The following is a 199963-nucleotide window of genomic DNA, read 5'->3' on the forward strand; positions in this document are numbered from 1 at the left end:
ACGGCGATTTCGCCTCAGGGCGAATCTCTTCACGTACACTGTTGTTATCAAATGACTGATTATCAAATGGTCGGTTATCAAATGACGAATTATCAAATGACGCGCTGCCAAATGAGGGCTCACTCTGTTGCGGACGCGCACCCTTCACGCGAACTTCGCCAACGCCTTCATCCAGCTCGTCAAGCGGCGCTTCATCACGCGCTTTCTTTGCACGTTTAACCGGGCGGTCACGAAAAAGGGACGAGCGCTCTTTACGGCTAGTCCACAAGCCGTGCAGTAACAGCGCTATTATAGCGATCGCGCCAACAACGATTAATATCAGACGCAAGTCCTGCATCATTGCTATCCCAATTGTTCCAACAATACATTGCCACCACGGCAAATACTTATACTACTAACTCTATTTGCCTGAGTACACAAGTGCAAGCCTGCACGGTACTTTATGACAATAAAGATAGATACAACGCACTTTTTTGCTGTTTTTTCATCCAAATGCGGGCTAGTCAGCATAAGATCATCCCGATATGATGCCTCAACAAACAAATGACTGAGTATATTGTCACTATGTCTTTCGAAAAACCGTCTTACGGCAACACCGCAGGCCAGGTTCGCAGCGGAATACACTATTTTCTTGCCGGATGGCGTTTGATCTCACTACCGGGCATCCGGCGTTTCGTCATCCTTCCCTTACTCATGAACATCGTGCTGATGGGCGGCGCTTTCTGGTGGCTTTTCACCCGGTTGAATGATTGGATTCCCCAGCTAATGAGCCACATTCCAAGCTGGCTGCAATGGCTCAGCTACCTCATTTGGCCACTCGCCGTCCTCTCCATCCTGCTGGTATTCAGCTACCTATTCAGTACGATAGCCAACTTTATTGCCGCACCGTTTAACGGCTTGCTGGCGGAACAGTTGGAAGCAAAATTAACCGGCCAGACGCTGCCGGACAGCGGCATGCTCGGCATCGCCAAAGATGTCCCGCGGATTATGAAGCGTGAGGTCCAAAAGCTGGCGTATTACCTGCCACGCGCGATTGTGCTATTGCTTCTCTATTTCATCCCCGGCATCGGGCAAACTGTCGCGCCAGTGCTGTGGTTCCTGTTCAGCGCGTGGATGCTGGCGATTCAGTACTGCGATTATCCGTTTGATAACCACAAAGTGGGCTTTTCCACCATGCGGCAGGCATTACGCCGCCACAAGGTCGCCAATATGCAGTTTGGCGCCCTAGTCAGCCTGTTTACGCTGGTGCCTTTTTTGAATCTGGTCATCATGCCCGTCGCGGTATGTGGCGCAACGCAGCTGTGGGTGGATCGCTATCGGGATCTGTCTGCGACGCTGCCGAAAAAAGCGTCATAAAAAGAGCATGTGCACTGGCTGATCACAGCCAGTGCTTTCTATTGTAATGAAAAGATATTTCTTAAGAACATAACGATATAGCAATTCTTTACTTCACTGAAAGGTGTGAACGAGTATTCTCTCTACGTTCGCAAAAATTTCATACAGTTATAAGGACAGGCTATGAGCAAGATCTACGAAGACAATTCTTTCACAATCGGCCATACGCCGCTGGTTCGCTTGAACCGTATCGGCAACGGACGCATTCTGGCTAAAGTGGAATCCCGCAACCCCAGCTTCAGCGTAAAATGCCGTATCGGCTCCAACCTGATTTGGGATGCAGAAAAACGCGGCGTTCTGAAACCAGGCATTGAGCTGGTTGAACCTACCAGCGGAAACACAGGGATTGCTCTGGCCTACGTCGCAGCGGCTCGCGGTTACAAACTCACGCTCACCATGCCAGAAACCATGAGCATCGAGCGCCGTAAGCTGCTGAAAGCGCTGGGCGCCAATCTGGTGCTGACCGAAGGCGCGAAAGGTATGAAAGGTGCCATCGCCAAAGCGGAAGAGATTGTCGCCAGCGATCCGAGCCGTTATCTGCTGCTGCAGCAGTTCAGCAACCCTGCTAACCCAGAAATTCACGAGAAAACTACCGGTCCTGAAATCTGGGAAGACACAGACGGTCAGGTTGATGTCTTTATCTCCGGCGTCGGTACCGGCGGTACGCTGACCGGTGTCAGCCGCTACATCAAGAACACCAAAGGCAAAGCCATCATCAGCGTAGCAGTTGAACCTACTGATTCACCGGTGATCTCTCAGGCGCTGGCTGGCGAAGAGCTGAAACCAGGCCCGCACAAGATTCAGGGCATCGGCGCGGGTTTCATTCCGGGTAACCTGGATCTGAAACTGATTGACCGCGTAGAGAAAGTGACAAACGAAGAAGCGATCAGCACCGCACGCCGTTTGATGGAAGAAGAAGGCATTCTGGCTGGGATTTCTTCCGGTGCCGCCGTTGCCGCAGCGCTGAATTTGCTCAAAGAGAAAGAGTTTGAAGGCAAAACCATCGTTGTGATTCTGCCTTCTTCCGGCGAACGTTACCTCAGCACGGCACTCTTTGCCGACCTGTTCACTGAGCAAGAACTGCAACAATAACCTCCCGGCCACACTCGAGCAACAAGTGACCAATGTGTTAAAAAAGCACCTATTTAGGTGCTTTTTTGTGGCACACTTCAAACTTTCTACTACATACAGATTGCTTTTCTACATCAGGTTTAGTATTTAACCGAACAATTATTTTGATGCGTGAAATTAATGTCAGACAAATACCACGCCCCATCACATTGTTTTTTGTCCTGCGCAGAACGGTTTTTCCCTGCGCACGATAGCCACATCGCCGTTTTGCGACCGAGGTTAAGATAATGGGTAGCGGGAGCGACGGTATTTGATGGTATTTTATCCAGGAAATACGTTTGACGGTTTTCTTGTCGCATCGTGGCCCGCCCCTGTAACATAAATCAGGAGCTAACCAAACAGGCTAAAGTTCAGTGAATCAGCTAAACTTTAGTTCCACAACATTAATCTAATCCATAAGTTGGGGAAAAAAGCATGTTCCAGCAAGAAGTGACTATCACCGCACCGAATGGCCTGCACACTCGTCCCGCTGCTCAGTTCGTTAAAGAAGCCAAAGGCTTCACTTCTGAAATCACCGTGACGTCCAACGGCAAGAGCGCCAGCGCCAAGAGCCTGTTCAAATTACAAACACTCGGCTTAACCCAAGGAACTGTGGTTACTATCGCTGCGGAAGGCGAAGACGAACAAAAAGCGGTTGAACACCTGGTCAAACTGATGGCTGAGCTCGAGTAATCGACGAGTTTTTTAGTGAACACCAGAATCGAGTAAGGTAGGGTTATGATTTCAGGCATATTAGTATCACCGGGTATTGCTTTTGGTAAGGCACTGTTACTGAAAGAAGATGAAATTATCATCAACCGGAAAAAAATCTCTGCGGATCAGGTGGAGCAGGAAATTGAACGTTTTCTGACTGGCCGTTCCAAAGCATCCGCACAGTTGGAAGCTATCAAGAAGAAAGCGGGCGAGACACTGGGCGCAGAGAAAGAAGCCATCTTCGAAGGCCACATCATGTTGCTGGAAGATGAAGAGTTCGAGCAGGAAATCATAGCCCTGATTAAAGATGAACATGCTTCCGCCGACGCCGCTGCGTTTTCCGTTATCGAAAACCAGGCTAAAGCACTGGAAGAGCTTGATGATGAATATCTGAAAGAACGCGCCGCAGACATGCGTGATATCGGGAAACGTTTGCTACGCAACATTCTCAATATGACCATCGTCGATCTGGGCGATATTCAGGATGAAGTCATTCTGGTTGCAACGGATCTGACGCCGTCAGAAACCGCGCAGCTAAATCTGGATAAAGTGCTGGGCTTCATCACCGATCTCGGTGGCCGCACGTCCCACACGTCCATTATGGCTCGTTCGCTGGAGCTGCCTGCAATCGTCGGCACGACCAACGTGACGCAGCAGGTCAAAAACGGCGACTATCTGATTCTGGATGCGGTAAACAACCAGATCTATCAGAATCCGACTGCGGAAAAAATTGAAGAATTAAAAGCCATTCAGCAGCAGTACAGCGCTGAAAAATATGAGCTGGCCAAGCTGAAAGATCTGCCAGCCATCACGCTGGATGGTCATCAGGTTGAAGTCTGTGCCAACATCGGTACCGTGCGTGATGTCGCGGGTGCTGAGCGTAACGGCGCAGAAGGTGTCGGCCTGTATCGTACCGAATTCCTGTTCATGGATCGTGAATCCCTGCCTACTGAAGAAGAGCAGTTCCAGGCGTATAAGGCAGTTGCTGAAGCCGTTGGCGCTCAGGCCGTTATCGTCCGTACCATGGATATCGGCGGCGACAAAGACCTGCCTTACATGAACCTGCCGAAGGAAGAGAACCCGTTCCTTGGCTGGCGTGCTATCCGTATCTGTCTGGATCGTAAAGAAATCCTGCACGCCCAGCTGCGTGCCATTCTGCGCGCGTCCAGCTTTGGCAAACTGCGTATCATGTTCCCGATGATTATCTCCGTGGAAGAAGTGCGTGAGCTGAAAGCCGAACTGGAGATGTTGAAAGCGCAGCTGAGAGAAGAAGGTAAAGCCTTCGACGAAAGCATTGAAGTCGGCGTGATGGTTGAAACCCCTGCCGCTGCCGCAATCGCGCCACATTTAGCCAAAGAAGTCGACTTCTTTAGTATTGGGACAAATGACTTAACCCAGTATACTCTGGCAGTTGATCGCGGTAATGAGCTGATTTCTCATCTCTATAACCCGATGTCCCCTGCCGTCCTTACCCTGATTAAGCAGGTTATCGATGCGTCTCATGCCGAAGGCAAGTGGACAGGGATGTGTGGTGAGCTCGCCGGTGACGAACGTGCTACACTACTGTTATTGGGAATGGGTCTGGACGAATTCAGCATGAGTGCGATCTCTATCCCGAGCATCAAGAAAATCATCCGTAATGCGAATTACGAAGATGCGAAGGCGCTGGCGGAGCAGGCATTAGCTCAACCGACAGCACAAGAGTTAAGCAATCTGGTGAGCCGCTTTATTAAAGAAAAAACGCTCTGCTGATTCTGCTTTACCTAATAGGTTTCAAGGTGGCAATCAGCACCCCCGACAGGCGATAGCTTCGCGGTCGGGGTAGCGAAGAAAGCCAATGCCACAACGACTTGAAAGATTAGGGTATACGCTGGCCCAATATTAATGCTTAGGAGAGAATCATGGGTTTGTTCGATAAATTGAAATCTCTGGTTTCTGACGACAAAAAAGACACTGGCAGCATCGAAATCATTGCCCCGCTGTCCGGTGAAATCGTCAATATTGAAGATGTTCCTGATGTCGTATTCGCAGAGAAAATCGTCGGTGACGGTATTGCCATCAAGCCAACTGGCAACAAGATTGTCGCACCGGTAGACGGCACCATCGGTAAGATTTTTGAAACCAACCATGCGTTTTCCATCGAGTCTGACAGCGGCATTGAGCTGTTTGTGCACTTTGGTATTGATACCGTTGAATTGAAAGGCGAAGGCTTCAAGCGCATCGCCGAAGAAGGCCAGCGCGTGAAGAAAGGCGATCTCGTTATCGAGTTTGACCTGGCTCTGCTGGAAGAAAAAGCGAAGTCTACTCTGACACCAGTGGTTATTTCCAACATGGATGAAATCAAGGAATTGACCAAACTGAGTGGTACGGTCGTGGTCGGCGAAACGCCGGTTATCCGTATCAAAAAGTAAACCGCCCTTCTACGGATGGTCTACTACGTTTGCACGAAACGGCACCCGGATGGTGCCGTTTTCGTTTCAGGCTTTCCAGCGCGGCACGCACAGGCGAATCACTAATCCACGCTGTTCGCCGTTGTCCGCCTCAATATGCCCACCGTGCGCCAGTACCACTTTGCGGGTAATCGCCAGTCCCAGCCCATAGCCCTTGCCAGACAGCGGCGAATCCACACGAATAAAAGGATCGAAGATGCTGGAGAGCTTACTTTTCTCCACGCCGGGCCCCTGATCGGCGACCAGAATCGTCCACTCATGCTCGTTGCCAATAAGCGATACGGAAACCTGCTGTTCGGGCGCTGAAAAACGGAGCGCGTTGCGCATCACGTTATCGACCGCCCTACGCATCAGCTCCGCGTTGCCTTTAATCGTATAGTCCTCGTCTTCATCCGCCGCAAGTAGGATTTCGACGCCGGTGACCTGCGCTTCATAGCGCGCATCGTTGACGACGGCCGTCACCAGTCCCAGTAAATCGAAATAGGCTTCCTCAATGCCAGAATGCTCCGTGCGCGACAGCGTCAACAGCTCGCCAATCATCTTATCCATCAGCAGCGCTTCGCGCTCAATACGTTGTAAGGAGTTTTCGACATTGTCTGGGTTTTGCCTTATCAACCCGATAGCGAGCTGTAAACGCGCCAACGGGGAGCGCAGCTCGTGCGAGACATCATGCAGCAACTGTTCACGCGCGCTGGCCAGACTGTCCAACCGCTCGACCATGGAATCGAAATCACGCGCCACATCGCTGATTTCATCATGACGCCTCTGCATCACCGGCAGCAGGCGTACGTTCAGATCGCCCTGCGCAACCTGATCAAACCCCGCGCGGATCTGGTTTAGCGGGCGTGCCAGACTCCATGCCAGTACCGAACTGAACAACAAGCCGCCAAACCCCGCGATGATCACAAACGGCACGGGTACGTTAAGAAACTCGACCGGACGAGGAGGACGGAATTCACTGCGCAGCAGTTCGGCGTCATAACGTATCTGGTACCACTTTCCGGCAGGCCCGCTGACCTGCTTGATGATATGCGAAGCACGCGGTTCGTTACGCCGACCCGGTGCAAAATCATCGCCAGACATCGCATTCTGCGGGGCGGAATTCAATTCCTGCTCCGACAGCGGCAACGGCGATTCCGTGACGGAAATATATTTCTGCTCTTCTTGCGGCAGCAGCGACATCACATCGTTCAGCTCACCCAAACCGCCATGTTGCAGCGCCGCCGCCACCATCTCTGTTTGCATCGTCGCAATGCGGGACACCACGATCTCTTCCAGCGGCTTATGGCGCTCGCCGTAAAACGAAAAAGCCAGCCACAGCAACTGAGACATGACAAGGAACGTCAGCCAGAAACCGAGCAGTATCTTCCAGAAAAGCCTTCCACGAATCATCATCAGCGAATCCGGTATCCCACGCTGCGCACGGTTTCAATCGTCATCGTATTGCCCGGCAATGCGCCGAGCTTCTGACGAATATTGCTGATGTGCACGTCCACGCTGCGGTCATAGGCTTCACGACGACGCCCCAGACATTTTTCGGACAGTTCATCTTTTGACACCACCCGTTCGGGGGAACGTAACAGCAATTCAAGCAAATTAAATTCAGACGCCGTCAGATCAAACGGCTGCCCACGCCATTCGCTGATGCGCGTCGCGGGATTCAATACCAGATCGCCACTGGCCGCCACGCTTTCATCCCGCTTTGTACTGGGCTGATCGTCATAGCGACGTAGCACCGCCCGCAGCCTTGCCACCAGTTCACGTGGGTAGCACGGTTTAGGCATATAGTCATCGGCGCCCATTTCCAGACCGATGACTCTGTCGATGTTGTCGCCTCTCGCCGTCAGCATAATCACGGGAAGCTGTTGGGTTTTTCTGATCTGACGCAGCACGTCAATCCCGCTCATATCCGGCAGCATGACATCCAAAATCATCGCGGTGTAATCTCCCGACATCGCACCATCAACGCCTTCTTTGCCCGTCAGTACCCGCGAGGTCGAAAACCCTTCTGCATTCAAATACTCACAGAGCATATCGCCCAGCTCTACGTCGTCATCGACCAGTAAAATATTCATATCCTGTCCTCATTAATCGGGTATACCCTACGTATTCGAGTTGCGGGAAGGAAACGCACAAGCAGCTTGAAGTATGATGGGTATAGATGCTGTATTCTCAGGCCTGGCGTGAATATTCGCAGCCAGATTTACTTAATCCTTACCATTTCTTTCAGCAAAGATTACCGCTACCTTTACGGACTCGGGGTAAATTACTCACCTGCGTTATTTACTTCCGTTGATACCCTAAATAATTCGAGTTTCAGGCAGGCGGCAAGCGAGGGAATCCCGATGAGCTTACTCAGGTAAGTGATTCGGGTGACTAAGCGCAGCCAACGCACATGCAACTTGAAGTATGACGGGTACAGATGCATTCATTAAGGACGACTCCCCCTGATGCAATCACGATTTTTTACACGACGCCGTACGACGATAGCGCTTGGCATTATCGCCGCTGCCGTGCTTATTCACTTGTTTTTCAACAAGCCCGCGCCTACGCCAAACGCGCAGACCACCGCCGCAGAAATTGCGGATCTTGAACAGACGGTACTTGCTGACGGCAAAATTGAAGCGCAGAAGCAGGTCAGCGTCGGTGCTCAAGCCTCGGGACAAATCAAAGCGCTGCACGTCGAACTCGGCGATAAGGTCACAAAAGGGCAATTGATCGCCGAGATTGATGACCTCACCCAACAGGACACGTTAAGAAATGGCGAAGCGGCGCTAAAAAACATTCAGGCTCAGCGAACCGCCAAACTGGCGGAATTGCGTAACAACGAATTGAGCTGGCAGCGCCAGCAAATGTTGATGAAACGCGGCGTTGGCGCTCAGGCCGACTACGATAGCGCGAAAGCCACGCTCGATGCCACCCGAGCCAATATTGACGCGCTGGACGCCCAGATCGTTCAGGCACAGATTACCGTCAACACCGCCAAGGTTAACCTCGGATATACCCAGATTCGTTCACCGATGGACGGCACCGTGGTGGCGATTCCGGTTGAAGCGGGCCAAACGGTCAACGCCATCCAGACCACGCCGACCATTGCCAAAGTCGCCAATCTGGACACCATGACCATCAAGGTGAAGATTTCAGAAGCCGACGTCGTCAAGGTGAAAACCGGCATGCCCGTATGGTTCAGTATTCTGGGCGAACCGAATAAGCGTTACGAAGCCACGCTGAGCTCGATTGAACCCGCGCCGGATTCCATCAATACGGATTCAACTACGACGTCATCCAGTTCCAGCAGCAGCACCAGTTCATCATCCAGCACCGCGATCTATTACAACGGCCTGTTTGATGTGAAGAACCCTGACGGCGTATTGCGCATTTCCATGACGGCACAGGTGTATATCCTGCTGTCGTCGGTGAAAAATGCCATTGTCGTCCCAGCGACGGCATTAACCTCGCGTAATGGCATGTGGTACGTGCAGGTCATGAATGCGAACAAGAAGATCGAATTGCGGCTGGTCACGCTCGGCCTCAATGATAACGTGCGCACCCAGATCCGTTCAGGGCTCAGCGTGGGGGAGCAGGTGGTTGTCAGCCCATCGTCCGGTGATGTCGCGTCCACGCATCCCGGCCCACCGATGGGGATGTAACGCATGTCCACATCCTTACTTAAGCTGACCGGCATTACCCGCCGCTTTTCCAACGGCGAGCAGGACGTTACCGTCCTTAAGGACATCAACCTGACGATCAATCAGGGAGAAATGGTGGCCATTGTCGGCGCGTCCGGCTCGGGAAAATCCACGCTGATGAATATTCTCGGCTGTCTGGATAAACCGTCCTCCGGTGATTATCAGGTGGCGGGGCGTGCCGTTGGTGAGCTGGATAACGACCAGTTAGCGGAACTGCGTCGCGAGCATTTCGGTTTTATTTTCCAGCGCTATCATCTGCTGGGTGACCTCAGCGCGCTGGGGAATGTCGAAGTACCGGCCATTTATGCCGGTAAAAGCCGGCTGGCACGTCGTCAGCGGGCAGCGGAGCTGTTAACCCGTCTGGGACTGGAACATCGCCTCCACTATCGTCCCAGCCAGCTTTCCGGCGGTCAGCAGCAGCGCGTGAGTATCGCCCGTGCGCTGATGAACGGCGGTGGCATTATTCTGGCGGATGAACCAACCGGTGCGTTGGACACCCACAGCGGCAACGAAGTCCTGAGCATACTCCGCGACCTGCACAAACAGGGCAATACGGTCGTGATCGTCACCCACGATATGACGATTGCCGAACACGCTCAGCGCATCATCGAACTGCGCGATGGCGAAGTGATTGCCGATCGACAAACGCGTCCCGAAGAGGCCACAGCGCCGTTATCTGAAGCCGCAAGCTCTCCGGCAACTTCCGCACTTAATCAGTTCAAAGACCGCTTTATTGACGCGTTTAAAATGGCGCTGCTGGCGATGAATGCCCAGCGGATGCGCACCTTTTTGACCATGCTCGGCATTATCATCGGCATCGCCTCCGTCGTCTCGGTGGTCGCACTGGGAAAAGGCTCACAGGAACAAGTGCTGGCCGATATCAACTCGATGGGCACCAGCACGTTGGAAATTTTCCCCGGCAAAGATTTCGGCGACATGGATGCCAGCGCCATCCAGACGCTGCGGGCCAGCGATATTCAACCGCTCACACAGCAGCCCTACGTGCATAGCGTCACGCCTTCTATTTCCACCAGCGTAACGATGCGCTATGGCAACATTGCCGTTTCCGCCAGCGTTTCCGGGGTTGGCGAGCAGTTCTTTACCGTACGTGGCTACACCCTGCAACGCGGTGTGCTTTTCCCTCGCAGCAGCGTCGATGAACTGGCACAGGACGCGGTGATTGACAAAAATACGCTTAACAAGCTCTTTCCCCACGGCGAGGATCCGATTGGGCAAGTCATTCTATTGGGCTCGCTGCCCGTCCGGATTATCGGCGTCGTCAGCAAGAATCAGGGCGGCTTCGGCAGCGATGAAAATCTGAATGTCTGGGTGCCGTACACCACGGTGATGAAGCGCATGGTTGGGCAGTCCTACCTGAAAAGCATCACGGTGCGGGTAAAAGACAATATTGATATGAACGTCGCCGAGAAAAGCATCACTGCACTACTGACGCAGCGGCACGGTACGAAAGACTTCTTTATCATGAACACGGACAGCATCCGTCAGATGATCGAGAAAACCACCACTACACTCACGCTGCTGGTGTCGATGATCGCGCTGATCTCGCTGCTGGTCGGCGGTATCGGTGTGATGAACATCATGCTGGTGTCCGTCACCGAACGAACCCGAGAGATCGGCGTCCGTATGGCGGTCGGCGCGCGCACCAGAGATATCATGCAGCAGTTTCTAATCGAAGCCGTACTGGTCTGCCTGTTCGGCGGCATCATCGGCGTGGGGCTGTCGCTGGCTATCGGTGTACTGTTCGCACAATTCAGCAGCAATTTCGCGATGATCTATTCCAGTTCCTCGATTATTGCCGCATTCCTGTGCTCCAGCCTGATCGGCATTATCTTCGGCTTCTTCCCCGCCCGACGTGCGGCGCGGATGGAACCGATTCACGCGCTGGAGCGGGAATAGTCATCAGTCAAAGACCCCGGTGGACAGATACCGATCGCCGCGATCGCAGGCAATCGCCACAATCACGCTGCCGGGGTTTTCCACTGCAATCCGCAGCGCGCCCGCCACCGCTCCGCCGGAACTGACGCCACAGAAGATACCTTCCTGACGCGCCAACTGCCGCAGCGTATTCTCGGCGTCGATCTGTGTCATATCCAGAATACGATCGACCAGATCGGCGCGGAAAATGCCCGGCATATAGTCCGGCGTCCAGCGGCGAATGCCGGGAATGTGGCTGCCTTCCGCAGGCTGTAGCCCTACCGTGCAGATTGCCGGATTCTGCTGTTTCAGATAGCGACTGACGCCGGAAATCGTGCCGGTCGTTCCCATACTGGAGATAAAGTGGGTCAACTTACCCGCCGTCTGCTGCCAGATCTCCGGGCCAGTCGTGAGAAAGTGCGCCAGCGAATTGTCCGGGTTATTGAACTGATCGAGCGTTTTCCCCTCTCCCGCCAGCACCATCTGTTTTGCGCGATCCCGCGCCCCTTCCATCCCTAACTTACGATTAACCAACACCAGCTCTGCGCCATACGCGCGCATCGCAGTCTGACGTTCATAGCTCATATTGTCCGGCATCAGCAGGCGTAGCCGGTAGCCTTTTACCGCCGCAATCATCGCCAGTGCAATGCCGGTATTCCCGCTGGTCGCCTCGATCAGTCTGTCACCGGGGGCGATGTCGCCGCGATTCTCCGCCTGCTGGATCATGGAGAGTGCCGCCCGATCTTTTACCGATCCGGCGGGGTTATTCCCCTCCAGCTTCAGCCAGATTTCGCTCTTCAACCCCTGCGTCAGGCGCTGCAATTTCACCAGTGGCGTATTACCAATACAATGCTCAAGCGTTGTCACAAGTTGAGTCCTAAAAAACCTCACGCGTATGGCGTGAGTGAGAGAAAAGAGTAAAGTTAGTGTTTATTCATTTGCCGCTTCACGCGCCACTGCAAGGCGCTTTTGATAAACAGCGTCAGTATCGCCATCACGGTTAACAGCGCCGCCGCAGTAAACGCGCCGACACTGTTATAATCCTGATGCAATAATTCGACCTGCAATGGCAGCGTATAGGTTTCACCACGAATCGAGCCAGACACCACGGATACAGCGCCAAACTCGCCAATCGCCCGAGCATTGGTCAGAACCACGCCATACAGCAGCGCCCAGCGAATATTCGGTAACGTCACCCGATAGAACACCTGCCAGCCCGAGGCACCAAGCAGCACGGCAGCCTCTTCTTCCTGACTGCCCTGACTCATCATCACCGGAACCAGCTCCCTGACCATAAACGGGCAGGTCACGAATATTGTCACCAGCGCAATGCCCGGCCAGGCAAACATCAGCTGTAGCCCCTGTTCATCCAGCCAGCCGCCAACAGGCCCGTTGGTGCTGTAAAAAAGCAGATACAATAAACCCGCTACCACCGGCGAAACGGCAAAAGGAATGTCGATCAGCGTGAGCAGTAGTTGCCGCCCCGGAAACTGAAAGCGCGTGACCAGCCAGGCCAGCAGCGTACCAAAGACCAGATTTACCGGTACGACAATCGCGACCACCAGCAGCGTGAGACCAATCGCATGCAGCATGTCAGGATCGCTCAGGTTACGCCAGACGCCCCCCAGCCCGTGCGCCAGCGCCGCGGCAAAAATTGACACCAGAGGGATGACCAGCATGATGAGCGATAATATCACGCCCAGCGCAATTAGCGCTGCTCTCCCCCAATTGCGCCCCTGCTGAACGGGATGAGCCTGACGGCGAGTCGTCACGGTAGGAATCTCAGCCATTACACGCTCCGGGTCCGTTGACCAAAACGACTTTGCAGCACGTTGACAGCAAACAGGATCAATAAGGAAGCCGCTAACACAACGGAAGCAATCGCGCTCGCGGCAGGGAAATCAAACTCCTGCAAGCGAATAAAAATCATCAGCGACACGACCTCCGTCTGCCAGGCAATATTCCCTGCAATAAAGATGACCGCGCCAAACTCGCCCAGACTGCGGGCAAACGACATCGCGGTGCCCGTTAAGAGCGCCGGGGTTAATTCCGGTAAAATGACATAGCGAAAACACTGCCAGCGATTTGCTCCCAACGTCTGCGCCGCCTCTTCGTATTCCGGACCCAACTCTTCCAGCACCGGCTGAACGGTCCGCACCACAAAGGGAATGCTGGTGAACGCCATCGCGACCGTAATCCCCAGCCAGGTGTACGATACCTTGATACCGTATTCTGCCAGCCATGCGCCGTACCAGCCGGTCGTTGAAAAGAGCGCGGCCAGTGTCAGCCCTGCTACGGCCGTGGGGAGCGCAAAGGGCAAATCCATCAATCCATCCAACAAGGCCCGGCCGGGAAAGCGGTAGCGCGTCAAAATCCACGCCATTAACAGGCCAAATCCCGCATTAAATACCGTCGCCAGCCCCGCAGCCAAGAGCGTCACCTTGTAAGCGGCTACCACCTGCGGATTGGAAATCACCGTCCAATACTGCGCCAGACTCATTTCCGAGAGCTGCATCACCAGCGCACTTAAGGGCAGTAACAGAATCAGACAGACGAACAGCAGGCTGCTGCCCAGACTCAATGCGAATCCCGGCAGCACCCGTTTACCTGAACCAGAAAAGACGTTACCCGGCCCCAAAGCCATTACTGACGACCAGCCGCCAGCAATTTATCCAGTTCGCCACCCGTGTCAAAGTGGGTTTTCATCACCTGTGGCCACGTTCCAAACTGATCCTCCACCCGGAATAAGGTGGTCTCCGGGAAGCGGGATTTCAGCGTTTGTGTCAATTCAGGATTATTCACGCGATAGTAAAAATCCGTGATAATTTTCTGCGCTTCCGGGCTATACAGATAATTCAGATAGGCTTTTGCCGCCTGCTCGGTGCCGTTCTTCTCGACATTCTTGTCGATCCACGCCACGGGGAATTCCGCCAGTACGTTGACCTTCGGGACGATCACTTCGTAGTTCTCGGCACCATACTCATTACGGATGTTATTCACCTCGGATTCAAAGCTGATCAGCACATCACCCAACTGACGTTCCACAAACGTGGTGGTTGCCCCGCGACCGCCGGTATCAAAGACTGCAACGTTCGCCAGAAAACGGGTTATCCACGCACGAGTTTTGGCCTCATCGCCGCCGTTGGCTTTGCTGGTCGCGCCCCAGGCCGCAAGGTAGGTATAACGAGCATTGCCGGACGTTTTCGGATTCGGGAAAATCAGTTTAACGTCATCACGCACCAGATCGTTCCAGTCGTGGATCCCTTTAGGATTGCCTTTGCGAACCAGAAACGCCATGGTGGAGTAGAACGGAGAGCTGTTATTCGGTAAACGCGCTTGCCAATCGGCGGGGATCAGTTGCCCACGATCGTGCAGGATCTGGACGTCGGTCACCTGATTATAGGTCACGACATCAGCCTTCAGGCCTTGCAGAATAGCCAACGCCTGTTTAGACGAACCGGCATGCGATTGTTTGATCGTCAGCGGATCGTTAGGGTGCTGCGACAACCACTGTTTTTCAAAGCCGGGATTGAGCGCCACAAAGAGCTCACGCGACACATCATAAGAGCTGTTCAGCAGCTCGGTAGCAGAGACAACACTCTGCCCACCCAGCAGCAATGACAGCGCCAGAGAACCTTTCACCAGCCAGCCTTTCACCTGTACTTGATTCATCTTATGTCCTGCCAGAGTTAGCGCCTATTCGGTAGGCTTTGTTATGGGGGATCTATCGTTTGCATAGCCATTTTTTGAAAAAAATGCACTTGTCAGCGCAACTCAGTGTAGGGGGAAGTGATGGTCAACATATAACCTTTATATATAACATTTCGGAGTTTTTAAGCGCTAAAGGGCATAACCCCGAGGCAAGAGAAACGTAAAGAAAAGGGGCGATAAAGTAGCCTGATGGGAAGTGAAACGTTGAGAACGGAGAGAATTGGTAAGAATGGATGCCTGCGCAGGTGCAGGCATCAGGAAAACGCGTTGGATCTTACAGCGATAAAAGCTGATCCAGAGACGGCGCGAAGAAGTAGCTGCCGCTGACGGCACGCGTAAAGCGCAGCATCTCATCACGTTTACCGTCACGATCGCCGAACATGCTCAGCAACTGCTGCTCAATGTTATGCAGACGTGCACAGTAGGCGACAAAATAGAGCCCGTTTTTCCCGCTCGCGGTGCCATAAGGCAGGCTCTGGCGCAGAATCTTCAGCCCTTTGCCGTCTTCCTTTAAATCCACGCGGCTGAGATGTGATGTCACAGGGCGCTCATCGGAAGACAACTCTTCGTTATCCTGCTTCGTACGCCCGATCATCTGTTCCTGCTGTTCCACGCTAAAACGCTGCAACTGCTTCAGATTGTGTTCCCAACGTTGGGTAAACACGTAGCTACCGCCTGCATCCGGCTGGCCTTCAGGGATAATCGCCACAGCGTGACGGGCATCCCCCTGCGGGTTTTCCGTCCCATCGACAAAACCACTTAAATCGCGATCTTCCACCCAGCGGAAGCCGTGCGTCTCTTCTTCGATACGGATCGCACCACCAAACGCAGCCAGCGCCGCCTGAGCCAGCGTGAAGTTCACATCATGGCGCAGCGATTGAATATGGATCAACAGATCGCGCTGCGTAGCAGGCGCGAGCCCGTTGCCCAGCGGCGTAAAAGATTTCAGTTCCGCCGCGCCGTGGTTGCAGTCCAGATCGCGCCAGACATCGTTGCCAAATGCCAGCACCGCACCTAATCCCGCATCGGGATACTGCTGCTGTAACGCTTGTAATGTCTGACAGAATTTTTTGCATCCCTGCCGGATAGCATCAAACTCTCCCTGAATCATCGCTTCCATAAAGATGGCAAAACGGCGGTGTTCCAATAAAATACCGCTTTGAATTGGTGTCATTTCTGCTTCCTCAAGCGTCAGTTTTTTCTTTTGTTGTTATGGTTTACGACTGTTTACGGCGGCTCTGGCTGGTGCCAGACAGCACCGTTATCATACCGGAAGCCGCCTGACGTTTACCTTGCGTAAAGACAAATTACAGCCTTTACGAGACGCTCCTTTATAAAGCGGATGTGTTACGCCCCTGCGCATGCCACACAATTTTGCTCACTTTCCAGTTCTTCAGGATATCGTCCGGCGGCATCAGACCTTCCGGGCCGCTCCATTCGCCGGAATAGACATAGCTAATATGCGTACTCTGCGGGGCGGCACATTCCACGCTCTGCGCATCATCACCTTGCCCTAACTGGCAGGATTCAAACGCTTTGCTGTAGGTATTGTTAAACGCATCACCGATTTTCACACCGCCTGCGCTGCCAATCGCGGGATCCATGACTTCAACTTTGCGTACGCTGCCCTTCGGCTGGCCGCTGATGATCATCTTCACGTCTTTACCATCCAGCGCCTGATAAAACGCGACCAGTTGACCGTTGGAAGTACCCATTCCGCTACGCAGTTGATAACCACCATCCAGCGCGCTCTGTAGCGCCCCTTCAGACAGTGGCGTACCGGCATTGATACCACCGACACCCGCATCGCTCACTTCCAGCGAACTGCCGAACCAGTTAAACGGTGACAGGCTGGACCAGGAGAAATGGGAAAGCGTGCTGCATCCACTCAGCACCAGCGGTAAACCCAGCACCAGCGATAAACCCAGCGGGCGAAAATTCATGGTATGTACTCCTCAAGATTGAGCGGCTTCCGTCATCAGCCACCCTGGTAAGATGGGGGTTGGAGTCTGCAAGCGACGAAAAGTGCCGTAAAAGACGGGATAATCTTGTGAGGGATTATAGAGGGCATACGAAAAGAAACCTACCAGAACCGCAGGCCTCCCGACACTCGGAAGGCCTGCGGGCAACATCAACTGCGCTGTGAGGCAAAATCCGTTAAGTCATAACGATGCGAGAACAGATCGTCCAGCTCCGTCTGGTGCGTAATCGCCACCACGGTACACGCAGGCAACGCCATCTTGACCAGCGCCAAAAGCTGCCTGGCGGCGTCATGATCCAGATTGCTGGTCGCTTCATCCAGATAAAGCGTATCGGGTTTGGCAATCAGCGCGCGGGCAAAGGCGACACGCTGCCGCTCCCCGCCGGAGAAGACGCGATCCCAATTCAGTTGCTCATCCAGACGATCGCGCCACGCGCCAAGCCCGACGCTATCCAACGTCTGACGCAGCATCTCGCTGTCGGCCAACGGCGGGTGTGGATAGCAGAGAATCTCTGCCAGCGTCCCCTGCCCCAGATAGCTTTGCTGCGGTAACAGCAGACTACGCCCTTCCGGTGCCTGCCAGCGACCATCGTAATAGGGCCACAGGCCGTTTAACGTACGCAGCAGCGTGGATTTCCCTAGCCCGCTGCGGCCAGAAAATTTACTCCAGCTCCCTGCTTCGCAGCTCAGATCCACATGTTGCAACAGCGGAGAACCCTGCGGCGTGGTGAAAGAAAGCTGATCAATACGTAAATCCTGTCCTACCGGCGCATCGACCTGTTCAGACTGGTGACGTTTGATTTCGTCCTTGAACTGGCTGAGACGCGCCATACTGGCAGAAAGAATCACGAACTCTTTGTACTTATGGATAAACCAGCTCAGTGCACCGTGTACCTGCGCAAACGCTCCGCGGATCTGCATCAACCCGCCCAGCGTTACCGTTTTACTCAGGAAGGCAGGCAGAGCGGCAAAGACCGGCACAATCTGGCTTACACGCATATAGCCCGTGGTGAAGAAGCCCAGATTACGCTCGGCATTCATAAAACGCCCCCAGTTCGACACGATGGCAGAGAAATGCCGCTGAAGATGGCTTTTCTCTTGCGCTTCGCCGCCGTACAGCGCAATTTGCTCGGCGTTATCATGCTTACGCAGCAGCGCCGCACGGAAATCGGCCTCTGCCTTTTGCTTCTCATAATTAATATTATGCAGACGCTTCCCGACCACATGCGTAATCAGGCTGCCGAGCAGCGTATACAGAATAGCGATCCAGACCAGATAACCTTCGATTACCCACTCTTTGCCAAACAGCGTAAAGCGCTGAACGCCCGATAATCCCCACAGAATGACGACGAAAGAGAACAAACGCGCGGTCACGATCAAAAATTCGATGACCAGACTAACGGCTTTGTCGACAAACAGGTTGATATCTTCGGCAATACGCTGGTCTGGGTTATCAATCTTGCCCGCAACTGACATGCGATAAAATGCCCGCTTCGCCAGCCAGCTATCCACCAGCTCGGCGGTTAACGCGGTACGCCAGCGGATAATCAGCAGTTTGGTAAACCACTCCTGATACACGATCGACCCGATATAGAGCAGGATGTAAACGCCGTATTCTTTCATCAGGGACATCAGCAAACTGCTGTCGAACGACCCTAACGCGTCATAAAACGTTTTGCTCCACTCGTTTAACAACACGTTGAGATAGACGATCATCCCGCCCATCGCGATGGCGATGAACAAGAGCAGCCATGCCTGCCAGCTGCGTTTGCCGCCCCAGAAGGGACGGCAGAGATCGACAAATTGAGCGACGACCTTCTTCACTCTTTCACCTCTTGCGGCAAGGTGATGTAAAGCACACGGTTATCCGGGTTATACAACTTCGCTGACATCGCACGAACGCTGTCCAGCGTGATGCTGTCCGCCAATGTAGAAACACTGCTCAGATAACGCGGATCGTCATAGTGGCGATAGCTCAGCAGCAGGCGGCGCTGTATGGTCATCAGATCGCCCTGACGCCCTTTTTCAGCACGGATGAACTGTGCTTTCTGGTCGTCCACATCTTCCTGAGTAATCTTGGTCGGCAGTTCAGCAAAGACCTGCTCGGCCAGCTTCCAGAGCTCCTGTGCGCGTTCCGGTGCGCTGGAGAAACTCACTTCGGTCTCAATACGCTGTTTTTTATCTTCCAGTTCACTATCGACACGCATCCGGTAAATGCCCAGTGCATCATCACGCAGGCTCGTCTTGAGATATTTATTCGCGATATTACGAGCAACGCTCACCTGCACCGCCGCCTGCGGCGTCCATGCATGCGGTGTGAAGCTCCAGGTACGGATATCGGCACGCGGTTCAATACTGATAGCCGATGTCGCCTCACGTTTACCCGGCAGCGCCAGATATGATTTCACTTCGCTGACAGGCTGACGCGGGATCGTCGCGAGATAGCGTTCAACCGCTGGCAACAGCTGTGCAGCAGGCATATCTGCGATCAGATAGTACGTCACGGGTGCAGAAGCCGCTTTATGCCACTGTGACAGCAAAGCTGGCGCGGAAACGTGCTTCAGTTCTTCAATTTCAGGCTGCTGCCAGGCTGGCCCGCCAAAACGTAATTTGGCGATATCACTGGCCCGTTTTCCTGAAACCGATTGATCGTCATTGGCTTTTTGACGCGCCAGACCCATCATGCTTTCTTTCATCACATCAGGATCGATGCCCGGCGCGACATTCATTTCGCGGTATAGGCCAAAAAGATTCGCCAATTCCTTAATCGGAGCCTGTCCACTCAGCGTCAACTGATCGGCATCATGGGAAACCATAATCGACAGGGATTTCTCTTTTTTCCAGTTAGCGAGCGCTTCTCCGCTCCACGTTGCGGGACCACTTTGCTCAACCAACTGGCTTGCCAACTGCGCCTGCCACGGGTTCATTGACGTCGCCATAAACCCAGCCTGACTCACGGCGGTCAGCCAGACTTTTTTACCGGCTTCCGGCGCACGCAGCCATACCACGCGGTCACCGTTGCTCAACTGCCACTGCTCAACTTTTTGTGCCGCAAACGTCTTCACTGCCGTGCGTTTTCCGCTTTGCGTCACCACTGGAAGTTCAGGGATGATTTTCTCTTTTTCTACCTGCAACGGTGCCAGCGGTGCCGCGGCCCACTGCGCCTGTAACTTACGAATCGCGTCTGGTTTAGGCAGCGTGAACGGCGTCGCACCCGGCACGCTAAACTGCGCCAGCGTATCCGGTGAGGCTAACCAGCGTTGTAGGTGGCGGTTTACCTCTTCTGGCGTGATGGTGCCCAGTATTTCCAGCGCCTCTTTACCGCGCTGCTGGCTGCCGACATAAGGGCGATCCTGCTGCCAGACGATGGTCAACTGCTGAACCCAATCCTCAAATTCGCGTTTCTCCGAGAACGTGCTCATACGCTGTGCCACTTCACGGATATCCGCCGTGATCTCTTTGATGTCCTGCTCGTTTAACGGATAGCGTTTTAACCGCTCAATTTCTTTCAATACCGCAGACATCGCGGCGTCATGACCACCCGGCATCACGTTCGCAAAAAAGCCCAGCGCAGCGGTGGTTTTACCGATATCCGATTTACGCACCACCAGGCTACTGGCATCTTGCGGCAATTCGGTTTTCTGTCGACGAATCTGGCGCGTGAGCGCAGACATCGTGATTTGCGTCAGCAAGCGATGGCGCAGCTCGGGTTGACCAAAGGTGTCTTTATCATTGAAACGATAGACAAACGACACCTGGCTGCTGCCGCTTTGGCTATCCTGCAAGCGTGCAACGTTGAGTTGTGGTTTCAGTAACGGCTCGTAGTAATCACGAGCTGGCACAGTCACATTAGGCAGCGGTGAAAAATAGCGTTGAATTTCACGTTCCGCATCGGCAGGCGTGATATCACCAATAATCATCAAACGCATATTCGACGGGTGATACCAACGCTGATAGAAATCCTGTAATACGCTGGCCGGCGTTTCATTAATCGACTGTTCCGTGCCAATCGTCGGGCGGGAAGGATAACGGGAATCGTGGCGAATCGCCTGTACACGCTGCTGGTTCATGCGTTCCGCTACGCCCAGCTTGCCACGCCACTCTTCCAGAATAATTTTGCGCTCATCGTCGAGATCGGCTTGCGACAATTTGGCATGCCCCGTCATCTGGCTCAGCGCCTGTAACGTCGTCCCCAGATCGCGATTCCCTTTTGGCGGGCTCATCATGTACATGGTGCGCTCGTAGTTGGTCACCGCGTTATAGCTCTGTCCGCGTCCCCATCCCTGCTTGTGCAGTTCCGTACTCACACCTTGAGGAAACGCGTCGCTGGCGCGGAACACCATGTGCTCCACCATGTGCGCCACGCCGGATTCGTTGTCTTTCTCATCAATCGAACCGACATCGACAATCAGGCGAATATCCACCCGCGATTTCTGCCCTTCCAACGGCACGAGGGTATAACGCAATCCGTTCGCCAGCGTTCCTTCTTTAAAAACCGGTAACGGACTTTTTATTTCTTCAGCCTGGCTCACCACGCTTCCCGCTAACAGGCCGACAGCCGTTAGCGATAACCAGCAACACTTCTTCCAGTTCATAACAACCTTTTCGTTTTTATGTTTGCCTGCAAGGCAATTCTTTGAGTGCATCAATGCAAAATGCCCCGCCAAACGTCAGCAAGTGACGAATGGCAGGGCATAGGATTTACCAGGTGTAAGCGACACCAAGCCAGAACTGACGGCCGGGTTTGTAGGTGACGGTCGTGGTATTAATATTCGTCTTCTGCTGCGTTTCAACTACTTTATCCAGAACGTTCAGCACATCCAACGTGATATCCAGCGTCTGCGTTTTGTATACCGGCTGAGAGTAAGAAAAACGCCAGTCATAGGAGATAAAATCGTCATATCGGGTAGATATATATTCTTTCGCCTCTCCGGTAAAGTCAGGTTCAGCGTTACAGGCAGGGCTACCACCAGGACACACCGTATTCAATGCCAGAGGAGTATATCCTTTGTAACCGGAGGTATAACCTACGCGCTGTCCCCAATTGAGGCGAATCGCTGGGAAGTAAGTATCCACATTCAAGAAAGCGGTCCAGGGCGTATTGAAATCCATCGCATCCATGTCGCCCTTATACATCAACTTACCATCAACAATAACCCGACTCTCATCGGTATTCGTATCATCGTAGTAAGCGATCGAATTAACTTTATTTTTCGCAATACCAGCACCCAGCTTCCAATTCACTTCTGCGAAACTGAAACGGTACGGACTGATAGGCTGCACTTCCAGAGACAGTGTATTTCCTTCTGTACGCCCCTCATTATTCATCACACGGTAGCGTTGCCCAGCAACGGTCATTGATTCAGCGCCAAACTGATCTTTCCCCTGACGATTAACCCACTTCGCCGTCCATACCGTATTCATAACACGCTGTGATAACCCCAGTGTTATTTCGTCACTGTAAGGCGTGTTTAAATCAGAAACGGTGTAATTATTACCCGTAATTCTTGAAGGATTAGAAACCCACGGTGCAGTGGACGAGGTGCGCCTTTGCGCGATATTCGTACCAATACCCTCACGTAGCTTATATGACAGCATACCCGAGCCATAATAGCGGTTGGCTCCACCGAACACGCGCGTAGAACGATCGCCGAAGACATCGTAAGAGGCAGAAAAACGGGGGGCGAAGTTCAGATTTTCCAAGAAATCATCGTAGCTAACACGCACGCCTGGGGTCACTTCCAGCCGACCATAGCTCATACTATTTTGCAGATAAGCAGCATAGCTGTTATAACTGACTTGCACTGAACGGGCTGGGTAGAGAATACGAGAACCTGCAAACTGCTCACCGGGAATACACAGTTGATCTCCGGGCAAACACACAACGTTGGGATTGACGTAGGTAGCATTCGCCGAGGCATTGCTCACATAAGCATCTTGAGAACGGTGATACTGTGCACTCGCAAAGTCAGCCTGCCAGCCGAAATCGACCTGATGGGTCATCCCCAATAAGAAGGCGGGGTTAAGTTCGTAATCCTGCTTTAACGTGGTGGTATTTTTTTCCGTGGCAAATGTCCCATAACCACCAATCTGTGAGGTGCGAATTGACGATTGCCAATCCAATGACTGGGAGACAAAACCTAACGAAGGCGCATTGTTGATCCAAGTAATAAACTCATTAGATTCATGTTCAATCCTGTTCTGCTCAGACTGATAGCCAGCCAAGCTAATCATTTTCCCCCAGTTAGCATTATGCTCCCACTCCATATTGAAGCGATAGCCGCCACCAGTATTAGTAAATGAACCGTTTTTAACATCTCGCTTATAATATTTTGATTCGTGTGGGGAATACATGCCCATCATGCGAATAATATCGCCATTATCCGCTAGATAAACGCCTTTTAGCAGGTAGGTTTCACTAATGCGTTCTTGATCGTCCCATTGTTGTAAATACTGATGATAATAGGGAATATCTGACTGCTGCCGGTTATAGGCAAAAATAAATCCCGCTTTATCACTTAATGGCTGATTAAAGGTGGCCGAGTAGAATTGCTTCTTAAATTTCGGCTGGTAGTACAGGTTAGTCGCAGAATAGAAGTCTTCGCTAATGTTGGAATCAATGTGATAACGGGTCCAACTATCGCTCGAGGTACGATAAGAAATCTTGCCAAATACGTTATCCAGCTTAGGGTCCATCAGCTTGGCATCCACCACTCCACCAGTGAAATCACCGTACTTAGCGGAGATATTGCTGTCAAATACTTCCAGCGACTCAATCAGCTCCGAGTTAATCCAGAACGATTGTGTCCCACCCGCAGGTAGATCTGTCGCATTGTAACCATCAGGATCAGTATCTAGCTGTCCCTTATTGGCTCCAGGGTTGATATTGCTATTATTCGATAACCCATCGATCATAAAGTTATTATTGTAAAACTTCTCGCCGTGGAACGAGACGTTTTCTGGTGCGAGTTCCCCCGGCGTATTGCTGCTATTCGCCGTGTTCGAGAACTGCACCGCGGGGTTATTCTTTAATAACTCCGGTATCGAACCGTTTCCGGTCGGCATCTTTTTAATCTGCTCGGCATTAATGATCTGCGTCCCCATTGACTGGCTGGTCGGGGTTGAGCGAACTAAAATGGTATCTTCACTATTTCCCGAAGAGGAATCACCCTGCTGCTCTTCTTCGGTTTCTGCATTGTTCTTCTGCTGACTTTCATCAACAGAGTTGTCGTTTTGCTGTGCGAGTGCAGGCCCTGATAATAATGACAATAGCATCATTAAATAGACGTTCTTATTCATTTATTCAAAATCCCCAGTGAACCTTATTATTTGAAAAATAAAATTATTTTTGTAATTACCGCATGTAACATGCATTGCTAATCATCAACCTGAATATGACCATTGAGTTTGAACACGATGGAAACCACCTGATTCTCAACGGGTGCTTCTGTTCGATAGCGCCAACGCGCCATGTCTTTCATCACGTCATCGCCAAATACGCCGTCTGGCGTTTCAGACAGAATCTGTACGTTAGTGACCGTACCGCTACCGGTAATATCGAATTTGACGCGCACTTTTCCTTCCACGCCCAGCGCTTTTGCCCGAGCGGGATAATTCACGCGGCGATGCAGCGCTTTAAAATTTTGACTATTGCTTTTCCCAGCCCCACGAGCCGCCTGACCACTATCGCTCTCGCCCACTTTGGCGGTTGTTGCGCTCCCCGGCATACCAACCGAAGATGGCATGGGAGAAGGAGCATCACCGGTTTGCGCTGTCGCTACGGGAGACTCACTCTTCTTCTCGGTCTGTTGTGTCTGCTGCGTTCTGGCCTGCTGCGGTTCTTTCGGCTTCTCTTCCAGTTTCTTTTCAGGCTGTTTTTTCTCACGCACGAGCGGCTTTTTTTCCGCAACGGGTTTGCGCTCAATAACAGGCTGTTTAATTACGGGATTGGGGTGTTCTGGTAACGGCATTAAAATCGGCATCACGACGGGAGCCGGTTGAGCAACGGGAGGATCGGCTACGGGTGGTGATGTGTCGGCAGCCTGTGACATCGCAGCAGCCATCATGGTCACCTGCATGCTTCCGCCCGCGTTTCCTGCCATATCTTCAATGTTTTCTTTTGGGGAATAGTGCAATAGAAAGAAAACCGCCAGTAACGCATGCGCCACACAGGACAACACAAAAAAGGCCAGAGAACGCCAGTTAGGCACATCGGGGGTCAATGCTGTTGTTGGAGAGGAATGAGTAAGAGGAGCCAGCAATGCGCTGCGACTAGTGCGATTCGCACCCAGTAATGCCCCCTGAAGATTGTCACGACTCACTATCCAACTCCATCTCTTGAACTTCAACTTCCTGGTGTCAGTCGTGCAATCACAATCTTCCAGGCGATAAAATGTAAGCAAGATCAGAACATGAAAAAACATGTCAAGATCCAGCGTGCAACATTAATAAATAATAATACAAATGAGAATCGTTTTACAAATGAAAACTGTTACCCATAAAGTCTAACAAATTGCATGCAAAATCATTACAAATCTAAGTAATTCTTTGAGTTAAAAAGGAAAAAGTGCGCTCATGAGGCGCACATTTTACTGAAAGAGGAGTCTGAAGAGGGAAGCGGTGCAGAGGTTACGGCTTAGAGCTGGTGAAATAACAATCAATATTCCCGATCTTCAATCAGGCGTTTCCCCAGCGTAACGCTATCGACGATCTCATAGTCGAGTTTTTCATACATGCCGATCACGGCATCGTTGTCCTCACGCACCATCAGGTGGATCTTCGGGCAGCCGCGGGCAATGAGTTTTTTCTCCAGGCGGCTAATCAACGCATTCGCAATGCCGCGTCCGCGAAAATCAGGGTGTACGCCCAGATAGTATGCCGAACCACGGTGACCGTCGTAACCGCCCATCACCGATCCTACGATTTCGCCGTTCACCTCTGCGACCAGAAACAGATCGGGATCGTGATTAAGCTTACGTTCGATGTCCATTTCAGGATCGTTCCACGGGCGCAGCAAATCACAGCGCTCCCAGAGGGTGATCACGGCTTCAAAGTCATCCTGCCTGAATATGCGGATTTCCATCACAGTCGCCATTTTGCAATAAGGTAAATCGTGATTATCGCGTGATTTTTATCAGACGCAATCCAAAATTGCGCGACGCTATCAGGAATCACACAACGGGTGACCGGGGATCGATTTTATTGATGGTATACTGCCCGCCTGATTATTGTGCCACCCTCGCCAGAGAAACGAGATGCCTACTATGTCTGACGTCAACGCGGTAAAACATTTTTTGCTTAACTTACAGAAGGATATCTGTCAGCAGCTTGCAGCGGTCGATGGCGGAGCTGATTTCGCCGAGGATGAATGGCAGCGTGCCGAAGGCGGCGGCGGGTGCAGTCGCGTGCTGTCCGGCGGGCGCGTCTTTGAACGAGCCGGCGTAAACTTTTCCCACGTTACTGGTCAGTCATTGCCGCCTTCAGCCAGCACCCATCGTCCCGATCTGGCGGGCCGCAGCTTTCAGGCGATGGGCGTGTCGCTGGTCATTCACCCGCTGAGCCCTTACATCCCCACCAGCCATGCTAATGTGCGCCTGTTCATTGCCGAGAAACCAGGAGAAGAACCCGTCTGGTGGTTTGGCGGCGGGTTCGATCTCACGCCCTATTATGGTTTCAAAGAGGACGCGGTGCATTGGCACCAAACCGCTCACGACCTGTGTCAGCCGTTCGGTGACGAGGTATACCCGCGCTATAAAAAGTGGTGCGACGATTACTTCTTCCTGAAGCACCGTAACGAAGCACGCGGTATCGGCGGGCTCTTTTTCGACGATCTCAACGAGCCAGATTTTGCTACCAGCTTTGCCTTCATTCGTGCTGTCGGTAACGGCTTCCTCGATGGCTACCTGCCCATCGTCGAACGGCGTAAAGAGCTGCCGTGGGGAGAGCGCGAGCGCGAGTTCCAGCTCTATCGTCGTGGTCGCTATGTGGAATTTAACCTGATTTGGGATCGCGGTACGTTGTTTGGCCTGCAAAGCGGCGGACGCACCGAGTCAATTTTGATGTCCATGCCACCACTGGTACGCTGGGAATATCAGCATCAGCCAGAACCGGGTAGCCCGGAGGCTCTGCTGTATCAAGATTTTTTACCGGCCAGAGACTGGCTGGCAGAAAATCATACGCACAACAAGGAAGCATAAGTCATGCAGATTTGGGTCGATGCCGACGCCTGCCCGAACGTCATTAAAGAAGTGCTATTTCGCGCGGCGGATCGCACGCAAACACAGGTCACGCTGGTTGCCAACCAGACTATAAAAGTGCCGCCGTCGCGTTTTATCCGCACGCTGCGCGTCTCATCGGGTTTTGATGTCGCCGACAATGAAATTGTACGCCGCACCGAGGCGGGCGATTTGGTGATCACTGCCGATATTCCGCTGGCAGCAGAAGTGATAGAAAAAGGCGGTGCCGCGTTAAACCCGCGCGGCGAGCGCTATACGCCAGATACCATTCGGGAACGGCTGAACATGCGGGACTTTATGGACACCATGCGCGCCAGCGGAATACAAACCGGTGGCCCCAGCGCATTGAGTCAACGGGATCGTCAGCAGTTTGCTAATGAACTGGATAAGTGGTTACAGCAGGCGAAAAAACCGTAACGGTCTGAAGCATTCGCCATCCCACCGCTTCTGCTTTAGCAGGCAAGGCAGGATGGCAATGCATACTTAGCGATAGACTGGCAGTAAATCGAGGCTGGAAAGAATATGTATCAGCGCGGTGCCGATACCAAATAACAGCACCAGCGCAATCATCGCATTGCCGCCGCGCACGCGGAACAGCGGGCTACCGAAGCGGACGCGCGACGCGCGAGCCAACAGCGCTGGCGTAATCACCGCCCACACCGTCGCCGCCAGCCCGGCGAAACCAATCGCATAAATAAAGCCGTTCGGATACAGCAGGCCGCCGATAACAGGCGGAAGAAAAGTCACCAGTGCCGTTTTCGCTCTTCCCATCCGGCTATCGTCAAACTTCAGCAAATCCGCCAGATAATCGAACAGCCCCAGCGTTACGCCGAGAAACGAACAGGCAACGGCAAAGTTGGAAAAGACGGTGAGCAACACATCCAGATAAGGACTATTCAACACCCCACCCAACGCCTGCACCAGCACATCAATATTCCCGCCCCGCTCGGCAATCCCGATGAAGTCAGGACGAGCGATATTCCCCATCGTACCAATCAGCCAGATGGTATACATCGCCAGCGCCAGTACGCTGCCAATAAACAAACAGCGCTTGATGATCTGCGGTTCACGGCCGTAATGCTTCACCAGACTGGGAACGTTGCCATGAAAGCCGAAAGACGCCAGGCAGAATGGCAGCGTCATCAACACATACGGAAGATAGCTCGGTACTTCTTCCGCCACATTGAGTAAAACAACGGGCTTAACATTCCACAGCAGACTGCCGAACGTCATGAAAAAGGTCAGAACCTTCGCCGCCAGGAAAAAAGCCGTCATGCGGCTTACTGCCGCGGTACTCCACCACACGGTCAACGCGACAAACAGCGCAAACAGGAGGCCGCCAATGCGGGCGGAGAAATCGAGCGACATCTCAGCCAGCGTATGATGGATGATTGAACCACTCGCCGAAATGTAGGCGTAAGTCAGAATATAGAGGACAAAGGCGATCGATATACCGTTAACGACATTCCAGCGCTGACCCAGCAGATCTTTAGTCAGCGTATCAAAGCTGGAGCCAGTCGGATAATTGAGGTTGGCTTCCAGTATCATCAAGCCCGAGTGATACATGCAAAACCAGGTAAACACCAGCACGGCAAATGACCAAAAAAACCAGGCGCCCGACATCACCACCGGCAGGGAAAACATCCCGGCGCCGATAATCGTCCCTGCAATAATCATCGCCCCGCCAAACAGCGAAGGAAGACGTTTTTCTGTACCGCTTTTTGCTACTGTATTTTCGTTCACTGCGCGTGTTGCCATAGCCGATAGTCGCTCGTTGGTTTTTTTATCGAGTCTGGGGAAGGCCCCTACAGACGAGGCGGGATCATGGCATAAAACCAAAATTATTCCATTGATTTAACTTATGCCACGGTATGGAAAAAACCATGACCTGCTAAAACGACGTGTTATGTTGTAAGCGATTAAAGGGAAACGTAATTTAAGGATGATGTAATGCTGAAAGCGGCGAAATCTGTTTTATTCGATATTCTCTCCATGATACTGACATTTATTCTCTGGGTTATCTCTCTTCTCATGGTCACCTATTTACTCCCAGAGAATATCGTGTTCCCCGCCTTCGCGTTTTGCTTTATCGGTTCTATGTTGTTAAGCGACTATGTGGTCGACAAACTGCGATAAATAAAAAACCCAGCCGACTTATGGCTGGGTTTGTCTGTATTACTGGAAATAATTTACAGCGGTTGAGTTTGCGCTTCCACCACTGCCAGCGCCACCATGTTCACGATCCGACGTACCGAAGCAATTGGCGTCAGGATGTGTACTGGCTTCGAGATCCCCATCAGTACCGGCCCCACCGTCACGCCTTCTGAAGACGACACGCGCAGCAGGTTATAGCTGATACGTGCAGACTCCATATTCGGCATGATCAGGATGTTAGCCGAGCCTTTCAGCGGGCTGTCCGGCATCTGCTCACGGCGAATCGCTTCCACCAGCGCGGCGTCGCCGTGCATCTCGCCATCAATCTCCAGTTCCGGTGCCAGTTTGTTGACCAGCGCCAGCGTTGCCCGCATCTTCTGCGCCGTCGGAGAATCCGAGGTGCCGAAGCTGGAGTGGGACAGCAGCGCGACTTTCGGTTCGATACCGAAACGACGCACGCTTTCTGCCGCCATCAGGGTGATCTCCGCCAGCTGTTCCGGCGTTGGATCTGCGTTGACGTAGGTATCAGCGATAAAGGTATTGCCGCTCGGCAGCATCAGCGCGTTCATCGCGCCCGCCGCATGTACACCCTCGCGGTAGCCGAACACTTTTTCGACCACGTCGAAATGCTCTTCATAGGTGCCAATCGTGCCGCAAATCAGCGCATCCGCTTCGCCACGGTGAACCATGATGGCACCAATCAGCGTTGGGTTGCCGATCACCGCGCGTTGTGCTTTTTCCTGCGACACACCGCGACGTTTCATCAGTTGGAAATACTCGCTCCAGTATTCTTTGAAGCGCGGATCCGATTCGTTGTTGACCACTTCGAAATCTTTACCGATGGTCAGTTGCAGCCCCAGTTTTTGCAGACGCATTTCAATCACGCTCGGGCGGCCGATCAGAATCGGGAACGCCAGACCCAGCGTGACCAGTTCCTGCGTAGCGTGCAGCACGCGCGCATCTTCACCTTCCGCGAATACCACACGCTTCGGCTGCTGACGCGCCTGTGCGAAGATCGGTTTCATGAACAGGTTGGTTTTGTAGACAAACTGGGTCAGTTTTTCGATGTAGGCATCGAAATCCTCGATGGGGCGCGTCGCCACGCCGGAATCCATCGCCGCCTTCGCCACTGCCGGTGCGATCTTGATGATCAAACGCGGGTCGAACGGTTTCGGAATCAGATAATCCGGCCCGAATGACAGATCCTGATCGCCATAGGCAGAGGCCACCACTTCACTCTGCTCCGCCAGCGCCAGATCGGCAATCGCGTGCACGCAAGCCAGCTTCATCTCTTCGTTAATCGTGGTCGCGCCCACATCCAGCGCACCGCGGAAGATGAACGGGAAGCACAGGACGTTATTCACCTGATTCGGATAGTCCGAACGACCGGTACAGATAATCGCATCCGGGCGCACTTCTTTCGCCAGCGGCGGCAGAATTTCCGGTTCCGGGTTAGCCAGCGCCATGATCAGCGGACGCGGCGCCATGGTTTTCACCATATCCTGCGTCAGTACGCCAGGGCCGGAGCAGCCGAGGAAGATATCCGCATGAGGGATCACGTCTGCCAGTTTGCGCGCGCCGTTATCTTCTACTGCATACGCCGCTTTAGTTTCTTCCATGTTTTCATCACGGCCGTGATAAATCACGCCGCGCGAATCACATACGACAATGTTGTGCTTCTGAAGGCCCAGCGCCACCAGCAGGTTCAGACAGGCGATAGACGCCGCGCCCGCACCGGATACCACCAGACGCACGTCAGAAATATTTTTTTCTACTACGCGCAGGCCGTTCAGAACCGCGGCAGTACAGATGATCGCCGTGCCGTGCTGGTCGTCATGGAAGACGGGAATCTTCATGCGCTCACGCAGCTTCTTCTCGATGTAGAAGCACTCCGGTGCCTTGATGTCTTCCAGATTGATACCGCCGAACGTCGGCTCCAGCGCAGCGATCACGTCGATCAGTTTGTCTGGGTCCAGTTCATCGACTTCGATATCGAAAACATCAATGCCGGAGAATTTTTTGAACAGAACGCCTTTACCTTCCATTACCGGCTTACCGGCCAGTGCGCCGATATTGCCGAGGCCGAGAACGGCGGTTCCGTTAGAGATCACGGCGACCAGATTGCCGCGCGCAGTATATTTGTAGGCTGCCAGCGGATCTTCCGCAATTTCCAGGCAGGGTGCGGCGACACCGGGAGAATACGCCAACGCCAGATCGCGCTGCGTCGCCAGCGGCTTCGTCGGGGAAACCTGAATTTTTCCGGGGATCGGATACTGGTGGAAATCAAGGGCGCTTTGCTTTAGCTGTTCATCCATCTTATGTACCTTTTCGGTTTTGTTGTGTCTGTAGGGTAAAGAGTACCCAGTATAGTGTTTGCCAATGGCGAAACTACCGAGGATGGCAAAAACTGAGGGGGAATGCTGGTTAATATAGTTATTTTATTTGACGGCTTTTCGTTCAGTAACCGAATACGCTACAGGAGGAAACCGCGCGGTGCAGACGCACCACGCGATAGAACAGAGAGTCAATAAAACAGATGGCGATAAGAGAAGATAGGGTGAAACTAGTGTTTGGCGGAGATCAAACTCAACACCGTACGGGCATTGCTGGCGCTGGTGGCGATCACATCCACAATGCCAGAACGCAGCGCAGCCAGAATCGCCGTTGCTTTGGTGTTTTCAGAGGCAATAGCTATCACATAAGGGATCTTGCGTAACTGATCGAGACTCAGCCCGATGACTCTATCGTTCATCACCGTATCCACAGGCCGCCCCTGAATATCCAGAAAAGCATACCCAGCGATATCACCGACCACGCCCTCGTCCTGGCGTGCCGTAATAATCTCCTGCGAGGTAAACCAGCCGAGCTGAACCATGAAACTGTTTTCGTTCATGTCGCCTAATCCCACCAGCGCAATATCCGCCTTGCTTGCACGTTCAAGCGTGTCATTGATCAAACGGTTTTGCATAAAGGAAGATTTCAGCGCCGAATTTTCAACATAAGCGGGCGCGTACAGCGTTTCGCTCGTGGCATTAAATTTCCGCGCCAGATGACGGCTGATATGATCGGCATCGATCAGTTCTCCATCGCGCTGCGTGCCACCAATGCCACAGATAAACTTGCAGTGCCGTTCAGGAAACACGCCCACATGACTGGCGACAGCAGCCACGTTGCGCCCCTGCCCAACCGCCACGGACATGCCGTTTTTCAAAATACTGGATAAGTAAGTAGACACCAGCGATGCCACCTGCTGGCGCTGTTCATCCTCATCATGGTGATCGATCGCAATCAGCGCACGTTTGATGCCAAAGCTCTTAATAAACTGTTGTTCAAGCTGAGAGCTAAATACCGGATGATAGCGGACATTGATTTCAACGATCCCTTCCGCCCGCGCACGCTTCAACAAACGTCCGACTTTGATACGCGAGATACCAAAGCGGCTGGCAATCTCTTCCTGCGTTTGTTGATTTTCATAATACGCGACGGCTATTTCCGTTAGTAATTCACTGTCTGAATCAAATTCACTCATGGCTAAACCCATTTTGGTTTCGCTTAGGGTCAATCACTCACCCTGTTCATTCAACAATGCTGAAACACTGCGCACCAGCTGGCAGAAATTCTCCGCATCCCATGCAGACCTACCAATAAATAACCCGTCAATATCGGCGCATTGAATAAGTTCGACCGTATTATGCGGATTCACGCTGCCGCCGTACAGAAGCGTAATACGAGAGGCAATGTCTTCGCCATAAAGGGCAACCAGCGCCTGACGCAAGGCAGAGTGGATATCTTGCGCTTCCTGTGCGGAGGCTGGCGTTCCCCCTTCACCGATGGCCCAGATAGGTTCATACGCAATGATGACCTGTTCCGCCTGCTGCGCGTGTAAACCCGCAAGCGCAATTTTCATTTGTCGAATGACGGTTTCTTTAGACACGCCCCACGCTTTCTCTTGCGCACTGTCGCCCACGCAAACCAGCGGACGCAGTTGATAACGCAGCGCAGCCTGCACTTTTTTCTGAATATCCGCATCGTTTTCCGCAAAGTGCTGCCGCCGCTCGGAATGCCCCAGCTCGACAAGCGACGCGCCGCAATCACTGACCATCAACGGAGAAACCTCACCCGTCCACGCGCCGTTGTCAGCATAGTGCATGTTTTGCGCCCCTGTCAGGCAATTCACCTTGTGCGCAGACAGGTGCTCGGTCACCTCCCTGATCAGCGTAAAAGGGGGGATGACAAAAGGCTGAATGCCTGCACCCGCCGCATCGTTAAGCTGTCTGGATAACACCGCGCAGTAGTCCATCGCATCCTGCCGGGTCTTATTCATTTTCCAGCTCGTCCCTATCATCACTTTTTTCATGTCATCTCCATCGCTCACACAGGGGCTTTCGCTCCATCGTAACAAAAGCACACCTGACAAACTTATATTCAAACCATAAACAAATGCCCGATCACTAAAACGGATAAAAAAGCGATCAATTGCATTTAATGTGATCGGATTCAAAGCTATTTATCAATTAAACCGTAAAATCCCATAAAACAAAAGTTCAATAAATGAACATATGAACAAAAACCATATCGGTTTACGATAAAAAAGGGGAAATTATGTCGACCGCAAAAAAACCTGTTGTTGCTCTGACTATCGGCGATCCGGCGGGGATTGGCCCTGAAATTTCCGTCGCCACCATGATGGATAAAGAGGTGTATGAAGAGTGTCGTCCTTTCCTGATTGGTTCAGTACCGATTGTCCGTCGCGCGATGGCCATCAAAAACTGTGATTTTTCGATCAACGTCATTACCTCTCCCGCCGAAGCCAAATTCACCTGGGGTACGTTAGATATTCTGGAAACCGGCAACTACGATTGCGATAGCATCGAATGGGGTAAGGTTCAACAGTTGGCCGGGAAGATGTCCCTTGATTACGTCATGAAATCCATTGAGTTGGGCATGGCAGGCGACATTGATGTGGTGTCCACCGCGCCGATCCATAAAGAAGCAATCAAACTCGCTGGCTGCAAACTGCCAGGGCATACCGAAATCTATCAGGTTGAAACCGGTTCGGATTACGGCCTGACGATGTTCCATGTGCAAAAACTGCGGGTATTCTTCGTCAGTCGCCATATCGCACTGAAAGCAGCCTGCGACTATGCGAATAAAGAACGTGTTCTCGCCTGCGTGCAGCAAATTCACCATGAATTCTCCGCGCTGAATATTCAAAATCCACGCATCGCCGTCGCCGCACTCAATCCGCACGCCTCGGATAACGGCCTGTTCGGTCATGAAGAGAAAGATAACCTGATTCCTGCCGTCAAAGCCGCTCAGGAAATGGGCATCAACGCGATAGGCCCGATTCCGGCAGATTCTGTTTTCCATCTCGGCAAACAGGGCCATTACGACGCCATTTTGTCGCTCTATCACGATCAGGGGCATATCGCTTGCAAGACACTCGACTTCGAGCGCTCCATCACCATCACTTTTGGCCTGCCATTTATGCGCAGCTCTGTCGACCACGGCACCGCTTTCGATATTGCGGGAACGGGAAAAGCAGGCACGGTCAGCATGCTGGAATCAACGCTGGTCGCCGCACGTTACTGGAAGATGAAGCACTAATGCTGGTTTCAGATCACCGGGGGAGAACACACCATGACGCGATATTTGGAAATTATCAGGGGCGGTAAAGGCTGGGGCGGACCGCTGCTCGTCAATGTCACACCAGGGAAAAAAATTGCTTACATCACCGGAGGAATTCGTCCCACCGTGGTAGACCGGTTGGCGGAGCTTACGGGCTGGGAAGCTGTGGATGTCTTCAAACACGGAGAACCCACAGAACAAGAGATCGGTTTAGTGGTCATCGACTGCGGCGGCACGCTGCGCTGCGGTCTGTATCCGAAACGGGGGATCCCGACGATCAACCTTCACCCGACCGCGAAAACCGGCCCGCTGGCGGAATACATTCGGGAAGAGATCTACGTTTCCGATGTTACGCCTGCGGGTATTCGGCTGCGGACGGAAGGGAAGCAAGGAGACAAACTGGGCATTGTGGCTGACGACCTCACGGGCGCGACCACGATCGGCGTTCTGCTAGCACGCAGCGGTATGAAAACCGCCGCCTTTTTTAACACCGCCTCGTTCAGCGATTGTGAGTCAGACTGGCAGGCCATGGTGATCAGCAGCGATAGCCGCCCCCTGCCTAAAGCTGAAGCGAAAAACCGGGTAAGGAATGCGACTCAGGCTCTGCTGGAACGCGGCGCGGTGTATTTCACCAAGCGGGTTGATACCACGCTGCGCGGCGGTATTGGCTACGAAATTGATGCCATGCTGGAAGTCTTACCGCAGGAAACCGTCGCGGTAGTGGTGCCTGCCATGCCACAGTCGCGCCGTATTGTGGTCGGCGGCTACTCGGTGATTGACTCCGTCGCCCTCTCCTGCACCGATGTCGCGAAAGACGTTCGTACGCCAGTGACGGAAACCTTTGTTCCCGGGTTGCTTAGCGAGCAAACGCATCATCAGGTGAAACATATTCCCCTGTCTTGCGTGCTAAAAGGCTATCACGCCATCAGCGATGCGCTGGTTCAGCAGCAGCGGGAAGGCGCGCGCGTCATAGTCGTGGATGCCATTTCACTGGCCGATGTGGAAAATATCGCTCGCGCGGTCACCAAGCTGAACTGGAATGTACTGGCCGTCGACCCTGGTCCCTTTACCGAGCGTCTGGCCTTTACCCGTGAAATGATCCGCGATGAGGAACGTAAAGAGCAGGCACTCATCCCGCAGGAACAGCAGCAGGGTTCTATTATCGTCGTCGCAGGCAGCGCAACGCCGGTCACCAAGAAGCAGCTTACGGCACTCATTGAAACCGACCCACGCGTTTGTCACATTCCCATTGATGCCGAGTTACTGATTGATAAAGAGCATTCGGCGGATATTGAAGTGGCAAGAGTGGTCAGGCAGGCACTGGACTGTGTGAAAACCCACGCCAATGCCATCTTCGTTTTTGAATCCGCATTAACGGGTCGCCTTCTCGATCTCAGCGTGGAAGAACAGCGTTTTGGACTGGCGCACGGTCAGGCAGCGGAAAATATCAATCAGGGGTTGGGAAATATCGTCAAAACGGTGCTCGATGCCGCCGCTTCAGAAATTAAAGGGCTGTACATGACGGGTGGAGACACCATGGTCAACGTGCTCAAACAGCTCGGTGCTAACGGTATTGAAATGGTGGATTACGTTATTCCTCAAACCGATCTGGTCAAGATTATTGGCGGTGAGTATGAAGGGCTAATTTGTGTCGGAAAAGGCGGATTAACCGGACCAGAGGATATTATCCACACCATTATTCATCATATTCACCGGGAAACACTGCAATAAATAAAAAAGTAACAACGATATAAAAAGAAAGTCGATATAAAAAACAAATCCGACGTATTGCATAGGTCTGATTAACAGGCCCGGATGTTGCTCTACCCTACAAGAGAGAAACACCATGAGAAATATAAACATTCTTGAAAAGATGAATAAAGTCCCTGGTGGACTGATCATTATCCCCCTGCTGGCGGCGATACTGATGAATACCTTTACGCCGTCGCTGTTGCAAATAGGCGGCCCCACAACGGCATTATTTAAAGCAGGCTCCAGCGCCATGATGGGAATATTCCTTCTCATCTGCGGCTCTTCCATTAATATTCGTCAGGCCGGATTACCTTTATATAAAGGTACGGTGTTATTAATGCTGAAATTCTGTGCGGGTGCGCTGGCGGTATGGCTGATGGGGACTTTTTTTGGCCCCGCCGGTTTCTTCGGAATTTCAACGCTGGCGTTTATTGCCTGTATCACCAGCTCAAACAGTTCGTTGTATATTGCACTATGCAGCAACTACGGTGATGCCAGCGATGCGGGCGCAATTTCCGTGTTCTGTATTAAAGACGGCCCCTTCGTCACGATGGTGGTTCTCGGCGTCAGCGGTTTAGCCAATATCCCGTTTGCGGCCCTGCTTTCTATGCTCATCCCGTTACTCATCGGCATGCTGTGGGGCAATCTTGACGAGAAATTCAAACAGCTTTGTGCCGCGTCACAGCCGCTGGTCATTATTATCATGTCGTTCGCTATCGGCGCGAATTCCAGTATGCACACCGTCTTTACGGCGGGTTTATCCGGCATTGTTCTGGGTATCATTTCTGCCATAACCGGACTGGTTTTCTACTTCCTGTACAACTTATTCCTGAAACGAAAAACGGCGCTGGGTGCCGCGCTGGGTACCACCGCTGCCAGCTCGGCCCTCACGCCGGCCATGGTGGCGCAGGCTGACCCCAGCCTTCAGGTTTTTGTTGATTCCGCCACGGCGCAATTAGCAACGGCCAGCATTATTACCATGCTCACCGCCCCCGTGCTCGTTGCCTGGTTTGATAATCGATTGAAGAAAAAAGGCGTCATTCCGTCGGGCGACGAAAATAACGCCTCACCGGCCGAACAGACGCCATCACTGAATACACACGCGGATAAACCCAAATAAGGTCAGAAAAAATGAGACGGATTATCTGGCAGGCAATAATCAGTTCGGTGGGAGACAATGCGGCATTATTTCTGGCAGAGAAACGTCTTATTCTTTTCAGCGATAGCGCCCCTAAAGATATTAAGGATTATTGCCTCACCCATCGTGATGGTGCGTTAATTCAGCCACTTTCCGTTCAGCAAAAAATGGAGTTATTCGGCGTCACCTATGCAATCAGCGCAATAGGTGATATCGCCAGCCAAAACCTGAAAGAACTCGGACACATCACGCTGTTATTTGATGGCGCAGAAAAGGCGGAGTTACCCGGAACCCTTCACCTGATAGGGCCAGTACCCATGGCCTTATCAGCACAGGGAAATATAACGATTTTCGAAGAGTCATAACGCGCCAGACAGTAAGACGCGACTATTTTTATCAACCTTTATCTTTAACACGCATTTACCTTTAACAAACTTTTATTTTTAACGAAATAAGGACCATCGCCATGAAACCAATCGCTATTGGCGCAGATGATGCCGCCTGGAGTTTACGCGATATTCTCACCCGCTATCTGGACTCGCTCGCTATTCCCTGGGTCGACTTTAGCAGCGACAAAAATCAGGACAACACCATCTACCCCGACGTCGCACATGCGGTCGCGGTGTCGATTAAAGCGGGAACGTACGAACGTGGGATCCTGCTGTGCGGCACCGGCATCGGTATGAGCATTGTGGCAAATAAGGTGACTGGCGTACGTGCAGCACAGTGCCATGACACCTATTCCGCTCAGCGGGCCAGAAAAAGCAACAACGCGCAGATTATCGCGCTTGGCGCGCGGGTCATTGGCCCCGAGCTGGCAAAAGAGATTGTGGGTGCCTGGCTGGATGCCGAATTTGAAGGCGGCGGCTCTGCATCGAAGGTTGAAAAAATCGGCTATTACGAGCATCAGGAAAGCGCCCGTTAAGCACCGCTGGCGACGGCGTTTGCACAACCACGCCGCGCCAATCCCTCTTCGCAACTGCTTTTCCAATGACAGCAATCAGAAAAAGCGCATGTCATTCTGCCCACCAATGGTGCAGTGTGGCATGGCGCGGCGGACACGATTCCGCTCATTGTCTTTTTTGATATGCCAAGGAGCTCACTCATGAACCAACTCGACGCCCTTAAACAATTTACCGTGGTGGTCGCCGATAGCGGCGATATTGACTCCATTCGTCAATTTTCACCGCAAGATGCCACCACGAACCCTTCACTGATTCTGAAGGCCGCGACGCTGCCGCAGTATCAGCCGCTGTTTGATGACGCGATTGCCTACGCGCACCAGCAAGGCGGTAGCAAAGAGACTCAGCTTATCAACGCCAGCGACCGACTAGCGGTAAACATCGGGGCGGAAGTGCTGAAAAGCATTCCGGGGCGCATCTCTACCGAAGTGGATGCCCGCCTCTCGTTCGACCGCGGGATGTGCGTCGCCAAAGCCCGTAAACTGATTGGGATGTATCAGGAAAAAGACATTCCACGCTCGCGTATTCTGATTAAACTCGCCGCCACCTGGGAAGGGATTCGCGCCGCCGAAGAGCTGGAAAAAGAAGGGATCAACTGTAACCTGACGCTGTTGTTCTCATTTGCGCAGGCGCGCGCCTGTGCCGAAGCAGGCGTCTTTCTGATCTCCCCGTTTGTGGGCCGGATTTATGACTGGTATCAGGAAAGGCAGCCCATCAGCGACTATCAGGCAGACAACGATCCCGGCGTGATCTCCGTGCGTAATATCTATGACTACTACAAACGCCACCGCTACCAAACCGTCATCATGGGTGCAAGCTTCCGCAAAGTGGAGCAGATTCTGGCGCTGGCCGGATGCGATCGCCTGACGATCTCCCCTGCACTGCTGGAGCAGTTAAAAAACAGCGATGCGCCCGTTGAACGCCAGCTGACACCGTCAACCGAAGGGTTCCATCATCCCTCTCCGCTGTCTGAAGCTGAATTCCGCTGGGAGCACCATCAGGATCCGATGGCTGTCGATAAACTGGCGGAAGGCATTCGCCTGTTCGCTGCCGATCAACAAAAGCTGGAAACGCTGCTGGCGGCCAAGCTGTAACTTTTGGAGTCAAGCATGTCCTCTCGTAAAGAACTTGCCAATGCTATCCGCGCGCTGAGCATGGATGGGGTGCAGAAAGCCAAATCCGGTCACCCGGGCGCACCGATGGGCATGGCCGATATCGCCGAAGTGCTGTGGCGCGATTACCTCAACCACAATCCGGCCAACCCCAACTGGGCCAACCGTGACCGCTTCGTGCTGTCCAACGGCCACGCGTCCATGCTGATTTACAGCCTGCTGCATCTCTCCGGCTACGACCTGCCGATTGAAGAACTGAAAAACTTCCGCCAGCTGCACTCCAAAACCCCGGGCCACCCGGAATACGGCTACACCGCTGGCGTCGAAACCACCACCGGCCCGCTGGGTCAGGGGATTGCCAACGCGGTCGGGATGGCAATTGCCGAGCGCACGCTGGCGGCGCAGTTCAACCGTCCGGGTCACGAGATTGTCGACCATCACACCTACGCGTTCCTCGGTGACGGCTGCATGATGGAAGGGATTTCCCACGAAGTCTGCTCGCTGGCCGGCACCATGAAGCTCGGCAAGCTGACCGCGTTTTATGATGACAACGGCATCTCCATCGACGGCCACGTTGAAGGCTGGTTTACCGACGATACCGCCGCCCGCTTTGAAGCCTACGGCTGGCACGTGGTGCGGGGCGTGGACGGCCACGATGCGGACGCCATCAAACGCGCCATCGGCGAAGCCCAACAGGTGACCGACAAGCCGTCGCTGCTGATGTGCAAAACCGTGATTGGTTTCGGCTCACCGAACAAGGCGGGTACGCACGATTCCCACGGTGCACCGCTGGGCGATGCAGAAGTGGCGGCCTCCCGCAAACAGCTGGGCTGGACCCACGCGCCGTTTGACATCCCGGCGGATATCTATGCTGCCTGGGACGCCAAACCGGCCGGTCAGCGTAAGGAAGCGGCCTGGAACGAGGCGTTTGCCGCCTACGCCAGCGCGTACCCGGAACTGGCTGCCGAATTCACACGCCGCACCGGCGGTGAACTGCCGGCCAGTTGGCAGGCGGACGCCCAGAAATTTATCGAAGACCTGCAGGCCAATCCGGCGAAAATTGCCAGCCGCAAAGCCTCACAGAACGCGCTGGAAGCCTACGGCAAACTGCTGCCGGAATTCCTGGGCGGCTCAGCCGACCTGGCACCGAGCAACCTGACCATCTGGTCCGGCTCGGTCTCGCTGGATAAAGACCACGCGGGCAATTACATCCACTACGGCGTGCGCGAATTCGGCATGACGGCGATTGCCAACGGGATTGCGCTGCACGGTGGCTTTGTGCCGTACACCGCGACCTTCCTGATGTTCGTGGAATATGCGCGTAACGCGGTGCGTATGGCCGCGCTGATGAAAATCCGCAGCATCTACGTTTACACCCACGACTCCATCGGTCTGGGCGAAGACGGCCCGACGCACCAGCCGGTTGAACAGCTGGCCAGCCTGCGCGTGACGCCGAACATGAGCAACTGGCGTCCGGCGGACCAGGTGGAAACGGCGGTGGCGTGGAAATACGCCATTGAGCGTCAGGACGGCCCGACGTCACTCATCCTGTCCCGTCAGAATCTGGCGCAGCAGCCACGTACCGCTGAGCAACTGGCGAACGTGGCAAAAGGCGGCTACGTGCTGAAAGACAGCGACGGCCAGCCGGAGCTTATCCTGATTGCCACCGGCTCTGAAGTCGAGCTGGCTGTCGGGGCGTATGACAAGCTGACTGCCGCCGGCCGCAAGGTGCGCGTGGTGTCGATGCCGTCAACGGATGCGTTCGACAAGCAGGATGCAGCCTACCGTGAAGCGGTGCTGCCGAAAGCGGTATCGGCACGCGTGGCGATTGAAGCGGGTATCGCGGACTACTGGTTCAAGTATGTTGGCCTGAATGGCGCGATTGTCGGCATGACGAGCTTCGGCGAATCGGCGCCGGCTGAGCAGCTGTTTGACGTGTTCGGTTTCACCGTCGATAACGTGGTGGAAAAAGCGCAGGCGCTGCTGCAATAGCGCCCGCGGCAACGAAATAAGACTGCGATGTCGTACGCAAAAGGATCGCAAACGACGACATTGTTTGTGATCCAGATCAATTAATTCATTTGAGTACATTGCATAACGCCAGCGCCGCATGTTGATATTGCGGCGCAACACCACAAGTTGCATCAGCCTATTTTTATCGCGGCGTGCTACTGCTCCGGCAGGCAAGACCAAAGTAAAAATGCATTTCCTCTTTTTAAGAGGTGCATTTTTATTTTGGTCTTTTTTTTTGGCCTAATTGGCGTCAACACAGGGTAAAACGATGGATTATCAAAAAATGAATTATCAAAAACTTGGGGTCGACATCCTCGCGTTAAGCGGTGGCAAGCAGAACGTCAGCAAACTGACCCACTGCGCCACTCGCTTACGCTTTGAGTTTAACGACAGCGATGCTGTACAGGCAGACGCGATTGCCAAACTCCCCGGCGTCATCAGCGTCGTCGATCGCGGCGGTCAGTTTCAGGTGGTGATCGGCAACGATGTCCAAATCACCTATCGCGCGATTTTGAACGAGATTGGCGAGATGAACGGCCAGCGCCATGCTGACAGTAAAGAACCGCAGAAGAAAGGCGGCATTTTCTCGCAAATCATCAGCGTGATTTCCACCACCTTCACGCCCGTTATCCCGGCGATTACTGGCGCAGGGATGATTAAAGCCCTGTTAGCGATCCTCAAGCTGACGGGGTTAATTTCCGCCGACAGCACGACCTATCGCCTGCTGGACACTATCTCCGATGCGGCCTTCTTCTTCCTGCCTGTGCTGCTGGCCTACGGTGCTTCCATCAAGTTCGCCTGTAATCCGATTCTGGCGATGACAATCGCTGGCGCATTGCTGCACCCCAATCTGGCTCAGCTACTGGCATCAGGTGGCCCTATCAGCTTTATCGGTATTCCGGTGCGGCTGGCGGACTACGCCGGATCGGTGTTACCGATCATTCTTACCGTATGGATCATGTCTTACATCGAGCAATTTGCCGAAAAGATCTCGCCCTCGATGATCAAATTTTTCACCAAGCCGATGATCGTACTGCTGTTTACCGCGCCGCTCGCGCTGGTGGTGATTGGGCCTTTCGGTATATTCCTCAACGATCTGGTTGCCAGCGGTGCCGCTATCATCGACGGAAAAGCGAGCTGGCTTATTCCGATGCTGATGGGCGGTCTGCAACCGTTTTTGGTGATCACCGGCACCGCCTGGGCGATGACGCCAATCGCCACCTCGCAGCTGACCCGCAACGGCTTTGAGATGATCAACGGGCCCGGCATGCTGGCCTCCAACATTGCGCAAGGTGCCGCCACGCTGTGCGTCGCGTTTAAAACCAAAAACAAGAATCTGAAACAGCTGGCTTCTTCGGCGGGTTTCACCGCTCTGCTGGGTATCACCGAGCCTTCTCTGTACGGGGTGACGCTGAAACTGAAGAAACCGCTCATTGCCGCCATGATCGGCGGAGGTTGTGCGGGGATCTACGCCGGATTGGCCGGGCTGGTTCGCTATGCTTTCGTCTCACCGGGGTTGGCAGCACTGCCCGCCTTCATTGGTGAAAACCCGATGAACATCGTCCATGCGCTGATCACCTGCGCCATTGCGATTGTCGTCACGTTTGCCCTCACCTGGATCATGGGGTTCGACGATCCGGTGGATGAAACCGACACCACATCAACCACCAATAGCCAGTCGACACCGGAAAAAGAAGCCACCCAAAAACCGCAGGCGGCGGAAGTCCAAACTGAACAGCAAGCGATTATGAGTCCCCTGTCCGGTAAGCTGGTCGCACTGAGTGACATCAACGATGACGTCTTCTCACAGGGATTACTGGGACAAGGCGTGGCCATTATCCCCGACAGCGGTGAAGTGCTCGCGCCCGTCAGTGGCGAAATCATCACGTTCCTTGAGTCTAAACATGCCGTCGGTATCCGCGCTGACAGCGGTCTGGAATTACTGATTCATGTCGGCCTCGATACGGTGAATCTCAACGGCAAGCACTTTACCGGCCATATCAAACCGGGCGACCGGGTTACTGTGGGTGACAGGTTAATCAGCTTCGATCTGCATGAAATCACGCGTCTGGGCTATGACCCGATTACGCCAGTAGTCATTATCAACAGCGATGACTTCGCCAGCGTCGTCTGTACCGTGCCACAGCCGATCGCACCAATGGATACCATCATCAAAGTGAACGCCTGATCGCCCACAGCGGCATTGGGTGCCCTGCCCAATGCTTCTTCCGTCTTCCCGGATGTGAGAGAAACTATGCATTACCAACAGCAAAAACACTTCCCTGCGGGCTTTCTGTGGGGAGCCTCAACCTCGGCGTATCAGGTCGAAGGGGGGTGGCAGGCCGAGGGGAAAAGCCCATCGATCATTGATACATGCCAACACCCGGAAAACACCGCCGACTTCACCGTCGCCAGCAATCACTACCATCGTTTTAAAGAAGACGTGCAGCTGTTTGCGGAACTGGGATTAAAGGCCTATCGCTTCTCTATCGCCTGGACGCGTATTCTTCCCGACGGCACGGGCGCCATCAATCCGCTGGGCATCGCGTTCTACAACAGCCTGATTGATGAACTGAACGCGCACGGTATCGAACCGGTCGTCACGCTCTACCACTTCGATTTGCCTTATTGCCTTGAGGCACAAGGCGGCTGGCAGAATCGCGCGACAATTGACGCTTTTGTTCACTACGCCCGGACGCTCTTTACCCATTTCGGCGATAAAGTGAAATACTGGCTGACGATTAACGAGCAGAACACCATGATTCTGCACCCCGGAGCGATTGGCCTGCCGGAAGGCGGCGTTTTGCCGTCTAAAAAGGCGCTTTATCAGCAGAATCACCACATGATGCTGGCGCAGGCGCAGGTGATGGCGCTGTGCCACGAACTCGCCCCCAACGGCCTGATCGGTCCGGCAATCAACACCACCTCCATGTATCAGGCCACCAGCAAGCCGGAAGATGCCATCGCCGCGCACAACTGGGAAACGCTGCGCTGCTGGAGCTTTCTGGATGTCGCGGTACACGGCCGCTACAACGCGCTGGCCTGGCGTTATCTGGAAGATCGCGGTCTGGCGCCGGAGACATTGCCCGGCGATGACGAGATCCTGCAATCAGGCAAGCCCGACTACGTGGCGATTAACTACTACTCCACCGCCACCATTGCCGCCAGCAAAGGCGATGCATCGGATGTCAGCGCCCGCGCGGGCGATCAGCAAATCATGCTAGGCGAGCCCGGCGTCTATCGTGCGGCAGACAATCCGCACGTCGATAAAACGCCTTACGGTTGGGTTATCGATCCCGTGGGTCTACGCTTAACGCTGCGTAAAACCTACGAACGCTATCATCTGCCGATCCTGATTACGGAAAATGGCATGGGCGCACCGGATAAACTGGAAGCCGATGGCACGATCGACGATCAATACCGCATCGATTTTATTGCCCGCCATATTGAACAGATGCAGCTCGCCATCAGCGATGGCGTTGATCTGATTGGTTATTGCCCGTGGTCGGCGATCGATGTGGTCAGCACGCATCAGGGCTACGGTAAGCGCTACGGATTTATCTATGTGAACCGCGACGAATTCGATCTGAAAGATCTGCGCCGTATCAAAAAGAAAAGTTTTTACTGGTATCAAAGCGTCATCGCATCAAATGGCGCACGGCTATTTCCTGGGGCATCCTAATACTGACGCCCCAGTACATTCTGTTAAAACAGGGATAAGCTCACTCTGAATCACTCATGTTGCGGGAAAACGCCCCCGCAACCTGAAAGAGAAGAAATGGGTTATTATTTTACTGACGCTCCCACGGATATCACTCAAGAAACGCATGATGGCTGAACCGATAAAAGCAATAAAAATACTGAACAATAGCCTGGTGTTATCTTCCGATGCAGATAACAACGAAATCATTGTCATGGGGAAAGGGATCGGTTTTAACAGCAAAACCGGCGATATTCTCGATCCGGCCAAAATTGAGAAGACCTTTATTCTCAAGGATGGGACATCGCCACGCGAATTTGCCCGCCTGATTGAGCACGTCGGGGAAGAATATGTTCACATCGTGAATAAGATTATTGACGATGCGAATCGACAACTCCATGGTCGCTTGAGCGAACAGGTCTTTTTTACGCTGATCGACCACATCAGCTTTGCGATTGAGCGTTACCGCAAAGGCATCAGCATACAAAACCGTCTGCTGTATGAAGTAAAACGATTTTATCCGCAGGAGTTTGCGATTGCCTCACGGGCGCTCAGCGACATTAACCAGCAAATGAATCTGGAATTACCCGAAGAAGAAGCGGGCAATATCGCTTTCCATTTGGTCAACGCCCAAACCGATGTCCAGAATATGGAGAACACGCTCCAGTCGGTCAAAATGCTGAAAGATATCTTTAATATCATTCAGTACAACTTCCATATCGTGATTGATAAAGAGTCGATTAACTACTCTCGCTTCCTGACGCACATGCAATTCTTCATTCAGCGTCTGTTAGAAAATAGCCTGATTCACTCCAATGATGACTTTATTTTTGAACAGGTGACCAAAGAGTACCCTGATGCGTACAAATGTAGCCGACTGATCAAAGACTATATTCACAACCTGCTCAACATCGACATCTCTAACGATGAAATGCTGTACCTGATTATTCATATCGTCCGCATCACCCCGGAACAATAAAGCGCTTCCACCAGGCGATAGATTGATAAGTGGTTTTCCTACCGCTGCGGCACGTCGTCGTTCTGATGACCTCACAAGTACAACAGGCACAAGAACCCATCCCTGACAGCCCGTCGGGACAGGATACAGCCCACGCGGGTGACACGGCGATTACTGAAGGTTTTATCGCATTTTTGGTTACTGGGCATGTTCAATCCATAAGGCATTGGCTACTATCAGCCTCATAGGCAAATTATGGAAAATTTTTGTGGCAACGATTACAGATATCGCTCAAAAAGCCGGAGTGGCAGCCTCAACCGTTTCTCGCGTGCTGAATAACGATCCCAGCCTGTCCATCACCAAAGAAAAGCGTCAACTCATCAAGAAAATTGCCCATGAGCTGGCATATTTATCGCCCACACAGCGTAAGCAGCAGAAAAAAAGGTTAGAGAACTCGCTTGTGGTACGCTCTCATTTCAAAATGGATAATGACAACGTATTAAACCTCGCTGTCGTCCATTTTCTTACGCCCTCAGAAGAACTCAACGACCCTTATTTCACCGCCATGCGTATTGGTATAGAAAACCGCTGCCACCATTTTAATATTTCGCTACGCAATTTCTTCACCACCAATTTATCTTCCAACAGCCATACTTTAGCTCAGGCGCAGGCGATCATTTGCGTAGGGCACTTTAGCGATAGCGATATCGCCTTAATCTATTCATTAAATAAAAACCTGATCTTTATCGATTCTGCGCCCCTCGATAAAAAATGTGATGCCGTGCTTTTTGATCGGGAAGCGGCTGCACGCGAAGTATTACATTACATTGTTAAGAGCGGCGCTCAGCGCCCCGCATTTATCGGGAACAATGAGAGCCGACTGCATGTATTTCAAGAGATAACCCAACAATACGGTATCTACCACGAGTCGCGATGCAAGGTCAGCCAGCTATTCTGTATTGAGTCCGGCTATCAAGCGATGAATGAATTGCTGCAACACAAAGAGTGGCCTGATGTCGTGTTCGCCGCAACGGACATTATCGCGATTGGCGTGTACCGGGCGATTCAAGAGAAAGGCATTGCCATTCCCAGGCAAATAAAAGTGATCGGGATGAATGATATCCCCACGGCACAGCATCTCAACCCCAGCTTGACGACAATGCGGCTCTACCCTACTGAAATGGGCGAAGCCGCCGTCGATCTATTTTTAGAGCTGGTAGCGGGACGCTATTATAAAAAACACGTACAGGTTGGTTATGAGATGGTCTGGCGCGAAAGCTTCACACTCAGCACGATATAACAATGTCCGTTTATAATACGTCTCTGCTATTTCTGACCTTTTCCCTACCCTTATGAATCAGCGGCCAGAAAGCATCAATTAGCGGTTATTTTCCACAGCTGATTCCATCCTCCGTTATCATTCCATTGAATACCGGATGCGCCATTCTCCGTCGAACGGCTGCTAATATCCAAAAGCTTTCTGCTATTTCTATTCACGATTTTATAATAGCCATCACCCGCGTCTAAAATCAGCCATTGCTGGCTAAAATGGCCGGTGTTATACATTTGGATAATTTGCGCCCCTTCATCATTGGCACTGGAGGCAATATCGATGTACTTTCCACTATTAACATTCACCAGATTAAAATAACCATTACCAATCGCGTTAAAATAAAAACGCTGGCTGTCCCAGTTGCCATCGCTGTATTGTTCAAGCCATGCGCTATCTTCATGCGAACCACCCACGACATTGAGCGATTTACCGCTGTGCCGATTCGCGATCTTATAGCGTGTTCCGTTAATAAAATTGATTTGCGATTCAGCAAACGCGTCCAGTGCCCGGGTAAATTGCAATACATTGTTTGAAATGCGCGTCGTCGCCCCTAATGCATAGCCATCCGGCAACACGCTGGCATTACCCGCAGGTTCCCAATAAAAAACCCCAATCCCTTTATTTCCCGGCACCGCTTTAACCAGATTAATCGTATCCCTAATCGTCCAGTAACTGTCTGTCGGGTTAGTTTCCAGTCCGCCAACTTCAACAACCATGACTTCTTTACCATAGCGGCTCGCCATATCATTGAGATTGCTAGCCAGTGCGCCAGTGAGCTCCCAATAATTTTTCCCCTCCCAATAGGGGTAGAATGAAAAGCCAATCACATCGGTTTTCCCACCGTGCGTGGTGAGGAAGTTGTCAAAAAACCAGCGAGCGTTTGAATTATTATTCCCATGCGCCAAATGGCTGATCACCTTAGAGGAAGGGCTGACCGCTTTAACTGCATCATAGCCCGCATTCAGTAGCTGCGTTAAATTGGCAAACCGACTGGTACTGCCTTCCGGTAGTAAAATTCCCGGGTTCATTTCGTTGCCGACCTGCACCCATTCAGGCGTCACGCCTGCGGATATCAACGCACCCATCACCTCATGAGTGTGATTATAAACGGCCGTCGTTAATTGGCTAAGATTGTAATTCGCCCACGCAGCAGGCTTGATTTGATGACCAGGATCCGCGAAAACATCGCTGTAGTGGAAATCCACCATGACGCGCATTCCCATCGCTTTCGCACGCTGTGCGGCTGCTACCACACGAGTTTTATCCGTATAGCCGAGCAGCGTCCAGGTCGTATTATCTTTATGCCATAGCGCACTGGGATCGGGGTTAACAAAAATACGCAACCGTACAGCGTTTATGCCGTGATCGCGTAAGATCTGCAATACATCACGCTGGGCTCCGGTATCGTCACGCCAGGTGACTCCCCGATCTTCCAATTGCTTTACCCAACCAATATCTGCGCCATAAGCAAACGGCTGTGCCGCTTTAGCCAGACTGGTTGCCATGAACCCTATAAATAGCATTAACAATACAGAGATCATTCCTGAATAATTATTCTTTTTCATTCATTTCTCCTTGAGGTAACACTCTTAAATGGTATTGATGACATAAATACCCAGGTACAGATTCAAGAATAGCGTGCGAGATTTATAGAAATAAATCTCACATAAGAAGCCAAGCAGCCAATATTAATGGCTGCTTGGCTAATTTCCTGATTTTTCACTTATTCTGCATACCGTTTTATATGGCGTTATTCTCACCATGACAGACATTTATTTTTTAATTAATTCGTTTTCCGTTTTCATCAAAGAAATGCAAATTTTCACTACGGCATGTCAGCGGAATCGTTGAGTAAGGCGCAATACTGTTGTCACCCGACAAATGCACCTTGAAATGGCTCACACCAGAGTAAGCCCCAAAAATATACGTGGCATTACCCAGCCTTTCAGTGACCTCACTATTGATCGACAAGCTGACATCTCCGCCATTCGGATCAATACTCAGGTGCTCAGGACGAATACCCACGGTAATTTTCTGATCGGTGTGCAAGCCGTGGTGGGCAAGATTAACGGAAAGTGTATTGAGCTGATTGATCAAGATGCTCACGTTATTCCCTTCGACCTGTAACACTTCACCTGGTAGAAAATTCATATTCGGCGAACCGATAAAACCGGCAACAAACAGATTCTCTGGCTTATGGTAGAGCTCCATCGGTGTGCCAACCTGCTCAATATATCCTTTGTTCAACACCACGATTTTATCCGCCAGCGTCATCGCTTCCACCTGGTCGTGCGTCACATAGATCATGGTGTTACGCATTTCCTGGTGCAGCCGGGCAATCTGCAAACGCATTTCCACGCGTAATTCGGCGTCGAGGTTTGATAGCGGCTCATCGAATAAGAACACTTTAGGGTCGCGTACAATGGCACGCCCAATCGCAACGCGCTGGCGTTGACCACCCGACAGTTGTTTCGGAGTACGATCCAACAATCCTTCGAGCTGAAGCGTCATCGCCGCCTTACGCACCATTTTTTCGACTTCGGCTTTGGGGTGCCCATTCATTCTTAACCCAAATCCCATGTTTTCAGCCACGGTCATATGCGGGTACAGCGCATAGGATTGGAAAACCATCGCAATCCCTCGCTCTGCGGGATCAAAATGGTTAACTAAACGGTTATCAATATGAATTTCGCCATCCGTGATCTCTTCCAGTCCGGCGATCATTCTCAGCAACGTCGATTTACCGCATCCCGATGGGCCAACGAATACCACAAACTCGCCAGAATTAATTTCAAGATTGATACGATGGATCGTCTCCGTCTTATCGTAACGCTTCACTATATTTTTTAGTAAAATATCAGCCATGTGAACCTCAAACTTTAATTTTCCATTGAGAGCGTATTACTTTACCGCTCCCGTCATGCTGGCGATAAATTGCTTCTGCATGGCAAAGAAGATAAGTAAACTGGGAAGTGTAGAAATAACCGTTCCAACCATAATCAATCCGAAATCTGGAGAATAAGCGGAAGCAAAACTCGATAGCACCAGATTGATCGTTTTTAATTCATTAGATTGAAGGACAATAAGCGGCCAGAGAAAGGCATTCCACGACGTCATGAAAACAATAATAAAAGCAGCGGAATAACTCGCACGCATAATCGGCACGTAGACGTACAGGAAAATTTTCCACTCAGCGACGCTTTCCACTCGCGCAGCATCAATCAACTCTCTCGGGAACGTTTTAGTACACTGCCTAAAGTAGAAAATAATAAAGGCCCCAGCCACTGTCGGCATGATCACGGCAAAGTGTGTATCCAGTAAGCCAGCCTTACCAAACATGGTGAAGAGCGGGATCATTAACGCCGCGAACGGGATCATCATCGTCGTTAATAGCGCCACATAGACACGTTCACGATTCTTGCTGGCATAAATTTCAAACGCATAGCCTGCGATAGAGCACACGACAAGCGTTGACACCGTACTGATCAACGCAATTTTTGACGTGTTCCAGAACACCAGCGCCAAATCCACCTGGCTCGTCAGATTGGTAAAGTTGACCAGTAATTGATCGCCAAACGTGAATTTCCCCATGTTGATTTGGCTGGTGCTATTCGTGCTCGACACCACCATCCAATAGAAAGGGAAAAGCGAAAAAATGCTCATCAACACGAGAAAAATATGCATGAGTATGCTGTTAACGTTACTTTTTCTCATCTCATCCCTTCCGTGCTGCTTTAAACTGAATCAGTGCCAATATTGCTGAAAAAACAACAATGACGTACGAAACCGTTGCCGCATAGCCAAAATTAGGCACAAACTTGAATGACAGGTTATAAATATAAAGCGATAACGTCAGCGTCGCATTTGCCGGGCCGCCATTCGTGATATTCATCGCTTCATCAAACAGCTGTAATGTACCAATGGTTGAGGTCACGCTGGTAAAAAGAATAACCGGTTTCAATAAGGGGATCGTAATGAAGAAGAATTGCTTAATCGGGCTGACGCCATCAACTCGGGCAGCCTCGTAAATCGACTTATCAATATTCTGCATCGCGGAAAGATAGAATATCATATTATATCCCGTCCAACGCCATGTAATGGCGATAATGATGGTCACCTTCGCCCAGAAAGGATCGGATAGCCACGGAATCGGATCGTCAATAACATGAATAAACAGCAAGAATGAATTAATCACCCCATCCAGCTCAAACATACTTTTGAAAAGAATTGAGTAGGCAACCAGTGAGGTCACACAGGGTAAAAAGATCGCTATTCTAAACCACTGGCGACATTTAAGCTGAGACGAATTCAAACAGGAAGAAATAGCCAATGATAATAAAATCATAATGGGAACTTGGATTACCAGAAACGTCAGCGTATTCCACAGTGCCGTTTTGAACATAGGATCATTGAATAAACGAATGATATTTCCCAGGCCAACAAATTGAGTCACCACACCCCGGCCAGACTGAAAAGAGAGCCACAGTGATTTGAAAATAGGGTATATCGTCATTAAGGCAATTAACCCAACAGCGGTAGCGACAAAAGCCCAGCCGTTGATGTTATAAAGCCTATTCATTTTAGGTTTATACATCATTATCACACCATCGATTTCTGGAGAGAAATGCTTGAGGGCTTCCCGCCCTCAAGCTCACACTCGCTACTGCATAATCTGATTTTTTAATGTCGTTTCGGCGCGTTTTAAAACGTCATCGACAGAATCGCCTTTCAGTAATGCAGGTATTTCAGCAGCAATGGCGTTATCCACTTCCTGGGTATACATACCGTAGGAGACCTGTGGGATTTCAGTCACCCATTTAGAAAAATCAGCGAACACGGCTTGCCCGCCAAAGAACGGATCGTGCACTGCGTAAGCAGGGCCGGAAGTGGCTGGAAGGAAGGTGGCGAGCGCACCACGATCAACCAACAGGGTTTGATACATATTGCTATCCGCCGCGAAGGTTTTCTGCAAAAACTCAATCGCCTGTTTCGTATTTTTGCCACCCTTTAAGACATACCAGCTTGAGCCCCCCTGATTGGAGGCATGTACCGCCTTATCGAGGTTCAACCGCGGGATCGGCGCGACACGCCATTTTCCTTTCTGATCTTCCGCGCTTTTAATGGAACCAATCACCCATACACCAGAAACCACACTCGCCGATTTTCCGGCATTAAAACTCCCGACAAAACTCGACCAACCGGAGATAGGACGGGCAATTTTCGCGTCATTAATCGCTTTAATCGTTTTTAATGTTTCTTTCAGTGCATTGTTCTTGGTGAGATTGAGTTGCCCTTGATTATCGAAGAACCATTCTCCACCGGACTGCATCATAATATGAGGAAGAACCACATCGTTCATATCGTAGGTCAGCATATCAATGCCAGTTTTCGCTTTTACCTGCTTACCAATCTCAATATATTTATCCCAGGTAATATTCACCATATCACTCTCTTTATATCCGGCAGCCTCCAGATAATCGAGTCGATAGAACATTCCCGCCACACCGGAATCAAAAGGCACACCGTATACCTTATTCCCTACCGTCATCACTTTCGTTTTATAAGGAGCAAACTGGCTATAATCGATGGCATCCTGCAATGGGATAAACGAATCAGGATAAGCCTGAAGATATTTCTGAGCATTATAATCTTCAATAAGCACAATATCGGGAAGAGAGTTTTTAACCCCTGAAGCCAACATGGTATTTAGTTTCTGCTCAATATCCTCTTTACCTGAATCGATCACTTTCAGACTGAAACTGGGGTCAGCTTTTTTATATATCGACGATGCCTCATGCATTGCCGCAACATTGAAATTAGGATCCCAGGCCCACACGGTGACTTCAGCAGCCAGGCTATGACTCGATAAACCCAGCGTGAGGAATGAAACTGCAAATAGGGTAGATACTTTATTCTTGATCTTCATCAGAGCAGTCCTTCTTTACTTTTTGTAAAGAGAGAATATGAGTTACTGCATAATGAAGCAACGAGTTACACCGCTTACATTCTTTCATCCGGTGATACGGGTCACACAACAGGGAGAGAAATGACTAAATATTCGATCTGAATACAAAAAATTCAGGAAAATTTTCCTTCCATAAAGCCCATACCAGCCGATAAAAACGATCAAAATAAGAACAAAAAACACCATATGCAATTGAAAATAAAATAAAAAATGAAAGTAAAAAAAGGCTGTTCAGCTAATATTAACCATAATCACACCGTCACTATGTAATTACGCGAAAATGAAAGCGTTACCACACTAAATCAAGCGGCACATGGGGATACCCGTGTGCCGCAAAACATGCTACGCCTTGGCAAACCAACCGCGGATGATCGCGTGCTGTAGCAGCATGATGGTTTTGCCGTCTTTAATCCGACCATCGTTCATCATCGCGACGGCTTCGCTGAACGGCAATTCCAGCACTTCGATATCTTCATCTTCTACACCGCCGCCCGAATTATCCCGTAGCGATTCATCGTATTCGGCAGCAAAGAAGTGCAGCCGTTCTGTGACACCGCCGGGCGACATATAGGCATCAAACAGCTTCTCAACGGTGCCGACCGCATAACCGGTCTCTTCTATCGCTTCGTTGCGGATGCACTCTTCGGGCGAATGATCGTCCAGTAAACCCGCGCACGCTTCCAGCAGCATGCCGCTTTCGTTACCGTTGACGTAGGTAGGAATGCGGAACTGCCGCGTCAGGATCACCGTGCCTTTCGCCCGGTTGTACAACAGAATCGTCGCGCCATCACCACGGTCGTAAACCTCACGAATCTGGCGCACTACGCCGCCATTCTTTCTTTTTAAATCAAAAACATATTTATGAAGGATAAACCAGTGGTCGGACAGCAGCTTCTTTTCGACGATATCAATAGGAGACGACATGCAAACACCTCGACGATCGATGGTGGGAGGGACTCATTTCATGTATAACAGCCGGGCCATCATATCCCCTTTTAATTCAGGCATAAACGGGCAGGAAAACGCATGCCCAACGGGAATAACGGCTGAAGACGTCACCCACGCGATTGTTGCCGTCGATGCGTTCAGTAAAACCATCGCTTAGCCGTGACCGCAGTAAAAAACCCGACATCAGAAAATCGATCCAATGGCGTCGAGCGTGGTATATCAGCTGTGCCCTTCCCTCCACATCACGGCCACAAAACGTTCTCGTTGCGTCATCAACCTGCTCACGACTATTCACTTTTATTTGATGAGAAAACGGGCAGGATAACGATATGTTCTCTGTACTTTGGGTTGTCGCATGATGGATCGTCCCCGCCTGGTTCCCCTCTCGGATACGCTGACGCTTGCTCTTTTCGGGACGATCGTGCTGGCATTAGGTATGGGGCTTGGGCGTTTTTTGTATACGCCGATGCTGCCCGTGATGCTGGAAGAAGGCCGTTTCACCTTCAACCAGCTTTCCTATATTGCCAGCGCGAACTACGCTGGCTATTTGTTCGGCAGCCTGCTTTTCTCTTTCAGCCGCCGCACCTCAGCCTCTCAACCGATGTTCTTGCTGTTTAGCGCCGCCGCCGCAACCGGCGTTTTACTTCTCGCGATGGCGATGACCACCAGCACAACACTGGTTATGGTTATTCGTTTCCTCGCCGGGATCGCCAGTGCGGCGATGATGATCTTCGGCTCGTTGGCCATTTTGCACCACACCAGACAGGCTCGCATTATCGCCTCGCTTTACGCCGGAGTAGGCGTAGGGATCGTGTTAGGCAATGAATACATCATCATCGGACGGCATTATGCCCTCACCGCCGAGCTATTATGGTGGGGAGCCGCGCTGCTTTCAGCATTGCTTTTGCTCGCCTTACTTATCCTTTCGCCGCCTAAATCCAGCGTCGCACCACAAACTATGGCGAATAGTGATGAGCCGCCTCAGCTTGGCTGGAGGCGACTTGCGCTGCTGTATGGCCTTGCAGGATTCGGGTACATCATCATCGCCACCTACCTGCCGTTGATGGTGATGGCACTGGGTATGCCGCGTGTATCTCTTCATCTCTGGTCGCTAGTTGGGCTGGCCATCATTCCCGGCTGTTTTTTCTGGCTATGGGCCGCCAGTCGCTGGGGAACGTTGCCCTGCCTAACGGCAAACCTGCTCATTCAGGGCGTATGCGTCCTATTGACGCTATTCAGTCACTCGCCCACGGCGTTAATACTCAGCTGTGTCGGCTTTGGTGCTACCTTTATGGGAACAACGTCGCTGGTGATGCCCTTAGCCAAACGGTTACGCGTGCCACACAGCATCAACCTACTTGGTCTGGTGACGCTCACTTACGGCATTGGCCAAATTCTTGGCCCGCTGCTCACCAGTGCCTTAACGAATAACAACGCTGTCGCACCAGCCATTCTGTGCAGCGCAGCAGCACTTTTCATCGCGGCAGGGCTCTGCTTCCCTTACCGTCGACCACAACCCTAATCCCGGAGAACACATGCCATACGTCAACATCAAAATCACCAATGAAGGCGCTACTGCTGAACAAAAACGTCAGTTGATTGAGGGCGTAACCCAACTACTGGTCGATGTGCTAAACAAAAACCCCAAAACCACCGTGGTGGTGATTGATGAAGTCGAAACGGACAACTGGGGGATCGGCGGCGTGCCGGTGACGGAGCTGAGGAAGGCCGCAGGAAAACCTTCCGAGAAATCGGATGCGGATTAACCATGTTTAACCGTGATGCGTTAATCTCATTCCTGAAAAACCGATCTGGAACGACATTATTAGATATCGTTTACCCCAGATTTTCTGTACAGCGCTATATCGCAGCAGATTTTACTTCAGTCGAATCTGAACAGGGTATTTGTATAAGCAGAGCCCCGAAAGCAGCTATGGATAACGGACTGCGATTCTGGATTTATACAGAATGGACAGAGGGTTCGAATAATCTCGAAAACTACCTGATAAACGCTGATTTTAAACGCATAGACGAGTCCACATTTAACACACTGGTCGAGAATTATTGCAGCGAATTGAAACAACCTCCTGCATTCCCCTTAGCATATTCCCCCTTTCTCGGGGCTTTGCTGATGTATGAGGCAGACACTGATATGCTGGTATCCGTATTTGCCGAATATGAACAGGAATACCTGCACTTCTTCTGGGAATCCACAGCTTAAAGGATAAAAAATATGGATATTGAACAGCTAGTCGATGCGCTATACGACGATTTAAACGGCTATATTTCCAGCGTGCAGTACACCAACGCAAACACGCTAACGATTCATTTTTGCTGCGATAACTGGCGTTATGACGAGCAACACAATTACTCCGTATACTGCGAGCAACATGAATCTTATCTGCGCCATTTCACTATTTGCTGTAATGGCGTTGTCGAACATGACATTCAACCTTCTAGTTCAGGCGAGCTGACCTTTACCGATCAGCATCCACTATTGTGGGACTACAACGCGCCGAGAGGTGGCTTGTACTATTCCACCACAGCAACAGCATCAAGCTACGAACTACTTGGGCGAGTATGGAGTGTTCACACACGCATGCTCAACGACTGGCGCCCAATGAGCCGCTATATCAACGCTTATCGGCATCAGGACGAGCCGACATTCGGCAATAATGGCAATGGATTACTCGCGCAGGGGCCTAAACCCTTACTGGATGCTTATCAAGAAGCATTATCCAGCGTACTTACAACCCACTTCGTTCCATCCGTTGAAATGAAAAGGGACGTTAAAGCATTGGTGTTTGATTCTGGATTTGTCATCTGCAAGCGAGTGGAATTACAGGAAATCTTTCCCGATGCTAAAACACCAGCAAACCATGAATAAACCCCATATTGAATACTCATGAGACAATGATTAATGAACGAGTTACAGGAGATTCAACGGTGGTATCAGGCGCAGTGTAACGGGAAGTGGGAGAACACATTCGGCATTAGCATCGATACACTGGACAACCCAGGCTGGAGAGTAAAAATCGATCTGGCTGAAACCTCACTTGCTGATAAGCCTTTTACAGCTACAAGTCGTGGTACACATCCAGAAGGCAGCGACTGGATATTCTGTAAAACGGAGAAGCTGCAATTTATTGGCTTTTGTGGCGTCGGTAATCTGGCTGAGCTGTTAACGATTTTTCTGAACTGGTGTCGCGATGAACGAACATGAAACTGCTGTATTTCAGGTACGACTATGTTTAAGCGCTGAATCAGCGAGACGTACTCCCTGCAGCTCTGGCTATCGACCTAACCATAAAGATCCGGCTAGCGGAACATTCTTTATGGGGCAATTCCATTTTGACGGTGAGGTCGCCCCGGGAGAAACGATCTCAGCCAGAGTTACCGTTATCTCATCCTCAGAACAACTTGAAACACTCTCTCGCATTGGCGAATGGACGATATGGGAAGGGCCACACTACGTTGGTAAAGTCATGTTGGATCGATAATGTAGCGCAGTTCCGGTTGAGATGAATGCGTCTCGGATCTATATCCCCGACATCGTATCAATGAGCAGATACATATTCAGGGAAACTACGAGCACGACAATGAGTTGCCCAATGCGCTGTACCCATTTTCCGTTGACCATTGTCCCCATCAGTTCACGGTTACCCGTGAAGGACAGCAGTGGAACCAGCGCCAGCGCAATCCCGAAGCTCAGCACCACCTGACTCAACACCAGCACGCGCGTTGGATCCATACCGGACAGGATCACGATAAACGACGGCAACATCGTCACGGTGCGGCGCACCCACAGCGGGATGTGGAAGCGCACGAATCCCTGCATTACCACTTGGCCCGCCAGCGTGCCAACAACGGTAGAAGACAGGCCAGCAGCCACCAAACTCAAACCGAAAATCACCGCAGCGGCTTTACCCAACAGCGGCTCCAGCGTGAGATAGGCTTTATCCAGATCGGCGATATCCTGATTGCCGCTGAAATGGAAGGCTGCCGCCGCCGTCGCCATCATCGCCAGATTGACGAACCCGGCGATGGTCATCGCAATCGCGACATCGACTTTCGTCGCCGAATAACGCTCGGCACGGGTATGGCTGCCTTCGTGCTGCGTCAGGGAAGAATGCAGATAAATCACATGCGGCATAATGGTCGCCCCCAGCACGCCTGCGGCCAGCAGCACGGCATCGGAGGTCGGCAGACTAGGCATTGCCATGCCTTTGGCTAACGCGGACAACTCAGGCTGAGAGAAGACCAATTCGACAATATACGCCGCCGCAACAAACAGCAGCAGACCGCCGATGACCATCTCCAGCGGCTTCTGGCCGCGCTGTTGCTGCATTAAAATCAGGAAAGTGGCAATAGCGGTAAGGATCGCGCCTTCCAGCAACGACACGCCCAAGAGGAGTTTGAAACCAATCGCCGCACCGATAAACTCGGCGAGATCGGTCGCCATCGCAATAATTTCGGCCTGCACCCAATAGGCCCAAACGGCCGGGCGCGGAAAGCGATCGCGGATATGTTCTGCCAGATTCTTACCCGTTGCGATCCCCAACTTAGCGGACAGCAGTTGGATCAGCATCGCCATCAGGTTCGCCCACACCACCACCCACAGCAGCGTATAGCCATAGGCTGCGCCAGACTGGATGTTTGTGGCAAAATTACCCGGATCGATATAACCAATCGCCGCGATAAACGCCGGCCCCATCAGAGAAAGTTTAACCTTCCTTGATGTACGGCTTGTTGATTCAATAACACGGCTACCCGGCATAGTATGACCCTTCTAACACTGGTGTTTTACTACTCTCACAGAAACGATAATGATTATCAAGTGCATTTAGAGAGGTGATACCAATTCTTTTGATAGTTAAAGATGATGAGTCATTCAAAACCTAAAAAACATCTTTTTTATCAAACAAACCTTAACAAAATATAAACAAAAAACCCCATGCAGGGCACGGGGTTTGGAAATGAAGCCACGTTGTAAATACAGCGCGTAAAAGCAAAAAACGATCAGTCTTGTGCTTTTGATACCGCAACCATCGCCGGACGCAGCAAACGGCCATTCAGCGTATAGCCTTTTTGCATGACCATCATGACATGGTTCGGCTGGTGATCGGCCGAAGGTAACATCGTCATTGCCTGATGCACTTCTGGGTTAAACGGTACGTTTACATCACCGACAACCTCAATACCAAATTTGCGGACTGCATCCAGCAATGATTTCAGCGTCAGTTCAACCCCTTCAATCATCGCAGCCAGTGATTCATTGGCTTTATCCGCCGTGTCCAGTGCGCGTTCCAGGTTATCGATAACTGGCAGCATTTCGCTGGCGAATTTTTCTACCGCAAATTTATGCGCTTTCTCAACATCCATTTCCGCACGGCGGCGAACGTTATCGGCTTCAGCACGGACGCGAAGCATATTGTCACGCTCACGCTGTTGCAGTTCGCTCAACTGGGCTTCCAGTTCGGCGATGCGCGCATCACGCGGGTCAGCTACGTCTGCCGTCTCTGGCGCGGCATCCGCTTGCTGCCCTTTTGCTGCTTCCTTTTGATCCAGCACTTGCTCGTCAGGCGTTTTCTGTTCTTTACTACTCATGAAATTCTCCGCGGTTTAGCATTAATCTCGCTAGTTGCTTATTATGGGGATCAAAATCGGGGATTCAAGGGAACCCGTCATATATTGGTTCCAGTCGCTGCCGATACACCACGCTGAGGACAAAAACAGCAATGAACACACCGCTTACAATGAACAGGCCGTTTAATTGTATTGGCATTGTCGGCCATCCGCGCCACCCAACGGCGCTGGCAACGCATGAGATGCTTTACCACTGGCTCACCGACAAAGGTTACTCGGTTCTGATCGAGCAGCAGATCGCCCGCGAACTGAATCTGAAAGACGTGCCGACGGGGAGTCTTGCCGACATCGGCCAGCAGGCGGATCTGGCGGTTGTCGTCGGCGGTGACGGCAATATGCTCGGCGCAGCGCGCGTGCTGTCGCGCTATGACATCAAGGTGATCGGTGTGAACCGTGGCAACCTCGGTTTTCTAACCGATCTCGACCCTGACCATGCGCAGCAGCAGCTTTCTGACGTGCTCGACGGCCATTATCTGAGCGAGCAACGCTTCATGCTGGAAGCGCACGTTTGCCGCGCCAACCAGCCCGACAGCATCAGTACCGCCATTAATGAAGTGGTGCTTCACCCGGGAAAAGTCGCCCATATGATTGAATTTGAAGTCTATATTGACGACAAATTCGCCTTCTCCCAACGTTCAGATGGCCTGATTATCGCCACGCCCACGGGCTCAACCGCCTATTCTCTTTCCGCTGGCGGCCCAATCCTGACGCCGTCGCTGGATGCCATCGCACTGGTGCCTATGTTCCCGCATACGCTGTCAGCCCGTCCGCTGGTCATCAACAGCAGCAGTACGATCCGGCTGAAATTTTCCTGCATTACCAATGACCTGGAAATCAGCTGCGACAGCCAGATTGCGTTACCTGTACAGGAAGGCGAAGAAGTGCTCATTCGCCGTAGCGAGCACCACCTAAATCTGATTCATCCAAAAAATTACAGTTATTTCAATACACTAAGCTCAAAACTCGGCTGGTCAAAAAAATTATTCTAAAATTCTATCCAGCTACTTTACTGTATATAAAACCAGTTTATACTGTATGTAATCACATGTGATTACATACAGGGGCTTATCATGCTGGCGCAACTCACTATCAGTAACTTCGCCATCGTGCGCGAATTAGAAATCGATTTTCAGTCAGGAATGAGCGTTATCACCGGGGAAACCGGTGCGGGGAAATCTATTGCGATTGATGCCCTCGGTTTATGTCTGGGAAATCGTTCTGACGCCAGCATGGTCAGGCCGGGTGCTGCCCGCGCCGATATTTGCGCCCGCTTTGCGCTGGCGGATACGCCAACGGCACGTCAGTGGTTGGAAGAAAACCAGTTGGATGACAGCAACGAGTGCCTGCTACGTCGCGTCATTAGCGCCGATGGCCGCTCGCGTGGCTTTATTAACGGCACCGCCGTGCCGCTGTCTCAACTGCGTGAACTCGGCCAGCACCTGATTCAGGTACACGGCCAGCATGCTCATCAGCTACTGCTGCGCCCCGATCATCAAAAACACCTGCTGGATGCCTATGCCGATGAACCGAAGTTGCTGGTGGCTATGCAGCAAGTTTGGCATCAATGGCACCAAAGCTGCCGTGCACTGGCGCAACTGCAACAGGCAGCGATTGAGCGCGAAGCGCGCCGAGAACTGCTGCAATATCAATTAAAAGAGCTGAATGAATTCGCGCCACAGCCCGGCGAATATGAACAGATTGACGTTGAATACAAGCGTCTGGCGAATAGCGGCCAGCTACTGACGATGAGCCAGCAGGCCATGCAGTTGCTGAGCGAAGACGAAGAGCAGAACATCATCAGCATGCTGCACAGCGTAAAACACCAGCTTGGCGAACTCATCAGTATGGATGACAAGCTGTCTGGCGTGCTGTCCATGCTCGAAGAAGCGGGCATTCAGCTTAGCGAAGCCAGCGATGAACTGCGCCATTACAGCGAACAGATGGATCTCGACCCTATTCGACTGTATGAACTGGAGCAGCGCCTGTCACGTCAGCTCGCGCTGGCACGCAAGCACCATGTTGCTCCAGAGGCACTTCCCGCATTCCATCAACAACTTTTGGAAGAGCAGCAACAGTTGGAACAGCAGGAAAGCGACCACGACGCGCTCAGTGCTTCCGTCGGTGAATATCATCAGCAGGCATTGCACCTCGCAGAACAACTGCATGTGCGCCGTCAGCACCACGCCAGCGAGCTGGCCCAGCTCATCACCACCAATATGCGTGAGCTGGCGATGCCACACGGCCACTTCACCATTGATGTGAAGTTTACGCCGGACAGCCTGACGGCTACCGGTGCCGACAGTATCGAATTCCGCGTGACCACCAACCCCGGCCAGCCACACCAGACGCTGGCGAAAGTAGCATCGGGCGGCGAACTCTCGCGTATCGCACTGATTATTCAGGTAATCACCGCGCAGAAGATGGACACCCCTGCGATGATCTTCGATGAAGTCGATGTGGGGATTAGCGGGCCAACCGCCGCCATCGTCGGCAGAATGCTGCGCCAGCTCGGTGAATCCACGCAGGTGATGTGCGTGACGCACCTGCCGCAGGTCGCAGGCTGCGGTCATCAACACTTCTTCGTGAGTAAACAGACGGACGGCGCAGAAACAGAAACGCTGATGCAACCGTTAGATAAGCGCGCCCGGCTACAAGAACTGGCACGTCTTCTGGGCGGCAGTGCCGTGACCAAAAACACGCTGGCGAATGCCAAAGAACTGCTGGCGGCCTAAAACCCACCACCGATAAGGGCAAGAAAGGTACATCGCAGGTAAAAAAGCTCAACTTTTTTACCTTCCTGAGGTCATACAATCGCCTTGCAGGTTTCCAAGTCCTGCAAGGTCTATTATCATCGGCAACCTATGCCCTTAAGGAATGTAATCACTATGCGCTGTAAAACGCTGACTGTCGTCGCCGCGGTGGTTGTTATGCTGACTGCCGGTTGTTCCACACTGGAGAAGGTGGTCTATCGGCCGGACATCAATCAGGGAAACTATCTGGCACCGGCTGACGTTGCAAAAATTCACACCGGCATGACCAAACAACAGGTCGCTTATACACTGGGTACACCTATGATGCAGGATCCGTTTGGCAGCGATACCTGGTTTTACATCTTCCGCCAGCAGCCTGGTCATGAATCGGTAAAACAACAGACGCTGACGCTGACCTTCAGCGGCAGTGGCGTGTTAACCAACATCAACAACAAACCCGCGCTGGATTAATACTTTTCCACGCTGCTCAGTTGAATCAGGATGAACGATCCTGGCAATCAGGCGGTGCTTTAAGGCGAGGCCCACAATGGGCAGAGTACTTAAGGGAAATCGTCACGCACGCGGTTTGATGTATGGCAGGTATAACAGCAGGCAAATCTGAACACTTCAGGTTTGCCTGTGTTTTTTGTAAGGACATATCGGTCGGAACAATCGGTGGGAACACCCTATGTCGTTCAACGACATCACTCAGGGTTTGCTCTTAGAACGCTCGGCACGCTGGCGGCGTAGCTCTTTCGGATCGGCAATCAGTGGACGATAAATTTCCACGCGGTCACCCTCCTGTAACACATCAGCCAGCTTCGCCGAACGGCTGTAGATACCGACTTTATTCACCTGTAAATCGATGTCATGACGCAGCTCCAGCAGGCCCGATGCCACAATCGCCTGCTCAACCGTACTACCTTCTTCCAGCGTCACCGTGCGTAGATACTGGCGCTCCGGCAACGCATAGACCACATCAACCTGCATTGCGGACACTGTAGACCTCTTTTGCTCGCTGCGTGAAAGCCTGCACCATATTTCCCGCCAGCTCCTTGAATACTTTGCCAAAAGCGAGTTCAATCAAGGCATTGGTGAATTCAAATTCCAGATGCAGCTCGACTTTACAGGCATCGGCACTCAGCGGCGTAAAATGCCAGTCGCCACCCAGTTGACGGAAAGGGCCATCGACCAGCTGCATATTGATGTTCTGGTTGTGTGTCAGCGTATTACGTGTGGTAAATGTCTTGCTGATACCGGCTTTGGAAACGTCTACTGCGGCGGTCATCTCCCCTTCAGAGGAGGAGAGCACGCGGCTCCCCGTGCAGCCCGGTAAAAATGCGGGGTAGGAAGCGACATCATTCACCAGCTTGTACATCTGTTCAGCGCTGAACGGCACCAGTGCGGAACGACTTATCTTTGGCATACTATTTTCCGTGATTCATAAAACGCGCAAAATAATAGCACTGATAGCCCGACAGACAAAAATTCTGCGAAGCTTATCGCACGATATCATTAACCACGACACGGACGCACGGCGGGGATTTCATTCCCAATGACATCCAGTATAATGACGGCACTATGACAAAGAAAAAAGCATACAAACCCGGTTCCGCCACCATTGCGCAGAACAAGCGCGCCCGTCACGAATACTTCATTGAGGAAGAATTTGAGGCAGGCCTTGCGCTGCAAGGATGGGAAGTCAAATCACTGCGCGCAGGCAAAGCGAACCTCAGCGACAGCTATGTCACCTTCATGAACGGTGAAGCTTACCTGTTTGGCGCCACCATCACACCGCTGAATGTGGCGTCATCACACGTGGTGTGTGATCCCATACGCACGCGCAAACTCCTGCTCAACAAACGTGAGCTGGAGTCGCTGTTTGGTCGCGTCAGTCGTGAAGGTTACACGGTCGTCGCGCTGTCCATGTATTGGAAAAATGCCTGGAGTAAAGTCAAAATTGGCGTAGCGAAAGGCAAAAAAGATCACGACAAGCGTGATGACATTAAAGAACGTGAATGGAAGTTAGACAAAGCCCGTATCATGAAGAACGCCAATCGCTAAGCCACTGGCTTAACAACGGTAAGTTCTGATATACTGGCGACAGTTTCTTGGGGGCTGATTCTGGATTCGACGGGATTTGCAAAGCCCAAGGTGCATGCCGAGGGGCGGTTGGCCTCGTAAAAAGCCGCAAAAAAATAGTCGCAAACGACGAAAACTACGCTTTAGCAGCTTAATAACCTGCTCTGAGCCCTCTCTCCCTAGCCTCCGCTCTTAGGACGGGGATCAAGAGAGGTCAAACCCAAAAGAGATCGTGTGGATGCCTTGCCTGGGGTTGAAGCACTAAATCTAATCAGGCTAGTTTGTTAGTGGCGTGTCTATTCGCAGCTGGCAAGCGAATGTAAAGATAGACTAAGCATGTAGTACCGACGGTAGAGTGGTTCCGGACGGGGGTTCAAATCCCCCCAGCTCCACCAATTTAGATTCCGGTTATTACCAGATAAGGCCGGAAACGTGAAAAAGCCGCTAGCCGCAAGGTTCAGCGGCTTTTTTATGCCTGTAATAACCCAGCTATATTCTTCACTGTAGAACCTCTACCTCTGCGGGAATGGCAGTTACTGACCCTGAAGAACCTTGTAGAAGGCTCCTCCACAGCATGTGGCAGAGATCAAACGTGGGTATTCTGACTCGCTGAACGCGAACATATTGTACCGCTCGCCGATCTGATGCTGGCATAAGCAAACATGGTTGAAGTCATGTAAAATATCGACAAAACACGCGGTTGATACAAGGTCATGGATAGATGCGCCGTCTCTATAAAAAAGCGATAACCTATTTATTGTCGAAGGACTTTCTCGTTACTCTCCTCGTCTTATCCATCATGCTAGCTATTTTCTGGTACATGCTTTGGGCTTCGCAGCTGTCGCGTCGCACGATACTGATCGAGACATTTCCAGAACTGACTATCTACCTGACCTTTGGGCTCGTTCTGGGGCTTATCTTTGCTGGCCGGGCGCTCTACTCTCGATCGATAAAGAAGAAACTAAAGCACACATTCGAAATGTTTTTCGGGGGCTTCGTGCTGGGATTTCTTTCCATCGTGAATAGTTTTGACGTGTACGTTTATCTGTTCCCTGATGAGGTGATTAGTTACACATCCGACTATAAGATTGTTTTTCCTGGACCATCTACAGGAAAAAGTAGCCGCTGCGAAGCTGGCATATGGGTTAAAGATGTCCATACCGGGCAATTTAAACAGCTATGCACCAACAGAGAAATGCTGTTTAAAAAAAGGCGGCAAGGGATGGATGCGCTATGGATCACTGCGCGAGTCAATAAACTCGGTACGTATATTGTCGATTATCGATTTACCTACAAGTAATTCCGCAGCGTTACTGAACCGTTAAGTGAGGCGAATAAATTAAAATACCGGAAATCGGATCAGATCAATTTTCTGCATGCAATAAACATCGGCCCCCGCCCAAAATAACATTATCAATTGAAATGTATTTCCCGTTTACACGTCTGGACATCAGCGATAGCGCAATTTTACATCACGAAAGCAAATAATAACATTTTGTTATAATTTCAAGTGTAAATTAATGTCAGTTTTTCAAACGTAGGCTGGATGACGATGCGCAGTCCAATTTACGTCCTATCACTGGTGATAATACCAATACCGGAATGTTGATATTCACTTTTATACGACTAAAAGAGGTGTGACTGCTATGTTCAGAAAATTATCTCTCCTGAAGTTCGTTGCCATTTTTTCTATTTCACCCTTTGTATTTGCCAAATCGGACATACTGCGTATCGGCGTCGATTTAACGTATTCCCCTTTTCAGAGCATGGATAAAAATGGTAATCCATCGGGGTTTGAAATCGAGGTAACCGATGCCATCTGTGAATCGGTAAATGCAAAATGTGACTATATCGTCAACACATTTGATTCCCAGATTCCCGCCCTTCTCGCCAAAAAAATAGACGTCATTGCGCCGCTTGGCGTGACACGTAAGCGAAAGGAATCGATAGATTTCAGCGACTATGTTTTTCATGTCCCCACCAAGCTTGTTGCAAGAAAAGAGGCCAATCTTCTTCCTCAGGCTGAGTTGCTACGCGGAAAAAATATCGCAGTGCAGCAAGGCACGATTCAGGAAGCCTACGCCAATAAATATTGGCTCCCCGCCGGAGTGATTGTTAAAAGCTATCCCGATCAGGAAGCCATTTATGAGGATTTATATTCAGGGAGAGTGGAAGGTGCGCTGTGCCCCTCCGTTGCCGTCGCGTTTGGTTTTTTAAAAACCCCACAGGGTAAAAATTTTGAACTAAAAGGCTCGGAAGTGACCGATGCGGATTTATTTAGCCTCGGTTCCGCATACGGTATACGCAAAGACGATACGAAGACAAAGCAGCTCATTAATCAGGGGCTGAAAGATATCGTTCAAAAAGGCCTATATGCAAAAATACAGAAACGCTATTTTGGCGATATTGATTTAAGCGTGAAGGAATAATATCAGGTGCAGTTAATGGGTTCTTTTCATGCTCAGCCGCTTTCCCCGGCCACTACAAGGCCGGGGAGATTTTGCTGAAATGGAAGTTTACTACCTTTCCCCTCAGCAACAGGATCTTGCTAAAGAAGGAGAGCGCCATCAGCCCCTTTTCTGTTACTATCTCGCGTTGGAAAATAGCGATATATATGTGAGTATATCTCGCTTCACATCATCGCTCTCAATCACGCTTTCACCGTGAACTACACGCAGGAGAAATCATGAGCCTTCACCTCTGGCTGGCTTATACAGGCATCATCATCGCCCTGATTGCCATTCCGGGCCCATCCGCCTTAATCAGCATGTCGCACGGTTTACGCTACGGCGCTTCACGCGCAACAGCAACCGTACTCGGTGGCGTCAGCGCGGCAATGATTTTGATGTCCTGTTCAGCACTGGGGCTAGGTGCCATCCTCGCTGCGTCAACCACCGCATTCATCGCATTAAAAATTATTGGCGCGGTTTATCTCATCTGGCTGGGCATCGCATCATGGCGTTCCAAGGATATGAGCACTGCGGAACAGGACGTGCAGGAAACCTCGGCTCCTGGCTGGTTTCCGTTATTCCGCAAAGGGTTTCTGGTCGGGATCAGCAATCCGAAAGATCTGCTGTTTTTCGCCGCACTCTTCCCAAATTTTATCGATACCAACGCCCCGCACGCCTTGCAGCTCGTCATTCTGGCGGTAACCTGGGCGATCTTCGATTTCAGCATCATGTTTATCTATGCCTGCACCGGCCGCCGTTTATCAGGCCTTTTCTCCAACCCACGCCGCATCAAGCTGTTTAACCGCTCGACGGGCGGGATCTTTATTCTGGCAGGCACCACGCTGGCAGCGTCAACACGTTAATTGACAGGCTCCTGCTGCTTTCAGGCTGGCAGGAGCCACACCGTTACGATGCCGTAACAAAATCAGTAATGCCCTTCTCGTCCATCCGATAGCGAACCCATTCGTCCTGCGGCTTCGCGCCAATGCTTTTATAGAAATCGATCGCGGGTTGGTTCCAGTCCAGCACACTCCACTCCAGCCTCCCGCACTGTCTTTCCTGCGCAAGACGCGCAACCTGTTTCAGCAGCGCCTTACCTGCTCCCGCATTACGATATGCCTGCGCGATGTAGAGATCTTCCAGATAAATACCGTATTTTCCCAGCCAGGTTGAGTAGCTCATGAAGAAAATCGCATAGCCGACAGGCGTACCGTCAATCTCGCAAATCAGCGTTTCTGCCGTCGCCCCTTCACCAAATAATGAGTTCTCAATATCCTCAAGCGAAGCCAGAACTTCGTGACGCGCCTTCTCGTACACGGCAAGCTCGATGATTAAATCCAGAATCACGCTCGCATCTGATTTCTGCGCGGGGCGGATGACGATATTCATAAAGGTTCTCTTCTCCAGTGCTAACTTTTCAGTACTAACAATAACCAAGGCTTGCCATGCTACCGGATTAAAAATACTGTATGAACTGCATTTCCTACAGTGACTAATGAACAGTATGCATCTGGATTTACGGCGTATCGATTTAAATTTGCTGGTGGTATTTAACAGCGTATATCAGCATCGATCCGTCGCTGTGGCGGCAAAAGAACTGGCGATGAGCGCATCGGCGGTCAGCCATGCGCTAACGCGGCTGCGCAATACGTTTTCCGATGAACTGTTTTTTCGCGTAGGCAACACCATGCACCCGACCGTTCTGGCGGACGATATCGCGGAACCGATCGCAGAAAGTCTGGCATTGCTCACGCAGGGCCTGACGCCGCGCCCACGCTTCAATCCCGCACGCAGTTCGGAAAGCTTCACCTTCTCCATCACCGATTACACCGCATTTTCAGTCTTTCCCACGCTGATGGCGCAAATGGAAAAACTGGCGCCTCATATCAAATTCAATCTGGTCTATTCGCCGCAGAAAGTCGCGATCACGGATTTGCTGGCAGGAAAAATCGATTTTGCTTTAGGGTTCACCGACATGACGCAAGCGGAGAACAGGGAAATTGAGGAGATAGACTGGATTGAAGACAGCTATGTCATCATCACTGCCGCGGGTTACCCATCAGGCAAGACACTTACGCTGGATGATTACCTCGCCGCCCGGCATCTCGTGGTTACGCCCTGGAATGAATCCCGTGGGGTGATTGATTACGCGCTGGATAAGCTCAATAAGAAACGTCATATCGCGCTGAAAACGCCATCGATGATGAGCGCACCATTTATCATCGCCGATTCAACGCTGATCATGGCATTACCACGCAATATCGCGACAATCTTTGCACAACTCCTGCCGCTACAGATTCATCCTCTGCCTTTCACTGTGCCGTCCTATCGCGTGAAGATTTACAGCCATCGCCGTAATAGCCGTTCGGAAGCGAGCCAGTGGATTAAAAACCTGTTACACAGCCTGGTGACACATCCCATTAGCTAGCCTGATTCTCCGCCATCTCGCACGGTTACAAACATACTTTCGCTCCGAAATTACCCCCAATTACGGGTTCAGAGAAACGCGAGCAGAGCGTTGTTTTCCCGATAAATAGATCCGCAAGATAACTTGTCATACAGGTAAATCGACAAAAAAACCACATTAATCTATTGATATAAAATGGAAATAACTCCGCATATCTTCTGCCTCACACTATTTTCCCTGTCATTTTTTTGTGACCTGTCTAACACATACCAAGAAACGTAACCTTCTTAATAAAATCCGCAATAGTTAATCCTCACCAAGGAGATAACAATAGCCGCGAGCCTGGCAAGAAGTTCCTCAATCATCTTTGGAGTTTCCAATGACCAACAATAATAAGCTGAGCGTTGCGGAGAAAATCGGCTTTGGCATGGGCGATGCCGCCTGTGGCATCGTCTATTCTTCCGTAACCATGTTTCTTACCTACTTTTATACGGATATCTATGGCATCTCCGCCGCTGCGGTAGGGGTTATGTTTCTGGTGACGCGCGTGCTGGACGCCATCGTTGATCCTCTGATTGGCATTATTGCCGACCGCACCAAAACCCGCTGGGGGCATTTCCGCCCGTGGCTGGTCTGGTTTGCCGTCCCCTACGCCGTTATTGCCGTACTGGCCTACACCACGCCGGAACTGAACGGCACGGGTAAACTGGTTTACGCCTACATTACCTACACGCTGCTGATGCTGTTCTACACGTTTATCAACATTCCCTACTGTTCGCTCGGTGGTGTCATCACCAGCGATGAAAAGGACAGAATTTCCGCGCAGTCTTACCGCTTTACCATCTCCTCAATGGCTGGGCTACTCGTGTCGGTCGGCACGCTGTGGCTGGTCGACTGGATTGGCGGTACCAACAAGCAATTGGGCTATCAAGGCACAATGATGATCATGGGCTGCCTGGCCGTCGTGATGCTGTTTTTCTGCTTTTTCACCACTCAGGAACGCATCAACCCCGCGGTGGATAAAAATCAGAACGTCTGGGACGATGTCAGAAACCTGCTGAGCAACGATCAGTGGCGCATCGTGGCCATCATTACGTTCTTTTCCAGCATGGCAGGTGTCATGCGCGGTGCGGCAACGCTGTATTACGCAACCTACCTGATGGTCGGGCCAGAGCAGGGCAGCGCCGCCGGAACGGCAATGAAATCCGCCTTTATTACCACCAGCGTCGTCGGCACCATTATTGGTGCAATGATGGCGGGCTACTTTGGCAAGCGGTTCAGCAGCATAAGCCTGTTCAAGAACATCAACCTGCTGCTGGTGTTTGTCGGCATCATCCTGTTTATGGTGCCACCACAGTGGCTGGCGGTCGTCTTCCCGCTCTACTTTTTGATCGGCTTCTTCCACCAGATGTATCAACCGTTCAAATGGAACATGATGGCGAATGCCGCCGATTACGGCGAATGGAAAACAGGCCGTCGCATTACTGGTCTGTCATTCTCCGGCAACCTGTTCGCGCTGAAACTGGGTATGGCGGTTGCGGGTGCGCTGGTCGGCTTTTCACTCGGCTGGTTCGGCTATGTCGCCGGTTCCCCCACGCAAACACCGCTCGCCACCGCCGGTATTATCGGCCTGCTGAGCATCGGGCCATCGCTCTCCTATCTGGTTCTGTATTGGCTGGTACGCTTTTACAAGCTGGACGATAAGACGATGGAAAACATTCAGGCTGATTTGGCGAAGCGTCACAGCACGGCTGACCACACGCCGGAAAGCGAGCTTCCTGTCGATCAAGGCCTGACGCCAAAAGGCGCAGCCTGATCGCAAGACCTGCGGGTAGCACGCTACCCGCCTTTACTATCAGGACGATGACATGAGTACAGCACATTCTCCCTGGAACCCAGATTTGGGCAACGGACGTTATAAGAATCCGATTTTATACGCCGACTATTCCGATCCTGACATCGTGCGCGTGGGTGACGACTTTTACATGGTGTCGTCCAGCTTTAACCACCTGCCCGCGCTACCGATCCTGCATTCTCAGGATCTGGTGAACTGGACGCTGATCAACCACGTATTCAGCCGATTCGATCTACCAGAATACGAACACGTTCAGCCCGGCAAAGGCGTGTGGGCACCCAGTATTCGCTATCATGCCGGAAAATTCTGGGTGTTTTTCAGCACGCCCGATGACGGGATCTTTATGTCGCAGGCTGACGATCCCAAAGGCGAATGGAGCACGCCACATTGTCTGAAACAGGCGAAAGGCTGGATCGACCCCTGCCCGTTCTGGGATGACGACGGCACCGCCTGGTTAATCCACGCTTTCGCCTTCAGCCGCAGCGGTAGGAAACACCTGCTGCAACTGTGCAAGATGGCAGAAGATGGTCGTTCTCTGCTTGATGAAGGAAGGATCGTTGTCGATGGGCGGGCAACACAGCCAACCATCGAAGGGCCGAAGCTGTATAAGCGCAACGGCTGGTATTACATTTTCGCCCCAGCAGGTGGTGTCCCTACAGGCTGGCAAACCGTGCTGCGCGCACGCTCGCTGGAGGGGCCGTGGCAGAGCCGGATCGTACTGCATCAGGGAAGCACATCGGTTAATGGCCCGCATCAGGGCGGCTGGGTCGAATTAGACAACGGTGAAAGCTGGTTTGTACATTTTCAGGATCGCCATACCTATGGTCGGGTCGTTCATCTACAGCCAATGCGCTGGCAGGATGACTGGCCGCTGATCGGCGAACAGCATAATGCGCAGGGAGTAGGGCAACCCGTGCTGGAAGCAGATAAACCTCACGTGAGTTCCTCTGTTAATGTGCAGCAGCCCCCCACTTCCGACGATTTCTCTTCGGCTACGCTGGGGCGACAGTGGCAGTGGCAAGCAAACCCTGACAAACGCTGGCTGGCGCTTACCCATCCGGGGCTTCAGCTGTTCTGTCAGCCCATGCCTGCCCGTGAAGGTGAGCCTTCCTGGTATGACGAGCCTAATTTGCTGATGCAAAAATTTCCGGCCGAGGAATTTGAGTTCACCACTCAGTTAACACCCGTTCTGGAACAGGTTGGCGATCGCTGTGGCCTGATGATTTATGGCGAGCGTTTCGCTTACCTCGGCATTGAGAAAGGCGAGGAAGGTCTTGAATTGGTCACCGGATTCGGCTGGATGAGTGATGCACAGCAGTTGGAACAACATCAAAGACATCTGGCGGTGTTGCCCGAAAAGCAGAGCATCACCCTGCGAGTCACCGTGCAGCAGAACGCGATTTGCCAGTTTTCCTGGCGGGGCGATAACGGAGAATATGGTGTGCTTGATGATAGCTTCGCCGCAGGCCCGGGCAAATGGGTAGGTGCTAAAGTGGGGCTGTACGCGCTGACGACTGCATCAGGAAACAGCGGGAGTCACGCTTGGGTTAAAGAGGTGAACGTCACCGCTATCGGTCAATAGCCCGATAGCGGCTATAGGAAAATCACGGGTCTGGCTGTCTGATCTTCGGTACCATTCTGGTCTCACATTGCTCCGGCATTACACGCCGAGCGCGTCAGCAGCCTGCTCGCTTTCCACTTTAGAGAATTTTGCGTAGGTCAGTGCATCGAGCAGCGCTGCGCGATCAATCGTGGGATAAATATCTGGGCTACACAAAAGTTGACCAATATCCAGAATCGTAAGTTGGGGATATATATTGTGTGATGCAACCGCAATATCACGAGCGGCGTAACACAGTTTTCGTAACATCACTGCAATCTGCTGATACGTGATCGCCTCCTGATACACGGTATACAACACATCGGCAATCAGTGTTGACGTTAAAACTGAAATCCGAGACACCTCTCCCGCGCGGCCCCCCAGAGCTTGAAGGATATGATCGACTGCTTGTTCTGGTGTTTTTCCCTGCGCCTGTTGCGACGCCAGTACAGAAACCAGTTTATTTTTGATTTCATCATTTCCCATCATTTGGTTCCTTCATACATTCATTACAGATGTAATTTTAGTATAAGCACGCTACCTGTCATGGCAGTCATGAGCAAATAAAATCATACGATTTCGTGTGAATATCGAACACAACATCAACAAACAGTTCTAACATCCAGAATAGATTTCCATTTTAGGAAACACAAACCGACTAAAATTACTGAACGTAGACTTGGGGACAGGGATAAAACACATATTGATACAACTCCGCCTACATCGTTCCACCCTCTTTTTTCCTGAAATGCGATAATCCTCCGATAAAAATCGTATTTTCGTTTATGCCCGGTCATTTTCATCGCCCGAAAAGACCATGTAAAATGAAGGGCTTAGTGAGCAAGAAGGCTATAAGTCATGATCACCACCGACGGTAATAACGCAGTCGCCTCCGTGGCCTGGCGAACCAATGAAGTCATCGCCATCTACCCCATCACCCCGAGTTCCAGCATGGCTGAACAGGCGGCCGCCTGGTCGAGCGACGGCGGACTGAATATATGGGGAGATACGCCCCGCGTTGTTGAAATGCAATCGGAAGGCGGCGCGATCGCTACCGTCCACGGCGCATTGCAGACGGGTACACTCGCGACCACATTTACCTCATCGCAGGGTCTGCTGCTGATGATCCCCACGCTGTATAAGCTGGCCGGTGAGCTAACCCCGTTTGTCCTGCACGTTGCAGCCCGTACGGTTGCGACGCATGCGCTTTCCATCTTCTGCGATCATTCTGACGTCATGGCCGTACGCCAGACGGGCTGCGCCATGCTGTGCGCCAGCAATGTGCAGGAAGCGCAGGACTTTGCGCTGATTTCACAAATCGCCAGCCTGAACAGCCGTCTGCCGTTTATCCATTTCTTTGACGGTTTCCGCACCTCACACGAAATCAATAAGATTGAGCCGCTGAGCGATGAGGTGATCCGCCAGCTTCTGCCACAGCAGGCCATTGATGCACACCGTGAGCGAGCGCTCACACCGGAACGCCCGGTGATTCGTGGTACCGCTTCAAACCCGGATACCTTCTTCCAGGCGCGCGAAGCCACTAACCGCTGGTACGACGCGGCTTATGAGCACGTTGAGCAGGCGATGAACGATTTTGCCGCTGCGACAGGGCGCCAGTATCAGCCGTTTGAATACTACGGCCACCCGGAGGCGACTAAAATCGTCGTCCTGATGGGTTCCGGCGTCGGCACCTGCGAAGAGGTAGTTGATACGCTGTTGATGCGCGGTGAGAAAGTCGGCGTGGTGAAAATCCGCTTGTACCGTCCATTCTCTGCCAAACATCTGCTGGCCATCATTCCGCAAACGGCGAAGAGCATCGCGGTGCTGGACCGTACTAAAGAGCCGGGTGCGCTGGCGGAGCCGCTGTATCTCGATGTGATGACCGCGCTGGCAGAGGCGTTCTCCGCAGGTGAGCGTTCACTTATGCCGCGTGTGATTGGCGGGCGCTATGGGCTGTCTTCCAAAGAATTTACCCCACAGTGCGTAGAGGCAATCTTTAATGAGTTAGCGCTTGCTAACCCACGGCCGCGCTTTACTGTCGGGATTTATGACGATGTCACCAATCTGTCTCTGCCACTGCCGGAACAACATTTCCCAGGCAACGCATCGCTCGAAGCCCTGTTCTACGGCCTGGGCAGTGACGGCACCGTTTCTGCGACCAAGAATGCGATCAAAATCGTCGGCGAAACCACGCCGATGTTTGTACAGGGCTACTTTGTCTATGACTCGAAGAAAGCCGGTAGCCTGACCGTTTCCCATATGCGCGTGGGTCCGCACCCGATCAACTCAGCCTACCTGATCGATCAGGCGGATTTCGTCGCCTGCCATCAATGGCAGTTTATCGACAAGTACAGCATGGTCGAACGGCTGAAACCCGGCGGCGTTTTCCTGATCAACTCACCGTATAGCAGCGACGACCTGTGGCACCGCTTGCCACAGGAAGTGCAGGCAGGGCTGAATCAGCGTAATGCCAGCGTGTACTGCATCAACGCCGCCAAGATTGCCCGCGAATGCCATCTGGGCGCCCGCATCAACACCGTCATGCAGATGGCATTCTTCCATCTGTCACAGATTCTGCCAGCGGATGTAGCTGTAGAAAAACTGCGTACCGCCATCGCCAAGAGCTACGGCAGTAAAGGTCAGGAACTGGTTGAGCGCAACTGGCAGGCGCTGAGTGCCACATTGGAAGCACTGGCAGAAGTGCCGCTGGAAGCGGTCAACCCAGACAGCCCGCAGCGCCCGCCAGTGGTTTCCGACGCCGCGCCCGATTTCGTCAAAACCGTCACGGCCGCCATGCTGGCAGGACTGGGTGATACGCTACCCGTTTCCGCCCTGCCGCCCGATGGCACCTGGCCGACCGGCACCACCAAGTGGGAAAAACGCAATATCGCGGAAGAGATTCCGCTGTGGCAACCGCAACTTTGTACGCAGTGTAACCACTGCGTCGCCGCCTGCCCGCACTCGGCGATCCGTGCCAAAGTCGTCCAGCCCGACGCAATGGAAAATGCACCCGCGTCACTGCAATCGCTGGATGTGAAAGCACGCGACATGCGCGGCCAGAAATATGTGTTACAGGTTGCTCCAGAAGACTGCACCGGCTGTAACCTGTGCGTAGAAGTCTGCCCGGCCAAAGACCGCCAGAACCCAGAAATCAAAGCCATCAATATGGAATCCCGGCTGGATAATCTGGCGGCGGAGAAAGAGAACTTTGATTTCTTCCTGCAGTTGCCGGAAATCGACAAATCCACGCTGGAACGTATCGATATCCGTACTTCTCAGCTGATTTCACCGCTGTTCGAGTATTCTGGCGCCTGCTCCGGCTGTGGCGAAACACCGTACATCAAGCTGCTGACCCAGCTCTATGGCGATCGTCTGCTGGTCGCGAATGCGACAGGTTGTTCATCGATTTATGGCGGTAACCTGCCCACCACCCCGTGGACTACCGATGCCAATGGTCGCGGCCCGGCCTGGGCTAACTCTCTGTTCGAGGATAACGCCGAATTCGGTTTGGGCTTCCGTCTGAGCGTCGATCAGCACCGTCAGCGCGCCGTGCGCCTGCTCAACAAGCTGGCTCCGCAACTGCCGCCAGATCTGGTGAGCGCGTTGCAGGAAGAGTCCATCGCGCCCGACCTGCGCCGTCAGCAGATTGAACAGCTACGTGGGTTGCTGGCAGCCATCAATGATACCGACGCCAGCGTGCTGGCAAGCGACGCCGACCACTTTGTCGATAAATCCATCTGGCTCATCGGCGGTGACGGCTGGGCGTACGACATCGGCTATGGCGGGTTAGATCACGTCATGAGCTTGAGCGAAAACGTCAACGTGCTGGTGCTGGATACCCAGTGTTACTCCAATACTGGCGGACAGCAGTCCAAAGCGACGCCGCTGGGCGCAGTCACCAAATTTGGCGAGAAAGGTAAACGCAAAGCGCGTAAAGATCTCGGCATCAACGTCATGATGTACGGTCACGTGTATGTCGCGCAAATCTCACTGGGCGCGCAGTTGAACCAGACGGTGAAAGCGATTCAGGAAGCCGAAGCCTGGCCGGGCCCGTCGCTGATTATCGCGTACAGCCCGTGTGAAGAGCACGGTTACGATCTGGCATTCAGCCACGATCAGATGCGCCAATTGACGGCAACGGGCTTCTGGCCGCTCTACCGCTTCGACCCACGTCGTGCCGAAGAAGGGAAAGCCGCGCTGGTCACCGATTCTCGTCCGCCATCAAGCAGCCTGAGTGAAACGCTGCTGAAAGAGCAACGCTTCCGCCGCCTGAATAGCATGATGCCGGAAGAGACCGCGCAGCTCTATGAAGAAGCGGAGTTGGATCTGCGCCGCCGCTTTGACTTCCTGACCATGATGGCCGGCAAGGCAGAGAAAAACCCGCAGGAATAACCCTTCCTCTTCCAAACCGGCTTCGGCCGGTTTTTTATGGCGTGCCATTCCTGGCAGCTCCCTTACGGGCCGTTGCGTTTTCCCCTGTATAAACGAGGTTGAATGCCGAAGAACCCAGCGCCGATAGCCCGGTTTGTCAGGCACGGTAAAGAGGGGCTGACAAGACGCAAGTTACCTTATACTTTATGAGATTATTCGCTCGTTACCGTGTCAAACCGCTCTCAACGTCGCAGAGGACGAAACATGAAAGGAAAGTTCGCACCATCGCAGATTGCATTGCACTGGCTGGTTTTTCTGTTGCTCGTTGTGACCTATGCCACCATCGAACTACGCGGGTTTGCTGAACGCGGTTCGCTGCTGCGCACCGTGATGATGGTGACGCACTTTAGCTGTGGCGTAGCCATACTGGTTCTTATGCTGGCGCGCCTGTTCTTGCGCCACCGACATACCTCCCCTGCCATTACGCCGCAGCCTCCTCGCTGGCAAAGTGCATTGGCTTCGCTCACCCATGCCGTTATTTATCTGCTGTTTATTACGCTGCCGATATTGGGCGTTGCCTCACGCTATTACAGCGGCCGGGACTGGATGCTTTTTGGTATCGGCATGCCAACAGCCGCAACGCCGAATTTCGACCTTGCTGAAACGCTGATTGGCTGGCATGAAACGCTAGCGCTGTTAGGCTACTGGCTCATTGCCGCACATACCGCCGCCGCCCTGTTCCACCACTATGTCATGAAAGACAATACGCTGCTGCGCATGATGCCAGCCAAGCGCGATTAATCAGGCAACGAAGGAGCAAGAATGAAAGTCGCACTGGGGCAATTCGCCGTTGACCGCGAGTGGCAACAAAACGCCACGACCATCGCTGAATTCATGTCAGCAGCACAGCAAAAGGGTGCCGATCTGCTGGTGCTGCCAGAAGGCGTGCTGGCCCGTGATATCACCAACCCCAATATGGTGCTCACTGCTGCTCAGCCGCTTGATGGCCCGTTTATTTCGCATCTGCTGGAAGCCAGCAAAGGCAACAACCTGACGACCATGCTGTGCGTGCATATCCCGAATGGCGAAGGGAAAGTCTGGAATACGCTGCTGGCGCTACGCAACGGTGAGATCGTCGCGCAATACCGAAAACTGCATCTATACGATGCATTTTCCGTACAGGAATCGGAAAACGTACTGGCAGGTGAAGAGGTTCCACCGCTGTTGACCATCGCCGGGTTAAACGTTGGGCTGATGACCTGCTATGACATTCGCTTCCCTGAACTTGCCCGCCGTCTGGTGCTGGACGGCGCAGATGTCCTCGTTCTTCCTTCCGCCTGGATTAAGGGGCCGCTGAAAGAGGCGCACTGGGAACTGTTGGTGCGGGCCAGAGCACTGGAAAACACCACTTATCTCGTCGCCGTTGGCGAATGTGGCGTCAAGAATATCGGCAACAGCATGGTGGTCGATCCTTTAGGTGTTGTCGTGGTTCAGGCACCGGAAACACCGGCTCTTATCTATGCCGACATTGAACCGGAACGGCTGGCGTATGCCCGTCAGATTCTCCCGGTACTGGCTAATCGCCGCTTTCAAAAACCGACGCTAGACGGGGAAAATTGAGTCACGGTTCACTCTACGCTGCTTTCTTTCTCATTCGTACGCCAAAAAGTGTGATTAGTTACACATGTTGTTTCCCTCGGAGGCCATTCTGCACATATAATGCGCATCCGGTCGCCAACGCGACCTTAGCAGACCAGCCTCCTGATTCGGGGGGTGCATTTACCACTCAAATAAAGAAACGAAAATGAGTATTCGCGCGATCTTTACTTTAGTTCTTGCAGCCGCCGCATTCAGCCAGGCCGCTTTTGCCGTTGTTTATCCTCTGCCTGCGGCGAATAGCCGACTGATAGGCGAGAATATCGAAATCACCGTACCGGAAGATAGCACGCAGCCGTTGGAACATTTTGCAGCACAGTTCCAAATGGGCCTGAGCAACCTGATGGAAGCCAACCCGGATGCGGACGTTTATCTGCCTGTTCCCGGCAGCAAAATGGTGATTCCTCATCAGTTGATTCTGCCAGACGCACCGCGTGAAGGTATTGTCATCAACAGCGCAGAAATGCGTCTGTACTACTACCCGAAAGGTTCCAAAACCGTGGTCGTTCTGCCAATCGGGATTGGTGAGTTAGGTAAAGATACGCCGATTAACTGGACGACTTCCGTTCAACGTAAGAAAGCGGGCCCAACCTGGACGCCAACCGCGAAGATGCATGCAGAATACGCAGCACGCGGTGAGACGCTGCAAAAAGTTTTCCCTGCTGGCCCAGATAACCCGATGGGTCTGTACGCGCTGTACATCGGCAACCTGTACGCGATCCACGGCACCAACGCCAACTTCGGTATTGGCCTGCGCGTAAGCCACGGCTGCGTTCGTCTGCGTGCCGATGATATCAAGTATCTGTTCAACAACGTTCCAGTCGGTACTCGCGTTCAGTTCATCAATGAGCCAGTGAAAGCCACCGTTGAGCCAGATGGTTCACGCTATGTTGAAGTTCACAATCCGCTGTCCCGCACAGTAGAAGAATTCCATTCTGATTCTCCTGCACCGATCAGCATGACACCAAAAGTGAGCAAAGTTCTGGCTGATGCCAGCGTGAACACCAGCGAAGTCGATCAGGCAATCCAGAGACGTTCTGGTATGCCGACCAAAATCAATGGTCTGATCGAACAAGCGACCCCGGCCATTCCGGTTGAATCTGCTGCGGCACCTGTTGCACCAGAAGCACAGACGCAAGACAGCCTTAATGCGGAGCAAAATGCCGCACCGGTGGAATCACAGCCGACTGCTGCAGCGACCGACGCTAGCCGTTCGTAATCGCGATAACGCGTTGGAAACTCATTCAGGTTTCCAACGCGTTTCTTTCATTCCCTTACCGTTTACTGTTTCTGTGAAGCGTCCAGCGCCTGCGCCACATCAGCGATGATGTCGTCAATGTGCTCAATGCCGACCGAAATTCGAACCAAATCCTCACTCACGCCTGCTTTCGCCAGCTCTTCCGCATTCAACTGGCGGTGCGTGGTACTTGCAGGATGGCACGCAAGCGATTTGGCATCGCCAATATTAACCAGCCGTAAGATCATCTTCAGCGCATCAATAAAGTGGCCGCCAGCCGCTTTCCCACCTTTAATGCCAAAACTGATAATCCCAGACGCTTTGCCCGAGGTAATTTTGTCGCAGTTTGCTTTATAGGGACTATCCGGCAATGCGCCATAGTTCACCCAGGTAACCAGCGGATGCTGATTCAGATAGCTAGCCAACGCTTCAGCATTGCTGCAATGGCGTTCGATACGCAGGCTGAGGGTTTCCAGCCCCTGCAACAACAAGAACGCGCTGTGCGGAGAAAGCGCCGCGCCAGTATTACGCAGCGGCACTACCCGGCAGCGTCCAATATAGGCCGCCGGACCAAAAGCGTCTGTATACACCACACCGTGATAAGAGGGATCGGGCTCGTTCAGTAATGGGAAACGCGTTTTATTCGCGACCCAGTCAAACTTGCCGGAATCGATAATCACACCGCCAATCGTGGTGCCGTGACCGCCGATATATTTGGTCAGTGAATGGACGACAATATCTGCACCGTGCTCAAAAGGTCGGCATAGCACGGGCGTCGCCACGGTATTATCGACAATCACCGGGACGCCGTGGCGATGCGCAATCTCCGCGATTTTGGCAATATCGACAATATTTCCCGCCGGATTCCCGATAGATTCACAAAAAACGGCGCGGGTGCGCTCGTCAATCAGCGACTCCAGCGTCGTAAAATCATCGAAAGAAGCCATCCGCACTTCAACGCCCTGACGCGGCAACGTATGAGCAAACAGGTTATAGGTACCGCCGTACAGCTGGCTGGTGCTGACAATGTTATCCCCAACCTGCGTGAGCGCCTGAAGCGAGTAGGTAATTGCCGCCATACCGGATGACAGCACCAGCGCGCCAATACCGCCCTCAATGGCCGCCAGTCGCTGCTCCAGCACCGCATTCGTTGGGTTCATGATACGGCTATAGATATTGCCTGCCACTTTCAGATCAAACAGATCGGCACCGTGTTGCGTGTCGTCAAATGTGTAAGACGTCGTCTGGTAAATCGGCACGGCTGCGGACTTCGTTGTCGCTTCAGATTCATAACCATGATGTAGCGCGAGGGATTCAAGTTTCATCTTACGGGCCTTTTTGTTATTCGTTGGAGTGAGGAAAATATCGACACAAAATAGCAGACTGTGCTCGGGAAAAGCACTTGATGATGTAGAAGAAATGGAGATAAGTTAGTAAAAACAAGACTAAATTTCAGCGTTACATTATTACGCTGAAGCCCCTTCACAAAACTGCACGCTGCCGAAGAAGCGAATCTGAAAAAGCGATAGAATTTGCGCGGAGAAAAAAACGTGCGCACCGTAACCTATCTGTGCGTCTTGTATTGCACCGCCTGCAAATCACAGCTACTTTTAACGTCATGGATCCCCCCACCCGAAAGCGCAATAAATGACTGATAAAATAAAAAATATCGCTACCTGCGAATTGCCTGACAGCGTCCAATTTCCTCACTACGATCGTAAGGCGCTGAAGCCGCGCATCGTCCATATCGGATTTGGCGCTTTTCATCGTGCTCATCAGGCACTGCTCACCGATCGCGTACTGAATAGGGTGGGAGGAGACTGGGGTATTTGTGAAGTCGTGCTATTCAGCGACGATACGATGATCAATGCGCTACGCCAGCAGGATCATCTGTTCACCGTGCTGGAAAAAGCCGCGACGAGCAATCAGCCGATTGTCGTTGGTGCCGTGTGTGAATCGCTACATGCCAAAATAGAAGGCATTAACGCGATTATTGAGAAACTCGCCGCGCCAGAAACCGCCATTGTTTCCCTGACGATTACCGAAAAAGGTTATTGCATGGACGGGACGAGCGGCAAGCTGGATCGTACCAATAAGTTGATTCAACAGGATCTCATCGATCCTCGTCACCCCGCCTCGGTGCCGGGTTTGCTGGCAGAAGCGCTGCGCCTGCGTCACGAACGCGGGATTGCGCCGTTCACCGTACTCTCCTGCGATAACGTGCCTGAAAATGGCAAAACGGCCAAAGCCGCCGTGCTGGAATCGGCGGGGCTCAACGATCGAAGCCTGACTGATTGGATCGACTCTCAGGTTTCTTTCCCGAATACGATGGTGGATCGCATTGTCCCTGCGGCAACGCCAGAAACGTTGCAGGAAATTGCCGAGCACCTTGGCGTCGCCGATCCCTGTGCGATAGCCTGTGAGCCCTTTATTCAATGGGTGATCGAAGATCATTTCACTGCCGGACGCCCCGAATGGGAAAAGGCAGGCGTACAGTTGGTACATGACGTACTGCCGTTTGAAGAAATGAAACTGCGCATGCTGAACGGCAGTCATTCATTTTTGGCCTATCTGGGCTATATCGCTGGCTACGATCACGTCAGCGACTGTATGAATGACGAGAACTATCGCCGGGCCGTGTCTCATCTCATGCTGCTGGAACAGGCACCGACGCTTAGCGTCGTGGATATCGATCTGAAAGATTATGCCGTCCAGCTACTGACCCGTTTTTCCAATCCGGCGCTCAAGCATCGAACCTGGCAGATTGCCATGGACGGTTCCCAGAAGTTGCCTCAACGCATGCTGGAATCACTACGGTGGCATGTGAGCAATGGAGGAGACTATCGCTGTCTGGCATTAGGAATCGCTGGCTGGATGCGTTATGTCAGCGGCAAAGATGACGCGGGTAACCCGATTGAAATCCGCGATCCGCTGGCTGACAAGCTCAGACACGTCGTTGAAGAAACATCAGACAGCGCCGAGCGGGTCAGTGCGTTTCTCAATATTCGTTCTATTTTCGGCGAGGATCTGCCAACCAATCACGATGTCTTCAACGCTATCGCACAGGCTTATCTGAAGCTGCGCGATCACGGCGCAAAGAACACCGTGGCCGCACTGGCACAAGACTTTAAATAACGATAAACCCAAGCAGGCCAAGGTACAGCGCACTTTGGACACCCAGAGCCAAAGTGCGACTTTTCCCTTTTGTTTCATCCAGCCACGGCAGCGATGACCAACTCATTCCCCCACCTATAACGGCAATCACCAACAGCGCCGCGGCGATCAGCCAGACGAGCTTATCCAGCAGCGAATTGGGAAACAAAATTTGCATTGCGGAAACGACAAGAAACAGGGTGACGCAACGTAATACCCCAACCAGAATCCCCGCACGATCTCTCAGCCCACGCGGAGCGGAAGAAGGTAACCAGGCCTGAAAAGCAAACAACCCAACCACGGCAATAAAAACCACATAGATAACGGCGTAGATCATCAAATGACTCACGTTACGGCTCCTGATAAGGGGATACGATCAAGTAAACTGGGCGGGATGATGACGACATTTCCTCTCTGAGGTCAATGCGTTATTTCATATCACGCTATCGATTTGTGGGGCAGCGCGCCATGTCGGCTCGCCGCCAATCTGTGCGCGCACCGCTTTTCTGTAAGAAATATACATATCCTGTAACTTAAGCACATAAATGCATGATCAAGAAATTATAAAAAGCAAATTAAAATATCTTATTTCATGATCTGTCTGACAGATCGTCATTAAAAGCGCGTGAAAGCGTGATCGTCAGTTTACTTTCTTTTCAATAGAGCAAATTATAAAGAAATGATAGTTCAATCGAACTGAAATATTGTTTCATATTTGTAATTAGGCTGATCATGAATAAACCAATCTCTTTTAAACATACGTTCTGCTACGGCAGCGCGAACCTGCTCGGCAGTGGCGCGCTTGCTATCAGCGGCGCATGGCTAATGTACTTTTACACCACATTCTGTGGGTTAACATTGGTTCAGGCCGCTGCCATTTTCTCCGTTGCCAGCATCATCGATGCTATCAGTAACCCCATCATGGGGTACATCAGCGATAACTTCTACAACACCCGCATTGGTCGCCGATTTGGCCGCCGACGCTTCTTTATTTTGCTGGGTGTCCCGCTGGTTCTGGTTTACCCGATGCTGTGGGTTGATGGCTTTGGTTTCTGGTATTACCTGGCGACATACGTGCTGTTCGAGCTGATTTACACCTCGATCATGGTACCGTATGAAACGCTGGCTACCGAAATGACTTCCGATTTCAAACTGCGTTCTAAGCTGACGGGTTCTAAAGCCATTTTCGGCAAAATCGCCAACTTCCTGGCGGCATTCATTCCCGGGCAATTTATTGCCGTCTACGGTAAAGATTCCGCGACGCCATTCTTCTACACCGGTCTGGTCTACGGTGCCATTATGTGCGCGGCGATGATCGCGCTGTATATGACGTCCTGGGAGCGTCCAGTCAACGAGATCGTCCGTGAAAGCACCTCTAGCCTGTGGCAGGCGATGAAAAAGCTGAGCGTGGATATGGTTTCCACCTTCCGTCTGCGTATTTTCCGCAAACATCTGGGAATGTACCTGTTTGGCTTTGGCGCTGAGTGGCTGTTCGCTTCCGCGTTTACCTACTTCATCGTCTTTGGTCTGAAGCAGAACACGGCGTTAGTGTCACACCTCAATAGCTTCAGTTCGGTCATGCAGCTTATTTCTACCGCAGCCTTCATCGGTATTTGCGTCAAAATGGGCTTTGCGCGGCCATTCCGTCTGGCGTTAATGGTGGTGATTGTCAGCGTCATGGCCTATGCCGCGCTCTATTTCGCTAACTGGTCAGAAGACATGACCATCTTTGTTCTGTTTGCCATCACCGCCGTATTTGGTCTGAGTACAGGCGGCATCTACTATATTCCCTGGACGGTTTATACCTTCCTGGCTGACGTAGATGAAGTCCTGACTGGTCGCCGCCGCGAAGGTATCTACGCAGGTGCCATGACGTTTGCCGGCAAAATGGTGCGTTCTGTGATTGTCTTCGCCATGGGCTGGACGCTGAGCCAATTCGGTTTCGTCTCCGGACAGTCAGCACAGCCTGAATCTGCCGTCCAGGCGATTGTTGGCGTGTTCTCACTGGGCGTTATCGGCCTGGCGCTGGTTGCCATTTACTACACAACACAGATGAAGTTGGATCGTAAGAACCACGCCATCCTGCTGGAAGAAATTGCACGTATCAAAGCGGGTGGCGCGATTGCCGATGTACCGCCTCACGCACGCGCTGTCGCAGAAGAGCTGACAGGCTGGGAATATGAGAAATGCTGGGGCAACAACCCATTAGGCGTTCAGTCTGAAGAGACAAAGCCGCAGGTTGCGACTGCGCAGCATTAATCGAAGACGATCGTTTATACAGACGTTTGTTGAAGACAAGCATCAATTAAAAGCCGTCATCAACTAAAAACAATCAGCCCAATCTCGTATTGGGCTGATTCATTTAGAGCGCCGTGTTTTGATTAACCGCTCGGGTAGGATTAAATCAACGAGGCTTCTTTCAATTCACTTTTCAGGTAAGCGTAGTATATCGGGGCCGCAATCACACCGGCCAACCCAAAGGCCGCTTCAAACACCAGCATCGCCAGCAAGATTTCCCACGCGTGCGCTTTGATCCTCGTCCCAACGATTTGTGCATTCAGGAAGTATTCAAGCTTATGAATCAACATCAAATACACCAGCGCAACCAGTGCGATCGGTAGCGAAAGCGATAAGCCCGACAGAAAAACGATCGAGTTGGAAATCAGGTTACCGATCACTGGCAGCAGGCCGAAAATGAAGGTGAGCACCACCAGCGTTTTGGCAAACGGCAGGTGGATACCACACAGCGGCAGAGCGCCCAGAATAAAAATGGCAGACAGCACCGTGTTAACCGCAGAGATTTTCACCTGAGCGAAAACAATGTTACGAAACGATGCCGATAGCAAGGTAACCCGACGCAGCAACTCCGCTTTGAGTAATGGCTTCTCGGTGTCCTGATCGACGTTATAAAGCGACACAATCGCTCCCAGCACCATACCGATTAGCATCGTCACAAATCCATGCAGGAAACTTTTCCCCATGTTCTGCAACATCACAATATGCGCCTGAACCCATTGCAGCAGCTCGCGCTGAAGTTCTTCAATACTGACTGGCAGATACCCTGGTAAATAGTGGGCGACCTGCTGCTGGATATCATTGAGGATGTAGCCAATACGCACGTTGAATGCTGCCGTATCCTTCATTTCCTGCATCAACAGTCCGACCAGACTACCAAACAGTAAGCTCAACAGGCTGACCACCAGTGTGCTAATTACCGCGACCACAATCCAGCGGGCGCGCTTACCGCTGATGACCCGTTGAAAATAGGGCGTCAGTAAATTCACGATTTCATACACCAGAAAACCGGCAATAAAGCAGGCCAGCAGGCGTAAGGGCAGCAATATAAGCAGGCCACCCATAATAAAGAAAAAGCTCAACAGGCGAGCTTGTTTCAGGTTCAGTAACTGCATGATAACTTCCCGTATGAAGAGGCAACGCCGAGAATACTCGTTGTGGAGTATGCTACGCCTTTTTCGGTATCAACAGATTGATTTATATGCGCCAGATTTGCGTTTCGTCTGCGACGTGATAACCAACCAAATAACAAACGAAGAATATTTTTGGTGTTTTACCGGCGAAATACCAGCAGTGTTTTAACTCGGCCGGATATCCACCCACCAGGAAAAACGCCGGGTTACCTTCACCGGCAGCGTTCGCGCAACGGCATCGAGCAGGCGATCGGTTTCATGCAGCGGGAAAACGCCCGAAATCCGTAGCGTCGTAACCGCGGAATCAACATGAAAATAACCATTGTGATAGCGGGAAACTTCATGAATGAGCTGCCCTAACGGCATGTTATCCGCGACCAGTTGTCCTTTACGCCAGCTCTGACGGAAATTCTCAACGGGTGTCGGTTCACTGCTCTTGTCGCGGGTAAAGATAACCTGTTGCCCTGCCGTTACCCGCCGCGCGGCGGGGACCGCCGTTTGTAGCAAAACCTCACCGCTAAAAACGGAGAGCACGCTGTGAGCGGACGTATAGCGCAGCGCTAATTGGCAGGAATGCGCAGAAGCGGCAAGATCGCCATGGGGCGTGGTCAACCGGGCGGCATGCGCCGTTTGGTTGTCCAGCATCAATTCACCTTTGATCAATTGAAACGTCAGCGGCTGAGACAACGCGGGGTTGCCCTGCTGATTCAATGCTGAATCGGTATTGAGCCAGAGGGTCATCCCCGTTTCGATGCTGAGCTCACGCGTTTCTCCCGTGCCCGTACGGTAATCGGCAGCATAACTTTCCCACGGCAGACTAAAACCCGCTCCTCCGGTAAGGCTGACGATCGCCAGCAATTTCAGCATACGCCGACGTTCCTCACCCCGCTTACTCAGCACCGAAGAGGCTAACTGGCTGTCTACCGTATGGAAACGGGCATGAATTTGTTCAACCTGCTGCCAGGCAAGCTGGTGGGTTTCATTCTGATGTAACCAACGCTGCCATGCCTGACGATCGTGCTCAGCGCAGTCTTCGTCATACAGCGTGGCATACCACTCTGCGGCAGCATAAAGAACATCTTTGGGAATCGAAGACGTGATAGAGGAGATCATAAGTCCTGACACAATAGACAATTCAGCATCGCCTGTGCCATATATTTTTTTACCATCCGCTCGGAAACGGCTAATTGTTCAGCGACCTGTCGATAGGTTAAACCGTCAAGATGCACCAGCAAGAATGCCTGACGCACTTTGCCAGGCAGCGTAGCCAGCATCTGATCGATAGCCAACAGTGCATCAACCACCATCGCCTGCTGCTCCAGCGAGGGGGAAAAATGAAACTCCTGCTCTGCCAGCACCTGAAGATAGGCATTCTCGATATCTTTACGCCGCCAGTGATTCACCATCAGCCCATGAGCCACGGTCGTCAGCCAGGCGCGAGGTTCACGGATACGATCGGTCTGATGCTGGCAAATCAAACGTAGAAACGTATCCTGTGCCAGATCTGCTGCCTGCTGTGAACATCCCAAACGCCGACGCAACCACGCCTGTAACCAGGCATGATGATCATGATAAATCTGCTGAACGTTTAAGGTTTCAGGCTGATTGGGGCAGACAACGGCGGGACTTTTCACGGTATTCGCTCAATGTGACAGCAATGAAATGATTTTCATTATCATTAAAAGCAAAGTCAACGACTATTCACGTCTATGGAGCGGATTGCGGTAAAAATAAGGACATTGCAGGCATTAATACAAAAAAAGAAGCCCTAGGGCTTCTTTTAGTGATGTTTGAGACGGGAGATTACCAGCGATAGCTGACGTTCGCGCTAACGTTACGGCCTTCACCGTAGTAGCACCAGAAATCACACGCGCTAACATACTCACGGTTTGTCAGGTTGGTGGCATTAACCTGCACGCGCCAGTCCTTGCTGAAATCATAGGCAATCATCGCATCCCACAGCGTATAAGCAGGTACTTTCAAATTTCGGCTTTCAATTTTATCGCCGAATGAACTCCCAACGTAACGTACGCCGCTACCCACGGTCAGCCCCTCAAGTGGGCCAGAGAAAGCATAAGTTGCCCATGCGGACGCGCTATGCAACGGCAAGCCCGCCAGACGTTTTCCAACTTCTCCCACGGTTCCGGACTTCGTTGTCTCCACTTTGTTGTACGTGTAGTTGGCTGTCACTGAGAGGCCGGAATACACCTCGCCGCTCAATTCTAACTCAACGCCACGAGAACGTGCTTCACCCGCTTGCACCCGACGAATAGGGTTATCGATATCTGTAGTCAGGATATTGTCCTGATTCAGATTGAAAACAGCAGCTGAGGCATAGCCATTAAACCCACTCGGAGTGTACTTAACGCCCACCTCGGTTTGCTTGCCCATAGTCGGTTTATATTGCCGTCCTGATGCATCGTAATCAGCGATAGGCAGGAAAGACTCTGCATAGCTGATATAAGGCGAAACCCCGTTATCAAACAGATATATCACACCCGCGGACTTCGTAAACTTGGCATCATCCGTGCGGGAATCAATCCCCATGATTTCATTTTGTGTACGTGATTTTGACTGGTCGTAACGTCCACCCAGCAAGAAGATCAAACGATCGTCATATTTGATCTGGTTCTGGATATAGTAACCATTCTGATGGCGACCAGAACGATGGTAAGAGAGTTGATCGTCATTCAGCGTATAGTTGCCGTAGACTGGGTTGAAAATATCAATCGGGTTATTGATGAACTGGTATTTTGTTGAATTATAAGGGGATAAATCAGCATCATGGCTTCGTGTATTGGCACGACGATAATCGAACCCGAGCAGTAAGGTATTTTCAATGTCTTCCCACTGCCATTCGCCCACTAAACGGTTATCGGTAGCCCAATTTTGCGCAAAGCCGTCACGGTAGGTCAGCCCACGGTTGGCGTGGCGCTCATCCTCCATCCTTATCGCATAAGCATTGCGCAGATCCAAATTCAGATAGGTGTAATTCACATTCTGGTGGAACGTCCAGGTATCGTTCAGGTGATGCGTGAACTCATAGCCTAGGTTGAATTGCCGAGTATCGTGGCGGTTCAACCCCGGTTCGCCCAGCGACGTTTTATAGCCGACTTTGCCAAATGGTGTGCCATGTAATGTCCCGTACGGCAGCTTAAAGCCGTTGGTTGTGTCGGATTTCGTATCCATGTAGCTGGCTAATACGGTCAGTTCCGTGTCTTCTCCGAGGAACGTGACGCTCGGTGCCAGATAAAAGCGCTTGCTCTTCGAGAAATCCATCTCACCCGAGGTGTCACGCGCTAGCGCAACAACCCGATACAGCACCGAGCCGTCATCGTTTAACGGACCCGCACTGTCGACGGCCAGATGGCGATAATCGTTAGAGCCATATTCCAGCTCGACTTTCCCCTGCGGCAAACGCGTTGGTCGTTTGGTGATGACGTTAACCAGACCGCCCGGCGGGTTTTGCCCGTACAGAACGGAGGCGGGGCCTTTCAGGACTTCGATACGCTCGACGCCGAACGGCTCAATCTGCTGGCCGTAGAACCCGTCTTCATTCAGCGTCGCCAGACCATTCTGGAACCGTGACTGATCGCTAAATCCACGAATCGTCACCCATTCGGCTTTATTGTCCGGCCCGTATGGCGTCGCGAGAATGCCGCTGCTATAGCGCAGCGCCTGATCGATCTTTTGCGCCCCGCGCTCTTCGATCTGTTTTTCCGTGACAACCGCCACCGCACGTGGCGTTTCTGAAATCGGCACATCCAGCTTCATCGCGGTATTCGGTGGAGCAGTGACAACGATCCGATCGTTTTTAGCAGGTACCGGCGCAGTAACGGGTACAGGCTCACTCACTGTGCGTTGTACCAGCGTCACGCTGCCATCGGCACTGTACTGTGCACTGAGGCCACTGCTGCTGAGAATCTGCTGGAAACCCTGCTCTACGCTGTAGTTTCCCTGCAACCCCGCACCGCGTTTACCCGCGACCAATGCCGGATCGTAAGAAAGTAATACACCAGCCTGTTGGGCAAATTGATTGAGCACCTGATTGAGCGGGCCGGACGACACTGCATATTGTTGGACTGGCACCGCAGATGCAGCATAGACCGCCGCCATTGGCAGCACTGAGGCAAACGATGCCCCAAGTACCCCAGCACGTAAAGCACGCGCTAACAGGTGGGTACGGAATTTAACCATTATTTATCCCCTATCGCATAAGAAACGCTGTTTTCAGAAGCTATGCCAATTGGGGGAGTAAAAAGGGGAACTGAAAATCGAAAAATAATTGAAATAATGCGTCTGGAATCAGAATTATTGCGGAAAATACGTTGTCGATATGGGTAAACCACTGTCATTGCCAATAAAAAACTGACGTCATTTTTATCAAAAAGTGCTATATGCCGACAAAGGCTATATTGGCCTAACCTCATCAGTAATTAGACGAGAGTCTACTTATCCATTTGTCATCTTTTAAGATTCAACACGCTAAAAATAAAGAAAATTTTAAGAGCTTCTTATCAAGGTTTAATAAACCCTAATGTTTAAGGGAATAATATGTGAGAAGGCAAAAGGAAAAGGGAATAGGCATGGAGGAGAGCAAGATTGTATCGAAACGTTTCGCTGTTTATTTTAAAGAGGCATATTATATGCAATAAAATATATAACCCTCTATTTTTTATTAACTTTTAACATTATCGCAGTTAATAAAGAACGTCTTTCATTCTTCATTTACGAAAAATCGGCGCGACTTTATCGTCCTGCTGGCCGCAAGTGGTTATCAGAGAATAACCTACGCAATCGGTTGCTGTTGAAAAAGCGGTGCTAAATTAGCAATAAGTGCGTTATTAATAGCAACAATTTTTCTTTGGTCGTTATTTTCCACTGGAAAATACACGTCTCTAGTCTTCCGGCCGGATAATCTACGATTATGAAAGCTTATGACGCCAGATTTGCCGAAGGCTCAACCGTATCCTGGTTCAGGATCAGCAAAGAAAGCACCCGGTTTTCAACGTTCAGCTTAGAAAAAGACAGCGTACTTAACTGCTTTTTAGTAAAGCCATCAGACAACAAATCCGAGACCACTCGCGTACTTAACACGTTGGAATTCGTTATAAAGTCGTGATAGGCGAACTTCACGTTGATAGGCAGCACATCATCAATTGAGACGGGCGTATTCATTTCAGCACGCAATCCAAAATGGGCGTTGAAAGCAGAATTCGCGCAAACGACCTTACACTTTTCGTCAATCACCGCCACAGCACGCCGATCGTTCTGAACTGGTTGAGAAAGCATGCCTAAAATTTCATTCCGGCCAAATATCAGACTCATTGTTTCCTCTGCATCATGCTATGTAAAAAGATATCTCACAGCGCGCCATGACCTCACGGCGCACCATTGATAAGCAATCAACCTACCGGAATTTAAAAGGTTTCCGGACTAATAGTGTTCTTCCCCACCCCAGAAAGTCACTAATGAAAATAGTGAATTTCGCTAACCGGAACTGTTTACACGTTCTCAGGCTACCGGGGCTCAAACATCTGCCGCCTTAGTCAGCGTCAGTGATGTTTGGGGTGTATCTATGTTATTTATTTTTGGAAACCGAATATTTCTGAATAAGACACAAAAAATAACACTTCATTTTTCTTTTTGTCAGCGGCTAGCACACGGCATCTCTACCCTTTTTAAGAAGGCCCACATCTGTGCTGTGGAACCCGCCTAGAGTGTAGATTATTCACACTTATCTGCCCGTTGATAATCAGATAAATCTATTTCATTAATAGCCTACATATAATTAACAAGTGAAACAAAATTTCAACAGATGGAACACAGGTGAACGCGCTAAATAGCTGGCTCACGTAGAAATATACTCTGAACGGGGTTTTTACTATCGGCTGAATAAGCGGGATCTTTATGCCCTTTGATCGTAAAGGGCGATCAAAAACTTGATAACAATAGATATAATCTATTGAAAACAATGAATTGATCGTTAATGACATTATAACAGCATAGATAATTCTGCTGACTGCCATATTGTGACATACATCACTTCTCGCGTTTTGGCTACCACGAAAAAAATGCCCGTTTTCTGAACCAAAAGACTATCTTTTAAGTAACGCCTCACTGCTTTTCCTGCAATGCGTGATCAATCGCGCAAAAAAGAAACAAAGATAACCAGTTAACTACAATTAACCATTATTTGACATAGCATTAACATGTTTAAGGAGAAGCGCTATGACACAACATAATAAACACACCATTCCCGCCGCAATTGCGGAAAATGCACTGATAAATGCCCAGCAATACGAAGATATGTATCGGCTGTCCGTTGACGATCCCGCTGCCTTTTGGGGTGAGCAGGGAAAGATCGTTGATTGGATCAAACCCTATAAAACGATCAAGAACACCTCATTCGACCCTGGCCATATCAGTATTCGCTGGTTTGAAGACGGTACGCTAAACGTGGCAGCGAACTGCCTGGATCGCCATCTGGCCGAGCGTGGCGATCAAACCGCCATCATCTGGGAAGGTGATGACACGACAGAAAGCAAAAAAGTCACCTATCGAGAGCTGCATCAATCCGTATGCCGCTTCGCCAATGTGCTGAAGTCACAGGGCGTCAAAAAAGGCGATGTCGTTGCCATTTATATGCCGATGGTGCCGGAAGCGGCCGTGGCGATGCTGGCCTGTGCCAGAATCGGTGCCATTCACTCGGTGATCTTCGGGGGGTTCTCTCCTGAAGCCATTTCTGGGCGTATCATCGATTCCAGCGCCAAGCTGGTTATTACCGCCGATGAAGGCGTACGCGCCGGACGTGTGATTCCGCTGAAGAAGAATATTGATGAAGCGTTAAAAAACCCAAACGTCACCACCATTTCCAGCGTCATCGTTTTCCGTCGTACGGGTAAAATCGGTGAATGGAAGGAGGGTCGCGATCTGTGGTGGCACGATCTGGTTGAAAAAGCAGACGACCACTGCCCGCCAGAAGAGATGAATGCGGAAGATCCGCTCTTTATCCTTTATACGTCGGGCTCAACGGGTAAACCCAAGGGCGTATTGCACACCACGGGTGGCTATCTGGTTTATGCTGCACTGACCTTCAAGTATGTCTTCGACTACCATCCTGGTGACATTTACTGGTGTACGGCAGACGTTGGCTGGGTGACGGGGCACAGCTACCTGCTGTATGGTCCGCTGGCATGCGGGGCGATTACGCTAATGTTTGAAGGTGTACCAACCTGGCCGGACGCAAGACGTATGGCGCAAGTGGTCGATAAGCATCAGGTCAACATTCTCTACACCGCCCCCACCGCAATCCGCGCGCTGATGGCTGAAGGTGATAAAGCAATCGAAGGGACATCGCGTGAATCACTTCGGATCATGGGTTCCGTCGGTGAGCCGATCAACCCGGAAGCCTGGGAGTGGTATTTCAACAAAATCGGCAATGGTAAGTGTCCTATCGTCGATACCTGGTGGCAAACAGAGACGGGAGGCTTCATGATCACCCCTCTGCCCGGCGCGATTGAAGCGAAAGCCGGCTCCGCGACGCGCCCATTCTTCGGCGTACAGCCTGCGCTCGTCGATAACCTCGGCAACCCACAGGAAGGCACCGCGGAAGGCAATCTGGTCATCGTGGATTCCTGGCCAGGTCAGGCACGAACCCTGTTTGGCGATCACGATCGCTTTGAACAAACCTACTTTTCCACCTTCAAAGGCATGTATTTCAGCGGTGACGGCGCGCGCCGTGACGAAGATGGCTATTACTGGATCACGGGTCGCGTCGACGACGTGCTGAACGTTTCCGGGCATCGTCTGGGGACGGCGGAAATCGAATCGGCGCTCGTTGCCCATCCAAAAATTGCCGAAGCAGCCGTGGTCGGCATTCCGCACCATATGAAAGGGCAGGCTATTTACGCCTACATCACGCTGAACCACGGCGAAGAGCCGTCCAGCGAGCTGTATACAGAGGTTCGCAACTGGGTACGTAAGGAAATCGGCCCGATTGCAACCCCAGATATCCTGCACTGGACTGACTCTTTACCAAAAACGCGATCTGGCAAAATCATGCGTCGTATTTTGCGTAAGATCGCCGCCGGTGACACCAGCAATCTGGGGGATACCTCAACGCTGGCCGATCCTGGCGTCGTCGAAAAACTGCTCGAAGAAAAGCAGGCCATGAGTACCGCCTCTCAATAACCCTCTGACCCACCGCTCTCTTCATTCCCGTAAGCCATGACGTGGCTTGCGGGGATGTGGCTGGCGATAAATCAGGCGGCGTCGTCGCGGCAATACTCAACCCTATAGATTACTGGAGACTTACGATGAATGATGCCATTTATCAACGGATTGAAAGTCACCCCTTATTCAGAGAACTGGTCAACAAACGGCAGCGTTTCGCTGTTTTTCTCTCGCTGATCATGCTGGTGCTTTATGTGGGTTTTATCCTACTCATCGCCTTTGCGCCTGGCTGGCTGGGAACGCCTATCAGCCCAGGTTCCAGCATTACCCGCGGCATTCCGATTGGAGTGGGATTGATTGCGATCTCCTTCATTCTGACAGGCATTTACGTGTATCGCGCCAACGGTGAATTCGATCGTCTGACCAAACAGTTACTGGATGAGGTAAAGCAATGAAAATACGCTTTATGATGCTGTTCGGGCTTTTGACGCTGCCAGTGCTTGCATGGGCGGCAGATGCCCTCACGGGGGATGTCCAGCGCCAGCCGTTGAATATTCAGGCCATCGTGATGTTTCTGTTATTCGTCAGCGGTACGCTGTATATCACCTACTGGGCATCGAAGAAAACGCGTTCACGTAGCGATTATTATACGGCAGGCGGTAGCATTACCGGTTTCCAGAATGGGCTGGCAATTGCGGGTGACTATATGTCCGCCGCATCCTTCCTCGGGATTTCTGCGCTGGTCTATACCTCCGGCTACGACGGTCTGATCTACTCACTCGGCTTTTTGGTCGGCTGGCCCATTATTCTGTTTCTGATCGCCGAACGACTGCGCAACCTCGGGCGTTATACCTTTGCTGACGTCGCCTCCTACCGTCTGCAACAGCGCCCAATCCGTAGCCTGTCCGCCTGTGGGTCGCTGGTAGTTGTGGCCCTGTACCTCATCGCACAGATGGTGGGCGCAGGGAAGCTCATCGAACTGTTATTCGGCCTCAACTACCATGTGGCGGTGGTGCTGGTTGGTATCTTGATGGTGATGTACGTGATGTTTGGCGGCATGCTCGCCACCACATGGGTACAGATAATTAAAGCCGTCCTGCTGCTCTTCGGCGCCACCTTCATGGCCGTCATGGTGATGAAATCCGTGGGGTTCAGCTTTAACGAACTCTTCAAACAGGCAATGGTAGTCCACCCGAAAGGTGCGGCAATCATGAGCCCCGGCGGGCTGGTTTCTGATCCAATATCCGCCCTGTCCCTCGGGTTAGGTCTGATGTTCGGTACCGCTGGCCTGCCGCACATTCTGATGCGCTTCTTCACCGTCAGCGACGCGAAAGAAGCTCGCAAGAGTGTGTTCTACGCCACGGGGTTCATGGGTTATTTCTACTTCCTGACCTTCATCATCGGTTTTGGTGCCATCCTGCTGGTCAGCGCGAATCCTGCGTTTAAGGACGCCACAGGCGCACTCATCGGTGGGAATAACATGGCGGCAGTGCATCTGGCTGATGCGGTCGGCGGCGACTTCTTCCTTGGCTTTATCTCCGCCGTGGCCTTTGCCACCATTCTGGCGGTCGTTGCAGGTCTGACGCTGGCGGGCGCTTCTGCCGTGTCACACGATCTCTATGCTAACGCCATCAAGAAAGGGGCAGCGACAGAACGCGATGAGCTAAGAGTGTCGAAAATTACTGTGCTGGTGCTGGGTGTCGTGGCGATATCACTCGGTATCCTGTTTGAGAAACAGAATATCGCCTTCATGGTCGGGCTGGCATTCTCTATTGCCGCCAGTTGTAACTTTCCGATCATTATTATCTCGATGTACTGGTCAAAACTGACCACGCGCGGGGCGATGATTGGCGGCTGGGCAGGGCTGTTGACGGCTGTCGTTTTGATGATATTGGGGCCGACTATCTGGGTGAAAATCCTCGGTCACGCCACCCCCATTTATCCTTACGATTATCCAGCGCTCTTCTCCATGCTGGTCGCGTTTATCGGTATCTGGTTCTTCTCCATCACCGATCGCTCCGAAGCCGGACAGCAGGAACGCGCTCGCTTCCATGCGCAGTTTGTCCGCTCACAAACCGGCGTAGGTGCATCAAAAGGCAGTTCCCACTAATCCTCCCTCTCATTGGCCCGCTTTCGCGGGCCAATTATTCTCTGACTCCAACGATCCACGTTATTAAAACCGGTTTATTCCTCGCTTAAGGTCACTACGTCGTACATCACGCTGCCGCCTTTTAATTGCAGCGTGATCGTGTTGTTGCCGTTTTTCAGCAAGTGGGATGACACAGGGATGCGGGCTAGGTGATAGCGCCCGCTCTGTAGCGCACCGCGATAAATGGTTTTGTCGTTCTCGTAAGTCAGCGTTTCCAGCGTCCTGCCGTTTACCGCTACCGCCAGCTGTGGCAGGGTCGGCTCGCTCATACTGCTGTTGCTCGCGGCCGCCAGTGCGATGTTCAGGAAATAGGTTTTCTTCTCAGGTTGCAGGGCAAAACGGATCTCCCATTTTCCCGGTTTGGTCTGCGCGTAATACCAGTCACGCTGATAGTCGCTGCGGCCAATATCGAACGTCAGATTGGCCGGCACCTCATGCTGCCAGCGGGTATTGCGTGCCTCATTACCAAAGCGGAATTCACTCGCCTGCCGATTTGCTTGTCCAATCGCCCAGATAACGGGTTCGGCTTTAGGCAGAGCAATCACCGACAGGGCTTGTTTATCACCAGAGACGGACAGCGTTTGTTCTGCCAATATTCCCGGCTGCGTACCGCTGTTGGCGTAGACCGCAAGGTGGTAATTGCCCGGGCGGACATGGGAAATCGCAAAATTCCCCTGTGTGTCTGTCGTTGCCTGATACGAATACCCACGGGTTTGTACATCAAACGGCTCATCCATCGATGATGAAAGCACCACCGTCACCGGCTGCTGGCTGGCAACGCGTCCGCTAACCTGTGTGCGATCGCGCACATAGCGGGAATCGTCCACCCATTGATACGGCCAACTGACGGCTTCCGTCAGCGCCTGACGCCGGGCATCTGCCAGCATCTGCTCGGTATCACCCTGATTGATATACAGCAGCCATGGGCCGTAGAATTTTTTCCAGCCCGGAGGCGCCACCATATCTGGCGTACCGAAGTGTGAACCCGTCATGTAGTTCAGAATGATCGCATCCTGATGCACCAGTAAGTCCTGTTTGAGCGCATCGCCGGAGAAATACTCCCGATTGCCGTGAATCAACCACGCCCCAACGCCATTACCGAAAACACCCCAGAAAGGCGCGGCACGCATGTAACCAGCAAAATCATATTTGGAATAGATGCGGCCATCCGGCAGCCGCCAGGTTTCATCTTGTACCTTTGGCGAAGCTTCAAGCTGGCTGTAGAGCAGCGGTTTACCCTGACGATCGCCGTTATAGAGATGGTCTAACCGGGCAGGATCGAAGCGGTATACGTTACGCAATTCACTGACTTTAACGTCCTGACTGCCGCGATTCTCTGCCACTACATAGCTGTAAAGTCCGCTCACGCCACGACGCATAATCAGGTGATATTCAAGCCGTAACAGCCCGTCTCGCTCGTCGATATAGGCGACATGCGCCATGTCACGATCGTTGCGCAGCACCTCTACCCGCTCGGGGACAAAATCTTTGACGCCTTTAGCATGAACATTGTTGACATAATAATCGAGGTAAGCGCTGCGGGTTTTGCTCGGATCGCGTACCGCGCCGGACAAATTCGTGACGATATTCTTGCCTCCCGTCACCATACGCACCGCGCTGCCATCCTCGCCAAATGCGACGCTGAGTAAGCCGTTATCCAGCACGGTATTCAAACCAGAAACGGATAACGACACCGCATTATCCTGCGCGCTATAGCTATAGGGTGCCAGCATGGCCCCCACCAACAACAAGACAGATCGCTTCACAGTCAGCCCTCTTGTATTCCACTGTTTAGACAGAAACGTTTATCGCGATGATTCGGGCTACGGTAAATGCCAAATATTAGGGGAAACACGGTGATGAGGTTCCCGCAGGGACACCTCGCACCGTGGTAGCCCCGTGTATCTCGGTATGGCACCAAACCTTGTCGCTGAAATTAAAAATTTCTGCCATTTTAAATAGATAGGATAGGGATATCAGGAACAACATAATCGAGGGGATAAGCGCCCTCCTTCACGTCACTGCCAGCAGAAACAGGAAGCTGGCAATGACAGGAAGAAAGTCAGGATCGACATCGCAGAAATCAAAACTGATCAGAATGACAGTTCGCGAATCAGTACCGCAGACACCACTTTCCAACCACGGACCAGCAGGCTTTGCGCCTCACCGTCCATCACCACCGTACCGCGCAGCACCTGCGGCTGAGCACGATAATCGTCCGGCAGGCTGAGCAACACGCGATAAACGGCCTGTTCAGGGTGCAGTTTGCGCTGTGCATCGCTCAGCGTGGCAATATCACCCCCATAAACCGATGCCAGTTCTGGCGCAGCGTTCAGATCGCGGGTGGCCGTGCTGGCGATCTCTACAATGGTGAGCGGCAGCGACGAGCGGCTGACATCCTGTAAATAAAACGTGCCCTTTGCGCCCGTGTGAAGCCGCTGCCAGTCTTTTTCCGACACGAACGCTTCCACCAGCCCGCCGGTCGGCTTGGTGACAACCGCTAGCCATTCCCCCTGCCCCAACCACTCGCCGGGTTCCAGCGGCGTTGCCATGTCAGCCACCACGCCGTCTATCGGCGCACGTACCGTCAGCTGTTCAGACTGGCGCTGCAAGACCTGTAATTTTTGCAGAGCCGCATCGTGCTCCTGCTTCACCCGCTGGTGATCGCCTGCCGCTTCTTTGTTGAATACCTGAAAGGTACTTTGCCAGTTCAGCGTGGCGATTTGTCGCTCCAACTGCTGCCGTTCGTGCACCAGCGCGTCAGACGACAGCGTAAATAGCGTCTGTCCCGCGCGCACAGGCTGACCCACCTGTACCTCAATGCGCTGAACCATCGCGGGCACGGGCATATACAGGCTGCTTTGCTGTTCCGCCCGCAGCAGCGCCGGCGCATACACACCGCGCTGCCAGGGAATCATCAGCAAGAGCAGAACTACAGCGCTCACGGTCAACGTTGTCGTCATATTACGGTTCATACGGTAATCCTTACGGCGTTTACTCCATTCGCGCACTTCATTCACCACCGGCATCACCACGAAGTAGCCGATTTCAATGGCGAAAAGCAGCATCCCCAATAGCTTGAACGCCATGTGGTAAACCAGAATCGCGATACCGGTAAACAGGAAGAAACGGTATATCCACACCGCGAAGGCATAGCCCACCAGTGTGCGTTGCAGCCAGCGGGGAAAGTGCTCCGGCGGTGCATCACCTAAGCCGAACAGCCATTCCCGCATCTGCCAGCGGCCAATAGCGAAGCCCCGATTTTGCAGATTCGGCATCTGCAATCCATCGGACAGCAGGAAATAGCCGTCGAAGCGCATCAGCGGGCTGAGGTTAATCGCCAGCGTCATGATCCAGGTCGTCGTCGCCAGCATAAACGCCGCGCTGCGCAGCATACCGTCCGGCAAGAAGCTCCATGCCAGCGTCGCCCACGCCGCCAGCACCAGTTCGGTCATCATGCCCGCTGCGCCAATCGCCATCCGCTGTCGGCGGCGGGTGAGTTTCCACGACCCAGAGGTATCGGTATACAGCACCGGCATCATCACCAGAAATGCGACACCCATCGTGGCAACCCGCGCACCAAAGCGCTTGCAGGTGTAGGCGTGGCCGAACTCATGCAGGATCTTGGTAAAACACAGCGTCAGCCCCGCCAGCGCTGCACCTTCCAGCGTGAAGAAATGCAGAAAGGTATGCTTGAACGTTTCCCACTGGCGTCCGGCGAGAAAGAGTCCCAGCACGGCCACCATCAGCGTCAGTTTGAGGAAAGTCCGGCTGAAAAACGGCTCAACCCACCGTAGCGTCGCGCCCAGAAAGCGATCGGGATGCCATAAGGGAATACGGAAAAACAGATAGTTCTTCAACAGCTTGCGCCAAATGGAAACGCGCGACTGCTCTACCTGACGAGAAAATTGCGCCAGCGCGTCATCGCCGGAAACGCGTGTCAGGCTGTTAGCCTGTAAGAAACGGTTGAAATACTGCACATCGCTGTCATCAAGCGTTAGTGCAGAAGTCTGGTTAACCTCGGCCACAATCTGTGCCGCGTTCCCCATCGACCAGCGCGAGAGCATCGCCATTTCCGCCCAGCCGATACGAAAATAGAGGCCGCGCAGCGGATCTTCCAGCGTCCAACTGGGGGATCCGTCACGGTTAGCCGGCCCGGCGTGCAGGATCAATTCATCGCGCAGCGGGCTGAGTCCAGCGGCTGGCGTCGCGCCTCCGGCCATCGTCAGACACCCAGCCAGACGCGCAGAGAGGCCAGCGGTTTACGCAGCAGGTAGACGAACAATACCGTGCGTTTCCCGTACAGCTTAGCCGTCCCCTTAAGGCCCACGCGCAGCTGTGGATCATCTTGCGTAAAGCGCGCCCGCAGCCGATAGGCCATCACATTATCCGGCGTTGGCGCGGCGCGGTAGCCAATCTGCTCAAGCCGCGCGTCCTGTGCCGAATTCGGTGCAACATTGAGGAACAGGCGTACATCCGCGCCGTTTTCTAGCGCAATCGCATCTGCCGCAGGCAGTTGGATCTCTAGCTCAACATCATGCGGATCGGCGATCATCATGATGCGCTCTCCCACCGCCACCGAGCGCCCAATCCAGTCGCTGCTATCGTCAAAAATCGCCACGCCGTCACGCGGGGAAGCGAGCTGCATGCGCTCCTGCTGACGTTGCAGAAAATCCATCTCGCTCTGCGCCTGTTCGCGGCGGCTTTGCAGCACGGCCAAACTGGCTTTGCTGTTAGCATCGAACAGCGCCTGCTGCTGTGCCTGACGATACTGAGCATCGGCGGTAGCAAAAGCCTGTCGGGCCGATTCCAGCCGGTTTTCCAGTTCGCGCACGTCCAGCCGCACCAGCGGCTGATTGGCACTGACAGCCTGATTAGGGCGAACCAGAATATCATCCACCACGCCCGCCACAGGCGCGCGCACCATCACCGGACGATGCGCGACAATCTCCGCCGGCGCCAGCACCGACTGGCGAACCGGGATCAATAAGATCAGCAGCAACGCCACGATCCCCGCCAGGATCAAACGACGTTTCTTCGGGCTGGTGTTGGTCTGCCGACGACGTGGCTTCAGCAAACTCGACCAGGCGTGCGCGTAGGCGTCCGCCAATTTCTCCAGCAGCACGATCTCAGCAGGCAGCCACGCGTTGTCCCGCGCTAACACCAGTACCAGCGGCGTATCGCCCTGCGGTAAGCGCAGTGGCAACCAAAGTAAAAATTCCGGCAGATGTTCCTGCCACAAAACCCGATCGTCAGCGGCTAGCTCGCGGCATTGTAGCGTCTGCGTTTGACGCCCTTCTTCCTGCCACTGGCGGCACAAGCGACTAAATTCGGTACAAAATGGCGCGTTGTGATCGAACGAGGCCAGCCCGGAAGCCGCCTGCAAGCGCCGCTTATCGCAGTCCCACAGCAGCGCCTGCCGATACTTCACGACATTGTGCGTCTCGTTGACGATAAAAAACGCCAGTTCATCCAGCGTTTCACGCGCTCTGGCACGGCTTTGCAGCTGTAATAGTTCGGCCAGCAGTGCCAGCCGAATATCCTGTTCAGCTTGTGCTGCGGTCGTGTTCCGTTCGGTCATGGCGACACGCTGCCTGCATCAGGCGGCACGATTTGCGCCACGCCGCTCATACCCGGCAGCAATCCGGCGGTAGACTGGGTAATACGACCAAAGACTTTTACCGATTGACTGACCGGATCGATCGCCGAAGAAAGTCGGCTAATTTCCGCCGGATAGCTCAGGCCGGTTTCATCCAACGTAACCTGAAAAGCGCTGCCCTGCTTGAGCCACACCAGCCAGCGCGACGGCACGATCATTTCCAGCTCGAACGCGCTGTCATCATAAATTGCTAGCAGCTCTTTGCCTTCCGGCACGGATTCCCAACGCTTCACTTTGGTTTCCGTGACGCGGCCGGAGAACGGGGCTTTGATGGCACAGCGTTGTAACATGGCGCGATTGACGCCACTTTCGGCCTGCGCCATCGACACCGACGATCGCGCCTGATCGACATCCGACAGGCTGATCGAATTGAGTTTATCCAGCCGATCGGCAATCGCCAGCTTCTTACGCGCGGCATTCTCTGCGGCGTTTGAGTAGTTCAGCTTTTCGCGCAGTACGGTGCAGTCAAACGTCACCAGCGTATCGCCCTGCTTGAAGTGTTCACCCTCTTTCACCGCAATATCCGTCACTTTCCCGGCAATTTCGCTGGATAACACGGTATAGCGCTGCGCGCTAAGCTGTACGCGAATGTCTCCCGTCGTCGCAGCCTGCCCCCACAGGGGCAGGCTTAACGCACTCACCAGCAACAGCGGACGCATCATGCCAACAGCCATTAACGCGAACCTCCGGCCTGTAGGGATTGCAGGTTATCCCACATATCCGTATTTACGACGCGGTAGGGTTTCCCCGCGTTGGCCGACGGCGTTACCGCCACAGGCGTGATGGGCTTCGCGACAGCGGAACCTGTTGCGGAAGCGGTGACGGCAGATGCCGTCGTGGTGGCTGGTGTCGCCGGTGTTGACAGGGACAGACGCGGAACCGCAACGCCACCTTTCTCAAGGTTCCCCGTGGTGCGCGCAATCGAGTTGCTCAGCGCCGCCAGACTGACATCGTTCACGTTATCCGGCAGCACATCCAACCCGGCAGCCTGATACACCGCGCCCAGCGCGTTCTGCACATCGGCAAAACTGCGGTCACGTGCGCGGGTGGTCAGAATGGTTTCGGTGCTGACGCGTACCTGCTCCATTTGCGTTTCGGCACGATGCTGTACGCTGAGCGTGGTCTGGTTGAGGATACCGCGCTGAATCCGCGCCAGTTCCTGATAGCGACCGAACATCCGCGTACTCTGCTGATATTCCTGCCAGGCAACGTTCACCTGCGTCAGCACCGCCATGCGTAGCGCCTGACGACGAACTTCCGCCAGATCTTCATTCGCCTGTCCGGCACGTTTAACCGACGACCACGACAGCACATTCAGCAGGTTGCCGCTGACCTGAACACCCGCGTTTGCCCACTGGTGATTGACCAGATAGCTGTTGCTGTCGCCGTTGATACCGGCAAACAGCGACACACCCGGCAACAGGCGCAGCAGCGATTTGCGGGTTTCCAGTACGCTATTGCGTGCCAGATAGCTCTCTTCACGCACTTCCGGGCGTTTAACCATCGAGAAGTTTTCCAGATCGTCGAGCGAGTAGGCCATCTTCGGCGCGACCAGACTGCTTTCGCTCGGTACGACGACATCGTATTTACTCGACGGAGGCAGATTCATCAGCGCGGCCAGACGGGATTTCGCCACCACCAGATCGCTGTCAACGATTTCCAACTGGCGGACCATCTCCAGCATGTTTTTCTGGAAACGCAACGCCTCAACCGGTGCCAGCAGGCGCTGTTGTTCAGTCTGACGCGCGTATTCCAGCGCCTGACGCGCCTGCGTCAGTGCAGTAGTGACTTCTGGCTGCAAGCGCTGTGCCGTTGCCGCCTCCCAGTAGGCCGTTCGCACCTGACGGGTAATATCCGCGACCACGCGACGACGGCGCTCTTCCGCCGCCAGCGATTTGTTCGCCTGTACTTTGGCGTTGAAATAGCTGATACCAAAATCCAGCACGTTCCAGCTCATCGTCAGATCGGCGGTACGCTGGGTCTGATCCTGACTGGTGGATGCTTCCAGCGACTGCCGACCGGTGGTCACCGACTGGCTGCTGGAACCGGCCACGTTATCGCGGGTTTGCAGGCCGGCGCGCGCGGTCAGTTTCGGTAACAGCATGTCCAGATTCTGTACGCCCAGCAGGTCATCTTCCATCGCCTGTTCCAGCAGCGCGACCCGCTGTTGCAGGTTATATTTCAGCGCACGGGCAATCGCTTCATCCAGCGTAATCGTGCCGCGCACCGGTTCCTGATTGGCGAACATCTGCGTTCTGTCGCTCAGCGCCTGTGCAACCTGTTGTTCGATCGTAACCGGTTCAGGTTTGACGGCACAGCCAGCCAGCCCCAGACAAGCCAGGGCTACCGCGATCCGTAACGCCCGGGAACCCGCGGTGCGTGGTGTAGCCTCGTGTTGAACGTTCTGCGGCTGACTGTCGTGTTGCTGGCTATCCCAGAAATGCGCTATGTGCTGATTCACCCGGGTTCTCCCCATCTTCTATTTGTCTGTTCCCTTCATCTTGCAGGCGGTGGAGTGGTTACCGCCTGCAAGCGCCCGGGTTAGTGGTTAAGTAATAAAATCTCGTCTCGGTATTCGATCTGCGCTTTACCAGGTTTGCGCTTGGTTACGCGCGCAGGCTGCTCAGCTCACTGAGCGCCGCCAGCAGCGCATCCTGTTCAGGCTGATGCTGACGCAGCTGTTCGGTAAAGGCGGTTTTCCCCGCAGGCGCTAACTGCTCTGCATTGCGGTTTTCTGCAGGGAGCACATCAGAGTGGGCAGGCAGTTGCATCGCACCACGGTCAGTTGCCATCTCTGCACCATCGCCCTGCCCGGTTTGCAGCGTAATCGGTACGATCCGGCTGGTACCGTCTGCGGCCTGCGCTTTCAGCGCCAGTTGGATCTGATTAACCTGCACCGCGCTGGCATCGGTAATACGCACCACGCCGTTGCGGGCATCGAACTGCACCCACGCAGGCAGCGGACGTCCGTTCGCCAATTGCAGCGTCAGCGTGGCATTACCTTCACGCACGCTGAACATGCGCTGCGGCAGGCTAAAGGCGAGCGCGCCGGAGGCATCCGGCTGTAACGCGCCCTGCACGCTACTGAAAGCCGACTCCAGCGCCGTTGTTTGACCGCGCACGCTCAGGAACAGGTTGGAATCCGCCGGAGAAACGGCGGCGCTGTCACGTACGGTGGTGCTGGCACGCGAAGAGAAGTTGACCTGATCCAGCGTCGGCATGAGCTGTGACATCACCGGATCGAGTACCCAAGGCGCATCCGACTGCCGTGTCGAACCCGTATCGCGCTGGCGGACGGGTTCGGCGACGATGTTGGTCGGTAGCGGCTGCGCTTCCGGGCGAGACAGATCGGCGACAATCACCCCCAGCGGCTGTTCGCGCTCTCTTTCGCTCGAATCAACAGGCAGGCTCACGCCCTGCTGCACCAGAATCACCGGTGCCGCCGTGGGGTTATCAGGATTGACCGGCTCCGTCGGCATACCGGGATCAACCGGCGTCGACGCGGCGTTGACCGTCAGCGCCACATTCAGCACCGTCGCGTTGCCCGCGCTGTCCGTGGCGGTAATCGTCAGGTTGAACGTTCCTGAAATGGCCGGATCGCCGCCGATCGTGCGCGTGGTGGCATCAAACGTCAGTCCGTTCGGTAGACCGTTGATCGACAACGTCAGCGCATCGTTTTCCGCATCGCTGAACAGGCTATTAGGTAAGGTATAGGACCAGCGAGTGCCAACCTGTGCCGTTGGCGGGGTGAATAATTCGGCATGGCCAACGGGCGGCTGGTTAACCTCTCTCGACAGCGTCACGCCAAGCGCCTGCGCCGCAGAATCGGCTGCGCCGTCATTGAGCACCAGCGTCAACGATGTCACGCTCCCCGTCAGCGGTGCGCTTGTCGCCCAGCTAATCTGACGAGCCAGCGCCGTCGCATCCGCACGGGAAATGGCAGCAGTGAAGGTAATAGTGAGCTTGCCTTCTGCCTGTGTGAAGGTCGCTACCGCTTGTCCGTCTTTGCTAATTACGCCATTCGCCAAGGTGAAACCATTGCCCGCAGTAAAATCGAAGCGATCGCCTGCTGATGCCGTTTCACCGCGCTGTAACGTGATCGACGCGCCCTGATAGTTTCCTGCCCCACCGTTCAATGCATCCAGTTCAGCATCACCGAAGACGATCGACGGCGCGACGATAACCGCCGGACCATCGATACGATAAACCGGCAGACGAGGGGCTTCATCCAGTACCGTCACGCCATTGCCGAGCACAATCAGACCACCGTCAACCGGCAGCAGATGGGTGAAGTTTGTACCGTTATTGATCAGCGTATCGAGTGGGATAAGCGCATTATCGTTCAACACATAGCGAGTGAGCGCACCATCGCCTTTCGTTACATACAGCACTGGCGCATCCGCAGAAAGGGCGATATCGCTCACCGTGCCTTCTGCCGCGATGCGAGCAAGGTGCGTAAAGGTTCCCGTGGCGGTATCCAGCGAGAAGGCATCGATCTGCCCCGCGCTGGCGACAAAGACGCTGCGGCCATCGGCGCTGACCGTTATCTGTTCCAGTCCAGAGAGTTGTACGGTATTGCCTGCGGCGTCGGTAAAGTCGCGGACATGTCCCAACGGCGTCAGTTTGCCGCTGTCGTCGCGCTGATAAACAATCACCGTCGCACCATTACTTGGATCGGTGGTGACAAAGAGCAAGTTGCCGCGGCTGAGAATACTGGTCGGGGCCCACAGATAAGGCGGGCTGGTCATATTTCCTTCGATAAGCCCAGCATAATCGAGCTTGCCTGTGGCCGTATCGCGGGTAAACCAGAGAAGGTTGTAGTTGTTGATGACATACAGCGTCTTACCATCATCAGACAGGGTGATGCCTTTGATGCCGTAGAGGTTGCTTTTATGTATATCGTAGTTATCAATGATGGTTTCTTTATGCTCCAGATTGCCCTCGGCATCGCGGCTAAACCAGACAATCGCGTTACCGTCGGCACGCAGTGCATACACGCTGTTGCCATCGGCGGAAACCTGTAGCTGGCTTATTCCTGTCACGCCTTCAGCGGCGGCAAAGGTCCGCACATAGGTTAATTCGCCGCTGTTCGCATCACGCTGGAATAAGGCAATCGCCCCTTTATCATCGCTGACATACAGCGCCAGCCCGTCCGTTGTGCGAGCGGCCGCCGTTACCGTACCCAGACCGCTAATCGTGGTATAGGTATTCACCAGACGCAGTTCATCGGCAGAGAGCACCGGATCGTTCGCCACGACAGGCGTGTCGTTGATCGCGGTAACCGCCACCGATAATGCCGTAACCTGAGACTCCAGATAACGATCGGACAGCGTTACCGTCACCGCCACTTGCGCAGCAGGCGTATGGCTGTCGCTGGCATAGGTAATCTGGCGCAGCGTATTCTGCACGTCTTCCGTGGTCGGGATGGTGCCGGCATTCGCGTTAAAGCGGATCGTCAACACACCGTCTTTATTGCTGACCTGACCGATGGTAACGCCGTCTTTTTGCAGCGTATCGCCGGATAGCGTCAGGCCGTTACCCGCGTTAACACCAAGCTTATCCAGCGCCGTTTTGCCGTCACCCAGCGTAATCTTGAGCGTCGCGCCGTCGTAGTTACCCTTGCCATCGTTAAGCTTATCCATCTGCGCATCGGACACCGTCGCATCCGGTGCCAGCACGATAGGATCGGCACGCTCGGTATACGTCGGCGTGATGCCCGGAACCGTAATGACTGGCGCAGTATTGGTTTCTGCCGCAGGCACCAGTGTCAGCGTAATCGCCTGATCTAGTTTGGTTTCCGGTGCCAAGCCGTTATAACTATTTTCTACAATCTTTAGGGTAACGTGACGTTCACCTGTCGGGTTATTGCCCAGATAGTTGTAGCCGATACTGTCGATAATTTTGGCAGTCTCACTGCCATTTTTCATCGAGTAGAAGACAACGGTAGCCTTTCCGTCTTTTACCGCAACAGAATATTCCGCCTCATTGGCGGTTTTCCGTACGCCGTTGGATGATTCAAGAACAATCGTGGATCCTCCCACGCTGATCGTCTCATTGGGCCCTGACGCATCAAATGTCAGCACCACCTGCCAAATGGTTTGCCCGCTCTCAATGGTGTCAATCTGGGTATCTTTAAACAGCCTAACGAACTCGCCGTTGCCCGGAATCTGTGGGTTGAGCACCGTCGTCGTTAACGTTGACGGATCGTTCACACCGACGAGATCGACGGTGATATCCAGGTCAGCGACGTTATTGTCATTGTCACGAATGCTGAAAGTGAAAACCGGTGACGAACCCGCCAGTTCAGGATCCTGACTGGTGTTGTTATAGGTGATTTGGCGCAGCACATTTTGCGCATCGGCTTGGGTTACTGCGGCAATAAATTTAATCGTCAGCGCCCCATCCACCTGGGTAAAGGTCGCGATCGCAACGCCATCTTTTAGGATGTTGTTGCCATCGAGCGTTAAACCGTTATCTGCCTTCAAGCCAAAGGTATCTTCCGGTTGTCCACCTTCCTGTCGACCCACCGTGATGGTGGCACCGTTATAGTCGCCCTTCGTTTCATTCAAAGCATCAAACTGCGGGTCGGACAGACGGCCTGAGGGCAGCAGCACAACGGGATCGTTGCCTTCGGTGTAAACAGCGCCCGTTGTGCCAACATTCAGTATGCTGACCTGATCGCTACCGACCAGATAGAGTTGCTTACCATCCGCGCTTAGTTCCACGTTTTGCAGCCCAGAGAAACCGATGCCAAGCGCACTATCACCACTCTTAATGGTCTGTTTCAGCGTCAGGCTGCCATCTTCAGCGCGGGAGAAAACGGTAATATTCCTCCCGATCACAAATAGCGCGGTTCCGTCAGCGGACACCACCAGATCGGTCGCCAACGCTTCGCCGGAGTCGCTTCCGTCATCGGCAAACGGCTCTGTCGATGCCAGCGTGAGTGCACCATCCGCACCTACCGTTATCGTATTGAGCGTGTAATTCCCCACATCGGCATGAATCGCATACAGCGTTTTGCCATCGGGCGACAGCGCCAGTCCGTTGATGTAATACTCGCTCGTTCCGCTAATCTGACCGACCTGAGCCAATGAGCCCTGCGCATCAATGTTGAAAGCCGTGACGCCGACTGTGCTGCCGGAACCGGAAACAAACAGGTAGCGCCCGGTTGGATCAACCACCAGACTGCTTGCGCCGATCAGATTATTAGCCTGAGAAACCGCAGTCAGGAGACCGTCCGTCCCGCGCTTAAACACCAGCACGCTGCGGCTGTCATTATCACTGCCAGACTGGGCGGCGGTGAGATAGAGGTAATCGCCTTGAGAAACGATGTGGGAACGTACATCCAGCGAACGCCCGCCCAATGCCGCCTGATCCAGAACGCCCGTTTGCGTCAGCTCACCGCCACTGCCAACGCGGAAGAGGGTCACCGTGTTGCCTTCACTGCCCACCACATACAGGTACTGCCCATCAGAGGACAGGGTCACCTCGGACGCCCCCGCCAATGAAGGATTGTCGATAAACCTGTCGTTCTGTAGCGTATCGTTATTAAACACCTCTCGGTAATGAGGAAGTATTTTTGACAGGGTGAATTTCCCTTCCGTATTGCGCACAAAGACGCTCAGTACCGCAGAGCCACTATTAGGTAAACTCACAACATAGAGCGTTTTGCCATCTGCGGACAGCGCGGTGTCTTTTACCCCCGTCATCAGATTCCTTTCGATGACCTGATTATACAAGTCTTGCAGAGACTGATCGTTTTTCAGCGCGGAGGATTCACCGCCGATCGCAGGGACTTGTTCAGGGTTGGGCGCAATGGTTAGCGTGAGCGTCTGCTCCACCTGTGCGCCCGATGCATCACTCGCCGTCACGCTGATCGTAAAGGTTCCAGAGCCATTCAGCACTGGCGTACCAGAAATGGTACGCGTGTCAGGATCGAAGGTTAATCCAGCAGGAAGACCGCTGACGTCCCATGTCAATGCACCATTCTCAGGATCGCGGAACAGATCTTCTGGCAGTTCTGCACTATACGAGTGTCCTGCTGTACCAGACGGCGGCACGTACTCGACGTTATCCACCACAGGCGGTTTATTCGGCACCAGCGTCAATAGCAGACTGGTCTCCTTACCACCGTCGCTAAAGGTGATATTCAACGGAATCGATGTACCAGCCGCATCGCCATTATTACGGTAAGTCACCTGATGCAGAACCTGGTTGGCGACCGTTTTAGTGACGCTTTCGGTAAACACCACCTTCACCGTCCCTTCACTCACGTTGAAGGTGCCAATGGTCGCGCCCTGATACTGAATCTCGTTGCCGGACAGCGTTAACCCGTTCCCACTCTGGAAAGCAAAGCGATCATTTGCCGATGCTTCGCCATTGCGGCTAATGGCAATAGATGCCCCCTTGTAATCATCGGCGGCGTCCAGTTCCTGATCTGACAGTGTGACGCTCGTGGCAAACGGGGCATCCGTCGTTTGGCTATAAGGCGCATTGGCTGCCGCATTGAGCACGTTCAGCCCGGCAAAGAACGTACTGACCCCGGCATAGATATTCTTACCATCCGCACTGACAGCAAGATGGTTAACCGTGTTAATCGAGAGTTCAACGCTATTGCGGTAGGTTAAGGCACCAGAATCGCTATCGCGACCAAACACCAGCACTGACTGACTACCAAGCGCAGCAACATACAACGCCGAACCGTCTTCGGATATCACCAGTTCACGCAGTGACAGCGCATTCGCAGGAATATATCCTGCATTATATAAATCCAATGTCCCAGCATAGGTCAGCGACCCGGTGTCCACATCACGGCTGAAAATCGAGACGGTGCCCTGCGTATTTGAGGACACATAGACAAAGCGGTTGTCAGGGGAGATCACGATATCCTGCAACCCATTGAGATAACGGTCGTCCTTCGGAATTTCCACGCTGTTCGCATCAGCCGCTATCGTCGTTTTATTGATCGTAGTGACGTAGTTCAGGCTGCCCGTTGCGGCATCGCGCGACAACACGGTAATACTGTGATTCCCCAGGTTGGAGATATACGCCGATGTGCCGTCACTGGACAGCACAATCCCGCTCGGGCTTCTCACCGGAATGGTGTCGCTGCCAACCAGCGAGCCGACAAACGTCAGCGCACCGGAGGTGGTATCGCGCGAGAAAAAGGTAATCGCGTTTTTAGTGGTCGATCCATCCGTCGGTGTCACACCGTTAATGGTGTACAGCGAGGAGCCATCTTCGGACAGCACGATCTCGGAAACTGCCGCATCCAGGCCGCTGACGCCGTTCTCACCCTGCGTGGCAACCACGCCGACATAGTTCAACTGTCCCGTTGTGGCATCACGGCTAAATTGCACCAGCGAGTAGGTGCTTCCGCTGCCTCCCGCCACATAGACGCTATTGCCGTCTTTTGACTGTGCCAGCGTGGTGATGGTGTTCAGGCCGTTGACTTCAATCGCAGGTGTGGATGGATCGTCCTGTTCGCCCTGCGTGAAACTTTGTAGCAGCGTTAATTTGCCGGTTTCCACATCACGAGCGTAAACGCGCAGGTAGGTTTTGCCGCTGTTATTGTCCCCTTCACTACCGGTGACCAGCAGGGTTTTCCCATCCTGCGAGACACCGATCGCCGAGACCCGTTCATTGTAATCACTGAGCTTTCCGTCGTTATAAAACAGCGCGGCATCGGGGGAGTAGGTTGCCTCGATCGTTGGCAGTTCGTTGAAGGCCAGATTAACGCTGCCAGAAACCGTCAGCGTCGCAGTATCGCTGCCGCCATTGGCGGTACCGCCGTTATCCTGCAACTCGGTTAGCGTAATGGTACGCAGGCCGCTGGCACTGGTGCTCTCTTTACCAGCTGAGTAGCTCAGACCATCGACCAGTTTCATCACCGCCATGCTGCTAATGCCTTGAACGCTACTCAGCACCAGTGAAGACTCGCCGCTCAGGGCGTTATACGTGTAACTATACTGATAACCGTTCACCGTCGTGCCCGCGCTGTCTTTGCTCAGATCGATGACTGTGCCATCCACCGTCAGGTATTCCTGATGCGGATTGTTTAGGCCATCAATGCCTATCGACAGTTTAGTCAGCGCCTGTCCGGCTTCTCCGGTATTCACAGCGGTATCTTTGAATATCGTGACGGACGCGCCACGCGTATCCAGCGTCAGGCTGCTTCCGCCCTGACTAACCAGCGTTGGCGCACTGTTGGCAGTCAACAGCAGTGCGACCGTGGTCACGGTGCTGTTCAGCTCACCATCGTTCGCGGTCACCGTCAGCACTACCGTCTCGGTAGTGCTCTGGCTACCAATGTTGCGGTAGGTGATTTGCTTCAGGACGGCATTGGCGGTTTCTTTCGTTACATCGGCGGTAAAGGTGACGCTAAGCACGCCCTGATTCTGCGTGAACGTTCCAATTTCCGTACCGGATTGCAGAACGTTGCCATCTTGCAGCGTCAGGTTATTGCCTGCGCTTAGGCCGAATTGATCGTCTGCGGAAGGCGTTTCACGACCGATGGTCACCACCGCGCCGTTATAGTTACCGGCGCCGTCGTTTAACACATCCAGATTGCTATCCGAAAGCGCAATATGATCGGCAAACGGTAAGTCGCTGCCGTAGAGGTAAGTGCGCAATGCGCTAAAGCGCTGAATGGCCTCACCCGCGATCAGGAGTGATTGCCCATCGGGTGACAGCACCATGCCACGCGTGTCGCCAATATCCTTAATCTGGCCGCTTTCGCTTAGCGCTCCCGTAGAGGCGTTGACGCTATAAATCTGCAATGTGCCTTCGCTGCTCAAGGCATAGAGCTGGCTACCATCGGCGTTAAGATAGACTGCGTTGACACCTTCCAGCGTTTTCGTATCCGTACGAGTCAGCGTTTTCCCTTCAGCGCCATCGCGCAGTTGGTAGACGTTAATTTCGCCGTTATCAGGAGCGGCGACGTAGATGAACTGTTGATCCTTCGAGATCGTCAATTGGTAATCTACCGCGCCATAACCTTTCCCAGATGTTTCCAATGTCGCGACAGAGATTAATTTTCCAGTATCACTCCGTTGGAAAACCGACAGTGTGTGCTTTACCCCCATCCCAATCGTGACCACATAGTTACCGCTGCTCGCCACGATACCACTGCGATCGATTCCGCTGTTATTCACCACCTGAAGTAGCGTCAGACTGCCCGTCGTCGCATCGCGAGTAAAGACGACCATGCCGTTCCACTCCGTAGCGACATAAACCTGCGTACCATCGCTGGAGACAGCCAGTCCGGTAATATTGCCGTTTTGCGAAGGGATAGTTTGGGTATAGCTGCCATCGACCTGAATGACCTGTCCGTTATTATCCAGGCTAAGTGCAACAATATTTTTATCGCCCGTAATGGCATAAAGTGAACGGTTGTCCGCACTCAGTGCGATGTCTTTCACATCTTTGAGCGCACTGATATCGCTCAGCGTTTGGCTCAGCGTCAGTGTGCCATGATCGCCGACGGTAAAGACCCCCAGAGTGCCATCGCTTCCTATGGCGTAGGCATACGCGCCATTACTGGAGTAGCGTACATCCTGTGGAGCCTCCATACCGGGCACGACGATCAATTCAGCCAGTTCGGGCGAATCTGATGCAGACACCACTGGCGCTACGTTGATTTTGCTATCGATAGTGATGGTCGAGTGCATATTCAGATCGACGGTGTCACTCTCATCACTCAGGCTTTTCAGAGTCACCGTGACATCCCCCGCCGCCACAGAGTTATCCTGCATCTGGTAGGCGATACCGTCAATCAACGCCCTGGTATCCGCGGGATCATTGGTAAAACCGTCGATATTAACGGTCACTGTCGTCGTTTCGCCGCTCGCGACCACGCGGTACGAGAAGCCATCTCCGTCTGCTCGCGTTGTCCCATTTCCCGATTCCAGCAAGATACTTTTACCGTCGATGAGTAATGCCTGATTCGCGCCCGCGCGATTGACGGTAATCACCAAATCTTTCAGTTCTTGCCCATTGTTATCTGCTGATACACGAACGTCGCGAAACAGATCGATTGGCTCGAAACTGTCGCTGGTGTCGGTCACCGTGACCGTCGCGTTGACAGGGGTCGCATCAACACCCGGTGTGGTATCCGTTGCCGCGACAGTCGCCGCCACATCCACCGCAGTGACCACAGCAGCGGCATCAAACATCATACGTGGTTCCAATACCCACGCCTGACGCGGCGTGCGCGTTAAGCCTGAACCAGATTTTGAGCGGGAAAAAGTCATCGTGTCATGTCCTGTAATAAAAGGGGCAAAGCGCGTCATTCCTGGCTACCTTCCGCGGTCATTCAACCAGCCGAACATAGCCGCCCTCGGTTTCGATCTGGCCAGCGATACGATCCAACCGTTGAATCAATTGATCCTCAACGCCCTCTGCGCCGAAGCCTGCACCATCGATAAAGCTCATGCGTTTTTCGCCCTCGGTACAGACCAGCAGGCCCGGCGTCGCTTCTCTGTCGAACAGGTTGCGGCCAAAGTCTTCAGGGTCGCCGGGACGAATACCGACAAAATAAAATTTGATGTTGCGCGCGCGGAAGCTGGAACACAGATCCTGAAAGCGCTGTGCGGCAAAGGAACGGGCAGGATCCGTTCCGGTCGAGCCACGAAATTCGTTACGATTGAAGTTGTAGCTGTCGGTGTCAAACCAGTTACCGATGGTGTTAGCCATCATGACGATCACCTTTTGCCCATCACCATTGCCGTCCAGATTGAAATCCAGCGGTAGCGTCGTATCGCCCCAGCCGTCTGAACCACGCATGTTGGGTGACAGCGCCGCCCCTGCCCATGACATTGCTATCGCATAGTTGGTGTTAAAGCGTGGGGTAAACTCGGCAATACGCTGATTCAACTTGCTTTCTTCATTGGTCAGCGGCATCAATGCTGCATTCGGGCACCCCCTATCTGCGACGATAAAGCGAGTATCTACGGCATCGGAGTTGTTATCCCACGGATAGAGATCGGGGTTAGGGCCACGCCAGGTAATCGGCGGTGCGCCGGGGCTGCCGTTTTGCGGCAAATCGTGGCGGTAGTACACGCGGAATTGCCCAACGGGCGGCTCATCCCAGAAGAAGTTTTCTTCCCGGCCCAGCCCACGGTACATGCACAGCAAATTCGCCCGGCGATCCGGGAAACGACGATCGGCGAGGCTGCTGACAACACCGCTGGCAAACAGTGAACGCAGCTCAGGCGGGTTTAGCGCACTCGGCGTAGACCAGCGGCGAATGCGATTCGCATCTTCCGCGTCATACACATTCACCGACTGGCTGTACGGCACCAGTGAGAGCCACAGGTTGTCGCGTTTACCGTCCGCGCTGCTTAGCATACGTTCGACAAACGAGCGGCTAACGCTTTTCAGCGAACGGATATCGGCATCACTCATATCCCCCGTCACTGGCATGACAAGGGCAATTTCAGTCGGACGGTTGATGACCTCAGAAGTCGAGTACACTTCCTGCTTTCTCGTCCCGAGGCTCAGCAGGCTGGGCTTGGTTTCGAAAGCGACAGTGACGGTATAGGTTTTACGCGTATCGCTGTTACGCCCTTCCGTGACGGCCACATCGCCCATCACCAGTTTTTCACTTAGGGCCTTATTCATCCCCAGATTATTTTTGACGTATTCATACGCCAGCTTATTAGTCTCTTCCTGACTGTACTCTTCACCATTAATGGTCGCCTGATGCCCGACAGCCAACGCGGCGGCATCCGTCGCACGTTTAATTTGCGTCGCATCGCCGGTGGCCGTAGAGGTATCCACGATAAAAGCCGCCGTCACCAATAACGCCATTGCACCCAGCACATAAAATCCCGTACCTGCGCCATTTTCCTGCTGAATAAACGCAGATAGGCGTTCACGCCAGAACAGAGTAGTTCTGCTATCGTCTTTTTTTACTCTTCTGTTCTGTAAGGTTTTTTTCATCCTTTCCTACCCTGTATTCCTGGATTCAGCGCGTACTCAACCCGCCCATCAAGCGGGAAAATAAAAACGACATAGCTCACACGTTATTTGTCTTAATGGTTTTGTTATTCCGGTAACGAGAAACTCGCTGCCGTTTGCGGTCTATTTGCCGCTTCTGTGTCTGGTATAAAGCCCGTAGCTATCGATCTTCTTCTTCCAGACCGGCCTCTTTTCTGAGTACCTCATCCAGCTCAACCACATCGATAGCCACCCGATTAACTGACGATGAGTGCAGCAGACCGCCCAACGACAGACCGCCTAGCAGGCTCACATCTTTCCCCTGACGGCAGATTTCGACCACCATCATGGAGGTATTCTTGCTGCCCTCTTCACGGTCTCTTTCCGGCAGTTCAGGGAGGTACTCTTCGCCCGGCAGGGTTTCACTTTCTGCGCACAGCGCCTCTGCCGTACCTCTGCTCAACTGCCAGTACAGCTCGCCGGTCTGGCGCACGTTGCTGATTAACAGTTGGTAATTGCCTAACCCTTCCGTTGGCAGCACCGTATCGAGCAAACCTTGCAAGCCTTTCTCATCCAGCTTCTGCTGCATCGCCAGTATTGACGCGATGGCGCCCGCACGCTGTTCCATACGCGTACGCTCCAGCCCGACGGTGTAGATATCCGCACACAGCGAACCAATCGCCAACACAATTGGAAACGCCAGCGCGGTTTCTACCGCGGTAGAAGCTCGACGAGAAAACCAGAAGCGGCGAAGTCCATTCAGGAAATAGCCGATTTTCAACGAACGACTGGTTTTCAATGAACGACTGGCTTTCAATGAATAATCAGTCATTGCGCAGTTCCGTCCCAAACACATGTTTGTACTGGTAGCGGAAGGTGTCTCCCAGCGTTAACACCTCCGGCAGCGGCGTGATAAACGCTTTTTTAATCTGCACCGTCACGGACCACACGGGGAGCGTCGTCGTTTCCTCACCATTGGGATTGTCCTGACTGCTATTTCCGTTGGTCAGCCCGCCAAGCTGGCTCAGATTGTCGAAGTGCAACACGCTGACGGTTAAATCGTCTTCCCTAAGGTAGCCGTATCCCGCTTCCACCATCCGTGCCTTTAGGCGCGTTCCCATCTGTTCCGCACTGTCCGACGCCAGGTTGTCGAGCCGAAAAGCCTGCACGGCTTTATCCAGTGCGGCGCTACCGGCGGCAATCACCAGCCCGATACGCGCCAGTTCAAACAGCATCATCACCCCGACCAGCACCACCGGCACCAGAAACGCCACTTCCGTCGCGATCACGCCGTGCGTGCTGCGCCAGTGACGTTCATGGCGCGGTACGATACTTTGCACTGTGCCCTTATCACGCCACGGGCCGAGATTACGAAGCCACGCCATTACTCAGGCGAACTCAATTGCAGGCGTTGACGGCTGGATAACAGCAGCGCTTCGCCACGGGATTTATCCTGTTGCATCTGCTGTAGACGCTGATGCAGCTCGTCGATCAAGCCATCAATACGCTGTGGCTGGGCAATGGTCGCCAGCGCCGAACGTGCGTCATCCTCTCTGCCGCCAGAAAGGTAGGCCAGCGCCAGATTCAGTCGGCCGGTTGCGTTACTCTCATCCACCGAGCGCAGCAGAGAAATGGCCTTGTCCGCATTGCCGCTTGCCAGCCATGAGAGCGCCAGATTGTTGAGTGCCGCGACATCTGCCGGGTTTATCTGCAACGCTTTTTCAAACAGCTGGCGCGCTTCTGCGTGTTTACCTGAGGCATCCATCACCACGCCCATACCATTGAGAGCGCCAGCGTCGTTTGGCTGTGCTTTCAGCGCACAGGCAAAGTCGGTTTGCGCCATCGCATTACGTCCCAATGCCAGCTGTGCACGGCCCATGCCCAGACACACCGCCAGCGCTTCTTCCGGCGTCATGTTGTTGGTGTCACCGCCCAACGCCTGACGTGCGCGTCCGTACAGTTCCAGCGTTTGCTGCGGTGAACGCGCCAGCGCTGCGACGCTGGCATACTCCAGCATCTCCGCGCCTTTCAGCGCATCGCGGCTGTCGAGGCGCGCGTACACTTCCGTCGCCGCTTCAACACGCCCTTGATCGCGCAGCAGCCGCGCCAGACGCAGGCCTTCATCTTTACTGCCTTTAATCGCCATCGAGCTGCCGCATCCCGCCAGCACGGTACTGACAATCAGCAGTGCCAGCATGGGCGCGCCGCGCTTAAGTTTTGCTACCAGATCGACCATCTTCGATAACTCCATCGGTTGTCACCCTTGCGACCCCCGGCTCATACCCGTCATACTTCAAGTTGCATGTGCGTTGGCTGCGTTCACTCACCCGAATCACTTACCTGTGTAAGCTCATCGGGATTCCTTCCCTTGCCGCCTTCCTGAAACTCGAATTATTTAGGGTATATATAGGGAATCGATGTTTTAAAAATCAATGTGTTGTAAATAAAATGCTATTGCGCCAGCAGGCGGACCACGCGCACCAGTGCAGGCGACGCCATAATGGCGATAATCGGTGGCAGAATCAGTGCCATCAACGGCACGCTCAGTTGCGCTGGCAATTTACCCGCCTTCTCTTCCAGACTCAGAATCAGCGTCTTGCGGCTTTCATCCGCAATCGTGCGCAACGCCTGAGACAGCGGCGTACCGTAGCGCTCCGCCTGAATCAGCGTCGCCACCATACTTTCGATCTCGCTGACGCGGGTTCGCTCCGCCAGATGTTTCATCGCCAGCGTGCGATCCGACAGGATCTGTAATTCGGCGGCGGTGTAGTGCAGTTCATCCGCCATTTCCGGTGAAGACAGTCCCAGTTCCTTCGAGACCACCTGCAACACGCGCCCGATAGGCAGACCGGCTTCGGCACAGACCACCATCAGATCCAGCGCATCCGGCACCGCTCGCGCCAGCTTTTCGCCCCGGCTTGCCGCACGCCACTTCAGCCACCACTCCGGCACCATCGAGCCGACAAAGAAACCGATCAGCCCTGCCGCAACGCCCGTCAGCCCCGCACGGTCAGCAGGCGGCAACCAGCCCCACACCAGCGCGATAGCAAGCAGCGCCCCGGCGGCAAATTTTCCCATCACCAGCCAGCCCACCGCTTCGTTGCGGCGGATCCCGGCCAGATCCAGCAGGCGGCGCAGATTGCGACGATCGCGCTCCGATCCCGACAGGCGCTCGCCTTGCGTGGCAACGGGCTGCAACAGCTTCTCCAGCAGGGGAGACAATGTGGTGCCCTGGCCTCTCAGGATGTTCTCCTGAGAGGCCGCCTCTATAGCGGCGGTGGGCAGATGCCCGCGCATGCGGATTTCCAACTGCTTGTATTGCTGTGTTTTATGCTGTGTCCGTGCCAGGTAAATCCCGACCACCATCAGCACAAGCGCCAGCAGCAGTAAGGGATCGTCAAAAACAGTCATAAATGGCTCTCCCTTTACCCTATTCGCTTAACCATCACGTGCGTGATCAACATGCCGACCGAGACGCTGCACAAGGCGTAAATCAGCACCGACGTTCCCACCGGATCGGAGAACAGGAAACTAAAGTCCTCCGGTGATTTCATGTACAGATAGGCCAGACAGCCGGGAAACAGCGCGGCAACAATCTTGGCCGATGCCCGTGCTTCCGACGTTTTGGATTGCACTTTCAGCTGCAACTCCCGACGTTCACGCAGCGTAGCGGACAGACGCTCCAGCGTTTCCCCCAGTCGTCCACCCGCTTCCTGATTGATGATCAGAATTACCACGAAGAAACGGTATTCGGACATCGGCACCCGCGTAGCCGAGGCCTGGATCACCTGACGCAGCGGAATCCCCAGCCGTAGCCAGTGATCGATCGTCTTGAATTCATTCGCCAGCGGCCCGGTCAGGTGCTCAGCAACAATCGAGAAAGTGTTAGCAACGGGTACACCAGCACGACAGCTGCGGGTAATCGCATCAATCGCTTCCGGCAGGCTCTCACGCAGTGCTTTCAGATGTTTCTGCAACGTCGAACGGAACAGCAGCAGGCCGATGCTGACAAACAGCAGCAGCGTAAATACCAGTCCCATCGTGAGCGGCAGCAGAGTGCGCTGCCCCAGAATCATGCCGAGTATCAGGCAGACCGCGGCCAGCGCCAGAGCGCGCTGAAGCAGGTTCTTTTTCCAGCCAATGAACGTCATCTGCGCCCACAGGATCGCCAGCCAACGCCCAATCACCGGGACACCCATCAGCGGCGTTCTGATCTCATCACGCAGGATCGAATCAGACGCCACCGCGGCAGCCGACGGGCTGACCTCGTTCAAAATCTGCTGCCAGCGTTGTTCGCGCTGCATGCGCTGTTGCCGTGATTTTCTCCAGGCGTTGACCGCCAGCAGCAGCATCAGCACGCTGCAAAACACCAGCAGCGTAATCAGGTTCAGACGTGCGTCACTCATCGGCGTCTCCTTCGTCCATTACTGCGCATCAAACAGGTGCGATTTGTCGCTGTAGAACTGCGGACGCTGGATGTGCTGAACATATTCCCCCGTCAACAGACCCTGTCCATCCATGCCCTGAATGTTGAAGCTGAACAGATCCTGAAGCTGGATGACTTCGTTCTCCATGCCGCACACTTCAGTGATGGATACCACGCGGCGCATGCCGTCGCGCATACGTTCGATCTGCACGATCAGGTGAACCGCGCTGGCGATCTGACGGCGGATCGCCATCAGTGGCAGCTGCATGTTCGCCATCATCACCATGTTTTCCAGACGCTGTATCGCATCGCGCGAGGTATTGGCGTGTACCGTACACAGCGAACCGTCATGACCGGTGTTCATCGCCTGCAACATGTCAAAGCTCTCGCCGCCGCGTACCTCGCCCAGAATGATGCGGTCAGGGCGCATACGCAGGGCGTTACGCATCAGATCGCGCTGATCGACGCGGCCGGTGCCTTCGGCGCTGACAGGACGCGTTTCCAGTCTCACCACGTGCTCCTGCTGCAATTGCAGTTCGGCGGCATCTTCGATGGTGATGATGCGATCGGTGCTGCCGATCTTCTGCGACAGCGCATTCAGCAAAGTGGTTTTACCCGCGCCCGTCCCGCCGGAGACGATCACGTTAACGCGCGCCTGCATCGCTTTGTTCAGCACATCCGCCATCGCGTAGGACATGCAGCGACGCTCTGCCAGCATTTCCAGCGACAGATTGCGGCGCATAAATTTACGGATCGAGATCGTGGTGCCGTCAATCGCCAGCGGATAGGTGATGACGTTGACGCGGCTACCGTCCGGAAGACGTGCATCCACCATCGGGCTGGCTTCGTCGATACGACGCCCCACTGCCGCCGCGATACGCTGCGCAGTGTTAAACACATGTTCTTCATCAATGAAGGTAATCGGCGACAGTTCCAGTTTGCCAAAGCGCTCGACAAACACCTGCCCCGCACCGTTAACCAGAATATCGTTGACCGTGTCATCCGACAGCAGCGGCTGGATCGGCCCGATCCCGGTCATCTCGTCCAGCATTTCGGCGGCGATGGCTTCCTCTTCCTGCCGGGAAAGCTGTAAGCGCTGCTCATCACAGATGCGGCGGATCACCGTCTCGATCTGTACCAGCAACTTGTCACGCCCCATCATCGCCGCTTTACCCGCGTCGATCTGATCGTAGAGCTGTGCGCGGATAATCCGGCGCTGGCTGGTTCGGCTGTCCGTCTGGCGCGCGGCTGGAGCGGATCCAGACGCGGAGCTCGCCGCAGGCTGTGTGCGGTTCTCCGCAGCCGGACGCGTTTTCAGTTCTGCCACATTGGCAGCAGGCGCAGGCTGAGGCGTGCTTTTTCCTGCTTCACTTTTTTGCAGGTTATTCTTGCGAATCAACATAATCCTGAACCCCAAAAAACAGTCTGTAACCCGTTGAAAAACGGCTAACGCTTAACATCATCAAGCACGTTTTAACCAACGTGAGAACCAGCGTTTTTCCGCCGGTCTAGCGCGTACGCCGCAGGCCAGATCGACCAGTTGGCGCAAACCCTGCTGGAAAGCAGGCGCCGCAGCCAGATTCAGTGCGCCGAGCGTCAGACTCTGCGATAAGGCGTGGCCCGCATTCGGCAGCACGACATCAATCTTCCGGCCGGTAAATTGTTCAAACTGATCGCGACTTAACGGCGCGGCGGCGGCAAAACGACTCTGGTTATGCACCAGCAACAGGCGTTGCCCTTCGCTTTCGTCGCCGATCTCATTCAGCACGCGCCGCACATTACGCGCATCCTGAAGCGTCAATTCCGTCACGATGATGCGCAGATCCGCGTAGGTCAGTACGTCCAGCGCCCCGGTCGGGTAACTGCTGGGCAGATCCCAGATCACCTGGTTGAACATGCGGCACAGCGCCCCGCCGAGATTCAGTACGTTATCCACGTCCACCGGGCTCAATTCGCCCAGTTCCGGCTTTTGCGCCAGAAGATGTAAACGGGTATCCACGCGCAACATGGCGCGCTGGAGCAATCGGGTATCCAGTTCCTGCGTGTCCAACACCGCCGCCAACCCCGCGTCATCGGTTTGCCCTTGCAGCAACAGTTGATCGCCGTTACGACGATCGAAATCCACCAGCGCGACGGGCAAATGACGTTCGCCGGACAGCAAGCGGCTCAGCCCCATCGCGACGGTACTTGCCCCACTTCCGCCGCTGGCACCGACGACTGCAATCGTCCTTCCCATGCGGGCATATTCTGGCCCAGCCTGTTGGCCTTCACACTTCGCCAGCGTTGCGGCCAGCAGATCCAGCGTGAACGGCTTCACCAGATAATCCACCACGCCAGCCTGAAGCAGCGCGCGGTACAAGCCGACATCCTGCTCTTTGCCCGTCGCAATGACCTGGCTAGTGGGGCCGCAAACGCTCAGCAGCTCTTCCAGTGCCGGGAGCGGCCAGTGCGCACCTTCCAGATCCACCAGCAAAATGCGTGGCGGGACATTCAGCTCACACCATTGACGAGCAGCAGCGATACCGCCAGACATCACCGGTACATCCGGCTGTTTCAGGCGAGTGAAGAGATCGCCGATATCGGCCACATCGCGTACGTCATTAGCGAACGCCACCAGCGGCAACGCCAGTTCTTCACCATCGTTAGGGGTAATTTCACTCATGGAATGTCACGCCCTTAATCTTCTTCAAAGTTAATGTCGATGAGCTCTTTCACTTCACCTTTGTGATAGCGTTCGATGCTATTGACCGCCGCTACGCCATCCGCATCATCCAGCGCTTTCGCCTGAATCAGATCGCGTGGTTCAGCAACCATCATCGCCAGATTGTTCTGCGTGGCGCAGCCGAGAGAGCCAATGGCTTCATAAGGCTTCACCATCAGTTGATTCGGGTCATTGATCGTGCAACGGGTGGTTTTGACCACCAGCGCCTCGGAGATCACTTCCAGATCGCCGTTCTGACCGCTCGCCGTAGAGCGGCGCATCTGCTTCACATTCTGTGGATTAGCGCCGGCGTTTTTCAGCGCGGTCGCCAGTCGCCCTGCCATCTGCTCGCCGCTCGCGCTGTGCGGGATCAGCGTCAGCGTCTGTGCCGATAACCGCCCCTGATCCTTCAGCATGATATTGAGTTGCTTCAACGACTCAGGGAGGAATCCCCGCCCGTTCGGCGCGGCCACTAACGGCACGGATACCGATGAAGGCTGGACGGCGATGGGTTGAAGCCCAGGCTGGTCAAAACGCTGCATACGAACATCGTTAATCGGTTTATTCCATCCGCAGCCTGCCAGCAGAAAAACGGCGGTCAGCACCGCTGCACGCAGGGGCAGAGGACGAAACGAAGGGTGGTTGCTATTGATCGTTTTCATGTGTTATTTCCCCTCGCGAACTCAGTAGAGATAGCCGATAGATGCAGAACGTGGCATGGACGAATCCAGCATTTTTACGCCTTGCCCCGGCGTCTGAAGATCGCCTGCATTAACCGGTTCAACCACATAAGCGGTCGCGATAATCACCAATTCCGTTTCTTCCTGACTAGTGGCTTCGCTTTCAAACAGGCGGCCAAACATCGGAACGCTGCTTAATCCCGGCACGCCGTTGATTGTCTGGCTACCGGCGCTACGCAACATCCCCGCCAGTGCAAAGCTCTGTCCGCTGGCCAGCTCTACCGTGGTATCCGCACGACGTACCGTTAAGGCCGGAATACGCGATCCGCCCTCCAGCTGTACGGAACCGACGTCCGTGAGTTCACTGACTTCCGGTGCAATGTGCAGGCTGATGCGGTTGGCAGACAGCAGCGTTGGCGTCATGCGCAGAATCACGCCGTAAGATTTGTAATCGATGCTGACGCTGTTGTTGGTGATCAGGACGATCGGTACTTCGCCACCCGCCGCAAACGCCGCCGTTTCCCCCGACATCGCCGTCAGGTTGGGTTCGGCCAATACGGTCGCCATGCCCTGCTGGTTCATCGCGGTTAATAACCCACTCAATCTGGAGCGACCGAAGTTCAGGAAGCCCGAATCCGTTGGGTTAGCAAATCGTCCGGTCGTAGCGTTGAACAGATTCAGACGCGAGCCGCTGCCCGCACTCATATTCCCGCTGCCGGTGCTCAGCGATGCCGCCCAGTTGAAGCCCAGCTCGCTGGTCAACTTGCGGGACACTTCCACCACACGCACCTGAATATTGATTTGCGAAGGCGTTTTAATTTTCAGCTGGTTGATCACCTTGCCGGAGGATTCGCTGGAGCCCGGCAATTTTTCGCCACCGCCTCCACCACCACCCTGCCCGCCTGAGGACGCGCTGATGTAAGCCTGTATACTGTCGATGACGCGTTTTGCATCCTGCGGGGTATCCACGCTGCCGCGCACAATGACACCGCTGGGAATCGAGGCTTCCAGTTGGATATCCGCACCGGGGAATTCACGCTTCATGCGTTCACCCAGCGCTTTCAAATCATGCTCGGATACCAGACGAATGGCGTTGATGACGTTGCCATTTTCATCCATCGCATAGAGCGTGGTGGTGCCGACGCTTTTGGCGTAAACAAACAGGTTACCCGGTGAAGGCAGTTCAAAACTGGCGATATTCGGATCGGCCACCAGCACGCTGTCCGGCAGTCCATGGAGTTGCAGTAACCGTCCCTGATTCACGGTCAAACGCACCTCATCGGTGACTGGCGCCACAGATACCCCGGCAGCCAGCGTGGTCGCAGGCAACATCATCGTTGTCAGCGTGACAGGCAATACCGCATTAAACAGGCCAGCGGTCAGCAACCGTTTGCACGTACCCCGAAAGTCCGATTTCAAAAACAGCGAAAACATCGTCATTTACTTAATTTCCGTAATGGGCTTCATTTTTCCATGAGCAACTCGCGGCTCCCCGCAGGCTGTCAGATTGCGTACTCGTCTTATCGGGAGGGGAACGTCACCACGTCTTTTTGCTCAGCACGATAAATTTTCACTTTGCGTTCACCGGATCCTGCTGATAGCACCCCGTAGATATCGGTCGCGCGCGGAACCGTGGTCACATGTGGTCGCCCTGTCGCTGGATCGACCGCATCATCCAGATCGGCACTGCGTAGTGCCAAATGCAGAATGCCCAGTTCTTTGGCAACCGCGAGCGCTTCAGCCTGCTGAGGCGTGACTTCCAACGTGACGGTTTGATAAGTAGCAGAACGCGAACGAGGGCCTGCGGCAGGCTCACGGCTTTTCGCTGCGGCATCCAGCGAACCGCCGTCTTCTGGGCTAACATCTGTGCGTGTGTAGATCGGCGTACCGACCTTATCATTCAGTGCCAGTACTCTCAGGTCACGAACAATGGTCTGCGAAGCCAAAAGTGGCATCACAACTGGCTGGTTACGGCTTGCGGGTAACTCTGACTGATCGTCTCGTCTCATGCTGAGGATCACATCAACACGATCGCCTGCTGAGACTAGCCCAGCATTGCTCGCAATCGCGCTAGTGGGAACGGAGATAGCCCGCATCCCTTTATGCAGCACGGCGGCAACAAAGCCCGGTTCATTGGGTTTCACAACAACGTTACTGCTAAGCCGTGTCCCCTCCTTTACTGTTTCACGCAGGGTTGCGCCAAATAGCAGAGACTGGCTATCCTGGCCGCGAACAAAGTTAAACGAACGGGAAACGGATTCATCCGTGGTTTGCCAGCGTAGTGAGCTAGAATCAATGAAATCACCGGGATGCAGATCTTTTGCGGCCACCAAGACAGCGGCTTTTTCCGGTGCTTTAACCACTACCGGAGGCGGCGCAGGGGGTTCAGAAGAGAGATGGCTACGCACCATCAGCGCAACAATGCCTGCCAGCACGAGCGCGCCTGACAGTACGTATGTAGAGTTCACTTTCATTTCAACTTGCCTACCCTAGCGTGTGTGTCTTAAAGCTGCGACAGAATTAAAACAAGGGAAAAATCAGGACATACATCGCGCCGAACGCAATGGCGACGCCGTAAGGTATGCCTTGAGAAAGGTCGGCGGGCAACGCGGGTGGCATAGGCAACCGACTCTTGAATATCCGGTTGGTGGTTTGAATGCCCATCGCCACCGCTGTGGGTACGGTATTCAGCAGCGGCAGGCTAAGCGCCAACACACCGCCAGCCAACGCCGTTACCATGATGAAAACGATCTGGTGCCCTTGCCCAACCCACAGGCACAGCACACTCATCAGCTTGACATCCCCAGCACCTAGTCTGCCGGTGAGGAAAAGCAAAAACCCCGCAGCCAATACCGCCGCCGCACCTGGCAGCGCCCAAAGCGTTTTCCGTAATGCCAACATATCTAACGCACCGGATTGCAGGACATGTGAAGCGCTGAAGAACAGCCAGCCCAGCAATAAAATCAGTACCGCCCGATTGGTAATTTTGCGTACTAACAGGTCGGTACTGATGCACCACAGCAGGCAGCCCATCAGCAATGCCGTCTGCGGCCAGTGCGTGTAATCCGCCATCTCGCGTTTATTTCGCTGCGCCGGAGGTACCGCCGCTGGTTCCCGTGCCGGTGATTTGATCGGCGATTTGGGTGAATTTCTCATTCAGCGCTTTCACGAAGATACCGTCGCCGCCGAAAATAGCGCCAATTGCTGCCGCCATCGCCGCCGCAAGAATGCCGTATTCGATTGCCGTTACACCGCTCTCGTCACGCAGGAAAGAACGTAATTTTGCTTTCATGTTTTTCATGGGAAGACTCTCTAATCCGCAGGCAAAGGAATCATGGCCAACTCGGGAATTCGGGGGATGCCATGATGATAATAAGATTAATAATGAGACTTATTATCAAGCGCCGCAAGCAGCAGAACATTAATATTCGTTAATCTTTCCATACGAAAAATTATCAATATAAATCAATAATTAACACAATTTATATTGCAGGAAAAATTAATAAATATTCATGTTTTTTGCAGGGATATTCATAAGAAATTGAGAGTAGCGTATCGCGGCAAGCCGAGGAAAATCGCTCGCCACGCGTCTGTTCATCGTAAGAAAAGCGTATTAACAGCGATTGAGGCACAGGTAGACATTCAAGCCCGGCTCAGAGGAGTCCAGATAGAGTTTGCCACCGTGCAGGTCGGTAATCGCCTGAACCAGAGACAGCCCCAGCCCATAGCCGGACTGAAACCAGGTATCCAACCGCTGAAAACGCTGTAGCGCTTTGGTATGAAGCGCGGGCGGAATCCCCGGACCACGGTCAGCGACGCTCAGGGCTATCCAGCCGCGATACAGCGTCACGCTCAAGGTGATGAATTTCCCCTGTGCCGCGTATTTCAGCGCGTTCTCCACCAGATTAGCCAGCGCCTGAAACAGCAGCGCACGGTCGCCAAAGAGCTGGATCCCGGCTTTGATTTCAATCTTCAGGCGACAGCCGCGCTCTTCCGCCAGCGGCTGATAATATTCGGCAATTTCTTCCAGTAATTGGCGCGCTTCAATGTTCTCAAACTGGTGCACGCAGCGCCCGCTTTCGATTTCACCGATGCGCATCACGGTACGGAACAACCCGAGGATTTTGTGCACCTCGTCCACCGCCAGATTCAATTCATCACGCACGTCGTTATCCAGCCCTGCACGTTCCGTCAGGTTGAAAAGGCGATTTTGCAAATGCGTCAACGGTGTACGCAGTTCATGCGCGACATGGCTTGATGTGTTGCGCACCTGCTCCATCAGGCGTTCAATCCGCTCCAGATTCTGGTTAATGTCGGCGCTCAGGCTGTCAAAATCATCGTCATAAGGCGACAGCGGCATACGCACCTGCTGTTCGCCGCTGCTGTAGCGATGCAGCGCCGCACGGATTTTCTCCACGCTGCGCAAGCTGCGTAAACTGAAATGGCGACTGACAAACAGGCAGAAGAGCAGCACGATAAACAGTCCCGCTCCCGCCACCAGCGGGATTGTTCTCACCCGTTCTAACATGGGCCGAATGTTGTAGGCGGTAAACAACACACCGCCATCATCCAGCATGACGGACAACCCGATCAGATTGGGATCGTCTGGGCTGGAAATTTCGGCCTTAAGGCAGCTGACATCCATCCGGCAATCGGTATGCTGCCGCATTTCCAAAGGGTGTGAGTTGATAGAATCGGTACTTAAAGGATGTGTTCTTAGAGGGTGATTGTGATACAGAATATCACCGTCTTTATTCATCACCAGAAACAGCGGTAATTCATCCCCTTTCGCTCGATTATCCTGGCGTAATTGCGTAATCAGGCTATCGGCATTCGTTAAGCGCGACTGCATCGAGTAATCGTAGATATTACCCAGAATAACTTCACGGACATGCGTTCTAATCAGCGTTTCACTTAATGAACTGAAGCCGACAATACACATCAGCATCATTAATAAGAACAGAAAAACAATGGTTATTGCCTGACGAAAATTAGAGGTGCATAAAAAGCCGGGATATTGACTTGCCCCCAGTAATTGCCAGTGTTTTATTTTTACCTGCCAGCGCTGCCCTAGCCTCTTTATTTTTATTTTATTCAGCGTGGCTGCCAACATCGGCTTTGTCCTTATCTACCGCGCCTAATGCGTAGCCCATCGCTCTCAGCGTTTTAATTAATGGGCGCGGGAAGCCTTTATCAATTTTCGCCCGCAGCTTTGACATATGAACGTCGATCAAATTGGTTTGTGGATCAAAATTATAGCCCCATACACGCTCTAACAGCATGGTGCGCGTAATCGCCTGACCTGGATTTTCCATCAATATAATCAGTAACTTGATTTCTTTATCGGTCAAATCGATACGCTTGCCGCCGCGCCATGCAACGCGCTGCATACGGTCCAGTTGCAGATCTTCAAAAGTCAGCATGGAAGGATTATCCGCATGGCGTTTACCGCGCCGCGCCATAATATCCAGACGTAATCTAAGCTCATTAAAATTAAAAGGCTTGCCAAGATAATCTTCTGCGCCAAGCTCTAAGCCCATCACCCGATCGACATCACGATCCAGCGCTGAAAGCAGCATAATAGGCGGATGACGTGAGCCTTGTAATTCACGTAATACCGTAAATCCGTCCATGATAGGTAACATTCTGTCTAACAGAACGACATCATAAACTTCATCCTTGATCGCTTTTAATGCGTGTGCGCCATCGTGCACCATTCGGCAAGAATGGCCGTGGGAATGTAATTTAGACCCCAGCCAATGGCACAGCACAGAATCATCATCAACCACTAATACACGCATAATGTTCCCCTATAAACGTGGCTTATTACCTAATTAATTCAGGGTTAATGTCCGTTTATTTTTTATCTTGTCCTTCAAACAGTCATTCACCCCACACGGTGTTGATACCGTGCAGGCCGTTTTCTACTTCTAAATTTTCTATTTATAAGAAAAGCCCTACGGATAATAACAATCATTATCATTTAGTGACAAGCAGTTTACAATCGCCTGACGTCGTTCTTAGGCTGGACGCATAAAAAACATCCCCATCGCTTACGCCATGGGGATGTTAAGAAAGGAAAGAGAAGAGAAAGAAATCAACGCGGTAACGGGGATCGTCTCACCGCGTTTTACTCATTTTCGATCAGAAGCGCTTCCATCAGATCGAGATCGCGCAGCATTTTTTGCAACGTCTCATTGCTGATCTGCTGCGTGGCGCGCAGATGATACAGCTCCGCACGTTCGGAATTCAGCGCGGTCAGACGAAAACGCCGCTCCAGATTCTCGATCAGCAGGCCGTTTTCAGGATCGTCTTTATCGATTAGCCGTCGGCGCAGATTACCGATGACGCGCGCGCTGACTTCTTTCAGCACCTGCTCATCAATGTTTTCCTCCCGATCGGCCGCCAGACGCTCCTCCATTTTGTGCATACTTTTGATCGCCACTTCTGCCACCGCCATACGTGCCATGCGGATTTCTTTGGCGTGTGCGGCTTTATCCGCCACTACCACGCCACGCAGTAGAAATGGCAAGGCCAGCACGCCACACAGCAGAGAAAACAGAATGACGCCCGTGGCGATAAACACTAACTGATAGCGTGACGGGAACGCGGTGCCGTCCGTCAGCAGCAGCGGAATGGACAGCACACCCGCCAGCGTAATCGCCCCTCGCACGCCGGCAAAGGACGCAATCCACAGCTCGCGCGTAGAAAACTCGGCGAAGATCATCGGGCGCTTTTTCTGGATGTGCATGCTGTATCTTTTCATCACCCACAGCCAGCAGAAACGCAGCAGCAGCAGAGCACCGTAGATGATCGCGATATCGGTAAACAGCATCCAGGTTTCAACCGTTGGGTCCAATTCCGCCTGCGTCACCGAGGTTTCCAGAATGTCTGGTAATTGCAGACCCAGCATGATGAATACCATGCCGTTAAACACAAATTCCAGCATAGACCACACGCCGTTTGCTCGCAGCCGCATTGCAAGTGGCGCGCTCCGGATGACGCCAGACTGGCCGATGGTCATCCCTGCCGCCACCGCCGCCAGAATGCCCGACACGCCAATGTGTTCCGCAATCAGATACGACGCGAAAGGCAACAGCAGCAACAGCACGATCTGTGTCGCGGCATCATCACCGCTCCAGCGGCTGATAACGCGCAGCGATTTACCAAAGATCCAGGTCACGCCGACCCCCGCCAGCAGCCCGCCCAACGCCACCTGCATGAACTCCAGCGTCGCACCAGACACGGTAAACACCATCGTGCCCATCGCAATCGCGACAGCGAATTTCAGCGACACCAGACCGGACGCGTCGTTCATCAACGCTTCGCCCTGCAAAATGCCCATCAGTTTTTTCGGAATACGATCTTCACCCACGATACCAGAGAGCGCGACAGCATCCGTTGGCGACAGCACGGCGGCCAGCGCGAAGGCCGCAATCAGCGGCATGCCCGGCACCATCCAGTAGATGAAATAGCCGATGCCCACCACGGTAATCAGTACCAGAACCAGCGCCAGACCAATAATCTCCCGACCGTGCCGCAGAAACTCACGCGTAGGCGTTTTCCAGCCGTCGGCAAACAGCAGCGGCGGAATGAAGAGCACCATAAACAGCTCGGGATTGAAATCAACGTGCAAACCGAACTGGGGCCAGGCAAGGATGGCACCCAGCACAATTTGCATTAAAGGCAGAGGAATTTGAAAAGGTAAAATGCGGGTAACTACCCCGGACAGGGACACAACCAGGGTCAAAATAAGAATCGTAAAAAATATTTCCATGCTTTCCTTAGACGTACTCCTAAATCAAAAAATTCTGCCTGTTAGCGAGCAAACACCCCTTCCATATTTAACGCATTTAGCCCGGTATGAAAATGGATTTTTGGCCGAAATCTGGATTAATAACAAGATTGATTATCACACAAGTAACATCAACCAAAGCCAATAAAAGGGCACATAAAATCGCGTTTGGCGTGGGACGTAATAGAAAAGAGAAAGAGGAAGGAAAGACAAGGAGTGACAGACCTTCTGGATTGCACCAGAAGGTCTGTTGGAAGGGATTACAGCGCCCAGCCGCCAGCGTAAAACACCACCAGCGCGACAGCGATAATGACGGTACCAATGTTCAGTTTACGCCATTCGCCAGCGCAGATACGGCCTAATACCAGCGCGCCAAAGCCCAGCATGATACCGGTCACGATGTTACAGGTCAGTACAATGAACACGGCACATACCAGACCAGACATCGCGTCCACAAAGTCATCAAAGTTCAGTTTGGAGACGTTGCCCAGCATCAGCAGGCCAACGTACATCAGCGCGGGTGCAGTGGCATAGCCAGGCACCAAATACGCCAATGGAGAGACAAACAGCAGCAGCAGGAACAGCACACCCACTACGGTTGCCGTTAGGCCAGTTTTACCACCGGCTGCCGTACCCGCCGCAGATTCGATGTAAACTGCCGCCGGTGACGTCCCGACCAGGCTGGAGAAAATGCTGCTCACGGAGTCTGCGGTCAGCGCTTTACCACCGTTGATGATTTGCCCGTCTTTATCCAGTAGGTTCGCCTGTCCGGCTACGGCACGGATAGTACCGGTAGCATCAAACACGGCAGTCATCACCAACGCCAGTACGCTCGGCAGAACCATCGGCTGCAATGCACCCATGATATCCAGACTGAAGATCAGCGACGAACCGTCAGCCGCCGTCAGGCTCGGCAACGCAAAGAAGCCAGAGAATTTTACATTCGGGTCAAAAATCAGCCCCAGAATAGAGATCGCGATGATGACCAGCAGAATACCGCCCGGTACGCGACGTTTCTCTAAACCGATAGTCGCCGCCAGCCCCAGCAGGGACATAACGACAGGGAAAGAAGTGAAATTGCCCAGTGCGACCGGCAAGCCATCAATCGGGTTTTTTACCACCAAACCCACACCGTTAGCGGCAATAATCAGCAGAAACAGGCCAATACCAATCCCCGTTCCGTGCGCCACGCCCATCGGCAAGTTACGCAAGATCCAAGAACGGATACCCGTGACGGAAATGATGGTAAACAGCACGCCCATCAGGAAGATCGCACCCAACGCCACAGGGATGCTGATTTGCTGCCCCAGCACCAGACTGAATGCGGTAAACGCCGTCAGTGAAATCGCACAGCCAATCGCCATTGGCAGATTAGCCCACAATCCCATCAGCAGCGACCCCAGCCCGGCAACCAGGCAGGTCGCAACAAACACAGCCGCAGGCGGGAAGCCGGCCTTGCCCAGCATACTCGGCACCACAATCACCGAGTAAACCATCGCCAGAAACGTCGTCAGACCCGCTAACACTTCCTGACGCACATTACTGCCGCGCTGTGTAATTTTGAAAAAAGCATCAAGCGTGCCCTGCGAGCCTGCCTGACGGGTGGTGTTTGACATGGTGGTATCCCCTGAAATGCCATTATTATTTAAGATCAATTTGACCGGTTCCCACGGCCTTGCTCCGCGAATGCATCCACATCACTGGCGCATCATGAACCGTATGGCTCCGCACGCAAACGATTAACTCGCTGAATGCAAAACCGGAAAACGTTGTTGTATCAAAACATTACCGTATAAAGACATTGCTGTATCAAAACAGGCGGTACTAAAACGAGCTGGATAAAACGGCGTCTGGCAATGTGAAGGGCACGATTATCCCGCTTCACCCGCGCGTATTTCAACTGCTAATCGAGACAATTTACCTATCTCACTTAATCAGTCCGATAAGGACGCCCTCAGCCAGTACAACTAACGTTCAATCGGGCAACTCGCTGAAAACGCGTCAGTATGAAGAAAAAGCAGAAAAGGTTTTTAGACGGAAATCAAAACAGCGGTTTACTCCTCACAAACTGATCGTTCATTTTTTTGTGATTCTCATCACAAAAAAGTTGACCACCCGTATCAGTGCGAGTATTCTTAAAAACGTGAACAGCATCACAGAAAAACAATCAACTAACAATGAGGAAATGACCATGAAACTGCTGAACAAAATCATCGCTATGTTTGAAAACATCAACATCAACTTTGGTACTTTCAACCAATAATTATTTAAGAATCGTGGGGATAAAAAAGATGCGCGTTGTCCGCAAAATCAATCAAATATTAAAAGCGTTGGGCAAAACCTATCGCGGTGTTAACCCCCACGCTATCTTCCGTTAATCGTACTTAAGTACGTTAACCACCATAAAATGGCTGCCATCCGGGCGGCCATTTTTGTTTCTGCGATTTGCGTTTTACACGATAAGTAACGGATTCTGCTCACCATGCCGTGATGGCGCAGAAGCGCCATCCGATATCACACGTGTTTTATGGCATCAGGCGTAGAGCGACACTTCCCCTGCCGGGCGCGTTTTAAAGCGACGGTGCAGCCAGAGATACTGCTCAGGCGCACGCATGATTTCTTTCTCAATCACCTTATTCATATAACACGCTGCGGCCTGTTCATCGTGGTAAGGGTAATCCTGTAATTCTGGCTGAATCACCAGCTGATAGCCAGAGGCATCAGGCTTGCGAATCAGCACCGTCGTCATCATCGCCGGTTTTGCCAGACGACTGATCGTGTAAGTGCCGCTGGTCGTCGCCGCATTTTTCACTGCAAAGAACGGGGCAAACACGCTGCCTTTAGGGCCGTAATCCTGATCGGGCGCGAACCATACCGCTTCGCCGCGTTTCAACGCTTGCACCATGCCACGCAGATCTTTACGGTCGATCATCGCCTTGTTCGAACGAGAACGTCCCCAGGTTTGCACCATTTCCATCGCTTTATTATTGTGCGGACGGTACATCGCCATCATCGGCCGACATAGTCCCATCGCCCTACCGCCCAGTTCCAGAGACATAAAGTGAATACCAATCACCATCACGCCCTGGCCTTTTGCCGTAGCCTGATGTAAATGCTCCAGTCCCGATACGTCAAACCAGTGGCGCACGCGACGATCGGGCCAGAACCAGGCCATGCCGGTTTCGACCAATGCCATACCGAGCGACGCAAAGTTGCTGTCGATCATCGCTTCTTTTTCATCGTCAGAGATCGTAGGGAAGCACAATTCAAGGTTGCGTCTGGCAATCGACACCCGGCGTTTAAGAAAAACGCGGGACAGGCGACCCGCACTGCTCCCGATTTTCATCAGCAGCGGGTAAGGAAGTTGAACTAATAAAAACAGCACGCCAAGGCCGAACCAAGTCGTCCAATAGCGCGGGTGGAGTAATGCCCTGGTAAATGTTTGCTTAATTTTCATGATACTCGTCTTTAAGTGATTAACAGCGTACCGCATAAAGAGTCGTTCTTATCGCGCTACATCTATCATGACACTTATTTATAGGAATCGTTTTATCTGTGTGGAAAACTGCTTCTGACCGTTATCACGCATGAGGTTAAAAAGCAGGATAAACATGCTGATAACACAGAGGGGATGTTGAGCAATCGATGAGCAGTTGACGGCAGCGGCATCATACCCGATTCGCTCTTAATAAAGGAGTGGTCGGACAAGAAATATTCGCAATATCACGTAGTCTAACGCTAACATCTTGGCATATGTCAAAAAAGCGTTTAACGTCCTGACGCGAAGAATAGGACGATGACAAGTAACAATATAATCAAGGACTTGATAGAAAATGATTTTTTCTCTCCCTTCCCGCCTCACCGTGCTCGCTGCACTTATCGCGGGTATCCCGACCCTGGCGTTGGCTACAGCACTTGCCGATAGCACTTTCTCCCATAAAGACTGGGAAGTGGTCTGTGATAACACGCTGACGTGCCGGGCTGCCGGCTACTCGCCAGAAGAGCAGTACACGGGAGAAGAGGAAGATATTCCCGGTGTCTCACTGCTTTTCACGCGTCATGCCGGGCAAAATACGCCAATAACGGCTGAGGTTACACTCGCTGAGGTAGAAAAGGAAATTCCTAAAGGCACCACGCTCACGCTAACCGTTGACGGTGTCGATAAAGGCCTACTCACTTCAACCGGAGACAATCTCTGGCAGCTAAATGAGAAGCAAATTCTCGTCGTCCTACAGGCTCTAAAAGGAAGCGGGAAAGTAGCTTTTCATCACAACGGCGTCGTTTCCGAACTGTCTGGGGCGGGTGCCTACGCGGTACTGCTAAAGATGGATGAGAAACAAGGTCGCATCGGGACAACGGATGCCATCACCAAAAAAGGAAATAAAAGCAGTGAGTTACCTTCTGTAGTTGCCCCCGTTATCTACGCAGCAATCACTAAGCAGGAGGCATCGCGGACTCTGACGGACGCGGAACAGTCGGCTATCCAGAAAAAACTGCTTAAGACGTTAAAAGCAGATGACTGCGACAGTTTCCCACCGAAAGATTATCAAGAAGCAGAACCGATTGAACGCATTCCATTGAATGACAATATGTCCCTGCTCAGCACCCTTTGCTGGCGCGCGGCTTACAACGAAGGCTACGCCTACTGGGTCATCGATAATGCTATGCAGACTCAGCCGCAGCTCGTGACGACAGACGGCACAGATTACGAAAACGGTGAAATTACCTCTGCGCATAAAGGACGCGGACTCGCGGACTGCATGAGCTATAACGCATGGATATGGGATGGCAAAGCATTCCAGCAGAGCAGTGCATCGTTCACAGGTTCATGCCGTATGATCCGCCTGGGCGGCACCTGGGATTTACCCTACTGGACGACGACGGTGGTGAAACCGGGTAAATGAAAGGAACAGAACCAATCGCGAGCCTAGAATTTCGTGGAATAAGCCACTCCAGAACAATCAGCAATGGCACTTATTGAGATTGATCAGGAATGATATTTTTTCTCTCTCTGTGGTTTACTGGATAAAATTCGCAAAGGTAAGATACCAATCCATCATTAAGAGCGCTTTTCAAACATGAGCCATCAGCCGCCCGTCATCTTTGTCCATGGTTTTATTGGTACGCTGGACGTTCCAGACTACGAGTCCCCACATGCCATGCCAGATTTGCTTGGTTATGGCCAGGAGCAATTTTCCCCCTTCAATGCCATATCATTACAAGGGCAAGTGGAGTATCTACGCACTTTCGTGGATACCCATTTTGAGGGAAAAACCGTTGATGTCGTTGGTCACTCTGTCGGTGGAGCCATCGCCATGCTGTTCGCTCATGCTTATCCAGACGCTGTTCGCAGGATCGTGAATGTTGAGGGTAATTTCACCTTGGCGGATGCATTTTGGTCAGCCTCTGTTGGCAGGATGAGTGAAAGCGAAGCCAACGCGATGTTAGCGAATTTGCGATCCGATCCGATGACCTGGATCAGTAAATCAGTGACATCGCCAAGGCCTCACTTAGCCGAAACCGCCACCCGCTGGCTGGCTTACCAACCAGCAACCACACTCCGTGCAATGGGACAATCCGTTGTCACGACGACGGGGAATGCCGCGTATCTGGCTGCGTTAGCTGACGTGTTTGAGAGCCATCCCGTCTATTTACTCGCGGGTGAGCGTTCCCAAGATGGCTGGAATATTCCCGACTGGGGCATCAAGAAATGCGCAGGACAACACACCATCGCTAACAGCGGCCACCTGATGATGTTGGATAACCCTGCCGCTTTTACGTCGGCGATTAAGCGATTTTTGGCCAACTAAGATCGGAGAAGAGAAAGATTGGAGCGAGTGAAGGGAATCGAACCCTCGTATGCAGCTTGGGAAGCTGCCGTTCTACCATTGAACTACACTCGCACTGAGAAGCGAATGGCATTATAGCGCTATGCCGTTGCCGAGCAAGTAAAAAACCCGGCAAAGTGCTGCAGTTTTAGCCGGTTATACGGCAGTAGAGAGAGGCAGAAACAACGTCTCATACCCATTGGAAATAACGTGCCAGGCAAAGTAGGCAAATAGCAGCGCGGAGATCAGGCTGCAATAGAATGAGATTCGCTCTTTCAGCAGGCGCTGACCGTACTTCACCAGCGCCGCGAGGAAAAATGTCCACAGCACGCCGCCCACGAAAAAGCCCAGCAGAAACAGGCTGATCATGAAAGCTGAACCATCGGTAGACTGCGCGATGATAGTGCCGCCAATCGCGGCAAACCACAGCAACGCCGTTGGTGACGCCAGCGCCATGCCGACACCGCTGAAAAACTCGGTATAGCGAGCTGGTGGTGTAGTAAAATCCGTCCCATTCGCTGTCGCAGAAAGGTCGGCGAAGCGTTTAACTTGATAGTCCCGCCATGCCGCACGCGCCATACTGAACGTCATCCAAATCAGAATCAGCCCGCCGCCAATCCACAGCACCCAGCGCACGGGCGTCAGATTGAAGACCACCGCCAGACCCAGTACCGACAGCGTGGCATAAAACAGATCGCCAAAGCAGGAACCCAGCCCGATATAAAACGCCGAGCGCGCCCCGTGCCGCAGCCCGCGGTTAATAATCGCGGTATTGACCATCCCCAGATCGAGACACAGCGACAGGGATAGCAGCATCCCCGTGAAGACAACTAACAGCATGGTATTCCCTTCGAGCGTTAAACAATAAGGCGAGTGTAGAGCCGAAGGGAAACGCTGTATTGTCAAAAATTGATACGGCGGAACTGCCCCGGCGTCATGGCGTTATAGCGGTTGAAGGCTTTCGTGAAATGCGCCTGATCGGCAAACCCGACATCACCCGCGACCTGACTAATCGCAGTCCCCTGCCGCAGCAGTTCCCGCGCTTTACACATGCGTCGCTGCATCAGCCACGCCAGCGGTGGCAGTCCAACCGCCTGATTAAACGAGCGAACCAGATGGGCGACCGACAGATTCTCCTGCTGCGCGAGCTGGTCTAGCGTGGGAACATCGCTGAGATCGCTCAGCAACCCGTCTTTGATCCGCGTGATCCGCTCTGCTTCTTTAACCTGACTTTGAGATGGCTCGTGATGCTGGTTTTCAATCAACGCAGCCAGCAGCAAGATAATGCGCTCCTGGCGCGTGCTGTCGTCCAAATCAGAGATGACCAGCTGTTTTAACTCGGCTGCCAATTGCGGCGACGGATTCCAGCCCCGTGAGAACCGAAAGGTTTGGTGGAAATAATGCTCGAATGCCTGTGGGTGAACGTACAACGATGCGCACTGCCAGCGATCAAACGCGTTCTCGCTGCCTTGAAGTTGGTTGGGATTGTAGGTCGTCACCATATCGTTGGTCGCAACAAAGGTTTCTCCATCCAGCCAGACCGTTTCCAAGCCACTGAGATTGGCGCTGATGACGAATTCGTCATGCGTATGCCGTGGAAAACTGCGGCCGTTGGTTAACAGCGCCAGCTCGAACCAGGCATCGCGGTACGTCATCATGATGGGTGTTCCGGCAGTGAATGAATGCCTGAAAATAGCATCTTCCCCCGCTGGGCGACAATCACAGAATGACGGCAAGAATGCGGAAGTAAAACGTGGTTATGTCGTGCCTGATAGTTAGTAAACCCATTCGCCGAAAAAAAACGGTAGTAACGGAATAGAAGAGTAAAGCGTTTGCGCCATGGATGGCGCAAGCCGAGCGCACAAGGATGTGTTTACAGCGTCTTTACGATCTATCCGTTATTACCGCTCGACGACCTTTGTCGATAATAAAAAAACCGGTGCAATTGCACCGGTTCAATAAAATATGACAACAATGTCAGGCTGGCTTTTTACGCTCAGCTTATTACTTCTGTGGACGCATCGCCGGGAACAGGATCACGTCGCGGATGGTGTGGCTGTTAGTGAACAACATCACCATACGGTCGATACCGATACCCAGACCCGCGGTTGGCGGCAGGCCGTGTTCCAGCGCCGTCACGTAGTCTTCGTCGTAGAACATCGCTTCGTCATCACCCGCGTCTTTCGCATTCACCTGCTGAGCAAAACGCTCTGCCTGATCTTCGGCATCATTCAGCTCGGAGAAGCCGTTACCGATTTCACGGCCGCCGATGAAGAACTCAAAGCGATCGGTGATTTCTGGGTTCTGCTCGTTACGACGCGCCAACGGCGACACTTCAGCCGGATATTCGGTGATGAAGGTCGGTTGGATCAAGCTGCTTTCTGCCGTCTCTTCGAAGATCTCGGTAACGATACGGCCCAGACCCCAGCTTTTCTCGATCTTGATCCCCAGAGACTGAGCGATTGCGGTTGCTTTCTCCAGATCGTCCAGATCGGCGACGTTGGTTTCCGGACGGTATTTGCAGATCGCTTCGCGCATCGTCAGCTTCTCGAACGGCTTACCGAAGTCGAATGTCTGGTCACCGTATTGCACCGTCGTTGAGCCCAGTACGTCCTGCGTCAGCGTACGGAACAGGTTTTCCGTCAACACAATCAGGTCTTTATAATCGGCATACGCCATATAAAGTTCCATCATGGTGAATTCAGGGTTGTGACGTGGGGAAACGCCTTCGTTACGGAAGTTACGGTTGATTTCAAACACGCGCTCGAAGCCACCAACGACCAGACGCTTCAGGTAGAGTTCTGGCGCAATACGCAGGTACATGTCGATGTCCAGCGCGTTATGGTGCGTGATGAACGGACGGGCAGACGCGCCGCCAGGGATCACCTGCATCATCGGCGTTTCGACTTCCATGAAGCCGTGATCGACCATGAAGCTACGGATCGCCGCCATCACTTTGGAACGAATACGGAAAGTATTGCGAGATTCGTCGTTAGCGATCAGATCCAGATAACGCTGACGATAACGCGTTTCCTGATCGGCCAAACCGTGGAATTTATCCGGCAGCGGACGCAGCGCTTTAGTCAGCAGACGCAGTTCAGTACAGTGGATGGACAGCTCACCCGTCTTGGTTTTGAACAGTTTACCGCGCGCGCCCAGAATATCGCCCAGATCCCACTTCTTGAACTGCTCGTTATAGATGCCTTCCGCCAGATCGTCGCGGGAAACATACAGCTGAATACGGCCACCGACGTCCTGCAAGGTCACGAAAGAGGCTTTACCCATGATGCGGCGGGTCATCATACGGCCCGCGACAGTCACTTCAACGCCCAGTTCTTCCAGCTCTTCGTTCTCTTTACCATCGAACTCAGCGTGCAGACGATCGGACGTGCTGTCACGGCGGAAATCATTCGGGAATGCGATCCCGGTTTCACGCAGCGCCACCAGCTTTTCACGACGCGTTTTTAATTCGTTATTCAGATCTTGCGCCTGATCGGCACCCTGTGATTGTGACTCAGCCATGTGAATTCTTATAACCCCGCTTTTAAACTTGCTTCAATAAATTTGTCCAGATCGCCATCCAGTACGGCCTGAGTGTTACGTGTTTCCACTCCGGTACGTAAATCTTTGATGCGCGAATCATCCAGAACATAGGAACGAATCTGGCTGCCCCAGCCGATATCAGATTTGTTGTCTTCCATCGCCTGTTTCTCAGCATTTTTCTTTTGCATCTCAAACTCGTACAGCTTGGCTTTCAGCTGTTTCATCGCCTGATCTTTGTTTTTATGCTGGGAACGGTCATTCTGACACTGCGTGACAATACCGGTAGGCATGTGGGTAATACGCACCGCAGATTCTGTCCGGTTAACGTGCTGACCACCCGCACCAGAAGCACGGTAAACGTCAATACGCAGGTCGGCCGGATTGATTTCGATATCGATATCGTCCTCAACTTCCGGGTAGACGAACGCGGAACTGAATGAGGTATGACGGCGGCCGCCGGAATCGAACGGGCTCTTACGTACCAGACGGTGCACGCCGGTTTCGGTACGCAGCCAGCCAAACGCATAGTCACCGATGATCTTGATGGTGGCAGATTTTGTACCAGCCACGTCACCGTCTGACTCTTCAATAATTTCGGTTTTAAACCCTTTGGCTTCCGCCCAACGCAGGTACATACGCACCAGCATGCTGGCCCAGTCCTGCGCTTCTGTACCGCCAGAACCTGCCTGAATATCCAGGTAACAATCCGCACTGTCGTACTGGCCGGAGAACATGCGACGGAATTCGAGCTGGCCTAATTTATTTTCCAGCGCGTCCAGTTCTACCGTGGTGTCATTGAACGTATCTTCGTCGTCTTCTTCCACCGCGAGCTCAAGCAGACCGGCCACATCTTCCAGACCCTGAGTCAGTTGATCGATGGTATCTACGATAGCTTCCAACGAGGAGCGTTCTTTTCCCAATGCCTGAGCGCGTTCAGGCTCATTCCAGACATCAGGCTGTTCCAGTTCGGCGTTTACTTCTTCGAGGCGTTCTTTCTTGGCATCATAGTCAAAGATACCCCCTAAGAACGGCACTACGTTCAGACAGATCCTGAATGCGGTTTTTTACCGGATTAATTTCAAACATGATTTTTATATTCTTACGTTAAGTCGTTGACAACGGAATGGTGTAACCCGCCATTCTAGCGGATAAAAGGCCCATTTTATAGACTTTCTGCCCGCCGTATTCGGTTCACGCGCGCGGCCACAGATGTTGAATGAGCAATTGCACCGAACGTTTACCGCGAAACTCGTTAATATCCAGCCGGTACACGATTTCCACTTCTTTAATGCTCGGATCCGGCCAGATGGTGGTATCAACATTGAATGCGATGCCATCTAATAGCGGCACCTGCCCTGTTGCGCCGATCGGTTCAAACATCGCTTTCAAATGGCGCTCTTTGAGTAGGCGAGGTTGCAGAATACGGAAGCAACCATCGAATGTCGGTTCAGGGAAGGACTGACCCCATGGCCCCGCGTAGCGCAGCATTTCTGCCGTTGAGAGCAAATCCAGTTCCGGCAATACCAGTTCACCATCAGACCAGACGACGCCTTCAAGCTGAGACGGATCGAGCCATTCGCCAACCAATTCGCCGAAGCGCTGGCGGAAATCCTCAAACCGATCTTCGTGCAGAGATAATCCTGCCGCCATCGCATGTCCGCCGAATTTTTCCATCATACCGGGGTACAGCGTATCCAGCCGTTCCAGCGCATCGCGCAGATGCAAACCCGCAATGGAACGCCCTGACCCTTTCAGCATGCCGTCGCCCGCGGGTGCAAAAGCAATTACTGGACGATGAAAACGCTCTTTAATACGCGATGCCAGAATACCGACAACGCCCTGATGCCACTCCGGGTGGTACATCGCCAGCCCGTATGGCAGTGAATCACGGGTGCGTTCCAGCGATTCACACAGGCGCAGCGCTTCTGCCTGCATTCCCTGCTCGATCTCCCGCCTGTCCTGATTCATGTCATTCAGTTCATTGGCAAGGATACGTGCTTGTACGATGTCATCGCTGAGCAGCAACTCAACACCGATTTTCATATCGTGTAATCGCCCGGCAGCGTTCAGCCGTGGGCCTAACGCAAAACCTAAATCGCTGGAGACCAGTTGGCTGGCATCGCGGTTCGCCACTTCCAGCAGCGCCCGAATACCCGGACGACATTCGCCCGCACGAATACGATTTAATCCCTGCGCCACCAGAATTCGGTTATTAGCATCCAGCGGCACGACGTCAGCGACCGTGCCCAGCGCCACTAAATCCAGTAATTCGGTGAGGTTCGGCTTCGCCAGCCCCTGTTGCGTAAACAAAGGTTGCGTAAACCAGTCGCTATCACGCAGGCGCACGAACAGCGCCATCATCAGGTAAAACGCGACGCCCACACCCGCCAGCGCCTTGGAGGGAAACTGACAGTCGGGCAGATTGGGGTTAATCATGGCATCGGCGTCAGGCAAGATTTCGCCCGGCAGGTGGTGATCGGTCACCAGCACGGGGATACCACGGCGATGCGCATCCTCGACGCCCGCGTGAGAAGAGATCCCGTTATCCACGGTCACAATCACTTCTGCCCCCAGTGCGGCAGCCTGCGCCACCACTTCCGGGCTTAACCCGTAACCGTCTTCAAAACGGTTCGGCACCAGATACTTCACGTTCACGGCGCCCATGCTGCGCAGTGCCAGCACGGTGAGTGCAGTGCTGGTAGCACCATCGGCATCAAAATCGCCGACAATGACGATGCAGCGCTTCTCCGCCAGCGTTTTTTGCAGCAGATCGACTGCGTTATCAATACCGCTTAACAACCGGTAATTGAGTAAACCACTCAGGCTACGTTCAAGCTCCTGAGCCCCTTTCACGCCGCGCTGCGCATAAAGGCGACGCAGCAAGGGCGGAACGGTGTCAGGTAAATCAATGTCCTCCGCCAGCGGACGCCGACGGAGTTGGGTAATCATATCCACGTAGCATTAACCGCCGGTTTTCTTCGAGGCTTTATGTGCTTCCAGCATCGCCAGCATTTCTTTTGGCCCTTGGTATCCCGGCACGACCATACCGTCTTGCAGCACGATAGCAGGGGTGCCCTGCACGCCAAACTGGATACCCAGTTGGTAATGCGCGGCGATATCGGTTTTGCACGTTGCTGGCGAGATCGCATCACCCTTCATCGCGCTATCAAACGCTTTATTGCGATCGGCCACGCACCAGATGGACTGCATATCTTTTGCTGCCGGCGATTTCATGCCCTGACGCGGGAAGGCCAGATAACGCACGGTAATGCCCAGCGCGTTGTAATCTTTCATCTGTTCATGCAGTTTGTGGCAATAGCCGCAGGTGATGTCGGTAAAAACGGTGATAACGTGTTTTTCCTGCGCGGCTTTATACACAATCATCTGATCCTGTAGCGCATCCATCTTGCCGATCAGGATCTTATTGGTGGTGTTGACCGGCATGGTGCCGCTCACGTCATAAAGCGGGCCTTGCAGCAAATGCTTGCCATCTTCGCTGATGTACAGCACACCGCTATCGGTAATGACGGTTTTCATACCCGCTATCGGCGAAGGCAGGATTTCCGCCCCCTGCATATCCAGACGCGTCAATGTCTGCTTGATCGCGGCATCATCGGCGTGAGCAAAGTTGGTTGCCGTCGCGACCAGTAAAGAAAGCAGTAATAACCCTTTTTTCATTTCATCAATCCTGTTTTTCGCAGCATGGTCCGTAGCAAAATAGCATTGTATCCATGCGCTGTGATAGTGAACGGGGTGTCCCGTCAGCCAGATAACGTCCTGTTACTCTGATAGTGTCTCGATTGGTTATGTTATCCCTAGGCGCGCGGATGGTGCTGCTGGTGAAGCTGCTTCAGCCGTTCCGTCGCCACATGGGTGTAAATCTGCGTCGTGGAAAGATCGCTGTGCCCCAAGAGCATCTGTACGACCCGTAAATCCGCGCCGTGGTTCAATAAATGGGTAGCAAACGCGTGACGCAAGACGTGCGGCGAGAGCTTTTCGCTATCAATCGACGCCAGCACCGCATAATACTTGATACGGTGCCAGAACGTTTGGCGCGTCATTTGCCGTGCGCGATTGCTGGGAAACAGCACATCCAGCGTTTGCCCATTCAGCAACCACGGACGACCATGTTCCAGATAATACTCTATCCAGTACACCGCTTCTTCACCGAGCGGCACTAACCGTTCTTTATTGCCTTTTCCCAGCACGCGAACCACGCCCTGCCGCAGGCTGACATCGCTCATCGTCAAACCGACCAGCTCAGAAACACGCAGCCCCGTCGCGTACAATACCTCAAGCATGGCCTTATCGCGTAATTCCAGCGGCTGTTCAATGCTTGGGGCATTAAGCAACGCATCCACCTGCGCCTCGCTCAAATCTTTGGGTAGACGCTGCGGCAGTTTCGGGGACGATAGCACCGCACTGGGATCGTCGCTGCGCAGCTTTTCCCGATAAAGGTACTGGAAGAAGCGACGCATCGCGCTCAACAAACGGGCCGAACTGGTCGCCTTGTAGCCGCCATCAACCCTATCGGCGAGAAACGCCTGAAGATCGAGCGCCTGCGCCTGCAATAAGTCGTTATCATGATGTGCCAGCCATTCCGCGAGCGTGCGCAGATCCAACCGATAAGACGCCAGCGTATTCTCGGCCAGATTTCTTTCCAGCCACAGCGCGTCGAGAAACTGTTCAATAAGCGCCTGATCGTGTTCTTGCATCGCCGTGTCCTTCTTCACTGATTGGCAATATTATGCCGATGAAGCGGCAACTTTACACCTTCATCAGGGCCGTATTCTCACGCAGACAGAATTGTGCGCGATCTCACATATTCCGTGAACATCAACATCGCCATAACATTCTCCGGCAAAAATAAGGCTGTGGCACATTATATTTTATGTATTGAGAATATATCGGAACAGGCTCCTTGAAGCCGCGTGCCGACTGGCATTGCCCTTACTTAATCAACGTTGAAAAGCCGATTTTTCTGTGCGTAGAATGGCCGTTCGTGTTGTTAAAATAAAGAAACATTATGCAAGCCACCACCGTCACTCCCACTCTCGATGCCGAAGCGGAAGCGCCACCCGTAAACTCACGCAATAAAGTCATTGTTGCGTCGCTGATTGGCACCGCTATCGAATTTTTCGATTTTTATATCTACGCCACTGCCGCGGTGCTGGTTTTCCCGCACATTTTCTTCCCGCAGGGCGATCCGACAGCCGCTACGCTACAGTCGCTGGCCACCTTCGCAATTGCCTTTGTAGCTCGCCCTATTGGTTCGGCGGTGTTCGGTCACTTCGGCGACCGCGTTGGACGTAAAGTCACGCTGGTCGCTTCTCTGCTGACCATGGGGGTTTCAACCGTTCTGATTGGGCTGTTACCGACCTACGAAACCATTGGTATTTTTGCACCGATTCTTCTGGCACTGGCACGCTTCGGCCAGGGTCTGGGGCTGGGCGGTGAATGGGGTGGCGCGGCGCTGCTGGCGACGGAGAACGCCCCATCCCATAAACGTGCGCTGTATGGGTCGTTCCCCCAGCTTGGCGCACCAATTGGTTTCTTCTTCGCTAACGGCACCTTCCTGCTGTTGTCCTGGCTGCTGACGGAAGAGCAGTTCATGACCTGGGGCTGGCGCGTACCGTTCGTCGCGTCCGCCGCGCTGGTGCTGGTTGGCCTGTATGTCCGTATCTCTCTGCATGAAGCCCCGGTCTTTACCAAAGCCGTCAAAGCTGGCAAACAGGTGCGTATGCCGCTGGGCACGCTGCTTAGCAAGCACATGAAAGTCACGATCCTCGGTACCTTCATCATGCTGGCGACCTACACGCTGTTCTACATCATGACCGTTTATTCCATGACGTATGGCACTTCGCCTGTGCCTAAAGGGCTTGGCTTCTCACGTAACAGCTTCCTGTTGATGCTGATGATCGCGGTGATCGGTTTTGGTCTGATGGTGCCGGTCGCCGGCTATCTGGCAGATGCCTTTGGCCGCCGTAAGACCATGATTACCATTACTTGCCTCATGATCGTCTTTGCCATGCTGTTCCCTTATATGCTTGGTTCAGGCAATCAGGCGCTGGTGATGGGCTTCCTGGTGCTGGGTCTGAGCATCATGGGACTGACGTTTGGCCCGATGGGTGCCTTGCTGCCCGAGCTGTTCCCGACAGAAGTACGCTACACTGGCGCGTCATTCTCCTATAACGTCTCGTCAATTCTGGGTGCATCGGTCGCACCGTATATCGCAGCGTGGCTGACGGCCAACTACGGCCTGTTCTACGTCGGCGTTTATCTGGCAGCCATGGCGTCACTGACGCTGATTGCGCTGCTGGCGACCAGAGAAACACGTCACCAGTCTTTGGGATAAGTATCCCTTCGGTGAGGGCCATGTCCCTCACCGCACCTTCCCTTTTTCACCATGACACCAAATCGTCCATCCCCGCTCAAATCATGACATCACGTTATTATCACTTTGATACACTTTCGCATTTACCACGCTAATTAAGTGAGGTATACCAACAGACCTGTCGATGTAACAAATCCGTTCGGTACAACAATCAAATTAGGATGCAAAAATGTTTTCAAAACATTATGACGTTGAGGACAGTCATATCGACTTTCAGGGCGTCGTCGATGGCCTCTACTACCCGTTTTATATGGAGTGGACGCGCCATGCTTTCATGAAAGAAGCACTGGGCATTGATATTGAAGAAGAGTTCAAGCAGGGTAAGATTTACATGGTACTTGAGTACACTCTGCGCTTCCGTAAAAGCCTGCAAAAAGGCGATCGGTTAGAAGTCACCTGCCAGTTGGAAAAGAACGAAAAGCGTAATCGTGTCAATTTCGTTCAGCAAATCAAGGTTGGCGATGTTACTTACGCAGAAGCCACGTTTGTCGCCACTTGCCTGACCAATGGTCGACCATCAATGCCGGAAGCAGTAGTGAATGCGTTAGCGCCTTAAGCGTCCGTATGATCAGGGTTCTCTTCACTCCCCCAAGCCTACAGGGCTAGAACACAGATGAAGAGAACACTGAAGTTGTCATGAAAGGCCTTCTTCCCCTGAATTCATCCCTCCCAATACCGCTCTTACCTCACCCATTTAAGCTAATCGCTCTGCACCGCGAGTTTCACCAGCGATTGTAAAAGACCTCGATATCACCGAATATGGCACCCATTGCCTGTTTTCTGCTGCACATAAACGATGGACTTGCCGCATTTAGGCAGTCACGTCACAGCGCAGAGACTGAATCAATGCATTGATTTTAGAAAATAATTAAATCATGGACTTATAGATAGTATGAAAATCGGTCTGTTTTACGGCTCAAGCACCTGCTACACCGAAATGGCTGCGGAAAAAATTCGCGACATTCTGGGCGAAGAACTGGTGGATCTGCACAACCTTAAGGATGTCGAACCTCAACGTATGGAAGACTACAGTACGCTGATTCTCGGCATCCCAACCTGGGATTTCGGTGAGATCCAGGAAGACTGGGAGAACATCTGGGGTCAATTAGCGACGCTAAACCTCAAAGGAAAAGTCGTGGCGCTCTACGGTATGGGCGACCAGCTTGGCTACAGCGAATGGTTCCTTGATGCGTTGGGCATGCTGCATGACCAACTGCTGCCGCTGGGGGTTACATTCGTTGGGTACTGGCCGACAGAAGGCTATGATTTCATCAGTCCAAAACCGCTGGCCGCTGACGGCAAACACTTTGTCGGGCTAGCGCTGGACGAAGTGAACCAATACGATCTTAGCGATGAGCGGCTGGAACAGTGGTGCGAACAGATCCTGCAAGAAATGGCGTCACTACTGTAAACAGTACGACTCAACAGAGGTAAGCACGATGAAAATGTTACTCATAGCGGTCGCAGGATTGTTGCTTGCCGGTTGTGCTCAAACAGGCACGCAGGAATACGCCAGAAATCTGGGCGGGAAATGCGATGTGCCGCAATATTACGCTATCGATTTCTCAAGATTTGATGAAACCGCGCAGCAAATCGCGCACGCGACGGGCTGTGGCATCATCACCGATACCACGCTGACGGGCGCGACTAAGCCGCATCCCGTCAAAGGCTATCTGACCCGACGGGAAGCGGTGTTTATGGCGATTCAGGGGACATCGTTGAAGGTGACCCAGCAGGAACCGGATACGATTACCGTCGAGTAACACATTCACGGATACCTTTGTGACCAGTATCCGTTGACGTGGCTTAGCGCTTTTGTAACCAGCGGGTACGCGCGGCCGTATCAAGGAAACTCCACGCGACAAAGCGGCTTTGCTTCTGGCCTTGCGCCATATCGATGGTTCTGACCTTTTCCGCATCAACCGCTTCCAGCGCGCGATAAATCTCCGGCAGATTCTCTTTGCGCGACACCAGCGACGTAAACCACAGGCACTGACGGGCAAAACCAGCGCTCTCCTTGATCATCTGACCAATGAAAGCTGACTCGCCGCCCTCACACCACAGCTCATCCTGCTGGCCGCCAAAATTCAGCGGTGAGCGCTTATCCAGCCCCAGGTTATGCAGTTTGCGCTGCGTTCCCTGACGCGCATCCTCAGCGGAGGCGTGGAATGGCGGATTACACATGACCGCATCAAACGTCTCGTTCTTGTGAATAACCCCTGCGAGTATCGCTGTGCTGCTTTTTTGACGGCGCAGGCGAATCGCTCGGTTCAAACCGGGATTAGCCTCAATCGTCTGGTTGGCCGCTTTCATTGCGAGCGGATTAATTTCGCTGCCGGTAAAACGCCAGCCGTATTCACGATACCCAATCAGCGGATAAATGCAGTTGGCGCCACAGCCTATATCCAGCACGGACGCCTCTCGCGGCACCACCGCGCGGTTATCTTCCGCCAGCAAGTCAGCCAGATGGTGAATGTAGTCGGCACGGCCGGGAATGGGTGGGCACAGGAAACCGTCTGGAATCGTCCAGTGTTCAATCTGATAAAAATGCTGCAACAACGCCTGATTCAGCGCTTTCACCGCCTCGGGATTCGCAAAGTCCACTGACTCATCACCGTAGGCATTCACCGTGACAAACGGGATCAGCGCAGGATAGCTCTGTTTGAGCGCGGGAAAATCATAACGGTCGCGATGGCGATTACGAGGATGCAGACCATTTTTTTGCACTGCGGGCTTAGTCATCAGTTATATCCAATCAATTTTAAAGCACGGTCATACGGTGACCGAATAAGAACATTTCCAACGCGCCGCTATCTCGCCCAGTGTTTCTGCTGCAAAAGAAGCTGACGCAAATGACGCCATTCGTCATCGCCCATGCTGTCCGATGCCAGCCAAAGCTGTTGTCTGTCTTTACCGTTAACGGCCTGCAATGACAGCAACACGCCATTTTTCAGCAACCACGGTCGTTTAACGATCTGCCATTCCTGCTGCCGCCAGTTCAGGGTCGTTTCGCTGAGCAGAACGATTTCCCCCTGTCGGGATTTGATATTCCTTTGGCTACGGATAAAACCGAACATCACCATCGTGACCAGACACAGCCACAGCCATGCATAGCCGTCCGGCCACGGCGCCAGAAGAATGAGCAATACTAATAGGCCATGCACAACCAATGACAGCAGTTGCATACGCCAGGAAACGCGAAGATCACATTGCCACTGGGCCACGATCTTTATTTCGCGTCTGAATAAGAGAAATCATGCGTTTCAGCTCTCCGTCTTTCGGCTCGCCGTGGTTCATCAGCCAGTTGAATAAATCGGGATCGTCGCTTTGTAACAGACGTACAAACGTGCGCTTATCACTGTCACTGAGTGTGTCATAGTCATGCTCAAAAAACGGCATGATCGCGATATCCAGTTCGCGCATACCACGGCGGCATGCCCAATGAATGCGTGATTTATTATCGATTTCCATGTTTCATGTCCACCTTGTTATCGCAACTTGCCGCTAGTGTACTCCGATTCCGGTAGCGGGTATCAACTAATAGTAACATTTTGACATAGTTTACCGACGAACACCGCGACGGGCGCACCGATCGGTATCAGGATGTGCTATGCAATAACGCTGCGTGAATAACCACTTGCAAACCCTGAGCGCTCTTTTACCATTAAGCCATTCGGGTATCGCCCTTCGCGCAGGATTGTACTATATGGTTAACGAACATACGGCTCATCAGCTTCCTTTTGCATCACAACCCCCATTGGCTTCCGCCCAACTGACCGCCACGCTCATCTCGTTGGATGATTGGGCGCTGGCCACGATGGTCGGGCCGGATACCGTCAAATATCTCCAGGGACAGGTCACCGCGGATGTCAGCGCACTCGCTGACGATCGGCACATCCTTTGCGCCCACTGCGACGCGAAAGGGAAAATGTGGAGCAATCTACGCCTGTTCCATCACGGTGAAGGCTTTGCTTTCATTGAGCGTCGTAACCTACGCGACGCCCAGCTTAGCGAACTGAAAAAATACGCCGTTTTCTCGAAAACCACCATCGCACCAGACGACAACGCCGTACTGCTGGGCGCAGCAGGGGCAGGCATCCGCGAACTGCTGGCCTCTGCATTTAGCCAGCTTCCAGACGCCGATCACCCTGTTGTTCAGCACGAAGGGGCAACCTTACTGCATTTTGCCCATCCCGCAGAACGTTTCCTGTTGGTGCTGTCACCTGAGCAAAGCGCTGCACTGCTTGAGCAGCTCGGCGATAAAGTCAGTCTGAACGACAGCCGCCAGTGGCTGACGCTGGATATCGAAGCAGGTCAGCCCATCATTGACAGCGCAAACAGTGCGCAGTTCATCCCGCAAGCGACTAATTTACAGGCATTAAATGGGATTAGCTTCAGCAAAGGATGCTATACCGGTCAGGAAATGGTCGCTCGTGCAAAATATCGTGGGGCTAACAAGCGTGCGCTTTACTGGCTGGCGGGTAAAGCCAATCAGGTGCCGCAAGCGGGGGACGATCTCGAATTGCAGCTCGGCGAGAATTGGCGTCGTACCGGTACGGTGTTGGCGGCTAGCCAATTGCAGAACGGCGAGGTGTGGGTACAGGCGGTGCTGAATAACGATCTCACCGCGGAGAACGTCCTGCGCGTACGTGAAGATGCCGACAGCCAGCTCACGGTTCAGCCTCTGCCGTATGAAATAACGGATTAATTCGGCGGGTGACATCGCGCATGAACCAAACAGGTTCATGCGCTTTATACTCGTCATACTTCAAGTTGCATGTGCGTTGGCCGCGTTCACTCACCCGAATCACTTACCTGTGTAAGCTCATCGGGATTCCTTCTCTTGCCGCCTTCCTGAAACTCGAATTATTTAGGGTATATACAGGCTTAAATATAAAGATAAATCGCCAGAAAGTGGCAGACGCTCCCGCCCAATACAAACCCGTGCCAAATCGCGTGATTATAGGGAATACGCTTGCAGGCATAGAAAATCACCCCCAGCGTGTACACCACGCCGCCGACTGCCAGCAGCGTCACACTCCCTGGCGCCAGCTTCATCACCATCTGATAAATCACCACCAGCGACAGCCAGCCCATCACCAGATAGGTAATCAATGACAGCACTTCAAAACGGTGGGCAAATGCCAGCTTGAAAATCACACCCAGCAGCGCCATTCCCCAGATAACGACCATCAGACCATGCGCCAGCGGTGAATCCAGCCCCACCAGCAAAAACGGCGTATAGGTTCCGGCAATCAATAGATAGATGGCACAGTGGTCGAATTTTTTCAGCCACGGCTTAATACGCTGAGACGGTATCGCGTGATACAGCGTCGACGCCAAAAATAGCAGGATAATACTGCCGCCATAGAGGCTGTAGCTGGTAATCGCCACGCTGCCGGCGTCATTGTTGACCGCCTGAACCAGCAATAAAACCAGACCCACAATCCCGAAAATCACACCGATTCCATGGCTTATGCTGTTCGCAATTTCCTCTGCCAGAGAGTAATCCGGCATCTGTGTATTTTTTGACATCAATAGATTCCACTGTATTCGGCAACAGTACACATTTCACAACATCATGCGCTGATGTTATCCGCCTTACCTTCCCCCGGTTTCATACAGGGGACGCAGACGCAGGTGTTTAACCTTTGAGCAGAGTAACTGAGAATAGTTTCAGTGTACACGTGTAAGCTAAAATAATTATCGTCCCACTTTCTCTCTGACTTAACGTGTAATCATGCATGTCAATCTCGGGCAACATCCCCTACAATGATCGGCCTCGATATCTCCCTGTTTTTTGAAGGGCTCTGCCGTTTTTACCGGTTATTCGCATCAACGGTCATCCGGTTCTGACGCTCACAGCGCCTTCCTGTAGTTTTCACTACATCACGTTTTCATTGCATGATTTTTACTGCATCGTTTTCACTGCAAGAGGTAAGCTTTTCATGTCATCTTCCCCATCCACTCTGAATTTCGGCTCCATGACCGATGTTTTCGGCTTTCTGATAGAAATCGATAAATTAAAAAGCGTGCAGCGCCGTAACAAAATCATCGGCAGCGAACGTCACGAAGACTCTGCCGAGCACAGCTGGCATTTCGCCGTCGCCGCGATGGCGCTAGCACCTTATGCGGGTGAAGGCGTGGATATTCAGCGCGTGATCCAAATGGCCCTGATTCACGACATCGTCGAAATCGATGCAGGCGATGTGATCGTTTACGATCTTTCCGCCCGTCTGGCGATTCACGATCAGGAAGTCGCTGCCGCCGCCCGCATTTTTGGCCTGTTGCCAGAGCCGCAGCGCCAGCAATTCCACGATCTGTGGGAAGAATACGAAGCCAATGAAACGCCCAGCGCCCAATTTGCTATGGTGCTCGACCGCGTCATGCCAATGCTGATGAATTTGTACAACGGCGGACAAAGCTGGGTAGAAAACGGCATTCGTCTGGAACAGGTTCTTGAACGCGCCGAGTTCATCGCCGATATCAACCCGGAACTGTGGCAATACCTGAAGCAGCATCTGGAAGAGGCAAAAGCCAAAGGGTGGTTGCTATAATTCGGTTTTCCCGCTAGCCGGGCATTCACGTCAGGAGAGGGTGATGTCTTTAAAAACAATCGCGAATAACCTGGGTTTGTCCGTAGCAGCGGTGAGCCGTGCTCTGAACGGTCATCGGGATATCTCCGACGCCACGCGCCAGCGTATTCAGGAAGAAGCAGAACGTATCGGCTATCGTCCCAATACCCACGCGCGCCGCCTGAAAATGGGCAAAAGCAACGCCGTCGGGCTGGTCTATCCCTACGCTTCTTCCCTGAGTAACGATGTCTTTTTTGAGATGATTGGTGCAATCAGTCGTAAGCTGGCACAGCATGAGGTCGATTTTCTCCTGCTGGCCGACGAGCAAGACGCCTGTCAGGGAGCCGCCCGCTTGATCGCCAGCCACCGTATTGATGCGCTGATTGTGGCGCATACGTGCGAACAGGACGAGCGACTGGCGCTACTGCAACGCCACAACGTGCCTTTTCTGGCGCTAGGGCGTAGCCAGCTTCCCCACCCTTACGCCTGGTTTGATTTTGACAACCGCGCTGGCATGGCGCTGGCGACCGAGCACCTGCTCGCACTCGGCCACCGTCGTATCGCCATGTTAAGTGAAGACCACCCGCAGGCGTTCATCATGCAGCGTCGTCAGGGCTATCGCGATGCGCTGCAACGCCACAACCTGCCGTTTCACGATGCCTATCTGCGCTGTGTCAGCCCCACGCGCCGTGCAGGATATCAGGCCATGTTCGACCTTCTGGCACTGCCTGAACCACCAACCGCGATGGTGATAGATGGCAATGTGCACGGCGACGGCGCCGTTGCCGCGTTACAGCAGGCAGGTCGGCTTTCTGGTTCTCACCCCATCGCTCTCGTGATGTACGATGGCCTGCCGCAGGACAGCCTGACCGACCTCAACGTGACGGCGATAGAACAGGCCACGCGCGAGCAGGTTGGTGAACAGATTGCCAGCATGACGCAGGCGCTCATCGCAGGCGAAGCCGTAGAAAATTTGCAGGTGCTATGGCAACCGACGTTACGCCCCGGGGAGACGAGCTTTCCTGCCTAATCTATTTCGCCCCCTTCCACCTTTTATAAAGGCATCAGTTGGTTTATTGGGGCCAGCCGCCAGCGAGATGTCCTTCACATCGTCATCGCTACCTTTTCCTCTTTCTTAACGATTATTTTAACAGAATCACATTTCTTAAACGTTTAAGTTGATGACTTAAACGTTTAAGTTTTCACTAAGAGACATTATTCGGATCGTAATTGGGAGCCTTCCTTATGGTGCGTGATCTTGTTCAATTAACCAGCGCGCAGTGCGATATCATCGTTCGCTGCGCTCCGGCAGCGGAAATTCTCTACTGGGGGCCACGGCTGCGCGGTTTCTCTCCAGAGGACATCGTTTCTCTGCAACGCCCCGTGGCGAATGGTCGTCTGGATGTGGATCTTCCTCTGACGCTGGCGATGGAATACGGACGTGGTCAGTTCGGTTCACCGGGTATTGAGGGGCATCGTTCAGGCTATGACGCCGCGCCGATCTTCACGACGACGCAGGTTGACGTTCAGGACAATACGCTCATCATTACAGCGGAAGATGCACAGGCCGGGCTGCGCCTGACCAGTGAGCTGCGTCTGGATCCGCAGACCGATGTGCTGCAACTGCGCCACACGCTACAAAATCTGCGTGCTGATGTCTGGCAAGTACAGCGCCTGGGCGTCACGCTCCCCGTCCCGGAACGGGCGAGCGACGTCATGGCGTTTCACGGCCGCTGGCTACGTGAGTTTCAGGCTCACCGTCTCACATTGCAGCACGGCGGTTTTATTCAGGAAAGCCGCCGGGGAAGAAGCTCCCACGAATATTTCCCCGCGTTTATCCTCGGTGAATCCGCGTTCAACGAGCAACATGGCTCAGTATGGGGCGTGCATTTAGGCTGGAGCGGCAACCATCGTCTGCGTGCCGATATTAAAACGGACGGACGCCGCGTCGTGCAGGCGGAAGCCCTGTATCTGCCGGGCGAAATCACGCTGGCACAGTCGGAATCCCTCACTACACCGTGGGTCTACGCAGCTTTCTCAGATAGCGGCTTGAACGGCATGAGCCAGCGCTATCACGCCTTCCTACGCCAGTCTCTGATCCAATTCTGCGGCGATAAGCCGCGTCCGGTGCACCTCAATACGTGGGAAGGGATCTATTTCGATCACGATCCAGAGTACATCATGCAGATGGCGAGCAAGGCCGCCGACGTCGGCGTGGAACGCTTTATTATCGATGACGGCTGGTTCCGTGGACGCCATCATGACCGAGCCGCACTCGGCGACTGGTATCTTGACGAAGAAAAATACCCGAACGGGCTAATGCCCGTCATCGAGCATGTCAAAGCACTGGGGATGGAGTTCGGCATTTGGGTCGAACCGGAGATGATCAACCCCGATTCTGATCTGTTCCGCGCCCATCCCGACTGGGTGCTGCAATTGCCCGGCTACGCACAGCCTACGGGACGCTACCAGTACGTGCTGAATTTAAATCAGCCCGACGCCTTCGCTTACCTGCTGGAGCGGCTGAGTTGGCTGCTGGGCGAGCACCCGGTCGATTATGTGAAATGGGATATGAACCGCGAGCTGGTGCAGCCCGGCCATGAAGGGCGTCTGGCCGCCGATGCGCAGACCCGACAGTTCTATCGTCTGCTCGATACCCTACGCCAGCGTTTCCCCCATGTTGAGTTTGAATCCTGCGCGTCCGGCGGCGGCCGTATCGACTACGGCGTGCTGGAGCGCACCCAGCGGTTCTGGGTGTCGGATAACAACGACGCGCTGGAGCGACAGACCATCCAGCGCGGCATGAGCTACTTCTTCCCGCCGGAGGTGATGGGACAACACATTGGGCATGCACGGTGCCACGCCACGTATCGGCGTCATACCATCGCCTTTCGCGGCCTGACCGCCCTGTTCGGTCACATGGGCATCGAACTGGATCCCGCGAAGGCCGATGACGACGAACTGGAAGGCTATCGCCACTACATCCAGTTGCATAAAACGCTGCGCCCACTGCTGCACAACGGCACCACCTGGCGAGTCGACATGCCGGACAACGCCACACAGGTCACCGGCGTGGTCAGCAACGATCGGCAGCACGCCGTTTTTCAGATTGCCCAGTTGCGTATGCCGAATTATTCGCTGGCGGGTACGCTACGCTTCCCCGGTCTGCGAACCGACACGCGTTACGAAGTCACACTGCTGGATGGCCCGGAAATCAAAACGGTGCGCGAAGGCGGCAGCACCATGCGCGAGCTCCCGCCTTGGTTACGTCAGCCGATAGTGGTTTCTGGCGATTGGCTAATGCAGGCTGGTCTTGCCCTTCCCGTCCTGACGCCGGAAACTGCCATTCTAGTCGCACTTTCTGCGGTGACGGATACCGCTGGCCGCTAGCCTTTTCCCGCCCCGTTGAGCCAGTATCAACGGGGCGAGATGCCCTTATTTCACATCCCGCAGCGCGGTTTTATCCACATAAGGCTTCATGATGCCATCCGCCTCTTTTTGTGCAGCGGCAGCGGCGTCATCAACCTTTTTCGCCGGATCGTTTAGCAGCGCCGCCAGCTGATTTTCCATCGCTTTACGCACCGCGACCGTCTCATAGGTTGCATACCACGGATGGGCATATTGCAGCTGTGACAGCGCAATCGCCGCACGCGGATCTTTCGCCAGATAATCCTTCATTTCCGGCAGATCGTAGGCCGCCATACGCGGCGCGAAATAGCCGGTAAAACGGCTCCAGTTGCCGCTGACTTCCGGGCTGACCAGATAGTTCATGAACTGCCAGGCCGCTTTCTTCTGCGCTTCGGAAATCCCTTTGAAACTCACCAGACTCGCCCCGCCGATGGTCACGCCGCGACGCTCTTTTTCCGGCATCATCGCCACACCCAACTGAAAATCTTTGGTATTTTCGCGCATAAAGCCCAACGCGCCGGTGCTCAGCATCGTCATACCCAGTTTGCCAGAGAAAAACGCGGCGCTGATCTGTTTGGAATTCAGCACGCCAGCCGGCATCACTTTGTCGCGGTACACCAAATCACGCCAGAACTGGAGCGCACCTTTGGTCGATGCCGTGTTGTAATAGACTTCGCCTGGGTAGTCGGCATTGTAATACGCCCCGCCGTTAGCACGCGTCAACGCAGACAGCATCCAGCCGCCGTAGTCATCATTCGTGGACGGAATCATGATGCCCCACTGTCCCTTCGCCGGATCGGTCAGCTTTTTCGCGACCGCAACCACCTCATCCCAGTTTTTCGGCGGTTCGTTAAAGCCGGCCTTCTTCAGCATGTCTTCGTTGTAATAGAGGATCGGCGTCGAGTTATGGAACGGGATCGCGTAAGTCACACCCATCACCTGTGCATTCTGGTGCAGCGCAGGCCAGAAGTTTTTAGTCAGGAAAGGCGTGGCTTTTTCGTTGCTGTATTTGAACAGCTCGTCCATCGGCAGGATTTCATCTTTGATGACCAGATCGGCGGTAAAGTTGGCCGACATAATCACCAGCGCTGGCGGATCGCCCGCTTTGGCGGCCGCTTCCGCTTTCACCTTGGTTGTGTCGTAATTGCCGGTGAAGATCCCACGCACTTCCACCTGATCCTGCGATTGGTTGTACTCCTTGATGATGCGCGTCATTTCCATCGTCAGCTTGCCATCAACCGGCGCAGGAAACATGAAATCGATACTCTCTTTCGCCAGCGCGGGGCCGGACATCAGCAAGGCTATCGCCAGCGCTATCATACGGGGCTTACGCATGTCTTTTCTCCTGGGATAAATTACGGGCGGTTTGCCCGGAAAACCAATGACAATCCTGCGGTGAAAAATGAAGCACAATGGGAGCGCCGACATCCGGTACGCCATCGCGATTTGGCCGACGGTAGCGAATATTTCCCAACGGCGTATCCACATGTATCAGATACTCCGCGCCAAACAGCTCCCGCTGCTTCACTGTTCCCGACAATGACAAGTCGCCGTCTGACGCGGCGTGTTCGGTAATATGCTCAGGACGAATCCCCAGTAGCACATCGGTTAATGAATGTGTTTCGTCACCGGCAGGCAGCGCCACAGGCAATGCCAGCAACATTGCGCGGCCATCTGTGCAGGGCAGCGTCACGAGATTCATCGCTGGCGTGCCGATAAACCCAGCGACAAAGACGTTAGCCGGATGCGAATACAGCTGCTCCGGTGTGCCGACCTGTTGCAAAACTCCGCGATCGAGCACGGCGATCCTGTCGGCCATCGTCATCGCCTCAATCTGATCGTGCGTGACGTAAACAGTGGTCGTTTTCAACTGCCGATGCAGATCCATAATGCCGTCCCGCACATCGCTGCGCAGACGGGCATCGAGATTCGATAGCGGCTCATCCATCAGAAATAAATGCGGATCGCGCACGATCGCCCGTGCCATTGCCACACGCTGCCGCTGGCCGCCGGACAGTTTTCCCGGTTTGCGTTTCAGTAGTGGCTCAAGCTGAAGCAGGCTGGCAACGCGCTGCACACGCTGTGGATAGTCCGCTTTCGGCTCACCGCGCATCCGCATCCCGAACGTGATGTTCTGCTCGACCGTCAGGTGTGGAAACAACGCATAGTTCTGGAAAATCATCGAGAAATTACGCTGCTTCGGGCTCCACGTCGTAATGTCGTCATCACCCAGAAGAATTTGCCCGTCACTCACCTCTTCCAGCCCGGCCAGCATGCGCAGCAGCGTACTTTTGCCACAGCCAGACGGCCCGACCAGCACCAGAAATTCGCCGTCAGCAATATCCAGCGACAGCGATGCCAGCGCCTGTGTATGCTCGAAGCGTTTGCTGATATTGCGTAACTGAATCACGGCCATTACGCATCCACCGGACAGCTGATTCGCGGATCGTAGAGGTAAGGCCCGGAGTTCGAGGCGATCGACTGGCTATAGCTCACTAGCCCGGTGACCGGCACATAGCGGTGCATCACCACGCTGGCAGGCTCCAGGTTGTAGTACGACGTATCGTCATAGTAGAAATACGGCACCTGATGGACGGTACCCGGCACCGTGGCAATAATCGCCTGCCGATGCTGCGTCATAATCAAACGGTGCGTATGGCCGCAGAAGATCCGCGTAAGCTGCGGGAAACGTTCGATCAGCGTCAGCAACTCGCCCCCATTTTCGCAGGCGATCCGATCCATGTGTGCCGATCCCAGTGGAAGCGGCGGATGGTGCATGAAGATCGCCGTTTCGCGCGTAGCGTGATCCTGCAATTGCTGCTCCAGCCAGCCCAGCGTGGACGGCGTCAGCCAGCCTTTCGCCTGCCCGGCCAGACTGGTGTCAATGAACAGCAGGCGCATCGGGAAATCATCTACCGCATAGCGGATGTTCTCGGGATCATCACCCAATTGCGGGCAAAGCGGACGCATCGCGTTGAGGAAATGCTGCTTGTCATCGTGATTACCCGGAATCACGTACATCGGGTAATCCAGCATCTGCAACACGCGCTGTGCCACCTGATACTCCTGCGGACTGCCACAGTTGACGATATCGCCGCTAATCACCACCGCGTCCGGCCGCTCGCTCAGCGCGTTTAACTGATTAATGACTTTGGCATTTTCCCCGTTAATATCAATAAATTCATAGAGCTTGCGCCCCTCACTGCGAAAATGCAGATCGGAAATCTGTGCCAGTAACATAACCACCACCTCATCGTTATTTCGCCCATTGGCGAACGCCGATCGTTTAAGGATCGAGATACACGGAGCGACCACGGGGCGAGGCATCCCTACGGGAACCTCATCCCCGCGTTTCTCCTAAAAATCAGGCTTAATTAACCCGCATTAACCCATTCGCGATTCACTTAATGCCCGAGAAGCCGAAACTGCTCAGGAACTGCTTCTGGAACACCACAAAAGCCACCATCAGCGGCAGGCACACCAGCAGCGTACCTGCGCAGATCAATCCCCACTGCCCGCCGGACTCCGCCCCCATAGCAAACGACACCAGCCCGATGGTCAGCACCTGTTTGTCCGGATCGTTGAGCACCATCAGCGGCCAGAGATATTCGTTCCAGTGGTAGGTAATGCTGACCGTGGCGAAAGCCAGGATCGACGGCCAGGTCATGGGGATCAGGACATGGAATACCACCTGCCACCAGCGACAGCCTTCCATCAACGCGGCTTCTTCGATCTCTTTGGCAATGTTGAGAAACGCCTGACGCATCAGAAACACCCCAAACGCCGAGGCGAAATACGGCATCATTACGCCGGTCAGGGTATTGAGCAGGCCGAGCTGTTTGAGCGTCATCATGTTTGGCACCATCATGACGACAGGCATGATCATCAGTTGAATCAGCAGCAGGTAGAACAGCAGCGTTTTGCCGCGAAATTCGTGGTAGGCAAAGATGTAGCCCGCCGTGGTGATCGTCACCAACTGCACCAGAAACGTGCCGACCGCAAAAATCAGCGTGTTGGTATAAAGCTGTAGCCAGTTGGCGCTGTCCCATGCGTCGCGGAAGTTATCCAGCGTGAGTGGGAAGCGCGGCAGCAGCGAGGCCATATCCACGCCAAAGCTGCTAGCGCTGACGGAAGAAGACAGCATCCAGATAAACGGGCTGACCCACAGTAACGCAGCGCAAATCAGCAGCAGCGGCAGCGTGAATCGCGTCGTGATGCGAAGCGGGTTGGTCACACTTCGGTTTTCAACGTGCTGACTTTTCATGCTCCGAACGTCAACGATCTGATTTTCAGCGCTCATAGTGTGCCCCCTTCTCCAGCACTTTCAGATTCATAATGGAAAAGGCGAACAGCATCGCCAGCGTCAGGAAGGTAGCCGCAGAGGCTTTGCCCAGATCGTGCGTATCATTCGCCAGATCCTGGATGTAATAGAGCAGCACGGTTGTGGCGTTATTCGGTCCGCCGCGCGTCATCACGGCAACATGGTCGATCTGGGTAATGGCGTAGATAAAAGCGATGGTGACGACGAAAGCGATGGTTGGCCGCAATAGCGGCAGCGTGACGTAGAAAAACACCTGACGCCGTGAAGCCCCTTCCATCAGCGCCGCCTCGCGTGCGGAAGCCGAAACGGCTTGCAGACCGGCGAGAAAAAACAGCATGTAGTAACCGGCGAATTTCCAGATACCGATGACGCTTACCGCCACCAACGCGCTGTCGCTCATACCGAGGTAGTTGTTATTCATCGGGCCGAACACTTTCGCCAGATAGTAATCCAGCAGCCCCAACCCCGGCATAAAGATGAACAGCCATAGCGTCGCGGCGCTCACCAGCGGAATAATCATCGGAAAGAAGAAAGCGGTACGCAGCCAGCGGTTAACACGCGTGTTTTCCCACAGCAGTACCGCCAGCAACAGCGCCAGCAGCACGCCGGGTACCACCGTCATCAGGATATACAGCACGTTGTTCAGCAAGGCCTGCCAGAACACCGCGTCCTGCACCAAACGCACAAAATTATCCATCCCGACGAACAGTGGCGCATCGGCATTAAGCCGAGTGTCATACAGGCTGTCGATGACCGAACGCAGCAGGGGGAAATAAGTGAAGGCAAGCAAAAAAACCAGCGTCGGCAACAACACAAGATAGGGAAAGCATTTTGCACGCATAACTCAAAGGCCGCTCAGTGTGAAACACAGAGGCCTTACCCTAGAACGCTAGCGTGTCACTGGGGCGTCAGTTTAATGACAGTTTGTTTTCGAAAGTAAATAATTCGCTGACTAAGTTGAGGGGTTAAATATGAGCACACAATGAGCTAGCGCCCTACGAGCTGCAAAGCAGCCAATGCTATAATTTGAAAACCATATCTATACAGCGCATCTCACTCCCAGTAAGAGTGGATTTATATAAGCTTTCCTGCTGAAACAAGAAACCATGCTTTTGATAGAAAGAGTGAGCATTAGGGGTTGAGGATAATGTTAATTGCTCATAACCACGTTCGCGTGCTTCATGCTTTATAGCGTCAAGAATCATTCCACCCAATCCTCTCCCAACATATTCAGGCAAGGTAAAAATAGCCTCCACACTGCGACAAGAAATATCAAGAAAGCCCGTAGCAACCGGCCTGTTATCTAAATCTACAACAACAAAAAAAGGGTTAGTAGCAATAGCGCGCCTGTATCCCTCCGGCATAGATTCTGGCGTCCATGCAGCAATGACTGCCGCTTCATAGCTGCTCTTGCATCCATGGCGAATAGCCTGATTCCTGATCTCCCAACATTCTTCTGCTTCATCAGGTTCTGCAAGTCTGACTTTCATCTTTTCTCCATTTTGGGCTATCCCTATCCCCTGCGTATGCCTAACTGATTAGGTGATACAAGGCGGTATCTGAAAACTATCGTTAATGCGATAACTCAGTGTCCGCCTATCACTGGCAGTAACAATATCAACGATCGCAGTTAATTACGCATAATCGCTCATCGGCACACACGAACAGAACAGGTTACGATCGCCGTAAACATCATCCAGACGCTTCACGCTCGGCCAGTATTTGTGCTCGCTGCCTGCCGGGAATACCGCCAGTTCGCGGCTATAGGGGTGTGTCCAGTCCGCCACCAGCTCCGCCTGCGTGTGCGGTGCGTTCACCAACGGGTTGTCGTCCAACGGCCATTCACCCTGCGCAACGCGGTTGATTTCGGCACGGATCGCCAGCATCGCGTCAACAAAGCGATCGATCTCGACCTGACTCTCCGATTCCGTTGGCTCCACCATCAGCGTGCCCGCGACCGGGAACGACATGGTCGGCGCGTGGAAACCGTAGTCGATCAGCCGCTTGGCGATATCCATCTCGCTAATGCCGGTACTCTCTTTGAGCGGACGAATATCCAGAATGCACTCGTGCGCCACACGACCGTCACGGCCGGTGTAAAGCACCGGATAAGCCTGCTGCAAGCGCGTCGCGATGTAGTTGGCGTTCAGGATCGCCATCTGGCTGGCCTGCTTCAGCCCTTCCGCGCCCATCATACGGATATACATCCAGCTAATCGGCAGAATGGAGGCACTGCCGAACGGTGCCGCAGAGACTGCGCCCTGCTCCGTTAACACACCCTCGATTTTTACCACCTGATGCCCTGGCACAAACGGTGCCAGATGCGCTTTCACGCCAATCGGCCCCATGCCCGGTCCGCCGCCGCCGTGCGGAATACAGAAGGTTTTATGCAGGTTCAGATGCGATACGTCTGCACCAATGTAGCCCGGCGTCGTGATGCCGACCTGCGCATTCATGTTCGCGCCGTCCAGATACACCTGACCGCCATATTGATGCACGATCTGGCACACTTCGCGGATCGTCTCTTCATAGACGCCGTGAGTGGATGGATAGGTTACCATGATGCAGGAAAGCTGTTCGCCCGCCGCCTGCGCTTTCTCACGCAGATCGTGCAGATCGATATTGCCCTGCTTGTCACAGGCGACCACCACCACGTCCATCCCCGCCATCTGCGCCGATGCTGGGTTCGTACCGTGGGCAGAGCTAGGAATCAGACAGAGATGACGGCCTGCTTCATTGCGGCTTTCATGATAGCGACGGATCGCCAGCAGCCCCGCGTATTCGCCCTGCGCACCCGAATTGGGCTGCATGCAAATCGCGTCATAGCCCGTCAGTTGAACCAACCAGCCCGATAGCTGTTCGATCATCTGACGATAGCCCAGCGCCTGTTCCGGCGGGCAGAACGGATGCAGTTCGGCAAACTCCGGCCAGGTAATCGGCAGCATTTCCGCCGCCGCGTTGAGCTTCATGGTGCAGGAACCGAGCGGGATCATCGCCTGATTCAGCGCCAGATCCTTACGCGCCAGACGATGCAGGTAACGCATCATCTCGGTTTCGCTGTGATAATGGTTGAAAACCGGATGCGACAGGATCGCATCCTGACGCAGGAGCCCGGCAGGGATCGTCGCAGCTTGCTGGCTAATGGCCGCATCAAGCGCCTCAATATTCAACCCGTGATCGTCACCTAACAGCACCGCAAACAGCGCCAGCACGTCTTCACGCGTGGTCGCTTCATCCAGCGTGATGCCAACGGCGCTTGCCAAATCGCTGCGCAGGTTGATGCCAAAGCTTAATGCCCGACTCAGTACCGCGTCTTTGTCCGCGACTTCGATAGTCAGCGTGTCGAACCAGCTGCGATGGCGCAGCAGCAGCCCGCCCTGCGTTAATCCCGCCGCCAGAATATCGGTCAGACGGTGGATGCGCCCTGCGATACGTTTGAGCCCTTCCGGCCCGTGGAATACCGCATACATCCCGGCAATGTTGGCCAGCAACACCTGCGAGGTACAAATGTTGGAGTTCGCCTTCTCACGGCGAATGTGCTGCTCACGCGTTTGCATCGCCATACGCAGCGCAGTGTTGCCTGCTGCATCGCGCGACACGCCGATGATACGTCCCGGCATCGCACGTTTATGCTCATCACGGCAGGCAAAAAACGCCGCGTGCGGTCCGCCGTAGCCCATCGGCACGCCGAAGCGCTGTGCGGAACCGAAGACGATATCCGCGCCCTGTTTGCCCGGTGCGGTCAGCAGCACCAGCGCCATGATGTCCGACGCCACGCAGCTGACAACCTTACGCGCTTTCAGTGCGGCCATCAGGTCGCTGTAATCGTGCAGTTCGCCCGTCGTCCCTACCTGTTGCAGCAGTACGCCAAATACCGCATCGTCTTTCAGCGCCTCTTCCACCTTACCGACGACAATCTCAAAACCGAAGGTTTCCGCACGGGTACGCACCACGTCCAGCGTTTGCGGATGCACATCGTCGGCGACGAAGAAACGCTCAGCCTGTTTGAGTTTGCTGATACGTTTTGCCATCGCCATCGCTTCCGCCGCTGCGGTCGCTTCATCCAGCAACGAGGCGGAAGCCAAGTCCAGACCGGTTAAATCCTGTGTGACCTGCTGGAAATTCAGCAGCGCTTCAAGACGTCCCTGAGAGACTTCCGGCTGATACGGCGTATAGGCGGTGTACCAACCTGGGTTTTCCAGCAGGTTGCGTAAAATCACCGGCGGCATCAGCACTGTGCTGTAGCCCATACCGATGTAGCTTTTATAACGTTGATTGCGTCCTGCAATGGCCTTCAGCTCAGCTAACGCTTCATGTTCCGTCACTGCCTCTCCCACCGCTGGCGGGCTGGGCAATTGAATGTCCACCGGGACAATCTGGCGGATCAGCGCATCCAGCGACGTCGCGCCCACCACCGACAACATGTGCTGTTGTTGGCTGACGGAAGGACCGATATGGCGCTCGATAAACGCGCCGTCATGTTCGAGTTGACTGAGTGTCTGGGTCATTACAGTAATTTCCTGCATTAATCGTGCTTGCATCAATCATGATCGCTGCCGCGCTGAAAGACGACGCGGGCGAATAAAACAAAACGCCCCCGGTTCAGCAAAACCGGGGGCGCAATAACTACTCGTCTTCTTCTAGCGACGCCTGATAGGCTTCGGCATCAAGCAGTTCGTCCAAATCAGATTCATCAGAAATTCTGATGCGGAACAGCCAGCCATCCGCATATGGCGCGCTGTTGACCAGCTCAGGGGAGCTTTCCAGATCGTCGTTGACTTCGACGATCTCACCGCTGATGGGCGCATAAATATCCGACGCCGCTTTTACCGATTCCGCCACCGCGCAGTCATCGCCTGCGGCGACTACCGTGCCTACTTCCGGTAAATCGATAAAGACCATGTCACCCAGAAGCTCCTGCGCGTGTTCGGTAATGCCCACGCTGTAGATACCGTCGCCCTCGTGCAGCACCCATTCGTGCGACGCAGTGTATTTTAATTCTACTGGTACATTGCTCATTGCATCCCCTTTCCTAAAGTCGTTAATCCCGTGCGCTTATCTTTACAGGCAAGCCGCTATTAATACTGAACGATGGCTTTTCCGGCGCGAACAAAGCCGGGCTTGGTCACATGGACGGGCAGTTCGCGGTTACGAATCTGCACAATCGCCTGTTCACCAATCCCCACCGGAACACGCGCCAGCGCAATGCTCACGCCAAGCGTTGGCGAGAACGATCCGCTGGTGATGACACCTTCGCGCATCACGCCATCACTATCAGTAAAGCGCACAGGTAAATCATTGCGCAATACGCCTTTTTCAGTCAGCACCAAACCAACCAGTTGATCGGTTCCTTTTTCACGCTGATGCGTTAAAGCTTCACGCCCGATAAACTGGCGATCCTCCGGCTGCCAGGCGATCGTCCAGCCCATGTTGGCCGCCAGCGGCGAAACGCCTTCGTCCATATCCTGACCGTACAGATTCATTCCCGCTTCCAGACGCAGCGTATCGCGTGCACCCAATCCGCATGGCTTCACGCCCGCGGCCAGCAGTTGCTGCCAGAAATCGACCACTTGTTCATTCGGCAACGCGATTTCATAACCCGCTTCGCCCGTATAACCCGTCGTAGCGACGAAGAAATCGCCCGCCTGCTTGCCAAAAAACGGCTTCATACTGGCAACAGCAGTCACATCGGCATCACTCAGGCCTTTTGCCTTCAGGATTGCTTGCACTTTTTCCTGCGCCTGCGGACCTTGTACCGCGACCAGCGCCAGATCCTCACGCTCACGGATTTCGATACCAAAAGGGGCTACGTGCTGTTCAATCCAGGCGAGATCTTTTTCGCGGGTCGCAGAGTTCACGACCAGCCGGAAATAATCTTCCGTGAGAAAATAAACGATCAGATCGTCGATAACGCCACCGGAGGCATTCAGCATGCCGGTATACAGCGCTTTGCCCGGTTGCGTGAGTTTAGCGACATCATTCGCCAGCAGATAACGCAGGAATTCACGCGTTCTCACACCATGCAGATCGACGATAGTCATGTGGGAAACGTCAAAAATGCCAGCTTCCTGACGCACAATATGGTGTTCATCCAGTTGAGAACCGTAATGCAGCGGCATCATCCAGCCGTGAAAATCCACCATTTTGGCGCCATCGGCCAGATGTTGTTGGTACAACGGGGTCTGCTTTGCCATTCTTCATCCCTCTTCAGCGCATGGCGTTCAGGCGATAAAACACACTGCGCAAACGATATCTTCTGACTGAACTTACCACCGAAACGCAGGTTAAACCACACTCTCAGGCATAAGATAAATTATATATAATGTGAAGAAAGTCGAATCATCCACAAAAAACAAAGCAGCGTAAAATTCTCAAAAATAGAAAAAAATAAGCATATAATTTATTTAAACCAGCAACATTCACAGATTAATGGCATTAAAGCTGGATAACTTAGGTGATGCCCCCCAAATGAGAACACCATTCAAATTAGATAATCTAATGGTAAAAACAGCGCTAAATTAGATTTTTTCAATCAAAATCCACAACGGATCCCAGCCTTACTCTCTTCCTTATGCCGCCATCATCACGATTCTGTGAACCGCCTCTCAGGTCTCTTTTCTATGTGGCAGCACGCGCCAAAAGATCAAATTCGTCTGAAACGAATTTGATCAGCCAACGCACAGGTAACGTGAAGTATGACGAGGGTTAAGGTGTAAAAATATCGTCAGGCAGTATTACATTAATAATTACATGAAGTATTCATATTAATGAAAATGACGATCGAGATAATAGATTGGATTGTAAAATTAAAGCTGCTATTTATTAGCAAGCCAAGAAAATACCGTTAATAGAACCTGACGGCTAATTGCATAAACTCAGATGCTCATCTAGATTTTAAATGTGTTTCTCCCTGTTAAAATCATATAGGATAAAAGCTATGCACAAAAACATTAATACATTATTGCAACGTTCTATTGCTGCATCGGCATTTCTATTTTTGACATTTACTGCCGACAACGCATTCGCGGTAGATGTCAAAGGAAAATTCACCAAAGGTGGCGTCGATTTCACTTACGCAGAGCAAAAATATGGTTCTGGTGCAGGAAATCGCGGAATTCGTATCATGGCAGCTAAGCGTGATCAAACCTACAAATTCAGCCCTAACCCGCATGATGACCCTTGGTATAATAAAAACCAAGAAAAGTTTTACCGAACTGCGGCTGAAGCGTTAGCTGATAGTTATTTAGCATCGCCACAGAAAATTTTCCCACGATATGGATTCAAATCGACAATTAACAATATTGAGTACACTTACGGAGAAAGGTAGTACGCTATTTAATAACTATTGAATGAGTTTTTTTCATAAAATACAGAAAAATGTTAGTCCTTAACATGAATACTTTCCTGGATGTTACACTTTTACTGTCTGTCCAGATTCCTCTGGGCAGACAGTGTAAGTAATATTAATAGATACCTGCGTGCAGGCGCGATTCTGACATATCAAATCAGCACGCTAATATTCAGATTCTCCATCAGCCAGTGGTTATCGGAATAATCAACCGGGATCGCAATCACCGCCGGGCCGTCAACGTCCATCGCCTGACGGAGTTTGCTGACCAGTTCATCCGCGGATTCAACCGCAAACCCTCTTGCGCCAAACGCTTTCGCATACGCTTTGAAGTCAATTGGCCCAAATGTCACGCCAGCCGGACGATGGTATTTATGGATTTGCTGGATTTCCACCATGTTATAGCCGTTATCCACCCAGATGATATGCAGGAGATTGCTTTTCAGGCGCACCGCCGTTTCCAGCTCCATACTGGATTGCATAAACCCACCGTCTCCGGAAACGGACACCACTTTTTTTCCGGGCTGCACCAGTGATGCGGCTATCGCCCAAGGTAATGCCACCCCCATGGTCTGCTGGCCGTTGGTCATCAGAATCTGCCGCGCCCGGAAGCTATACAGGTAACGCGCCAGCCAGATGTGGAAACTCCCCATGTCCACACACAGCGTGACATCTTCATTCACAATATCCTGCATCGCCCGCACCAGACGCAGCGGGTGAATCGCAAATCCTGCCATGTTGATGGCGCGCGTACTGAGATCGTGGCGCTGACGCTGGCGATCCTGCAACACGGCCTGCGTGCCCGCCGATAAGATCACTGGCTCGCTGATACACGCATTCAACGTATCAACCGTCATCGCGATATTCCCGAGCAGCTCGATATCAGGGTGATAGGCGCTGTCGATCTCAGCCCGCAGCACATCAATGTGGATCAGCGTTGCTTTGCCGCTATTCCATAACACCGGATCGTACTCAATCGGGCTGTAACCGACGGTAACGATCACGTCTGCCTGTTGCAGCAGCTTATCCCCGGCCTGATTGTTGAACAATCCAACGCGTCCGGCAAAGTGATCGAACTGCTGCTGGTCTATCACGCCAGCAGCCTGATACGTGCTGGTAACCGGCAGTTGGCTGCGGTGTAAAAAACGACGCAGCGCTTGTGCATTTTCCTGTTGGCTGGCCATTAATCCGAGCAGTAACACCGGATTTTTAGCCTGCCGCAGCCGTTTGGCCGCCTCGGCAACGTCACTATGCGGCGCACCGTTTAACAGCGGTAAATGCGGGCAAGCCAGTACTGGGCTACTAACCGGCTCATTGACGATATCCTGCGGCAGGCTAACAAATGCCGCCCCCGGACGGCCGCTTTCCGCTGCCCGGAAAGCATTCGCCAGCACTTCAGAGATCGCACTGGATGCCGTGATTTCCGCACTGAATTTACTGACTGGCTGAAACAGGCTAACGGTGTCCAGGCTCTGGTGTGTCAGCTTGAGTTTATCCGCCCGCTTAACCGCCCCGCCCAATGCCACAACCGCATCACCTTCTGCGGTTGCCGTGGCCAGCCCGGTGACCAGGTTGGAACAGCCGGGGCCGGATGTCACCAGCGTCACACCCGCTTTTCCCGTGAGACGGCCTATCGCTGCCGCCATAAACGCGCCGTTCGCCTCATGACGTACCGGGATCGTTTGAATTGTCGAGTCTTCCAGCTCATCAAACACGCGATCGATTTTAGCGCCGGGAATACCAAAAATATGCTTTACGCCCTGCGCTTCCAGGTGTTTTACAATCAGCTCGGCTCCGCAACTCCAGCTCTGCTGTTCGGTGGACTTTTCCATGACATGACTCCGATGAAATGACTAGCTCTCTACTGACTTGATGACGCTATTGAGGTTTTCTGAAGACAGATCGGCATTGAGAAATTCCCGATCCTGAGGCAGATCGATGATCAGTTTGGCAACCACACCAAACGTTAGCGTGCCGTGTTCGACGTCATAATTCAGAATATGGCCGCCGCCCTGGCGATCGTCAGTAATGAAATGTTCGTGGTAACCCGCGACATTAATTCCCTGAGTGTAAGCTGGACTACGAAAACCAATAACGCTGCCGTTACGGTGCTCAAAATGAAATGTCGGTTGTCCTTCAACCGCTTCCTGCATCGGCTTATAAGGCCGGCACTGCCGGGGGACGGTACGGGTTTCAACACAGCGAAAATTCCCGTCAATCCGCAGCGCGCAGAATAAATTATCCGTTCCCACAATCTCATCGATCTGGCGATGCACGTCTTCACGCGAGGTCCAGCGATCAAAACGGATCGTTTCCGTCGGGCGAAAGAACGTCATTACGGCGAACGGCGTTTTCTGCTCCGGCTTTGCCGCTCGCGCGCTGCCATCGGATAACAGCTGGAAAATCTGGCTATTTAACGCAACCAGTTCCCCATCCAAACTATTAAATGTTCCTAATCCAAAGTCACCGTGTTCCAGTAATTCAGCCATCGTTCGGCTACCTTCGTATACGCCATTTATTAGCCCACTCATTAATGAGGTCTGATAAATAACGCTGTCTGCATGCTGCTGGCGAAAATCATAAGCATAGCTAGCAAAGGCTTCCTCACAGGATTGTTCACTGACATTCGTTTTCATACGTTCCTTCTCACCGCACCAATTACTTAAACATTACTAATATTTAGATAAAGATTGACGCGGGAGAGAACAAAATTCCAATATGCAATTAAGGCTATTTCAAGATCGGAAACATATGGAGTTACGTAAATGGAGCTACGTTATCTGCGCTATTTTGTCGCCGTTGCCCAAGCGCGGCATTTCACGCGTGCGGCAGAAAATCTGGGGATGTCACAGCCGCCTCTCAGCCAGCAAATCAAGAAATTCGAGCAGGAGATCGGGACACCGCTGTTCAAGCGACTGACGCGCGGCGTAGAAATGACGGAAGCGGGACAAGCGCTGTATGAGGATGCTCGTCAGATTTTGCAGTTGACCGATTCGGCCATCGCACGGACAAGAAGCATTGCGCGGGGTGAGAAAGGTAGCCTGAACGTGGGCTTCTCACCGTCGGCCATGTTCCACCCGACGGTGCTTGCCCTGCTGCATCGTTACTGTCAGCAGTATCCGCATGTCCAACCGCTACCGAGGGAAGAAAATCCGGCAACGCTCATTGCTGCGCTACAAGAACGCAATATCGATATCGCATTTCTGCGTTTACCTTGCGATCTCAGTGATGAGATTAACGGAGAAATTTTGGCTGAGGAGCCGATGAAACTGGTGTTGCCCGCAGGGCATGCGCTTAGCCATAAAGCGCAGGTTTCGCTCAGCGAGTTGCGTCAGGAGCCGCTGATTATTTTCCCACGCGAGGTGTGTCCGGGGCTACACGATATGATTATCCGCACCTGCTATCTGTCAGGCTATGGCCCCAGACCCAGCCCCTTTGCCCCGCAGCTTACGGCGACGATCGGGATGGTCGCGGCGGGCTTCGGCATTACTCTGGTGCCGGAATCACTCGCCTGTATTAAGGCCGATAACGTGACCTATCACGATATCGGCATGCCTGAAATCCATACACAAATTGCGGCTATCTGGCGCAAACATGAACGATCGCCCGTTATCGTGAATATGATCCACCTGATACGCCAGCATCTGAGTGGCCAGCATCCCGATTAACCCCGTGATAGAGAAAATTCCGGCCATCTGCTCGTCAAAAAGCTAGTAATTGATATAAATTCTTATATGATATTAGTTATCATTATCACTTTTTGACGGGTGGAAAAATGCTAACAGCAATGATCACAGCCTGCGGGCTATGGGGTGTGAGCTGGTGTATGGGGAAGCATCTGTCCAGTGCCTGGGGCGTGCTGTTGCCTTGTGCCATCATGCCACTACTGGCGCTGCTCAATCTGAACCTGACGCACCTAAAAGTGATTATCGCCATCGCCCTGCTGGCGACGCTTGTCATGCTGTTCCATCAACGCTTACGCCACTATTTACTGCTGCCGTCCTGTGTTGCGTTGGCTGGTGGCTTAGCGGCGCTGTCCGTCACGTTTAACCTGACAACACTGTAAATAAACGTGGATAAGTCAGTGTGAAATAGTACACAAAACCAGAATCGCAAATAAACGCGGGAAACGGTATAACCAGAAATGGGATACAATAGAATAAACAGAGAGGAAAATCAGGAAGATACAGAATAAATCTGTGGTGCGAAGAGAGGGACTTGAACCCTCACGTCCGTAAGGACACTAACACCTGAAGCTAGCGCGTCTACCAATTCCGCCACCTTCGCACTGAGAACGTTGTTTGTCTTATGCAGTAAGACTGCTTTATGCGGAAAATCAGCTTTATGCGTTAAAGCTATCATGACATGGTGCGAAGAGAGGGACTTGAACCCTCACGTCCGTAAGAACACTAACACCTGAAGCTAGCGCGTCTACCAATTCCGCCACCTTCGCAATTCTGCCATGCTGCTCATGCAATACTGATTTACTGCTTCGGTTCGACAAACGAAAACCATCGTAGTGATGTTGGTGCGAAGAGAGGGACTTGAACCCTCACGTCCGTAAGAACACTAACACCTGAAGCTAGCGCGTCTACCAATTCCGCCACCTTCGCAACACTGCTTTACGCAATATCACTACGGGGGCGAATTCTAGAGGTTTTCACGTTCACGTCAATGATTATTTCCTCTGGAATGCGGGGTTTGCTGCAAAAATCATCATCTCGCTGCGGCGCTGTGCGTAAAGAGTTCATCGAGCCATTCTATAAACACCCGAATCCGCGGTGCGAGAAAACGGCCAGGTGCATACATCACATAAAGCGGCATCGCAGGCGGCGGTATTTCCGGCAGGATCTCTACCAGTTCCCCGCTTTCCAGAAATGGGCGTAAACCGCGACGCGGCGCCTGAATAATCCCCAGTCCGGCACGGGCGCTGGCAATGTAGGCATCGGTGCCGTTGACCTGCAACGTACCGGGCAACATACGCGTAATGCACTCATCGCCCAGCATAAATTCCAGCGGATAATGGTGTTCAGTACGCAGAGAGAAATAGCCGACCATATGATGCCCCGACAGGTCATCAAGCGAACGCGGCACGCCGTAGCGCGCCAGATAATCGGCCGACGCACAGGTAATCTGCGGCATTGACGGCAAATGGCGGGTCGCCAGCGTCTCGTCGTCCGTCTGCCAGGCGCGCAGCACACAGTCGACGCCTTCACGCAGCACATTAATCGCCGCATCGTTGGCGCTTAGCATCAACGTCACCTGCGGATAACGCGCATAAAAATCCCCCAGCGCCGGAACGACGATCTCTCGCGCCAGCGAGTGCGGCATATCCACCCGCACTTTACCAACGGGCTGCTGTTTTTGCTGCGTGAATAGCGTGTCGATCTCTTCAATTTCCGCAAGCAATTGCAGGCAGCGTTCATAATAAACGCGTCCTTCATCGGTGATCTGTACTTGACGAGTCGTGCGTTGTAGCAAACGTACTCCCAGCCGCCCTTCAAGCTGTTTGATCGTGTTGCTCACCGTTGCACGCGGTAGCGCCAGCCGTTCCGCCGCACGGCTGAAGCTACCCAGTTCGACAATACGCACAAAAACCCGCATCGCCTGAATATGATCCATCACCGCCACCATTGTTGGTTATTTTTGAATAGTGTTGCATAAAAAGCGGTATTTATCTTTTTTAGATAAACAACCAGACTGCTTTCACTGCCAACGAAATGAGGAAGATGACAATGCAACAGCGCAAATTAGGCACGAATGGTCCACAGGTTTCGGCTATTGGGCTAGGCTGCATGGGGATGAGCGATTTCTACTCCACCGCGCAGGATGAGAAAGAATCCATCGCCACGTTGCATCGCGCACTGGAGCTGGGCGTCACGCTGCTGGATACCGCCGATATGTACGGCCCACACACCAATGAGTTACTGCTCGGCAAAGCGATAAAAGGCAAGCGTGAGCAGGTCTTTCTGGCAACCAAATTCGGCATCATCCGTGACCCCGCAAACCCCAACGCACGCGGCATCTGCGGTAAACCGGACTACATCCGCCGTTCGGTGGAAGGCAGCCTGACGCGCCTCGGTACAGACGTTATCGATCTTTACTATCAGCACCGCATTGATCCAGCCGTTCCCATTGAAGAGACGGTCGGCACGCTGGCCGAGCTGGTTCAGGAAGGCAAGATTCGCTACATCGGCCTGAGTGAAGCCTCCGTCACCACGCTGGAACGCGCGCATCGCGTGCATCCTATTACGGCGTTACAGAGCGAATACTCACTGTGGACCCGCGATATGGAAGCCGAGATTCTGCCCACCTGTGAGCGTCTGGGGATCGGGTTTGTGCCTTACAGTCCGCTGGGCCGTGGTTTCCTGACCGGTGCGATTCGCAGCCCGGACGATCTGGCCGCCGACGATTTCCGTCGCACCAATCCACGTTTCTCGGGGGAAAACTTCGACAAGAATCTGCTGCTGGTAGAGAAAATTAACCAACTGGCGCAGGAAAAACAGGTTACACCTTCACAGCTAGCGCTGGCGTGGGTATTAGCACAGGGTGAGCATATCGTGCCGATTCCAGGCACCAAACGCCGCCGCTATCTGGAAGAGAACGTCGCGGCGCTGGAGGTCACACTGACGCAAGAGGAACTGGCCGCCATTAATGCCATCTTCCCGCCCGATGCCGCAGCGGGTGAGCGCTACGGCAAGGAGAGTATGGCAGCCCTTAATCAGTAGTTGGGATTACCGACGACCTTTACTGCCTGTGCGCGGCGGACGACCAACAGTGGCCTGGTACACCTTGAAGCGCCCGGTCTGCGCCAGCACTTCATGGCTACCGAATGCGGCATCTAACAGCGCGGGATACGGCAGGAAGGCGTTCGCAACGATGCGTAGCTGCCCGCCAACCGGCAGATGGGTTACCGCGCCACGAATCAGCATTTCCGCGGCTTGCAGACTGGTCTGTAAGCCGTCGTGGAACGGCGGATTGGAGACGATCATATCGAAGCGGCCATTAATGTCGGAATAGACGTTGCTCGCAATCACCTCGCCTTCCAACGCATTCGCCGCCAGCGTAGCTTTGCTGGACTCCACCGCCGCCGCGCTGACATCGCTCAGCGTCAGACGGATTTTCGGCGACTGTTTCGCCAGTACCGATGCCAGCACGCCCGCCCCGCAGGCGATATCCAGCACTTTACCTTTCATATGCGGTTCAAACGTAGACAGCAGCAGTCGGCTACCCGGATCCAGATCATCACGGCTGAAAACGCCCGGAAGCGTTTTGACGGTCACACCGTCCGTCACATACTCGTCCCACCAGTCATCCAGCGTGAAGCTGGCCTGCTTATCAATCCGACCGTGGTAAAGCCCACAGCGGCGCGCGCTGTCGATTTTCACCAGCTCAACGAAATCAGACAGCACGGTTTCGGCGCTGCGCACACCGCTGCGGTTTTCCCCAACTACGAAGATCTCCGCGCCAACCGGCAGCAGGGACAGCAGATTGCGCAGTTGGAATTCCGCTTCCTGTTTACTTTTCGGCCAGTAATAAATCAGCGTGTCGCTATCCGCCACCAGCGCCGCATCCGCCACCAGACCGAATTGCGCATTCTCGCCAAGCGGCTTTGTCATCTGCTGCCAGTGGTGATATTGGTTGCAGTGGACACGCACTGACGCCGCCTCAAATTGCGCAGGCAGGGTATCCTGCAAATCACCGGCAAACAGAACGCGGCGTGAGAGAAATTCATCGCTATGGCGCAGTATAACTTCACTGGCGGGGGTTAATGCGGACATCAGGCTACGGCTCCTTAATCATTGAGCGGGGGATTATATACGCTTCGTCCCCGAAGTTGCAGCGCGCAGAGGAAATAACCACGCCGACGTTGGCGCAGCCTGACGGGGTTTGTTAGCATAGGCACGAATCATTTTCTCGCCCGCCAGACAGGACAACGCATGGAATCAAGACGTGACAGGCTGCTACAGCAACTGGGGATTACGCAGTGGACGCTGCGTCGCCCGACGGTGCTGCAAGGCGAAATCGCCGTCAGTCTGCCCGCACAGGTGCGTCTGGTGATCGTCTCCGCCGAGCCGCTGGCCGATGATGAACCGCTACTGGCCGATGTCCTGCACAGTCTGGCGCTGACGCCCGCACAAGCCTATCGCCTGACGCCGCAGCAGATCGAGATGCTGCCCGCCGACGTACGCTGCCATAGCTGGCGGTTGGGTATTGAGGAGCCGATTGCGCTACAAGGCGTTCAGCTTTCCAGCCCTCTGCTTTCCGAACTTTATCAAAATGCCGACGCCAAACGGGCGCTGTGGCAACAGATCTGTGAACATGAACACGATATCTTCTCTGACGCCAGTTGACCTGGCGCAAGCCTTTAAAATAGAACAGGCTAGCCATGCCTTCCCGTGGACGGAAAAAACGTTTGTCAGCAATCAGGGGGAACGTTATTTCAACATCAAACTGAGCCATGACGGTCAGCTTGCCGCTTACGCCATCACCCAGGTTGTGCTGGACGAAGCGACGCTGTTCAACATCGCCGTGCACCCCGACTACCAGCGTCAGGGCTTGGGTCGCCAACTGTTGGAACATCTGATCGACGAAATGGAGCGACGCGGTATTCTGACGCTGTGGCTGGAAGTCCGCGAATCAAACGCACGCGCCATCGCGCTGTATGAAAGTCTGGGCTTTAACGAAGTCTCCGTGCGCCGCGATTATTACCCCACGGCACAAGGCAGGGAAGACGCCATTCTCATGGCGCTACCGCTCGGTTAACATACAATTAAGTAACGTATAGAAAAGGTCTAACACTTAGGTCTTATACTGGCCTGTTAAGCGAATATGTTGATTAAAAGCGGCTATTTCATTATGCGATAGCCGCTTTTTTGCTTAGCAGAGGGGCCGGCACCCTAGAATCCCGCCAAAAACCATTAAGAGCCATAAACGGCGTTATGACCCTTGTTCAGCAAAAAAGAGGTGAATAGAACGCTATCCTAACACCAGCCTTTTACAGTAATTATCTCAGGCAATGATGCACGAGGGTCTGGTGTTATCTAGGCGGCGCACTGACAAGTAGTCACCACATTTCACTTGCAACATATCCAATACGGAAATTCTCTCGGCCAGCCTGCGGCGCATCACCAAAGCTAACCTTTAATGTTTGCCAACGACTGACATCCCATGCGCAAAGCTGCCCATCTAATGTCAGCGACGCCAGATCGCTATGCGCGTCAATATGCTGCTTTGTCATCGACAACCAGGTCGCGTTGCTTACCTCATCAATGGCTGGAAGACGTAGCGTCAGCCACGTATCGATCTGCGGCCAGCCAAAATCCAGCGTCAGCATTTTGAAGCCAGGGCTCTGCAAAAACGCCGCCATCGCTTCAGCATTTTTCCATACATAGAGAGGGGCATAACCGTTTTCATCGCAAAAAGCGTCATCACGCAGGGAAATGAGGTAGGTCTTAAACAGTAAGCCGGGAAAGCCATTCAGTTTCGCACCGTTCTGCGCAATACGCGCCTCGATGATGGCCATGTCGTAGTCGGCTGGCAGAGTAAAACGGTATTGCATTACAATCATAATCTCTCCTCCGACAACATCTGCCCGTTGCCACAATCCTCCAAACAACCGAGTGCGGAAACTGCCGCTGGCCAGCCTGCGTAAAATGCCAGATGAGTGAAAACTTCAACGATCTCTTCACGGGTTAACCCATTTTGCTGAGCAAAGTTGATATGCCAAGGAAGCTGCTGCACGCGCCCTTGTGCCGTCAGGGCACCCAGTGTGATCAGGCTACGCTCGCGCGGGGAAAGCGTTTCACGTTTCCAAATATCATTAAACAGTGTGTCTATGCTCAGTTCGGCCAGTTTCGGTGCGACGCGGGCCAACGTTTCACGATCGAGCGATTTCGCCATGGTATTTTCTCCGTATTGACAGTAGAGCAATTCTGGCGCGATAGTTTCATCCCGAAAATCAAATTATTTTCAATCAACCATCCCGAATTTCAGGACGAAAATGGACAAACTTTCACTGACGCTTGACCTCGATGCGCTACGCAGTTTTGTGACAGGTATGGAGTGCGGCAGCTTTGCACTGGCTGCGACACGACTTTGCCGCTCAACCTCGGCGATAAGCGCTCAACTAAAAAAGTTGGAACAACAGTGCGGTGCCAAACTGGTGGTAAAGCAGGGCCGTCACCTGGTATTGACCCATACTGGCGAGATATTGATGGGCTATGCTCGTCGCCTGCTGGCACTGAATGATGAGGCACAGCGAGCAGTGAAAGGTGAGTTGTTGCAGGGGGAGATCCGCATTGGCATGCAGGAAGATTTTGGCGAGTCGCTGATGCCCAATATTTTGGGCGAGTTCAAACGCCACCATCCGGGGCTACGGATTATTGCGCGAGTAGATCGTAACCAGGCGCTGCTCACTGCGCTTGATAACAATGCACTTGATATGGCACTACTGTGGCAACCGGATAACACCACACAAGAAGGCCGGCTTATCGACCAGTGCCAATTGGAGTGGATAAAACATCCGGATCTGGACATCAACACGCTACTGGCACAGGGGGAACCCTTACCACTGGTGATGTTTGAAAGCCCGTGTCTGATGCGTTCACGAGCCACCACCTGCTTAGATCAGGCTGGCATTGCATGGAAAGTGGTATTTATCAGCCATAGCCTGAGCGGTATCTGGGCCGCAGTGCAGGCCGGACTGGGCATTACCGTGCGTACTCGTATCGGGATACCCAACAATCTCCACATAATGGGGAGTATTTTGCCATCGCCGGGGAACCTTGGAATTACACTGAAGCAAGGGATTGAGAACGAAGCGATTCATAACGCACGAGCCATGCTGGGGCAACTGATAGAAAAGGCTTTATTGAATGTGAAGCTTGAATAACCATAGCCAATCAAAGGTCAGTCTCCGCACTGGCTTCGATTAGCGGATCCCTCAGTTAGCAGCACGCTGATGGGATATTTAGTATGTCGGATGTGATGTATTCCAACCTGACTGCCACCAACGCCCTCCTTCGGTGACGCTACCGCAGCATTGAAATAAAAATTATTCTCAGCCAAGAAACGTCTGAAATTTGACGCCGCTCGACCCATTTCAGGCATCTGGCATATCATCAGCCAGTATTGATACCTCAGCCGATAGGCATCAGCGCTATTGTCAGCATCACGGCTGGTTACAAGGGCTACTGCGTAAGCGGCCAGGGAAAATGTGCGCCCCGTCCCGCTCTGCCTTTTTTCCTGCCAGAAAAATCCCCGCAACGTGATCGCTACAAATAAAACATTGTTTCTTTTTTATCATAATGACATTCCATTTCATGTTTCTGGTTTGCAGGCATGCATGGTTTATCCGTTATCAACGAGGAATAATATGAAAAAATACACTCTGGCTACGACGCTTCTGTGCGGCTTATTCTCTCTTTCCGCTTACGCGGTACAAATAACGGCGGTGACAGCCTCCGCTTATGATTCAGACAAGGGCCACAAGCCAGCCAACATTGCCGATGGCGACGTAAAAACGCGCTGGGCGGCAAATGGTGAGAGCTGGGTTCAGTTAGAACTGGATAAAGAACAATCGGTTGAGAACTTTGTTCTTGTTCCTTTCAAAGCGGACGAGCGCAAACTGAAGTTCTCCGTCTCCTACTCCACCGACGGTAAAACCTGGAAAAAGCTGGCTGAGAATCTGGTCACCTCCAGCAATGCCAAAGACGGTGAAAAATTCACCTTCCCAGCCGTTAAAGCCAAATTCTTCAAACTGGATACGTTTGGCACCGATGTGAACAAATGGAGCGCGATCAACGAGATCAGCTTTAACAGCGCCGCGCAGGTTCCTGCTCAGGCCATTAAGTAACGTTGTCGGCTGGCCTGACGTTGAGGCCAGCCTTTTCCGATAGCGTTGAGTCGCATCACGCCCGACACCGCTACCGAACATGATGCATTTCCGCTTTGCTACCCACGCGTTTCTTACGCGTCCTCGCCTCTCCCATCGGTATCCACATTTTCCTTAGCGTTGAAATAAAAATCATTCTCAACTAAGATGCGCCTGAAATTTGACCTCCTATCGTTCCGGTTCAGGCACCAGACATGTCATCAGCCAATATTGATACCTCAGCAGATATGCATCAGCTCTATTGCCAGCATCATGGCTGGTTGCAAGGGCTATTACGCAAACGACTGGGGAATCTGTGTGATGCGGCCGATCTGGCGCAGGATGTCTTTGTACGGCTCTTGCTGAAGCCACGTCAGTTCGACAGCCACGCGGGAGCGCGGGCTTATCTGAGTGTGATGGCACAAGGCATGTGCGTCGATCTCTGGCGCAAACGGGAAATCGAGCGCGTCTGGCTCGCCTCGCTGGCCGAACAGCCGGAGTCCGTTGCCCTGTCAGCGGAAGACAGCAATATCATTCTCGAAACGCTGTATCAGGTCGATGCCATGCTGCGCGCGCTGCCCGAGAAGGTGCGTGCCGCTTTTATCATGGCGCAGGTACAGGGACGCCCCTATCGGGACATTGCCGAGGCGCTGGGCGTTTCCGAACGCATGGTGAAAAAATACATGGCGCAAGCCATGCTGCACTGTGTGCTGCTGGAAGCAGAGATAGACGCGGACGGTCAGGCTGCTCATTCATGAATAACCCCAGCCTCAACAAACCCAGCTTTGTTGCCTTGCAGCAGGCATCGCAGTGGTACGCCCAACTGTGCGATCGGGAATCTGGCGATGAGCACTACCGCCACTGGCAGCGCTGGATGGATGAAAGCGAGGAACATCGCCATGCCTGGGAATACGTGCTCACGGTCAGTCAGCGTTTCCAGCCGCTGCGTGGCGACGGTCAACAACCCGCGCTGAATACGCTGTTGCACCAGCCTGCACCGATGACACGCCGCCGCGCGCTCAAGCTCGCCGCACTGCTCAGCACTGGCACACTCCTCTCCTGGCTGACTTACCGCCACACGCCGCTAAAAGGCTCGCTGCTGGCGATGACGGCCGATTATCACAGCGCGGTAGGAGAAATCAAATCGCTGACGTTACCGGACAACACCCGGCTGTGGCTGAATACCGCCAGCGCGATTGATATCCGCTACAGCGACCAGCGTCGGGAAATCGCTCTGCTGGCGGGGGACATTCTGATTGATACCGCTGCCAATGCCCGCCCTTTCTTTGTCACGACCGCGCAAGGGCGCTTGCAGGCACTAGGCACACGCTTCAGCGTCGCACAGGAGTCAGACACCACCACGCTGACCGTTTACCAACATGCGGTCGATGCCAGCGCCAGATACGCCTCTGCCGCGCGTCGGGTTAACGCGGGCTACCATCTGCGCTTCAATGCCGACGGTCAGGGTAACATTTTGCCCAATCAGCAGAACGATGCCGATTGGTCACACGGCAGGCTACAGGCGGACAACATGCCGCTGGGAGAGGTTGTGGCGCAGCTGTCTCGCTATCGTCATGGCTATCTGGCGTGCCAACCCGCGATTGCCGATTTACGCGTGATGGGCACCTTCCCCTTAACCGATACCGACATGGCGCTGAACATGCTGGCGCAAGCCTTCCCGGTTCGCATCCATCGCCGTTTTCCGTGGTGGGTGACCGTCGAACCGCGCTGATATCGTCCGCATAACCGTCACCCTTTCTGGATACCGCTCTTTGGGGACAGATAATAAATTTTCTCTTTTGAGTTCCCCTTTTCCTGCTGTCGTTCGATTCACAGTAAAACCACCAATTTTTACTCTGGGTCAGAAGGCGAATTTTCATGGCATTGATTCCATTTTTCTCTACACAGCGCACCCCTTCCAAACTGGCAATTGCCGTTCATCTGCTACTGTGCGGCGCACCGCTTTTCGCGCATTCCACCGCAACCGCCGCAGAAACAGCAGCCGCGGCGGCAACCAAAACCTACACAATCCCTGCCGGACCGCTTAACCAGCAGCTAAACCAGTTTGCCGCCCAGTCGGGCGTTTATCTGGTTGGCGATGCACAGCTGGCGACAGGAAAAACCGGGCCGTCCCTGCAAGGGAATTACAGCGTCGATGGCGGGTTTTCGGCACTGCTGGCAGGAAGCGGACTTCAGGTGATTCCGCAGCCTAACGGCGCCTGGCGCTTACAGAGAATACCGCAGGGAGATGAGATGCTGGTCGTAGCGGGGGTCAATCGCAACGGCGTGACCGAAGGCACCCAGTCCTACACCACGCGCAGCATGAACACCGCGACACAGCTGAACCTGTCGCCGCGAGAAACGCCGCAGTCGGTGAGCGTCGTGACGCGCCAGCGTATGGACGATCAGAATATGACCTCGCTGGATGAGGCCATGAAGCAAACCACCGGCATTAACGTGGTCAATCAGAATAGCTATCAGGTGAAATACGAGTCGCGTGCTTTCGTGATGGATAATATCAAGGAAGACGGCGTTAACTTCTCCAGCCAGAACAGCGTCTCCAACATGGGCGCGGTTCAGTCCTCCAGTGAATCGCCCGATCTGGCGATCTATGACCGTGTGGAGATCCTGCGCGGGGCGTCCGGCTTGTCACAAGGCAATGGCGAACCCGGCGGCACCGTTAATCTGGTACGCAAGCAGCCGACTCACAATTTTCAGGCCTCCGGCAGCGTTGGCGCAGGCAGTTGGGATAATTACCGCAGCGAGCTCGATGTCTCTGGGCCGCTGAACGACGATGCCAGCCTGCGCGGCCGTCTCGTTGGCGTTTATCAGGACAAGCAAAGCTTTAAAGATTACGAACACAGTGAAAGAAAGGTGCTGTTTGGCACGCTGGCCTATGACCTGACGCCGTCCACCACGGTGACTGGCGGCATCAACTGGCAAAAGACCCGCGGCGTGCCCGATGTGTATGGCGTTCCGTTTGCCACCAATAAAAGCAGCCTGAATCTGCCACGTTCCACCTATCTGGGTGCAAGCTGGAACCGCATCGAATTTGAAAAAATTAGCCCGTTCGTCGAACTGGAACACCACTTCGATAACGACTGGACGCTGAAAAGCGCGCTGAACTATATCCATTCCCGCGCAGCAAGTAGCTATATCGGTATCATGAACGGCACAAGCGGCGTGAATCCGGCAACGGGAAATTCGTCGCTGAACAATAACTTGCGCTACGACAACAAGGCCGAACAGTGGGGCTACAACCTGAGCCTGAACGGCCCGTTCGAGCTGTTGGGGCGCAGTCACGAACTGGTGGTGGGCGGTGATTATCAGAAAGAGAACTTCGATAACAACCACATCCGCATTAACAACACCAGCACCGTGAACATTTTTAACTGGCAGCCCAGTTCGCTGGCAGAACCGGACTGGTCAAATACGAGTCTCTACAACAACCACTATAACGACCGCTTTAATCTGTATCAGCGCGGCGCGTTTGCCACGGCCAGATTCGAACTGGCCGATAACTGGAAGCTGATTCTGGGCGGCCGCTACAGCGCCTACAGCTATGACGAGTATTTCACTAACCATCTCCGTAATACGTCCTCACTCAGCAGCCTGCATGCCAGCAATGAGTTTGTACCTTACGGCGGCCTGCTATGGGACTTCGCCGATAACTACACCTGGTACCTGAGCTACGCCGAAATCTACAAGCCGCAGAGCGAAAAAGACCGCAACGGCAACCTGCTGCCCGCCATTACCGGCACCAACTATGAAACCGGCATAAAGGGCGAGTTCTTTGATGGCGATCTGAATACCTCGCTGGCCCTGTTCCGCATCATTCAGGAAAATCGGGCCATGGCCGTCGCGAATAGCTCGGTTTGCCTGATCGGCACAAGTTGCTCCCAGCCCGAAGGCAAGGTACAAAGCCAAGGGGTAGAACTGGATGTCACGGGGAAACTGGCTGAAGGCTGGCAGGTTCAGGCGGGTTATACCCTGACCAACAGTAAATATCTTGAAGGCAGCGCGAGTGAAAGAGCCGCGCAGTTCAGCCCGCGTACGCCAAAGCACATGTTCAAGCTCTACACCTCATACACTCTGCCGGGTGAACTGAACCAATGGACGATTGGCGCGGGTATGACGGCACAAACCGAGACGCAAACCTACCCGAATCGGGCTTATGGCCTGCATCAGGGCGGCTATACCCTGTTTAACGCCAATATCCGCTACCAGTACAGCAAAAACCTGAGCTTCAATCTGGTGGGCAATAATCTGACGGATAAAACCTACTTCTTAAACCTGAACAACCGCCATCTTAGCGGCAACAACTATTACGGCGATCCGCGTAATTACATGTTGACTGCGAAGTGGAATTTCTAAGCGAATATGCCTGCCAGCCTCTGCTGGCAGGCCATCGCCCAACCCATTATGCAAACGCTTAAACGCTTTTATTCGCTGGTCTCGCCTTTCTGGCTGACGACGCGCGCCACGCTGTTGTGGTTATTGCTGCTGCTGATCATGAGCCTGACGCTCTCCGTCGTGTGGATCAGCGTGCAGTACAATAACTGGAGCCGGGATTTTTACGACGCGCTGGCCGACTATTTTCAGCACGCCTCCCTCTACGATATGGCCGTGCGCTATCTGGCCTATACGCTGCTGTTCGTGCTGGTGATCATCTGCGGCAACTGGCTCAAGAAACAGCTGATTATCCGCTGGCGCGATACCATGACGCATCAGTATGAGCAGGATTGGCTGCGCAATCACGCCCACTATCAGCTCAGTGCCGGGCTGGATAACCCCGATCAGCGCATCGCGGAAGATATTCGTCTACTGATTGAACAGAGCCTCGAACTCCTGCTTTCGCTACTGAAAAACACCGCCCGTTTTTTCTCTTTCATCGCTATTCTGTGGCAGCTTTCCGGCGTTCATACTTTCACATTAAGCGGCTATACCCTCACGATACACGGCTATCTGGTGTGGATCGCACTGATTTACGCCGCCCTCGCCAGCGTGGTCACACATCGGCTGGGGCACCGCCTGCACAAGCTAAACATTGAGCGTCAGCGGGCGGAGGCCGACTATCGCGCCACGCTGCTGCGGGTACGGGATAACAGCGAACAGATTGCGTTTTATCAGGGGAGTGACGCCGAGCAGCAGCGGATGCGGCAACATTTCCTGCCCATCGTGCAAAACTGGCAGCGCCTCATGGCGCGAGAATTCCGGCTGGAAAGCTTTACCACCAGCTATTTCCGCTTCAGCCTGATTATTCCGGTGTTCGCGACCCTGCCGCTGTTTCTTGCTCGTCAGGTTAGCCTTGGGGCGATTATGCAGGCGCGATCCGCCTTCGGCTATGTGCTGGATGCCTTTGGCTGGTTTATCGATGCCTATCGTCAGTTGGTTCAATGGTCTTCTACCATTGAGCGACTGTGGGAATTCCAACGCCGCTTACAGCAACTGCCTGTGGCAGAGGTGCCACATCATGAAGGCCATACTCTGCATATCAACGCGCTATCCGTACCGCGCCCTGATGGTTCGCCGTATTTCGCCCCGCTGACGCTCACGCTTCAGGCTGGCGAATGGGCGGCGTTCAGCGCAGCCAGCGGCACAGGGAAAACCACGCTGCTGCGTGCGCTGGCGGGGCTGTGGCCAGTTTCGCAAGGAGACTGGCATTTCCCCGCAGGCCGCACGCTGTTTTTGCCGCAAAAAGCCTATTTACCGCAGGATACGCTGCGTCAGGTGCTGTGTTATCCGCAGGTGCAGTTAGCGGATACTGCACAGTTGGTTGCAGTGCTGGAACAAACCGGGCTGACCTCAATAACTCCCCGTCTGGACGACAAGGCAAACTGGGGTCGGGAGCTATCGGGCGGCGAACAGCAGCGTCTGTCGCTCGCGCGTGCGCTACTGCTGCGCCCGACGCTGCTTTGTCTGGATGAAGCCACCAGCCAGCTTGATGACGCGGCAGCGCTTCAGTTACTAGAGCACATCAGGACTGCGCTGCCACAAACCATTGTGTTGGCCGTCAGCCACCAGCCTGCCGTACTGGCTTGCTTCACACATCAGGTACGGTTAACGCCGCTCGAACCAGAGAAGAAAATACGCACGGAGAACAACATTGTCGAACCTTCTGTTACGGTGCCAGAGGCGGATAGACAGCAGGTTTCTTACGGCAGGATATGAAGGGAAATACAGAAAAAAACAGCCCGGAGCGAACGTCCGGGCTGATATGATATTACTCGTTATCGCCCAGCAGAACGGATTCCAGCGCGATTTCGATCATCTCGTTAAACGTATTTTGACGCTCTTCTGACGTAGTCTGCGCCCCCGTACGGATGTGGTCAGAAACGGTACAAATGGCCAGCGCTTTCGCACCGAACTCTGCCGCGACGCCGTAGATACCGGCCGCTTCCATTTCCACACCCAGAATGCCGTATTTTTCCATCACGTCGAACATCTGTGGATCTGGCGTGTAGAACAGATCGGCGGAAAAGATGTTACCTACGCGTACGGAAACATCGCGGGCTTTAGCCGCATCAACCGCATTGCGCACCATGTCGAAATCAGCAATCGCCGCATAGTCGTGATCTTTGAAGCGCATACGGTTTACTTTGGAATCCGTACAGGCACCCATACCGATCACCACGTCGCGCAGTTTGACATCTTCACGTACCGCGCCGCAGGAGCCCACGCGAATGATCTTCTTCACGCCGAATTCAGTGATTAGTTCTTTCGCATAGATTGAGCAGGAGGGGATCCCCATACCGTGGCCCATGACCGAAATTTTACGGCCTTTATACGTGCCAGTGAAACCCAGCATGCCACGCACGTTGTTCACTTCGCGGGCATTTTCCAGAAAGGTTTCGGCAATGTACTTAGCGCGCAGCGGGTCGCCCGGCATCAGTACAACGTCCGCGAAATCACCCATTTCTGCATTAATATGTGGCGTAGCCATGCGTTTATTCCTTAATTAATCAAGTTCACGTAAAAACGGTGTGTTTTACAGTATCGATTTACCGTAGTCCATAGGCGACAGGCCAAAGTAGGCTGCAACGGTCTGCCCGATATCGGCGAAGGTTTCACGGTGGCCGTATGAGCCCGGCTTCACGTTCGGGCCATAGATCAACACCGGGACGTTCTCACGGGTGTGATCGGTGCCGTGCCAGCTTGGGTCACAGCCGTGGTCGGCCGTCAGAATCAGGATGTCATCGCCCTTCACGCGGGACAGCATTTCTGGCAGGCGGCGGTCAAACAGCTCCAGCGCGGCAGCATAACCCGGAATATCGCGACGGTGGCCGTAGGCAGAATCGAAATCAACAAAGTTGGTAAATACGATGGTGTTGTCGCCCGCGTTATCCATTTCTTTCAGCGTGGCGTCAAACAGCGCATCAATGCCGGTCGCCTTCACTTTCTTCGTGATGCCGACCTGCGCATAGATATCCGCAATTTTACCGACGGAAACCACTTCACCGCCTTTTTCATCCACCATCTTTTTCAGAATGGTCGGCGCTGGCGGTTCAACGGCCAGATCGTGACGGTTGCCGGTACGCTCGAAGTGGCCGGGTTTGTCGCCGATAAACGGACGAGCAATCACACGCCCGATGTTGTAGCCCCCTTCGGTCAGCTCTTCGCGGGCAATTTCACACAGTTCGTACAGCTTATCCAAACCGAACGTTTCTTCATGGCAGGCAATCTGGAACACGGAATCCGCAGAGGTGTAGAAAATCGGCTTGCCGGTTTTCATGTGCTCTTCTGCCAGTTGATCCAGAATCACCGTACCGGAAGAGTGGCAGTTGCCCAGATATCCCGGAAGATTGGCACGTTTCACCAGTTTATCCAGCAGCGCCTGCGGAAAACTGTTTTCTTCATCTTTAAAATAGCCCCAGTCGAACAGGACAGGCACACCGGCAATTTCCCAGTGGCCAGACGGCGTATCTTTACCCGAAGAGATTTCACTGGCGTGCGCGTAAGCACCGATGATGTCTGCATTTTCATCCAGCCCTACCGGGAACGTTCCCGTTGAGGCCTCAGCGGCTTTACCCAGCCCCAGACGGCTCAGGTTCGGCAAATGCAGCTTGCCGCTGCGCCCTTTGTCCGCCGTTCCCGCTGCACACGCCTGAGCGATATGACCCAGCGTATCCGAACCCGCATCACCAAAACGTTCTGCATCCGCGCTGCTGCCGATGCCAAACGAGTCAAGAACCATAATATATGCACGTTTCATTCTTTTTCTCCTGCGCAGTTCTGCGCTAACGCCCTGCCTACCGGAAGGGGAACATCAATTCAAAACAGCCAATAACCCACTCTGGCGATCACGCTTCCGCGCTCACTCGACGGTAGACCATCGGGGTCTTTTCTGGCGCCGTGTCGCCCAGTTGGATTGCGGCGCGAACCTCATTCGCCGCCTGCTGCCATTGCGCTTCCGTATTGGCATGGATCACCGCCAGCGGGCGCTGCGCGTCAACGCGCTCACCCAGGCTGATCATGTTATCCAGACCGACGCTGTAATCGATCGTATCGGTAGCCTGACGGCGTCCGCCGCCCAGCGAGACGACTGCCATGCCCAACGCGCGGGTGTCCATCGCCGTCACAATACCTTCACGCGTCGCGAACACCGGCTTACTTAATGTCGCCACCGGCAGGTAACGATCGTAGTGTTCGACAAAATCGCCCGGGCCACGCTGTGCGGCCACCATGCGACCAAAGACTTCAGCGGCTTTGCCGTTATCCAACACCGTTTGCAGGCGTGAACGCGCGTCGTCTGCCGAGCTTGCCAGCCCACCCGCCAGCAGCATCTCGCCACAGAGTGCCATAGTAACATCATACAGGCGCGGATTGCGGCTCTCTCCCGTCAGGAAACGTACGGCTTCCCGCACTTCCAGCGCATTACCCGCGCTGGAAGCCAGCACCTGATTCATGTCCGTCAGCAGCGCGCTGGTGCGGCATCCCGCGTTATTCGCTACGCCGACAATCGCCTGCGCCAGCTGTTCGGACAGTTCATAGGTCGGCATAAACGCCCCAGACCCCACTTTGACGTCCATCACCAGCGCATCCAGCCCTTCAGCCAGCTTTTTCGCCAGAATCGACGCGGTGATCAGCGGGATGGAATCGACCGTGGCAGTAATGTCACGCGTGGCGTAAAAGCGTTTATCCGCCGGAGCCAGCGAGGAAGTCTGCCCAATAATTGCGACGCCGACCTGCTGGATGATGCGACGAAAATCGTCATCGTTAGGGAAAATATCCAATCCCGGAATCGCTTCGAGCTTATCTAGCGTGCCGCCGGTATGGCCTAAGCCGCGCCCGGAAATCATCGGAACGTAGCCCCCGCAGGCAGCGACCATCGGTCCCAGCATCAGCGAAGTGACATCACCCACGCCGCCGGTAGAGTGCTTGTCCACCAGCGGGCCGTTCAGGTTCAGACTCTTCCAGTCCAGTACCGTGCCGGAATCACGCATCGCCAGCGTCAGCGCCACACGTTCATCCATCGACATGTCATGAAAATAAATGGTCATCGCCAGAGCCGCAATCTGGCCTTCGGAGACGGTATTGTCACGAATACCGTTGATAAAGAAGCGGATCTCTTCTTCGCTTAGCGATTTTCCGTCACGCTTCTTACGAATAATTTCTTGAATCAGAAACAAGGTCTATACTCCTGCTGAATTCTGATGTGGCTCCGCAGCCTGTCGCTGCGGGCGCATTTGCTGTTGTGAGCCAATGCCGTCATAAACAGAATGCTGTCATGAAAAAAATGTGGTCACGAATAACGTTGTCACACATGAAGTCGTGCGCCTGTACGTCTGCTTAGTAGCCGCCCTGCGGAGCTGTTGCTCCGTGGCCGAGCGTGGTCAGCAGGCTTGCCAGCAGGCTGGATGCGCCAAAGCGAAAATGCGAGGCCGTCGCCCATTCAACGCCCATGATATCGTCCGCCAGTTGCAGATAGATGGCGGCGTCTTCTGCATTGCGTACGCCACCCGCCGCTTTAAAGCCAACGCGCTCACCTACGCCTTTATCGCGGATCGTCTTCAGCATGATCGCCGCGCTCTCTGGCGTCGCGTTCACGGGGACTTTGCCGGTTGAGGTTTTAATGAAATCCGCACCCGCATCAATGGCAATCTCACTGGCCTGACGGATCAGCGCGTCTTGTTTCAGCTCGCCCGTCTCGATGATCACCTTCAACAGCACGTTGGCATCCTGACATACCGCTTTGCATGCCTGCACCAGCTCAAAACCGATTTGCGCATTGCCTGCGATCAGTGCGCGATAAGGGAATACGACATCAACTTCATCAGCGCCGTAAGCGATCGCCGCTCTGGTTTCCGCAACCGCGATGTCAACATCATCATTGCCGTGCGGGAAGTTGGTGACTGTCGCAATACGAATATCCGGCGTACCCTGCTCACGCAGGATCTTTTTCGCCAGGGGGATAAAACGGGGATAGATACAGATAGCAGCAGTTTTCCCTGCCGAGCTGTTCGCCTGACGGCAGAGCGCCGTCACTTTTTCATCCGTATCATCCTCATTCAGCGTGGTTAAATCCATCAGCGCCAGCGCACGCTGCGCGGCCGTGGTCAGCTTGGTCATACAACTCTCCAACTCGTCAGCCGGTCTAACCGGCCTGAACATAAACTGGTGTAAAACCAGCACGTTTGGCGAGCGGACTTGGTTCCTTGAAGATAGCGCTCAGGAGAAACAACCTGTAGCGGCACCGAGATCCTTCTCACCGCAATCAGCCTTCCTCTACAATTCATCCTGTGATGATTCCAACACCGAAAGAACGATACCGAAAGAAACTCTTTATACACGTGGGCATATCAGACATTTGAACACGCCATGCCGGACTATTTTGTGCATTCATTCACACTTGATGTAAGAGAAATGCAATAGGTAGTGATTATATGTGATTTCAGTCACACATACTTCTCCAGATAAGATTTCATCCAATGAATTAAAGGTGACAACCTTGTCGGCCAGACGATCCATGTGAATCGGGAAAAAGAAGGTGACAACCACGGATAGCCCGCAGGATGGAAGCCGCCTGCTGCGGGTTGGTGTTATGTAGTAAGCATAGCGCTTTCTCCCTAAACACAGAGAGAAAGCGCAGGCAGAGCAGAAAAATTATTTCCCTGCAGAAGGTTTACGGTAATCCAGTGCGGGCTCCCGGTCGCCTAATAGTGGCTTATAGTGGAAGTTCTCGCCACGGCTCTTATCAAACTCGGCTTTCGCCTGTTGAATCAATGCGGGATCGCTCAGTAGCTTGGCCCCTGTAACGGCCAGCGTTTTAGCCGCCACGTCCATGCCTTTATAGCCAATCGCCATGCCGCCGGATGCCACCGCCTGCCAGCTGTGTGCAGGTACGCCGGGGACCCAGGTCGCCGTTCCCAGCCCGACCGTCGGCACTACCCAACTGACATCGCCCACATCGGTCGATGCATAGCCCGTTTCACCAAAATGATACGGCGCGATCTGACCGGCACTGGAAAGCGGCGGCAATTTGGCTTGATCTAACGTTTTCTGCAACGCGGTGGCAAAATCCGTATCCGCCTTATCCCATTGTGGCCCCCCAACGCTTCTAAGGCTGTCATCCATCATTTTTCCCAGCACGTTGTTCGGCAACAGGCTGTACACGCCGCCGAGAATTTCGAACTCATAACGCGTTTCGGTTCCCAGCGCGGCACCTTCCGCCGCTTTGCGAATGCGATCGGTCACACTGGCGACCACGGCCGGATCGGGGTGGCGCACGTAGTAATACACTTCGGCGAAGTCCGGCACCACGTTCGGCGCTTTGCCGCCATCGGTAATCACATAGTGAATACGCGTTTCCTGCGGCACATGTTCCCGCATCGCGTTCACCATAAAATTCAGCGCCTCCACGCCGTCCAGCGCCGAGCGCCCTTTCTCTGGTGCCATCGCGGCATGCGCGGAGCGACCATAGAAACGGAACTTACCGTTCACGTTCGCCAGCGAATAATCTTGCGAGGCAGAATTCTCATCGCCGGGATGCCAATGCAACATCACATCCACATCCTTAAACAGCCCCGCTCGCGTCATATACACTTTACCGGAACCACCTTCTTCCGCCGGCGTGCCGTAAACCCGGATTTGCCCCGGTTTGCCCGTCGCTTCCAGCCACTGTTTTAGCGCAATCGCAGCCCCCACCGACCCCGCGCCAAAAAGGTGATGCCCGCAGGCATGTCCAGCCTCAATGCCAGCAACCGGAGAACGTTCCGGCGCCGCGGCCTGAGAGAAGCCCGGCAGCGCATCCATCTCGGCCAGAATGCCGATAACCGGCCCACCCGCTTTCCCCGCCGTCGCCACAAACGCAGTCGGAATGCCAGCGACACCCGCTTCAACGCTGAACCCGGCCGCTTTTAACTCATTCTGTAGCAGTTGGGAGGTATTGGTTTCCAAATAACCCAGTTCGGGCTTTGACCATATCTGCTGAGCAACGGTCGTCATCTGGCCCGAATAATTCGCGACGGCGTTCACAATCGTTTCCCGATCTTTCTCTGCCAGTTCAGCGGCATAGCCCAGTGAAAGGAAGCAAGAAGAGAACGCCACGGCCAGCGCGGGAGGTATATATCGTTTCAGTGTCATACGTTTTTCCCTATCCGTAAAAGAAATGCATGTCTTTGAATAACAGCCATTAATGTGATGCAGTGCCTGTTCTTTGAAATGCAGGAGCTTTGAAATGCTAAGTATTTGAAATACGATTGGTGTGAAATACGATGAGTAGGACGTGCTATTTATGTTTAGCTGGGACAAATCACTTTTTCAAACAATAATCCATAGACAAGACCATGACTGAACACATCAAACATCCCCAGTGGTATCTGTACATACTGCGCACAGTCGCTGGGGCGCTGTACACGGGTATCACGACGGATGTCAGCCGCCGACTGAATCAACATCAAACGGGAAAAGGGGCGAAAGCGCTACGGGGGAAAGGGGAACTGACGCTGGTGTTTCACTGTCTGGCGGGCGATCGCTCAAACGCACTCAAACTGGAATATCGCCTTAAGCAACTGAGTAAAAGCCAAAAAGAAAGGCTGGTACAAGACCAGCCTCAGACACTATGCATTTCAGACACGATGTATTGATGCGCTATCGGTTAGCGAATCACGTTAGAGAAAACGGTTAAACGGTTCGGCGTATTCCACCAGCCCACTCGCGCTTGCAAAGCCGCTTTCCCCCTCTGCTCGATCTTCACCGACAAAATGATTATCCGCCAGTGGATAGACCTGAAAAGCCGATTTGCTGTCTGGCCAGCGGCAATGTAGCTGCTGCTCTGCCGCCGGAACAAAGCCAAAACGGGAGTAATACGCAGGGTTACCCAAGACTACGACAGCGGTGTAACCAAACTCATTCAGCGCATCCAATCCTTCGTAGACCAGTTTTTCCCCCACGCCCTGCCGGCGCAGATTTTCTTCTACCGCCAACGGCGCCAGCGCTACCCACTGCCGATCTTCACCTTCGATCAGCACCGGGCTGAATGCCGCGTAGCCTACCACGCCGCCTTCATCGTCGGTCGCCACAACGCCGAGCGTCAATAAACCGTCTTCACGCAGTTGATGCACTAGATCCGCTTCCGCGCCCGTAGGAAAAGCGCGGCGCAATAAGCTGTCGATCCCGGCGGCATCAACGGGAATTTCCACCCGAACTAGCATGATACTGGCGCGTGATTTGCTGTTTGCATCACGCCCTCCTGTAAACCGGCTTCAACAAAGTTCGCCAATTGCAGCAGGCCGATACGCAGCGGCGCAGGCATGGCTTCCAGCTCAATGGCGTCCATCAGGTTCTTCACATACAAACCTAACTCGGTATCGCCTTCAATGCGCAGACGACGCTGGAAAAAGAGCGTATCGGGATCTTCTTTACGCGCGGCGATCAAAATCAGATCGTTCGCATCCGCACTAAAGCTAACATCCGGCGTCTCATCATGGCTCACCACCAGACGGCCATCGCGCAGCGTCATAAACCACTGCAAACCGACGTCACGCACCTCAATTTTCAGCCAGCGGCTTTCGAGAAATGCCAGATCGCCCTCTTCCAGCGCCTGACGGAACTGCCAGCCCAACATCTGTTCCAAAACCTGACGCTGTAGCGCAAAGGGGGTGAACTTGAGTGGCTTACCTAATAAGCTCGGCCCCTGACGCACAATCTGCGCTCGTAGTTTTTCCAACACTGGCGTACTCCTCTTAAAGCAATCTGACTGTTCAGATAATCTGCAAACATTTTGCCACATCCACCGCGAGCGGAAGAGGTCTATGTCAATAATTTAGTCGGTTATCCGATTATGCCCAACAGATTTTGTCCTTGCGCGACGATTAGCACCATAAACTGCCTTAAATCAAAGTCCTTATCTGATGGGTTAATTAAGATTCCCAATCGTTAACAACATTCATCGACTGATAAAAATCGTCGTAAACGATTTTCAGCATCGCTCGCGACAGCCCGCAGGGGTGGCGACGGAACGCCGTCATCAACAGCGATCGTCAGTCTGAACATCATTGATCGTACCGAGCCGCTACGGCCCCGAAGGGATTAATGAAGGATTGTGTATGGAACTGCTTTGCCCCGCCGGTAACCTGCCGGCACTGAAAGCTGCCATCGATAATGGCGCAGATGCGGTCTATATCGGCCTGAAGGACGACACCAACGCACGTCATTTTGCCGGGCTGAATTTCACCGATAAGAAACTACAGGAAGCGCGCGAATACGTGCACCGCCACCGGCGTAAGCTGCATATCGCCATCAATACGTTTGCTCACCCAGACGGCTATCAGCGCTGGCAACGCGCTGTGGATATGGCGGCACAAATCGGCGCCGACGTGCTGATCCTCGCCGATCTCGCCATGCTGGAGTATGCCGCCGAGCGCTACCCCCACATCGAGCGCCACGTGTCGGTTCAGGCTTCCGCGACAAACACCGAAGCAATCCGTTTTTATCATCGTCATTTTGATGTCTCACGTATTGTGCTGCCACGCGTGCTGTCCATCCATCAGGTAAAGCAAATTGCCCGCACCAGCCCGGTGCCGCTCGAAGTCTTCGCCTTCGGTAGCCTGTGCATCATGGCGGAAGGCCGCTGTTATCTCTCGTCTTATCTGACCGGTGAATCACCGAATACTGTGGGTGCCTGCTCGCCAGCGCGATTTGTACGCTGGCAGCAGACGGAAAACGGCATGGAATCGCGGCTGAATAACATTCTGATCGACCGCTATCAGGACGATGAAAACGCCGGTTACCCTACACTGTGTAAAGGCCGCTATTTAGTCGATGGGCAACGCTACCATGCGCTGGAAGAGCCAACCAGCCTGAACACGTTGGAGCTGCTGCCTGAGTTGATGGCCGCCAATATTGCCTCCGTGAAGATAGAAGGTCGCCAGCGTAGTCCGGCCTATGTCAGCCAAATTACGCAGGTATGGCGACAGGCCATCGATCGCTGCCGCGCCAATCCTGAGACATTCGTTCCCACCCAGGCTTGGATGGACGCGTTAGGTGCTGTGGCTGAAGGCACGCAGACCACGCTCGGCGCTTATCACCGTAAATGGCAGTAGCGGGAGAACACATGAAATACGCATTAGGGAATATCCTCTACTATTGGCCGAAAGAGGACGTCGAGGCGTTTTACCAAGCTGCGGTGAACAGCAGCGCCGATATCATTTATCTCGGTGAAACGGTGTGCAGCAAGCGCCGGCTGATGAAGGTGGCGGACTGGTTCAACGTGGCCCGTGAAGTCGCCAGCAGCGGCAAACAGGTGGTGATCTCGACACTCGCGCTCTTACAAGCCCCGTCTGAACTTACGGAACTGAAGCGCTATGTGGAAAATGGCGAGTTCTTGCTGGAAGCGAACGATCTGGGTGCCGTCAATATCGCAGCCGAGCGCAACCTGCCGTTTGTCGCCGGACACGCGCTCAACTGCTACAACGCATACACCCTACGTGTGCTGCACAAACAAGGCATGGTGCGTTGGTGTATGCCAGTCGAGCTTTCTCGTGACTGGCTGCAAAACCTGCTGAATCAGTGTGACGAGCTTGGCTTTCGCCACCAGTTTGAGGTGGAAGTGCTCAGCTACGGACATTTGCCGTTAGCCTATTCCGCCCGCTGCTTCACCGCCCGTTCAGAAGATCGGCCAAAAGATGAATGTGAAACCTGCTGCCTTAGCTACCCACAGGGCAGAAAAATGCTGTCGCAGGAAAACCAGCAGGTCTTTGTCCTGAATGGCATCCAGACGCAAAGCGGCTATTGCTACAACCTCGGTAACGAACTGGCGTCAATGCGGGATCTGGTCGATATTGTCCGGCTGTCGCCAAACGATATCGGCACGCTGGCGATGCTGGATAAATTCCGCGCCAACGAACAAGGCACTGCACCGTTAGCGCTGGAAAATCAGGCCGATTGTAACGGCTACTGGCGCCGCGTCGCCGGCCTTGAGCTTGTCCCATAACCAACATTCTATCCGGGCGGCACGCCGCCCTTTTCCCTCAATCGCACCTTTGAACTACGCGGTGTTGCGACATTCCCTCATACTGATCTGACTTTCATCATTGACTGACGGCATTAGCATCCACCGCTTAGGTGGAGTCAGTGAACAACAAAGTGAGTCATATTATGTCCACACCTTCTCAAACTGCTGTGTTTTCCGTCCTCGATCTTGCGCCTATTCCGCAGGGTGCGACAGCACGTGACGCCTTCCATCGCTCGCTAGAGCTGGCACAACATACAGAGAAATGGGGCTATCACCGCTATTGGCTGGCGGAACACCACAGCATGACCGGCATAGCCAGCGCAGCAACATCAGTGCTGCTCGGCTACCTTGCCTCGGGAACGGCGCGCATCCGTCTCGGCTCTGGCGGCGTGATGCTGCCGAACCACTCACCGCTCGTCATTGCAGAACAATTTGGCACGCTGGAATCGCTGTATCCCGGCCGCATCGATTTGGGATTAGGCCGTGCCCCCGGCACCGACCAGCGCACCATGATGGCACTGCGCCGCCACCTCAATGCCGATATTGAAGATTTCCCACGCGATGTGCAGGAACTGCAACGCTATTTCGCTGATGCACAGCCGGACCAACCGGTGCAAGCCGTTCCGGGACAAGGTTTACACGTTCCGATCTGGCTATTGGGCTCGAGCCTGTACAGCGCGCAGTTGGCCGCAAGACTGGGGCTACCTTTTGCTTTCGCCGCCCATTTCGCGCCTGATATGTTGCTGGAGGCATTCCGTCTCTATCGCGAACACTTTATCCCTTCAGCCACCCACGCCAAACCTTACACGATGGTTTGCGTCAATGTGGTCGCGGCAGAGAGCGATCGGGATGCACGCTTCCTCTTTACCTCGATGCAGCAACAGTTCATCAACCTGCGCCGTGGCACACCGGGCCCGTTACCCGCTCCGGTAGAAAACATCGACACGGTCGGATCACCTGCCGAGCAATTTGGCGCGGAGCAAGCATTACGGCTGTCCATTGTTGGCGATCGCGCCAAGGTGCGCCATGGATTGCAGAGTCTGTTGCGAGAAACACAAGCGGACGAAGTGATGATCAATGGCCAAATATTTGACCATCAGGCACGCCTGCAATCTTTTGAAATTGCGATGGATGTGCGGCAAACGCTTTAACGTACGTTGATAGATTTGTTTGAACC

General features: G+C 53.2%; 168 protein-coding genes, 4 tRNA genes and 1 other RNA gene (1 of these 173 cut by a window edge). 75 read left to right on the forward strand and 98 right to left on the reverse strand.

Features of this window, described 5'->3' with window-relative positions:
* Window positions 1–340, reverse strand: the start of a protein-coding gene (gene zipA, locus WCT94_RS01250) for a cell division protein ZipA (RefSeq protein WP_336867440.1). It extends 695 nt beyond the left edge of the window; only the first 340 of its 1035 coding nucleotides appear in the window; the start codon lies at window positions 338–340; its stop codon lies off the left edge, out of view.
* Between the two features lie 224 nt (window positions 341–564).
* Here zipA and cysZ point away from each other — a divergent pair, with 224 nt between their 5' ends.
* The 5 genes from cysZ (at window position 565) to crr (ending at window position 5630) form a co-directional block, all read left to right on the forward strand.
* On the forward strand, window positions 565–1356 hold the full coding sequence (gene cysZ, locus WCT94_RS01255) for a sulfate transporter CysZ (RefSeq protein WP_319846717.1): 792 nt from the start codon (window positions 565–567) through the stop codon (window positions 1354–1356).
* Between the two features lie 162 nt (window positions 1357–1518).
* Complete coding sequence (gene cysK / locus WCT94_RS01260; protein WP_336867443.1) at window positions 1519–2487, forward strand: cysteine synthase A; 969 nt, start codon at window positions 1519–1521, stop codon at window positions 2485–2487.
* 453 nt (window positions 2488–2940) lie between these two features.
* Window positions 2941–3198 (forward strand): phosphocarrier protein Hpr, encoded by a 258-nt coding sequence (gene ptsH / locus WCT94_RS01265; protein ID WP_005971891.1) that lies wholly within the window; start codon window positions 2941–2943, stop codon window positions 3196–3198.
* A gap of 45 nt (window positions 3199–3243) precedes the next feature.
* Entirely contained in the window at window positions 3244–4971 is a 1728-nt protein-coding gene (gene ptsI / locus WCT94_RS01270) for a phosphoenolpyruvate-protein phosphotransferase PtsI (RefSeq protein WP_336867444.1), read from the forward strand.
* A 149-nt stretch (window positions 4972–5120) separates the two neighbouring features.
* On the forward strand, window positions 5121–5630 hold the full coding sequence (gene crr, locus WCT94_RS01275) for a PTS glucose transporter subunit IIA (RefSeq protein WP_010284368.1): 510 nt from the start codon (window positions 5121–5123) through the stop codon (window positions 5628–5630).
* A 66-nt stretch (window positions 5631–5696) separates the two neighbouring features.
* On the opposite strand, the gene WCT94_RS01280 is transcribed toward crr, so the two are convergent.
* Both WCT94_RS01280 and WCT94_RS01285 read right to left on the reverse strand, forming a co-directional pair.
* Entirely contained in the window at window positions 5697–7064 is a 1368-nt protein-coding gene (locus WCT94_RS01280) for an ATP-binding protein (protein WP_336867445.1), read from the reverse strand.
* Window positions 7064–7744, reverse strand: a complete 681-nt coding sequence (locus tag WCT94_RS01285; protein ID WP_336867446.1) for a response regulator transcription factor — start codon at window positions 7742–7744, stop codon at window positions 7064–7066. Before WCT94_RS01285 ends, WCT94_RS01280 begins: the two co-directional genes overlap by 1 nt.
* Before the next feature lie 375 nt (window positions 7745–8119).
* Between WCT94_RS01285 and WCT94_RS01290 the strand changes: the two genes are divergently transcribed.
* Together WCT94_RS01290 and WCT94_RS01295 are read left to right on the forward strand one after the other, a co-directional pair.
* Window positions 8120–9319, forward strand: coding sequence for an efflux RND transporter periplasmic adaptor subunit (locus WCT94_RS01290; protein WP_336867448.1), 1200 nt, complete (start codon window positions 8120–8122; stop codon window positions 9317–9319).
* Between the two features lie 3 nt (window positions 9320–9322).
* On the forward strand, window positions 9323–11275 hold the full coding sequence (locus WCT94_RS01295; protein WP_336867450.1) for a MacB family efflux pump subunit: 1953 nt from the start codon (window positions 9323–9325) through the stop codon (window positions 11273–11275).
* 3 nt (window positions 11276–11278) lie between these two features.
* On the opposite strand, the gene cysM is transcribed toward WCT94_RS01295, so the two are convergent.
* The 11 genes from cysM to WCT94_RS01350 all read right to left on the reverse strand — a co-directional run bounded on the left by cysM (window position 11279) and on the right by WCT94_RS01350 (window position 26067).
* Window positions 11279–12160, reverse strand: coding sequence for a cysteine synthase CysM (cysM, locus tag WCT94_RS01300; RefSeq protein ID WP_336867451.1), 882 nt, complete (start codon window positions 12158–12160; stop codon window positions 11279–11281).
* 56 nt (window positions 12161–12216) lie between these two features.
* A complete protein-coding gene (gene cysW, locus WCT94_RS01305; protein WP_336867452.1) occupies window positions 12217–13083 on the reverse strand; it encodes a sulfate/thiosulfate ABC transporter permease CysW in 867 nt (288 codons plus the stop codon).
* Window positions 13083–13937, reverse strand: coding sequence for a sulfate/thiosulfate ABC transporter permease CysT (gene cysT / locus WCT94_RS01310; RefSeq protein WP_336867453.1), 855 nt, complete (start codon window positions 13935–13937; stop codon window positions 13083–13085). The genes cysW and cysT overlap by 1 nt, the downstream gene beginning before the upstream one ends.
* The gene (locus WCT94_RS01315) at window positions 13937–14965 is read right to left on the reverse strand and encodes a sulfate ABC transporter substrate-binding protein (protein ID WP_336867455.1); all 1029 of its coding nucleotides are present in this window, start codon (window positions 14963–14965) and stop codon (window positions 13937–13939) included. The genes cysT and WCT94_RS01315 overlap by 1 nt, the downstream gene beginning before the upstream one ends.
* 313 nt (window positions 14966–15278) lie before the next feature.
* A complete protein-coding gene (locus tag WCT94_RS01320; RefSeq protein WP_336867457.1) occupies window positions 15279–16178 on the reverse strand; it encodes a Dyp-type peroxidase in 900 nt (299 codons plus the stop codon).
* A gap of 157 nt (window positions 16179–16335) precedes the next feature.
* The gene (locus WCT94_RS01325) at window positions 16336–16947 is read right to left on the reverse strand and encodes an RpoE-regulated lipoprotein (protein WP_336867459.1); all 612 of its coding nucleotides are present in this window, start codon (window positions 16945–16947) and stop codon (window positions 16336–16338) included.
* A 188-nt stretch (window positions 16948–17135) separates the two neighbouring features.
* Window positions 17136–18809 carry an ABC transporter ATP-binding protein/permease gene (locus WCT94_RS01330; protein WP_336867461.1) on the reverse strand — a complete coding sequence of 558 codons (1674 nt, stop codon included), beginning with the start codon at window positions 18807–18809 and terminating at the stop codon, window positions 17136–17138.
* A complete protein-coding gene (locus WCT94_RS01335) occupies window positions 18806–21580 on the reverse strand; it encodes a M16 family metallopeptidase (RefSeq protein WP_336867462.1) in 2775 nt (924 codons plus the stop codon). The genes WCT94_RS01330 and WCT94_RS01335 overlap by 4 nt, the downstream gene beginning before the upstream one ends.
* Before the next feature lie 106 nt (window positions 21581–21686).
* The gene (locus WCT94_RS01340; protein ID WP_336867463.1) at window positions 21687–24284 is read right to left on the reverse strand and encodes a TonB-dependent receptor plug domain-containing protein; all 2598 of its coding nucleotides are present in this window, start codon (window positions 24282–24284) and stop codon (window positions 21687–21689) included.
* 77 nt (window positions 24285–24361) lie between these two features.
* Window positions 24362–25306: a TonB family protein gene (locus tag WCT94_RS01345; RefSeq protein WP_336867464.1), complete on the reverse strand. Its 945-nt coding sequence runs from the start codon at window positions 25304–25306 to the stop codon at window positions 24362–24364.
* 335 nt (window positions 25307–25641) lie between these two features.
* Window positions 25642–26067 (reverse strand): GNAT family acetyltransferase, encoded by a 426-nt coding sequence (locus tag WCT94_RS01350; RefSeq protein WP_010301346.1) that lies wholly within the window; start codon window positions 26065–26067, stop codon window positions 25642–25644.
* 181 nt (window positions 26068–26248) lie between these two features.
* Between WCT94_RS01350 and hemF the strand changes: the two genes are divergently transcribed.
* Together hemF and WCT94_RS01360 are read left to right on the forward strand one after the other, a co-directional pair.
* Window positions 26249–27181 carry an oxygen-dependent coproporphyrinogen oxidase gene (gene hemF, locus WCT94_RS01355; RefSeq protein WP_336867465.1) on the forward strand — a complete coding sequence of 311 codons (933 nt, stop codon included), beginning with the start codon at window positions 26249–26251 and terminating at the stop codon, window positions 27179–27181.
* Window positions 27182–27184: 3 nt separating this feature from the next.
* Complete coding sequence (locus WCT94_RS01360; RefSeq protein ID WP_180743372.1) at window positions 27185–27637, forward strand: YaiI/YqxD family protein; 453 nt, start codon at window positions 27185–27187, stop codon at window positions 27635–27637.
* Between the two features lie 66 nt (window positions 27638–27703).
* On the opposite strand, the gene mtr is transcribed toward WCT94_RS01360, so the two are convergent.
* Window positions 27704–28978: a tryptophan permease gene (gene mtr, locus WCT94_RS01365; RefSeq protein WP_336867467.1), complete on the reverse strand. Its 1275-nt coding sequence runs from the start codon at window positions 28976–28978 to the stop codon at window positions 27704–27706.
* Between the two features lie 192 nt (window positions 28979–29170).
* On the opposite strand from mtr, the gene WCT94_RS01370 reads away from it, so the two are divergent.
* Window positions 29171–29356, forward strand: a complete 186-nt coding sequence (locus tag WCT94_RS01370) for a hypothetical protein (protein ID WP_336867468.1) — start codon at window positions 29171–29173, stop codon at window positions 29354–29356.
* A 53-nt stretch (window positions 29357–29409) separates the two neighbouring features.
* Here WCT94_RS01370 and maeB read toward each other — a convergent pair whose 3' ends face one another.
* The 3 genes from maeB to WCT94_RS01385 form a co-directional block, all read right to left on the reverse strand.
* A complete protein-coding gene (maeB, locus tag WCT94_RS01375; protein WP_336867469.1) occupies window positions 29410–31689 on the reverse strand; it encodes an NADP-dependent oxaloacetate-decarboxylating malate dehydrogenase in 2280 nt (759 codons plus the stop codon).
* Window positions 31690–31937: 248 nt separating this feature from the next.
* Window positions 31938–32903 carry a sugar-binding transcriptional regulator gene (locus WCT94_RS01380; RefSeq protein WP_039283715.1) on the reverse strand — a complete coding sequence of 322 codons (966 nt, stop codon included), beginning with the start codon at window positions 32901–32903 and terminating at the stop codon, window positions 31938–31940.
* A 33-nt stretch (window positions 32904–32936) separates the two neighbouring features.
* Window positions 32937–33731, reverse strand: a complete 795-nt coding sequence (locus tag WCT94_RS01385) for a triose-phosphate isomerase (RefSeq protein ID WP_336867471.1) — start codon at window positions 33729–33731, stop codon at window positions 32937–32939.
* 245 nt (window positions 33732–33976) lie between these two features.
* Between WCT94_RS01385 and pdxA the strand changes: the two genes are divergently transcribed.
* From pdxA to WCT94_RS01440, 11 genes are all read left to right on the forward strand, one after another.
* The gene (gene pdxA / locus WCT94_RS01390; protein ID WP_336867472.1) at window positions 33977–34981 is read left to right on the forward strand and encodes a 4-hydroxythreonine-4-phosphate dehydrogenase PdxA; all 1005 of its coding nucleotides are present in this window, start codon (window positions 33977–33979) and stop codon (window positions 34979–34981) included.
* 33 nt (window positions 34982–35014) lie between these two features.
* Window positions 35015–36733, forward strand: a complete 1719-nt coding sequence (locus WCT94_RS01395) for a four-carbon acid sugar kinase family protein (protein ID WP_336867474.1) — start codon at window positions 35015–35017, stop codon at window positions 36731–36733.
* A gap of 115 nt (window positions 36734–36848) precedes the next feature.
* Complete coding sequence (locus tag WCT94_RS01400) at window positions 36849–37874, forward strand: 2-keto-3-deoxygluconate permease (protein WP_336867475.1); 1026 nt, start codon at window positions 36849–36851, stop codon at window positions 37872–37874.
* An 11-nt stretch (window positions 37875–37885) separates the two neighbouring features.
* Window positions 37886–38257: a PTS glucitol/sorbitol transporter subunit IIA gene (locus WCT94_RS01405; RefSeq protein WP_336867476.1), complete on the forward strand. Its 372-nt coding sequence runs from the start codon at window positions 37886–37888 to the stop codon at window positions 38255–38257.
* A 101-nt stretch (window positions 38258–38358) separates the two neighbouring features.
* Window positions 38359–38817, forward strand: a complete 459-nt coding sequence (locus WCT94_RS01410) for an RpiB/LacA/LacB family sugar-phosphate isomerase (protein WP_336867477.1) — start codon at window positions 38359–38361, stop codon at window positions 38815–38817.
* Between the two features lie 180 nt (window positions 38818–38997).
* On the forward strand, window positions 38998–39948 hold the full coding sequence (tal, locus tag WCT94_RS01415; protein ID WP_336867479.1) for a transaldolase: 951 nt from the start codon (window positions 38998–39000) through the stop codon (window positions 39946–39948).
* A gap of 15 nt (window positions 39949–39963) precedes the next feature.
* On the forward strand, window positions 39964–41958 hold the full coding sequence (gene tkt, locus WCT94_RS01420) for a transketolase (protein ID WP_336867481.1): 1995 nt from the start codon (window positions 39964–39966) through the stop codon (window positions 41956–41958).
* Between the two features lie 304 nt (window positions 41959–42262).
* A complete protein-coding gene (locus WCT94_RS01425) occupies window positions 42263–44167 on the forward strand; it encodes a beta-glucoside-specific PTS transporter subunit IIABC (protein WP_336867658.1) in 1905 nt (634 codons plus the stop codon).
* A gap of 66 nt (window positions 44168–44233) precedes the next feature.
* A complete protein-coding gene (locus WCT94_RS01430; protein ID WP_336867482.1) occupies window positions 44234–45661 on the forward strand; it encodes a glycoside hydrolase family 1 protein in 1428 nt (475 codons plus the stop codon).
* A gap of 148 nt (window positions 45662–45809) precedes the next feature.
* Window positions 45810–46658 carry a BglG family transcription antiterminator LicT gene (licT, locus tag WCT94_RS01435; protein ID WP_120358283.1) on the forward strand — a complete coding sequence of 283 codons (849 nt, stop codon included), beginning with the start codon at window positions 45810–45812 and terminating at the stop codon, window positions 46656–46658.
* 247 nt (window positions 46659–46905) lie between these two features.
* The gene (locus WCT94_RS01440) at window positions 46906–47937 is read left to right on the forward strand and encodes a LacI family DNA-binding transcriptional regulator (RefSeq protein ID WP_336867484.1); all 1032 of its coding nucleotides are present in this window, start codon (window positions 46906–46908) and stop codon (window positions 47935–47937) included.
* A 74-nt stretch (window positions 47938–48011) separates the two neighbouring features.
* On the opposite strand, the gene WCT94_RS01445 is transcribed toward WCT94_RS01440, so the two are convergent.
* The 6 genes from WCT94_RS01445 to nudK all read right to left on the reverse strand — a co-directional run bounded on the left by WCT94_RS01445 (window position 48012) and on the right by nudK (window position 54859).
* Entirely contained in the window at window positions 48012–49535 is a 1524-nt protein-coding gene (locus WCT94_RS01445; protein WP_336867485.1) for a glycosyl hydrolase 53 family protein, read from the reverse strand.
* A gap of 214 nt (window positions 49536–49749) precedes the next feature.
* A complete protein-coding gene (locus tag WCT94_RS01450) occupies window positions 49750–50835 on the reverse strand; it encodes an ABC transporter ATP-binding protein (protein ID WP_336867487.1) in 1086 nt (361 codons plus the stop codon).
* Window positions 50836–50871: 36 nt separating this feature from the next.
* The gene (locus WCT94_RS01455; RefSeq protein WP_336867488.1) at window positions 50872–51684 is read right to left on the reverse strand and encodes a carbohydrate ABC transporter permease; all 813 of its coding nucleotides are present in this window, start codon (window positions 51682–51684) and stop codon (window positions 50872–50874) included.
* 1 nt (window position 51685) lies between these two features.
* The gene (locus WCT94_RS01460; RefSeq protein ID WP_336867489.1) at window positions 51686–52567 is read right to left on the reverse strand and encodes a carbohydrate ABC transporter permease; all 882 of its coding nucleotides are present in this window, start codon (window positions 52565–52567) and stop codon (window positions 51686–51688) included.
* A gap of 63 nt (window positions 52568–52630) precedes the next feature.
* A complete protein-coding gene (locus tag WCT94_RS01465; protein WP_336867490.1) occupies window positions 52631–53896 on the reverse strand; it encodes an ABC transporter substrate-binding protein in 1266 nt (421 codons plus the stop codon).
* A gap of 381 nt (window positions 53897–54277) precedes the next feature.
* Entirely contained in the window at window positions 54278–54859 is a 582-nt protein-coding gene (gene nudK / locus WCT94_RS01470; protein WP_336867491.1) for a GDP-mannose pyrophosphatase NudK, read from the reverse strand.
* On the opposite strand from nudK, the gene WCT94_RS01475 reads away from it, so the two are divergent.
* The 7 genes from WCT94_RS01475 to WCT94_RS01505 all read left to right on the forward strand — a co-directional run bounded on the left by WCT94_RS01475 (window position 54858) and on the right by WCT94_RS01505 (window position 58383).
* Window positions 54858–55040 carry a hypothetical protein gene (locus tag WCT94_RS01475; RefSeq protein WP_336867493.1) on the forward strand — a complete coding sequence of 61 codons (183 nt, stop codon included), beginning with the start codon at window positions 54858–54860 and terminating at the stop codon, window positions 55038–55040. The genes nudK and WCT94_RS01475 overlap by 2 nt on opposite strands.
* Window positions 55041–55238: 198 nt before the next feature.
* Window positions 55239–56405, forward strand: coding sequence for an MFS transporter (locus WCT94_RS01480; RefSeq protein WP_336867495.1), 1167 nt, complete (start codon window positions 55239–55241; stop codon window positions 56403–56405).
* Between the two features lie 13 nt (window positions 56406–56418).
* Window positions 56419–56649 (forward strand): 4-oxalocrotonate tautomerase family protein, encoded by a 231-nt coding sequence (locus tag WCT94_RS01485; protein WP_336867497.1) that lies wholly within the window; start codon window positions 56419–56421, stop codon window positions 56647–56649.
* 2 nt (window positions 56650–56651) lie between these two features.
* Window positions 56652–57104, forward strand: coding sequence for a hypothetical protein (locus WCT94_RS01490; RefSeq protein ID WP_336867499.1), 453 nt, complete (start codon window positions 56652–56654; stop codon window positions 57102–57104).
* Window positions 57105–57116: 12 nt separating this feature from the next.
* Window positions 57117–57770: a hypothetical protein gene (locus tag WCT94_RS01495; RefSeq protein ID WP_336867500.1), complete on the forward strand. Its 654-nt coding sequence runs from the start codon at window positions 57117–57119 to the stop codon at window positions 57768–57770.
* A gap of 33 nt (window positions 57771–57803) precedes the next feature.
* On the forward strand, window positions 57804–58106 hold the full coding sequence (locus WCT94_RS01500; protein ID WP_336867501.1) for an immunity 53 family protein: 303 nt from the start codon (window positions 57804–57806) through the stop codon (window positions 58104–58106).
* A 112-nt stretch (window positions 58107–58218) separates the two neighbouring features.
* Window positions 58219–58383: a hypothetical protein gene (locus WCT94_RS01505; protein ID WP_336867502.1), complete on the forward strand. Its 165-nt coding sequence runs from the start codon at window positions 58219–58221 to the stop codon at window positions 58381–58383.
* 38 nt (window positions 58384–58421) lie between these two features.
* On the opposite strand, the gene WCT94_RS01510 is transcribed toward WCT94_RS01505, so the two are convergent.
* Together WCT94_RS01510 and grpE are read right to left on the reverse strand one after the other, a co-directional pair.
* Window positions 58422–59660 (reverse strand): Nramp family divalent metal transporter, encoded by a 1239-nt coding sequence (locus WCT94_RS01510; RefSeq protein WP_336867503.1) that lies wholly within the window; start codon window positions 59658–59660, stop codon window positions 58422–58424.
* A gap of 242 nt (window positions 59661–59902) precedes the next feature.
* Window positions 59903–60490, reverse strand: coding sequence for a nucleotide exchange factor GrpE (gene grpE, locus WCT94_RS01515; RefSeq protein WP_012773427.1), 588 nt, complete (start codon window positions 60488–60490; stop codon window positions 59903–59905).
* A gap of 149 nt (window positions 60491–60639) precedes the next feature.
* Between grpE and nadK the strand changes: the two genes are divergently transcribed.
* The 3 genes from nadK (at window position 60640) to bamE (ending at window position 63750) form a co-directional block, all read left to right on the forward strand.
* Window positions 60640–61518, forward strand: coding sequence for an NAD(+) kinase (gene nadK, locus WCT94_RS01520; protein ID WP_263059654.1), 879 nt, complete (start codon window positions 60640–60642; stop codon window positions 61516–61518).
* An 81-nt stretch (window positions 61519–61599) separates the two neighbouring features.
* Window positions 61600–63261, forward strand: coding sequence for a DNA repair protein RecN (recN, locus tag WCT94_RS01525; protein WP_336867504.1), 1662 nt, complete (start codon window positions 61600–61602; stop codon window positions 63259–63261).
* Window positions 63262–63414: 153 nt separating this feature from the next.
* Window positions 63415–63750 (forward strand): outer membrane protein assembly factor BamE, encoded by a 336-nt coding sequence (gene bamE / locus WCT94_RS01530; RefSeq protein WP_010282437.1) that lies wholly within the window; start codon window positions 63415–63417, stop codon window positions 63748–63750.
* Window positions 63751–63987: 237 nt separating this feature from the next.
* Here the strand turns inward: bamE and WCT94_RS01535 are convergent, their stop codons facing one another.
* Both WCT94_RS01535 and WCT94_RS01540 read right to left on the reverse strand, forming a co-directional pair.
* Window positions 63988–64269 carry an RnfH family protein gene (locus WCT94_RS01535; RefSeq protein WP_431892100.1) on the reverse strand — a complete coding sequence of 94 codons (282 nt, stop codon included), beginning with the start codon at window positions 64267–64269 and terminating at the stop codon, window positions 63988–63990.
* Window positions 64259–64705: a type II toxin-antitoxin system RatA family toxin gene (locus WCT94_RS01540; protein WP_039485083.1), complete on the reverse strand. Its 447-nt coding sequence runs from the start codon at window positions 64703–64705 to the stop codon at window positions 64259–64261. Before WCT94_RS01540 ends, WCT94_RS01535 begins: the two co-directional genes overlap by 11 nt.
* 155 nt (window positions 64706–64860) lie before the next feature.
* On the opposite strand from WCT94_RS01540, the gene smpB reads away from it, so the two are divergent.
* The 5 genes from smpB (at window position 64861) to WCT94_RS01565 (ending at window position 68674) form a co-directional block, all read left to right on the forward strand.
* On the forward strand, window positions 64861–65343 hold the full coding sequence (smpB, locus tag WCT94_RS01545) for an SsrA-binding protein SmpB (protein WP_012773422.1): 483 nt from the start codon (window positions 64861–64863) through the stop codon (window positions 65341–65343).
* Window positions 65344–65393: 50 nt separating this feature from the next.
* Window positions 65394–65756: a transfer-messenger RNA gene (gene ssrA / locus WCT94_RS01550) on the forward strand.
* 326 nt (window positions 65757–66082) lie between these two features.
* Window positions 66083–66661 carry a hypothetical protein gene (locus tag WCT94_RS01555; RefSeq protein ID WP_336867508.1) on the forward strand — a complete coding sequence of 193 codons (579 nt, stop codon included), beginning with the start codon at window positions 66083–66085 and terminating at the stop codon, window positions 66659–66661.
* A gap of 346 nt (window positions 66662–67007) precedes the next feature.
* The gene (locus tag WCT94_RS01560) at window positions 67008–67790 is read left to right on the forward strand and encodes a transporter substrate-binding domain-containing protein (RefSeq protein ID WP_336867509.1); all 783 of its coding nucleotides are present in this window, start codon (window positions 67008–67010) and stop codon (window positions 67788–67790) included.
* 257 nt (window positions 67791–68047) lie between these two features.
* A complete protein-coding gene (locus tag WCT94_RS01565) occupies window positions 68048–68674 on the forward strand; it encodes a LysE family translocator (RefSeq protein WP_336867510.1) in 627 nt (208 codons plus the stop codon).
* A gap of 43 nt (window positions 68675–68717) precedes the next feature.
* Here WCT94_RS01565 and WCT94_RS01570 read toward each other — a convergent pair whose 3' ends face one another.
* Window positions 68718–69200: a GNAT family N-acetyltransferase gene (locus WCT94_RS01570; RefSeq protein ID WP_336867511.1), complete on the reverse strand. Its 483-nt coding sequence runs from the start codon at window positions 69198–69200 to the stop codon at window positions 68718–68720.
* Window positions 69201–69306: 106 nt separating this feature from the next.
* On the opposite strand from WCT94_RS01570, the gene WCT94_RS01575 reads away from it, so the two are divergent.
* From WCT94_RS01575 to WCT94_RS01585, 3 genes are all read left to right on the forward strand, one after another.
* The gene (locus WCT94_RS01575; RefSeq protein WP_336867512.1) at window positions 69307–70239 is read left to right on the forward strand and encodes a LysR substrate-binding domain-containing protein; all 933 of its coding nucleotides are present in this window, start codon (window positions 69307–69309) and stop codon (window positions 70237–70239) included.
* A 358-nt stretch (window positions 70240–70597) separates the two neighbouring features.
* On the forward strand, window positions 70598–72034 hold the full coding sequence (locus WCT94_RS01580; RefSeq protein ID WP_336867513.1) for a glycoside-pentoside-hexuronide (GPH):cation symporter: 1437 nt from the start codon (window positions 70598–70600) through the stop codon (window positions 72032–72034).
* 52 nt (window positions 72035–72086) lie between these two features.
* Window positions 72087–73655 carry a glycoside hydrolase family 43 protein gene (locus tag WCT94_RS01585; protein ID WP_336867515.1) on the forward strand — a complete coding sequence of 523 codons (1569 nt, stop codon included), beginning with the start codon at window positions 72087–72089 and terminating at the stop codon, window positions 73653–73655.
* A 78-nt stretch (window positions 73656–73733) separates the two neighbouring features.
* Here WCT94_RS01585 and WCT94_RS01590 read toward each other — a convergent pair whose 3' ends face one another.
* Complete coding sequence (locus WCT94_RS01590; RefSeq protein WP_336867660.1) at window positions 73734–74159, reverse strand: hypothetical protein; 426 nt, start codon at window positions 74157–74159, stop codon at window positions 73734–73736.
* A gap of 372 nt (window positions 74160–74531) precedes the next feature.
* Between WCT94_RS01590 and nifJ the strand changes: the two genes are divergently transcribed.
* The 4 genes from nifJ to WCT94_RS01610 all read left to right on the forward strand — a co-directional run bounded on the left by nifJ (window position 74532) and on the right by WCT94_RS01610 (window position 80919).
* On the forward strand, window positions 74532–78065 hold the full coding sequence (gene nifJ, locus WCT94_RS01595) for a pyruvate:ferredoxin (flavodoxin) oxidoreductase (protein ID WP_336867516.1): 3534 nt from the start codon (window positions 74532–74534) through the stop codon (window positions 78063–78065).
* 243 nt (window positions 78066–78308) lie between these two features.
* A complete protein-coding gene (gene cybB, locus WCT94_RS01600) occupies window positions 78309–78845 on the forward strand; it encodes a cytochrome b561 (protein WP_336867517.1) in 537 nt (178 codons plus the stop codon).
* A 21-nt stretch (window positions 78846–78866) separates the two neighbouring features.
* Window positions 78867–79664, forward strand: coding sequence for a deaminated glutathione amidase (locus WCT94_RS01605; protein WP_336867518.1), 798 nt, complete (start codon window positions 78867–78869; stop codon window positions 79662–79664).
* A gap of 184 nt (window positions 79665–79848) precedes the next feature.
* Window positions 79849–80919 (forward strand): L,D-transpeptidase family protein, encoded by a 1071-nt coding sequence (locus WCT94_RS01610; RefSeq protein WP_336867520.1) that lies wholly within the window; start codon window positions 79849–79851, stop codon window positions 80917–80919.
* A gap of 62 nt (window positions 80920–80981) precedes the next feature.
* Here the strand turns inward: WCT94_RS01610 and WCT94_RS01615 are convergent, their stop codons facing one another.
* The gene (locus WCT94_RS01615; protein ID WP_336867521.1) at window positions 80982–82262 is read right to left on the reverse strand and encodes an O-acetylhomoserine aminocarboxypropyltransferase/cysteine synthase family protein; all 1281 of its coding nucleotides are present in this window, start codon (window positions 82260–82262) and stop codon (window positions 80982–80984) included.
* A gap of 322 nt (window positions 82263–82584) precedes the next feature.
* Between WCT94_RS01615 and WCT94_RS01620 the strand changes: the two genes are divergently transcribed.
* Window positions 82585–84072 carry a mannitol dehydrogenase family protein gene (locus WCT94_RS01620; protein WP_336867522.1) on the forward strand — a complete coding sequence of 496 codons (1488 nt, stop codon included), beginning with the start codon at window positions 82585–82587 and terminating at the stop codon, window positions 84070–84072.
* On the opposite strand, the gene WCT94_RS01625 is transcribed toward WCT94_RS01620, so the two are convergent.
* A complete protein-coding gene (locus tag WCT94_RS01625; RefSeq protein ID WP_012773392.1) occupies window positions 84065–84439 on the reverse strand; it encodes a hypothetical protein in 375 nt (124 codons plus the stop codon). The two genes, WCT94_RS01620 and WCT94_RS01625, sit on opposite strands and share 8 nt — an antisense overlap.
* A gap of 383 nt (window positions 84440–84822) precedes the next feature.
* On the opposite strand from WCT94_RS01625, the gene WCT94_RS01630 reads away from it, so the two are divergent.
* Window positions 84823–86349 (forward strand): MFS transporter, encoded by a 1527-nt coding sequence (locus WCT94_RS01630; RefSeq protein WP_336867524.1) that lies wholly within the window; start codon window positions 84823–84825, stop codon window positions 86347–86349.
* Between the two features lie 140 nt (window positions 86350–86489).
* Here WCT94_RS01630 and WCT94_RS01635 read toward each other — a convergent pair whose 3' ends face one another.
* From WCT94_RS01635 to WCT94_RS01655, 5 genes are all read right to left on the reverse strand, one after another.
* Complete coding sequence (locus WCT94_RS01635; RefSeq protein ID WP_319849034.1) at window positions 86490–87500, reverse strand: AI-2E family transporter; 1011 nt, start codon at window positions 87498–87500, stop codon at window positions 86490–86492.
* 183 nt (window positions 87501–87683) lie between these two features.
* Window positions 87684–88631 carry a FecR domain-containing protein gene (locus WCT94_RS01640; RefSeq protein WP_336867526.1) on the reverse strand — a complete coding sequence of 316 codons (948 nt, stop codon included), beginning with the start codon at window positions 88629–88631 and terminating at the stop codon, window positions 87684–87686.
* Window positions 88628–89152: a sigma-70 family RNA polymerase sigma factor gene (locus tag WCT94_RS01645; RefSeq protein WP_336867527.1), complete on the reverse strand. Its 525-nt coding sequence runs from the start codon at window positions 89150–89152 to the stop codon at window positions 88628–88630. The genes WCT94_RS01640 and WCT94_RS01645 overlap by 4 nt, the downstream gene beginning before the upstream one ends.
* Window positions 89153–89321: 169 nt before the next feature.
* A complete protein-coding gene (locus tag WCT94_RS01650) occupies window positions 89322–91715 on the reverse strand; it encodes a TonB-dependent siderophore receptor (RefSeq protein WP_336867529.1) in 2394 nt (797 codons plus the stop codon).
* A 738-nt stretch (window positions 91716–92453) separates the two neighbouring features.
* Complete coding sequence (locus WCT94_RS01655; RefSeq protein WP_225086976.1) at window positions 92454–92846, reverse strand: transcriptional regulator; 393 nt, start codon at window positions 92844–92846, stop codon at window positions 92454–92456.
* A gap of 903 nt (window positions 92847–93749) precedes the next feature.
* On the opposite strand from WCT94_RS01655, the gene acs reads away from it, so the two are divergent.
* The 3 genes from acs to actP all read left to right on the forward strand — a co-directional run bounded on the left by acs (window position 93750) and on the right by actP (window position 97803).
* The gene (gene acs / locus WCT94_RS01660; protein ID WP_336867531.1) at window positions 93750–95711 is read left to right on the forward strand and encodes an acetate--CoA ligase; all 1962 of its coding nucleotides are present in this window, start codon (window positions 93750–93752) and stop codon (window positions 95709–95711) included.
* Between the two features lie 125 nt (window positions 95712–95836).
* Window positions 95837–96148 (forward strand): DUF485 domain-containing protein, encoded by a 312-nt coding sequence (locus WCT94_RS01665; protein WP_336867533.1) that lies wholly within the window; start codon window positions 95837–95839, stop codon window positions 96146–96148.
* Window positions 96145–97803 (forward strand): cation/acetate symporter ActP, encoded by a 1659-nt coding sequence (gene actP, locus WCT94_RS01670; RefSeq protein ID WP_336867534.1) that lies wholly within the window; start codon window positions 96145–96147, stop codon window positions 97801–97803. The genes WCT94_RS01665 and actP overlap by 4 nt, the downstream gene beginning before the upstream one ends.
* Window positions 97804–97877: 74 nt before the next feature.
* Here the strand turns inward: actP and WCT94_RS01675 are convergent, their stop codons facing one another.
* From WCT94_RS01675 to WCT94_RS01785, 23 genes are all read right to left on the reverse strand, one after another.
* Complete coding sequence (locus tag WCT94_RS01675; RefSeq protein WP_336867535.1) at window positions 97878–99608, reverse strand: polysaccharide lyase family protein; 1731 nt, start codon at window positions 99606–99608, stop codon at window positions 97878–97880.
* A 327-nt stretch (window positions 99609–99935) separates the two neighbouring features.
* The gene (locus tag WCT94_RS01680) at window positions 99936–102065 is read right to left on the reverse strand and encodes an HlyD family efflux transporter periplasmic adaptor subunit (protein WP_336867536.1); all 2130 of its coding nucleotides are present in this window, start codon (window positions 102063–102065) and stop codon (window positions 99936–99938) included.
* Between the two features lie 2 nt (window positions 102066–102067).
* Window positions 102068–103423, reverse strand: a complete 1356-nt coding sequence (locus WCT94_RS01685; RefSeq protein ID WP_336867538.1) for an efflux RND transporter periplasmic adaptor subunit — start codon at window positions 103421–103423, stop codon at window positions 102068–102070.
* Entirely contained in the window at window positions 103420–104175 is a 756-nt protein-coding gene (locus WCT94_RS01690; protein ID WP_012773379.1) for an efflux RND transporter periplasmic adaptor subunit, read from the reverse strand. Before WCT94_RS01690 ends, WCT94_RS01685 begins: the two co-directional genes overlap by 4 nt.
* The gene (locus WCT94_RS01695; protein WP_336867540.1) at window positions 104175–105962 is read right to left on the reverse strand and encodes a TolC family protein; all 1788 of its coding nucleotides are present in this window, start codon (window positions 105960–105962) and stop codon (window positions 104175–104177) included. Before WCT94_RS01695 ends, WCT94_RS01690 begins: the two co-directional genes overlap by 1 nt.
* A 145-nt stretch (window positions 105963–106107) precedes the next feature.
* Entirely contained in the window at window positions 106108–115752 is a 9645-nt protein-coding gene (locus WCT94_RS01700; protein ID WP_336867542.1) for a beta-propeller fold lactonase family protein, read from the reverse strand.
* A 58-nt stretch (window positions 115753–115810) separates the two neighbouring features.
* The gene (locus WCT94_RS01705) at window positions 115811–117442 is read right to left on the reverse strand and encodes a Tad domain-containing protein (RefSeq protein WP_336867544.1); all 1632 of its coding nucleotides are present in this window, start codon (window positions 117440–117442) and stop codon (window positions 115811–115813) included.
* A 178-nt stretch (window positions 117443–117620) separates the two neighbouring features.
* Window positions 117621–118271 (reverse strand): TadE/TadG family type IV pilus assembly protein, encoded by a 651-nt coding sequence (locus tag WCT94_RS01710; protein WP_336867546.1) that lies wholly within the window; start codon window positions 118269–118271, stop codon window positions 117621–117623.
* Window positions 118264–118824, reverse strand: a complete 561-nt coding sequence (locus WCT94_RS01715) for a hypothetical protein (RefSeq protein WP_336867547.1) — start codon at window positions 118822–118824, stop codon at window positions 118264–118266. Before WCT94_RS01715 ends, WCT94_RS01710 begins: the two co-directional genes overlap by 8 nt.
* On the reverse strand, window positions 118824–119675 hold the full coding sequence (locus WCT94_RS01720) for a tetratricopeptide repeat protein (RefSeq protein WP_336867662.1): 852 nt from the start codon (window positions 119673–119675) through the stop codon (window positions 118824–118826). The genes WCT94_RS01715 and WCT94_RS01720 overlap by 1 nt, the downstream gene beginning before the upstream one ends.
* 215 nt (window positions 119676–119890) lie before the next feature.
* A complete protein-coding gene (locus tag WCT94_RS01725) occupies window positions 119891–120850 on the reverse strand; it encodes a type II secretion system F family protein (protein WP_336867549.1) in 960 nt (319 codons plus the stop codon).
* 14 nt (window positions 120851–120864) lie between these two features.
* Window positions 120865–121845, reverse strand: coding sequence for a type II secretion system F family protein (locus WCT94_RS01730; RefSeq protein WP_336867551.1), 981 nt, complete (start codon window positions 121843–121845; stop codon window positions 120865–120867).
* An 18-nt stretch (window positions 121846–121863) separates the two neighbouring features.
* Window positions 121864–123267: a CpaF family protein gene (locus WCT94_RS01735; protein WP_043881711.1), complete on the reverse strand. Its 1404-nt coding sequence runs from the start codon at window positions 123265–123267 to the stop codon at window positions 121864–121866.
* Between the two features lie 60 nt (window positions 123268–123327).
* Window positions 123328–124527: an AAA family ATPase gene (locus WCT94_RS01740; protein ID WP_336867552.1), complete on the reverse strand. Its 1200-nt coding sequence runs from the start codon at window positions 124525–124527 to the stop codon at window positions 123328–123330.
* 14 nt (window positions 124528–124541) lie between these two features.
* Entirely contained in the window at window positions 124542–125228 is a 687-nt protein-coding gene (locus WCT94_RS01745) for a CpaD family pilus assembly protein (RefSeq protein WP_336867554.1), read from the reverse strand.
* A 21-nt stretch (window positions 125229–125249) separates the two neighbouring features.
* On the reverse strand, window positions 125250–126686 hold the full coding sequence (locus WCT94_RS01750; RefSeq protein ID WP_336867556.1) for a type II and III secretion system protein family protein: 1437 nt from the start codon (window positions 126684–126686) through the stop codon (window positions 125250–125252).
* Window positions 126687–126766: 80 nt separating this feature from the next.
* Window positions 126767–127720 (reverse strand): Flp pilus assembly protein CpaB, encoded by a 954-nt coding sequence (gene cpaB, locus WCT94_RS01755; RefSeq protein WP_336867557.1) that lies wholly within the window; start codon window positions 127718–127720, stop codon window positions 126767–126769.
* Window positions 127721–127766: 46 nt separating this feature from the next.
* Window positions 127767–128318, reverse strand: a complete 552-nt coding sequence (locus WCT94_RS01760; RefSeq protein ID WP_336867559.1) for an A24 family peptidase — start codon at window positions 128316–128318, stop codon at window positions 127767–127769.
* A 7-nt stretch (window positions 128319–128325) separates the two neighbouring features.
* A complete protein-coding gene (locus WCT94_RS01765; RefSeq protein WP_010295686.1) occupies window positions 128326–128547 on the reverse strand; it encodes a Flp family type IVb pilin in 222 nt (73 codons plus the stop codon).
* A 312-nt stretch (window positions 128548–128859) separates the two neighbouring features.
* A complete protein-coding gene (locus WCT94_RS01770; RefSeq protein ID WP_336867561.1) occupies window positions 128860–130359 on the reverse strand; it encodes a sensor histidine kinase in 1500 nt (499 codons plus the stop codon).
* Window positions 130337–131047 (reverse strand): response regulator transcription factor, encoded by a 711-nt coding sequence (locus tag WCT94_RS01775; RefSeq protein ID WP_336867562.1) that lies wholly within the window; start codon window positions 131045–131047, stop codon window positions 130337–130339. The genes WCT94_RS01770 and WCT94_RS01775 overlap by 23 nt, the downstream gene beginning before the upstream one ends.
* 329 nt (window positions 131048–131376) lie before the next feature.
* The gene (locus tag WCT94_RS01780; RefSeq protein ID WP_336867563.1) at window positions 131377–133023 is read right to left on the reverse strand and encodes a Na+/H+ antiporter; all 1647 of its coding nucleotides are present in this window, start codon (window positions 133021–133023) and stop codon (window positions 131377–131379) included.
* A gap of 278 nt (window positions 133024–133301) precedes the next feature.
* Window positions 133302–134657, reverse strand: coding sequence for an NCS2 family permease (locus tag WCT94_RS01785; RefSeq protein ID WP_012773362.1), 1356 nt, complete (start codon window positions 134655–134657; stop codon window positions 133302–133304).
* A gap of 242 nt (window positions 134658–134899) precedes the next feature.
* On the opposite strand from WCT94_RS01785, the gene WCT94_RS01790 reads away from it, so the two are divergent.
* A complete protein-coding gene (locus WCT94_RS01790) occupies window positions 134900–135304 on the forward strand; it encodes a hypothetical protein (protein ID WP_336867565.1) in 405 nt (134 codons plus the stop codon).
* A gap of 270 nt (window positions 135305–135574) precedes the next feature.
* Here WCT94_RS01790 and lpxP read toward each other — a convergent pair whose 3' ends face one another.
* On the reverse strand, window positions 135575–136498 hold the full coding sequence (gene lpxP, locus WCT94_RS01795) for a kdo(2)-lipid IV(A) palmitoleoyltransferase (RefSeq protein ID WP_336867567.1): 924 nt from the start codon (window positions 136496–136498) through the stop codon (window positions 135575–135577).
* 376 nt (window positions 136499–136874) lie between these two features.
* Here lpxP and WCT94_RS01800 point away from each other — a divergent pair, with 376 nt between their 5' ends.
* Window positions 136875–137945: a DUF1176 domain-containing protein gene (locus WCT94_RS01800; RefSeq protein WP_336867569.1), complete on the forward strand. Its 1071-nt coding sequence runs from the start codon at window positions 136875–136877 to the stop codon at window positions 137943–137945.
* A 174-nt stretch (window positions 137946–138119) separates the two neighbouring features.
* On the forward strand, window positions 138120–138851 hold the full coding sequence (locus tag WCT94_RS01805; RefSeq protein ID WP_336867571.1) for an alpha/beta fold hydrolase: 732 nt from the start codon (window positions 138120–138122) through the stop codon (window positions 138849–138851).
* A 19-nt stretch (window positions 138852–138870) separates the two neighbouring features.
* On the opposite strand, the gene WCT94_RS01810 is transcribed toward WCT94_RS01805, so the two are convergent.
* The 8 genes from WCT94_RS01810 to xerD form a co-directional block, all read right to left on the reverse strand.
* Window positions 138871–138944 (reverse strand) — tRNA-Gly (locus WCT94_RS01810).
* Window positions 138945–139025: 81 nt separating this feature from the next.
* On the reverse strand, window positions 139026–139709 hold the full coding sequence (locus WCT94_RS01815) for a LysE family translocator (protein ID WP_336867572.1): 684 nt from the start codon (window positions 139707–139709) through the stop codon (window positions 139026–139028).
* Between the two features lie 62 nt (window positions 139710–139771).
* Complete coding sequence (locus tag WCT94_RS01820; protein WP_336867573.1) at window positions 139772–140527, reverse strand: helix-turn-helix transcriptional regulator; 756 nt, start codon at window positions 140525–140527, stop codon at window positions 139772–139774.
* A 346-nt stretch (window positions 140528–140873) separates the two neighbouring features.
* The gene (lysS, locus tag WCT94_RS01825) at window positions 140874–142391 is read right to left on the reverse strand and encodes a lysine--tRNA ligase (protein ID WP_336867575.1); all 1518 of its coding nucleotides are present in this window, start codon (window positions 142389–142391) and stop codon (window positions 140874–140876) included.
* An 8-nt stretch (window positions 142392–142399) separates the two neighbouring features.
* A protein-coding gene (gene prfB, locus WCT94_RS01830) for a peptide chain release factor 2 (protein ID WP_012773350.1) occupies window positions 142400–143498 on the reverse strand; the annotation gives its coding sequence in 2 pieces (ribosomal slippage) (window positions 142400–143422 and window positions 143424–143498; 1098 coding nt in all).
* 105 nt (window positions 143499–143603) lie between these two features.
* Window positions 143604–145367 carry a single-stranded-DNA-specific exonuclease RecJ gene (recJ, locus tag WCT94_RS01835; protein ID WP_336867577.1) on the reverse strand — a complete coding sequence of 588 codons (1764 nt, stop codon included), beginning with the start codon at window positions 145365–145367 and terminating at the stop codon, window positions 143604–143606.
* A gap of 6 nt (window positions 145368–145373) precedes the next feature.
* Window positions 145374–146090, reverse strand: coding sequence for a bifunctional protein-disulfide isomerase/oxidoreductase DsbC (dsbC, locus tag WCT94_RS01840; RefSeq protein WP_336867578.1), 717 nt, complete (start codon window positions 146088–146090; stop codon window positions 145374–145376).
* Between the two features lie 137 nt (window positions 146091–146227).
* Complete coding sequence (gene xerD / locus WCT94_RS01845; protein WP_012773347.1) at window positions 146228–147127, reverse strand: site-specific tyrosine recombinase XerD; 900 nt, start codon at window positions 147125–147127, stop codon at window positions 146228–146230.
* A 311-nt stretch (window positions 147128–147438) separates the two neighbouring features.
* Between xerD and WCT94_RS01850 the strand changes: the two genes are divergently transcribed.
* The 4 genes from WCT94_RS01850 (at window position 147439) to WCT94_RS01865 (ending at window position 150569) form a co-directional block, all read left to right on the forward strand.
* Window positions 147439–148767 (forward strand): MFS transporter, encoded by a 1329-nt coding sequence (locus WCT94_RS01850; protein ID WP_336867579.1) that lies wholly within the window; start codon window positions 147439–147441, stop codon window positions 148765–148767.
* Window positions 148768–148975: 208 nt separating this feature from the next.
* Window positions 148976–149362, forward strand: a complete 387-nt coding sequence (locus tag WCT94_RS01855) for an acyl-CoA thioesterase (protein ID WP_336867580.1) — start codon at window positions 148976–148978, stop codon at window positions 149360–149362.
* Between the two features lie 336 nt (window positions 149363–149698).
* Window positions 149699–150217, forward strand: a complete 519-nt coding sequence (gene fldB / locus WCT94_RS01860) for a flavodoxin FldB (protein WP_012773344.1) — start codon at window positions 149699–149701, stop codon at window positions 150215–150217.
* 28 nt (window positions 150218–150245) lie between these two features.
* On the forward strand, window positions 150246–150569 hold the full coding sequence (locus WCT94_RS01865; protein ID WP_336867581.1) for a hypothetical protein: 324 nt from the start codon (window positions 150246–150248) through the stop codon (window positions 150567–150569).
* Window positions 150570–150612: 43 nt separating this feature from the next.
* On the opposite strand, the gene rlmF is transcribed toward WCT94_RS01865, so the two are convergent.
* From rlmF to sdhE, 3 genes are all read right to left on the reverse strand, one after another.
* Window positions 150613–151548 (reverse strand): 23S rRNA (adenine(1618)-N(6))-methyltransferase RlmF, encoded by a 936-nt coding sequence (gene rlmF, locus WCT94_RS01870; protein ID WP_336867583.1) that lies wholly within the window; start codon window positions 151546–151548, stop codon window positions 150613–150615.
* Between the two features lie 68 nt (window positions 151549–151616).
* Window positions 151617–152030, reverse strand: a complete 414-nt coding sequence (locus WCT94_RS01875; RefSeq protein ID WP_336867585.1) for a protein YgfX — start codon at window positions 152028–152030, stop codon at window positions 151617–151619.
* Entirely contained in the window at window positions 152011–152277 is a 267-nt protein-coding gene (sdhE, locus tag WCT94_RS01880; RefSeq protein ID WP_012773340.1) for an FAD assembly factor SdhE, read from the reverse strand. Before sdhE ends, WCT94_RS01875 begins: the two co-directional genes overlap by 20 nt.
* 235 nt (window positions 152278–152512) lie before the next feature.
* Between sdhE and ygfZ the strand changes: the two genes are divergently transcribed.
* Window positions 152513–153514: a tRNA-modifying protein YgfZ gene (gene ygfZ, locus WCT94_RS01885; RefSeq protein WP_336867586.1), complete on the forward strand. Its 1002-nt coding sequence runs from the start codon at window positions 152513–152515 to the stop codon at window positions 153512–153514.
* A 179-nt stretch (window positions 153515–153693) separates the two neighbouring features.
* Here the strand turns inward: ygfZ and trhA are convergent, their stop codons facing one another.
* Window positions 153694–154341, reverse strand: coding sequence for a PAQR family membrane homeostasis protein TrhA (gene trhA, locus WCT94_RS01890; RefSeq protein WP_336867588.1), 648 nt, complete (start codon window positions 154339–154341; stop codon window positions 153694–153696).
* 413 nt (window positions 154342–154754) lie between these two features.
* Here trhA and WCT94_RS01895 point away from each other — a divergent pair, with 413 nt between their 5' ends.
* The 3 genes from WCT94_RS01895 (at window position 154755) to WCT94_RS01905 (ending at window position 158771) form a co-directional block, all read left to right on the forward strand.
* Window positions 154755–155363 carry an HD domain-containing protein gene (locus tag WCT94_RS01895; protein WP_336867589.1) on the forward strand — a complete coding sequence of 203 codons (609 nt, stop codon included), beginning with the start codon at window positions 154755–154757 and terminating at the stop codon, window positions 155361–155363.
* Between the two features lie 43 nt (window positions 155364–155406).
* Window positions 155407–156411, forward strand: coding sequence for a LacI family DNA-binding transcriptional regulator (locus WCT94_RS01900; protein WP_336867590.1), 1005 nt, complete (start codon window positions 155407–155409; stop codon window positions 156409–156411).
* A 215-nt stretch (window positions 156412–156626) separates the two neighbouring features.
* Window positions 156627–158771 carry an alpha-galactosidase gene (locus tag WCT94_RS01905; RefSeq protein WP_336867591.1) on the forward strand — a complete coding sequence of 715 codons (2145 nt, stop codon included), beginning with the start codon at window positions 156627–156629 and terminating at the stop codon, window positions 158769–158771.
* 45 nt (window positions 158772–158816) lie between these two features.
* On the opposite strand, the gene WCT94_RS01910 is transcribed toward WCT94_RS01905, so the two are convergent.
* The 9 genes from WCT94_RS01910 to gcvT all read right to left on the reverse strand — a co-directional run bounded on the left by WCT94_RS01910 (window position 158817) and on the right by gcvT (window position 169304).
* Window positions 158817–160124 carry an ABC transporter substrate-binding protein gene (locus tag WCT94_RS01910; RefSeq protein ID WP_336867593.1) on the reverse strand — a complete coding sequence of 436 codons (1308 nt, stop codon included), beginning with the start codon at window positions 160122–160124 and terminating at the stop codon, window positions 158817–158819.
* A complete protein-coding gene (locus tag WCT94_RS01915; protein WP_336867594.1) occupies window positions 160117–161205 on the reverse strand; it encodes an ABC transporter ATP-binding protein in 1089 nt (362 codons plus the stop codon). The genes WCT94_RS01910 and WCT94_RS01915 overlap by 8 nt, the downstream gene beginning before the upstream one ends.
* On the reverse strand, window positions 161205–162029 hold the full coding sequence (locus tag WCT94_RS01920) for a phosphodiesterase (protein ID WP_336867595.1): 825 nt from the start codon (window positions 162027–162029) through the stop codon (window positions 161205–161207). The genes WCT94_RS01915 and WCT94_RS01920 overlap by 1 nt, the downstream gene beginning before the upstream one ends.
* 160 nt (window positions 162030–162189) lie before the next feature.
* Window positions 162190–163053 carry a carbohydrate ABC transporter permease gene (locus WCT94_RS01925; RefSeq protein WP_442955470.1) on the reverse strand — a complete coding sequence of 288 codons (864 nt, stop codon included), beginning with the start codon at window positions 163051–163053 and terminating at the stop codon, window positions 162190–162192.
* A 25-nt stretch (window positions 163054–163078) separates the two neighbouring features.
* A complete protein-coding gene (locus WCT94_RS01930) occupies window positions 163079–163951 on the reverse strand; it encodes a carbohydrate ABC transporter permease (RefSeq protein ID WP_100017586.1) in 873 nt (290 codons plus the stop codon).
* 178 nt (window positions 163952–164129) lie between these two features.
* Entirely contained in the window at window positions 164130–164600 is a 471-nt protein-coding gene (locus tag WCT94_RS01935) for a GNAT family N-acetyltransferase (protein ID WP_181847027.1), read from the reverse strand.
* A 144-nt stretch (window positions 164601–164744) separates the two neighbouring features.
* Window positions 164745–167618 carry an aminomethyl-transferring glycine dehydrogenase gene (gene gcvP, locus WCT94_RS01940; protein WP_336867598.1) on the reverse strand — a complete coding sequence of 958 codons (2874 nt, stop codon included), beginning with the start codon at window positions 167616–167618 and terminating at the stop codon, window positions 164745–164747.
* Window positions 167619–167736: 118 nt separating this feature from the next.
* Complete coding sequence (gene gcvH, locus WCT94_RS01945; RefSeq protein ID WP_182100319.1) at window positions 167737–168129, reverse strand: glycine cleavage system protein GcvH; 393 nt, start codon at window positions 168127–168129, stop codon at window positions 167737–167739.
* A gap of 59 nt (window positions 168130–168188) precedes the next feature.
* Entirely contained in the window at window positions 168189–169304 is a 1116-nt protein-coding gene (gene gcvT / locus WCT94_RS01950; protein ID WP_336867599.1) for a glycine cleavage system aminomethyltransferase GcvT, read from the reverse strand.
* 743 nt (window positions 169305–170047) lie between these two features.
* Here gcvT and WCT94_RS01955 point away from each other — a divergent pair.
* Window positions 170048–170437, forward strand: a complete 390-nt coding sequence (locus WCT94_RS01955; RefSeq protein WP_336867600.1) for a hypothetical protein — start codon at window positions 170048–170050, stop codon at window positions 170435–170437.
* Window positions 170438–170610: 173 nt separating this feature from the next.
* Here the strand turns inward: WCT94_RS01955 and alsS are convergent, their stop codons facing one another.
* On the reverse strand, window positions 170611–172290 hold the full coding sequence (alsS, locus tag WCT94_RS01960) for an acetolactate synthase AlsS (RefSeq protein WP_336867601.1): 1680 nt from the start codon (window positions 172288–172290) through the stop codon (window positions 170611–170613).
* A gap of 21 nt (window positions 172291–172311) precedes the next feature.
* Window positions 172312–173094: an acetolactate decarboxylase gene (gene budA / locus WCT94_RS01965; RefSeq protein ID WP_336867602.1), complete on the reverse strand. Its 783-nt coding sequence runs from the start codon at window positions 173092–173094 to the stop codon at window positions 172312–172314.
* A 129-nt stretch (window positions 173095–173223) separates the two neighbouring features.
* On the opposite strand from budA, the gene WCT94_RS01970 reads away from it, so the two are divergent.
* The gene (locus tag WCT94_RS01970) at window positions 173224–174126 is read left to right on the forward strand and encodes a LysR family transcriptional regulator (RefSeq protein WP_336867603.1); all 903 of its coding nucleotides are present in this window, start codon (window positions 173224–173226) and stop codon (window positions 174124–174126) included.
* A gap of 107 nt (window positions 174127–174233) precedes the next feature.
* Window positions 174234–174524 carry a DUF1435 domain-containing protein gene (locus WCT94_RS01975; protein ID WP_319848970.1) on the forward strand — a complete coding sequence of 97 codons (291 nt, stop codon included), beginning with the start codon at window positions 174234–174236 and terminating at the stop codon, window positions 174522–174524.
* A gap of 134 nt (window positions 174525–174658) precedes the next feature.
* Here the strand turns inward: WCT94_RS01975 and WCT94_RS01980 are convergent.
* The 4 genes from WCT94_RS01980 to WCT94_RS01995 form a co-directional block, all read right to left on the reverse strand.
* A tRNA-Leu gene (locus WCT94_RS01980) sits at window positions 174659–174745 on the reverse strand.
* Window positions 174746–174824: 79 nt separating this feature from the next.
* Window positions 174825–174911, reverse strand: a tRNA-Leu gene (locus WCT94_RS01985).
* Between the two features lie 73 nt (window positions 174912–174984).
* Window positions 174985–175071: transfer RNA gene (locus tag WCT94_RS01990), tRNA-Leu, on the reverse strand.
* Between the two features lie 103 nt (window positions 175072–175174).
* Window positions 175175–176080 carry a LysR family transcriptional regulator gene (locus WCT94_RS01995; RefSeq protein WP_336867606.1) on the reverse strand — a complete coding sequence of 302 codons (906 nt, stop codon included), beginning with the start codon at window positions 176078–176080 and terminating at the stop codon, window positions 175175–175177.
* A 113-nt stretch (window positions 176081–176193) separates the two neighbouring features.
* Here WCT94_RS01995 and WCT94_RS02000 point away from each other — a divergent pair, with 113 nt between their 5' ends.
* Entirely contained in the window at window positions 176194–177186 is a 993-nt protein-coding gene (locus tag WCT94_RS02000) for an aldo/keto reductase (RefSeq protein ID WP_336867607.1), read from the forward strand.
* A 6-nt stretch (window positions 177187–177192) separates the two neighbouring features.
* Here WCT94_RS02000 and rsmC read toward each other — a convergent pair whose 3' ends face one another.
* Window positions 177193–178239: a 16S rRNA (guanine(1207)-N(2))-methyltransferase RsmC gene (gene rsmC / locus WCT94_RS02005; protein ID WP_336867609.1), complete on the reverse strand. Its 1047-nt coding sequence runs from the start codon at window positions 178237–178239 to the stop codon at window positions 177193–177195.
* A 159-nt stretch (window positions 178240–178398) separates the two neighbouring features.
* On the opposite strand from rsmC, the gene WCT94_RS02010 reads away from it, so the two are divergent.
* Window positions 178399–178812, forward strand: a complete 414-nt coding sequence (locus WCT94_RS02010) for a DNA polymerase III subunit psi (protein ID WP_332410317.1) — start codon at window positions 178399–178401, stop codon at window positions 178810–178812.
* The gene (rimI, locus tag WCT94_RS02015; RefSeq protein ID WP_336867611.1) at window positions 178781–179224 is read left to right on the forward strand and encodes a ribosomal protein S18-alanine N-acetyltransferase; all 444 of its coding nucleotides are present in this window, start codon (window positions 178781–178783) and stop codon (window positions 179222–179224) included. The genes WCT94_RS02010 and rimI overlap by 32 nt, the downstream gene beginning before the upstream one ends.
* Window positions 179225–179525: 301 nt before the next feature.
* On the opposite strand, the gene WCT94_RS02020 is transcribed toward rimI, so the two are convergent.
* A complete protein-coding gene (locus WCT94_RS02020; RefSeq protein WP_336867613.1) occupies window positions 179526–180029 on the reverse strand; it encodes a DUF4865 family protein in 504 nt (167 codons plus the stop codon).
* The gene (locus tag WCT94_RS02025) at window positions 180026–180361 is read right to left on the reverse strand and encodes a carboxymuconolactone decarboxylase family protein (protein WP_336867615.1); all 336 of its coding nucleotides are present in this window, start codon (window positions 180359–180361) and stop codon (window positions 180026–180028) included. The genes WCT94_RS02020 and WCT94_RS02025 overlap by 4 nt, the downstream gene beginning before the upstream one ends.
* A 100-nt stretch (window positions 180362–180461) precedes the next feature.
* On the opposite strand from WCT94_RS02025, the gene WCT94_RS02030 reads away from it, so the two are divergent.
* The 6 genes from WCT94_RS02030 (at window position 180462) to WCT94_RS02055 (ending at window position 188504) form a co-directional block, all read left to right on the forward strand.
* On the forward strand, window positions 180462–181352 hold the full coding sequence (locus WCT94_RS02030) for a LysR substrate-binding domain-containing protein (RefSeq protein WP_336867617.1): 891 nt from the start codon (window positions 180462–180464) through the stop codon (window positions 181350–181352).
* 483 nt (window positions 181353–181835) lie between these two features.
* Window positions 181836–182315, forward strand: a complete 480-nt coding sequence (locus WCT94_RS02035; RefSeq protein ID WP_180777476.1) for a discoidin domain-containing protein — start codon at window positions 181836–181838, stop codon at window positions 182313–182315.
* 233 nt (window positions 182316–182548) lie between these two features.
* Window positions 182549–183091 (forward strand): sigma-70 family RNA polymerase sigma factor, encoded by a 543-nt coding sequence (locus WCT94_RS02040; protein ID WP_336867619.1) that lies wholly within the window; start codon window positions 182549–182551, stop codon window positions 183089–183091.
* Entirely contained in the window at window positions 183088–184065 is a 978-nt protein-coding gene (locus tag WCT94_RS02045) for a FecR domain-containing protein (protein WP_336867621.1), read from the forward strand. The genes WCT94_RS02040 and WCT94_RS02045 overlap by 4 nt, the downstream gene beginning before the upstream one ends.
* A gap of 146 nt (window positions 184066–184211) precedes the next feature.
* Window positions 184212–186707, forward strand: coding sequence for a TonB-dependent siderophore receptor (locus tag WCT94_RS02050; RefSeq protein ID WP_336867622.1), 2496 nt, complete (start codon window positions 184212–184214; stop codon window positions 186705–186707).
* A 6-nt stretch (window positions 186708–186713) separates the two neighbouring features.
* Window positions 186714–188504, forward strand: a complete 1791-nt coding sequence (locus WCT94_RS02055) for an ABC transporter ATP-binding protein/permease (protein ID WP_336867624.1) — start codon at window positions 186714–186716, stop codon at window positions 188502–188504.
* A gap of 52 nt (window positions 188505–188556) precedes the next feature.
* Here WCT94_RS02055 and deoD read toward each other — a convergent pair whose 3' ends face one another.
* The 5 genes from deoD to WCT94_RS02080 form a co-directional block, all read right to left on the reverse strand.
* Window positions 188557–189276: a purine-nucleoside phosphorylase gene (gene deoD / locus WCT94_RS02060; protein ID WP_012773304.1), complete on the reverse strand. Its 720-nt coding sequence runs from the start codon at window positions 189274–189276 to the stop codon at window positions 188557–188559.
* Between the two features lie 45 nt (window positions 189277–189321).
* Window positions 189322–190545, reverse strand: coding sequence for a phosphopentomutase (gene deoB / locus WCT94_RS02065; RefSeq protein ID WP_336867627.1), 1224 nt, complete (start codon window positions 190543–190545; stop codon window positions 189322–189324).
* Window positions 190546–190633: 88 nt separating this feature from the next.
* Complete coding sequence (gene deoA, locus WCT94_RS02070) at window positions 190634–191962, reverse strand: thymidine phosphorylase (RefSeq protein ID WP_336867629.1); 1329 nt, start codon at window positions 191960–191962, stop codon at window positions 190634–190636.
* Between the two features lie 160 nt (window positions 191963–192122).
* Window positions 192123–192902: a deoxyribose-phosphate aldolase gene (gene deoC, locus WCT94_RS02075; RefSeq protein WP_336867631.1), complete on the reverse strand. Its 780-nt coding sequence runs from the start codon at window positions 192900–192902 to the stop codon at window positions 192123–192125.
* 534 nt (window positions 192903–193436) lie between these two features.
* Complete coding sequence (locus tag WCT94_RS02080; protein WP_336867633.1) at window positions 193437–194915, reverse strand: amidohydrolase; 1479 nt, start codon at window positions 194913–194915, stop codon at window positions 193437–193439.
* A 203-nt stretch (window positions 194916–195118) separates the two neighbouring features.
* Here WCT94_RS02080 and WCT94_RS02085 point away from each other — a divergent pair, with 203 nt between their 5' ends.
* Window positions 195119–195418, forward strand: a complete 300-nt coding sequence (locus tag WCT94_RS02085; RefSeq protein WP_336867634.1) for a GIY-YIG nuclease family protein — start codon at window positions 195119–195121, stop codon at window positions 195416–195418.
* A gap of 24 nt (window positions 195419–195442) precedes the next feature.
* Here WCT94_RS02085 and WCT94_RS02090 read toward each other — a convergent pair whose 3' ends face one another.
* Together WCT94_RS02090 and ubiT are read right to left on the reverse strand one after the other, a co-directional pair.
* Window positions 195443–195985, reverse strand: coding sequence for a GNAT family N-acetyltransferase (locus WCT94_RS02090; protein WP_336867636.1), 543 nt, complete (start codon window positions 195983–195985; stop codon window positions 195443–195445).
* The gene (gene ubiT, locus WCT94_RS02095; protein ID WP_336867638.1) at window positions 195979–196503 is read right to left on the reverse strand and encodes a ubiquinone anaerobic biosynthesis accessory factor UbiT; all 525 of its coding nucleotides are present in this window, start codon (window positions 196501–196503) and stop codon (window positions 195979–195981) included. Before ubiT ends, WCT94_RS02090 begins: the two co-directional genes overlap by 7 nt.
* A gap of 376 nt (window positions 196504–196879) precedes the next feature.
* On the opposite strand from ubiT, the gene ubiU reads away from it, so the two are divergent.
* The 3 genes from ubiU to WCT94_RS02110 all read left to right on the forward strand — a co-directional run bounded on the left by ubiU (window position 196880) and on the right by WCT94_RS02110 (window position 199937).
* Complete coding sequence (ubiU, locus tag WCT94_RS02100; protein ID WP_039502133.1) at window positions 196880–197875, forward strand: ubiquinone anaerobic biosynthesis protein UbiU; 996 nt, start codon at window positions 196880–196882, stop codon at window positions 197873–197875.
* 11 nt (window positions 197876–197886) lie between these two features.
* A complete protein-coding gene (locus WCT94_RS02105; RefSeq protein WP_336867640.1) occupies window positions 197887–198765 on the forward strand; it encodes a U32 family peptidase in 879 nt (292 codons plus the stop codon).
* A gap of 164 nt (window positions 198766–198929) precedes the next feature.
* Complete coding sequence (locus WCT94_RS02110; protein WP_336867642.1) at window positions 198930–199937, forward strand: luciferase-like monooxygenase; 1008 nt, start codon at window positions 198930–198932, stop codon at window positions 199935–199937.
* Window positions 199938–199963: the final 26 nt, after the last annotated feature.

The sequence above is a fragment of the Pectobacterium sp. 1950-15 genome (assembly GCF_037136835.1).
Taxonomy (GTDB): domain Bacteria; phylum Pseudomonadota; class Gammaproteobacteria; order Enterobacterales; family Enterobacteriaceae; genus Pectobacterium.

Bases quoted from the DNA above. Each gene is read 5' to 3' on its own strand.
- WCT94_RS02050 (WP_336867622.1), top strand. From the start codon at position 184,212: ATGGCATTGATTCCATTTTTCTCTACACAGCGCACCCCTTCCAAACTG.
- deoB (WP_336867627.1), bottom strand. From the start codon at position 190,545: ATGAAACGTGCATATATTATGGTTCTTGACTCGTTTGGCATCGGCAGC.
- WCT94_RS01335 (WP_336867462.1), bottom strand. From the start codon at position 21,580: ATGAACTGGAAGAAGTGTTGCTGGTTATCGCTAACGGCTGTCGGCCTG.
- trhA (WP_336867588.1), bottom strand. From the start codon at position 154,341: ATGTCAAAAAATACACAGATGCCGGATTACTCTCTGGCAGAGGAAATT.
- dsbC (WP_336867578.1), bottom strand. From the start codon at position 146,090: ATGAAAAAAGGGTTATTACTGCTTTCTTTACTGGTCGCGACGGCAACC.
- WCT94_RS01320 (WP_336867457.1), bottom strand. From the start codon at position 16,178: ATGACACCAATTCAAAGCGGTATTTTATTGGAACACCGCCGTTTTGCC.
- WCT94_RS01485 (WP_336867497.1), top strand. From the start codon at position 56,419: ATGCCATACGTCAACATCAAAATCACCAATGAAGGCGCTACTGCTGAA.
- WCT94_RS01385 (WP_336867471.1), bottom strand. From the start codon at position 33,731: ATGAAAAAAGTGATGATAGGGACGAGCTGGAAAATGAATAAGACCCGG.
- grpE (WP_012773427.1), bottom strand. From the start codon at position 60,490: ATGAGTAGTAAAGAACAGAAAACGCCTGACGAGCAAGTGCTGGATCAA.
- WCT94_RS01805 (WP_336867571.1), top strand. From the start codon at position 138,120: ATGAGCCATCAGCCGCCCGTCATCTTTGTCCATGGTTTTATTGGTACG.
- WCT94_RS01780 (WP_336867563.1), bottom strand. From the start codon at position 133,023: ATGGAAATATTTTTTACGATTCTTATTTTGACCCTGGTTGTGTCCCTG.
- WCT94_RS01380 (WP_039283715.1), bottom strand. From the start codon at position 32,903: ATGAGTGAATTTGATTCAGACAGTGAATTACTAACGGAAATAGCCGTC.
- WCT94_RS01400 (WP_336867475.1), top strand. From the start codon at position 36,849: ATGAGAAATATAAACATTCTTGAAAAGATGAATAAAGTCCCTGGTGGA.
- WCT94_RS01865 (WP_336867581.1), top strand. From the start codon at position 150,246: ATGAAAATGTTACTCATAGCGGTCGCAGGATTGTTGCTTGCCGGTTGT.
- WCT94_RS01455 (WP_336867488.1), bottom strand. From the start codon at position 51,684: ATGAGAAAAAGTAACGTTAACAGCATACTCATGCATATTTTTCTCGTG.
- WCT94_RS01460 (WP_336867489.1), bottom strand. From the start codon at position 52,567: ATGATGTATAAACCTAAAATGAATAGGCTTTATAACATCAACGGCTGG.
- licT (WP_120358283.1), top strand. From the start codon at position 45,810: ATGGCTGAACCGATAAAAGCAATAAAAATACTGAACAATAGCCTGGTG.
- WCT94_RS01465 (WP_336867490.1), bottom strand. From the start codon at position 53,896: ATGAAGATCAAGAATAAAGTATCTACCCTATTTGCAGTTTCATTCCTC.
- WCT94_RS01560 (WP_336867509.1), top strand. From the start codon at position 67,008: ATGTTCAGAAAATTATCTCTCCTGAAGTTCGTTGCCATTTTTTCTATT.
- WCT94_RS01500 (WP_336867501.1), top strand. From the start codon at position 57,804: ATGAACGAGTTACAGGAGATTCAACGGTGGTATCAGGCGCAGTGTAAC.
- deoC (WP_336867631.1), bottom strand. From the start codon at position 192,902: ATGACCAAGCTGACCACGGCCGCGCAGCGTGCGCTGGCGCTGATGGAT.
- WCT94_RS01575 (WP_336867512.1), top strand. From the start codon at position 69,307: ATGAACAGTATGCATCTGGATTTACGGCGTATCGATTTAAATTTGCTG.
- WCT94_RS02010 (WP_332410317.1), top strand. From the start codon at position 178,399: ATGGAATCAAGACGTGACAGGCTGCTACAGCAACTGGGGATTACGCAG.
- WCT94_RS01350 (WP_010301346.1), bottom strand. From the start codon at position 26,067: ATGGAAATCCGCATATTCAGGCAGGATGACTTTGAAGCCGTGATCACC.
- WCT94_RS01490 (WP_336867499.1), top strand. From the start codon at position 56,652: ATGTTTAACCGTGATGCGTTAATCTCATTCCTGAAAAACCGATCTGGA.
- WCT94_RS02085 (WP_336867634.1), top strand. From the start codon at position 195,119: ATGACTGAACACATCAAACATCCCCAGTGGTATCTGTACATACTGCGC.
- WCT94_RS01610 (WP_336867520.1), top strand. From the start codon at position 79,849: ATGAGTATTCGCGCGATCTTTACTTTAGTTCTTGCAGCCGCCGCATTC.
- WCT94_RS01655 (WP_225086976.1), bottom strand. From the start codon at position 92,846: ATGAGTCTGATATTTGGCCGGAATGAAATTTTAGGCATGCTTTCTCAA.
- WCT94_RS01640 (WP_336867526.1), bottom strand. From the start codon at position 88,631: ATGATCTCCTCTATCACGTCTTCGATTCCCAAAGATGTTCTTTATGCT.
- gcvH (WP_182100319.1), bottom strand. From the start codon at position 168,129: ATGAGCAATGTACCAGTAGAATTAAAATACACTGCGTCGCACGAATGG.
- WCT94_RS01995 (WP_336867606.1), bottom strand. From the start codon at position 176,080: ATGGATCATATTCAGGCGATGCGGGTTTTTGTGCGTATTGTCGAACTG.
- WCT94_RS02080 (WP_336867633.1), bottom strand. From the start codon at position 194,915: ATGACACTGAAACGATATATACCTCCCGCGCTGGCCGTGGCGTTCTCT.
- WCT94_RS01905 (WP_336867591.1), top strand. From the start codon at position 156,627: ATGGTGCGTGATCTTGTTCAATTAACCAGCGCGCAGTGCGATATCATC.
- WCT94_RS01325 (WP_336867459.1), bottom strand. From the start codon at position 16,947: ATGAATTTTCGCCCGCTGGGTTTATCGCTGGTGCTGGGTTTACCGCTG.
- WCT94_RS01770 (WP_336867561.1), bottom strand. From the start codon at position 130,359: ATGTTGGCAGCCACGCTGAATAAAATAAAAATAAAGAGGCTAGGGCAG.
- WCT94_RS01775 (WP_336867562.1), bottom strand. From the start codon at position 131,047: ATGCGTGTATTAGTGGTTGATGATGATTCTGTGCTGTGCCATTGGCTG.
- WCT94_RS01925 (WP_442955470.1), bottom strand. From the start codon at position 163,053: ATGAAAAGTCAGCACGTTGAAAACCGAAGTGTGACCAACCCGCTTCGC.
- WCT94_RS01285 (WP_336867446.1), bottom strand. From the start codon at position 7,744: ATGAATATTTTACTGGTCGATGACGACGTAGAGCTGGGCGATATGCTC.
- WCT94_RS01630 (WP_336867524.1), top strand. From the start codon at position 84,823: ATGAATAAACCAATCTCTTTTAAACATACGTTCTGCTACGGCAGCGCG.
- WCT94_RS01650 (WP_336867529.1), bottom strand. From the start codon at position 91,715: ATGGTTAAATTCCGTACCCACCTGTTAGCGCGTGCTTTACGTGCTGGG.
- WCT94_RS01480 (WP_336867495.1), top strand. From the start codon at position 55,239: ATGATGGATCGTCCCCGCCTGGTTCCCCTCTCGGATACGCTGACGCTT.
- WCT94_RS01855 (WP_336867580.1), top strand. From the start codon at position 148,976: ATGTTTTCAAAACATTATGACGTTGAGGACAGTCATATCGACTTTCAG.
- cysT (WP_336867453.1), bottom strand. From the start codon at position 13,937: ATGGCTTTGGGGCCGGGTAACGTCTTTTCTGGTTCAGGTAAACGGGTG.
- WCT94_RS01955 (WP_336867600.1), top strand. From the start codon at position 170,048: ATGCACAAAAACATTAATACATTATTGCAACGTTCTATTGCTGCATCG.
- hemF (WP_336867465.1), top strand. From the start codon at position 26,249: ATGTCTGACGTCAACGCGGTAAAACATTTTTTGCTTAACTTACAGAAG.
- acs (WP_336867531.1), top strand. From the start codon at position 93,750: ATGACACAACATAATAAACACACCATTCCCGCCGCAATTGCGGAAAAT.
- WCT94_RS01730 (WP_336867551.1), bottom strand. From the start codon at position 121,845: ATGAGTGACGCACGTCTGAACCTGATTACGCTGCTGGTGTTTTGCAGC.
- WCT94_RS01765 (WP_010295686.1), bottom strand. From the start codon at position 128,547: ATGAAAAACATGAAAGCAAAATTACGTTCTTTCCTGCGTGACGAGAGC.
- WCT94_RS01725 (WP_336867549.1), bottom strand. From the start codon at position 120,850: ATGACTGTTTTTGACGATCCCTTACTGCTGCTGGCGCTTGTGCTGATG.
- WCT94_RS01280 (WP_336867445.1), bottom strand. From the start codon at position 7,064: ATGATGATTCGTGGAAGGCTTTTCTGGAAGATACTGCTCGGTTTCTGG.
- WCT94_RS01975 (WP_319848970.1), top strand. From the start codon at position 174,234: ATGCTAACAGCAATGATCACAGCCTGCGGGCTATGGGGTGTGAGCTGG.
- WCT94_RS01700 (WP_336867542.1), bottom strand. From the start codon at position 115,752: ATGACTTTTTCCCGCTCAAAATCTGGTTCAGGCTTAACGCGCACGCCG.
- cysZ (WP_319846717.1), top strand. From the start codon at position 565: ATGTCTTTCGAAAAACCGTCTTACGGCAACACCGCAGGCCAGGTTCGC.
- WCT94_RS01430 (WP_336867482.1), top strand. From the start codon at position 44,234: ATGCATTACCAACAGCAAAAACACTTCCCTGCGGGCTTTCTGTGGGGA.
- WCT94_RS01920 (WP_336867595.1), bottom strand. From the start codon at position 162,029: ATGTTACTGGCACAGATTTCCGATCTGCATTTTCGCAGTGAGGGGCGC.
- lpxP (WP_336867567.1), bottom strand. From the start codon at position 136,498: ATGAAAATTAAGCAAACATTTACCAGGGCATTACTCCACCCGCGCTAT.
- WCT94_RS01895 (WP_336867589.1), top strand. From the start codon at position 154,755: ATGTCATCTTCCCCATCCACTCTGAATTTCGGCTCCATGACCGATGTT.
- ubiU (WP_039502133.1), top strand. From the start codon at position 196,880: ATGGAACTGCTTTGCCCCGCCGGTAACCTGCCGGCACTGAAAGCTGCC.
- pdxA (WP_336867472.1), top strand. From the start codon at position 33,977: ATGTCGACCGCAAAAAAACCTGTTGTTGCTCTGACTATCGGCGATCCG.
- WCT94_RS01585 (WP_336867515.1), top strand. From the start codon at position 72,087: ATGAGTACAGCACATTCTCCCTGGAACCCAGATTTGGGCAACGGACGT.
- WCT94_RS01495 (WP_336867500.1), top strand. From the start codon at position 57,117: ATGGATATTGAACAGCTAGTCGATGCGCTATACGACGATTTAAACGGC.
- ygfZ (WP_336867586.1), top strand. From the start codon at position 152,513: ATGGTTAACGAACATACGGCTCATCAGCTTCCTTTTGCATCACAACCC.
- actP (WP_336867534.1), top strand. From the start codon at position 96,145: ATGAAAATACGCTTTATGATGCTGTTCGGGCTTTTGACGCTGCCAGTG.
- tal (WP_336867479.1), top strand. From the start codon at position 38,998: ATGAACCAACTCGACGCCCTTAAACAATTTACCGTGGTGGTCGCCGAT.
- WCT94_RS01915 (WP_336867594.1), bottom strand. From the start codon at position 161,205: ATGGCCGTGATTCAGTTACGCAATATCAGCAAACGCTTCGAGCATACA.
- WCT94_RS01590 (WP_336867660.1), bottom strand. From the start codon at position 74,159: ATGGGAAATGATGAAATCAAAAATAAACTGGTTTCTGTACTGGCGTCG.
- WCT94_RS01705 (WP_336867544.1), bottom strand. From the start codon at position 117,442: ATGAAAAAAACCTTACAGAACAGAAGAGTAAAAAAAGACGATAGCAGA.
- WCT94_RS01540 (WP_039485083.1), bottom strand. From the start codon at position 64,705: ATGCCAAAGATAAGTCGTTCCGCACTGGTGCCGTTCAGCGCTGAACAG.
- WCT94_RS02045 (WP_336867621.1), top strand. From the start codon at position 183,088: ATGAATAACCCCAGCCTCAACAAACCCAGCTTTGTTGCCTTGCAGCAG.
- WCT94_RS01715 (WP_336867547.1), bottom strand. From the start codon at position 118,824: ATGGCGTGGCTTCGTAATCTCGGCCCGTGGCGTGATAAGGGCACAGTG.
- mtr (WP_336867467.1), bottom strand. From the start codon at position 28,978: ATGGCAACACGCGCAGTGAACGAAAATACAGTAGCAAAAAGCGGTACA.
- cybB (WP_336867517.1), top strand. From the start codon at position 78,309: ATGAAAGGAAAGTTCGCACCATCGCAGATTGCATTGCACTGGCTGGTT.
- WCT94_RS01665 (WP_336867533.1), top strand. From the start codon at position 95,837: ATGAATGATGCCATTTATCAACGGATTGAAAGTCACCCCTTATTCAGA.
- WCT94_RS01815 (WP_336867572.1), bottom strand. From the start codon at position 139,709: ATGCTGTTAGTTGTCTTCACGGGGATGCTGCTATCCCTGTCGCTGTGT.
- cysW (WP_336867452.1), bottom strand. From the start codon at position 13,083: ATGGCTGAGATTCCTACCGTGACGACTCGCCGTCAGGCTCATCCCGTT.
- lysS (WP_336867575.1), bottom strand. From the start codon at position 142,391: ATGGCTGAGTCACAATCACAGGGTGCCGATCAGGCGCAAGATCTGAAT.
- WCT94_RS01340 (WP_336867463.1), bottom strand. From the start codon at position 24,284: ATGAATAAGAACGTCTATTTAATGATGCTATTGTCATTATTATCAGGG.
- WCT94_RS02025 (WP_336867615.1), bottom strand. From the start codon at position 180,361: ATGGCGAAATCGCTCGATCGTGAAACGTTGGCCCGCGTCGCACCGAAA.
- deoD (WP_012773304.1), bottom strand. From the start codon at position 189,276: ATGGCTACGCCACATATTAATGCAGAAATGGGTGATTTCGCGGACGTT.
- WCT94_RS01395 (WP_336867474.1), top strand. From the start codon at position 35,015: ATGACGCGATATTTGGAAATTATCAGGGGCGGTAAAGGCTGGGGCGGA.
- WCT94_RS01740 (WP_336867552.1), bottom strand. From the start codon at position 124,527: ATGAGTGAAATTACCCCTAACGATGGTGAAGAACTGGCGTTGCCGCTG.
- WCT94_RS01565 (WP_336867510.1), top strand. From the start codon at position 68,048: ATGAGCCTTCACCTCTGGCTGGCTTATACAGGCATCATCATCGCCCTG.
- WCT94_RS01785 (WP_012773362.1), bottom strand. From the start codon at position 134,657: ATGTCAAACACCACCCGTCAGGCAGGCTCGCAGGGCACGCTTGATGCT.
- WCT94_RS01910 (WP_336867593.1), bottom strand. From the start codon at position 160,124: ATGCGTAAGCCCCGTATGATAGCGCTGGCGATAGCCTTGCTGATGTCC.
- ptsH (WP_005971891.1), top strand. From the start codon at position 2,941: ATGTTCCAGCAAGAAGTGACTATCACCGCACCGAATGGCCTGCACACT.
- smpB (WP_012773422.1), top strand. From the start codon at position 64,861: ATGACAAAGAAAAAAGCATACAAACCCGGTTCCGCCACCATTGCGCAG.
- nudK (WP_336867491.1), bottom strand. From the start codon at position 54,859: ATGTCGTCTCCTATTGATATCGTCGAAAAGAAGCTGCTGTCCGACCAC.
- WCT94_RS01555 (WP_336867508.1), top strand. From the start codon at position 66,083: ATGCGCCGTCTCTATAAAAAAGCGATAACCTATTTATTGTCGAAGGAC.
- recN (WP_336867504.1), top strand. From the start codon at position 61,600: ATGCTGGCGCAACTCACTATCAGTAACTTCGCCATCGTGCGCGAATTA.
- maeB (WP_336867469.1), bottom strand. From the start codon at position 31,689: ATGGATGAACAGCTAAAGCAAAGCGCCCTTGATTTCCACCAGTATCCG.
- WCT94_RS01360 (WP_180743372.1), top strand. From the start codon at position 27,185: ATGCAGATTTGGGTCGATGCCGACGCCTGCCCGAACGTCATTAAAGAA.
- cysK (WP_336867443.1), top strand. From the start codon at position 1,519: ATGAGCAAGATCTACGAAGACAATTCTTTCACAATCGGCCATACGCCG.
- ptsI (WP_336867444.1), top strand. From the start codon at position 3,244: ATGATTTCAGGCATATTAGTATCACCGGGTATTGCTTTTGGTAAGGCA.
- WCT94_RS02090 (WP_336867636.1), bottom strand. From the start codon at position 195,985: ATGCTAGTTCGGGTGGAAATTCCCGTTGATGCCGCCGGGATCGACAGC.
- WCT94_RS01760 (WP_336867559.1), bottom strand. From the start codon at position 128,318: ATGGCGGATTACACGCACTGGCCGCAGACGGCATTGCTGATGGGCTGC.
- WCT94_RS01935 (WP_181847027.1), bottom strand. From the start codon at position 164,600: ATGAAAGTCAGACTTGCAGAACCTGATGAAGCAGAAGAATGTTGGGAG.
- WCT94_RS01800 (WP_336867569.1), top strand. From the start codon at position 136,875: ATGATTTTTTCTCTCCCTTCCCGCCTCACCGTGCTCGCTGCACTTATC.
- WCT94_RS01580 (WP_336867513.1), top strand. From the start codon at position 70,598: ATGACCAACAATAATAAGCTGAGCGTTGCGGAGAAAATCGGCTTTGGC.
- WCT94_RS01745 (WP_336867554.1), bottom strand. From the start codon at position 125,228: ATGAAAACGATCAATAGCAACCACCCTTCGTTTCGTCCTCTGCCCCTG.
- WCT94_RS01450 (WP_336867487.1), bottom strand. From the start codon at position 50,835: ATGGCTGATATTTTACTAAAAAATATAGTGAAGCGTTACGATAAGACG.
- WCT94_RS01850 (WP_336867579.1), top strand. From the start codon at position 147,439: ATGCAAGCCACCACCGTCACTCCCACTCTCGATGCCGAAGCGGAAGCG.
- WCT94_RS01410 (WP_336867477.1), top strand. From the start codon at position 38,359: ATGAAACCAATCGCTATTGGCGCAGATGATGCCGCCTGGAGTTTACGC.
- WCT94_RS01750 (WP_336867556.1), bottom strand. From the start codon at position 126,686: ATGACGATGTTTTCGCTGTTTTTGAAATCGGACTTTCGGGGTACGTGC.
- fldB (WP_012773344.1), top strand. From the start codon at position 149,699: ATGAAAATCGGTCTGTTTTACGGCTCAAGCACCTGCTACACCGAAATG.
- WCT94_RS01505 (WP_336867502.1), top strand. From the start codon at position 58,219: ATGGGGCAATTCCATTTTGACGGTGAGGTCGCCCCGGGAGAAACGATC.
- tkt (WP_336867481.1), top strand. From the start codon at position 39,964: ATGTCCTCTCGTAAAGAACTTGCCAATGCTATCCGCGCGCTGAGCATG.
- WCT94_RS02030 (WP_336867617.1), top strand. From the start codon at position 180,462: ATGGACAAACTTTCACTGACGCTTGACCTCGATGCGCTACGCAGTTTT.
- WCT94_RS02110 (WP_336867642.1), top strand. From the start codon at position 198,930: ATGTCCACACCTTCTCAAACTGCTGTGTTTTCCGTCCTCGATCTTGCG.
- WCT94_RS01295 (WP_336867450.1), top strand. From the start codon at position 9,323: ATGTCCACATCCTTACTTAAGCTGACCGGCATTACCCGCCGCTTTTCC.
- WCT94_RS01445 (WP_336867485.1), bottom strand. From the start codon at position 49,535: ATGAAAAAGAATAATTATTCAGGAATGATCTCTGTATTGTTAATGCTA.
- WCT94_RS01685 (WP_336867538.1), bottom strand. From the start codon at position 103,423: ATGACCGAACGGAACACGACCGCAGCACAAGCTGAACAGGATATTCGG.
- WCT94_RS02055 (WP_336867624.1), top strand. From the start codon at position 186,714: ATGCCTGCCAGCCTCTGCTGGCAGGCCATCGCCCAACCCATTATGCAA.
- WCT94_RS02000 (WP_336867607.1), top strand. From the start codon at position 176,194: ATGCAACAGCGCAAATTAGGCACGAATGGTCCACAGGTTTCGGCTATT.
- WCT94_RS01635 (WP_319849034.1), bottom strand. From the start codon at position 87,500: ATGCAGTTACTGAACCTGAAACAAGCTCGCCTGTTGAGCTTTTTCTTT.
- alsS (WP_336867601.1), bottom strand. From the start codon at position 172,290: ATGGAAAAGTCCACCGAACAGCAGAGCTGGAGTTGCGGAGCCGAGCTG.
- WCT94_RS01820 (WP_336867573.1), bottom strand. From the start codon at position 140,527: ATGATGACGTACCGCGATGCCTGGTTCGAGCTGGCGCTGTTAACCAAC.
- bamE (WP_010282437.1), top strand. From the start codon at position 63,415: ATGCGCTGTAAAACGCTGACTGTCGTCGCCGCGGTGGTTGTTATGCTG.
- xerD (WP_012773347.1), bottom strand. From the start codon at position 147,127: ATGCAAGAACACGATCAGGCGCTTATTGAACAGTTTCTCGACGCGCTG.
- WCT94_RS01535 (WP_431892100.1), bottom strand. From the start codon at position 64,269: ATGCAGGTTGATGTGGTCTATGCGTTGCCGGAGCGCCAGTATCTACGC.
- WCT94_RS01620 (WP_336867522.1), top strand. From the start codon at position 82,585: ATGACTGATAAAATAAAAAATATCGCTACCTGCGAATTGCCTGACAGC.
- gcvT (WP_336867599.1), bottom strand. From the start codon at position 169,304: ATGGCAAAGCAGACCCCGTTGTACCAACAACATCTGGCCGATGGCGCC.
- WCT94_RS01290 (WP_336867448.1), top strand. From the start codon at position 8,120: ATGCAATCACGATTTTTTACACGACGCCGTACGACGATAGCGCTTGGC.
- cpaB (WP_336867557.1), bottom strand. From the start codon at position 127,720: ATGAAAGTGAACTCTACATACGTACTGTCAGGCGCGCTCGTGCTGGCA.
- WCT94_RS02040 (WP_336867619.1), top strand. From the start codon at position 182,549: ATGTCATCAGCCAATATTGATACCTCAGCAGATATGCATCAGCTCTAT.
- budA (WP_336867602.1), bottom strand. From the start codon at position 173,094: ATGAAAACGAATGTCAGTGAACAATCCTGTGAGGAAGCCTTTGCTAGC.
- rsmC (WP_336867609.1), bottom strand. From the start codon at position 178,239: ATGTCCGCATTAACCCCCGCCAGTGAAGTTATACTGCGCCATAGCGAT.
- WCT94_RS01370 (WP_336867468.1), top strand. From the start codon at position 29,171: ATGCTGAAAGCGGCGAAATCTGTTTTATTCGATATTCTCTCCATGATA.
- WCT94_RS01605 (WP_336867518.1), top strand. From the start codon at position 78,867: ATGAAAGTCGCACTGGGGCAATTCGCCGTTGACCGCGAGTGGCAACAA.
- WCT94_RS01690 (WP_012773379.1), bottom strand. From the start codon at position 104,175: ATGGCTGTTGGCATGATGCGTCCGCTGTTGCTGGTGAGTGCGTTAAGC.
- WCT94_RS01405 (WP_336867476.1), top strand. From the start codon at position 37,886: ATGAGACGGATTATCTGGCAGGCAATAATCAGTTCGGTGGGAGACAAT.
- WCT94_RS02020 (WP_336867613.1), bottom strand. From the start codon at position 180,029: ATGATTGTAATGCAATACCGTTTTACTCTGCCAGCCGACTACGACATG.
- WCT94_RS01710 (WP_336867546.1), bottom strand. From the start codon at position 118,271: ATGACTGATTATTCATTGAAAGCCAGTCGTTCATTGAAAACCAGTCGT.
- WCT94_RS01315 (WP_336867455.1), bottom strand. From the start codon at position 14,965: ATGAATCAAGTACAGGTGAAAGGCTGGCTGGTGAAAGGTTCTCTGGCG.
- rimI (WP_336867611.1), top strand. From the start codon at position 178,781: ATGAACACGATATCTTCTCTGACGCCAGTTGACCTGGCGCAAGCCTTT.
- crr (WP_010284368.1), top strand. From the start codon at position 5,121: ATGGGTTTGTTCGATAAATTGAAATCTCTGGTTTCTGACGACAAAAAA.
- WCT94_RS01970 (WP_336867603.1), top strand. From the start codon at position 173,224: ATGGAGCTACGTTATCTGCGCTATTTTGTCGCCGTTGCCCAAGCGCGG.
- WCT94_RS01510 (WP_336867503.1), bottom strand. From the start codon at position 59,660: ATGCCGGGTAGCCGTGTTATTGAATCAACAAGCCGTACATCAAGGAAG.
- gcvP (WP_336867598.1), bottom strand. From the start codon at position 167,618: ATGACCCAGACACTCAGTCAACTCGAACATGACGGCGCGTTTATCGAG.
- WCT94_RS01570 (WP_336867511.1), bottom strand. From the start codon at position 69,200: ATGAATATCGTCATCCGCCCCGCGCAGAAATCAGATGCGAGCGTGATT.
- WCT94_RS01425 (WP_336867658.1), top strand. From the start codon at position 42,263: ATGAATTATCAAAAACTTGGGGTCGACATCCTCGCGTTAAGCGGTGGC.
- WCT94_RS01930 (WP_100017586.1), bottom strand. From the start codon at position 163,951: ATGCGTGCAAAATGCTTTCCCTATCTTGTGTTGTTGCCGACGCTGGTT.
- sdhE (WP_012773340.1), bottom strand. From the start codon at position 152,277: ATGGAAATCGATAATAAATCACGCATTCATTGGGCATGCCGCCGTGGT.
- WCT94_RS02105 (WP_336867640.1), top strand. From the start codon at position 197,887: ATGAAATACGCATTAGGGAATATCCTCTACTATTGGCCGAAAGAGGAC.
- nifJ (WP_336867516.1), top strand. From the start codon at position 74,532: ATGATCACCACCGACGGTAATAACGCAGTCGCCTCCGTGGCCTGGCGA.
- WCT94_RS02035 (WP_180777476.1), top strand. From the start codon at position 181,836: ATGAAAAAATACACTCTGGCTACGACGCTTCTGTGCGGCTTATTCTCT.
- WCT94_RS01720 (WP_336867662.1), bottom strand. From the start codon at position 119,675: ATGGTCGATCTGGTAGCAAAACTTAAGCGCGGCGCGCCCATGCTGGCA.
- nadK (WP_263059654.1), top strand. From the start codon at position 60,640: ATGAACAGGCCGTTTAATTGTATTGGCATTGTCGGCCATCCGCGCCAC.
- WCT94_RS01615 (WP_336867521.1), bottom strand. From the start codon at position 82,262: ATGAAACTTGAATCCCTCGCGCTACATCATGGTTATGAATCTGAAGCG.
- WCT94_RS01735 (WP_043881711.1), bottom strand. From the start codon at position 123,267: ATGTTGATTCGCAAGAATAACCTGCAAAAAAGTGAAGCAGGAAAAAGC.
- rlmF (WP_336867583.1), bottom strand. From the start codon at position 151,548: ATGACTAAGCCCGCAGTGCAAAAAAATGGTCTGCATCCTCGTAATCGC.
- WCT94_RS01900 (WP_336867590.1), top strand. From the start codon at position 155,407: ATGTCTTTAAAAACAATCGCGAATAACCTGGGTTTGTCCGTAGCAGCG.
- WCT94_RS01475 (WP_336867493.1), top strand. From the start codon at position 54,858: ATGCAAACACCTCGACGATCGATGGTGGGAGGGACTCATTTCATGTAT.
- WCT94_RS01680 (WP_336867536.1), bottom strand. From the start codon at position 102,065: ATGGCCGGAGGCGCGACGCCAGCCGCTGGACTCAGCCCGCTGCGCGAT.